The 230,686-nt window shown below is 35.3% G+C and carries 206 protein-coding genes, 2 tRNA genes, 1 rRNA gene, 1 pseudogene and 4 riboswitches (1 of these 214 cut by a window edge); of the genes and pseudogenes, 148 read left to right on the top strand and 62 right to left on the bottom strand.

Annotated elements, in window-relative coordinates; translation table 11 throughout:
* Window positions 1-135 precede the first annotated feature (135 nt).
* From rrf to tsaD, 7 genes are all read left to right on the top strand, one after another.
* A 5S ribosomal RNA gene (gene rrf, locus BN1242_RS05595) occupies window positions 136-251 on the top strand.
* 174 nt (window positions 252-425) lie between these two features.
* A tRNA-Met gene (locus BN1242_RS05600) sits at window positions 426-499 on the top strand.
* A gap of 5 nt (window positions 500-504) precedes the next feature.
* Window positions 505-581: transfer RNA gene (locus BN1242_RS05605), tRNA-Asp, on the top strand.
* Between the two features lie 169 nt (window positions 582-750).
* Window positions 751-1,221, top strand: a complete 471-nt coding sequence (tsaE, locus tag BN1242_RS05610) for a tRNA (adenosine(37)-N6)-threonylcarbamoyltransferase complex ATPase subunit type 1 TsaE (protein ID WP_062352584.1) — start codon at window positions 751-753, stop codon at window positions 1,219-1,221.
* The gene (gene tsaB / locus BN1242_RS05615; protein ID WP_062352587.1) at window positions 1,202-1,894 is read left to right on the top strand and encodes a tRNA (adenosine(37)-N6)-threonylcarbamoyltransferase complex dimerization subunit type 1 TsaB; all 693 of its coding nucleotides are present in this window, start codon (window positions 1,202-1,204) and stop codon (window positions 1,892-1,894) included. Before tsaE ends, tsaB begins: the two co-directional genes overlap by 20 nt.
* Window positions 1,895-1,946: 52 nt before the next feature.
* Window positions 1,947-2,396 carry a ribosomal protein S18-alanine N-acetyltransferase gene (gene rimI, locus BN1242_RS05620; RefSeq protein WP_062352589.1) on the top strand — a complete coding sequence of 150 codons (450 nt, stop codon included), beginning with the start codon at window positions 1,947-1,949 and terminating at the stop codon, window positions 2,394-2,396.
* On the top strand, window positions 2,393-3,430 hold the full coding sequence (tsaD, locus tag BN1242_RS05625; RefSeq protein ID WP_062352591.1) for a tRNA (adenosine(37)-N6)-threonylcarbamoyltransferase complex transferase subunit TsaD: 1,038 nt from the start codon (window positions 2,393-2,395) through the stop codon (window positions 3,428-3,430). Before rimI ends, tsaD begins: the two co-directional genes overlap by 4 nt.
* Window positions 3,431-4,137: 707 nt before the next feature.
* Here tsaD and BN1242_RS05630 read toward each other — a convergent pair.
* Window positions 4,138-6,087 (bottom strand): ABC-F family ATP-binding cassette domain-containing protein, encoded by a 1,950-nt coding sequence (locus tag BN1242_RS05630; protein WP_062352593.1) that lies wholly within the window; start codon window positions 6,085-6,087, stop codon window positions 4,138-4,140.
* A 523-nt stretch (window positions 6,088-6,610) separates the two neighbouring features.
* Here BN1242_RS05630 and BN1242_RS05635 point away from each other — a divergent pair.
* The 3 genes from BN1242_RS05635 to tatC all read left to right on the top strand — a co-directional run bounded on the left by BN1242_RS05635 (window position 6,611) and on the right by tatC (window position 8,409).
* Window positions 6,611-7,276, top strand: a complete 666-nt coding sequence (locus tag BN1242_RS05635; RefSeq protein WP_062352595.1) for a redox-sensing transcriptional repressor Rex — start codon at window positions 6,611-6,613, stop codon at window positions 7,274-7,276.
* 143 nt (window positions 7,277-7,419) lie between these two features.
* Window positions 7,420-7,641: a twin-arginine translocase TatA/TatE family subunit gene (locus BN1242_RS05640; RefSeq protein WP_062352596.1), complete on the top strand. Its 222-nt coding sequence runs from the start codon at window positions 7,420-7,422 to the stop codon at window positions 7,639-7,641.
* Window positions 7,642-7,656: 15 nt separating this feature from the next.
* Window positions 7,657-8,409, top strand: coding sequence for a twin-arginine translocase subunit TatC (gene tatC / locus BN1242_RS05645; RefSeq protein WP_062352598.1), 753 nt, complete (start codon window positions 7,657-7,659; stop codon window positions 8,407-8,409).
* A gap of 63 nt (window positions 8,410-8,472) precedes the next feature.
* Here tatC and BN1242_RS05650 read toward each other — a convergent pair whose 3' ends face one another.
* Together BN1242_RS05650 and BN1242_RS05655 are read right to left on the bottom strand one after the other, a co-directional pair.
* A complete protein-coding gene (locus BN1242_RS05650) occupies window positions 8,473-8,670 on the bottom strand; it encodes a DUF4305 domain-containing protein (RefSeq protein WP_062352601.1) in 198 nt (65 codons plus the stop codon).
* Between the two features lie 26 nt (window positions 8,671-8,696).
* Window positions 8,697-9,404: a CPBP family intramembrane glutamic endopeptidase gene (locus BN1242_RS05655; RefSeq protein ID WP_062352603.1), complete on the bottom strand. Its 708-nt coding sequence runs from the start codon at window positions 9,402-9,404 to the stop codon at window positions 8,697-8,699.
* 295 nt (window positions 9,405-9,699) lie between these two features.
* On the opposite strand from BN1242_RS05655, the gene groES reads away from it, so the two are divergent.
* Complete coding sequence (gene groES / locus BN1242_RS05660; protein ID WP_062352606.1) at window positions 9,700-9,984, top strand: co-chaperone GroES; 285 nt, start codon at window positions 9,700-9,702, stop codon at window positions 9,982-9,984.
* Between the two features lie 73 nt (window positions 9,985-10,057).
* Window positions 10,058-11,680, top strand: a complete 1,623-nt coding sequence (gene groL / locus BN1242_RS05665) for a chaperonin GroEL (protein ID WP_062352609.1) — start codon at window positions 10,058-10,060, stop codon at window positions 11,678-11,680.
* Window positions 11,681-11,782: 102 nt separating this feature from the next.
* Here groL and BN1242_RS13350 read toward each other — a convergent pair whose 3' ends face one another.
* Both BN1242_RS13350 and BN1242_RS05670 read right to left on the bottom strand, forming a co-directional pair.
* Window positions 11,783-12,043 carry a tyrosine-type recombinase/integrase gene (locus tag BN1242_RS13350; protein WP_077216124.1) on the bottom strand — a complete coding sequence of 87 codons (261 nt, stop codon included), beginning with the start codon at window positions 12,041-12,043 and terminating at the stop codon, window positions 11,783-11,785.
* 776 nt (window positions 12,044-12,819) lie between these two features.
* Complete coding sequence (locus BN1242_RS05670) at window positions 12,820-13,032, bottom strand: hypothetical protein (protein ID WP_062352613.1); 213 nt, start codon at window positions 13,030-13,032, stop codon at window positions 12,820-12,822.
* A 129-nt stretch (window positions 13,033-13,161) separates the two neighbouring features.
* Between BN1242_RS05670 and BN1242_RS13765 the strand changes: the two genes are divergently transcribed.
* The 5 genes from BN1242_RS13765 to BN1242_RS05690 all read left to right on the top strand — a co-directional run bounded on the left by BN1242_RS13765 (window position 13,162) and on the right by BN1242_RS05690 (window position 17,788).
* Complete coding sequence (locus BN1242_RS13765) at window positions 13,162-13,374, top strand: glycoside hydrolase family 32 C-terminal domain-containing protein (RefSeq protein WP_238985097.1); 213 nt, start codon at window positions 13,162-13,164, stop codon at window positions 13,372-13,374.
* Window positions 13,375-13,390: 16 nt separating this feature from the next.
* Window positions 13,391-13,819 (top strand): PfkB family carbohydrate kinase, encoded by a 429-nt coding sequence (locus tag BN1242_RS05675; RefSeq protein ID WP_062352616.1) that lies wholly within the window; start codon window positions 13,391-13,393, stop codon window positions 13,817-13,819.
* A 415-nt stretch (window positions 13,820-14,234) separates the two neighbouring features.
* The gene (locus BN1242_RS05680; protein WP_062352618.1) at window positions 14,235-14,582 is read left to right on the top strand and encodes a hypothetical protein; all 348 of its coding nucleotides are present in this window, start codon (window positions 14,235-14,237) and stop codon (window positions 14,580-14,582) included.
* A 93-nt stretch (window positions 14,583-14,675) separates the two neighbouring features.
* Window positions 14,676-15,353 carry an ABC transporter ATP-binding protein gene (locus BN1242_RS05685; RefSeq protein WP_062352620.1) on the top strand — a complete coding sequence of 226 codons (678 nt, stop codon included), beginning with the start codon at window positions 14,676-14,678 and terminating at the stop codon, window positions 15,351-15,353.
* Entirely contained in the window at window positions 15,350-17,788 is a 2,439-nt protein-coding gene (locus tag BN1242_RS05690; RefSeq protein ID WP_158661049.1) for an ABC transporter permease, read from the top strand. Before BN1242_RS05685 ends, BN1242_RS05690 begins: the two co-directional genes overlap by 4 nt.
* Window positions 17,789-17,933: 145 nt before the next feature.
* Here the strand turns inward: BN1242_RS05690 and BN1242_RS05695 are convergent, their stop codons facing one another.
* Window positions 17,934-18,146, bottom strand: a complete 213-nt coding sequence (locus tag BN1242_RS05695; RefSeq protein WP_062352624.1) for a hypothetical protein — start codon at window positions 18,144-18,146, stop codon at window positions 17,934-17,936.
* 544 nt (window positions 18,147-18,690) lie between these two features.
* Between BN1242_RS05695 and BN1242_RS05700 the strand changes: the two genes are divergently transcribed.
* The 19 genes from BN1242_RS05700 (at window position 18,691) to ucpA (ending at window position 39,715) form a co-directional block, all read left to right on the top strand.
* Window positions 18,691-19,167, top strand: coding sequence for a DUF1097 domain-containing protein (locus BN1242_RS05700; protein WP_062352626.1), 477 nt, complete (start codon window positions 18,691-18,693; stop codon window positions 19,165-19,167).
* A 92-nt stretch (window positions 19,168-19,259) separates the two neighbouring features.
* Window positions 19,260-20,471, top strand: coding sequence for an FAD-dependent oxidoreductase (locus BN1242_RS05705; protein ID WP_062352629.1), 1,212 nt, complete (start codon window positions 19,260-19,262; stop codon window positions 20,469-20,471).
* An 8-nt stretch (window positions 20,472-20,479) separates the two neighbouring features.
* Window positions 20,480-21,748, top strand: a complete 1,269-nt coding sequence (gene preA / locus BN1242_RS05710) for an NAD-dependent dihydropyrimidine dehydrogenase subunit PreA (protein WP_062352632.1) — start codon at window positions 20,480-20,482, stop codon at window positions 21,746-21,748.
* 460 nt (window positions 21,749-22,208) lie between these two features.
* Window positions 22,209-22,889: an ABC transporter ATP-binding protein gene (locus tag BN1242_RS05715; RefSeq protein ID WP_238985098.1), complete on the top strand. Its 681-nt coding sequence runs from the start codon at window positions 22,209-22,211 to the stop codon at window positions 22,887-22,889.
* Between the two features lie 15 nt (window positions 22,890-22,904).
* Window positions 22,905-23,648 (top strand): ABC transporter permease, encoded by a 744-nt coding sequence (locus tag BN1242_RS05720; protein ID WP_062352638.1) that lies wholly within the window; start codon window positions 22,905-22,907, stop codon window positions 23,646-23,648.
* Between the two features lie 56 nt (window positions 23,649-23,704).
* Window positions 23,705-26,344 (top strand): lantibiotic dehydratase, encoded by a 2,640-nt coding sequence (locus BN1242_RS05725; protein WP_062352641.1) that lies wholly within the window; start codon window positions 23,705-23,707, stop codon window positions 26,342-26,344.
* Window positions 26,344-27,522 carry a hypothetical protein gene (locus tag BN1242_RS05730; RefSeq protein ID WP_062352644.1) on the top strand — a complete coding sequence of 393 codons (1,179 nt, stop codon included), beginning with the start codon at window positions 26,344-26,346 and terminating at the stop codon, window positions 27,520-27,522. The genes BN1242_RS05725 and BN1242_RS05730 overlap by 1 nt, the downstream gene beginning before the upstream one ends.
* Before the next feature lie 16 nt (window positions 27,523-27,538).
* On the top strand, window positions 27,539-29,008 hold the full coding sequence (locus BN1242_RS05735; RefSeq protein ID WP_062352647.1) for a hypothetical protein: 1,470 nt from the start codon (window positions 27,539-27,541) through the stop codon (window positions 29,006-29,008).
* Window positions 29,009-29,024: 16 nt separating this feature from the next.
* Window positions 29,025-30,986, top strand: a complete 1,962-nt coding sequence (locus tag BN1242_RS05740) for a TOMM precursor leader peptide-binding protein (RefSeq protein WP_062352649.1) — start codon at window positions 29,025-29,027, stop codon at window positions 30,984-30,986.
* Window positions 30,987-30,996: 10 nt separating this feature from the next.
* Window positions 30,997-31,923, top strand: coding sequence for a thiopeptide-type bacteriocin biosynthesis protein (locus BN1242_RS05745; protein WP_062352652.1), 927 nt, complete (start codon window positions 30,997-30,999; stop codon window positions 31,921-31,923).
* Window positions 31,901-32,737, top strand: coding sequence for a SagB/ThcOx family dehydrogenase (locus BN1242_RS05750; protein ID WP_062352655.1), 837 nt, complete (start codon window positions 31,901-31,903; stop codon window positions 32,735-32,737). Before BN1242_RS05745 ends, BN1242_RS05750 begins: the two co-directional genes overlap by 23 nt.
* Before the next feature lie 23 nt (window positions 32,738-32,760).
* Window positions 32,761-33,711, top strand: a complete 951-nt coding sequence (locus tag BN1242_RS05755) for a hypothetical protein (protein ID WP_062352658.1) — start codon at window positions 32,761-32,763, stop codon at window positions 33,709-33,711.
* A 21-nt stretch (window positions 33,712-33,732) separates the two neighbouring features.
* Entirely contained in the window at window positions 33,733-33,888 is a 156-nt protein-coding gene (locus BN1242_RS13160; protein WP_072136172.1) for a thiazolylpeptide-type bacteriocin, read from the top strand.
* 54 nt (window positions 33,889-33,942) lie between these two features.
* Window positions 33,943-34,098 (top strand): thiazolylpeptide-type bacteriocin, encoded by a 156-nt coding sequence (locus BN1242_RS13165; protein WP_072136173.1) that lies wholly within the window; start codon window positions 33,943-33,945, stop codon window positions 34,096-34,098.
* A 314-nt stretch (window positions 34,099-34,412) separates the two neighbouring features.
* Complete coding sequence (locus BN1242_RS05760; RefSeq protein ID WP_062352661.1) at window positions 34,413-35,870, top strand: hypothetical protein; 1,458 nt, start codon at window positions 34,413-34,415, stop codon at window positions 35,868-35,870.
* A complete protein-coding gene (locus BN1242_RS05765; protein WP_062352664.1) occupies window positions 35,870-37,147 on the top strand; it encodes an aminotransferase family protein in 1,278 nt (425 codons plus the stop codon). Before BN1242_RS05760 ends, BN1242_RS05765 begins: the two co-directional genes overlap by 1 nt.
* A gap of 10 nt (window positions 37,148-37,157) precedes the next feature.
* Window positions 37,158-37,907, top strand: coding sequence for an SDR family NAD(P)-dependent oxidoreductase (locus BN1242_RS05770; RefSeq protein WP_062352667.1), 750 nt, complete (start codon window positions 37,158-37,160; stop codon window positions 37,905-37,907).
* 63 nt (window positions 37,908-37,970) lie between these two features.
* Window positions 37,971-38,795, top strand: a complete 825-nt coding sequence (locus BN1242_RS05775) for a DUF4097 family beta strand repeat-containing protein (RefSeq protein ID WP_062352669.1) — start codon at window positions 37,971-37,973, stop codon at window positions 38,793-38,795.
* Window positions 38,796-38,923: 128 nt separating this feature from the next.
* Window positions 38,924-39,715, top strand: a complete 792-nt coding sequence (gene ucpA / locus BN1242_RS05780) for an SDR family oxidoreductase UcpA (RefSeq protein WP_062352672.1) — start codon at window positions 38,924-38,926, stop codon at window positions 39,713-39,715.
* Between the two features lie 218 nt (window positions 39,716-39,933).
* Here the strand turns inward: ucpA and BN1242_RS05785 are convergent, their stop codons facing one another.
* Window positions 39,934-41,244 (bottom strand): MFS transporter, encoded by a 1,311-nt coding sequence (locus tag BN1242_RS05785; RefSeq protein ID WP_062352675.1) that lies wholly within the window; start codon window positions 41,242-41,244, stop codon window positions 39,934-39,936.
* 420 nt (window positions 41,245-41,664) lie between these two features.
* Window positions 41,665-43,755, bottom strand: coding sequence for a DNA topoisomerase III (locus tag BN1242_RS05790; RefSeq protein WP_062352678.1), 2,091 nt, complete (start codon window positions 43,753-43,755; stop codon window positions 41,665-41,667).
* Between the two features lie 373 nt (window positions 43,756-44,128).
* Between BN1242_RS05790 and fumC the strand changes: the two genes are divergently transcribed.
* Window positions 44,129-45,514, top strand: coding sequence for a class II fumarate hydratase (fumC, locus tag BN1242_RS05795; RefSeq protein ID WP_062352681.1), 1,386 nt, complete (start codon window positions 44,129-44,131; stop codon window positions 45,512-45,514).
* A 421-nt stretch (window positions 45,515-45,935) separates the two neighbouring features.
* Here fumC and BN1242_RS05800 read toward each other — a convergent pair whose 3' ends face one another.
* The gene (locus BN1242_RS05800) at window positions 45,936-46,985 is read right to left on the bottom strand and encodes a hypothetical protein (RefSeq protein ID WP_062352684.1); all 1,050 of its coding nucleotides are present in this window, start codon (window positions 46,983-46,985) and stop codon (window positions 45,936-45,938) included.
* A gap of 300 nt (window positions 46,986-47,285) precedes the next feature.
* Between BN1242_RS05800 and BN1242_RS05805 the strand changes: the two genes are divergently transcribed.
* From BN1242_RS05805 to BN1242_RS05830, 6 genes are all read left to right on the top strand, one after another.
* A complete protein-coding gene (locus BN1242_RS05805) occupies window positions 47,286-48,014 on the top strand; it encodes a PspA/IM30 family protein (protein WP_062352687.1) in 729 nt (242 codons plus the stop codon).
* Between the two features lie 287 nt (window positions 48,015-48,301).
* Entirely contained in the window at window positions 48,302-49,330 is a 1,029-nt protein-coding gene (locus tag BN1242_RS05810) for a TFIIB-type zinc ribbon-containing protein (protein WP_062352690.1), read from the top strand.
* On the top strand, window positions 49,327-50,130 hold the full coding sequence (locus tag BN1242_RS05815; protein ID WP_238985099.1) for a TPM domain-containing protein: 804 nt from the start codon (window positions 49,327-49,329) through the stop codon (window positions 50,128-50,130). The genes BN1242_RS05810 and BN1242_RS05815 overlap by 4 nt, the downstream gene beginning before the upstream one ends.
* Window positions 50,131-50,215: 85 nt before the next feature.
* Window positions 50,216-51,250, top strand: coding sequence for an SPFH domain-containing protein (locus BN1242_RS05820; RefSeq protein ID WP_062352695.1), 1,035 nt, complete (start codon window positions 50,216-50,218; stop codon window positions 51,248-51,250).
* Between the two features lie 158 nt (window positions 51,251-51,408).
* The gene (locus BN1242_RS13635) at window positions 51,409-51,795 is read left to right on the top strand and encodes a DUF5412 family protein (RefSeq protein ID WP_238985100.1); all 387 of its coding nucleotides are present in this window, start codon (window positions 51,409-51,411) and stop codon (window positions 51,793-51,795) included.
* Window positions 51,796-52,256: 461 nt separating this feature from the next.
* Entirely contained in the window at window positions 52,257-53,777 is a 1,521-nt protein-coding gene (locus tag BN1242_RS05830) for a PGAP1-like alpha/beta domain-containing protein (protein WP_062352701.1), read from the top strand.
* 302 nt (window positions 53,778-54,079) lie between these two features.
* Here the strand turns inward: BN1242_RS05830 and BN1242_RS05835 are convergent, their stop codons facing one another.
* Entirely contained in the window at window positions 54,080-54,997 is a 918-nt protein-coding gene (locus tag BN1242_RS05835) for a DUF7916 family protein (RefSeq protein WP_062352704.1), read from the bottom strand.
* Window positions 54,998-55,288: 291 nt separating this feature from the next.
* Here BN1242_RS05835 and BN1242_RS05840 point away from each other — a divergent pair, with 291 nt between their 5' ends.
* From BN1242_RS05840 to ptsG, 7 genes are all read left to right on the top strand, one after another.
* Window positions 55,289-56,248 (top strand): AAA family ATPase, encoded by a 960-nt coding sequence (locus tag BN1242_RS05840; protein WP_062352707.1) that lies wholly within the window; start codon window positions 55,289-55,291, stop codon window positions 56,246-56,248.
* Window positions 56,245-57,459, top strand: a complete 1,215-nt coding sequence (locus tag BN1242_RS05845) for a DUF58 domain-containing protein (protein WP_062352710.1) — start codon at window positions 56,245-56,247, stop codon at window positions 57,457-57,459. Before BN1242_RS05840 ends, BN1242_RS05845 begins: the two co-directional genes overlap by 4 nt.
* A complete protein-coding gene (locus BN1242_RS05850) occupies window positions 57,456-59,657 on the top strand; it encodes a DUF4129 domain-containing transglutaminase family protein (RefSeq protein WP_062352713.1) in 2,202 nt (733 codons plus the stop codon). Before BN1242_RS05845 ends, BN1242_RS05850 begins: the two co-directional genes overlap by 4 nt.
* 206 nt (window positions 59,658-59,863) lie before the next feature.
* A riboswitch (purine riboswitch) is annotated at window positions 59,864-59,965 on the top strand.
* Window positions 59,966-60,083: 118 nt separating this feature from the next.
* Complete coding sequence (guaA, locus tag BN1242_RS05855) at window positions 60,084-61,631, top strand: glutamine-hydrolyzing GMP synthase (protein WP_062353238.1); 1,548 nt, start codon at window positions 60,084-60,086, stop codon at window positions 61,629-61,631.
* A gap of 124 nt (window positions 61,632-61,755) precedes the next feature.
* Window positions 61,756-61,857, top strand: a riboswitch (purine riboswitch).
* A 182-nt stretch (window positions 61,858-62,039) separates the two neighbouring features.
* On the top strand, window positions 62,040-63,377 hold the full coding sequence (locus BN1242_RS05860) for an NCS2 family permease (protein WP_062352716.1): 1,338 nt from the start codon (window positions 62,040-62,042) through the stop codon (window positions 63,375-63,377).
* Between the two features lie 386 nt (window positions 63,378-63,763).
* Window positions 63,764-64,609: a glucose PTS transporter transcription antiterminator GlcT gene (glcT, locus tag BN1242_RS05865; RefSeq protein WP_062352719.1), complete on the top strand. Its 846-nt coding sequence runs from the start codon at window positions 63,764-63,766 to the stop codon at window positions 64,607-64,609.
* Between the two features lie 330 nt (window positions 64,610-64,939).
* A complete protein-coding gene (gene ptsG / locus BN1242_RS05870; RefSeq protein WP_062352722.1) occupies window positions 64,940-67,003 on the top strand; it encodes a glucose-specific PTS transporter subunit IIBC in 2,064 nt (687 codons plus the stop codon).
* Window positions 67,004-67,096: 93 nt separating this feature from the next.
* Here ptsG and BN1242_RS12990 read toward each other — a convergent pair whose 3' ends face one another.
* Window positions 67,097-67,516, bottom strand: coding sequence for a YgaP family membrane protein (locus tag BN1242_RS12990; RefSeq protein ID WP_071435467.1), 420 nt, complete (start codon window positions 67,514-67,516; stop codon window positions 67,097-67,099).
* A 163-nt stretch (window positions 67,517-67,679) separates the two neighbouring features.
* On the opposite strand from BN1242_RS12990, the gene BN1242_RS05880 reads away from it, so the two are divergent.
* From BN1242_RS05880 to BN1242_RS05955, 16 genes are all read left to right on the top strand, one after another.
* Complete coding sequence (locus BN1242_RS05880; RefSeq protein ID WP_062352725.1) at window positions 67,680-69,419, top strand: adenine deaminase C-terminal domain-containing protein; 1,740 nt, start codon at window positions 67,680-67,682, stop codon at window positions 69,417-69,419.
* A gap of 43 nt (window positions 69,420-69,462) precedes the next feature.
* Window positions 69,463-70,494, top strand: coding sequence for a DUF3048 domain-containing protein (locus tag BN1242_RS05885; protein ID WP_087941728.1), 1,032 nt, complete (start codon window positions 69,463-69,465; stop codon window positions 70,492-70,494).
* Between the two features lie 60 nt (window positions 70,495-70,554).
* Complete coding sequence (locus tag BN1242_RS05890) at window positions 70,555-70,887, top strand: YerC/YecD family TrpR-related protein (RefSeq protein ID WP_062352728.1); 333 nt, start codon at window positions 70,555-70,557, stop codon at window positions 70,885-70,887.
* Between the two features lie 148 nt (window positions 70,888-71,035).
* Window positions 71,036-71,740, top strand: coding sequence for a heptaprenylglyceryl phosphate synthase (gene pcrB, locus BN1242_RS05895; RefSeq protein WP_062352732.1), 705 nt, complete (start codon window positions 71,036-71,038; stop codon window positions 71,738-71,740).
* Between the two features lie 57 nt (window positions 71,741-71,797).
* Entirely contained in the window at window positions 71,798-74,017 is a 2,220-nt protein-coding gene (pcrA, locus tag BN1242_RS05900; RefSeq protein WP_062352735.1) for a DNA helicase PcrA, read from the top strand.
* A gap of 229 nt (window positions 74,018-74,246) precedes the next feature.
* Complete coding sequence (ligA, locus tag BN1242_RS05905; RefSeq protein WP_062352738.1) at window positions 74,247-76,253, top strand: NAD-dependent DNA ligase LigA; 2,007 nt, start codon at window positions 74,247-74,249, stop codon at window positions 76,251-76,253.
* 213 nt (window positions 76,254-76,466) lie between these two features.
* Window positions 76,467-77,618, top strand: a complete 1,152-nt coding sequence (locus BN1242_RS05910) for a CamS family sex pheromone protein (protein WP_338022882.1) — start codon at window positions 76,467-76,469, stop codon at window positions 77,616-77,618.
* Between the two features lie 162 nt (window positions 77,619-77,780).
* Window positions 77,781-79,328 (top strand): L-glutamate gamma-semialdehyde dehydrogenase, encoded by a 1,548-nt coding sequence (gene pruA / locus BN1242_RS05915; RefSeq protein ID WP_062352742.1) that lies wholly within the window; start codon window positions 77,781-77,783, stop codon window positions 79,326-79,328.
* Between the two features lie 345 nt (window positions 79,329-79,673).
* Window positions 79,674-80,129: a YueI family protein gene (locus tag BN1242_RS05920; RefSeq protein WP_062352745.1), complete on the top strand. Its 456-nt coding sequence runs from the start codon at window positions 79,674-79,676 to the stop codon at window positions 80,127-80,129.
* A gap of 464 nt (window positions 80,130-80,593) precedes the next feature.
* Window positions 80,594-80,884 (top strand): Asp-tRNA(Asn)/Glu-tRNA(Gln) amidotransferase subunit GatC, encoded by a 291-nt coding sequence (gene gatC / locus BN1242_RS05925; RefSeq protein WP_062352747.1) that lies wholly within the window; start codon window positions 80,594-80,596, stop codon window positions 80,882-80,884.
* A gap of 13 nt (window positions 80,885-80,897) precedes the next feature.
* Window positions 80,898-82,358 carry an Asp-tRNA(Asn)/Glu-tRNA(Gln) amidotransferase subunit GatA gene (gene gatA, locus BN1242_RS05930; RefSeq protein WP_062352749.1) on the top strand — a complete coding sequence of 487 codons (1,461 nt, stop codon included), beginning with the start codon at window positions 80,898-80,900 and terminating at the stop codon, window positions 82,356-82,358.
* A gap of 12 nt (window positions 82,359-82,370) precedes the next feature.
* Entirely contained in the window at window positions 82,371-83,801 is a 1,431-nt protein-coding gene (gene gatB / locus BN1242_RS05935) for an Asp-tRNA(Asn)/Glu-tRNA(Gln) amidotransferase subunit GatB (RefSeq protein ID WP_062352752.1), read from the top strand.
* Window positions 83,802-84,461: 660 nt separating this feature from the next.
* Window positions 84,462-85,214 carry a Bax inhibitor-1/YccA family protein gene (locus tag BN1242_RS05940; protein WP_062353244.1) on the top strand — a complete coding sequence of 251 codons (753 nt, stop codon included), beginning with the start codon at window positions 84,462-84,464 and terminating at the stop codon, window positions 85,212-85,214.
* A gap of 96 nt (window positions 85,215-85,310) precedes the next feature.
* Window positions 85,311-85,865 (top strand): thioredoxin family protein, encoded by a 555-nt coding sequence (locus BN1242_RS05945; RefSeq protein WP_062352756.1) that lies wholly within the window; start codon window positions 85,311-85,313, stop codon window positions 85,863-85,865.
* Window positions 85,866-86,106: 241 nt separating this feature from the next.
* Entirely contained in the window at window positions 86,107-87,090 is a 984-nt protein-coding gene (locus BN1242_RS05950; RefSeq protein ID WP_062352758.1) for a DUF2268 domain-containing putative Zn-dependent protease, read from the top strand.
* Between the two features lie 32 nt (window positions 87,091-87,122).
* A complete protein-coding gene (locus tag BN1242_RS05955; protein ID WP_062352761.1) occupies window positions 87,123-89,051 on the top strand; it encodes a DUF2207 domain-containing protein in 1,929 nt (642 codons plus the stop codon).
* A gap of 121 nt (window positions 89,052-89,172) precedes the next feature.
* On the opposite strand, the gene BN1242_RS05960 is transcribed toward BN1242_RS05955, so the two are convergent.
* Window positions 89,173-90,621, bottom strand: a complete 1,449-nt coding sequence (locus BN1242_RS05960) for an NAD-dependent succinate-semialdehyde dehydrogenase (RefSeq protein ID WP_077216126.1) — start codon at window positions 90,619-90,621, stop codon at window positions 89,173-89,175.
* A 579-nt stretch (window positions 90,622-91,200) separates the two neighbouring features.
* Here BN1242_RS05960 and BN1242_RS05965 point away from each other — a divergent pair.
* The 10 genes from BN1242_RS05965 (at window position 91,201) to BN1242_RS13905 (ending at window position 99,779) form a co-directional block, all read left to right on the top strand.
* On the top strand, window positions 91,201-91,671 hold the full coding sequence (locus BN1242_RS05965) for a sigma-70 family RNA polymerase sigma factor (RefSeq protein WP_238985093.1): 471 nt from the start codon (window positions 91,201-91,203) through the stop codon (window positions 91,669-91,671).
* Window positions 91,668-92,147, top strand: a complete 480-nt coding sequence (locus BN1242_RS05970; RefSeq protein WP_062352767.1) for a hypothetical protein — start codon at window positions 91,668-91,670, stop codon at window positions 92,145-92,147. Before BN1242_RS05965 ends, BN1242_RS05970 begins: the two co-directional genes overlap by 4 nt.
* A gap of 3 nt (window positions 92,148-92,150) precedes the next feature.
* Window positions 92,151-93,224, top strand: coding sequence for a hypothetical protein (locus BN1242_RS05975; RefSeq protein WP_062352770.1), 1,074 nt, complete (start codon window positions 92,151-92,153; stop codon window positions 93,222-93,224).
* A 56-nt stretch (window positions 93,225-93,280) separates the two neighbouring features.
* Window positions 93,281-94,246, top strand: a complete 966-nt coding sequence (locus BN1242_RS05980) for a LiaI-LiaF-like domain-containing protein (protein WP_062352773.1) — start codon at window positions 93,281-93,283, stop codon at window positions 94,244-94,246.
* Between the two features lie 153 nt (window positions 94,247-94,399).
* On the top strand, window positions 94,400-95,326 hold the full coding sequence (locus BN1242_RS05985; RefSeq protein ID WP_062352775.1) for a diacylglycerol kinase: 927 nt from the start codon (window positions 94,400-94,402) through the stop codon (window positions 95,324-95,326).
* A gap of 269 nt (window positions 95,327-95,595) precedes the next feature.
* Window positions 95,596-96,975 (top strand): 23S rRNA (uracil(1939)-C(5))-methyltransferase RlmD, encoded by a 1,380-nt coding sequence (gene rlmD, locus BN1242_RS05990; protein ID WP_062352778.1) that lies wholly within the window; start codon window positions 95,596-95,598, stop codon window positions 96,973-96,975.
* A gap of 607 nt (window positions 96,976-97,582) precedes the next feature.
* Window positions 97,583-97,960 (top strand): GntR family transcriptional regulator, encoded by a 378-nt coding sequence (locus BN1242_RS05995; RefSeq protein ID WP_062352781.1) that lies wholly within the window; start codon window positions 97,583-97,585, stop codon window positions 97,958-97,960.
* Entirely contained in the window at window positions 97,960-98,841 is an 882-nt protein-coding gene (locus BN1242_RS06000; protein WP_062352784.1) for an ABC transporter ATP-binding protein, read from the top strand. Before BN1242_RS05995 ends, BN1242_RS06000 begins: the two co-directional genes overlap by 1 nt.
* Window positions 98,822-99,430 carry an ABC-2 transporter permease gene (locus BN1242_RS06005; protein WP_062352787.1) on the top strand — a complete coding sequence of 203 codons (609 nt, stop codon included), beginning with the start codon at window positions 98,822-98,824 and terminating at the stop codon, window positions 99,428-99,430. Before BN1242_RS06000 ends, BN1242_RS06005 begins: the two co-directional genes overlap by 20 nt.
* An 85-nt stretch (window positions 99,431-99,515) precedes the next feature.
* Window positions 99,516-99,779 (top strand): YfzA family protein, encoded by a 264-nt coding sequence (locus BN1242_RS13905; RefSeq protein ID WP_062352790.1) that lies wholly within the window; start codon window positions 99,516-99,518, stop codon window positions 99,777-99,779.
* A 244-nt stretch (window positions 99,780-100,023) separates the two neighbouring features.
* Here BN1242_RS13905 and ahpF read toward each other — a convergent pair whose 3' ends face one another.
* Together ahpF and ahpC are read right to left on the bottom strand one after the other, a co-directional pair.
* Window positions 100,024-101,556, bottom strand: coding sequence for an alkyl hydroperoxide reductase subunit F (gene ahpF, locus BN1242_RS06015; protein ID WP_062352793.1), 1,533 nt, complete (start codon window positions 101,554-101,556; stop codon window positions 100,024-100,026).
* Between the two features lie 27 nt (window positions 101,557-101,583).
* Window positions 101,584-102,147: an alkyl hydroperoxide reductase subunit C gene (gene ahpC / locus BN1242_RS06020; RefSeq protein ID WP_062352796.1), complete on the bottom strand. Its 564-nt coding sequence runs from the start codon at window positions 102,145-102,147 to the stop codon at window positions 101,584-101,586.
* Window positions 102,148-102,559: 412 nt separating this feature from the next.
* Here ahpC and BN1242_RS06025 point away from each other — a divergent pair, with 412 nt between their 5' ends.
* Both BN1242_RS06025 and BN1242_RS06030 read left to right on the top strand, forming a co-directional pair.
* On the top strand, window positions 102,560-103,375 hold the full coding sequence (locus BN1242_RS06025; protein WP_062352798.1) for an EcsC family protein: 816 nt from the start codon (window positions 102,560-102,562) through the stop codon (window positions 103,373-103,375).
* Window positions 103,376-103,500: 125 nt separating this feature from the next.
* On the top strand, window positions 103,501-104,049 hold the full coding sequence (locus tag BN1242_RS06030; RefSeq protein ID WP_062352801.1) for a DUF3231 family protein: 549 nt from the start codon (window positions 103,501-103,503) through the stop codon (window positions 104,047-104,049).
* Between the two features lie 276 nt (window positions 104,050-104,325).
* Here BN1242_RS06030 and BN1242_RS06035 read toward each other — a convergent pair whose 3' ends face one another.
* The gene (locus BN1242_RS06035) at window positions 104,326-104,715 is read right to left on the bottom strand and encodes a thiol-disulfide oxidoreductase DCC family protein (RefSeq protein ID WP_062352806.1); all 390 of its coding nucleotides are present in this window, start codon (window positions 104,713-104,715) and stop codon (window positions 104,326-104,328) included.
* Window positions 104,716-105,071: 356 nt separating this feature from the next.
* On the opposite strand from BN1242_RS06035, the gene BN1242_RS06040 reads away from it, so the two are divergent.
* The gene (locus tag BN1242_RS06040) at window positions 105,072-105,806 is read left to right on the top strand and encodes a glucose 1-dehydrogenase (protein WP_062352809.1); all 735 of its coding nucleotides are present in this window, start codon (window positions 105,072-105,074) and stop codon (window positions 105,804-105,806) included.
* A gap of 194 nt (window positions 105,807-106,000) precedes the next feature.
* On the opposite strand, the gene BN1242_RS06045 is transcribed toward BN1242_RS06040, so the two are convergent.
* Entirely contained in the window at window positions 106,001-106,906 is a 906-nt protein-coding gene (locus tag BN1242_RS06045; RefSeq protein WP_062352812.1) for an EamA family transporter, read from the bottom strand.
* A gap of 440 nt (window positions 106,907-107,346) precedes the next feature.
* Between BN1242_RS06045 and BN1242_RS06050 the strand changes: the two genes are divergently transcribed.
* The 5 genes from BN1242_RS06050 to nagE all read left to right on the top strand — a co-directional run bounded on the left by BN1242_RS06050 (window position 107,347) and on the right by nagE (window position 112,360).
* Window positions 107,347-107,553 carry a hypothetical protein gene (locus tag BN1242_RS06050; RefSeq protein ID WP_062352815.1) on the top strand — a complete coding sequence of 69 codons (207 nt, stop codon included), beginning with the start codon at window positions 107,347-107,349 and terminating at the stop codon, window positions 107,551-107,553.
* A 122-nt stretch (window positions 107,554-107,675) separates the two neighbouring features.
* The gene (locus BN1242_RS06055) at window positions 107,676-109,043 is read left to right on the top strand and encodes a TrkH family potassium uptake protein (protein WP_071435469.1); all 1,368 of its coding nucleotides are present in this window, start codon (window positions 107,676-107,678) and stop codon (window positions 109,041-109,043) included.
* A gap of 198 nt (window positions 109,044-109,241) precedes the next feature.
* The gene (locus BN1242_RS06060; RefSeq protein ID WP_062352818.1) at window positions 109,242-109,562 is read left to right on the top strand and encodes a nitrous oxide-stimulated promoter family protein; all 321 of its coding nucleotides are present in this window, start codon (window positions 109,242-109,244) and stop codon (window positions 109,560-109,562) included.
* Between the two features lie 289 nt (window positions 109,563-109,851).
* Window positions 109,852-110,676 (top strand): PRD domain-containing protein, encoded by an 825-nt coding sequence (locus BN1242_RS06065; RefSeq protein ID WP_062352821.1) that lies wholly within the window; start codon window positions 109,852-109,854, stop codon window positions 110,674-110,676.
* A 238-nt stretch (window positions 110,677-110,914) separates the two neighbouring features.
* Window positions 110,915-112,360: an N-acetylglucosamine-specific PTS transporter subunit IIBC gene (gene nagE / locus BN1242_RS06070; protein WP_062352824.1), complete on the top strand. Its 1,446-nt coding sequence runs from the start codon at window positions 110,915-110,917 to the stop codon at window positions 112,358-112,360.
* 45 nt (window positions 112,361-112,405) lie between these two features.
* Here nagE and BN1242_RS06075 read toward each other — a convergent pair whose 3' ends face one another.
* Together BN1242_RS06075 and trhA are read right to left on the bottom strand one after the other, a co-directional pair.
* Window positions 112,406-112,855, bottom strand: coding sequence for an OsmC family protein (locus BN1242_RS06075; RefSeq protein WP_062352827.1), 450 nt, complete (start codon window positions 112,853-112,855; stop codon window positions 112,406-112,408).
* 265 nt (window positions 112,856-113,120) lie between these two features.
* Entirely contained in the window at window positions 113,121-113,765 is a 645-nt protein-coding gene (gene trhA, locus BN1242_RS06080) for a PAQR family membrane homeostasis protein TrhA (protein WP_062352830.1), read from the bottom strand.
* A gap of 143 nt (window positions 113,766-113,908) precedes the next feature.
* Here trhA and BN1242_RS06085 point away from each other — a divergent pair, with 143 nt between their 5' ends.
* Window positions 113,909-114,508 (top strand): DUF1836 domain-containing protein, encoded by a 600-nt coding sequence (locus BN1242_RS06085; RefSeq protein ID WP_062352833.1) that lies wholly within the window; start codon window positions 113,909-113,911, stop codon window positions 114,506-114,508.
* Between the two features lie 245 nt (window positions 114,509-114,753).
* Here BN1242_RS06085 and BN1242_RS06090 read toward each other — a convergent pair whose 3' ends face one another.
* The 3 genes from BN1242_RS06090 to BN1242_RS06100 form a co-directional block, all read right to left on the bottom strand.
* On the bottom strand, window positions 114,754-115,773 hold the full coding sequence (locus BN1242_RS06090; protein ID WP_062352836.1) for a PTS sugar transporter subunit IIC: 1,020 nt from the start codon (window positions 115,771-115,773) through the stop codon (window positions 114,754-114,756).
* Between the two features lie 208 nt (window positions 115,774-115,981).
* Window positions 115,982-116,467, bottom strand: coding sequence for a QueT transporter family protein (locus BN1242_RS06095; RefSeq protein WP_062352839.1), 486 nt, complete (start codon window positions 116,465-116,467; stop codon window positions 115,982-115,984).
* A 5-nt stretch (window positions 116,468-116,472) separates the two neighbouring features.
* Window positions 116,473-116,517, bottom strand: a riboswitch (PreQ1 riboswitch).
* A gap of 237 nt (window positions 116,518-116,754) precedes the next feature.
* Window positions 116,755-117,129 (bottom strand): hypothetical protein, encoded by a 375-nt coding sequence (locus tag BN1242_RS06100; protein WP_071435471.1) that lies wholly within the window; start codon window positions 117,127-117,129, stop codon window positions 116,755-116,757.
* Between the two features lie 226 nt (window positions 117,130-117,355).
* On the opposite strand from BN1242_RS06100, the gene BN1242_RS06105 reads away from it, so the two are divergent.
* The 6 genes from BN1242_RS06105 to BN1242_RS06130 all read left to right on the top strand — a co-directional run bounded on the left by BN1242_RS06105 (window position 117,356) and on the right by BN1242_RS06130 (window position 124,237).
* A complete protein-coding gene (locus tag BN1242_RS06105) occupies window positions 117,356-118,120 on the top strand; it encodes a threonine/serine exporter family protein (RefSeq protein ID WP_062352842.1) in 765 nt (254 codons plus the stop codon).
* Between the two features lie 34 nt (window positions 118,121-118,154).
* On the top strand, window positions 118,155-118,610 hold the full coding sequence (locus BN1242_RS06110; RefSeq protein WP_062352846.1) for a threonine/serine exporter family protein: 456 nt from the start codon (window positions 118,155-118,157) through the stop codon (window positions 118,608-118,610).
* A 95-nt stretch (window positions 118,611-118,705) separates the two neighbouring features.
* Window positions 118,706-119,167, top strand: a complete 462-nt coding sequence (locus BN1242_RS06115) for a divergent PAP2 family protein (protein ID WP_062352849.1) — start codon at window positions 118,706-118,708, stop codon at window positions 119,165-119,167.
* A gap of 409 nt (window positions 119,168-119,576) precedes the next feature.
* Window positions 119,577-122,318 (top strand): hypothetical protein, encoded by a 2,742-nt coding sequence (locus BN1242_RS06120; RefSeq protein WP_062352852.1) that lies wholly within the window; start codon window positions 119,577-119,579, stop codon window positions 122,316-122,318.
* 149 nt (window positions 122,319-122,467) lie between these two features.
* Window positions 122,468-122,866 carry a hypothetical protein gene (locus tag BN1242_RS06125; RefSeq protein WP_062352855.1) on the top strand — a complete coding sequence of 133 codons (399 nt, stop codon included), beginning with the start codon at window positions 122,468-122,470 and terminating at the stop codon, window positions 122,864-122,866.
* Between the two features lie 414 nt (window positions 122,867-123,280).
* A complete protein-coding gene (locus BN1242_RS06130) occupies window positions 123,281-124,237 on the top strand; it encodes a DHH family phosphoesterase (RefSeq protein WP_062352858.1) in 957 nt (318 codons plus the stop codon).
* 133 nt (window positions 124,238-124,370) lie between these two features.
* On the opposite strand, the gene BN1242_RS06135 is transcribed toward BN1242_RS06130, so the two are convergent.
* The gene (locus BN1242_RS06135) at window positions 124,371-125,927 is read right to left on the bottom strand and encodes a GGDEF domain-containing protein (protein WP_062352860.1); all 1,557 of its coding nucleotides are present in this window, start codon (window positions 125,925-125,927) and stop codon (window positions 124,371-124,373) included.
* 290 nt (window positions 125,928-126,217) lie between these two features.
* Between BN1242_RS06135 and hutU the strand changes: the two genes are divergently transcribed.
* The 5 genes from hutU (at window position 126,218) to BN1242_RS06160 (ending at window position 133,153) form a co-directional block, all read left to right on the top strand.
* Window positions 126,218-127,876 (top strand): urocanate hydratase, encoded by a 1,659-nt coding sequence (gene hutU / locus BN1242_RS06140; protein WP_062352862.1) that lies wholly within the window; start codon window positions 126,218-126,220, stop codon window positions 127,874-127,876.
* Window positions 127,877-127,945: 69 nt separating this feature from the next.
* Window positions 127,946-129,235 (top strand): imidazolonepropionase, encoded by a 1,290-nt coding sequence (gene hutI / locus BN1242_RS06145; RefSeq protein WP_062352865.1) that lies wholly within the window; start codon window positions 127,946-127,948, stop codon window positions 129,233-129,235.
* Window positions 129,226-130,224, top strand: a complete 999-nt coding sequence (locus tag BN1242_RS06150; RefSeq protein WP_062352868.1) for an agmatinase family protein — start codon at window positions 129,226-129,228, stop codon at window positions 130,222-130,224. The genes hutI and BN1242_RS06150 overlap by 10 nt, the downstream gene beginning before the upstream one ends.
* A gap of 414 nt (window positions 130,225-130,638) precedes the next feature.
* Window positions 130,639-130,944, top strand: coding sequence for an ArsR/SmtB family transcription factor (locus BN1242_RS06155; RefSeq protein ID WP_062352871.1), 306 nt, complete (start codon window positions 130,639-130,641; stop codon window positions 130,942-130,944).
* Window positions 130,945-131,011: 67 nt separating this feature from the next.
* Window positions 131,012-133,153: a heavy metal translocating P-type ATPase gene (locus tag BN1242_RS06160; RefSeq protein WP_062352874.1), complete on the top strand. Its 2,142-nt coding sequence runs from the start codon at window positions 131,012-131,014 to the stop codon at window positions 133,151-133,153.
* A 68-nt stretch (window positions 133,154-133,221) separates the two neighbouring features.
* Here the strand turns inward: BN1242_RS06160 and proC are convergent, their stop codons facing one another.
* A complete protein-coding gene (gene proC / locus BN1242_RS06165; RefSeq protein WP_062352877.1) occupies window positions 133,222-134,028 on the bottom strand; it encodes a pyrroline-5-carboxylate reductase in 807 nt (268 codons plus the stop codon).
* Window positions 134,029-134,210: 182 nt separating this feature from the next.
* Window positions 134,211-135,593 carry an MATE family efflux transporter gene (locus tag BN1242_RS06170; RefSeq protein ID WP_238985094.1) on the bottom strand — a complete coding sequence of 461 codons (1,383 nt, stop codon included), beginning with the start codon at window positions 135,591-135,593 and terminating at the stop codon, window positions 134,211-134,213.
* Between the two features lie 454 nt (window positions 135,594-136,047).
* Between BN1242_RS06170 and BN1242_RS06175 the strand changes: the two genes are divergently transcribed.
* From BN1242_RS06175 to BN1242_RS06195, 5 genes are all read left to right on the top strand, one after another.
* Complete coding sequence (locus BN1242_RS06175) at window positions 136,048-137,766, top strand: IS1634 family transposase (protein WP_062352880.1); 1,719 nt, start codon at window positions 136,048-136,050, stop codon at window positions 137,764-137,766.
* Between the two features lie 398 nt (window positions 137,767-138,164).
* A complete protein-coding gene (locus tag BN1242_RS06180) occupies window positions 138,165-138,395 on the top strand; it encodes a hypothetical protein (RefSeq protein WP_158661050.1) in 231 nt (76 codons plus the stop codon).
* A gap of 228 nt (window positions 138,396-138,623) precedes the next feature.
* Complete coding sequence (locus BN1242_RS06185) at window positions 138,624-139,277, top strand: stage II sporulation protein M (RefSeq protein ID WP_062352887.1); 654 nt, start codon at window positions 138,624-138,626, stop codon at window positions 139,275-139,277.
* 189 nt (window positions 139,278-139,466) lie between these two features.
* Window positions 139,467-140,006, top strand: coding sequence for an NfeD family membrane protein (locus BN1242_RS06190; RefSeq protein WP_087941730.1), 540 nt, complete (start codon window positions 139,467-139,469; stop codon window positions 140,004-140,006).
* Window positions 140,007-140,124: 118 nt separating this feature from the next.
* Window positions 140,125-141,618 (top strand): SPFH domain-containing protein, encoded by a 1,494-nt coding sequence (locus tag BN1242_RS06195; RefSeq protein ID WP_420806011.1) that lies wholly within the window; start codon window positions 140,125-140,127, stop codon window positions 141,616-141,618.
* A gap of 159 nt (window positions 141,619-141,777) precedes the next feature.
* On the opposite strand, the gene BN1242_RS06200 is transcribed toward BN1242_RS06195, so the two are convergent.
* Together BN1242_RS06200 and BN1242_RS06205 are read right to left on the bottom strand one after the other, a co-directional pair.
* The gene (locus BN1242_RS06200) at window positions 141,778-142,980 is read right to left on the bottom strand and encodes a serpin family protein (protein ID WP_062352896.1); all 1,203 of its coding nucleotides are present in this window, start codon (window positions 142,978-142,980) and stop codon (window positions 141,778-141,780) included.
* A gap of 355 nt (window positions 142,981-143,335) precedes the next feature.
* Window positions 143,336-146,005 carry a calcium-translocating P-type ATPase, PMCA-type gene (locus BN1242_RS06205; RefSeq protein ID WP_062352899.1) on the bottom strand — a complete coding sequence of 890 codons (2,670 nt, stop codon included), beginning with the start codon at window positions 146,003-146,005 and terminating at the stop codon, window positions 143,336-143,338.
* Window positions 146,006-146,355: 350 nt separating this feature from the next.
* Between BN1242_RS06205 and BN1242_RS06210 the strand changes: the two genes are divergently transcribed.
* The 3 genes from BN1242_RS06210 to BN1242_RS13975 all read left to right on the top strand — a co-directional run bounded on the left by BN1242_RS06210 (window position 146,356) and on the right by BN1242_RS13975 (window position 148,941).
* Entirely contained in the window at window positions 146,356-146,583 is a 228-nt protein-coding gene (locus tag BN1242_RS06210; protein ID WP_062352902.1) for a FeoA family protein, read from the top strand.
* Window positions 146,580-148,592, top strand: coding sequence for a ferrous iron transport protein B (feoB, locus tag BN1242_RS06215; RefSeq protein ID WP_062353264.1), 2,013 nt, complete (start codon window positions 146,580-146,582; stop codon window positions 148,590-148,592). Before BN1242_RS06210 ends, feoB begins: the two co-directional genes overlap by 4 nt.
* A 211-nt stretch (window positions 148,593-148,803) precedes the next feature.
* A complete protein-coding gene (locus BN1242_RS13975) occupies window positions 148,804-148,941 on the top strand; it encodes a FeoB-associated Cys-rich membrane protein (RefSeq protein WP_062352905.1) in 138 nt (45 codons plus the stop codon).
* A gap of 184 nt (window positions 148,942-149,125) precedes the next feature.
* Here BN1242_RS13975 and BN1242_RS06225 read toward each other — a convergent pair whose 3' ends face one another.
* Both BN1242_RS06225 and BN1242_RS06230 read right to left on the bottom strand, forming a co-directional pair.
* On the bottom strand, window positions 149,126-149,635 hold the full coding sequence (locus BN1242_RS06225) for a hypothetical protein (protein ID WP_062352908.1): 510 nt from the start codon (window positions 149,633-149,635) through the stop codon (window positions 149,126-149,128).
* Window positions 149,632-151,059 (bottom strand): sensor domain-containing diguanylate cyclase, encoded by a 1,428-nt coding sequence (locus tag BN1242_RS06230; RefSeq protein WP_158661051.1) that lies wholly within the window; start codon window positions 151,057-151,059, stop codon window positions 149,632-149,634. Before BN1242_RS06230 ends, BN1242_RS06225 begins: the two co-directional genes overlap by 4 nt.
* Before the next feature lie 435 nt (window positions 151,060-151,494).
* Here BN1242_RS06230 and BN1242_RS06235 point away from each other — a divergent pair, with 435 nt between their 5' ends.
* The gene (locus tag BN1242_RS06235) at window positions 151,495-152,037 is read left to right on the top strand and encodes an RDD family protein (RefSeq protein WP_062352914.1); all 543 of its coding nucleotides are present in this window, start codon (window positions 151,495-151,497) and stop codon (window positions 152,035-152,037) included.
* Between the two features lie 113 nt (window positions 152,038-152,150).
* Here the strand turns inward: BN1242_RS06235 and BN1242_RS06240 are convergent, their stop codons facing one another.
* From BN1242_RS06240 to BN1242_RS06275, 8 genes are all read right to left on the bottom strand, one after another.
* A complete protein-coding gene (locus tag BN1242_RS06240) occupies window positions 152,151-152,396 on the bottom strand; it encodes a hypothetical protein (protein WP_062352918.1) in 246 nt (81 codons plus the stop codon).
* A 112-nt stretch (window positions 152,397-152,508) separates the two neighbouring features.
* A complete protein-coding gene (locus tag BN1242_RS06245; RefSeq protein WP_238985095.1) occupies window positions 152,509-153,951 on the bottom strand; it encodes an amidase in 1,443 nt (480 codons plus the stop codon).
* A 143-nt stretch (window positions 153,952-154,094) separates the two neighbouring features.
* Window positions 154,095-155,384 (bottom strand): NCS2 family permease, encoded by a 1,290-nt coding sequence (locus BN1242_RS06250; RefSeq protein WP_062352921.1) that lies wholly within the window; start codon window positions 155,382-155,384, stop codon window positions 154,095-154,097.
* Between the two features lie 116 nt (window positions 155,385-155,500).
* Window positions 155,501-155,602: riboswitch (purine riboswitch) on the bottom strand.
* Between the two features lie 138 nt (window positions 155,603-155,740).
* Window positions 155,741-157,297, bottom strand: coding sequence for an ABC-F family ATP-binding cassette domain-containing protein (locus BN1242_RS06255; protein ID WP_062352924.1), 1,557 nt, complete (start codon window positions 157,295-157,297; stop codon window positions 155,741-155,743).
* 256 nt (window positions 157,298-157,553) lie between these two features.
* Window positions 157,554-158,192: an ATP-binding cassette domain-containing protein gene (locus BN1242_RS06260; RefSeq protein ID WP_062352925.1), complete on the bottom strand. Its 639-nt coding sequence runs from the start codon at window positions 158,190-158,192 to the stop codon at window positions 157,554-157,556.
* Window positions 158,193-158,212: 20 nt separating this feature from the next.
* Window positions 158,213-159,004 carry a hypothetical protein gene (locus tag BN1242_RS06265; protein ID WP_062352928.1) on the bottom strand — a complete coding sequence of 264 codons (792 nt, stop codon included), beginning with the start codon at window positions 159,002-159,004 and terminating at the stop codon, window positions 158,213-158,215.
* Window positions 159,005-159,006: 2 nt separating this feature from the next.
* Window positions 159,007-159,810: a hypothetical protein gene (locus tag BN1242_RS06270; RefSeq protein ID WP_062352931.1), complete on the bottom strand. Its 804-nt coding sequence runs from the start codon at window positions 159,808-159,810 to the stop codon at window positions 159,007-159,009.
* Window positions 159,791-160,570, bottom strand: a complete 780-nt coding sequence (locus BN1242_RS06275) for a hypothetical protein (RefSeq protein WP_062352934.1) — start codon at window positions 160,568-160,570, stop codon at window positions 159,791-159,793. Before BN1242_RS06275 ends, BN1242_RS06270 begins: the two co-directional genes overlap by 20 nt.
* Before the next feature lie 244 nt (window positions 160,571-160,814).
* On the opposite strand from BN1242_RS06275, the gene BN1242_RS06280 reads away from it, so the two are divergent.
* From BN1242_RS06280 to BN1242_RS06305, 6 genes are all read left to right on the top strand, one after another.
* Window positions 160,815-161,483: an SIMPL domain-containing protein gene (locus BN1242_RS06280; RefSeq protein ID WP_062352937.1), complete on the top strand. Its 669-nt coding sequence runs from the start codon at window positions 160,815-160,817 to the stop codon at window positions 161,481-161,483.
* 271 nt (window positions 161,484-161,754) lie between these two features.
* Complete coding sequence (locus tag BN1242_RS06285; RefSeq protein ID WP_062352941.1) at window positions 161,755-162,972, top strand: DUF819 family protein; 1,218 nt, start codon at window positions 161,755-161,757, stop codon at window positions 162,970-162,972.
* A gap of 107 nt (window positions 162,973-163,079) precedes the next feature.
* Entirely contained in the window at window positions 163,080-163,274 is a 195-nt protein-coding gene (locus BN1242_RS06290) for a hypothetical protein (protein WP_062351737.1), read from the top strand.
* Complete coding sequence (tnpB, locus tag BN1242_RS06295) at window positions 163,271-163,624, top strand: IS66 family insertion sequence element accessory protein TnpB (RefSeq protein WP_062351739.1); 354 nt, start codon at window positions 163,271-163,273, stop codon at window positions 163,622-163,624. The genes BN1242_RS06290 and tnpB overlap by 4 nt, the downstream gene beginning before the upstream one ends.
* Window positions 163,625-163,715: 91 nt before the next feature.
* Window positions 163,716-165,287, top strand: coding sequence for an IS66 family transposase (gene tnpC / locus BN1242_RS06300; RefSeq protein ID WP_062352944.1), 1,572 nt, complete (start codon window positions 163,716-163,718; stop codon window positions 165,285-165,287).
* Between the two features lie 415 nt (window positions 165,288-165,702).
* Entirely contained in the window at window positions 165,703-166,572 is an 870-nt protein-coding gene (locus BN1242_RS06305) for an SDR family oxidoreductase (protein WP_062352947.1), read from the top strand.
* Between the two features lie 166 nt (window positions 166,573-166,738).
* Here BN1242_RS06305 and pflA read toward each other — a convergent pair whose 3' ends face one another.
* Together pflA and pflB are read right to left on the bottom strand one after the other, a co-directional pair.
* On the bottom strand, window positions 166,739-167,479 hold the full coding sequence (gene pflA, locus BN1242_RS06310) for a pyruvate formate-lyase-activating protein (protein WP_062352950.1): 741 nt from the start codon (window positions 167,477-167,479) through the stop codon (window positions 166,739-166,741).
* Window positions 167,480-167,545: 66 nt separating this feature from the next.
* Complete coding sequence (gene pflB / locus BN1242_RS06315) at window positions 167,546-169,774, bottom strand: formate C-acetyltransferase (RefSeq protein ID WP_062352953.1); 2,229 nt, start codon at window positions 169,772-169,774, stop codon at window positions 167,546-167,548.
* Between the two features lie 492 nt (window positions 169,775-170,266).
* On the opposite strand from pflB, the gene BN1242_RS06320 reads away from it, so the two are divergent.
* The 4 genes from BN1242_RS06320 (at window position 170,267) to BN1242_RS06335 (ending at window position 173,400) form a co-directional block, all read left to right on the top strand.
* Window positions 170,267-171,598 (top strand): oligosaccharide flippase family protein, encoded by a 1,332-nt coding sequence (locus BN1242_RS06320; protein WP_062352956.1) that lies wholly within the window; start codon window positions 170,267-170,269, stop codon window positions 171,596-171,598.
* 116 nt (window positions 171,599-171,714) lie between these two features.
* A complete protein-coding gene (locus BN1242_RS06325; RefSeq protein ID WP_062353269.1) occupies window positions 171,715-172,404 on the top strand; it encodes a TerC family protein in 690 nt (229 codons plus the stop codon).
* A gap of 84 nt (window positions 172,405-172,488) precedes the next feature.
* A complete protein-coding gene (locus tag BN1242_RS06330) occupies window positions 172,489-172,803 on the top strand; it encodes a YbjQ family protein (RefSeq protein ID WP_062352959.1) in 315 nt (104 codons plus the stop codon).
* 33 nt (window positions 172,804-172,836) lie between these two features.
* Window positions 172,837-173,400, top strand: a complete 564-nt coding sequence (locus tag BN1242_RS06335) for a beta-class carbonic anhydrase (RefSeq protein WP_062352962.1) — start codon at window positions 172,837-172,839, stop codon at window positions 173,398-173,400.
* Between the two features lie 146 nt (window positions 173,401-173,546).
* On the opposite strand, the gene BN1242_RS06340 is transcribed toward BN1242_RS06335, so the two are convergent.
* Window positions 173,547-173,888, bottom strand: coding sequence for a helix-turn-helix domain-containing protein (locus BN1242_RS06340; protein ID WP_062352965.1), 342 nt, complete (start codon window positions 173,886-173,888; stop codon window positions 173,547-173,549).
* Window positions 173,889-174,324: 436 nt separating this feature from the next.
* Here BN1242_RS06340 and BN1242_RS13170 point away from each other — a divergent pair, with 436 nt between their 5' ends.
* Window positions 174,325-174,453 (top strand): anti-repressor SinI family protein, encoded by a 129-nt coding sequence (locus tag BN1242_RS13170; protein WP_077216127.1) that lies wholly within the window; start codon window positions 174,325-174,327, stop codon window positions 174,451-174,453.
* 67 nt (window positions 174,454-174,520) lie between these two features.
* Here the strand turns inward: BN1242_RS13170 and BN1242_RS06345 are convergent, their stop codons facing one another.
* On the bottom strand, window positions 174,521-174,844 hold the full coding sequence (locus tag BN1242_RS06345; RefSeq protein WP_062352968.1) for a helix-turn-helix domain-containing protein: 324 nt from the start codon (window positions 174,842-174,844) through the stop codon (window positions 174,521-174,523).
* Window positions 174,845-175,049: 205 nt separating this feature from the next.
* Between BN1242_RS06345 and map the strand changes: the two genes are divergently transcribed.
* Window positions 175,050-175,805: a type I methionyl aminopeptidase gene (gene map, locus BN1242_RS06350; protein ID WP_062352972.1), complete on the top strand. Its 756-nt coding sequence runs from the start codon at window positions 175,050-175,052 to the stop codon at window positions 175,803-175,805.
* A 216-nt stretch (window positions 175,806-176,021) separates the two neighbouring features.
* On the opposite strand, the gene BN1242_RS06355 is transcribed toward map, so the two are convergent.
* Complete coding sequence (locus BN1242_RS06355; RefSeq protein ID WP_062352976.1) at window positions 176,022-176,249, bottom strand: DUF1128 domain-containing protein; 228 nt, start codon at window positions 176,247-176,249, stop codon at window positions 176,022-176,024.
* Window positions 176,250-176,539: 290 nt separating this feature from the next.
* On the opposite strand from BN1242_RS06355, the gene BN1242_RS06360 reads away from it, so the two are divergent.
* From BN1242_RS06360 to BN1242_RS06370, 3 genes are all read left to right on the top strand, one after another.
* Window positions 176,540-177,007, top strand: a complete 468-nt coding sequence (locus BN1242_RS06360; RefSeq protein ID WP_062352979.1) for a low molecular weight protein-tyrosine-phosphatase — start codon at window positions 176,540-176,542, stop codon at window positions 177,005-177,007.
* A 49-nt stretch (window positions 177,008-177,056) separates the two neighbouring features.
* On the top strand, window positions 177,057-177,371 hold the full coding sequence (locus tag BN1242_RS06365) for a YtxH domain-containing protein (protein WP_062352981.1): 315 nt from the start codon (window positions 177,057-177,059) through the stop codon (window positions 177,369-177,371).
* A 223-nt stretch (window positions 177,372-177,594) separates the two neighbouring features.
* Window positions 177,595-178,431, top strand: coding sequence for a YihY/virulence factor BrkB family protein (locus BN1242_RS06370; RefSeq protein WP_062352983.1), 837 nt, complete (start codon window positions 177,595-177,597; stop codon window positions 178,429-178,431).
* A 160-nt stretch (window positions 178,432-178,591) separates the two neighbouring features.
* Here the strand turns inward: BN1242_RS06370 and BN1242_RS06375 are convergent, their stop codons facing one another.
* Window positions 178,592-180,520 carry a heavy metal translocating P-type ATPase gene (locus BN1242_RS06375; RefSeq protein ID WP_077216128.1) on the bottom strand — a complete coding sequence of 643 codons (1,929 nt, stop codon included), beginning with the start codon at window positions 180,518-180,520 and terminating at the stop codon, window positions 178,592-178,594.
* Between the two features lie 309 nt (window positions 180,521-180,829).
* Window positions 180,830-182,014 (bottom strand): MFS transporter, encoded by a 1,185-nt coding sequence (locus BN1242_RS06380; protein WP_062352985.1) that lies wholly within the window; start codon window positions 182,012-182,014, stop codon window positions 180,830-180,832.
* A gap of 160 nt (window positions 182,015-182,174) precedes the next feature.
* On the opposite strand from BN1242_RS06380, the gene BN1242_RS06385 reads away from it, so the two are divergent.
* The 4 genes from BN1242_RS06385 (at window position 182,175) to pdaA (ending at window position 185,283) form a co-directional block, all read left to right on the top strand.
* Window positions 182,175-182,555: an OsmC family protein gene (locus tag BN1242_RS06385; protein WP_062352987.1), complete on the top strand. Its 381-nt coding sequence runs from the start codon at window positions 182,175-182,177 to the stop codon at window positions 182,553-182,555.
* A 521-nt stretch (window positions 182,556-183,076) separates the two neighbouring features.
* Complete coding sequence (locus BN1242_RS06390) at window positions 183,077-183,838, top strand: YfkD famly protein (RefSeq protein ID WP_062353275.1); 762 nt, start codon at window positions 183,077-183,079, stop codon at window positions 183,836-183,838.
* 217 nt (window positions 183,839-184,055) lie between these two features.
* Complete coding sequence (locus BN1242_RS13640) at window positions 184,056-184,229, top strand: SE1561 family protein (RefSeq protein ID WP_087941731.1); 174 nt, start codon at window positions 184,056-184,058, stop codon at window positions 184,227-184,229.
* Between the two features lie 250 nt (window positions 184,230-184,479).
* A complete protein-coding gene (gene pdaA / locus BN1242_RS06395; RefSeq protein ID WP_087941732.1) occupies window positions 184,480-185,283 on the top strand; it encodes a delta-lactam-biosynthetic de-N-acetylase in 804 nt (267 codons plus the stop codon).
* Window positions 185,284-185,655: 372 nt separating this feature from the next.
* Here the strand turns inward: pdaA and BN1242_RS06400 are convergent, their stop codons facing one another.
* The gene (locus tag BN1242_RS06400) at window positions 185,656-185,934 is read right to left on the bottom strand and encodes a hypothetical protein (protein ID WP_158661052.1); all 279 of its coding nucleotides are present in this window, start codon (window positions 185,932-185,934) and stop codon (window positions 185,656-185,658) included.
* Window positions 185,935-186,207: 273 nt separating this feature from the next.
* Between BN1242_RS06400 and rlmD (BN1242_RS06405) the strand changes: the two genes are divergently transcribed.
* The 9 genes from rlmD (BN1242_RS06405) to BN1242_RS06445 all read left to right on the top strand — a co-directional run bounded on the left by rlmD (BN1242_RS06405) (window position 186,208) and on the right by BN1242_RS06445 (window position 193,792).
* Window positions 186,208-187,593 (top strand): 23S rRNA (uracil(1939)-C(5))-methyltransferase RlmD, encoded by a 1,386-nt coding sequence (rlmD, locus tag BN1242_RS06405; RefSeq protein ID WP_062352994.1) that lies wholly within the window; start codon window positions 186,208-186,210, stop codon window positions 187,591-187,593.
* A 363-nt stretch (window positions 187,594-187,956) separates the two neighbouring features.
* The gene (locus BN1242_RS06410) at window positions 187,957-188,721 is read left to right on the top strand and encodes an HNH endonuclease (protein ID WP_062352997.1); all 765 of its coding nucleotides are present in this window, start codon (window positions 187,957-187,959) and stop codon (window positions 188,719-188,721) included.
* Between the two features lie 578 nt (window positions 188,722-189,299).
* Window positions 189,300-189,701, top strand: a complete 402-nt coding sequence (locus BN1242_RS06415) for a nucleotidyltransferase substrate binding protein (protein WP_062353000.1) — start codon at window positions 189,300-189,302, stop codon at window positions 189,699-189,701.
* 1 nt (window position 189,702) lies between these two features.
* Window positions 189,703-190,044, top strand: a complete 342-nt coding sequence (locus BN1242_RS06420) for a nucleotidyltransferase domain-containing protein (protein ID WP_062353004.1) — start codon at window positions 189,703-189,705, stop codon at window positions 190,042-190,044.
* Window positions 190,045-190,308: 264 nt separating this feature from the next.
* The gene (locus BN1242_RS06425; RefSeq protein WP_062353007.1) at window positions 190,309-190,719 is read left to right on the top strand and encodes a DUF6508 domain-containing protein; all 411 of its coding nucleotides are present in this window, start codon (window positions 190,309-190,311) and stop codon (window positions 190,717-190,719) included.
* Window positions 190,720-190,810: 91 nt separating this feature from the next.
* Window positions 190,811-191,230 (top strand): VOC family protein, encoded by a 420-nt coding sequence (locus BN1242_RS06430; RefSeq protein ID WP_062353009.1) that lies wholly within the window; start codon window positions 190,811-190,813, stop codon window positions 191,228-191,230.
* A 233-nt stretch (window positions 191,231-191,463) separates the two neighbouring features.
* On the top strand, window positions 191,464-192,027 hold the full coding sequence (locus BN1242_RS06435) for a class I SAM-dependent methyltransferase (protein WP_062353011.1): 564 nt from the start codon (window positions 191,464-191,466) through the stop codon (window positions 192,025-192,027).
* The gene (locus BN1242_RS06440; RefSeq protein WP_071435478.1) at window positions 192,024-192,707 is read left to right on the top strand and encodes a response regulator transcription factor; all 684 of its coding nucleotides are present in this window, start codon (window positions 192,024-192,026) and stop codon (window positions 192,705-192,707) included. Before BN1242_RS06435 ends, BN1242_RS06440 begins: the two co-directional genes overlap by 4 nt.
* On the top strand, window positions 192,704-193,792 hold the full coding sequence (locus BN1242_RS06445; protein ID WP_062353016.1) for a sensor histidine kinase: 1,089 nt from the start codon (window positions 192,704-192,706) through the stop codon (window positions 193,790-193,792). The genes BN1242_RS06440 and BN1242_RS06445 overlap by 4 nt, the downstream gene beginning before the upstream one ends.
* A 267-nt stretch (window positions 193,793-194,059) precedes the next feature.
* Here BN1242_RS06445 and BN1242_RS06450 read toward each other — a convergent pair whose 3' ends face one another.
* Genes BN1242_RS06450 through BN1242_RS06460 form a run of 3 tightly spaced genes read right to left on the bottom strand, consistent with a single transcriptional unit; the run spans window position 194,060 to window position 195,752 of the window.
* Complete coding sequence (locus tag BN1242_RS06450) at window positions 194,060-194,809, bottom strand: ABC transporter permease (RefSeq protein WP_062353019.1); 750 nt, start codon at window positions 194,807-194,809, stop codon at window positions 194,060-194,062.
* On the bottom strand, window positions 194,806-195,531 hold the full coding sequence (locus tag BN1242_RS06455; protein WP_062353022.1) for an ABC transporter ATP-binding protein: 726 nt from the start codon (window positions 195,529-195,531) through the stop codon (window positions 194,806-194,808). Before BN1242_RS06455 ends, BN1242_RS06450 begins: the two co-directional genes overlap by 4 nt.
* On the bottom strand, window positions 195,528-195,752 hold the full coding sequence (locus BN1242_RS06460; RefSeq protein WP_062353024.1) for an AbrB/MazE/SpoVT family DNA-binding domain-containing protein: 225 nt from the start codon (window positions 195,750-195,752) through the stop codon (window positions 195,528-195,530). The genes BN1242_RS06455 and BN1242_RS06460 overlap by 4 nt, the downstream gene beginning before the upstream one ends.
* Window positions 195,753-196,305: 553 nt before the next feature.
* Between BN1242_RS06460 and BN1242_RS06465 the strand changes: the two genes are divergently transcribed.
* A complete protein-coding gene (locus tag BN1242_RS06465; RefSeq protein WP_062353027.1) occupies window positions 196,306-196,746 on the top strand; it encodes a hypothetical protein in 441 nt (146 codons plus the stop codon).
* Window positions 196,747-196,835: 89 nt separating this feature from the next.
* Window positions 196,836-196,958 carry a hypothetical protein gene (locus BN1242_RS13820; protein ID WP_275259444.1) on the top strand — a complete coding sequence of 41 codons (123 nt, stop codon included), beginning with the start codon at window positions 196,836-196,838 and terminating at the stop codon, window positions 196,956-196,958.
* A 153-nt stretch (window positions 196,959-197,111) separates the two neighbouring features.
* On the opposite strand, the gene BN1242_RS06470 is transcribed toward BN1242_RS13820, so the two are convergent.
* Together BN1242_RS06470 and BN1242_RS06475 are read right to left on the bottom strand one after the other, a co-directional pair.
* Entirely contained in the window at window positions 197,112-197,555 is a 444-nt protein-coding gene (locus tag BN1242_RS06470; protein ID WP_062353029.1) for a hypothetical protein, read from the bottom strand.
* A 2-nt stretch (window positions 197,556-197,557) separates the two neighbouring features.
* Complete coding sequence (locus BN1242_RS06475; RefSeq protein WP_158661053.1) at window positions 197,558-197,917, bottom strand: hypothetical protein; 360 nt, start codon at window positions 197,915-197,917, stop codon at window positions 197,558-197,560.
* Window positions 197,918-198,318: 401 nt separating this feature from the next.
* Between BN1242_RS06475 and BN1242_RS06480 the strand changes: the two genes are divergently transcribed.
* Complete coding sequence (locus BN1242_RS06480) at window positions 198,319-198,513, top strand: hypothetical protein (protein WP_062353034.1); 195 nt, start codon at window positions 198,319-198,321, stop codon at window positions 198,511-198,513.
* 264 nt (window positions 198,514-198,777) lie between these two features.
* On the opposite strand, the gene BN1242_RS06485 is transcribed toward BN1242_RS06480, so the two are convergent.
* A complete protein-coding gene (locus BN1242_RS06485; protein ID WP_062353037.1) occupies window positions 198,778-199,083 on the bottom strand; it encodes a hypothetical protein in 306 nt (101 codons plus the stop codon).
* Between the two features lie 229 nt (window positions 199,084-199,312).
* Here BN1242_RS06485 and BN1242_RS06490 point away from each other — a divergent pair, with 229 nt between their 5' ends.
* The 5 genes from BN1242_RS06490 to BN1242_RS06510 all read left to right on the top strand — a co-directional run bounded on the left by BN1242_RS06490 (window position 199,313) and on the right by BN1242_RS06510 (window position 207,319).
* Entirely contained in the window at window positions 199,313-200,281 is a 969-nt protein-coding gene (locus BN1242_RS06490) for a tRNA dihydrouridine synthase (protein ID WP_062353040.1), read from the top strand.
* Window positions 200,282-200,479: 198 nt separating this feature from the next.
* Window positions 200,480-201,262, top strand: a complete 783-nt coding sequence (gene nadX, locus BN1242_RS06495) for an aspartate dehydrogenase (RefSeq protein WP_062353042.1) — start codon at window positions 200,480-200,482, stop codon at window positions 201,260-201,262.
* A gap of 226 nt (window positions 201,263-201,488) precedes the next feature.
* Entirely contained in the window at window positions 201,489-203,765 is a 2,277-nt protein-coding gene (locus BN1242_RS06500; protein ID WP_062353281.1) for an ATP-binding cassette domain-containing protein, read from the top strand.
* Between the two features lie 273 nt (window positions 203,766-204,038).
* Window positions 204,039-205,337 (top strand): amidohydrolase family protein, encoded by a 1,299-nt coding sequence (locus BN1242_RS06505; RefSeq protein WP_062353045.1) that lies wholly within the window; start codon window positions 204,039-204,041, stop codon window positions 205,335-205,337.
* A 326-nt stretch (window positions 205,338-205,663) separates the two neighbouring features.
* Window positions 205,664-207,319, top strand: coding sequence for an FMN-binding glutamate synthase family protein (locus tag BN1242_RS06510; protein WP_062353048.1), 1,656 nt, complete (start codon window positions 205,664-205,666; stop codon window positions 207,317-207,319).
* A gap of 224 nt (window positions 207,320-207,543) precedes the next feature.
* On the opposite strand, the gene BN1242_RS06515 is transcribed toward BN1242_RS06510, so the two are convergent.
* Window positions 207,544-208,074, bottom strand: a complete 531-nt coding sequence (locus BN1242_RS06515; protein WP_062353051.1) for a hypothetical protein — start codon at window positions 208,072-208,074, stop codon at window positions 207,544-207,546.
* A 280-nt stretch (window positions 208,075-208,354) separates the two neighbouring features.
* Window positions 208,355-208,675 carry a winged helix-turn-helix transcriptional regulator gene (locus tag BN1242_RS06520; RefSeq protein WP_062353054.1) on the bottom strand — a complete coding sequence of 107 codons (321 nt, stop codon included), beginning with the start codon at window positions 208,673-208,675 and terminating at the stop codon, window positions 208,355-208,357.
* A 148-nt stretch (window positions 208,676-208,823) separates the two neighbouring features.
* On the opposite strand from BN1242_RS06520, the gene BN1242_RS06525 reads away from it, so the two are divergent.
* A complete protein-coding gene (locus BN1242_RS06525) occupies window positions 208,824-209,675 on the top strand; it encodes a VOC family protein (RefSeq protein WP_062353057.1) in 852 nt (283 codons plus the stop codon).
* 181 nt (window positions 209,676-209,856) lie between these two features.
* On the opposite strand, the gene thiD is transcribed toward BN1242_RS06525, so the two are convergent.
* A complete protein-coding gene (gene thiD / locus BN1242_RS06530; RefSeq protein ID WP_062353060.1) occupies window positions 209,857-210,687 on the bottom strand; it encodes a bifunctional hydroxymethylpyrimidine kinase/phosphomethylpyrimidine kinase in 831 nt (276 codons plus the stop codon).
* Window positions 210,688-210,921: 234 nt separating this feature from the next.
* Here thiD and BN1242_RS13000 point away from each other — a divergent pair, with 234 nt between their 5' ends.
* On the top strand, window positions 210,922-212,538 hold the full coding sequence (locus BN1242_RS13000) for an ADP-ribosylglycohydrolase family protein (protein WP_071435473.1): 1,617 nt from the start codon (window positions 210,922-210,924) through the stop codon (window positions 212,536-212,538).
* Window positions 212,539-213,126: 588 nt separating this feature from the next.
* Here BN1242_RS13000 and yfcE read toward each other — a convergent pair.
* The 3 genes from yfcE to BN1242_RS06550 form a co-directional block, all read right to left on the bottom strand.
* Window positions 213,127-213,669: a phosphodiesterase gene (yfcE, locus tag BN1242_RS06540; protein WP_062353062.1), complete on the bottom strand. Its 543-nt coding sequence runs from the start codon at window positions 213,667-213,669 to the stop codon at window positions 213,127-213,129.
* 350 nt (window positions 213,670-214,019) lie between these two features.
* On the bottom strand, window positions 214,020-215,264 hold the full coding sequence (locus tag BN1242_RS06545) for an aminopeptidase (RefSeq protein WP_062353064.1): 1,245 nt from the start codon (window positions 215,262-215,264) through the stop codon (window positions 214,020-214,022).
* A gap of 583 nt (window positions 215,265-215,847) precedes the next feature.
* Window positions 215,848-216,777 (bottom strand): S66 peptidase family protein, encoded by a 930-nt coding sequence (locus BN1242_RS06550; protein ID WP_062353284.1) that lies wholly within the window; start codon window positions 216,775-216,777, stop codon window positions 215,848-215,850.
* 280 nt (window positions 216,778-217,057) lie between these two features.
* Here BN1242_RS06550 and BN1242_RS06555 point away from each other — a divergent pair, with 280 nt between their 5' ends.
* On the top strand, window positions 217,058-217,510 hold the full coding sequence (locus tag BN1242_RS06555; protein ID WP_062353066.1) for a nucleoside deaminase: 453 nt from the start codon (window positions 217,058-217,060) through the stop codon (window positions 217,508-217,510).
* A 29-nt stretch (window positions 217,511-217,539) separates the two neighbouring features.
* Here the strand turns inward: BN1242_RS06555 and BN1242_RS06560 are convergent, their stop codons facing one another.
* The 5 genes and pseudogenes from BN1242_RS06560 to BN1242_RS06575 form a co-directional block, all read right to left on the bottom strand.
* Window positions 217,540-218,457: a pseudouridine-5'-phosphate glycosidase gene (locus BN1242_RS06560; protein ID WP_062353068.1), complete on the bottom strand. Its 918-nt coding sequence runs from the start codon at window positions 218,455-218,457 to the stop codon at window positions 217,540-217,542.
* The gene (locus tag BN1242_RS06565; protein ID WP_062353070.1) at window positions 218,451-219,545 is read right to left on the bottom strand and encodes a PfkB family carbohydrate kinase; all 1,095 of its coding nucleotides are present in this window, start codon (window positions 219,543-219,545) and stop codon (window positions 218,451-218,453) included. Before BN1242_RS06565 ends, BN1242_RS06560 begins: the two co-directional genes overlap by 7 nt.
* A gap of 253 nt (window positions 219,546-219,798) precedes the next feature.
* A complete protein-coding gene (locus BN1242_RS13910) occupies window positions 219,799-220,755 on the bottom strand; it encodes a methyl-accepting chemotaxis protein (protein ID WP_420806012.1) in 957 nt (318 codons plus the stop codon).
* A pseudogene (locus BN1242_RS13915) lies at window positions 220,741-221,583 on the bottom strand (HAMP domain-containing protein); the annotation flags it as partial. The gene BN1242_RS13910 and the pseudogene BN1242_RS13915, both read right to left, overlap by 15 nt.
* Window positions 221,584-221,733: 150 nt before the next feature.
* A complete protein-coding gene (locus BN1242_RS06575) occupies window positions 221,734-222,726 on the bottom strand; it encodes a PocR ligand-binding domain-containing protein (RefSeq protein ID WP_062353074.1) in 993 nt (330 codons plus the stop codon).
* A gap of 314 nt (window positions 222,727-223,040) precedes the next feature.
* Here BN1242_RS06575 and BN1242_RS06580 point away from each other — a divergent pair, with 314 nt between their 5' ends.
* The 4 genes from BN1242_RS06580 (at window position 223,041) to BN1242_RS06595 (ending at window position 230,414) form a co-directional block, all read left to right on the top strand.
* Window positions 223,041-224,195 (top strand): iron-containing alcohol dehydrogenase, encoded by a 1,155-nt coding sequence (locus BN1242_RS06580; protein ID WP_062353076.1) that lies wholly within the window; start codon window positions 223,041-223,043, stop codon window positions 224,193-224,195.
* Window positions 224,196-224,568: 373 nt separating this feature from the next.
* A complete protein-coding gene (locus BN1242_RS06585; RefSeq protein WP_238985103.1) occupies window positions 224,569-225,882 on the top strand; it encodes a GDSL-type esterase/lipase family protein in 1,314 nt (437 codons plus the stop codon).
* Between the two features lie 521 nt (window positions 225,883-226,403).
* Window positions 226,404-228,590 (top strand): alpha-galactosidase, encoded by a 2,187-nt coding sequence (locus BN1242_RS06590; protein WP_062353082.1) that lies wholly within the window; start codon window positions 226,404-226,406, stop codon window positions 228,588-228,590.
* Between the two features lie 375 nt (window positions 228,591-228,965).
* Window positions 228,966-230,414, top strand: a complete 1,449-nt coding sequence (locus BN1242_RS06595) for a protein adenylyltransferase SelO (RefSeq protein ID WP_062353085.1) — start codon at window positions 228,966-228,968, stop codon at window positions 230,412-230,414.
* A gap of 201 nt (window positions 230,415-230,615) precedes the next feature.
* Here the strand turns inward: BN1242_RS06595 and BN1242_RS06600 are convergent, their stop codons facing one another.
* On the bottom strand, window positions 230,616-230,686 hold the 3' end of the coding sequence (locus BN1242_RS06600) for a LacI family DNA-binding transcriptional regulator (RefSeq protein WP_062353090.1). It continues 940 nt past the right edge of the window; the window shows 71 of its 1,011 coding nt (coding positions 941-1,011); its start codon lies beyond the right edge, outside the window — the gene reads right to left on this strand; it ends in the stop codon at window positions 230,616-230,618.

Raw genomic sequence — 230,686 nt, forward strand, 5'->3', positions numbered from 1 at the left:
GGTGGACGCACGGTGACGTGTGGAGCTGACGGATACTAATCGTTCGAGGACTTAATCATATATTTACTCGAGTTTTCCTTACATGATCTAGTTTTGAGAGAATGATTTCCTTAATTCATTCTCGACTGAATATTGTTTGGCAGTAATGGCGAGAAGGTCACACCCGTACCCATCCCGAACACGGAAGTTAAGCTTCTCAGCGCCGATGGTAGTGAAGGCTTTGCCTTTGTGAGAGTAGGACGCTGCCAAGCAAAATCAATATTTATATTATCGTCGCGGGGTGGAGCACGAACGAATACGCTTCGTAGCAACACATCAGCGTACCGATTTCGCAAGCTTCTGGAATTAACTTTCCGAAATCGGGACGGTCCATATAGCACTACACTTATCTCGTCAAAAAATATTGGTTTTACTATTATTATCGTCGCGGGGTGGAGCAGTCTGGTAGCTCGTCGGGCTCATAACCCGAAGGTCGCAGGTTCAAATCCTGCCCCCGCAATCATAGGTCCGGTAGTTCAGTTGGTTAGAATGCCTGCCTGTCACGCAGGAGGTCGCGGGTTCGAGTCCCGTCCGGACCGCCATTATTATTAAATGACTACATACTAATGACTATATACCTTAGGATAATTCCTAAGGTTTTTTCTTTATATTTCACTATCATTGATTTTATTCAGATTGACATGACACTACCTTTCCTCTAAGTAAAAAGTTGGATATACTAAAAAATAAAGAAATAAAAAAGGTGAAGAAATGACAAAGATAGAATGGATAGTTAAAAGTGAAGATGAAACTAAAAAGGTCGCAAATAAGTTGGGTGCGTTATTGGAAGCTGGAGATGTAATTGCTTTGGAAGGAGATTTAGGAGCAGGAAAGACAACTTTTACGAAAGGAATTGCCTCTTCATTAGGTATTAGGAAGACCGTTAATAGCCCTACCTTTACGATTATAAAAGAGTATCATGGTGAACTTCCCTTATATCATTTGGATGTATATAGGTTAGAGGACTCTATGGAAGATTTAGGTTTTGATGATTATTTTCATGGAGATGGCGTAACTGTAATTGAATGGGCACATCTCATTAAAGATCAACTTCCTGCACAAATATTAACCATCTATATTTATCATATTAGTGAATCATCGAGAAAATTGGTTTTTATGCCTGTTGGAGAAAGGTATAATCAATTATGTAAGGAGCTATTAGATGAAAATATTAGCAATTGATACGACAACCGATGTCCTTGGAATAGGTATTGCAACGGAAGATAGTATTATTGGTGAATATGTAACAAACGTGAAAAAAAACCATGCAGTTCGTGTTTTGCCGGCGATGGAGAGGTTAGTAGCAGATTGTAATTTACTAATAAATGATATGGATAAAATTGTTGTTTCTCATGGTCCTGGTTCATATACAGGTGTTCGAATTGGTGTCACAGTTGCTAAAACTTTAGCATGGTCACTCAACATTCCAATTGTAGGTGTTTCAAGTCTAAAATTAATGGCAGCAACTGCTCGACATTTTCAAGGGTTCATTTCACCGCTGATCGATGCTAGGCGTGGGAATATATACACTGGCCTTTATCAATGGAAAAACAACAAAATAGTGGAAGTAGTAGAAGACCGACACATTTCCTCCGAGGATTGGGTTAAGCAATTAAAAGACTATAAACAGCCAGTATTGTTCATAGGAACAGATGGGCAATTGCACAAAGAACTAATCAACAGTCATTTGGCGCAGTTAGCAAGTTTCTCGGAGATAACAGAAAATATACCAAGACCTGGGGAACTTGCTTTATTAGGCAAAGACATGAAGGGTGAGAATGTGCATACATTTGTACCAAATTATTTACGGTTAGCAGAAGCAGAAGCGAAGTGGAGAGAAAAAACAGGTATTTGACATGCTATTAAAAACATGGGAAAGTTTGATGCCGTATTAGCGAGGGTTGGCGATGGAAACTAAACTGGTATTCCGTAGAATTACGATTAATGATATAGATGCATTGATGAATATTGAACATGCATCATTTACTTTGCCATGGAGTAAAGATGCGTTTGTACGGGAATTAACGATGAATCCGTATGCTTACTATATTGGTATAGAAATGGAAAATAAACTTATTGCTTATGCAGGTGTTTGGTTAATAGTGGATGAAGCACATATAACTAACATTGCTGTTTTACCGGAATACCGCGGTAAAAAGCTAGGTGAACAGTTACTAAGTTATTTATTAAATTTAATTAAAGCAAAAGGTGCAAAATCAGCTACTTTAGAAGTACGGGTATCCAATGTTGTGGCACAAAATTTATATCGTAAATATGGTTTTTTAAATGGTGGTATTCGAAAGGGTTACTATACTGATAATTATGAAGATGCTTTAGTAATGTGGGTGAAATTATGAAAGAACAGTATGTTTTAGGAATAGAAACAAGTTGTGATGAGACAGCAGTCGCAATAGTTAAAAATGGGAAAGAAATTATATCGAATGTTGTAGCATCACAAATTGAAAGTCATAAACGTTTTGGTGGAGTTGTACCTGAGATTGCTTCTCGTCATCATGTTGAGCAAATAACGATTGTGTTGGAAGAGGCACTAGAACAAGCGAGGTTAAGTTTCCAAGATATAAGTGGAATTGCAGTTACGGCTGGTCCTGGACTAGTAGGAGCCCTATTAGTAGGAGTAGAGACAGCGAAGACATTAGCATATGTTCACCAGTTGCCACTTATCCCAGTCCATCATATAGCAGGGCATATTTATGCAAATCGGCTAGTTACCGAAATGAAGTTTCCGCTATTAGCATTGGTTGTGTCTGGGGGACATACGGAATTAGTATTGATGAAGGAGCATGGCGATTTTCAAGTGATTGGTGAAACGAGGGATGATGCAGCAGGCGAAGCTTATGATAAAGTGGCTCGAACGTTAAATTTGCCATACCCTGGTGGTCCGCATATTGACCGGTTAGCTAGTGAAGGTGAGGTTACTATTGAACTTCCAAGGGCTTGGTTAGAAGAAGGTTCTTATGATTTTAGTTTCAGTGGTTTGAAATCAGCTGTAATTAATACTGTGCATAATGCAAATCAAAAGGGTGAAGTAATTGAACCAGCTAATTTAGCAGCAAGTTTTCAGGCAAGTGTTGTGGATGTATTAGTAACGAAAACAATGAAAGCTGCCCAAGAATATAACGTAAAGCAAGTAATAGTCGCGGGTGGTGTGGCTGCTAATAAAGGTTTAAGAGCAAGGTTGGATCATGTAATTCGGCAGTTGGATCATGTTGAGTTAGTTGTTCCGCCAATCCATCTTTGTACTGATAATGCGGCTATGATTGCTGCGGCAGGAAGTGTCTTTTTGGAAAAAGGAATCCATTCTAACTTAACATTGAATGCTTATCCTGGATTAGATTTAATGAAATTCAACGAACAGTCATTAATTATATAAGAAGCAAATGGAAGGATTACCGCAAGAGTCAGGTAATCCTTTTTATATTCTAAATTAATCAGCCGTTTTTCGCATCACTTCTTTACAATTTTTGTGTTGAGAAAAAATAACCATATAGTAATAAAAATTTACTTCATGGTATGTTAATCACATTCTTTTCAATGCTAAAGCGATAGTCCTATATATAAGCTAGCGGTATATGTAAAAAGTACTATAATTTAAAAAATTCAATCAGTAAAATAAAAGACGGTTTTAACAAAAACAACAAACAATCTGTGGATAACTGCATAACTTAATGTGAATTATGTGGATATATTATGAAAAAGCAACTGAACTAACTGTTTATAATGTGGATATGACTGTGGATAATTAGCTCCTGTCTACATAGCAACAGGGCTTTTGGACTATATGGAGTGGATATTTATATATAATCGAATAAATTAGAAAAAACTTAGGTGACCAAAGCTGTCATATCACAAAATGTGATCACTTATCTTTCGCTCATATGTGGCGAATGAGAATTTGTTTTCCAAAAACTGATTACTTATCCACATTTCCAGGTACATAACTACCTCGATCCTTCCAATGTTGAAGTCGTTAGTGGATAAGTTTTGAAAAAAAGAGGTACCACCTTGTTGAATACTGTCTCAAAAAAAACTCCACATCCACCACTAATTAAAAAACAAGAGATGCAAATAAGCTGCATCTCAAGGTAAAACTCCATCTTCATTTTGTTCCTCTAGCATTGTCCACTCTTCTAATAACTTATCAATTTCAGCTTTCGCATGAATTACTTCTTCTGATAAGAAGGCTAGTTGTTCATGATCACTGGAAATAGAAGGATCAAACATTTGCTTTTCTTTTATACCTACTTCCTCTTCCAACAGTTCAATCTGCTGTTCAATTTCCTCCATCCGACGCCTGCGCTGTCGCTCTAGTCGTCTTGTTTCTTTCTCCACCTCATATGAATTTTTTGTTTGCATGGAGGCATTATTCTGTTTCTTATTTAATTCCATTTGTTTTAGCTCTTCTAATTCTATCATTTCTTGTTTTTTCTCTACAAAATAATCGTAGTCACCGAGATATTCTAGAACACCTTCATTAGTCATCTCTATTACCTTAGTAGCAATTCGATTAATAAAATAGCGATCATGGGAGACAAATAAAATGGTTCCAGGATAATCAATTAATGCATTTTCTAAGATTTCTTTACTATCTAAGTCTAAATGGTTTGTCGGTTCGTCTAAAATGAGAAAATTAGCCTTTTGCATCATTAATTTAGCTAATGCTAACCGTGCCTTTTCACCACCACTTAATGTCGATACCGTTTTTAATACATCTTCACCGGAAAAAAGAAAATTACCTAAAGTGTTTCTAATTTCTTTTTCAGGTATTGTTGGGTATTCGTCCCATAATTCATTTAATACGCGCTTATTGGAAGTTAGATTTGCTTGCTCTTGATCGTAATAAGCTACAGAGACATTAGTACCAAGTTGGATTGAACCACGTAGCAGTTGCAGTTTTTTTACAATCGTTTTAAGCAAAGTTGATTTACCGATTCCATTTGGACCGAGGAGCGCCACGCTTTCCCCACGGGTAATTCGCAGTTGAATAGATTTGGAAATTACGTTGTCATTGTAACCAATTGCTAAATCTTTAATGTTCAGTACTTCATTCCCACTTTGCCGCTCAATATCAAAGGAAAAAGAAGCTGATTTTTCATCTCCTTGAGGACGGTCAAGAATGTTCATTTTCTCTAATGTTCTACGTCTGCTTTGTGCTCTTTTCGTCGTTGAAGCTCGGGCTAGATTTTTTTGAATAAAATCTTTCATTTTAGCAATTTCTTCTTGTTGCTTTTCAAACAACTTCATTTCACGCTCGTAGTTCTCAGCTTTTTGAACTAAATATTTACTATAATTACCAGGATATTTTGTTAACGTCATTTGGGCTAATTCATATACTTGATTGACTACTTTATCTAAAAAATAGCGGTCATGGGATACGATTAATATTGCCCCTTCATAAGCTTGTAAATATTGCTCCAACCATGACAAAGTTTCAATATCTAAGTGGTTTGTCGGCTCATCCAAAATTAAAATATCTGGTTTTGAAAGTAAAAGTTTGGCTAATGCTAATCTTGTTTTTTGCCCGCCGCTTAGCGAAGAGATTTTCGTACTATAGTCAAATCCTTGGAAATTTAGACCATGTAAGACCGAACGAATATCTGCCTCATACTGATAGCCACCTAAGTCCTTGTAACTATTTAACAACTGATCATATTCAGACATTATTTTTTCATATTGATTTTCATCGGAAAGAATGGCTCTATCAGCCATTTTTTGTTCTAAGTGGCGCAATTTTGTTTCCATTTCCTGTAAGTGACGGAATACAGTCAACATTTCATCCCAAATGGACATGGTGGATTGAAGTCCTGTATGCTGGTCTAAATAGCCTATGGTCACTTCTTTCGGTTTAATCATTTCGCCAGATTCATATGCTTCTTTATCAGCGATTATTTTTAATAAGGTTGACTTTCCAGCACCATTTCTTCCGACTAACGCAATCCGATCTCTGGTTTGAATTTCAAGCTTTATATTCGATAAAATTAATTCTGCTCCAAAATATTTATTTAATTGATTTATTTGTAATAAAATCATCATGTTCACCTCAAAAATAATAGCAACAAACAGTGAAAAAACATCACTTATTAAAATAGTACATGATTTTCAATAAAAATAGCAACTGTTCACAAAGTAATCTCTTTCACAAGACATTTCTGAAAAAATACTGTATTATAATAGATAGTAGTAGTAAATGTCAGAATTAACACTTAACGGAATTAGCGATTTAAGACGGGTTATTTATGGTAAAAAGAATAATTTTACGAGAAGGTGAGGGATGTAATGAAAGCGTTAACATTAACACTATTAATCTATAATCTGCAATTATTAGATAAGGGTGGTTAATTTCATTTAAATAATTACACAAAGTTATGAATAAAAGTTATAAAATGGTAAAATATACAAGGTCTATTTCCTTTGGTCCGTAACATCACTCCAATTTAATGGTTGGTAAAATACAAAAATAGGAATCAAATTAATCGCAATTTTAGCTAAATAAAAGTTATACTATTGTCAATGAGATACTGAAAATAAAAACTTACAGCGTGGAGGGACAATCATGTCATCAGAACAATTAAAAATTCCGAAAGCAACTGCAAAAAGACTGCCGCTATATTATCGTTTTATTCAAAATTTGTACCAGTCCGGAAAACAGCGGGTTTCATCTGCTGAACTGAGTGAAGCGGTAAAAGTAGATTCTGCAACAATTCGAAGAGATTTTTCGTATTTTGGTGCTTTAGGGAAAAAGGGTTATGGGTATAATGTCCAATATTTATTGTCTTTTTTCCGTAAAACGTTGAACCAGGATGAAATGACGAAAGTTGCATTAGTAGGGGTAGGTAATTTAGGTACAGCATTACTACATTACAACTTTACAAAAAATAATAATACGAAAATTGTAACGGCTTTTGATGTTAGTGAGGATAAAATTGGAAAAAACTATGGGGATGTAGAAGTATTACCGATGGACCAACTAGAACAAGTGCTGCGGGAGGAAGAAATTCAAGTCGTCATTTTAACTGTTCCTGCCCAAGTTGCTCAAGTTATCACAGACAGAATTTTAAAAACGAACATTAAAGGTATTCTTAATTTTACTCCTGCAAGATTAACGGTTCCTTCCACTGTCCGGGTGCACCATATTGACTTAGCGGTTGAACTGCAATCATTCGTCTATTTTTTAAACCACTATTCCAATGATGAGGAAGATATGGAAGAGGAAGAGTAAATAGTATCAATTAGTTTACAAGGAGCTAAGTTCCACTTAAAATAGTATAAAGACATTGTAAATTTGTATAATTTCTATGTCCTGTACTTGAGCATAATAGGGGTTGTTATATTGTATTACATACGAGGGGGTGCATTTGGGGGATGTTTGGAAATATAGGTTCCGATAGCTTAGTTGTTTTGTTTAGCCAAGTTGGTCCAGGAAGTTTAATCATTATTTTGCTTGTCGCGATATTGATTTTTGGTCCGAAAAAATTGCCACAGTTAGGGAGAGCTGCTGGTAATACGTTACGAGAATTTAAAAATGCAACAAAAGGTTTAGCTGATGATGAGGAACAAACGAATAAAAGCAAGGATGCCAACTAAGTTAGGATGAACAGCATGAAACAAAGGGATATGACGATATATGAGCATATATCAGAACTGCGAAAACGGCTGATGTTTATAGTCGTTTTTTTCTTCATCGCTTTTGTTGGATCATTTTTTATTACAGAACCGATTATTTTATTTTTACAACAAACAGATGAAGCGGCCAAATTACAATTAAATGCATTTAAAATTACGGATCCATTAAAAATTTATATGCAAATGGCGTTTGTGATTGCATGTTTAATAACATCACCAATCATTTTACTTAATATATGGCTATTTGTTTCCCCGGGTTTATATGAAAAGGAGCGGAAAGTAACATTAAGCTATATTCCTATATCTGTTTGTTTATTTTTGCTGGGAATTGCTTTTTCTTACTTCATATTATTTCCTTTTTTTATTAACTTTATGATTCGTTTAGGAGATAAGCTAGCAATTAATCAAGTGATTGGTATTAATGAGTATTTCCAATTTCTTTTTCAAATAACGATTCCATTTGGCTTTTTATTTCAACTTCCAGTTATTATCTTATTTTTAACAAGATTAGGAATGATAACTCCTATGATTTTAACACAAATTCGTAAGTACGCTTATTTTATTTTGCTAGTCATTGCAGCATTTATTACACCACCAGATATTATTTCCCATTTAATGGTAACCTTACCGTTACTATTACTATATGAATTTAGTATAATAGTTTCAAAATTCGCCTACAGAAAAGTATTGCAAGCTGAACAAGAAATGATTAAGGAAGAGCTAGCTTAAAAAAGCAAGGCTGTATCAAGAGGAGTATCCGTATGTTGCACTCCTTCTATGATACAGCCTTTTTTATTTTTTCTCTCGATTTTTCATTTTATAATGCCAAAATAATATGCGTATTCCTGATCCTAAATCAATGGTAGCAAGGAGAATTAATAAATAAGCAAAAATTCCCCACCCGCTATTCGTTACTTGATGAATGGCAAAGGATACAAATATTATCCCAAATACAATGTAAATGATTGCTGTAGACAAAGGTGATTTCATCATTAACCTCCATTTCCGAAAACCATTTAAAATGGCAAACAAGAAAAAATAGTACTAGCTTGCTCAGGCAACTTATCACTCAAAAATAATTGTACTACAATGACAAGTGTATTCATCGTTACGTGTGCAAAAATTGGCACGATAATTCGACTCGTTTTTACATATAAAAATGCAAAAGTAAAGCCCATGAAGCTGTATAAAATAATATGTTCAAATTCCATATGAGCTATGGCAAAAATTAAGGAACTTACAAGTCCTGCCATAAGAAAGTTCATCCGTTGATACAATGTGCCAAAAATAATTTTACGAAAAACTATTTCTTCCAAGATGGGACCAAATATAGAAACAACGACGATAAAAATAGGCATGGACTCAATAACTGCTAATATATTTTGGGTGTTTTCTGAACCTTGCTCTATTCCAAGTAATGTTTCGGTTAATATCCCTGCAGATTGAGCTATGAAAGCTAAAAATATGCCTGTAATCGCCCAAATAATGGAAGTTGAAATCGGTAATGCATTATGAGCTGTTCTTTCTTTTCTTAATAAATAGACGGAAATTAACAAAGTGAAGAAAAAGCTAAACACCGTCCAAGATACACGTGTGGTTTGGAAAAATTGGTCCCCACTGGGATTGAGATTATTATAGACTAAAGCTAGCAACGAAATAATGATTGGAGAACTTAATTGCATGGCGATATATATAAGTAAAATTAGTTTATATTCTCGTTTCATCGTACCCCTCATTTCAAAAATATAGAACTTACCTTTTGTATTCTCAATAAGAATAACCTACCGCTATTTCCACTAATAATCAATAGTTTAACATATATGCTGAATAATTTTGTGAAACTGGTATGAAATGTTAAATTTAACATAGGATAATGGAGGTTGAGTAAAAAAATAAAAAATTTTATACTTTCCACTTGCAAAAAAGAGAAGGATTCATTAATATATTAATTGGAATTAGCACTCATTGATGTTGAGTGCTAACAAATAAAAACAAAAAATCTTGAGGAGGTTATTTATTGTGTTAAAACCACTAGGAGATCGCGTTGTTATTGAACTTGTTGAATCAGAAGAAAAAACTGCAAGCGGTATCGTATTGCCAGATACAGCTAAAGAAAAGCCGCAAGAAGGAAAAGTTGTTGCTGTTGGAACAGGACGTGTTCTAGATAGCGGCGAAAAAGTAGCTGTAGAAGTTAGTGTTGGCGATCGAATTATCTTCTCAAAATATGCTGGTACTGAAGTGAAGTTCGAAGGAAAAGAATACTTAATTTTACGTGAAAGTGATATTTTAGCTGTTATTGCTTAATTGTCACGATATATCATAACTAGAACTTAACATGGATGATCGATACAAGAATCTTTGAGGAGGTACTGAAAAAATGGCAAAACAAATTAAATTTAGTGAAGATGCACGTCGTTTAATGTTACGTGGTGTGGATCAATTAGCAGATGCTGTAAAAGTAACACTAGGACCAAAAGGACGCAATGTCGTTCTTGAGAAAAAGTTTGGTTCTCCACTAATTACAAATGATGGTGTGACAATCGCAAAAGAAATCGAATTAGAAGATCCATTTGAAAACATGGGTGCGAAACTTGTAGCAGAAGTTGCTAGCAAAACAAATGATGTTGCTGGGGACGGTACAACTACTGCAACTGTTCTTGCTCAAGCAATGATTCGCGAAGGCTTGAAAAACGTGACAGCTGGAGCTAACCCAATGGGTATCCGCAAAGGTATTGAAAAAGCAGTTCAAACAGCTGTTGAAGAATTACATGCCATCTCTAAACAAATCGAAGGTAAAGAATCTATCGCTCAAGTTGCTGCAATTTCTTCAGGTGATGAAGAAGTAGGTCAATTAATTGCAGAAGCAATGGAACGCGTTGGTAAAGACGGTGTTATTACTATTGAGGAATCAAAAGGTTTCGCTACCGAATTAGATGTTGTAGAAGGTATGCAGTTTGATCGTGGCTATGCTTCCCCTTACATGGTAACAGATTCTGATAAAATGGAAGCAGTACTAGATAATCCATATATTTTAATTACAGACAAGAAAATTTCTAGCATTCAAGAAATTCTTCCATTATTAGAACAAGTAGTACAACAATCCAAACCATTATTGCTTATCGCTGAAGATGTTGAAGGTGAAGCACTTGCTACATTAGTAGTGAACAAACTTCGTGGAACTTTCAATGCAGTTGCAGTAAAAGCACCTGGCTTCGGTGACCGTCGAAAAGCAATGTTAGAAGATATTGCAATTTTAACTGGCGGTGAAGTGATTACAGAAGATTTAGGTCTTGATTTAAAATCTGCTAACATCACTCAATTAGGTCGCGCTTCTAAAGTTGTAGTTACAAAAGAAACAACTACAATCGTAGAAGGTGCTGGCGAATCTAGCAAAATTGCTGCTCGTGTAAATCAAATTAAAGCACAATTAGAAGAAACAACTTCGGAATTCGATAAAGAAAAATTACAAGAACGCTTAGCAAAACTTGCTGGCGGAGTAGCAGTAGTTAAAGTTGGTGCAGCTACTGAAACAGAGTTAAAAGAACGCAAACTTCGCATTGAGGACGCATTAAATGCAACTCGTGCAGCTGTTGAAGAAGGCATCGTATCCGGTGGTGGAACAGCTTTAGTTAACGTCTATCGTAAAGTTTCTGAAATCGCTGCAGAAGGTGACACATTAACAGGTGTGAAAATCGTTCTTCGCGCATTAGAAGAACCAGTCCGCCAAATTGCTGAAAACGCAGGATTAGAAGGTTCTGTTGTAGTAGAACACTTGAAAAACGAAAAAGTTGGTGTTGGTTTCAACGCAGCAACTGGCGAATGGGTGAACATGATTGAAGCTGGTATCGTAGACCCAACGAAAGTAACTCGTTCCGCACTTCAAAATGCAGCAAGTGTTGCAGCAATGTTCTTAACAACGGAAGCAGTAGTTGCAGACATTCCAGAAGAAAACGCTGGTCCAGCAATGCCTGACATGGGTGGCATGGGCGGAATGATGTAATAAGTTCATGAAAACCTTGATATATAAGGGTTTTTAAGTGGATAAAAGCTAAATGCTCATAATTTTGCTCATAGGAAGCAAAAGTTGCTCATATTATAATGATTAAAGAAGGTCTTTCATCGGTTTACTAAACTGTTGAGAGACCTTTTCTTCCTTATTGGAGATTATATGAGCATAGATATTCATTGTCGTATTAATATTTGTATGTCCAAGCCTCTGTTGTATTTCTTTAATGCTAACTTCAGTTTCAATGAATAGTGAAGTGTGGGTATGTCTAAATGAGTGTGGAGGAATGTTCTTTCCTATCTCTGCTTTTTTCAGAAGTCTTTTAAGCTGGGTCTCAACAACTTTACTTAATTGTATTGTGGTGCTCCGTTATCACCCGTTGTAACGGACACTTTTTCGAGGAAATGGTGTAGAACGGTCCGTTATCGCCGTTGGAAGGCGTTTTGGGCACAGTCTCCCATCTTTAGTCCCTCATCTTAGTATCGATAAGTGCAAATTAGTTCAGAACTTTAAGAAAAGCAATTTCCTAATAAAATTCATCCAATGAGTCACAGCGATAGTGGTTTGCCATCGACTGTAGTGTTCGATTCTTAGCAGGCGTTGGAAGCGAGCCCGACAGCTCATGCTTTTTTCTCCCCCGAATCATAAATTTCTCGATATACTCAATGATGAGGGATATAGTGTTAAGAGTGGTCAAGTTTTATTTTAATGTAAAATTTTTGTGCAATAAAGTAAATTAAACCACCGCATTTGAACCAACTATGCGGTGGGGGATAGGATAGTAAAATAATTATTAGCTTTTATTTATCAAATCTTTGCTTACAGGAAATGAAAGTAATTAATATGAGTCTATTAAAAGCAAAAATGCAATTCAGTTAGATGTATATGCTATTCAATTTCTACCAGCCACTTGACCAAACAACTGAATGATTATTTTTTGAAGCATGATCTACAAAATCAAAAGGAGTAATAATTAATGGTAGAGAGTGTTTTAAATCTTTATTAGCACCATTTTTGTATGCTTGCCAAATTAATTTTGAGCAATATGTTTTCTATAATTTGACAATTAAGCACAGTCTTTTCATTATAAGATAAATAGCATCAACGCTAGTTCGAAATTTCTTTATTAGAATTTATTTTCTTGCCTTCATAACTAAAAAAATTCCTATCAAAATAACAATTAATCCAACTTGCCAATACCATCTCCCAGGATCTTTTAAAAGAATATAAGACCAATAGCTGGATGCCTCCCAGTCCTTAAAAGGATATATGAATAACACTGGGAATAATCCCCAAATAGATGATACTAGACCTATCGCTATTAATATTATTGCTACCAAACTCATCTCATCACTCCTTCTAATTACTTTTATTTACTTCCTATTCCTAGCTACTTCTTTGACAATACATTTCCTATCCATAGATTTAAATATTCGCCATTTTTCTACCAAAAGCCTTTATTTTTTTTTCTACAAATTTCGACATTTGCCACAAAAGTATCACTAGAACAAGGGCAATTAGATTTAAGGCTATTTTTAGACAGTGCAAGTGTTGAACTTTTTATAAATGGAGGTATAAAAACAATGACTACTACTATATATCCTTCATTAAATAGCAATGGGATTGAGTTATTCTCCGATGGAGAGGTGGAATTTACAATTACAAAATGGGATATTTGTGTGAAATAGAAATGAGGTAAATACTATGTATAATGTTACAGCTATTGGAGTACTACTAATTGATTTTACACAATCCGGTAAATCCGCCAATGGAGTACCTTTATTTGAACAAAACCCGGGTGGTGCACCTGCAAATGTATTAGCAGCTGTGGCAAGGCTAGGTAAAAGAACATCTATTATTGGCAAAGTAGGAAATAACCAATTTGGATGTTTTTTAAAGAGCATATTAAATGAAGCTAATATAAACACTAGTGGTTTAGTATTTTCAAAGGATACGAATACAACTTTAGCATTTGTTCATTTGGATGAAAATGGAGAACGTTCATTTAGTTTTTATCGAAATCCTGGTGCAGATATGATGTTAACTAAAGAAGAAATAAAATTCGAACTAATTGATCAAACAAAAATATTACATTTTGGTTCCATTTCATTAACTCATGAAATACTAGTATAGCTTCATTAGCAGGATTATATTTACCAATTTAAAAATGTATTGATGGAAAAAACTAGTTAAGAAAAAATTGTTTGTTAAGAGGGATAGAATTTTAACCCAATGATGAATACTCATAAACTAAAAAATATATCGTACAAATATAATAGTTTAAATATATAGATGTAAGTGAATATAGTAAAATTATTGACAATTTTACACTTTTTGCTATAATTGTAACTAAGGGCCCTTGTTATTGGATGTAAAAGATTTAAACCTAGAGCATAGTGTTAACCAAATTGCTCAAATATAAAACTTACAAAATTGTTAACTGTATTTTACTTAAACTTCAATGAATGTATCTCTATTTTAAATAATTAAGGAGGAATATGTTTTGAATTTTAAGAAGTAAAAAGTACCGTTTACCGCAAGTTTAATATTGGGTTTATTCTTTATTTTTGGAGCTTTTAGTGCATCCGCAGCATGGATACCGTTAGAAATTGGCATGGGGAATCAGCATCCAGTATATTACACATCCAAACTATCGAATTTTACAAGAACATTAAGTTGGTATGATTCAGATACAACATACTACAAAGTTACTTATATAGATGGACATGGTAAGTATCACTATAGAGGAACTTCTTTTACAAGTTTCTCAACTAAGACGGAGCCAACAACATATGAGCGTTTAAACAGCACAGAAAGAAAGTTTTATGATTCGTTTTCAGTTTCTGGTGTTCATGAATCTAGATCAATGTCGGGAAGTATTACATTAAGACGATAATAAAAATAAACACAAAAGAATACCCTGTCTATTTGGTAGGGTATTTTTTCCATAAATGAAGAGTTAGTAACAAGATTATAAGGAGAAAGAACAATGCTTAATACATATAATTTGAAAAAAACCTTTAAAAATAGAAATGAATCTAAAATTATATTAAATAATATAAATATGAGTATTGAAAAAGGAAAATGGTATAGCATTGTCGGACCATCAGGTACAGGTAAGACTACCTTGTTAAATTGTCTGTCAGGTTTGCTAAAGCCAGATGAAGGAAAGGTCTGTTTTGAAGGGGTTAATCTCTATGAATTAAATCAAAGAGAACTAAGTAACTTCAGACGGAAAAATATTGGATTTATTTTTCAAGATTTTAAACTTCTTCCCCATTACACAGTTTTAGATAATGTTATGTTGCCTATTATTCATGACATGGATGTAAAATCATTGGAAGAAAGAGCAAAAAAATTATTAAACGAAGTTGGTATTGTTGAGAGTTTGTATGGTAGACTCCCAGATTATTTATCGGGCGGAGAAAGACAACGTGTTGCCATCGCGCGCTCCTTAATCGCTGAACCAAAGCTTCTATTTTGCGATGAGCCAACAGGGAATTTGGACTTAGAAACACGTAATCAAATCACGAATTTATTGAATCAAATAAAAATGAGCGGACAAACCATTATTATTGTTACCCATGATATAGAAGTGGCCAACCTTGGAGACATGTGTTTTTATCTAAAAAATGGGGAATTGCAAACGATGGAGCTGATGAAATGATCCGAGTGAGACTAGCATTAAAAAGGATAAAGCATCGTAAATTATATACTATTACCACAATTTTGGCGATGGTTTGTATTTTTGTAATTGTCCCTCTAGGTATTCACTTTTCCCAGGAGTCCAAACTATCAGTCGAAATGACAATTGAAGAATATGGGCGAGGCTCCTACGACATACTAGTTCGTCCATCCGAATCACGAACAAATATTGAAAAGGAACTGGGAGTAGTGGAGGAAAATTATATTGGTGATAGCTTTGGAGGCATTTCTCTTGCCGAATGGAGTGAGATTAAAGCAAACCCCGATATTGAAATAGCTGCTCCAGTTGCTTCCTTAGGATACTTTGCTGGAAATGGGACTTCAGTTGGGCTACCTCACTTAGATTATCCTGCTAGATTTACTTGGCAATTTCTTACATCAGATGGGATTCATTATTATCCACTAGGGGAAGAAAATACAGCAACATATTTTGAATATTATAAAGGAGAGCACGGGGAATGGGTTGAGTATTTTACCGATAACTGGGATGCGGTCGTTAGAATGAGTCCATGGATGCCTGAAAATTATTATTTGTTAGTTGCTGTCGATGTGGAAAGTGAAAATAAATTGACTGGTATTGATTTTAGTGATTTAAATAAACCAATTGATGAGGCTCCTGATGCTGACGCTTTAAAACATTGGTTAATTGATAGAGGGAATCCGCCAATGATCCCAGTTTTACAGAGAAGTGACCTAAGTATTCCTCTTTATCTATCTTTGAATGTTGATAAACTTGAGGTATCTTTATCAGAGTATAAAACGAAATACGGTGTTCGTCCTGAAGACCCAATTTATTTTGTTGAGGAAAACGATTTTGAAACTCTAGAAAATGAACTTAATTCTGAACCAGCAGCATCAACAAACAAATACTTTATTGATTTAAGTACATCTCAACAGCCATTCAACGGAAACTATGTAACAATTACCAATAATTTTCAGGTTGAAGCAGGTCAGGGAGGTTCGTTACAAAATGACACGGGAATTTATTATACGGCATCAAAAATCGATTATAAATTATCAAATGATACTATTAGAGTAAAAAAAGTAGAAGATGGTGAACCGCCTTTATATAAAAAAGTGACTGAGCATGGGTTTAGTTATTTAGATACACATGACTATTCTGCACCTTTTATTATTTGGCAAATGGGTACCTTTTCAGTTCCTTTAGAGGAAAAACTATTAACATCAAGTCCATTAGGTATATATGCACCGGAGGAAGTAATCACTTCTGATGGGACGCCATTAACGACAACCACGAATCCTGGAAGCTTTATTTCAGCTCCTGCAGCAGGTGTGACTACCATTGAGGCAGCAGAAATTATTAAAGGGGATAAACCGATAGATGCTATTAGAATAAGGGTTGCAGGTATCGAATCCTATAATGCAGAAGGTCAAAAAAAGATTGAACGTGTAGCGAAGGATTTATTAAGTAAAGGCTATGAAGTCGATATAGTAGCAGGATCTTCATTTAAAAAACTGGAAATGGATGTGGAAGGGATTGGCCTTGTAACGTCTTCTTGGACGACTTTAGGAATTGCCCAATCACTAACCACTAGCTGGAATAGTACTGCCCTTATCAATACAGTTTTATTTGCATTTTTTGGTGTCGCATGGTTCGCATCACGCATTCTATATGAAAGGAATGCTCTAACAGAAGAGAACCAATTACTTCATATGATTGGATGGCATCAAAAGCATATAAGGCTGAAGAACAGTTTTGAACAAATGATGCTGTTAACAACGGCAATCATAGTTAGTGTTCTGTTCCTATCATTTTTGAACCTGCAAGTTCACCAATATATTTACATTTTTCCTATAATATTATGGGTTTTTACCATCATATTTGTTCAAATTATATTTGCAAATAAAAAGACTTCAGCTAAAAGAGTCATCGGATATAAAAAATGGGCAAGCATTTTCCATTATCGTCATTTAATAATTCCTGTAATGATTGTATTAATTACATCCGTAGTGCTAGTTGGTATTCAAGTTACTACAATTATACAGTCTATTTTCGAAGCAAGGGAAACAACGTTAGGTGAATTTGCAATCAATCAATCACTTTATTTAAATATTTTAGTGTTAGGTGCAACCCTTTTCCTAACATTTATCAGTGTAAGCGAGGCAATGAATGCCATCTTCCATACTCGAAAAAGGGAATTTCAAATGTATCATACCATTGGCTGGACAAAGAAAATGATCCGCACACATTTGGTAAAAGAAGTATTAGTTTGGGCTGGAATTGCTTGTGTAAGTGGGACCATTTTAAGTTTGCTGTTTTTATTCATGATGGATTTTTCATTAAAATGGATGTTATTGATTTGTGTAAGTTCTATAGTATTATTGCTTTTCCCGTTAGCTCAAACATTAAACGTTAAAAAGTATATGAAGGTTTAATTTTATAAAATAGGGCAATTGGCAGTAGAAACTGTCATAGGTAGAACTATTTCTTAATCAAACGACTACTTCCGAGAAAAAGGAGGTAGTCCATTGTGATTATAAAATTATCAAACTGATTTTTATTGAGGAAAGGATTTAGAATTTATTTTCTTGCCTTCATAACTAAAAAAATTCCTATCAAAATAACAATTAATCCAATTTGCCAATACCATCTCCCAGGATCTTTTGTAAGAATATAAGACCAATAGCTGGATGCCTCCCAGTCCTTAAAAGGATATATGAATAACACTGGGAATAATCCCCAAATAGATGATGCTAGACCTATTGCTATTAATATTATTGCTACCAAACTCATCCCTTCACTCCTTCTAATTACTTTTATTTACTTCCTATTCCTAGCTACTTCTTTGACAATACATTTCCTATCCATAGATTTAAATATTCGCCATTTTTCTACCAAAAGCCTTTATTTTTTTTCTACAAATTTCGACATTCGATACTATTAAGTTTCCGAAAATATATTTCAACCAATTATTCACATTCAATCAATCAATCAATCTTACTTCCCCAATACTTCCATCCCCAATACTTCCATCCTAATTAAGAAAGGTTTTCAATTGCAAAAAAGTTTCACAATTAATTTGTGAAGGTTGTCACAAACTTTATTTTGTTATGTTACAATAAGAATTGTAGTTCAGAAAAAGGAGGTATCTTAGTAAAATTTTCTTTCACTTACGGAAACTCGCAATAAGTATCATCTATTAACAAGATATTAAGATTTGAATTGTTTGTAAACGTTTACATTATTGTGTATGTGAAATCTATGGTACTTCTAAGAACTGCATCATAAGACAACCATATTTTTGAAATTATTATTTGTTTGGAGAGGAGATAACATCATGTCTTCTGTACTTGCAAGTGGTCTCTTATGTGGCTTATGGGCATTTATCGCACCAACAGTCGGTTTAATGACTTGGGCTGGTTTTGCAGGATGCACGACATTTTTCGCAATCGGAACAGGCGGTAAAAATGGTCTCGTTAAAGCGGCTCTATGTAATATTACTGGAGTTGGTTGCGGTTTATTAATACTTTGGTTGTCAAGTGTCATTGCTATACCGCAAAGTGCAGCTATTTTCAGTGGGATAGTAACTTCGCTCATGTGCCTGCTTGGAAAAATGAAGCTAATTAATTATGTTCCCGGAATTTTTGTTGGTTGCTTTTCAACGTTTGCTGCAGGAGGTCAATGGATTATTTTATTAATATCCTTACTTTGTGGTGCTCTATTAGGATTTCTTTGTTCCCAATTGGCAAAACAATTTTCCACATGGTATGAGAAGTCGATAACAAAGCGGGAAAGTAGTTTAACACATTTGTAAGTCAAGTAACTTATAAAAGGAAATAAATGGTTATAGTATATAAGCAAATTTTGCTTAATTTATAAATTGAAAGATAATAGGAGGATCTCATAATGGCGCAAAAAGAGAGTTTGGTTTATGAACCAGAACAGTTAGAAGCTTATGATTTTCGGAGAGCGATGGAAGAAGCTTCTCGTTGTTTATTATGTGAAGATGCACCTTGTAGCCAAGGCTGCCCTGCTGGAACAGATCCAGGCAGTTTCATTCGTAGTATTCGTTTTAAAAATGTTACTGGAGCTGCGGAAACGATTAGGGAAAACAATATTCTTGGAGCAAGTTGTGCTTTAATTTGCCCACAAGAAAGACTTTGTCAAGCAGCATGTAGTCGCTGTGGCATTGACAAACCGATCGAAATTGGCAAATTGCAACAATATGCTATGGAACATGAACGATTAACAAATAAAACATTCCTTACAAAAGGTGATACTTTTACAGATAAGCGGGTTGCATGTATTGGAGCAGGTCCAGCAAGTCTCGCCTGTGCCGCAGAACTTGCCAAAGCTGGGGTAGAAGTAACAATCTATGATGAACATAGTGAAGCTGGAGGGATGCTCCGTTATTTAATTCCGCCTTATCGTTTGCCTGATCAAGTAGTGAATCAAGACATTGCACAATTAGAAAAATTAGGTGTGAAATTCGAATTAAATCATAAAGTATCAAAAGAAGAACTAGCTAAACTAAGAACCGAATATGATACTGTTTTTGTCGGTGCAGGGATGTGGGGTGCGAAAACATTACCAATACCTGGTGCAGACTTGGAAGGTGTCGTAACTGCAATAGACTTTTTAAGTGAAGCAAGAACTAATCGAGGCGAAGTAAAGGAACTTGGAAACGTAGTAATCATTGGTGGTGGCGACGTTGCGATGGACTGTGCAGCAACTAGTAAACTATTAGGTGCTACACATATTTACGACGTATTCGTAGAAACGTTGGAAGCTGCACCAGCTGTTCAACAAGAAAAGGAATTTGTCTTCCAATTAGGTGTACCAATGATTTCTGAATTCAAACCAGTAGAATTTAACGGTAATGGAAAAGTACAACGAGTGAAATTTGAACATATGACAAATGGATCCACAATGGAAATTGCAGCCGACACAGTGATTTTAGCTGTTGGCCAAAAACTTCGAGAAGATGCTTCGACTTTCAAAGAAGAAGAAGGACTGTACATCGGCGGAGACTTGTTAAATGGTGGCGACACAGTCGTACGAGCAGTGAACGAAGGAAAAGAAGCTGCTGCAAAAATTATGGAATCATTCAGGGGGTAAGAAAGACTATGGCGACAAAAAAAGACTTATCAATTGATTTTTTAGGTGTCCGTTGTGAAAATCCGTTCTTTTTATCATCCTCTCCAGTATGTAATAATGCGGAGCAAATTTCAAAAGCGTTAGACGCTGGTTGGGCAGGTATTTTTTATAAAACTGTCGGTATAAATGGAATGGATGAATGTTCTCCGAGATTTGATATTTTAACGAAAGAAACAACACCTTGGGTTGGCTTTAAAAATATGGAACAAATTTCTGAGCTTTCTTTAGCAGAAAACGTGGAGGAAATTAAACAATTAAAAGCGAAATACCCAACAAAAGTAATTGGTGTTAGTATTATGGGTTCTAATGAGGAAGAATGGGCTACTTTAGCAAGAGAAGTTACCGCTGCTGGAGCTGATATGCTAGAACTGAACTTTTCGTGTCCACAAATGACAAGTCATGCAATGGGTTCTGACGTTGGCCAAAATCCAGACTTAGTTTATAAATATACGAAAGTAGTAGTAGACAACACTCATTTGCCAGTAGTTGCAAAAATGACTCCGAATATTGGCAAAATGGAAGAACCTGCATTAGCTGCGGCTCGTGCTGGTGCAAAAGGAATATCAGCAATCAATACAATTAAAAGTATTACGAACATTGACTTAGATAATTTAACAGGAAAACCAGTTGTAAATGGTAAATCTTCTATTTCTGGCTACTCTGGTAACGCAGTAAAACCTGTTGCTCTTCGCTTTATTACACAACTTGCCCAATGTGAAGAACTAGAAGGAGAACAATTAAGCGGTATTGGTGGGATCGAAACATGGCAAGATGCAGTTGAATTTATCCTCCTTGGTTGCAGAAATGTTCAAGTTACCACATCTGTTATGCAGTACGGATACCGGATTGTAGAAGATATGATTAACGGTTTAAGTCATTTTATGGAAGAACGTGGAGTAGACAGTTTAGACGAACTTGTTGGAATTGCAACGAAAAATGTTATTCCAGCAGAAGAATTAGACCGTTCTTTCCAACTTATCCCGAAAATAGATTATGATAAATGTATCGGTTGTGGAAGATGTTTCATTTCTTGCTTTGACGGTTCTCATCAAGCAATTGCTTGGGACAGTGATACGAGAAAACCAACTATTTTAGAAGATAAATGTGTGGGCTGTCACCTATGTATTAATGTTTGCCCAGTAACGGATTGCATCACATCAGATAAGGTTGTGTTTAAAGAAGGCAGACAAAACAATCGCACAGCAGAAGACATTGCGCAACAATTAGTTTATCAATAAAAATAGCATCTCTTTCTAATAGGGTTGTCTATGAGTGAGTACTTAGTAGAAGAAATTCTCTGCTTAGTAAATCCCACTTAATAGATAACCTTATTTTTAAATCTATCATCTTTTTGTAAATAACAAGAAATAAGATAGGACTAAGGAATGAAAAATAATGGACCCTATTTTTAAAATTAATGAATAATACCTATTTTTGCTTGTGAAACTTTGTGATATACTAAATTCGAAAAATAATAATTATATTCGCAACTTTTAGGAGATGATAGGGAAATAAAAAATTTTAAATATTAAGTAGTTTAATCATAGTGATTATAGGATATATAAAACTAGTGTTACAAAAAAGTTTGTTAATCCATTTTTCATAGAATGATAATGTATGACAAGAGTGTTCAACTTTAGCAACAACAAATAGTGTGCAGCATTTATCAAAAAGTCGAAAGAGGTGTCATCCATATTGATGCTACAGGTAAAAAACATTACGAAAAAATATGGTAAAAAAGAGGTGTTAAGAGGGGTTACTTTTACCGTAGAAAAAGGGGATTTTCTGGCTATTATCGGAAAAAACGGGGTTGGAAAAACAACATTAGTCAATATCATTTGTAAACTACTAAAGCAAGATGGCGGTACTATTTCCTATGGATTTGATGAAAAAAAGATTTATAACAAAATCGGTGTGCAAACACAATCAGGAGATTTTGACGATCGCCTAAAGGTGCAAGACATGTGTAAGTTGTGGAAAAAAATATATAAAGTTGAACAGAAAAAAGTAGATGAATTACTCGAACGATTTGAATTAACCGATGTAAAAAAACAATATATAAAAACCCTCTCAGGCGGTCAAAAGCAGAAACTCAATATACTCCTCAGTTTAATAAATGACCCAGATCTTCTAATTTTGGACGAGTTAACTACATCATTAGATGCAATCAGCAGACATGAAATGAGAAAATATTTAAAAATGCTCAACAATCAAGGGAAGACAATAATTATGATCAGCCATTATATGGACGAAGTTGAAGAATTATGTAATAAGGTTGTCGTTCTAAAGGATGGAAAAGTAGAGCAGACGACTACACCTCAAGAACTATTAGGTTCCCGTTACGGAAGTTTACAAGAATATTTTGTAGAAAGCGTATAAACATAGGGGGTAAGTATGAATATAGTAAATGCGTTATTTGAATTAGAGTTAAAGAAATTATCGAGAACTTGGATTATTTTAGGATTTGGTATCATTGCTCCGATTTTTTTCTTAATAATGCAAACAGAGATTAGTAACAATACATTGGAATTGTATGGGATGGAAATTTCTCCAATTGATTACTCATTTCCGATGTTTGCATTTTTAAGTGTGGTCGTATTAGCAATAGGTAATGTCGGTATTGGCTTTGCATACATGAGAAGTATTTACTTTTTTAGAAGATTACGACTTGCCTCTGTAAAAAGTGGTCAGTTTATTACGGCGAACTTTTTAGTTCAGCTACTTTGTGCTATTTTCACATTAATTTTATTAGTAATTGTAGCAACAACTCGTTATTCACTAGGATTAGAAGGCCGTAGTCTTTTGCTGTTTAGTATGATTTTATTTTTATCCTTTATTATGTGTTATTTTATAGGGGTATTTATTGGAAATTTAACAACCGATCCAAAAACATCTCAAACCCTTTCAATGGCTGTATATTTCATCATCATCTTCTTAGGTGGTGTTACGTTTCCAATTGAATTAATGCCAGACTTCATGCAAAAAATAGCCAATATTTTACCGACAACCCATGCTGTTAAAGTATTGCAAATTTCTTGGGTTGGTGGAGATATTTGGCAAAGTTACCATCTTATTTATTTAATGGCAACGACAGTTATCTTTGCATTTTTGTCGGTCCGATTCTTTAAATATGATTGATAAAATCCGAATAGAGGTTATGGATTGATGAACTTTTCTATCTAGGAGTTGTTAAAATGAATTACGATAAATTACCAATCTTTCTATTCCGGGTGAATAATATACCAGCACAGCATGCGTATATGTTTGGATCTAATATGCTTGCGGATAAAGTTTCGGAATATTTCAACTCCTCTATTGAACTAGGAGACAGTGTAGAACAATTTATAGAGAAAGCCGAATGGAAAATAAAATTAGTCAATGATGATCGCGAGCGGAAACAGTTAATCAATTTCAAACGAGATGTATTCAACTTAAGACCGCGCATGATGAATCAACTGGAAAAATTGGAACAAATGTTAAAGCAATACGATCTATATATATTAGCTGTTCAAGTACGAAACCAATTAGAACGAAATCATCATTTACGAAGGGAAATAGAAAGTGTACTAGAGGATCAAAGGTTTGCTGAACGTACGTATTTATATGACGCATTCATTAAGGAAACGTCGCTAATGAATTCTTTGAAATTTATACAGGCGACAATTATGGAGAAAGCACGTAGTTATTTCGCTATTCCAGTTGAGAAACATGGCGTAAAACAAAGAAAGTTAGACTCGACGCTATTAAAGGTATTAACTAGAGGTGCGCTAAAAACAAGTCCTTTCAGCACATTAACAAAGGTAGGTGTTGGTGCATTTACTACTGACGCACTGCGAAACGAAAGCAAGAACGGGCATGATTATACGGTTACGAATATAAATATTGCCTATATCCTTCGTGTTTTTGAAAAATTATTACTCAGACCGGCAATAATGAAAAAATTGACCTTTCGCTTTAATGAAACATTAACTATGATGGATAATATCTTCTATTGGACTACGTTGGCTGACCAGCCGTTAAAAAGAAAAAAAATATTTCGGACTGCCGATACGCTAATGAAAATAAAGGTAAATCCAGTAATGGGGCATATATATGAACATTTTAAAGGAAAGCAGAAGTTTAGCTATCAAGAATTAGAGTCGAGTCTAAGTATCATTGGTATAAACAGCTCCCAAGCCTTACAATATTTAACAAAATTAATAGTTAATGACTTTATCCAACCAACTATTGCCCTTGAGGAGCAAAATAACGATATACTAGTAAATTTTATTCATCTAATAGAAAAATTAAATGTACTAGCAGAAGATAATGTTATTAAAGAAGTTCACGGGAACTTAGTTGCAATAAATGAAGAATTAGAACGGTTTGATGAGTTAGATGTGAGAGAAAGTTATCGTAGCTTTGAAGTGATAACGGATTTATTTAAACAGATTGCTCAAGCTGTCCATTTGCCACCTCTAGATGAGAAACTATTACTCTACCAAGATTACTTGACAAAACAAAAAAAATATATAGATCAGACAGAGTGGAATGCTAGAGATAACACACTTGTTACCTTTCAACGTTTGTCGGTTTTATTTGATGCTGTCTTAAGGTTGCAGTATATACTAGGGAGATTTGTGCTTGAGAAATACGGAGAAAAGCGGGTAGCTTTTCATGACAACGAGCATGAAGATGTGATGGAAGTATTGCTAAATGCCATTTTAGAACATGCGGGGCAAATATGGGGAAATCAATTTAATGAGACAGAAATAACATCAAATATTGAAGAAATCAATCAGTTAGACCGAGCGAAGAATAGATTTATTCAACAATTGAAGACTTTAGCAGAGAGCAATTCGGATGTTGTCCATATTAGTAAAGCATACGTAGAAGAATTAATTTCTAGTATGAATTTGGACTTAAGTCATTATGTTCAATCCAATAGTTTTTTTATTCAAAAAGATGAAAGAGATGGTTTTCTAGTTTTAAATAATATGTACGGTGGTTATTTATCCTACTACTTACGATTTCTAAAAAATATGGAAGGTGTATTGGATAATAAAGAGGTTTCACAGTATATAGAAAAAAATATTCGTTCAAGAAATGTGATGGATATATATAAGTCATATGGATTTAATGCAAATGTTCGTCCAAGAATTACGGAATATTCGATTAATGTTCCTAACAGTAGGATCAATGATGAGAGTGGATTTGAGGCAATATATAGTTGGGAGGACCTGGAAATCCAATATAACCCTAATACGAAGAAAATTGACGTATTCGCCAAAGGGAAAAAGGTAAATATTTTGTTTTTAGGTTCGCTAATGACTAGATTAATTCCGTCTATAAGCGCGATGTTACATGCATTATCAGCAAATGGTGTTCTATTCAGAGACATTGGAACTATTTTGTTAGATGATTTTTTACAAAAGAATGTGCAAGACTTTTCTATAAAAACATTTCCAAGAATTATTTTAGATAATCAATTAGTTTTAAGTAGAAAGACTTGGCTAGTGAACTCATCCCAGTTAAATATGATTGGCGAGGATGATGTGGAAGATCAAATAAACCTCTTGAAACTATTAAAAGATAACAACATTCCTCATCGGGTATTTTTACGAAAGATGGGTGGTCAAGCGGAGGACGCGGAAGGTGAAGATACACTGCCAGGTGTATTTGATAAACCACAGTATATCGATTTTACAAGTCCGCTATTATGGAACTTATTTAAAAAAGAGATTGATACATCTCCATACTTTTTATTGACCGAAGTGCTACCTAAACATGAAGATACAAGTGAAAAGTATGTTGAGGAATTATTAGTAGAGTACACAACAAAAGGGGTTAAATGATGAGTAATCAGCAGTTCCAATATATAAAAATGTATCTTTATGAATCAACAAACTTAAAAACATTCTTTTATCAAGTATTAGAGCTTTTGCATCATGAGTTTTCTTTCCTAGAAGATAAAATAATTAAGAAAGGCTGGGTTAATGGTCCTCATTTACATGTTTCCTATAAATGTCCAGAAACGGAATCGAGTGAAGAAGTGAACGAGCAACTATTTAAAGTTATCAAGCATAAATTAGCAAGTTTTGAAGACAGCTGCACAAATGCCGACTATAGGAAGTATGAAATGATTTCAGAAAGATTGGCTCAGGCGGAACGATTTGAAGGTAAATATTTGCCATTAAAACTAAATCATACGATTGAATCAGGAACTTATGATATCTCCCAAATAAAAACGGTGTATGATTGGGAGTTATATAGTCAAATTGAAATTGCTAAAACCGATTTTTTTATTAAAAATTATCAATACTTATCTAGATTAGATGAGAAACAGCGGGAATTATTAAGTGCAAAATTGATGCTTATTACTGCAAGCCATTTTGAAATAGTGTATGGGAAGGAAATTTTAAAAGGGATCAAATTTGGTAACCTCTCATTTAAGTCACACTATGAAGGATTTCTCGCTCAACTTGATTTGATGAATGAGCAAAAGCGTAACCAAATTCTTGCGAAAATGAACGCACAGACAGACATAATGAGTACATTTATTAATGAAGAATTTTCTTATTTTATTGAGGCAGTAGACTTTCAATTTGTTCATTACTATCAAGATGATCGGAAAACACTATTAGATTGGGATCATTTAACAAACGATATTAAAAATTTAATTAAAAATGGTTTAGACGATAATCAAATTCACTTTGATAATTCGCATGACATCACCGCATTTCTTAATCATTCACAAAGATTAAGCAATTTTCATTCTGAATTTGTCACAGAAGATGCTTTTATTCAATTTTCTAAATCGAAAGGATTTCTCACATACCGGCTACTAGTTAATTTTCTGTATCAAGTGTTTCCGTTACTTAACATTTCACCTTTACAAAAAAACAAACTATGTAAGGTGATTAGCACAGAGGCAGAGAAATTTTATCAATTTTCATGGTTAGATTTAAAGCAATTAAGAGGCACAACATATGAAAGTGATGATATTTACCAAAAGATAGGAACAAAAGAATGATAGGAGAAGAATTGATATGAATCAAACGATTAAGGGGGATATTTGGCTAACATACAACGATGAAAAGATTTTAGTAAAGACGAAAAATAAACGTTATCAAATAAAGGATGAAAATACGATTAGGGCATTAACGAATATACTCCCAGAAATAAAACAGAAAACAATATCCACAAGACACATAGTCACCAAAGAACATCCTCAATTATATGGTTTCATTAACAAATTTATTAGCCCTATTCAACCAACACAGCAACTAGAAAACCCAACCTATGAATTTATAAATTTTTTAGAAACACACGAGATTAATAATAGCCGCTTACTATCGATATTAAGCAAGCTTAATCAACATAAAAGGTTAGTAGCGGTAATTCCGGTAAAGACTGTTCCATATATTTTTATCGGTACTGTCGCAGAAATTTTAGGATTTATTATGGAAAATCGGCTCATCGTAAGTAGAGGGAATACGACCATCCATGAACCGATGAATTTGCAAAAATCTATTCAATATTGTTTCAGAGAGGAATTAAATGCTGATAAATTAAGCGTTTATTATATGAATGACCATGAACCGGAACGTTTTACTAAAGTACATATATTCTATGATAAAAGAGGTACCGTTGGAGAATGCAAGGAAAAGGAAGCTTTTGATTTTGAACCTATTGAATTTTACCATGAACCAATCAATGCAATGAAAAAAATAATAAAACAAACACCTTATATATTCCTAGAATACGGTTACTCCCATTTAAAGCAAATACCATTTAAGGTAGCGATGTTAACGTATGTGAATGATGAAAAAGAGCGAACTGCCATCACTAGTGCTGATCATCCATTAAAAGCGCTCTTTGATGTTTTTAAATATGGAATGGGGGATTTTCTGAATTTAGACAATAATGGAGATTCGAGAAACTTCACCAGGTGGGTATGTGTTTCCAATGAGGAAGATGTTTATAAGAATGGTATTCTCCCTCTAGTATTTCAATACTATAAAAAGTGCTTGCCAGATCAATTAGAACAGTCATGCCAGATATTAACCGATTTTGATATAAACTCAAAAATGATTAACACTTTATTAAGTATTCATGAAACAGATTTACTTACTAAAAATATAGAAGTTGCCGTTCTAAAAATGAAAGATTTTCGGTTGTTCCAAGTTCAAGTGATCGTTGATGGATATATTCAAACGACTCAATTCGGTACAAATATAAAACTATTATTAGAAGACACCATTCAACAGTTTTACGCAAAAATTATACAAAATAGCTTTCCGTATGAACAAACAAATAAAAAAGTGGATGAACATAAAGAAAAAAAATGGATCGATCTGTTCAGTGAGGAAGTAACTAGTAGTATTGAGGAAATGAAAAGTGTATTGGAGAAAAACAGGCTAACAGTCACTTATTCACCTTGGAAATATAACTATATTTTGACAGAAACAAAAACAAAATGTTTTAAAATCGCTTTAAGTAGAAAAGAGCATAAATAACGGGAGGTGAAAACAAATGTTATCGAATGTATATTTGTTTAATCGTAATTCGATATTACAACAAACCTTTCAAACTATTGCATCTTCGGAAGGTATTCATGTAACTTTAGCAGACAATTTAGAACAAGTTCCTACTGGGAGTCTATTGCTTTGTTTATTTGATTATTTCGAACTAGACTTTGAAAAGCAAATAGTAACTCATTGTCGTGACCAGCAAATTTCCTATTTTCGGGCTAATTTGCTATTTGAAACAGCAACAATCGGACCGTTTTATTATAAAAACAGTAGCTGTATTCACTGTCTATATGAACGTTTAGCTGCTAATAAACGGGATGATTTAATGTTCGTATATGCAAATTATAACTATTTATTAGACTTAGTCGATACAAAACAACTGATTTGGCGGCAAGAGTTTCTTGAAATCGTTTGTTATGAAGTTATTTCTTGGCTACAGGCAGCTTTCTTTGACCCGGAAAGGGTAGTAAATAATATTGTAGAAATAAATGATGGGATTACAAGTATTCGCAATCATTACCTTTATAAAAATGAATACTGCTCTGCCTGTTTCCAGTTGCCAAATGATGTTAAGGAGTTAGCACAAATTACCTTTGAAAGTCGCATCAAACCATCTTTAACGACATATCGGCTTCGAGAGGATTTAGACCCAAAACAGTTTAAAAGGCGAATGGTAGATTTGAAAACTGGAAAGACAATGCACAGTTATTATGAAGTGGAATCGAAATATGTCCCGATGGTTGGAACAGAAAATTACATTGAACATGAGAAAAATGAAGGCGCCTTTGGTCGTACATTTGACTTCCATAGCTCTGAACTATCTGCCTATTTAGAAGCACTTGAACGATACTCGAACGTTGTAAATCGTAAATCATTTAGTCAAATCTATGCTTCTTACAATGAAGTAAAGGATTTCGCTATTAATCCACAAGAACTAACTTTGCATGACGAAAAATATATGAATGAGCATTTCCGGTTACACAAGTACACAGAGGATACAAAGTTCCATTGGGTATGGGGTTATTCGTTAAAGAAGGAACAACCACTACTTATACCTGAGCAAATGGTATTTTACAAGGATGAATTGGCAAGAGATAATGCAAAACGTTTCGTATATGAGACATCTAACGGTTGTGCTTTAGGTTCTTCATTAGAAGAAGCAATTCTATATGGATTGTTTGAAGTAATTGAACGGGATAATTTTTTAGTCGCATGGTATAACAGGCTACAACTTACAGAGATTGATATAAGCGAGTTAGGCGAGGATTTTCGAATTCTTAATGAAATCATTAAACAAGACGGTTACGAAGTAAGATTTTTTGATACGACAATGGAATTAGGAATTCCTTCGGTGTGGGCGTTAATGATTAATGAAAGGGAAGATGCGGTAGTAAAAACATATTCTGCTGCTGGTTGCCACTTTAATCCAGAAAAGGCCTTAATGAGCGCATTCATTGAAGTTGTTTCCTCCGTCCCAGTTTATAATAAAGTATTTGGTGAAGATCACTTAGTCAAACGGAAAAACTTAATGTTTGAAGATGGAGATCTTGCAACAGAATTTCAAGACCATGTATTACTCTATGCCCATCCAAATGCGGTGGACAGGTTAAGCTTCTTAACGAATACGAATGACAAAAAAACATTGAAAGAATTATATCCATCCTGGTATGAGACTAATCAGTTCAAAAATAAGGACTTAACGAAAGATTTACAGGAACTGCTTAATCGAATTTATCAATATTATGAAGATGTGTATGTTGTTGATATATCTGGAGATTTTATTCAATCATTTGATCTTCGCTGTGTAAAAGTATTTGTGCCTGGAATGTTAACTATGACGTTTGGACATCAATATCGCCGAATGAATTTAGAACGAATATTAAATGGTCCAGTTTTAGCGAGTCGATTAGAAAAACCAATTCAAGAAAGCCAAATAAATCCATATCCACATCCATTTCCTTAAGGTGATACGTATGAAAGAACAATGGAATGCTTTACACATTTTTTATCATGATATGACGAAATATGATTCGCTCATTTTAACAGTTAATGATGAAATGAATCGATATGTTGATTTACAGCTTATTGAAAAATGGTTTTTCATCCGCTACTGGGAAGGTGGACCACATATTCGGCTGAGGTACTTTCCAAAAGATAAGGATGAAGAGATTCGTCAGAAAATAGAAGAAAAGGTCCGATTATTTTGGAAGACACTCCCAATAGAACAAGTGTTAACAAAGGAAGATTATTATGCCAATCATCCGTTTGATGGTGAAAAAAAATCTATGGAGGAACTTCCATGGTTCGATAATCGCTCCATTAAAAGTATCCCATACGTACCGGAAATAGAAAGGTATGGAGGAGCGGAGTCCATAAAATACTCTGAGTCTATATTTATGTATTCTAGTCAGTTAGTTTGTTATTTACTAAAAGCAACAAAACCCGATTCTGCAAAAAAGTTTATTCTAGCTTTAACTTTAACTAAATTGCTAATAGAAGAGCTACTGTGTTTTGATGAGCAAGAAGACTTAATACAATACGCGACTTTTTATAAGCAATATTGGGAACCTTTTGTAGAGGGAAATAGGACAAATGATTTGCTCCATTTGTTTTCGGCTAATAAAAATAGTATCGGAAAATTTTATGAAGCATTAAAGACAAATCAAGTTGTCCAAAGCTACTTTGCGAAAATGGTTTTCGAATTAAATAATGTACGGACGATTATCAATGATGAATTGTATATTCATAGAATTGTTGCTTCACATATACATATGACGAATAATCGTCTCGGTATCTCACCATTTGTTGAATATTATATTAGTGAATATATAAGTAAAAACTATCCTAATCAGGCAGTGAAAAACGAGGTCGATAAGCTTGAAAAAATTGCGCGAATATAAAACGCAAATAAAATTTCCTTTTTTTAACCCGCATTTTCTTTATCGATTTGTTGATGAGATGAAATTAACGAAAGACTTATGGGAAGAAAAGCGACCAAATCATCAATATGAATTTCCAACACTGCCTCAGTTGGCTGAGGGGAATCGACCAATACCGATACCAAGCATTCAGGACTTAACGAAATCATTGGACGTTCGATCCCAATGTTTTTTAAACAGACGTTCATATGAATTGTCTGAATTTGATAGTACATGGACAAAAGAAGAACTTTTCTTGTGGATTAATTTAGCTTTTGGTGTTTCTGCCGAAAAAGTGCTTGAATACACAAATAAAAACGGGGACGTCCAACGGATTACGAAAAAGTTAAGAACGTATCCTTCTGGCGGGGCAATGCTGCCAATAGAAATTCACCTATATATTAAGGACATACTTGGTATCCAAGAGGGCTTATACCGATACGTTGGGGACCAGCAAAACCTAGAATTATATCAAGAGAAATGTTCACTTGAAGATTTAGATAATCTTTCTCCATTAACTTGCCTAAATTTAGAAGGGACATTTTCCTTTAAAAATACAAAAATCTTAACCTTTTTAGTAGGTAACTATCAATGGAGTTTTGCTAAATATGGTTTACTCAGTTATCGCTTAGCCATGATTGAAGCAGGTCATATCGGACAAAATATTCAGCTCGTGGCAACACTTTTAAAGAAAAAGTCCTTGCCAATGTGTGCCTTTTATGATGATAAAGTAGAAGATTTTTTAAATATTACGGAAAATAATCGCAACTGTATATACATGATTGCATTAGGGTGAAGTGAAAGTAGGTGGCCTACTAAATGACTGCCGTTGAATTTATGGATCAAAAGATAAATACGTATGTAAAAATCGATCCATTTTATTATTTTGAAATAAAGGACGGTTATTTGCAAATTACAAATCAAAAATCACATCAACCTAAATATAAAATTAGCATGTCAATATTTAGTGATGTTGAAAAAGATATCATTCATAAGTGGGAGTTAGGAAAAGAAATTGGTGATTATTTACTAATGTTACAAAAGCAACAGGAAAAAGCACCATTACTACAACTAGTCAATAAGTTGAAGGGGAACATTTTTATTAGTGAGGAGTTATTTATAAACCGGGAATGGATATTGGAAAGGCTTCGTTCATTTCATCCAATTATTAGTCCTAGAGATCAGTTTGAGCTATACAAATCGTTGTCTATGCAGCTAGAAACAACTCATTTTCATTTTATCGTCTCATCGAATTATTTGGATCATCCTTTATTGAAAAAATTTCCTAACCGGACGATCTCATATTTACAGGACCAACAAAAATATCTAGACAATCGCACTAATCAAATTCGCTGGATTATTATTTTAGCAGATCATCAATTAACTTTGGAAGAACAACAGATGATACATGAGATAATTGACGATAAAGATTACCTTTTACTATTTATATTGGACGAATGGGACAAGTCAATATTCATTGGACCAAGATTGAAACCAACTATTCACGGATGTCTCGGTTGTCTTTCCCAAACTAAGGAAAGCGTTATTGAACATCATCCAGTAATATTTACTATGCAAAGTCTTAAAAACTACTTTCATCATGTTGTAGAGGAGGAGATATTGTATTTGTTAATGGATGAGTATTTCCGATATACTAGCGATTTCTCAAGTATTATAGGTAAGCAATTTATCTTCAAAATCGAATCAAACAGCATTTCCTATAAGTTACTTAGACGAAATTATCAATGTCCAATCTGTGGACAGACGTAAACTTGAAAGGAGGTGAAACAAATGGAAAATGCACTTAACTTAGACCTAGACTTCGAAGTAATTGAGCTTGATGATGTAACTGCCCTTCCAGAAACAGCAGCATCAAGTGGAAGCTCTGGCGACAAAGTATATTCCACATGTGGATCTAGCTCATGCTGTTCCTCGTGCTGTACGTAATGAATGTAATTTGGAGTATCGGTTTATCGGAATATTTAAGGAGGTGAAAGGGAAATGGAGAACACATTAAATTTAGATTTAGATTTTGAAGTAATTGAGCTTGATGATGTAACTGCCCTTCCAGAAACAGCGGCATCAAGTGGAAGCTCTGGTGATAAAGTATATTCCACATGTGGGTCAAGCTCGTGCTGTTCCTCATGTTGTACGTAATGACAAAGACTGATTAAAGAACACAGTCATGTTCAATAATCAGTCTCCCGGGGAGATATTTAACTACCACCCTAGTAGCATTGATGTAACTGCCCTTCCAAAAACAGTTGTATCAATATTAAATCACTTGTTAGTAGTATATGCGGATTTGCATATAAAAATACATTTCAACAAGAAATAAGTGATTACTAGTGTAGTTAATGTAATATCTCTTACTAGCTATTTTAGCATATGAACGATGAAAATGTAACTGAGGGTGTCTGTAAAGAGAAATACTTTCAGTCACCCTCATCCTTATTAAAGGGGGGGAAGTGATGGAAAAGTTACAATTTGTGATAACGATAACTCAAGACGCAAATGGTTTATTTGAAATGAGGGTAGCAGAAAAATCACCTAATTCTAAACTACGAGAAATGGTATTTCAATCATATTCTCAATGGTTTTCTTTTATGAAACGTAATAGTCTCCATCAATTTTTACTAACAAAAACCGATAAAAATGCAAAAATAATTGATCACATCCTCCGTTTAGCAAAGGAACATCAAATGGAAGATCAAATATTCTTGATTGAGAACAATAACCATCCGTATCCACTTTTGGAGGTGCCCCCATTTGACACATTTATCAATGGTTTTCGAACGTTTCTAACAGGATTGTATCCACACACATATCATTACACAAAAGTGAAACATCTTTTTGTACATAAATCTAACCTTTCCCCCGAATTAAAAATGAGCTTATTAAATAATAGTAATATCAATTCTTCCTATATTTCGCAAGAGGAAGAAGAAGACGATAACTGGTTTGGCATCGCGCAAATCCGCATAGAGAATCAACAACAAATGGAGTACTTTTCGGCGAAACTTCAATTGAATCAACATATTCACAATCAACCATTTGTGTTTATGAAATTGCATCGGTATGTTACTGCTGGGAAAGAAGATTTATTATTAGATAAGCCAATATTTTTAACAATTGATGATCAAGCGGATTTAGATGTATTTTCCCAGCTGGTGATGGATACTTTTTCGAAAGGGCAGATGAAAATAAAAAACATTATACCTAGTTTCAAAGATGAATGTATGTGGGCGGATAAATCAATGTGTTCACTTAGAACAGGTACAAGATTAGCAATAAGTGAGCAAAAAAGGATCTTAGATTCCCCAATTTGTTATTCCTTTAACCATACGGAATTACATCACCAATCATTAAGTCGGTTAATAGAAAGTGAATTCACAAAGTCTTTTATTCAATCTGGATGTAAAAATTGCCCAGCCCTCCTGAACTGTCCAACTTGTATAAGATTACAGCCAGAATCCCTTGAAAAGGAACAATACTGTAACATTCGCAGAGAACAATCATTTGTCACTGATTATGTAAAAATAAGAAACATTTTAAAGACTTTTGTTCATAACAAAGAAAATAAAAATGATGTCGAAGCCTCACTATATTTTTCTACAACGAAAGTAAAAAAATTTTATCAGAGAGAGCGCGTTTTGACAAAAGAAATCAACTATAATGACTGTTTAATATTTTCCTTTCATGATGAGGATTATATTTATATTAATAAAGAATTAAAGTTTTATAAAATTAATCGACCTTTAGCAATAGTCATTGAAGGTATCTTGCTAAATGATAGTGTTGAAAATATTTATCACTTTATGCTGGAAAAGTACCATTGGAAAAGAGAAATGTTCGATAAATTACTGGTAATAGGTGACCAGCTTTTCAAAAAAATTGGCATTGCTAACCGAATGGAGGTATATGATTAGTGAAATATGATAGCTTAATCCACCCCATTTTACCAAGGAAGGATTATGGGAAAATTGTCCAAATTACAGGTGCAAAAAATGCGACTGTTTATAGTGGCGATAAGGAAATAATTGATGGTATTGCAGGATTATGGAATGTTATTTTAGGACATGGCAACCAAGAAATTAATGGAGCAATAGTAGATCAATTAAATAAAGTTGGTTTTATTAATCCATGGACATGCAGCACAGAAGTTGTCTATCAGTTGGCAGAAAAATTAATCCATTTTACAGAAGCGGATTACCATAAAGTGATGTTCACTTGCACAGGTTCAGAAGCTGTAGAATTAGCTATTAAACTAGCTAGAAGGCATCAATCAGCACTAGGAAAACAAAAGAAGAAGTATATAGCAGTTTTTGATTCTTCCTATCATGGTACATATTACGGTTCGATGACGGCCACTGGGGTAGACAGGGAATATTACGAACCGTATGGACCGATGCTTCAAGGATTTGCTTATTTGCCAATTCCGTTTGCAGAAAAAGGGATGACTAATGCCGCACTACAATCGTTGGAAAAATTCTTTGTTACATATGGGGAACAATTAAGTGCCTTTTTAATGGAACCAATATTAGGAGTTGCCGGTGTTGTGAAAATACCTGATGTTTATTTCAAACGTTTGAAGGAATTGTGTGAACAGTATGGTGTTCTAATAATATTTGATGAAATTAGTACGGGCTTTTATCGTACTGGTCCGAAGTTTGCCTTTCACGATATGGAAATAACTCCGGATCTATTATGTTTATCTAAAGGCATAAATAATGGGGTATTGCCGCTAGGAACAGTTCTTATGAATAAAAAAATTGCAGATAAGATTCGTGAGGAGGATTTTATTAACCATTTATCAACTCAAAATGCAAATCCCGTCTGTTGTGCAACCGCAGTCAAAACGATGGAAATTCTAGAAAGGGACCAATACGGAGAAATTGTGAAGGAAAAAAGCGCCTATTTTTATGAAAAATTAATACAATTACAAACGGAAAGCTCCTTTGTACACGATATAAGATGTGTTGGGTTAATGATTGGAATCGAGTTAAAAATGGAAAATGATTTTTCATACATATTAGATTTTACAACGAAATTAGCAGAGGAAGGTGTTTTAGTTTATCCATACTTTAATCAATACTCAACGGGGATTATGTTAATGCCGCCATATATTATTACTTACCACGAAATCGATAAAATTATCACCATTTTAAAGACAACTTTCGCTAAACAGTTAGTGAATGTAAAGTAGGGAGGAAACAATGGAACCGACCGTTTTAATTACAGGTGCAGCAAGTGAGATTGGACAGGCAATAATTAAAAAGTTTTTAGGCAATGGATATAGAATAATTGCAACGGAGATAGAAGAGCAAGTAGGACTGTTGATGACCAATTTAGAAGAAGTACCGCCAACAGCAAATAAAATGGTGGATGTTTATCCTTTAAATTTAGAAAAAGAGGAAGAAATTCACGATTTTACAAATAAGATATTGCTTCGTTCTCCTATTCATATACTAGTAAATGTTGCAGGGATAAATATATTAAAAAAGTTTTTTGAATGGGAAGCAGCAGATTTACGAAAGGTAATGAATATTAATTGGGTAGGTACGTTTTTGCTAACTCAAGCAGTTGCGGAAAGAATGGTATTAAATTCGATTGAAGGTTCCATTACGACAATCGCATCCCAACATGGAATGGTAGCTAACTATGAAAGATTTCCGTATTGTGTTAGTAAAGCTGGCTTAATTGAACTAACGAAGGTATTAGCATTAGAATTAGCCCCGTTTCGAATCAGAGTGAACTGTATTTCGCCAACATATGTTTTGACAAATAAAAATAAACATATACTGCAAAGTAATCAATATGTTAACGAGGAATTAGCAAAAATACCATTAGGTACTTATGCTACACCAGACGATATTGCCGCCGCAGTAGAGTATTTAAATTCTTCAGCTTCAAGAATGGTTACAGGACATAATCTTGTAATTGACGGTGGATGGACCATTCAATAATTTTACTTGATTGTTATGTTCATAGGGAATTCAGTGAGAGAATTTTTTTAAGGAGTAGAGCGAATGAAGAAATCTTTTTATGTTCTCATTTTAACTGGATTGATCATGATAATTTCGGGCTGTATGCCTCAAAAGGGGGAAGAAATAAATATTACTTATGAATTTACAGAAAAGGATTTGAAAGGGCTACAATCTATCAATATATCTGCCCCAAGTACTAATTTAATTGTTAATACAGTAGAAGACGAGATTATTACCGTGCAATTGCATGGGGAATTTGGCGGAAATGAAGGAGAAAAGGAAAAATTAATTAAAACTTGGATGGAAGAATCTACATTCCATACGATTATTAATCCACCAATTAGTAAAAAATGGATGACAGGGGAGTTAGATCTGATAATCAATATTCCAAAGAGGAATTATGACGAAGTAGCTATTGAAGTAACTAGTAAACAATTAAAAATGTCTCCGTTTGAAGCGAAAACATTTCAATTAATTACTACTTCAGGAACTAGTACTATTGAAGGCTTTTCTGGAGAAAAATTTTCTATTACTGGAACATCGGGAGATATAAAACTGGAAAATTTTTCAGGAGAAGGAAAAATAGAAATGACATCGGGTAATCTTAGTGTGAGAATGACTGAAATAACAAGTCCCGTATCCATAAAGAATACGTCAGGGAAAATCTCCTTTTTTACTCCATTAGATATGAAATTTCAGCTCGATGCCAATATAAGACCAAATCGTGTCAAGATGGATCCGCGTTTGAAAGTGAATTTAACTAGTAAGGAAAATAAAATTATCGGAAAAATAAACCAACCAGTGGCGAATGACCCAACCATTTTTATTCGGACAAATTCAGGCAGATTGGAGATAAAGTCCTATTAATTTCTTCAATAAGTAGTAACTAGAGTAATTATGATATTTGACAATTTGTCTAATCTTGAACATTCGCTATTTTATGCAATACATTTTATCGTATAATAATATTGAATATAAATGAAAAGAGTGATTTCATGAAAAAGATGGACGGAAAAGTAGCTATTATTACTGGAGCGGCAATGGGGAATGGAAAAGGAATTGCCGAGGTGTTAGCAAAACATGGTGCAGCTGTCATTTTAGCGGATATTTCTGACAAAGTGTTTGTAGTGGAAAAGGAATTACAAGAAAAAGGTTATGACGCGATGGCTGTCAAAATGGATGTAAGCGACAAAGAAAATGTTACCGCTGGAGTAAGAAAGGTAATTGATAAGTACGGAAAAATTGACGCATTAGTAAATAATGCAGGTGTAGCACGACTGGCCAACTTTTTAGATATGGATGAGGAACTACGAGATTTCCATTTTAATATTAATATTAACGGGGTTTGGAATGTTACAAAAGCGGTATTACCTTATATGAAAGAAAGACAATATGGAAGAATTGTTAATCTCTCTTCCGTAACAGGAACAATGGTTGCGGATGAGGGAGAAACAGCATATGCAACGACAAAGGCAGCTGTCATGGGCTTCACGAAAGCGCTAGCTAGAGAAACTGCAAGTTACAATGTAACCGTAAATGCAATCTTGCCAGGATATATTTTAACACCAATGGCGGAATCAATCGCAAAAGAATCAAACCCAGAAAATCCGCAAGAAGTCATCGATGGGATTGCCAGTGGAGTGCCCCTCGGTCGTTTAGGTAAAATTGAGGAAGTAGGAGAGCTCGCCGCATTCCTTGCATCCGATGAATCTAGCTACATAACAGGAACTGGTATTGTTATTGATGGTGGTAGTACCTTGCCTGAAACTGTTTCAGTTGGAGTATAAAGTTTATATATAAAATTAAGATAAACGCTCGTCAATTAGACTTTCAGTAATGGAATTTTTTCTTAAAATAATTGGGTTGTCTATAAGGGATTATTTAAAGTAGAAGAATTTTCTGCTTAGTAAATTTTACTTTTTAGACAACCCTATTTTTATATCTAAAGTCTTTTTGTAAAAATACAGAACTAAGGAATAAAAATACCAAGAAACAATAAAACCAACTATAACGGCATTTCTACTTCAGTAGGTTTCCCGTGCTTTTTCTCTAATTCTGGATGTGCCCGCCTTACAACGGACGGCCTTGCAAGAATAAGTACGATTGTAATGAGTAAAGTAGCTGAAGAAATTAATATCCATTGGGCGGGTAAGACGTCATATAGCAAACCGAATAAAACCATTCCTAAAGGCATTAATGCCATTGCCATTGTTTCGATAATGGAAAAAACCCTTCCTTTATATTCGTCATCAATCTTCTTTTGCAACATTACTTGAATAGGTGTATTAACAATAATAACTAACGATCCGAATGTAAACATTAAAATAATATAATAAAGAAAATTACCAATATAGGAAAAGGTTATTAGTAAAGGGATGCTAACTGCGCCCATAACGGCACCCATAAAAAGAATGCCCCATTTTGAGACAAGCATTGGATAGCGCACTTCTTTTCTAGCAGAAAAGTAAATGGATAGTAATAGCATACCTACTGCAAACGCTCCTTGGGTAAAACCAAAATGCTCGGAATTGATTTTCAATTTTTCTATTAATATAAATGAATAGCCAACTTCAAAAGCCCCAAACAGAAAGTTAATAATTAATGATATCCAAACTAAAAGCATAATAATCGGCTGTAGTTTTAAATAGCTAATTCCTGCTTTCATATTTTGCCAAACAGATTCCTTTTGATTATCCATTCTATCACTTATTTGTTCTTTATGTTTTGAGAATAAATTAAAATCCATCGTCGCCTCAAGACAAACAGCGACAATCGATGCAATAATATAAATAACTAAAAACACGGGCATAGAAACATTACCATATAAAATACCTCCGACAGCAGGACTGCCAATCGCAGCAAAGGATATGGACATTTGATTTAATGACATTGCTTTTTGAATGCGCTGTTCATCAATAAGTCTGCTAATAGATGAAGTAAAGGTTACTCCAGAAAAGGTAGCGGTTACCGATAAAATACAAGTTGTTGTATAGATAGCAATCAATGACAAACCAATAGTCAAACTGACGATCAGCAGCCCAATTATCGCCAAGGTAGTAATAATTTGTGAAATAATGACAATGGCTTTTCGTGAATAATTGTCTGCTAAATATCCCGCAAATGGAGCCATCAATGTCCTTGGTAAAATAGCACAAATTAAGTTCGTGGCAAAATTAGTGGCAGATCCCGTCAACTGTAAAATATAAAAACTAATCGCAAAGGAATACACTTGCGCCCCAAAGGTGGAAATTAATTTGCTCGTCACAAATGTCCAAAGATGGTACGTTGCCCTTTTTATTTTTACGGATTCATTCATAAATATCCCCCAGTCCCCAAATTGCAAAAGTTTCATAATTATAAAAATCATAACACAAGAAATTTGAATCGTGTTAAATATAAGTGAAATAAAGTTTTGAGCGCATATTTACTTGCTAAATATGATAGAAAGGTCGAATCAGCGGTGACTGAAAAACTGTGCCATTTTTTGAAGTAAATTATGAAATAGGAGCAAAGAACTCGTTTATTTTAGTGCCCCCAACCAATCACGATTCATCCCCGAAGTTCGCTTTTCAAAACAGTGTGATTTTCTGTCTCCATATATGTAATGATAAAAAAATATAGATAAAGGCTCGTATTTCCACTATTCTTTACTAAGACATTCAATCAAAAAAACCCGCCTCATTTTGAGACGGGCATTGCTTGCACCATTTCTATTTTAATATCAAAAAGATAAAGATTAATCGCCTTTTTCTTCCAACGCCTGTTTTAATAAATCACCGAGCGCCGTACCAAACGTTTCTTTTTTCGTGTATTTTTGCACTAATTTTCTTTCTTCTCGTTTATTTACAGATTTTTTCCTTTCCTCTGCCTGCTCTACAATATTGCATTTGCGGCATTGGAAGTATAGCCCAGCCTTCCCGTTATGCATCTCCATTTTTGAATGACATTGTGGGCATCGCCGATTGGATTTTTTCGGTTCCTTATGTTTACGGAAGGAACAAGACAAGTTTGAACAAACAAGAATTTTCCCTTCCTTCGTATTTCGTTCTTTTAAAAATGACCCACATTCTGGGCATTTAGAACCTGTTAAATTGTGAGCGCGGTATTTTATGTCACTCTTTTTTATATCAGACACTAATTTCTCCGTTTGTTTTCGAATATTGGCCAAAAATTTCTTCGGACTCGCGTTTCCTTTTGCAATCAACTCTAATTCCTTTTCCCATTTTGCGGTTAACTCCGGTGATTTTAACTCATCATGAACTAATTCGATTAACTGTTTTCCTTTTGGAGTAGGAAAAAGGCGTCCATTATTTCGTTCAATTACTTCCGTTTCCAAAAGTCTTTCGATAATTTCCGCTCGGGTTGCTGGTGTACCAAGCCCATATTTTTCCATCTGTCCGAGTAAATCGGCTTCCGAAAATCGCAGTGGTGGCTCGGTTAATTTTTCTTCCAGGTCAACTGACCGAACAGATAGTTTGTTCCCAACACGAAGTTCACCTAGTTTTGTACTAGTAGCATCGATTTCCGTATTCTGAAGTTGTTTAAATCCTAGTTGTTTAACTATCGTTTCTTTTGCCGTAAATTTTTCTCCACTAACAAGGAAATTTACATGTACAGTTTCGTATTTATATGGCGGATAAAATAAACCTAAAAACTTCCGAACGATTAAATCATAAATTTTCCGTTCATCATTGTCTAAATCACTCAGATGCACGCGTTGTTCTGTTGGAATAATCGCATGATGATCTGATACGTAGTTATTATTAAATACCCGTTTTGCTAATACTTTCCCTTTATTTTGAATGAGCGGGCGAACTTCGTCGTAAGCGCCAGATAACGCTTGAAGTCGTTCCAACATTGTATTTTCCATATCTGTCGTTAAATATCGGGAATCTGTCCGTGGATAAGTAACTAGTTTATGTTGTTCATATAATTTTTGTAAAACCGATAATGTTTTCTTGGCGGAAAAACCGTACCGTTTATTCGCATCACGTTGTAGCTCATTTAAATCATAAGGAAGTGGTTGCTGTTCAGATTTTTCCTTCCGTGTAACTGACATTACCTCAGCACTTCCGTGTTCCACCTTCTCCACTATTTCTGCTGCTTTTTCTTTAGAAAAAATTCGCTGTTCTAAAGAGTCATTAGTCCAAACGGCAAGCAATGAACCTAATTTGGCACTAATTGTCCAATAGGGAATAGGAACAAATTTTTGAATTTGTTTTTCCCGATTTATTATAAGTGCTAATGACGGTGTTTGTACACGACCGGCAGAAAGTGGATCTTCGTATTTAGTCGTTAACGCGCGGGTGACATTTAACCCGATTAACCAATCTGCCTCTGCCCGACATACAGCAGAATCGTATAAGTTATTAAATTGTTCACCTGGTCGTAAATTTTTGAATCCATCGCGAATTGCTTTATCTGTTACGGAAGAAATCCATAGTCTTTTAATTGACTTTTTCCAACGAATTTTTTCCAAAATCCATCGGGCAACTAATTCCCCTTCCCGTCCAGCATCAGTAGCAATGATTATTTCTTTAATATCTTTTCGCTTTGCAAGATTATCGATAGCACGAAATTGATGGCTCGTTTGTTTAATGACTTTGAGCCCCATTTTCTCGGGAACAATTGGCAAATCCTCTAATTTCCAAGTTTTGTATTTACTATCATAATGCTCTGGCATTTTCAGTTCTATCAAGTGCCCGAGTGCCCAAGTGACGATGTACTGATTTCCTTCGATGTAGCTTTTGTTTATATTTTTAAGACCGAGCACCCTGGCGATTTCTCTTGCTACACTCGGTTTTTCTGCAAGTATAAGTGATTTCATAATTACTCCTTTCCGTGAGCTAAAATTATTATTTCATAAAATGGACGTTAAATTAATCATGACTTTTTGATAAAGGTTGATTATTCGCTTCGGGTGGACGCTTTCCCTTCCAGTCAACCTAGATTTATCTCTTAATCCTAAGAACAAAGATGTTTTAGAAAAGTAATCTAAACACACACCACCTATCCAGTATAACGAAAAAAAATAAAAAGCGAAATGTAGTACAGGCTGAGTGAATATTACAGACGTATTAGCAGGTTGGTAATGTGACATGGATAATCTTAAAATCTAGCAAATTATTCGATTACTTTGCAGAGATTGACTATAATAGAAGTGGAGTTATTTTTTTGGAAAAATATTAGGAGGGGTAATTATGGATTATCGCATTGAACGAGATACGATGGGAGAAGTGAAAGTGCCTGCAGATAGATACTGGGGTGCACAAACGCAAAGGAGTTTAATGAACTTCGCCATTGGGATTGAGAAAATGCCGATCGAAGTAATTAAAGCGTTTGCAGTTTTAAAAAGAAGCTGTGCGGTTGCTAATAAAAAATTAGAAAAATTGCCGGAAGAAAAGGCAGATACAATTGTTACAGTAGCCGATGAAATTATTGCAGGAAAGTATGATGATCATTTTCCGCTAAAAGTATGGCAAACTGGAAGCGGTACGCAGTCGAATATGAACTTAAATGAAGTAATTGCTAACAGAGGCAATGAGATTTTACGTGAAAAAGGATCTGAACATAAACTTCATCCAAATGATGATGTGAATATGGGTCAAAGTTCAAATGACACATACCCAACAGCCATGCATATCGCAACGGTAGAATTCGTTACGAAAAACTTAGTTCCAGAAATTAAAAACTTTAAAGCTACATTAGAAGAAAAATCAAAAGCGTTTCAAGATATCGTCAAAATTGGTCGCACTCACTTACAGGATGCAACACCATTAACGTTAGGCCAAGAAATTAGCGGCTGGGTACATATGTTGGATAGATCATTACTAATGGTCGAGGAAAGTACGGATAAAATGAAGGCACTTGCTATCGGTGGTACCGCTGTAGGAACTGGGATTAATACACATCCAAAATTCGGCGCAATGGTAGCAGAGGAGATTACTAACTATACAGGTATAGAATTTTATTCATCGGATAATAAATTCCATGCGTTAACAAGTCATGATGAAATTACTTATGCTCACGGTGCATTGAAAGCGCTAGCGGCAGATTTAATGAAAATTGCCAATGATGTGCGCTGGTTAGCATCTGGTCCAAGATGTGGAATTGGTGAAATTACGATTCCTGAAAATGAACCAGGTTCCTCCATTATGCCTGGAAAAGTGAACCCAACCCAGAGTGAAGCGTTAACGATGGTTGCAGTACAAGTAATGGGCAATGACGCAACGATTGGTTTTGCAGCAAGCCAAGGTAATTTCGAATTAAACGTATTTAAACCGGTTATTCTCTATAACTTCATTCAAAGTGCACGACTATTAGCAGATGGAATTCGTTCCTTCAATGAACATTGTGCGGTAGGAATTGAACCAAATCGTGAAGTTATTGACAAATACTTGAAAGAATCGTTAATGCTAGTAACTGCTTTAAATCCACATATCGGTTACGAAAAAGCAGCACAAATTGCTAAGCTTGCACATAATGAAGGTACTACTTTAAAAGAAGCGGCATTAAAACTCGGCTATTTGACTAGTGAAGAGTTTGACGAATTCGTTAATCCAGCGGAAATGGTCATGCCTAAATAAAAATTGAATGAAAATGAAAGCGCCCGTGAAAAGGAAATTCCTACTTCACGGGCTTTTTTTGAAGTTAAGCTATAAGAGAGGTTTAAATGTTACTATGCGTCAGGAACAGTATGCGATTAAAATATAAAAATACGTTGATAGTAAAGTAGAGTTATTTAAACTAACGGGTCTATAAACCAAAGTTGGAACGATTAATCCGTAAATAAATGATAAAAGTCAAAGAGGCTGGGACATAACAGTTGAGAGATCCTGACCCTTTTGTTGATAAATTTAGGTTATTGTTGGAGAGAAATTGAAAAGGGCTCGGGTAAAGGAAGCTTCCTACTTCACGAGCCTCTTCTGAGGGTAAGTTAAACGCAAGGTTTATAGGATTTAGATGTTTTATCCTCATTTGGTTAAACTAATATTAATCCCGAAGTAATCAAAAAATTAATGTTGCAACAGTCTTGTTTGTAATGTCAAAGTTATCCGATTTTGCAAGAGAAAAGTTAAATCCTACAGCAGGACTAGTAGTGACACCAAATCCAAATGATGGTTTTATTTTTGTTGTAGCATGAGCATACCGCCCATAAGCATCAATTCGTGCAGGGCTTGTTATTGTTTTTCCAACTGAATAGTACATATATAAGTCTAAAGATGATACTTTATAGCCTATATATCCTAATCCAGCTACGATAGCATAATCATCGTTTTTTAAATTCATTTTAACTGAAAAACCCTCCATACCGAGGTTCCAGTACGACGCATCCTTTGAAGTGCTATAAACTGCAGAACCAGTGGAAAATGTATTATCATATAAATCATGTAATTTCCATGTTTGCTTTCCGTATTCTGAACCTTTATTACCTGCCCAATTATGATTTAAAGCTACACCTATCACATCATAACTGCGATTTTTGGGCATTATAGACCAATTGCAATTATTTTTTACCCTAAAAGTGGAATTAGACAATTTATTTACACTAGTTGTTACTGTCTTATACGAAGTTGTATAAGAGTCTGTGGCAAAAGGGGAAATAATATTCGTTTCAGCTAGTTTTTCCTTCGCCAAACGCACCTCTTTTTCAAAATCCTCTTTCGTCATTTCTATTGAACCAATAACCTCTGTATTTTGTTCCATTATATCCTTAGCAGATTTTCTATCGTTGTTTGCAAGAAAAGAATCAGGAAGCAGACTCGAATCTTTTTCAATTGTTTTAATATACACTGTATCTGTGACGAGGAGTTCACCAGTTAGATTTTCATTTAACTCGTACTCTTCCAAATCCATGTTCATTATTTCGTTATCTAGAAAGCCTAATCCTAACAATCTCTCATAGTCTTCTGCTGAGATAGAAATATGATGATTATTTACTATAGCTTGATGTTCGATTTCACTAGCAAATGCCTTAGACTGATCAAAAAATGCAACGGATAAAATGATACCGCCAATTAATAGAAGCGCTTTCAGGGGATTTATTTTGGAAATCATGTAAATTTTCCTCCCTTAATCATATTTTTCCCCTATAAAATCGCAAAACTTACTCTCATCCTAATCATAGAACTATTGGTTATTTTAGGCAATAGTTTAGTGTAATTTTTTTACATTTTTTTGAAGTATTCGACTGAATTTACTTTGGATAATTAAAAAATACGAAGGATAAAAGTTTTTTAACCGATTGCTGTTCTTGACTATATCTAAACTGACTAACCGCTAATTTTTTTTTGAAACCTTTTATAGTCGAGATTAGTATATAATAATGTCAATTATAATTTGAAAGGGGATAGGAAAATGGGAATTTTAGCAAGGTTTAAGGATATTATGGCAAGCAATATACATGCACTACTTGATAAAGCGGAAGATCCAGAAAAAATGGTTGACCAATATTTACGGAACTTGAATAGTGATTTAGGAAAAGTAAAAGCAGAAACTGCATCGATTATGGCGGAAGAACAGCGTGCAAAAAGGGCTTTAGAAGAGTGTCAAAGTGAAGTGGAAAAAATGGAAGGTTATGCAATAAAGGCACTAACTGCGGGAAATGAAGCAGATGCAAGGAAGTTTTTGGAAAGAAAGGCTGTATATGCACAAAAAGAAGCTGACTTACAAACTGCTTACGAACTAGCGGCCAATAATGCGAAACAAATGCGCCAAATGCATGATAAATTAGTTGCTGATATAAATGAATTGGAATCACGTCGGGCAATGATAAAAGGGAAGGCTGCTATTGCAAAAACCCAGCAAAGAATGAATAAAATTGGTTCTTCCATTTCTGGTGCGAATCAATCGATTTCTGCCTTTAGTCGAATGGAAGAAAAAGTGAATAGACAATTAGATGAAGCGAAGGCCATGGCGGAATTGAATAGCAGTCCGGTTGATGAAATGAAAGATCTAACAGCAAAATATGAAAGTCATATTAATGTCGATAATGAATTGGAACAGCTAAAAGCAAAAATAAATGGTGATTCAAAAATAGATGATGAACTGGCGGCATTAAAAGAAAAAATGAAGAATAACGAATAATGCACTCGTTGTCAATTTGCATAAGAGTTAAAAATTCCACATATTGCTGTAGCTATTGCTACGGCTTTTTTGCAGAAAAATTCGGAAGCGGGTTATCGGTGGTATATTATTAAGTAAGTCCTTTAAACGAATATGAAAATCCCTAGGTCGCCGTTGTGTGAAAGGATGAAGCTGAAATAAACTTCAACGATAATTATCTTTTATTCTACGAAAGGAATGAAAGAGGCAACACTGAAAAAAAGAAAATTAGTTGATGGAATAATAGAATTTAACTGGGGGTGATTACATTGGTTATTCATTACAAATGCCCGGATTGTGGTGCGGATATGGCTTTTGATAGTGAGTCAGGCACTTTGTTATGTTCCAGTTGTGGCAGACAGGATAAGATAGAAGATTTTTCCGAGGATCATATAAGTGCACAATTTTCTGAGGATGAAGCGAAGGAATATCATTGTAATAACTGTGGTGCTACATTAATTACTGATGCGGATACAACCGCGACTACGTGCAGCTTTTGTGGGGCGGGTGTAGTACTTTCTGACCGATTATCAGGAGTACTCGCGCCAACGAAGGTTATCCCATTTACTGTAAGTCGTGAAGAAGCGGTGCAAGCTTTTAAAAAATGGTGCAAAAATGGGCGGCTCACTCCGAAAGATTTCATGACTGCAGACCGGATAAAAAGTATTACAGGTATGTATGTGCCATTTTGGTTTTACGATTTAAATAGTAAAGTTGAAATATCGGGAATTGGAACGAAGGTAAGAAAATATACCCGTGGTGATTATATTTATACAGAAACAAAATACTATGACGTGTATCGGAATATTAATTTAGATTATGTAAAAGTTCCGGTAGACGCTTCGGAAAAAATGAATGATGAATTAATGGACAAAATTGAACCATACAATTATGATCAGCTGAATAATTTTAAAACGGCTTATTTAGCCGGATATATTGCAGAAAAATATAATTATGATTCTAATCAGCTTTTGCCAAGAGCAAAGGCAAAGATTGATAGATATATTGAGTCATTCATTAAAGGAACTGTTTCTGAATATGTGACGGTAAATTATAAACAAAAAGATATTCGTACGAATCAACGGCGAAGTTATTATGTACTACTCCCAGTTTGGATGGTCAGTTATGACTTTAAACGGTCGGAATATATTTTTGCGATGAATGGCCAGACGGGTAAAGTCGTGGGGAAAGTACCGATTAGTTATGGAAAAGTGGCAGCATGGTTTGGTGGAATTGCTGGTACTACTTTCCTTACACTGAAAATAGTCTCCCTATTATTAGGGGGTGGTTTTTGGTGAGATGGAGAAGTATATTGTATATGTGTTTCATCGCTATTATCGCCATTTCTTTTCTTTTGCCATTCTCTAGTATTGCCAGTGCCGAAACACCGTCAAAACAGCGAGTGTATGATTTTGCAGAAATTTTAACTTCAGCAGAGAAACAACAGTTGGAGGAATTAGCAGAACAACGTAGTGTGGAGCGGGAAACAGACTTTATTATTTTAACAACGAAAGAAAAAGGACCAGGCCGTGATGTTAAAAAGTTTATGCAAGATTTTTATGATGAAAAAGGTCTCGGTTTTGATAAAAGACACGGTAATGCAGCCATTATCACGATTGATATAGAAGATCCATTAAATAGAGAGGTATATTTAGCTGGATTTTATAAAGGAGAAAAATATTTAAACGATAAACGACTTGATTTAATTAATGATCAAATTGTTCCATATTTAAGCGCAGGTCAATATTATGAAGCGTTCGAAACATTTATTGAGACTGCTAACGAATATATGGGTATTGCCTATTGGATAAGTCCAAATAGTGTTCTTTTTGAATGGTGGTTCCAGTTGGCTGTCTCTGTAGGGTTAGCAGCGATCATAGTCGGAATTATGCTATCAAATTCAGGTGGAAAAGTGACTGTGAACGAAAGGACGTACCGTGATACGAATACTTCAAAGGTATTGAGCAGACGAGATCAATATATCCGAACGACTGTAACGAAAGTGAGAAAGCCAACGAATAATAACCGCAGTGGTGGCGGCGGTGGTGGGTTTACATCTGGCGGTCACTCCCATAGCGGGAGCAAGCGAAGTTTTTAAGTTTTATGGTATATAAGAAAAACTGAAATAATACAACAAAAGCTAGTTTTTCGTGATTAACAGATTTATTAAGGAGTGATAATAGATGGCATTTTTTCGCAATCAATTTGCCAATGTGGTTGAGTGGGAAGAATTTCGCACCGATATGATTTTTTGGAAATGGAGTAATAAAGAAATAAAGAAGGGCAGTAAATTAATTATTCGCCCAGGTCAAGATGCGATATTTTTATATAACGGGAAAATTGAGGGGATATTTACGGACGAAGGAGAGTACAATATCGAATCGGAAATTATCCCGTTTTTATCGACATTAAAAGGGTTTAAATTTGGGTTTAATAGCGGCATGCGCGTGGAAGTGTTATTCGTTAATACGAAGGAATTTACAGTGAAATGGGGCACGAAAAATGCGATTAACATACCTACCCCAGGGTTGCCTGGTGGAATACCTATTCGGGCAAACGGAACTTTTCAATTTAAAGTGAATGACTACATTGCTTTAATTGACCAAATTGCCGGGGTGAAAAGTTCCTATTTAGTTGATGATGTGAAATTGCGGATTACTTCCATCTTGGATCAGCTATTAATGAAGTGGATTACCCGTGAAGGGAGAGATATGTTCAATCTTCAAGCAAATGCTTATGAAATTGCAAAAGGGATTAGAGAGGATTTGGATATGGAAATCATTCATAGTGGGATGACAATTACCGGTTTCCAAGTCATGAGCTTTAATTATCCAGAAGAAATTCAAAAGATGATCACTAAAACTGCCTCCCATGGAATGATTGGTGATATGGCTCGATACCAACAAGTCTCGATGACCGATGGGATTGCATCGGGTAATGTAAAAGGTGGCGGGCTTGCTTCTGACATGGCCGGTATGATGGTCGGGATGAATATGGTCGGTGAGATGATGAAAAATATGAACCAACAAGGTGGCGGAACTCAAGCTGGATCAAAGGGTACTGCACAAAGTCACCAAACAGTTCCTGCTGACAAAAATAGTGAAAACGCCCAGCAGACAAATGATGGTGTAAAGAAAAAACCGAATTTCTGTCCGAATTGTGGAGAAAAGACTACAGGGGCCAACTTCTGTCCGAACTGTGGACAAAAACTAATTTAAAATTTACTGTTAATACGTTAGGGACACGTTAAAATTATCACTGGAAGGAAAATAAAATTGGTCAACTAAAAAATATGAAAAAGGGGTAATTATGGGGGGGAAATCATATATTTTAAAAATTTTATTAATCGCTTTATTAGTGGTACCCCCTTATTTTTATTGGATTAGTTGTATATAAAAATTACTTTTTTACATTTAATAATCTTAAAGGTGGATTCTACAAAGGACCTCTTATTTCTCCGACAAAGGAGTATACTGCCAATGCGTACTACAAGGTCTATGGTGGTGCAGCTGGAGGGGTAATTATATGGGAAAATGTAACTTACAATAACGATGAAAATAATGTGCAAACTATCTATTATAGTGAAGCAAAAAGTAACTTTTCTATGGAATGGATAGATAAAAATACCTTGTTCATCCAAAACGAAGAGCCACGATACCTAAATTCAAATAGAAGCGTAAGATTGGAAATTGGAAAAGAAATTTATCATGAAACGGGATTGGCTTGTAAAAGTTGGCTAGTGAAAAAAATTGAAAATTCTTAAGTGTAATCAAGCAATAAAACGACCTCATTTTGAGGTTTTTTTATTTTTCCCTTAAATTGCTTGGATTATAAGAGATATATTTTGCTTTTGATTGAAAGTATCTATTTTTAGCATTATTAACTAACATCTGTATTTCTCTATTGGATACCGTGTCTACATGGCTTTTTTATTTTTTTCAATGAACCCAGTGAATTTAGAGGTGCAACTGAATCGGTTCGAGGCGTGCTTCCCTCAAGTAGACACATTATTCATACTAAATAAACGCAAAACCGAATGCTTCAAAAACGAAACACAGTTAACTAAAATAGCCCCTATGAAACTTCAAAAAATTAGTCCTATCTTCCCAGCAAGTATTCATTAACTTCACATATAGTTTAATAAGGTATGTCGCGACTGATAATGAATAGCACAATCAATGATTGTTAGCACTTTCCATTTTTCATGCAGAGAGGAGAAATTAAATGGTAAAACGTATTAGTCTTATGTTGTTCGCATTTTTATTAGTTTTGCCGTTACAGACGTTTGCAGGGTCTTTAGGAAAGGGGGAGCCTTCGACCAATCCAGGAGAATGGTTTGTTGGACCAACCCCGTCCTACATTGACCCAAATAAAGCGCCAATTGTTTTTGTTCACGGGTTGAATAGTTCTTCTTCGACATGGCGGGATAATAATGATATGGATGAAGTCGCCTATCAAAATGGCTACGAAACAGCATTCATTAACTTGTACCCAACGAAAAACATGTGGGATAACGGACAACTACTAGCGACTAAGTTGCGGGAAATTTACAACCATTTCGGCGGGAAAAAACTAGTCGTTGTTGCTCATAGTAAAGGGGGACTAGATACTCAGTCTGCCCTCGTTCATTACAATGCCCACACATATGTCAAACGGGTAATTACACTCGGTTCGCCTCATCACGGCTCACAAGTGGCAAATTTAGCTTATTCCTCATGGGCTGGTTGGATGGCATCACTACTTGGCAGTAAAAATGATGCAACCTTTTCCTTACAGACGAGTTACATGACAAATTTCCGAAACGAAACAGATAGCCATGCAAATGCGAGAAAGGTGCCATTTTACACACTAGCTGGTACTAAATGGGGTTCATTTGGAAGTGCGTTATATTGGGGTGGCTTATATTTAAGTCAATATGGGCAAAATGACGGTCTTGTCACAGTGGCTAGTTCAAGATTACCTTATGGGACAGAATTAAGAGTGGGCAGTTGGAACCATACAACGATCAAAGAAGGTAGTTCGACTTTTTCCATTTTCGCTCCATATTTGCGGTTAAACTCAACCGATGCAGTATCAAAAATTGAAAGGAAACAGGAGGAAAAAATGATTTCAGCATACTATCGTGGCGGAAATTATCAACAGTCGGTAAAAGAGACATTTTTTGTAGAAGATGGTGTAAATGAAATGACGGTTGATTGGATGAGTGAACGAGAAAAATCGAATCTTACATTAGTTGATCCGAATGGGAAAGAGTATTCCACTTTTACAACAGCCGAAGATGCTACTGATGTGTTTCAAGGAAGCTATCATCATATGATAAATATTCAAAATCCGGCAGCGGGTCCATGGACGATTGTAGCTAATAATGAAAAAGAACATTATTTTTTAAGCGTTATTTTTGATAGTGCCACTAACCATTCTTTAGACGTTGAAGTGAAAACAGATAAAGACATTCAAGTTATTTTTAATGAAAAAAATCAATTGTTAAATAAGGCAGGATTATCTGCAACCGTGCAAGTAGAGTTTATGGATATGAAAGCAAATCAAGTAAAACGGTTAAAAGCAGCGGCGAATGATTTATCTAATGCTTTAACTATTAATAGTTTAGGAGAAGGAATTTATAATATAACGATTGATATTCAAGGAAAAACGATTTCCGGGAAAGAGTTCAACCGTACTATTATTCAATCAGTCTATGTTCCAGCAACGAATACCACTCGTACGGGAATGGGTTTATTCAATTAGCAGCTAATCCAGTCTTTGATTCAAGTAAATTGGAGGGACTTATCTAAATCATCTCGTTCTTGTTCGCAAAAAAGTGCTTAAAAAAACGATTGCTTCAAAAATTAATATCAGTGGGGTACGATCACATACAGCTCAACTAGATTGACTGGAACGTCCCCACTGATGGGTGTTTTTTGTGAGAGAAATTCGGAATTAGGATGACCGAATTAGTCGTTGAATACTTTACAAGTTTCTAAAAAACGATTTGTAGCTTAAGACGAGCTTGTTTGAGCGATGACATAAGTAAATTTTCAGTGTAAGTTTTAACGTAAAATGGATGCAGCCATTCTTCTATATGTATGCCGTCTGCCACGAATTGCTATAGAATAGGTCATAATATTTTCTGGGACAGCAATACCAGTAAAACCAGCATCCCCAATATGATGTAGATCTGCTCCTGCCATTTTATTGTATAAAGCAATTTGTTGAATCGTTTCTCTTTCTGCCCCCTCTTGGCTAGTTCCGATAGTTGTTAGTGTAAGTGCTCCAAGATTTTGCGCCGTTTCAATTAATTCGGTTGTTTTTTCTAAAGTAGCTCCTGGCACTGTACCGACCCCTGGAACTAAAATAATATCAGCCCCTGCTTGAACGAAGCTTGCGACGATTTCCTTAGATACGATTTTTCCGCTCGCTTCTCCTTTCACTCCTGCTCCGTGCATTTTCCCTGCAATAATCAAGCCATCGTCATGAAATACATCGCGCGCATTTTTTATCGCGGTGACAATTTCGTCGTTCGTTACGCCAGTTTTAGGATTTCCCGTTAGGCAAACAAAGTCAACTCCTAATTCTTTCGCCTTTGCCAATGATTCCTTCGTCGCTAATCTTCCAACCGGCAAAGACTCCAAAGTTTCTGCGGCACGTGCATGAATATCCACTGGTTCTAAGTTAATCCCTACTGGACGACCAAGAAGTTCTTTTAGTCGTTTTATTAAATTTTCCCCAGCAACATTTACTAAACCTTCTACTTTTGGGTTATTGACATCAAAGAAGTTTAATAAAATCATATCGGCACCAAATGCAGCAGCATATTCCGCATTTGTTAAACCAGGGTAAAGTGGTGTTGCAGTAACAACCACTTCAGCGATAATGGTTCTCCCTTCCGCCGCTTCAATCGATTGTTTTAAATCTGTTCCTGACATTGCCCGAAAATCCGTAGCGGTACAGTCTAATATTCTTTTCATTAAAAATACTCCTTTCGTGTAATATTCATATCATTTACATGTTAAAGTTAAACAAAGCAGGTAAATTGTTGTAATTGAATATATGCACATAGTCCGTGATGAATTCTTGTTATAAACTTCACTTATATTTTACCATTGTCTATCAAAAAAATAGTTTAGATTTTTTCAACATCGTTACAAAATCATGTATAATTTAAATAATCTAGTAATTCTTGATATAAAAGATAGTGGCAGGTATTTAAGTATTTTTCTCGAATAAATAAGTATAGTTAGTCCAACTGGAGGGGTTTGATGATAACAGAAACTTTACAGCCAAAAGTAGCAAAGGTAATGGAAAATATTGAAAAAGTAATGATCGGAAAAAGAAGGGAAGCAGTGCTTAGTTTGACAGCTCTCCTCGCTGGTGGTCATGTTCTCCTAGAAGATGTTCCAGGTGTCGGAAAAACAATGTTAGTAAAGACAATTGCCAAGTCAGTCAGTTCGAGCTTTAAGCGAATTCAATTTACACCAGATTTATTACCTTCCGATGTATTAGGAGTATCTATATATAACCCAAAGGCAATGGAATTTGAATTTCGCCCTGGACCAATAATGGGAAATATTATTTTGGCGGATGAGATTAATCGTACGTCACCTAAAACACAATCTGCTTTACTAGAAGGAATGGAAGAAGGAAGTGTTACAATCGATGGCTATACGTACAAACTGCCACAACCTTTTTTCGTTATGGCTACGCAAAACCCTATCGAATATGAAGGAACCTATCCTCTCCCAGAAGCACAATTAGATAGATTTTTATTAAAGATGAAGATGGGTTATCCAACTGCTGAAGAAGAAATGGAAGTATTAACGAGACAAGAAAAGGTAGCGCCTATTGAAAGCTTGGATTCGGTTATTACAACGGAGGAATTAATAGAGATACAAAATCAAGTGAAAAATGTGTTTGTCGATGCTTCCATTAAAGAATATATTATTGCAATAGTTCGAGAAACTCGTAACCATCCGCAAGTATATTTAGGGGTTAGTCCTCGTGGTTCCATTGCATTAATGAAAGCGGCACAAAGTTATGCCTTCTTACACAATCGGGACTTCGTTATTCCTGATGATATCCAATTTTTAGCACCGTATATTTTTGCCCATCGGGTTATTTTAAGATCCGAAGCAAAATATGAAGGTATATCAGCAGAAGAATTGATTTATTCCATATTAACACAAGTTCAAGTTCCAATTAAGAGGTATGTAAAAGGATGAAAAGAGTAAAACGGGAAGCCACAAAAGTTTTCAAATACATTTTGCTGATTATCCTTATTACTGCTAGTTTTGCTTATGCAATGTTTCAAGGAGGCTTTGTTAGTTGGTTTTTGTTTGCGAGTTTTATTCCTTTTTCCTGTTATGCACTCTGCCTTAGTTTTTATCCTCTGAAAAAATTAAAAGTGGAGAGAATGTTAAAACAGACAGAATATAATGCTGGAGAGAAAATTTCTGTTCAGTTGAAAATTTCACGAAATAACAGCTTTCCAATTCTGTTTCTTATTTTAGAAGATAAAGTTTCCGATAAACTGTTGAGGCGAACGAGTCGGAAATATAAGTTTTTGTTATTTCTTAATTTTAAGCGGGAAATCATTCATGAATACACGATTGAAAAAATACCCCGTGGAGAATATGTGTTTTATGGATGTTCGATTAAGACAGGTGACTTATTTAGCTTAGTTGAAAAGTCGGCCTTTTTTGAATGTAAGCAACGGATTTTAGTGTATCCAGCGGCGGAGGATTTACATTACCAACCGTTTGAGGCACAATTTGATCACGGAATGACAGCTACAAAAGATAAAGTTCAACGTGATTCAACGATGGCGATAAGTTTAAGAGAATATGAACCAGGGGATCGGTTTTCTTGGATTAACTGGAAAGCAAGTGCTAGGAAAAATGAGCTGATGACTAAGGAGTTTGAACAAAGGCAATCACATGATATTATCTTAGCTTTGGACCGGACACCAAATGGCTCTTTTGATGTGGCAGTCAATTTTTCAGCGTCCGTTATTCAAGCAGTATTGAAAAAAGGAGCACAAATCGGTTTATACTCTTCAGGCGCTTCAGAAGATTATTTTCCAATAAAACGGGGGGCATTTCAACAACGCACATTACAATATTTTTTAGCAAAAGTTGAGGATGATGCGGAAATACCTTTTGCAAAAATATTGCAATCAGAAAGACGGCTTTTTCATAAAAATTTATCTACTTTTATTATATTAACCGAAATTTCCAATGAAGTAGTGGAGACGTTAAGTAAGGTAGTATTGAATAAAAATAGTACAGCAATTTTTTTAATAAAACGAAAGAATGTTCGAGTGACTGAAAAAGAATATGCAATATTACAATTAGCTCGGCAAAGGGGTTTTATCGCGAAAATAATTTTTGAAGGTGAATTCCAGCAAGCCTTTGTAAGGGGTGAGCAAAGGTGACAACGATTAAAACTAGAAGTGTCGAATCTTTTATATTACATTTCATCGGGTTTATGCTCCTATGGGAATGGCTACGGCCAATAACTCATTTTGGAGATGTATCAAGGGTAGGGGTTTTTCTTTTTTTTCTTGCCCTTTCCTTTCTATTAAATTATTTAAATGTGAAATGGTATATTAGTTTCACTATTAAGACCTTTTATATTGTCGTAGTATTGAATATTTTCTATTTGCAAATCTCCTTTTTCAAACTCAATTTTCTTTTGGAATTATGGAAAGACTTTATTTTTAATATAAGAGCGATGATACAGGCCGATTGGATGAGCATGACAGATTTATTTCGGACGAGTATATTTTTTGTGCTAATTTGGTCGCTCGTTTATTTATTTTGCTACTGGCTCATTGTTCGAAAAAATATTCTTTTTTTCTTTACTATGACGATAATCTATATTACTTTAGTTGACACATTTACTGCATATGATGGAAAGTTTGCTATTGTAAGAACACTGATATTCGGTTTTGCAACAATTGGAATGCTCGGGTTATACCAGATTTCAGACAAAGAAGATATTCAAATGACGAATTATTTCAAAAGGAAATGGCTTATTCCTGTAGCATCTTTTTTAGCTATCAGTATGTTTTTTGGTGCAGTTGTACCAAAAGCTAGTCCAAAGTGGCCGGATCCTTTTCCATTTTTGGAAGGTTATGTCCAAGGAGAAGGTAGCGGTGGTGGTGGCATCGGTTTAGGTGGAATTAGTAAAATTGGGTATGATGAAGATGATTCACAACTAGGTGGTCCATTTATTCATGATGAATCGCTTGTGTTTATAGGGAAATCCGAAAGTGAACATTATTGGCGCGTAGAAACGAAGGACACGTATACGGGTAAAGGCTGGGAGCTATCCCAAGCAGATAATATGGTTTTGCATGATGGAAGTTCAGGAAGTTTCCTGTATGCAGCTGAACAAGAATTTTTAAATGAGAATTTATCGCATGCAGAGGTGTCGTTTCTAGGAAATCAACCACATATTATTTACGCACAAGGGTTGGACAAAATATTTTTTGAAGAAGAAAGTACCGAATTTATGGTAAATACAGTTAATGAAAAGATTTACCAATCATTTTTTGATTCAGCCAGTACGTATTTTCTAACGTATTATGAACCGAATTTTGAAATTAATGCGTTAAAAAAAGTGACGAATAGTAGTGGAGTTGGCGGGGATTTTCTAAACCGTTATACTCAATTGCCGGAAAGTTTACCAGAACGTGTGCATAGTCTAGCAGTTGAATTGACAGATGGATTAACGAACTGGTATGAAAAGGCGCGGGCGATTGAAGATTATTTAAAAGGGCCTAATTTTACGTATGATACGAAAGAAGTAGCTGTTCCAGGTAGAACGGACGATTATGTTGACCAATTTTTGTTTGAAACAATGATTGGTTATTGTGATAATTTTTCCACGTCGATGGTAGTGTTACTTCGCTCGATTAATATTCCGGCGAGATGGGTGAAAGGTTATAATGGCGGTAATCACAAGCTGGATGGCTATTTCGAGATTACGAATAATGATGCCCATTCGTGGGTGGAAGTATTTTTTCCTAGTGTAGGCTGGGTTCCATTTGAGCCAACGAAGGGATTTACCAATTTAACTAATTTCTATCTTGATATTGAAAATGATACTTCAGAAGAAAAACCGATTAATCAAGAGGAAAGTCCGGAACAATCGCCACAACCTACAAAGCCTGAAATGCCAGAAATTGAGGAAGAACCTGTAAATAGTTCAACTGCTAAAGTTAATCATTCTGTTTTTGTAAACTTCATTAATGAGCAGTTAACATGGATTGTTAGCTCTGTGTTTTTAATAATACTCATCGGCTATTTATTATTCTTTTTTAGAAGGCGCTGGATACCATATTACTTAATATTAAGATACAAGATTACTAACGACTCTAAATCTTTCGGGAAAGCTTATTTAGCACTTGTTAAGCAGCTAAATAGGTATGGCTTTGATATAGAAGCGGGAGAGACGTTACGACATTTTGCTAATAGAGTGGACATGTTTTTTGATTCCTCTGATATGGGAGCATTAACGGCACAATATGAAAGATATTTATACCGAGATGATGTGGTTGTTGCAGAGGGTAATGCGTGGAAGGCGAATTGGGAGCGACTATTGAAAAGAACAGTAGCGAAGCAGTAATAATAATGGGACAACGTCATGTTTGGGGAGTAACGGACGTGCCGGTTGTCCTTAGCTGTGCTCACGTTATTCGTTCTGCAGTTTTAAAATGGAAAATAATTAAAAAGCTGCCTTATAGATAAAAAGTTTGTCGAAAAATTATCTGAACTACTTGACCAACAAAAAAATTCCAGGCAAAATAGGATAATAAGTAATTTCGTATGACGATAAAATACGTATATGTCCTTCGTATATCCTCGATAATATGGATCGAGAGTCTCTACCAAATCACCGTAAATGATTTGACTATGAAGGCAGACTCTTATTTGCCGTATTTGCAAACTAGAATTCTGCCTTTGTAGGGTGGGATTCTAGTTTTTTATTATTACATATTGTGGAAAGGCTAAGGAAGGAAGTTAACATAGTAATGAGGTGATCTTATTGACAATTAGCAATAGTAATAAGCAACAGGAGCAAATAGTCGTCCTAGATTTTGGTAGTCAATATAACCAGCTAATCACGAGAAGAATCCGTGAGCTTGGGGTATATAGTGAGTTACATCCACATACGATTACCGCTTCTGAATTAAAAGAAATTAACGTTAAAGGTATCATTTTTTCTGGTGGTCCGAATAGTGTTTATGATGAGGGAGCATTTTCTTGTGATCCTGCCATTTTTGAATTGCAAGTTCCGATTTTAGGAATTTGTTACGGGATGCAGTTAATGGCGAAACAGTTTGGTGGAAAAGTAGAGAAGGCTGAACAAAGAGAATATGGGAAAACGAATATAGCAATTACTCAAACTAATGCATTATTTACAGGTCTTCCGAAAGATCAAGTAGTTTGGATGAGTCACGGGGATCTTGTAACTGAAGTACCAGCAAATTTTGCTGTGAATGCAACGAGTTCAACGTGCCCTATCTCTGCCATGAGCAATGAGAATGCACAAATGTATGGGGTACAGTTCCACCCTGAAGTATTGCATTCGGAGTTCGGAAATGATTTATTGAAAAACTTTGTCTATCACGTTTGCGGTTGCGGAAAAACGTGGAATATGGAAAACTTTATTGAAATGGAAATAGAACAGATACGATATACAGTAGGCGATAAACAAGTTCTTTGTGCACTAAGTGGCGGTGTAGACTCTTCTGTTGTTGCAACGTTGATCCATAAAGCAATTGGCGACCAATTAACTTGTATGTTTGTCGATCATGGGTTGCTTAGAAAAGGTGAAGCAGAAAGTGTAATGGAAGTTTTCGCGGAAAAATTCCATATGAACGTTATCAAAATAGATGCGCGGGAAAGATTTTTATCTAAGCTAAAAGGTGTTACTGATCCAGAACAGAAACGGAAAATTATCGGCAATGAATTTATTTATGTTTTTGATGATGAAGCTAGCAAATTAAGTGGAATGGAATTTTTAGCACAAGGAACTCTTTATACCGATATTATAGAAAGTGGTACTACGACAGCGCAAACGATTAAATCTCACCATAATGTAGGCGGACTTCCTGAAAATATGAGTTTTAAACTAATCGAACCTTTAAAGACATTGTTTAAAGATGAAGTTCGGGCACTCGGTACTGCACTCGGGATACCTGATGAAATTGTGTGGCGTCAACCGTTTCCTGGACCAGGCCTTGCAATTCGGGTGCTTGGTGAAGTAACAGAGGAAAAATTAGCGATAGTTCGTGAATCTGACTGGATTTTACGGGAAGAAGTAGCTTTGGCAGGGTTGGAGCGAGATATTTGGCAATACTTCACAGTCCTTCCAGGAATTCGAAGTGTGGGAGTAATGGGGGATGCTAGGACATATGATTACACGATTGGGATTCGTGCCGTTACTTCTGTCGATGGAATGACGTCAGACTGGGCAAGAATACCGTGGAACGTCCTAGAAAAAATATCAACAAGAATTGTCAATGAAGTTGCTCATGTCAACCGAGTCGTGTATGACATCACAAGCAAACCACCTGCAACCATTGAGTGGGAATAAAGGGCTACCTTTAATGGTTAAAAATATTATGAATTATCGAGGAGAGTCCCCGAACATTATACTTTTAATATAAAATAATATTCGTGTTTTTCTTGACGCTTCGTGTTTTTCTTGGTATGATAATGAAGAAATTAAATATTGCTCTCGTATAATCTTGGGAATATGGCCCAAAAGTTTCTACCAAGCTACCGTAAATAGCTTGACTACGAGGTTATGATTTTATGGTGGATATTGTTGTTAGAGTTTTGAACGCTATTTGACGTTCTTTCGCCTAATATATCCCTATAAATTCCATATACCTTTCGTCAAGCTCCGGTTAGCCGGAGCTTTTTGTGTTTCTGTTGATCGACAGATGAGAGCTATAACAAACTACTTACATTAAAATGAAAGGTAAGGGGAAATGGAACGATGAAAAAGTATTTTCAATTTGAAGAATTAGGCACAAACTATCGTCGTGAATTTATTGGGGGCTTAACTACATTTTTATCTATGGCTTACATTTTAGTTGTTAATCCACTTATGCTTTCACTTTCCGGTGTGGAAGGTGGAGAAAGTTTAGGTATGGATTACGGGGCAGTATTTGTTGCCACTGCAATAGCGGCTGCCATTGGTTCACTATTAATGGGAGTGTTCGCTAAACTTCCAGTTGCCCTCGCTCCAGGAATGGGTTTAAATGCATTTTTTGCCTTTGGTGTCGTTATTGGGATGGGGATTCCTTGGCAACATGCATTAACAGGAGTGTTATTCTCTGGTCTTATTTTTGTAATTTTATCAATTTCTGGTTTAAGAGAAAAAATTATTAACTCCATTCCTGCCGAATTAAAGTATGCCGTTGGTGCTGGTATCGGTTTATTTATTACATTTGTTGGATTTCAAAACGCAGGCATTATCGTTAATAGTGATTCAACATTAGTCACAATTGGGGATTTAACCCATGGCAATACGCTACTAGCAATCTTTGGTATTTTCGTTACTGTGATTTTAATGACTCGAAAAGTAAAAGGTGCTATTTTTATCGGAATGGTTATTACATCAGTTGTCGGAATGTTTGCTAACTTAATAGAATTACCAAAAAAAGTCATTGATATAGCGAACATGCCAAGCATTGCTCCGACATTCGGAGCGGCATTGGAGCCGATTTTCCAAACACCTGGGGAGATTTTCACTTTAAATATGCTCGTCGTTGTTCTTACTTTTCTATTTGTTGACTTTTTTGATACAGCTGGAACTTTAGTTGCTGTCACAAGCCAAGCTGGTCTATTAAAAAATAACAAGATCCCTAGAGTAGGGAAGGCTTTATTAGCAGATTCGTTAGCAACGGTTAGTGGTGCCATTCTCGGTACGTCAACAACAACTTCTTACGTGGAATCGACAGCAGGGGTAGCTGCCGGAGCACGTTCTGGTTTTGCATCGGTTGTAACGGCTGGACTATTTCTATTATCGATTATTTTCTTCCCAGTTCTTTCGGTAATTACCGCACCTGTTACCGCACCAGCACTAATTATTGTCGGTGTATTAATGGTATCATCGCTAGGGAAAATCGAATGGGATCGTTTTGAAATTGCTTTACCAGCGTTTTTAACTATTATCGCTATGCCACTAGCTTATAGTATTGCAACAGGGATTGCGATTGGTTTTATCTTTTATCCATTAACAATGGTTTTAACAGGGAAAGCGAAACAAGTGCATCCAGTAATGTATGGACTATTCGTCGTATTTATTTTCTACTTTATATTCTTAGCATAATAAAATTTCATTTATAGAAGGGCATCCAACTAGTCTTGTAACAGACAGATGGATGTCCTTTTTTTATTGTCAATAAAAATGTCTATTGCAATTGCTGGAAGAGTATCTTATAAGGCGATAAAGCAACTCACAAACTAGAAAATTCCTATGTTTTGTTCTCTAGTAAAGGCTAAATATGGGAGAAAATTAATTTCTTACCACAATTATTGACCAATTCCATCCTAGAAAAATGAATATATATGAAATGAAACTAGAAATGTTTAACATTGATTTTTTACTTATAAACTTATAATATATCATTATTGTCTTCAAACATGAGGTTTAGTTGAAAACGTTCCAAAAACGATGGGATTTAGAAAATTGTACTAGAAAAGGTGCACTATAGTATGGAAAATTATGTTGTCAAAAAGGTTTTGAATAATAACGTACTGTTGGCAGAACATGAAAGTGACGGGGAAGTAGTTTTAATTGGGAAAGGTATCGGATTTACTGCGAAAAATGGACAAAAATTACCGTCTCATATTGCAGAGAAAATCTTTGTCTTAAAGGATAAAGAGGAACAAGAACAATATAGAAAATTACTTTCACGAAAAAATGACGTACTATTTGATGCAATCATAGATGCGATGGAATATATACGAACAAAAACCAATTCCTTTTTAGATGGACATTTTCACGTTGCACTAACCGATCATATTATTTTTTCTGTTCACCGCTTTACACACGGGATGGAAATTAAAAATCCATTTTTACTGGAAACTAAAATACTGTATCCTTTTGAATATGAATTGGCAAAAGAAGTATTGCAAATCGTTAACAAAGCCATCAAATTGGAGCTCCCAGAAGATGAAATTGGGTTTGTAGCTTTACACATCCATAGTGCAATGAACAATAAAAAACTAACAGATGTGAACATGCATTCGACATTGATTAGTGAACTTATTTTTATAATTGAAAATGAATTTAATATAGAAATTGATAAATCGGACATTGATTATATGAGACTTGTTCGTCATCTAAGATTTACGATTGAACGTGTGTTAAAGAATGAACAAGTAGCTGAACAAAAAAATCTCGCCAGCTTATTGCAAAAAGAATATCCTATCTGTTACAATCTTTCTTGGAAGCTAATTAAAATTATGCAAAATACGCTTAAAAAACCCGTCTACAATGCGGAAGCCATTTATTTAACGATGCACTTGCAACGACTCCGAAATAGGGGTAACAAATAAATAGTCGTGTAACTGATTCGATCAGGCATGAGGAAGAAGATAAATAAAAACTAACTAGGTGGAAAAACTACCATTGATATAGTTTTTATTTTCTTTTCCCATGCCTTTTTATATTTTATGCAATGTAATAGTGCATTTTTGAGCTTATTGTAGTGCGTACCCGTTACGCGAGCCCGATAGTCGCCAGCATTCCATTTTACGAGAGAGCTAACATTAAAAACCCCTTTCACTACTGGAAAGGAATGGTAAGTGTTACTTGTTTTAAGTAGTTTTAATTAAATTTAGTAACTTCCGAGTTACAAACGATAGAGAGAATTAGGAGGAAACGAAATGTTTAAAAATGCTTTTGGAGTTTTACAAAAAGTTGGTAAAGCGTTAATGTTACCAGTTGCGATTTTGCCAGCTGCAGGTATTCTTCTTGCCATTGGTTCTGCTTTGCAAAACCCAACTTTAACAGATATAGCTCCTTTTTTAACAGCCGATTGGGTCGTGCGTGTTGCAGGTGTTATTGAAGAAGCTGGAGGAATTGTTTTTGATAATTTACCTTTACTATTTGCAGTAGGTTCTGCCATTGGACTAGCTGGTGGAGAAGGGGTCGCTGGTCTTGCGGCAATTGTCGGTTATTTAATAATGAACGTAACGATGGGTGCAGCACTTGGTCTAACCCCGGAATCATTAGAAGGAAGTATGGCTTATGCAAGTGTTCTAGGAATACCGACATTACAAACTGGTGTATTCGGCGGTATTATTGTCGGTTTATTAGCAGCGTATATGTATAATCGTTTTTTTAATATTGAGTTAAAACCATATTTAGGATTTTTTGCTGGGAAGCGGTTCGTTCCAATTGTGACAGCAGCATCATCCGTTGTTCTTGGATTATTGATGATTCTTATTTGGCCTCCAATTCAAAACGGGTTAAATAGCTTTTCTAATTTAATGTTGCATGGAAACTTAACTTTTTCCGCTTTTATCTTTGGACTAATTGAAAGAAGTTTAATTCCATTTGGCTTACATCACATTTTTTATGCACCTTTTTGGTTTGAGTTTGGTTCTTATACAACACTTGCTGGCGACATCGTTCGTGGAGATCAAGCGATATTTATGAAACAAATTCAAGATGGTATAGAAAACTTAACAGCAGGAACATTCATGGTTGGGAAATATCCATTTATGATGTTCGGTCTTCCTGCAGCTGCATTAGCAATTTATCAAGAGGCTAGACCAGAAAAGAAAAAAGTAGTTGGTGGCTTAATGGCATCCGCTGCTTTAACATCATTTTTAACAGGTATTACGGAACCACTTGAATTCTCCTTTTTATTTGTTGCACCGGTATTATTTGGGATTCATGCTATATTTGCTGGTTTATCTTTTATGACAATGCATCTTTTAAATGTAAAAATTGGGATGACATTCTCTGGTGGCTTAATTGATTTTATTTTATTCGGAGTATTGAATCCACAAACTAATTGGTGGTGGGTCATTCCTGTCGGTTTAGTATTTTCTGTCATTTATTACTTCGGTTTCCGCTTTGCGATTCGAAAATTCAACTTAAAAACACCAGGGCGGGAAGTGGAAGAGGAAGGTAAATCTAACGTTGCGGAACAACAAGGTGGAGATCTTGCTACTAACGTTTTAGCCGCAATGGGTGGTAAAGAAAATATTGCCCATTTAGACGCTTGTATTACCCGTCTCCGTGTATCGGTAAATGATGTGAAAAAAGTGGATAAACCGCGTCTTCAGCAATTAGGTGCTGCTGGTGTGTTAGAAGTAGGTAATAATATTCAAGCTATTTTTGGACCGAGGTCGGATGCGATTAAGTCACAAATGAAAGATATTATGGAAGGAAGAGCGCCACAAACTGCTAAAGTCGATGAAGAAGCAGAAGTACAACAACAAATAGAAGAAGTTCAGCCAGAAGTTTTGCAAAATGAAATGAGTCAAAATGAAATAATTGTTGCTCCGCTAAAAGGTACGTTAAAGCCTATTACAGAAGTTCCTGATCAAGTCTTTTCCGGAAAAATGATGGGAGACGGATTTGCTATTGAACCAGAAGAAGGAACGGTTGTTTCACCGGTCAATGGTAAAGTTATTAACGTTTTCCCAACGAAACATGCTATCGGTATTCAATCTGAAGGTGGTAAAGAAATTCTTATTCATTTTGGTATTGATACGGTTAATTTAAAAGGTGAAGGGTTTGAAACATTAATCAAGGAAGGCGAACACGTAAAAGCTGGTCAACCATTATTTCAAGCGGACTTAGATTTTATCAAGAGTAATGTACCATCTACTATTACACCAATCGTCTTCACAAACTTACAAGCTGGAGAGCAAGTAATTATTAAAAAGAACGGAAAAGTAGAGTTAAAAGAAGAAAATATTATCGAAATAAAGTAGTATAGTTAAACGTATTTAAAAAGGCATTGGTTTCACTAAAAAACCAATGCCTCTTTTGCTGACAAACATTGCTGCTGCAAAAATTGCCCTTTATTATCCTTTATTCGTAAAAGTATCAATTAGTTGTTTAATTTGTGGTTCACTTTCATTATTCGTATTGGATTGATTAGCACTCTTATTTCCTTGGTTGCCTCCATTATTTGTTTCTTTATTATTTTTAGCGTCACCTTGATTGTTATCGTGTTTCTTTTGTTCGTTTGAGTTTCCATTGCTACGAATGTTAAGTCCGAATAAGCTATTGCCATTTTCCATTTGCTTTTTCATTACATCCGTTACTGGGCAATATTTGACAATCCCTTCTGCCACTTTCATAGCTCCCATCATTGCCCAAAATAAATAAGAAATTTTTCTCGGTTTTTTTGCTAATTTAGCAGTACTCCAAGACAACATCGTTAATCCTAATGTAATTCGAATTAATGCATTGATGGTTCCGACGTTCTTTTGAATATTCATGAATAAAACCTCCATCGTTAACAGAAATGTCACAAATATTTTATAACTTTAGTGCGCTAAACTGTTATTTGTGGTAATATAATATAAATTGTAAGCGCTTTTACATTATATCCACTATTTTTAAGTGGTTAAATAGAAAGCAATGAATAAAGGGCTGATGAAAATGTTAACTGCAAAGTATAAATGGAGAACGAAACAACTACGGGAACATGTAGAAGTATTAAATGGAAAAAAGTCTCCAACTATTCTGCTTTACAATGCAACCTATTTAAATGGGATATTAAAACGATGGATGAAGGCAAATATTTGGATTTATGAAGACCGGATCATTTATGTTGGTGATAAACTACCAGAACTAGTTGATCCTTCATGCGAAAAAATTGATTGTAGTAATCAATATTTAGTTCCAGGTTATATTGAACCTCATGCCCATCCATTTCAATTATATAATCCCCAAACCTTTGCACAGTATGCATCCTTAACCGGAACAACTACATTAATAAATGATAACTTAACATTAGCATTACTGTTAAAAAATGAAAATGCCTTATCTTTTATTGAAAAAATAAATGATTTACCGGTGACGATGTATTGGTGGTGTCGGTATGATGGGCAAACAGAAATTATCAATGAGGATGCAGTTTTTTCCCATAGTAATGTTAAGTCATGGCTCAGCAATAGTCATGTATTACAAGGTGGAGAATTAACTGGTTGGCCGAAATTATTAGCTGGGGATGATTTGATTCTGCATTGGATTCAAGAAACGAAACGACTTAGGAAGCGGGTGGAGGGTCATTTTCCTGGGGCATCGGAAAAAACACTTGCTAAACTAATGTTACTCGGGGCTGATTCCGACCACGAAGCAATGACAGGCGAAGAAGTAATGAGAAGAATGATGCATGGATATATGGTTTCTTTACGCTACTCATCGATTCGGCCAGATTTGCCGACGATACTAGATGATTTAGCTGAATACCAGTTACCAAATTATGATCAATTCATGTTAACGACAGATGGTTCCCCACCATCCTTTTATGAAAATGGTGTAATGGATCGATTAATTAACCTTGCTATTTCAAAGGGCGTGCCCGCAATCGAAGCGTATCAAATGGCAACAGCTAATCCAGCAAAATATTATCAAATAGATCATTATCATGGCTTCATCACAACAGGTCGAGTAGCAAACATTAACTTTTTAACAGAAAAAGAAAATCCAACGCCAATTTCTGTGTTGGCAAAAGGAAAATGGATAAAACGGGAACATTTCGAACAAGATGAGCAATTAGATTGGCAATCCTTTGGTTTTTCCCCGTTGCAAATAGACTGGGAATTAACGATGAATGATTTGCAGTTTTCTATGCCATTAGGAATAAGGATGGAAAATTCTGTAATTACCAAGCCGTATTCGGTGACGATTGATGCATCTAGAACGGAACTTGACCCGGATATCGATGAAAGTTTCTTTTTATTAATTGATAAACATGGAAAATGGCGGGTAAGTACCATTTTAAAAGGATTTGCTAAAAATGTAAGCGGGTTTGCTTCCTCGTTTTCCAATACGGGTGATATAATTGTCATTGGTAAAAATAAGCAGGCAATGATGGAGGCCTTCAATAAAATGAAGGAACTAGGCGGCGGCATAGTAATGGTAGAGAAGGGGCAATCCATTTTCGAACTACCTCTCCCACTTGGAGGCGTAATTAGTGATTTACCATTTCAGACCTTAATAGAAAAGGAAAAGAAATTAAAACAATTATTAATGGAACGAGGATATTCATTTGCAGATCCAATATATACACTACTATTCTTTTCGTCAACTCATTTACCGTATATTCGAATTACCCAACAAGGTTTATTTGATGTAATGAAAAAAACAGTGTTGATTCCTGCGATAATGCGGTAAAATAAGAAAAGATAGATTTTTGCAACTAGATTGAGGTGTTTTTGTGACGAATAAGTACAAGTTTCTTCTATCCGCTATAGTATTTTTTGTTTTTCTTATTGCTGGTTGTAGTAAAAAGGAAGAAACGGAAAACAAATCTGCAAGTAACGATGACTTGCAACTACAAAGTGAAAAGCAACAAGACATAGAACCAGTAATGTTTCAGTTCCCACTAACAGGGATGGAAACGACAGAACAGTCCGACAATCGGGCAATTAGTGTAATGATCAATAACCATCCTTCGGCACGCCCGCAATCTGGTTTACAAAAAGCGGATATTGTGTATGAAGTGTTAGCAGAGGGCGGCATAACTAGATTGTTAGCAGTATTCCAAAGCGAAATGCCTGAGAAAGTTGGACCAATTCGTAGTGCGAGAGATTATTACATTCAACTTGCCAAAGGATTTAATAGCTTTTATATTTTTCACGGGTGGAGTCCTAGTGCGAAAAAACTAATTGAACAAGGGATTGTCGATTCATTGAATGGATTAACATACGATGGAACATTATTTAAGCGGGCATCGTTCCGGGTCGCTCCGCACAACTCGTATATTACGTATAAAAATATCGTCAAAGGCGCCGGTGAAAAGCAAGTTTCTTTAACAGGAGCACCGAAAGCAAATATTTTCTTAAAGGATAAGGAAGATATTATTGGCGAGGATTTAAATAAAATGACGATATCCTATTCTGACAAAAATTTTGAAGTACAATATGAATATGATCAAACGATAGGAAAATACATCCGGTTTTCTGGAGGAGTACAAACACTCGATTTAGAATCAAAAGACCCGATTGTGTTGGATAACATTTTTATTGTAGAAATGAAACACGGCTTTTTAAAAGACGGTTACCGAAGATGGGTGGACCTTCAATCCGGCGGGAGCGGCTATGCTTTACAAAAAGGAAAATTACTAACAATTGAATGGAAAAATGTAGATGGAAGAATAGTCCCGTATAAAGATGGGAAGCCCCTTCCATATGTTCCTGGAAAAACGTGGGTTAATATTGTACCAAATTTAAATTTGCTAAGCTACTAATATTAACTCATTCATAGTGAACATACATTTGATGAGAAGTTTTGTGAGGAGGATTCTCTAGTGCAAATAGACAAGTTACGTGGAAGAGAGTTGGACCAATTATTTGAAGCAATTTTATCATTAAAAGATGTAGAGGAATGTTATCGTTTTTTTGATGATTTATGCACGATAAACGAAATACAATCATTATCTCAGCGTTTGGAAGTAGCTAGGTTGTTGCAAACAGGAATCACATACCAAAATATTGAAAAACAAACCGGTGCAAGTACAGCAACTATTTCTCGGGTGAGAAGATGTTTAACTTATGGTAATGACGGATATCCAATGGTGTTAAATCGAATTAATAAAGATGAAAAGAAGCCTGAAACCGAAGAAGAAACAGTACATGAATGATAAAATATATTTACTAACGAAAGAGCAAGGGATTCCTCGCTCTTTTTTCTTGAAAAAAATTCCATGTATAAAAAGACAGCGAATGATTTTTTAAAAGAAAAAGGAATGTTATAATGTTTTAATGGACGATATAAATGGAGGAAAAACGATGTACAATGTTCAGGAATGGAAGCATGTATTTAAGTTAGATCCAAATAAAGAGATATCCGATGAGCATTTAGAGAAAATTTGTGAATCTGGAACGGATGCAATTATTATTGGTGGAACAGATGGGGTAACACTAGAAAATGTATTAAATCTAATGGCAAGAGTTAGGCGTTACCCGCTTCCTTGTTCATTAGAAGTTTCTTCCTTTGAGGCAATTACCCCTGGCTTTGATTTATATTTTATCCCAACCGTTTTAAATAGTAAGAATCGTGAGTGGATTGTTGGACAACATCATCAAGTTCTAAAAGAAGTTGGATATTTAATTAATTGGGATGAAGTTGTTGTCGAAGGATATTGTGTGTTAAATCCAAATAGTCATGTTGCGAAACTAACCGAAGCAGATACTAACTTAGATGAAGACGACATTATTAGTTATGCGCAATTATGTGAAAGAATTTTCCAACTACCGATTTTTTACTTGGAATATAGCGGTACATACGGCAATCCGGAAATAGTAAAAGGGGTGAAAGACAAACTCGAAAATGCCCAACTATTTTACGGTGGTGGTATTACCGATGCGACGAAGGCAGAAGAAATGAGTAAGCACGCAGATACAATTGTTGTAGGAAATATTATTTATGAAGACTTAGAGCGTGCGTTAACAACGGTAAAAGCAGTAAAAAAAATGTCAAAAGGCATTGATTGATCAATACAACTAATGTACAATAAAATACAAACATTTGTTCTTATAAGGGTGATATAAATGCAATTTTTAACAGATCGGTTACTGTCGGGATTAAACAAAGAGCAACAAGCGGCAGTAAAGTTAACAGAAGGTCCACTGCTGATTATGGCAGGGGCTGGTAGTGGCAAAACCCGTGTTTTAACCCATCGAATAGCATATTTAATGGTAGAAAAACAAGTGAATCCTTACAATATTTTAGCCATTACTTTTACGAATAAAGCCGCCCGTGAAATGAAAGACCGGATTAGACAATTGCTTGGTGGTGCAGCGGAGGAAATATGGATTTCCACTTTTCACTCGATGTGTGTGCGAATTTTAAGAAGAGACATCGACCGCATCGGGATCAATCGCAACTTTACAATATTAGATTCTGGTGATCAATTATCCGTAGTAAAAGGCATTGTCAAAGAATTAAATATTGATCCGAAAAAATTTGATCCTCGTGCTATTCAAGGTACGATTAGTAGCGCGAAAAATGAACTAGTAGATGCAAAGGGATATGAAAAATCTGCAGGTAATTATTATGAGAAAGTTGTTGCCGATGTTTTTACTGAATATGAGAAAAGGCTTTTAAAAAACCATGCACTCGATTTTGATGATTTAATCATGAAAACAATTTTATTGTTCCAACGAGTGCCAGAAGTATTGGAATACTATCAGCGAAAGTTTCAATATATTCACGTTGATGAGTATCAAGATACGAATAAAGCCCAATATCAATTAGTTCAAATGCTTGCTGCGAAATTTAAAAATATTTGTGTTGTTGGTGACTCGGATCAATCGATTTACCGTTGGCGAGGTGCAGACATTGCCAATATTTTATCGTTTGAAAAAGATTATGAACATGCAGAGGTTATTTTACTCGAACAAAATTATCGATCTACGAAAACGATTCTACAAGCGGCAAATGAAGTGATAGCGAATAATAAAAATCGTAAACCGAAAAATTTATGGACGGAAAATTCGCAAGGCAATTTAATCCACTATTATCATGCGGCAACAGAAAGTGAAGAGGCATTATTTGTCACTAGTAAAATTGATGAACTTGTCAAGACAAAAAAGCGAAAGTATGCTGATTTCGCCATACTATACCGTACAAATGCCCAATCACGGGTAATGGAAGAAATGTTAATTAAAGCGAATATTCCATATAAAATTGTTGGCGGTACGAAATTCTATGATCGGAAAGAAATTAAAGACTTACTTGCATATTTGCGTCTAATTTCTAACCCAGATGATGATATTAGTTTATCCAGAATCATTAACGTCCCAAAACGGGGAGTTGGCGTTAGTTCTCTAGAAAAAATTGCCCAATATGCTGGCCGAAATGATATCTCACTTTTTGCTGCATTAAAAGAAGTGGATTTTATCGGATTAACTCCAAAAATAACGAAGGCTTGTATGGAGTTTTATGAGTTAATCAATGGTTTTCATCAAATGCAAGAATATTTATCTGTTACGGAATTAACGGAAGAAATTATCGAAAAATCAGGATATAAAGAGATGCTTAAGGCGGAAAAATCATTAGAAGCGGAAAGCCGGTTGGAAAACATTGAAGAATTTCTTTCTGTTACGAAAAGTTTTGAAGAAAAAACGGAGGATAAATCGCTTCTCGCCTTCTTAACAGATCTTGCCCTCATTGCCGATATTGATCGAATGGATGAGGAAGAAGTAGTGGATGATTCCGTTGTGTTAATGACTTTGCATTCAGCGAAAGGGTTAGAATTTCCGGTCGTGTATTTAATCGGTTTGGAGGAAGGGATTTTTCCTCATAGTCGTAGCTTAATGGATGAAGCGGAAATGGAAGAAGAACGTCGGTTAATGTATGTGGGAGTTACAAGGGCGGAAGAAGAATTATTTTTAACAAACGCCCAAATGCGCACACTATACGGACGCACGAATATGAATATGCCTTCCCGGTTCATTGATGAAATTCCGGCAGAGCTGTTCCTTGACTTAAATGAAGTAAGGAAACAGAAAAGGTCAGAGAGTACAACAGCTGTGACAAACACCATGAATACAGTACAGAGAAGGCAGAGAGTAATGGCTCCTATTAGTAGCGGTGGTGAAAAACTTGCATGGAAAGCAGGAGACCGCGCTCAACATAAAAAATGGGGCATTGGTACGGTTGTTGCAGTATCAGGAAAAGAAGATGACTTGCAATTAGATATTGCTTTTCCGAGTCCAGTAGGTATAAAACGGCTATTAGCTAAATTTGCCCCTATTGAAAAAGCGTAATTTTAATAAAGATTATGATAAACTACTTTTTCGCCTGTATGAGGGGGAGTATTTCCTCATGTGTTATTTTTTAAAGTGAAAAGATAGCCTAGATAGATAAGTTGGAAGAGTATTCAGTAGCGTCCTACTAGTCAATCTGCTACTGGCGTTGTATGAAGTAGTAACAATGTCAAATCCTCTTTTTAGTGCAGTTTGTAATGATTGAATATTTCCGAATGGAGGGTTCTTTGTGAATCTGAGTGAGGCAAAAATCCGTGCAGAACAATTACGGGAATTACTAATTAAATACGGTCATGAATATTATGTATTAGACAACCCTTCTGTACCTGATGCGGAATATGATCAACTGCTTCAAGAGTTGGTAATGATTGAAGAGCAGTATCCTGAGTTAGTTACACCGAATTCCCCAACCCAACGTGTTGGAGGAGAAGTGTTAGAAGGGTTTTCTAAAGTTGAGCATACGGTCCCGATGCTAAGCTTAGCTAATGGTTTTAATGAGGCGGATTTACGGGATTTCGACCGGAAAGTACGGCAGGCAGTGGGCGATGATTTCTCCTATGTTTGTGAATTGAAAATTGATGGCCTCGCAGTTTCTTTACGATATGAAAATGGGTTGTTCGTTCAAGGATCAACAAGAGGCGATGGGGTCGTCGGCGAAGATATTACTGTGAATCTACGCACAATCCGCTCCATTCCTCTGCAATTAACAGAGCCTATAACAATGGAAATTCGCGGGGAAGTATTTATGCCGAAAAAGTCTTTCGAAAAATTGAATCAAATTCGCGAACAAAAAGGGGAAGAGCTTTTTGCTAACCCACGCAATGCTGCTGCAGGTTCATTGCGGCAACTTGATCCGAAAATTGCTGCAGCACGAAACTTAGACGTCTTTTTATATGCAATAGGTGAAGTAGAAGGAAAAACTTTAACAACTCATAGTGAAAGTTTAGATTTTTTAGATCAGTTAGGTCTGAAAACGAACAAAGAACGTCGTGTTTGTCCTTCTATTGAAGAAGTGTTAACCTATATAGCCGAGTGGAATGAAAAACGACCGACATTATCATATGAGATTGACGGTATCGTCATAAAGGTGAATCAACTGGCTCATCAACAAAAGTTAGGTGCTACTGTAAAAAGTCCACGCTGGGCGATTGCCTACAAGTTTCCTGCTGAAGAAGTTGTAACAAAGTTGCTTCATATTGAACTGAGTGTTGGCAGGACTGGTGTTGTAACACCTACAGCCATTTTGGAACCTGTCCGGGTTGCTGGTACAACGGTGCAACGAGCCTCCCTTCACAACGAAGATTTAATTAAGGAAAAAGATATTCGTATCGGTGATTACGTAGTCATTCGAAAAGCTGGGGATATTATTCCAGAAGTAGTTGGTTCTCTAGCTGATAGGAGAACGGGAGTAGAAGAACCATTTCGGATGCCAGAGCATTGTCCCGAATGTGCCAGTGAACTTGTTCGTCTAGATGAAGAGGTAGCCCTTCGTTGCATTAATCCAAAATGTCCTGCTCAAATTCGCGAAGGACTGATTCATTTCGTATCAAGGAATGCGATGAATATTGAAGGTCTAGGTGAAAGAGTCATTACACAACTATTTGAAGCGGATTTAATTAAAGATGTGGCAGATATTTTCCAGTTGAATCGGGAACAGTTAATTAAACTTGAAAGAATGGGTGAAAAATCTGTTGCGAACTTATTAAATGCAATCGAAGCTTCCAAACAAAATTCTTTAGAACGCCTTCTTTTTGGCTTAGGGATTCGTAATGTTGGTTCAAAAGCTGCTAAAATATTGGCACAGCACTTTGAAACAATAGATAACTTACAAATGGCCAGTGAGGAAGAGTTACAAAACATTCATGAAATTGGTGAAAAAATGGCCAAGTCTGTTGTTACATACTTTGAGCAACCAGAAGTGCATGAATTAATCCTTGAGTTGAAAGAGTATGGTGTGAACTTAACATATAAAGGTCCGAAAGTGCAGGATTCCGCGTCCATCGACTCAATTTTTTCTGGAAAGACGGTTGTTTTGACTGGAAAATTAGAAACGTTAACCCGAAATGAAGCGAAAGAAAAAATTGAAAATCACGGTGGCAAAGTAACAGGAAGTGTTAGTAAGAGCACGGATTTTGTAATTGCAGGAACTGATGCGGGGTCCAAACTGAAAAAAGCGGAACAATTGGGAATACCGGTGATGTCAGAAACGGAACTTATTGCAGAATTAAATAAATAGCTCTGTTATTTGAAGCGAAGTATCGGTTTTTTTGCCTTTATATAAAAAGCGGAAAGGAGGAAACAAGGTAGAGGTATCGGATGTATCAGATAGTATGGTTGATGATTTGAACGTTCCATGCTGTATCTGGCGGGATTTCCTCCCCCACTTATCGTTGAATTATGTTTCTCATACGATTAGTTAGGGGTTCCTTGTCTATTTGAGATGAAAAAAATGATGATTTCAGCCTTTCTCCTCATCTTTGTTTTATCAGGATGTGTGCCTAACTTTGGAGAACAGGAAGAAGTAATACCTGAAGATAAAGATACAGAAGAGAAAGCAATTGTTCCTAACTATCAAATTTCTGATTCGTATTATCGGACAATTTCTCCATTTAAGCCTTCCGACTCAAGAGGAACCGTCTTAGAGAGATTGAACTCTCGTTATGATAGTGATGAATTTGAAGAAGGGTTGCTTCGGATTGCACAAAAAACTTTTTCAACGGAAGATTATATTTTCCAAGATGGTCAATATTTAGATAAGGATACGATTGTTAAATGGCTTAGTAGGAAATATACAGCGAGCCAACTAAAAGAGCGCAATTTGAGCGAAACAGATAATGTCGGACTAAATCCTACGTTAAATGTTGGTAAAGACGAAGTAGCAGCCCATGAAAAAAGCCCTTTGTATTTATCACATATTCTGGAACATAATTATTTAGTTAAAACGGACGGAAAAAAAGTAAAACTAGCAGGTATTTCTATTGGTCTTGCCTTAAACTCCGTGTATTACTACAATACTAAAGATGGTAGATCAAACAGTGTCGAGATTTCTGATACAGAATTGGATAAGCAAGGGAAAAAAATAGCGGAGGAAATCGTTCAACGTTTGCGAAAAATTGAAGGCTTAGGAAGTGTTCCAATTGTCGTTAGTTTATATAAGCAACAAGAACGGAATTCGGTAATTCCAGGTAATTTCTTTTCCTATGGTGTTGTAAAGAAGGGTACATCAGTTGATTGGTCGGAAGTGAATGAACAGTATGTACTTTTCCCTTCGTCCATAGCTTCATCAAAACAATACCGGGCAGACTTCGAGAAATTTGAACAGTTTCAAAACAATGTCGATAAATATTTTCCAAACTATAATGGGGTCGTCGGTCGTGCGTTTTATGCGGAAAATGAAATACGAAAATTGGAGATTGATGTGACAATCCAATTTTTTGGCAAAGCAGAAACAATAGGCTTCGCCCAATATGTCGCCGGTCTACTTGTTAAATCATTTCCAGAGAATTTGCATGTCGAAATCAATATAAAATCAACAAAAGGCCAAGAAGCATTAATTCTAAAAGAAGCAAACAAAGACGAACCTTTCGTATATGTTTACTAGGTATAGCCAATGTATTCGGCTATACCTCTTTTTTTGGTTGGGGACAGTCCCCCACTGCTTTAAAGCGCTAAAGTATGTTCGCATATTCATTGAAGGGGAAAAGTAAAACGTGCTAGAATAGAGGGGAAATGGAAACGCTTTTATACATAGGAGGGGAAATGGATGGTATTACCTTACAAACATGAACCATTTACGGATTTTTCGAATGAGGATAATCGGAAGAAGTTTTTAGCTGGTCTAGACCTTGTAAATAGTTATTTAGGGAAGGACTATGATTTAGTAATTGGCGGTCAACGAGTGACAACAGAAGAAAAGATTATTTCTATAAATCCAGCAAATAAAGAAGAGGTTATTGGCCGTGTAGCAAAGGCAAGTCGTGACTTAGCAGAACAAGCGATGCAAGAGGCACTAAAAGCATTTGAAACATGGAGAAAGTCTAAGCCGGAAATGCGCGCAGATATTTTATTTAAAGCGGCGAATATCGTTCGGATGAGAAAGACGGAGTTTAGTGCGCTATTAGTAAAAGAGGCTGGGAAATCTTGGAGAGAAGCGGATGCGGATGTGGCAGAGGGCATTGACTTTATGGAATATTACGCAAGGCAAATGCTGGAGTTAAAAGAGGGAGTTCCCGTTGAATCGAGACCGGGTGAGTTAAACAAATTTTTCTACATCCCACTAGGAGTCGGCGTCGTGATTTCCCCGTGGAATTTTGCCTTTGCAATAATGGCAGGAACAACAGTTGCTGCTTTAGTTACTGGAAATACCGTTTTACTAAAACCTGCTTCAGCTACTCCAGTCGTTGCAGCTAAGTTTGTGGAAGTTTTGGAAGAAGCAGGCTTACCTGCAGGAGTTCTGAACTATATACCTGGAAGTGGATCGGAAATTGGGGACTATTTAGTCGATCATCCGAAGACACGTTTTATTAGTTTCACTGGTTCACGTGAAGTTGGTGTAAGAATATATGAGCGCGCTGCGATAGTTCAACCTGGACAAATTTGGCTTAAGCGGGTTATCGCTGAAATGGGCGGTAAGGATACGATTGTTGTCGATAAAGAGGCAGATTTGGAATTGGCGGCTCAATCCATCGTAGCGTCAGCTTTCGGATTTTCTGGACAAAAATGTTCAGCCTGTTCACGTGTTGTTGTTGTTGAAGATGTTTATGAACAAGTGATAAATAGAGTGACCGAATTAACAAATCAATTACAAGTTGGTGATCCTGCATTATTTGAAAATTATACAGGGCCTGTTGTAGATCAAGCAGCATTCGATAAAATTATGAAGTATATTGAAATTGGTAAACAAGAAGGAACCCTCGTAGCGGGTGGTGAAGGCGATAATAGTAAAGGATACTTTATTAAGCCAACTGTATTTAAAGATGTTGCTCCGGATGCGGTCGTTATGCAAGAAGAAATTTTTGGCCCAGTCGTTGCTTTTACGAAAGCGAAGGATTTTGATCAAGCAATCGAAATTGCCAACAACACAGAATATGGTCTAACTGGTGCAGTAATTTCAAATAACCGTGATCATATTGAGAAAGCTCGGGAAGACTTCCATGTCGGCAACCTCTACTTTAACCGTGGGTGTACGGGGGCAATTGTTGGCTATCAACCTTTTGGTGGTTTCAATATGTCAGGAACTGATTCGAAAGCTGGTGGTCCGGATTACCTCCTTCTTCACATGCAAGCAAAAACAACGTCAGAAATGTTTTAATGGAGAACGAATGAATGTACATTAACTTCACTTATATTATAAGCTAGTAATTAATTTTCAATACGAAGAAAAAAGCCGTTAAAACCCCTAGCTAAGGGAGGGTTTTAACGGCTTTAAATTTCGCCCACGCCCACGCTTGGGGGACTGTCCCCAACAATTCTAAAAGTATTGAATTTTTATTTGAAAACAGGTAAGCTATTATATGAATGTTCGGTTTTTCACAATTTATTAATCGGCAATAATAACCATCAAATAGGAAGTCACAATCCAGACTGGGTGAATAGACTGTAAGGAAGAAAACGCATATTAAAATAGATTAATACGCAAATTTAGGAGTGTATTTCGATGGGCGGACCAAACTTAGATGATTATTTAACAAAAGGAATGTATGGCGAGAAACAAATTAAAGCTGATGAGCGGCGAAAGTTTCTTGGAACTATAAGAGAACGGGTTGTCGTTGTACTTACGAACGAACAAATATATGAAGATAAATTATCGAAGCAAATAGGGGATTATATGAAATCCAATCCAAAAGCGAAACTTTTACTGAATGGTGCAATTAATTACGATTTCCTGCGCAAATATATTCAATTGGCGGATAAACATCACATCCCATTTACTATCGTTAATAAAGATACAGAAACAAACATTGGCCTTGTTTTGACATATGACTATGCGATTGATAAAGAAAATATCTATTTAAAAGATGAAGATGATCTGTTAGAAACGGAGCAAACGCCAAAAAGTACAAACGAAGAAACAGGTGGCCTAAAATCCTTTCTTAAAAAATTATTAAGGTAAATAGTTTCTATCAGCTTTTAACAGGTTGGCGCGACAATGTTTAAACTGTAACCTTATCATACGAAGCTCAAAAAGTGTTCATATAACAATCAGACAGCCCTTTCCAGAACGTACCTTCGTTCTGCAAATAAAGGTGTCTGATTATTTTTTTAGAAGAAAGTGCCCAAACACGTCTGACCAGACTGCTTTGTTTTTTACTTCCAAAAACGCGGCGTTGGCCAAAACTCTAACTCTTTCTATCAATACTTTACCTACTTAAGCTAGCGTATGAGTAAAATTATAGTAGGCAGAAAGATATGTTCTTCCCCGTTCATTTCGTGATTGTCCAATAGAGCGCTTACTAAATAACCCACAAGCACTATTTTCAAAAACATGATAAAATATCCATGGATAACATTGCCTTACTAATTTCCGTTTTGCTATGATAAAGAATAGTGTTTGGTAAATTTTTTGGAGGTGAGATTATGTCAAGAATTTCTAAAGAACAAGTACAACACGTAGCCCATTTGGCACGGTTGGAAATAACAGAAGAAGAAACAGAATTATTCACATCTCAATTAGATGCAATTATTTCTTTTGCAGAAGAATTAAATGAATTAGATACATCCAATGTAACACCTACATCCCATGTATTAGAAATGAAAAATGTGATGCGCGAAGATGCTTCTGGAAAAGGATTGCCTCGCGAGGAAGTTTTAAAAAATGCACCAGATCATCAAAATGGACTCATTCGCGTGCCGCAAATATTAGAATAAGGAGGGAAAAAACATGGCTTTGTTTGACCATAAATTAAAGGACCTTCATGAATTGCTAGATAAGAAAGAGATTTCCGTTTCCGACCTAGTTGCTGAAGCTTTTAACAGAATACATGAAGTAGACGGGAAAGTAAAAGCATTTTTAACATTAGATGAAGAACGGGCGAAAGAGCGGGCAAAATCCCTCGACACTGTATTACAAAATGAAGGAAAAAAAGGTTTGCTCTTCGGGATACCGATTGGGATTAAAGATAATATTGTCACGAAAAACCTTCGAACAACTTGTGCGAGTAAAATGTTAGAAAACTTTGACCCCATTTACGATGCAACAGTTATGGAAAAATTAGCTGATGCAGGTACGATAACAATAGGTAAATTAAATATGGACGAGTTTGCAATGGGATCGTCCACCGAAAACTCCTACTTCCAAAATACATATAATCCGTGGAATTTAGACTATGTTCCCGGTGGTTCATCTGGTGGCTCTGCAGCAGCTGTTGCGGCTGGGGAAGTACCATTTACTCTCGGTTCCGATACTGGTGGATCCATTCGACAACCAGCAGCATATTGTGGCGTTGTTGGGTTGAAACCGACATACGGCCGTGTTTCACGCTATGGTCTTGTCGCTTTTGCTTCATCTTTTGACCAAATTGGGCCAATTACGAAAACGGTAGAAGACAATGCCTATCTTTTCCAAGCAATTGCAGGAGTTGATCCGAAAGATTCTACTTCCGCTAATATCACTGTTTCTGACGTTACTGCTAGTTTAACTGGTGATATTAAAGGCTTACGAATTGCTGTACCAAAGGAATACCTTAGTGAAGGTGTAAGTGAAGAAGCCCGTCAAGCAGTGATGGCTGCCTTAAAAACATTAGAAAATTTAGGAGCTACTTGGGAAGAAGTTTCTTTACCACACTCTAAATACGCATTAGCTACGTATTATATTTTAGCTTCATCAGAGGCGTCTTCTAACTTAGCAAGATTTGATGGGGTTCGTTACGGTTACCGTACACCAAATGCGAAAAATCTAGAGGAACTGTTCAAGAAGACACGTCGAGAAGGATTTGGTGACGAAGTAAAACGTCGGATTATGCTCGGAACATTCGCATTAAGTTCTGGATATTACGATGCTTATTATAAAAAAGCCCAACAAGTTCGCACATTAATTAAAAATGACTTTGAAAAGGTTTTTGAAAAATATGATGTAATTGTTGGTCCAACAACTCCAACAGCTGCATTTAAAATTGGTGAAAACATTAATGATCCATTAACAATGTATGCTAATGATATTTTGACAATCCCTGTCAACTTAGCTGGAGTTCCTGGCTTGTCTATTCCATGCGGTTTTTCAAGTAATGGTCTTCCTTTAGGTTTACAAATTATTGGAAAACACTTTGATGAAGCGACCGTATATCGTGTTGCCCATGCATTTGAACAAGCAACTGACTATCATAAACAAAAACCACAATTGTAAGGGGTGAAACTAATGAATTTTGAAGCAGTAATAGGTTTAGAAGTTCACGTGGAACTAAAGACCGAGTCGAAAATCTTTTCACCGGCACCAGCTCATTTTGGGGCGGAACCGAACACAAATACGAATGTTATTGACTTAGGTTATCCAGGTGTGCTACCTGTATTAAATAAACGTGCGGTTGAGTTTGCGATGAAAGCAGCAATGGCGTTGAACTGTGAAATTGCTACCGATACAAAATTTGATCGGAAAAACTACTTTTATCCTGACAACCCGAAGGCTTACCAAATTTCCCAATATGACAAACCAATTGGTCAAAATGGTTGGATTGAAATTGAAGTCGGCGGTAAGATAAAACGCATCGGAATTACCAGACTTCATTTGGAAGAAGATGCAGGAAAACTATTCCATGGACAAGACGGGCACTCCCTCGTTGACTTTAACCGTCAAGGAACGCCATTAATTGAAATTGTATCTGAACCAGATATGCGCACGCCGGAGGAAGCTTACCTTTACTTGGAAAAATTAAAATCCATTATTCAATATACAGGAGTTTCTGATGTACGGATGGAGGAAGGTTCGTTGCGCTGTGATGCGAATATTTCTTTGCGTCCGATCGGTCAAGAGCAGTTTGGGACAAAAACGGAATTGAAGAACTTGAACTCCTTTAATTTTGTTCGAAAGGGTCTAGAGTTTGAAGCTGACCGTCAAGAAAAGGTGTTATTGTCTGGTGGCGTAATTCAACAAGAGACCCGACGCTTTGATGAAGCGACAGGACAAACAATTTTAATGCGGGTGAAAGAAGGATCCGAAGACTATCGCTATTTCCCTGAACCTGATTTAGTCGATCTCTACATAGATGAAGAGTGGAAAGCCCGTGTTCGTGAGACGATTCCAGAATTACCAGATGCGCGTAAAAAACGCTATGTTGAACAACTTGGCCTGCCAGCTTATGACGCAATGGTATTGACTTTAACGAAAGAAATGTCCGATTTCTTTGAAGCTACGATTGCAGCAGGAGCGGATGTGAAACTGGCATCGAACTGGTTAATGGGTGAGGTGTCTGCTTACTTAAACGCTGAACAAAAAGAATTGCATGATACCCCACTCACACCTGAAAGTTTAGCGAAAATGATTAAACTTATTAGTGATGGCACTTTATCATCCAAACTAGCGAAAAAAGTGTTTAAAGAACTAGTGGAAAAAGGCGGCGATCCGGAAAAAATCGTCAAGGAAAAAGGGTTAGTACAAATTTCTGATGAAGGCGAATTATTAAAAATTGTCACTGAAATTTTAGACGCTAATGAACAATCAGTGATTGATTTTAAAAATGGAAAAGACCGTGCGCTAGGATTTTTAGTAGGGCAAATTATGAAAGCGACAAAAGGACAAGCGAACCCACCACTTGTGAATAAATTGTTACTACAAGAGATGGATAAACGGTAAATTGTTGACATTCACTACGAATAAAAATAGATGTAACTTCCCGTTGGGGGCTGTCCGAAAAGTAAAAACCCTCAAAAAAGCGGTAAACAACAGTTGATATATCAAGGGTTTGAAACATAAAGAGGGGCTATCCAGAAGTTGAAAATACGACTTTCTGGATAGCCCCTTATTTATTTTTGCTTCGGTGTGATGGATGGATGTGCCAGAGATATCGTAACAATCATTGTAGTAATTCCCCATCTTTCGCCCCTATCAACAGGCTTTCCACGATAAATTCTTTCCTTGATATAATCTAGAAAATATAGAAACCTTTCAACAGTGTTAACGTATTTATATACATACTAAACTATGCATGCCGCATCCCTTATGGTGAACTCTAAATGTAATCTTGTTGTAAAACGCTATTTGCCCATTGTGCTCTAGCTAATTATTCGCTAAAAAAACTTGACCAATTAGGAAGGAAAATAATAATTAGGTGTAATTAATACCCCATATTTGCCTGACCAATTAGGAAGAAAATTAATTATGAGATGAACCGTTAAACATCTGTTAATTTTGTGAGTTCTAAGAAAATTTATCACTTAGAAAAAAAGGTAACAAAATAATAAGCCTGTCCGTGAAAGAACAGAGACGATCACGAATACAATAATCATGGATGCAATGAATGGAGGGAAAATAGTGAGAAGTGGAAATCCGAGCTTAAGAGAAAACACGTTTAATGATTATCAAGGATTAGGTTATCAAAATGAAATGACGATTTCTGGTACCGTAAATAAGACATTTATTTTATTAGTCTTAGTAACGGCTAGTGCAGCATTTACATGGTACTTATATTTTACCGGACAAAATGTGATGCCATATTTGATTACGGGAGCGATTGGCAGCTTTATTTTTGCTTTAATAACTATTTTTGCGAAGAAGGCTGCTCCAGTAACTGCCCCAATTTATGCTATTTTAGAGGGACTATTTATTGGTGGTATATCGGCATTTTATGAAGAACAAGTAGAAGGTATAACGTTTATGGCTGTATCGTTAACTTTTGCAGTGTTATTCGGATTATTGCTCGTCTATAAATCTGGTTTAATTAAAGTTACTCAAAATTTTCGTCTCGGTATATTTGCTGCAACACTCGGGATATTTCTAGCCTATTTTTTACATTTTATTTTGAGTTTTTTCGGGATGTCGATTCCTTTTATTCATGATTCTGGCCCAATTGGCATCGGTGTGAGTGTATTTATTGTAATTATTGCAGCCTTAAACTTAGTGCTTGATTTTGATTTTATTGAAAAAGGGGCGGAAATGCGTTGTCCGAAATATTTGGAATGGTATGCTGCATTCGGTTTAATGGTGACACTTGTATGGCTTTATTTAGAAATATTACGGCTTCTGTCTAAAATTTTCTCCAGGGATTAACGTAGATCGACAATGAAAAAGCGATAAAATTGCTAGTGAGGGGAATGGAAGTTAAAATAGTTACTAGTAATAATAAAGGGATTAAGGGGGATATTTATGCAATTAAATGATTGGTTTCAAAAGGGGATTTCCTTTGAACAGTACATTGAGCAGATGGAGCGAAATAAAGAGAAGATGCTTTCCATCTATAGTCAATTTGAATTAACCGACAATCAAGTGGAAAAGTTAACAAGTTTAGCAACAGAAGAAATACGTGTCATTGCCATTACGGAAGATTGGTGTGGGGATGCGATGTTAAATAATCCAATCTTAATGAGGATTGCTGAAAGAGCTAAAATGAATGTCCACTTTTTACTGCGTGATCAAAATTTAGAATTAATGGATCAGTATTTAACGAACGGTACATCCCGTGCAATCCCGATATACATATTTCTGAATGGGGCAGGAGAGGAAATTGCTGTTTGGGGTCCAAGATCAAAGGAAATGCAACAATTTGTATTAGAAGAAAGAGAAAAATTACCACCACAAGAGGCAGAAGATTTTTCCGATAAACAACAAGAAATGTACCGAAATATTACGAAGCGTTTTTTAACTGATAAGACTGTATGGGATAATGTTGCCGACAGTATTATTGCGACATTAGTTAGATAAATATTTTTATCAAAAATGTCTTCAAGCGATAGACTTGTGAATTACTACATTAAAAAATTCGTACGATAATTTGCAGTTATTTTTCGGATTAGGGGAGTATAAAACCTTTTATAATGTTTATTTAGGGTAAGTAAAATGTAATCATGCTTGGGAAGACCACTATCCCAAGCATTTTTCATAAATTTAGTAATGTTGCCCTATCGTCAAAGGTAGGAATAATACGTTCATAAGGGGCGAGCAAATGAAGAAATGGATTTTACCGTTGGTTGCATTGCTAATATTAAGTGGCTGTAATAATTTTCCTGTATATAAACAAAACGGACTTGAACAGCTAATTGTTCAAAGGGAAACAATCCAAGAGCAATTTGTTGATCTAGAAGTGATTCAACTAGACGATGATTATGAGATAACGGTTGTGTTTCCGTTCAAAGCTTATGAAGAATATATTCGAATTGTAAACAAGCAAGGAAGTCAAGATGAGTCTAGTCAATTAAAAGATATTTTTCAAGAAACAGTGATAGATAATATTGCCACTTACTGCTTTCTCACAAAACCTAATTCCATCCATTATGATCATTATATTAATAACCCACCACCGTTAAAAGGTGATTTATTAAAAACATATTTAAAAGAACTTGATAAAGAAGCGATATTAATGATGATAGCAAAAGGGCTTACGGAATCAAGAGATCTATTAAAGGGACCAAAAAAGGGAAATGTTTGTGTTTTACCAGCACCAACATTTTCATATTCAAGTGGAATCGCTAAAGGAGAACGAAATATGATTTTATTTTATCGTAATATTAATGATTTAGATTCTCTTTTTGATGTGATAACGCATGAGTATCATCATAATGCACTCGCAAATTTAGCTCCAACCCATAATTATATTACTCTCCTAGAACAGCTTATTATTGAGGGGAAAGCAACTTACTTTGAAAGTTTATTAAACCAAGAATCAGTTCTGAATGGTGGGGAAGAATATGAAAATCATGAGCTTGTGAAAGTAGTATTAGAAAACTTAGATTCATATAGTAGTGAGTTCAATGAAAAGGTTTTATTCGGTGATGACGAGAGGTTTCCACCAAATTATGGATATTATTTAGGATATACGATAGTGAAAGAGTATGTTGAGAAGCACCCGCAACTTTCAATTGAAGAATGGACGAAGGCAGATCCAGAAGAAATTCTAGAAAATACCGAGGATTGGAAGCACAGCTATTAAACATGGAATGGAATGAAAGGGGGCAACCTTCTTTGAAGTATTATAAAAAAGCAATCTTCACTTTATTACTCGTTTGTTTCATTGTAATGAGTTATCCAATGATCTACGCCAACGCAGCTATAAAAGAGATTGATAAGTTGGAGATTTTTGCTTACGTATTACCGGACGGTGATTTATATGTGGAAGAGTTATATAGTTATAACTTTATCGGGAAACATGATAGTATTTCGCGGATTATTGAGTTAGATAAATCGACTAGAGTGGAATTTTTTGAAGGATATAAAGTTCCAAATGATGTTGCCACTTGGTATGAATTGCCTGAGGAGCTAGAATCATTAACGGTTACTAGAGATGAAAGTACATATAACGTTCTGGATAGTTACCAAAATGAGCGGAGGAAAGTATTTTATCGATATCGCCTTGATAGTGTGGTGAGAAAATATAAAGATGTCGGTGACTTAACTTGGAATTTTTTTAGCCCACTTCAAATGGATGACATAAAGGAATTGACTATAACCATTTTTTTATCGGAACAAGAATATTTCCCACCGTATACATATGGATTTATTCACGATTTAACAAATGGAAAAATGGAGGTTACTTCTCATTCATTATATTACTATAACAAAAACATTAGAGGAGGTTCACCGATTGAGTTTCGCCTCGTTTTTCCAGCTGATTTTTTATATGATCAGAAGATAGACGAAAATGAAGCGATGCTCGAGACGATTTTGGCTGAGGAAAAAATATATAAACAGCGCTTATCTCGGCATAATGCGTGGCTGCCGATTATGGATGACTTTTATATGTACTTCACCGTTATTGTACTGCTGTTAACGGTATTCTCCATTTTTTATCCGCCACGATTGATTCGATTGTTTTCTAGTGCAGAACGGTTGAACTCGGTAGAACAACTAGATTCCTTAACATTGTTAGCCTTTAGAAGAAAGCTGAAATTTCATTACCAAGATATTATTGCGGGGTTATATAGTCTTGTGCAAAAACAATATGTTCGCGTGGAATGGATAGCTGCAAAGGAAGCCTATCAGCAAGATGAACGGGCTCCAAAGATGGTACCGAAATTGATTTTAGTAACACCGTTAGAAACATTAAAAAAACACGAGCAATATTTAGTGGAATGGCTTTTTACAACTGAGAATAATGAAAAAGTTTTCGTATTGGATTATTTACCAGTACTGACTAATTATGAGAAGACAAATGATTGGCGAAACTATGATGAGCATGTAAGGAACCGAAAGTTGTTTCGCAAAAAAATCAAGGAATGGGCAAAATTAGTGCGAACAGATGAAGAATTGAATAAATGGATTCGGCAAACTAAATTTCGCCAACTTTTGTTTTATATCGTCACTCCTTTCTGGTTATTAACGACGGTAGTGACTGCTGGAGTGATAGGAATGGCAGATAGCTTTGATTTATTCACTTTACTTTTTTTTCTTGTTGGAACGTATTTAACTTTATATTTTACTAAAAAGAACGGTCCAATGATGTTAGCCTTATATTTTTTATTTTTTGGCTTTTCCATCGGTTACATTTGGAATTTAAATATTTTAATGTATGAATTATTAGCCCTTTTACTAGCAATTATTTCGCTATTCGTTCCAAAAGTGTATTCAACAAAATTAGGTGCACCAATGCAGAAAACAATTAATAAATGGTGGAAGGAAGTTCGCAGCGGAAAAATGCAGTTTCATAACTTTAGTGGTATGGAAAGGTCATTCCAGCATGCAATTGTTTTAGATTTCGGTCCTCATTTTTATTCTGTGTATTTAAAAAACTTAGAAGAGATAAGCGAAGAGTGCTTGTTTTTACAGCACGGTGAAGAGATAATGGGACTTTTTCGCTATCAAGCGTCAAAAATTAATTTAACGTATGCCACTAGACCTTGGCGAAGTAGTCGGGCGTATCAGTCGTCTCGTGATCGGGTGGTTGAGCATTTTTAAAGGCGGCAATAATTAGCCGCCTTTTCTCATGGGAAGAGAGGTTACGCCAACAAATATGACTACTAATAAAATAGGCATCTCGTTACAGCGAATGTTCATCACAAGATCTATCTATTTTCTCCTATATTTTAATAGAAACATATTTCAATTCGAGAAATTCGTCGATACCAAAATGTCCTCCTTCTCTTCCTAAACCACTTTCCTTCATACCGCCAAATGGTGCTTGAGCAATGGATGGCAAACTATCATTTAAACCGACAATCCCGTATTCTAGCTTTTCGTAAACATAGATGGCAGTCTTTAAGTTTTCCGTAAAAGCATAGGCGGCTAAGCCAAATGGAGAATGATTAGCCCGTTCAATTACTTCTTCTTTTGTTTTAAAAGTAGTGACAGGAGCAACGGGACCAAATGTTTCTTCATTCATAATTTTCATCTCATCGGTCACATCGTTAATAATCGTAGGCTGGACAAAATAACCGCCTTCCAAATCAGTAACCCGCTTTCCGCCACAAGCAATGGAAGCTCCGTTAGCAACGGCATCATCAATATGACTTTTTACCTTTAAGTAAGCATTTTCATCGATGAGTGGACCGATATGCGTATTTGCTTCGAGACCATAACCTACTTTTAATTTTTTCGTTTCTTCTGCTAGTTTTTCGACAACTTCTGCTGCAATCGATTCATGGACGTAAATTCGATTTGTACAAATACATGTTTGGCCACTATTGCGGAATTTTGACTGGATAACTCCTTGAACAGCTAAATCAATATTTGCATCATCAAAAATAATGAATGGCGCGTGTCCGCCAAGTTCTAAAGATACTTTTTTTACTGTATCCGCCGCACCTTTCATCAAATATTTCCCGACAGCCGTGGAGCCAGTGAAAGTTAATTTTCGCACCCGTGAGTCTTCTAACCAAGCTGCACCGATTGCTTTCGGGTCTCCAGTGACGACGTTAATTACACCAGGAGGAATACCGGCTATTTCTGCTGCTTCTGCAAGCTTTAGTGCAGTTAATGGTGTTTGTTCGGCTGGTTTAATCACTGTCGTACAACCAGCAGCAAGGGCAGGGGCCACTTTTCTCGTAATCATTGCCGCCGGGAAATTCCACGGTGTTATGACGGCAGTCACTCCAACAGGTTGTTTTAAAACGAGAATTCTTTTATCAGGTGCAGATGCAGGTATCGTTTCTCCGTAAATCCGTTTTGCTTCTTCTGCATACCAAGAAATAAAACTAGCTGCATATGTAATTTCTCCAAGTGCCTCTTTCATTGGCTTTCCATTCTCTAATACTAACGTTTCAGCAATTTCATGCTTATGGTCGAGAATGCAATCGTACCATCTTTTTAATAAGTGGCTCCGTTCCTCAGCTGTTTTTTCTGACCACTTTTGAAAAGCTTCATGACTAGCGGTAACCGCAAGTTTTGCATCTTCGTAACTACCTTTTGGAACCGAGGCAATTTTTTGTCCATTCGCAGGATTATATACGTTAAATGAATCATTACTAATTGCTTTTACCCATTCTCCATTAATAAACATTCGATTAAGTAGTACCGTCCGTAGCGACATTACAACACCTCCAGAATAATTGCTACTACAATTATACTAAATTTTTAAAAAATTAAAAGACCCCTTTTGTAAAAAATGCTGTGTAAAATATAGTTCGTCATAGTAGCTAAAATACTAGCAAAATAATATCCTTGCGACTTTAATATACTTTATCCCATATTAACGGGTAGTATGACTGACGACACAAATTTTAAATAAAACGATAAGGTAAGGCGGGAGTCAAACTGCCCGCATACATACGGTTAGTTAGACAAGCAATGGTCGCTACATAAGTATTGTCACAAAGGTTGGCATGTGTAGCCTCTTGTTTTTTACATAGGGGGATGAAACAGGCGGAAACTACGATCATCTTTGTCGATCTGCACGTCGGACTTCTTTCTCGTGGTAGAATTACTTTTTCCACAAATGAAAATATCATGTTACAGTAAAAACAGTAGAAAAAAGTGTAGGGTTTTTCGTCGAACTTATCGTCTATTAGGATGAAACTTATTTTTAAAGGAGGGGAGAGAGATTCAACTTGATACATTAATAAAAAAGGCTCAGTCAGGAAATCAACAAGCATTTCGCCTGCTAGTGGAAATGTTCAAAAACGATGTATTTCGCCTAGTGTATGGTGTTTTGCGAAATCAAAAAGATGCAGAAGACGCAGCACAAGAAGTGTTTTTGAAAATTTTCACATCTCTCCCTAAATATGAAAATCAAGGTTTTAAAACATGGATATCAAGAATTGCCATCAATCATGCCATTGATATAAAACGAAAACAAGCACGGATGCGTGAAGAAGTATCCGATACATATTTAGAGACAGCAAGTGAGGAACGATCAGTAGAAGAAACCATTATTCAGGAGGAAAAGCGTAGAAAAATTCAGGAGAGGATACGGGACTTGCCGGAAAATTATCGAGATGTCATTTACGGGTATTACATCCTTGAAAAATCATACGAACAATTAGCTAATGAACAACAAGTCCAAGTAAAAACGATTGAAACAAAACTGTATCGGGCTCGAGTTTGGATAAAAAAACATTGGAAGGAGGAAGAGTTTTTATGAAATCTCAATCTAGGCATTTTCTTATTGATGAATGGCGGCAATATCGAAATGGTGAAGTGGAAGAGAAAAAGGCAGAAAAGATGGAAGAGCATCTTTATAACTGTGACCAATGTTTAAATCTATATATCGAGGCAACGGATACAATTTTGGATATAGCTATCCAAGATGAAATGGCTTTTACTAATGGGGTTATGGAGCAAATAAATTCACTCGTTTCAATAGAGCAAGACCGTGAGAAAACAAGGAAATCAAGGAAGAAAAACTATTATAGACAAAAATGGCTACATTATTGTGTAGCTGCTAGTGCGACGTTATTTTTGATGTCATCTGGTATTTTTGATAAAGTCGCTAGCGAAATGATATCGGTACAAGAGGAAAGTTTTCAAGAAAGCAAATCATTTACGGTAGAGATTATGAATAAAACAACAGGTTTTATTGACTTCATTATGAGTGATGAAAGAGAAGGAGGAAAATAACTAGTGAAAAACCCAATTTTAGCATTTTTACTTGCCTTTTTCCCAGGTGCTGGACTTTTATATTTAGGGAAAATTCGGGGGCTATTTTATACGTTTGCAGTAATAGCTTCTCCCTTCCTATTTTACTTCTTATATGGTATGAGCGGCTGGTGGGATATTTTTATCTTTTTAGGATTTGGCTTTACCATTTTATTTTACTTAATCAATTTTATCGATACGGCTGTGACAGCATCCAAGCTGTATGGGAAATCCGTTTCGCAAAATAATCCAGAACAAAGAACGAAATCAAATGAACAAGAAAGGTTTTTTACTATTATTTTGTCCTTTGTACCAGGGCTCGGACATTTGCAACTTAACTTAATGAACCGTGGACTTACATTGTTAATTGCTTTTATTGGGCTTGCTGGCATGATTATCTTCGTTACTTTGTTGACAGGACGTGGCGAGTTTTTAATCTTTAGTATCTTTTTACTTGTTATTTGGATCTTTGGCTTTTTTGATGCAATGAAGCAGTTGGAGAAAAAACAGCGAGGAGAATTGCTTGAGGATAGAAGTATTCTTGAAGAATTGGAAATGCGACGGGAAGATGGAAAGAAAAGTAAATCGGTCGCAACCATTTTGTCGTTATTCCCTGGAGCAGGTCATCTTTATTTAGGTTATCAAAAGCGGGGAATTCAACTAATGGCGCTGTTTTTGTTTTCTATTTATGTGCTAGATTTTCTAAGATTAGGTCTTTTCCTATTTCTTATTCCAATTATTTGGTTTTATAGCTTTTTTGACGGGATGCAAAAAGCGAGTAATTATGAACAAGGAGAGGTAAATGATGTTCCTATCATCTCTTATTTAATAAATCATCAACGTTGGGTTGGAGTTGGCTTAATATTAATTGGGGCCTACTACTTAGCAAATAATATCATTATTCCATCGTTAGCCCCAAAACTGGAAGCTATGTGGGAAATAGACATTTATTACTTGTTTGACCGCTATTTCCAAACAGCAATTGTGTCTGCCTTATTTATTTTTGGCGGGATCAAGCTGTTGTTTAGTAGTAGAAAGGTAGAAGAGCATGGAAAATAATAGCGGTATTTCTGCTGGTTTTTTCCTAAACTATAAATTAAACAGGAGGAGAGAAGATGCGGAGTTGGCGTGTTGGTACGTACTCAATGGGAGCTGCATTAATTAGTCTAGGTCTTTTCCTTTTTGCTGCTCAATTTTTAAAAATAAATTTGTCTGCAGTAATGAAAGCATGGTGGCCTGTTATTTTGATTATTTTGGGCATCGAGCTGTTAGTGTTTTTACAAATGAATAAAAAAGAAAATCCGCCAGTAAAATATGACTTTTTAAGTATTATTTTTGTCATTGTAATTGGATCTCTAGGGGTGGCATTTGCGTTAGCGAATACAACTGGAATCATTGATAAAATCGATTATGCGGTAAATTCAGAGCAGAAAACATTAGATTTGCCGATTTTCGATGAAGAAGTTCCAAGTGTTATAAAGCGAATAGTAGTAGACACTGCTTATCCTTTAACAATCGAATCGACGAATGAGCTAAAAGTTTCTGTGTTTGGTACATATCAATCAACAGTACGAAAGTTAGAGAAATTAGTGGACAAACCAGAAGAGTTTATTCAGAAACATATAAATGGCGATACTATTTTTATTCGAATAAAAGAGCTCCCGGTTAAGGAGCAATTTTTCCAAACGATAGGTGAAGTGACACCGACTATTTTAGTACCTGGAAATATAAATTTAGAAGTGAACGGGCATCAACACGAGATTAAATTAAAAAGCAGGACATTGTTAAGTAATTGGGAAGTAACTAATGCTGGGAATGTTACCGTTAAAATAAAAAAAGACGAAAATGTATCAGTAGTTGCACGGGATAGTAGGATCGTTAATAGCGAGCTTGGTTGGGATCAAATCAAAAGGTTGGAGGATTTTGAATCTAGTGACAGAACAAGTGAAGAGAATGAAAAAGTTTTAAGAGAATATAATGAACAAGAGTGGGTAGTTGAAGCAGTAAAAAAGATAGGAAAAGGCGAATATACAATTTTAGTTTTAGATTCAGAAAGTGTTCAGATTGAGTTTGGTTTATAATAGTAAGGTGGAACGCTGTGAAAAAAGCGCTATTTATTGTATGGGTAGATTACTAATATAAGGTAAAAAATTGGATTTAAAATTTGCTCCGAGACTATTCTTACGTTATTATTTTCAGTGGGATGACAAATAAAAAGAAAATGGATGATGCTTATGAAAAGTGCACGTATCATTTATAATCCGACATCAGGAAGAGAAATATTTCGCAAACATTTACCCGATGTTTTAGAAAAATTGGAAAGAGCTGGATATGAAACATCATGTCATGCGACAACTGGTGCTGGCGATGCAACAAAGGCGGCAAAAATTGCAGTAGAAAGACGTTACGATATAGTTGTTGCAGCAGGTGGAGATGGTACGTTAAATGAAGTGGTCAATGGCCTTGCCGAGCAAGAATATCGACCGAAACTTGGAATTATACCGACAGGAACAACGAATGATTTTGCGCGGGCGTTGCATATTCCCCGCGATATACTAACAGCGACAGATATTATTGTAAATAACGAAACAGTTCCTATTGACTTAGGCAGAATGAATGATAAATATTTTATTAATATTGCTGGTGGCGGCAGAATTACCGAGTTAACGTATGAAGTTCCAAGTAAATTAAAGACAATGCTCGGACAATTAGCTTATTATTTAAAAGGAATTGAAATGTTACCTTCGATTAAATCGTCCAATCTTCGCATTGAATATGATGGTAAGTTTTTTGAGGGTGATGCGATGATGTTTCTCATTGGCTTGACGAACTCCGTCGGCGGTTTTGAAAAATTAGCACCAGATGCCTCCATTAACGACGGATATTTTTCTTTGCTAATTTTAAAAAAGGTTAATTTAGCTGACTTTATCCGGATTGCAACGTTAGCTATCCGCGGTGAACATATTAATGATCCACTTGTTATTTATACGAAAGCAAGTTATGTAAAAGTTACATCACCTGAAGAAGTGTTAATTAATTTAGATGGTGAGTTAGGCGGCGTTGCACCAGTAGAATTTAAAAATTTGTATCGCCATTTAGAAGTTTTTGCACCAGTAGGCAAATTAGCTCCGGAAAACCAAGTGAGAGAACCGAATGAATAAGGGCCACTTCCTTTAATGGTCCTTTTTTCGTTTGTTGGAGCGATTTAAGTGTCTCAAATTGTGAAAGACTATGAATACACCTACTGAATGTTCAGGCGTTTTAAAATCGTATTAGTGAACAAATCGAGAAACTGAAAAAACATTATAGTGGAAAATCCACTTTTTGATCGGACTTTTTACGGTAGTGTTTAAGGTAATTCACGAGAATCGACCATAGTGTATTGTCTTTTTTCGTACCGTTTATAAATTTTTATAAAAGGATGAAGTAAATGAAACAACAACCTCCAGTAAAGAAAAATGAATACATAGATGTTGCTTTTGATGATTTAACACATGAAGGTTTCGGGGTTGGAAAGGTAGAAGGTTATCCAATCTTCGTACAAGGAGCACTTCCTGAAGAACAGGCACTTATTAAAGTTATTAAAGTGAATAAATCGTTTGGATACGGGAAATTAGTGGAATTGAAAAGTGAAAGTCGATATCGAGTGAATATTCCTGAATCAGAATTGGTTAAATACGGTGGTTGCCAATTGCAACATATGAGTTATGAAGGACAACTTAATTTCAAACAAAACTATGTGGAACAGGTGCTGAAGCGGGTTGGAAAATTAAGCGAGGTAGAAGTGTTGCCAATTATCGGAATGGAACATCCTACCGAGTACCGAAATAAGGCTCAAGTTCCCGTTGGTGAAAAAGATGGTAAGTTAGTAGCAGGGTTTTTCAAGCCAAGAACCCATGAAATTATTGATACCGATTATAGTATTATCCAGCTGCAGGAAGTTAATGAAGCGGTAAAAGTGGTGAAAGAAGTTTGTCGCGAGTTAAACATCCCTCCTTATAATGAAGAGAGCCATACAGGGGTGTTGCGCCATATAATGGTTCGTTACGGGATACAAACAGGAGAGCTAATGGTTGTGTTCATTACAAGAACTAATGACATCCCTCATAAAAAGACTTTAATCCACTTACTTACGAAACGTTTACCAAAATTAACATCACTCATACAAAATGTTAATACGAATAAGACGAATGTTATTTTAGGGGAGAAAGTTATCGCATTATGGGGTAATGAAGTAATTTATGATTATATTGGTGAGGTAAAATTTGCCATCTCTGCTAAATCATTTTATCAAGTAAATCCAGTTCAGACGAAAATTTTATATGACAAGGCTTTACAGTTTGCAGAGTTAACAGGGGAAGAAACGGTTATCGATGCATACTGTGGAATAGGGACAATTTCTTTGTTTTTAGCAAAAAGGGCGAAAAAAGTATATGGAGTGGAAATTGTTGCGGATGCCATTAATGATGCTAGGCGGAACGCTAAATTAAATGGTATTAGTAATGTACAATTTGCAGTTGGTGAGGCGGAAAAAGTTATTCCTATGTGGGCAGAAAAAGGAATTCAAGCGGATGTCCTTGTCGTTGATCCGCCACGAAAAGGCTGTGACGAGAAATTACTAGAAACAATTACTACTATGGAACCGAAACGAATTGTCTATGTATCGTGCAACCCAGCTACATTAGCTCGAGACTTACAAACATTAGTAGGTGCAGGGTATAAAGCAACAAAAGTACAACCAGTCGACATGTTCCCGTTTACCAATCATGTGGAGTGTGTCTCGCAACTCATTTTAAAAGAAGGCAACTAACGCATTGCTTTGTTGCCTTTTATGCTATTTTTCCTTGTAAAGGATTGACGAACTTGTACTGAATAATGATGGGACCATCAAGGTAACATGTGATCTTTTCGACGAGTGAGTGAAAAATTTTGGTGTTAAGCCTTTTAACTTCAAGACATTCTTCAGCTTTTCTTGGATGTTCACGATGTATTGCTCATCATCACATTCCTGCATTTTTTGGTTACAAATCGCTCTGGTCTTGCAGTTTCGTTATTTTTTGATTTTGTCTAGTTTAATGTTAACATACCAACATTTTTCCTTTTTGATATAGAATACACCAAAAACTCGGGTCATCCTCAACAGGAGCCCGAGTTTTTTCATACCTTTTTCAATAAAAAATTCAATTTTTGACGGAGATATATTTTCTTTTTTCTTCCTCTGTTATTTTCGAATTCTTCCCTCTGCATTGCAAAGCTTTACTCTACTCCAGAAAAACAGTGAAAAAGTAGCCGGAAAGGTGAAAAAAACTTTTCCGTAATTTTATGGATGTCATTTTTGAAAAAAAGTGTTGAAAAATAATCATTAGTTGTATATTATGTATATAAAGTATATATACAATATAAAAAGAGGTATTTGCATGCAAATTATAATAACCAATAATTCAAAGGAACCTATTTATAAGCAAATTTATGATCAGATTAAGAAACATATTTTGACCAATGAATTGAAAGCGGGACAGTCTTTACCATCTATGCGAGGGTTAGCGAAGGATTTGGATATAAGTGTCATTACAACAAAGCGAGCATATGAAGAACTTGAAAAAAGGGGCTTTATCTACTCGATAGTTGGAAAAGGCTCGTTTGTGTCTGAACAAAATAATCAAATGATTGTGGAGCGAAAAAGGAAAGTAATTGAAGAACAACTAATGGCAGCGATTCAAAATAGTAAGGAAATAGGAATAGATTTGGCAGAATTAAGCGAACTTCTTGCTATTCTGTATGGGGAGGAAGAATGATGGAAAATGTCATTGAATTACAACATGTGAATAAGGCTTTTAAAGGATTTGAACTAAAAGATTTATCCATTTCAGTTAAGAAAGGATTTGTTACAGGTTTTATTGGTGCAAATGGGGCAGGAAAGTCTACCACGATTAAGTTAATTATGAACTTATTACAGCCGGATAGAGGAAAACTTTCCATTTTTGGCCTCGATTATAAAAAACATGAGAAGGAAATAAAGCAACGAATTGGTTTTGTATATGACAGTAACGTTTTCTATGAAAATATTACATTAAATGAAATGAAGAACATCATTCATCCGTCTTATAAAAACTGGGATGATTCTGTTTTTCACTATTATGTCGACACTTTTGAATTACCATTAAAGAAAAAGCTAAAAACATTTTCAAAAGGAATGATGATGAAGGTCTCTTTAACCTTTGCATTATCACACCATGCAGAGTTAATTATTATGGATGAACCAACTTCGGGCTTGGACCCAATATTTCGCAGAGAGTTATTAGATATTCTGCATGACCTGATGCAAGACAGTGAAAAAACCATTTTTTTCTCTACGCATATTACAACAGACTTAGACCGGATTGCTGATTATATTACCTTCATCCATCATGGTCAGCATGTTTTCTCCAAGGAGTTTTATAAAATTGAAGAAGAATATGTCATTGTAAAAGGAGATAAGAATTTACTGGATCAGGATACAGAGCAAGAATTTATTGGAATACGGAAATCAAATCATGGATTTGAAGCGTTATCTGCGAATAAAAAGCGTGCTGAAAAAATATTTGGTGATTTGGCTATTTTAGAAAAGCCAACGTTAGAAGATATTATGCTTTATACAAAGAAAGGGAAGAGTTCAAATGTTGAATCTTATACGTAAAGATTTTTTATTACAAAAAAATATATTGTTAATTATGCTGACATTGTTGTTTGTATCTATTAATTTTGCTACTTCCGCAATTTGGGTAGGAATATTGTTTAGTATTGCAATTGTTATGCAATGTTTTTCAGCAGACGAAAAATCACCAATCCATCTTTTATTAAATTCATTACCTTACAGTCGAAAAGAAATTGTTAGTTCTAAATATATAGGTGCATGTGTTTTTGTCATTCTCGTCTTAGTGACTATTTTTATAGGGCATTTAATTATTCACAAAGAAATTTTTCCGTGGAGAAACATGTTATTTATTACGAATATCGTACTTATATTTATCTCCTTTGCTTTTCCTTTTTCGTACATGTTTAATAGTCATTATTTATTGATTGCTTCTGGTGTTCTATTCGTTTTGTATTTAATGTTGATTAATTTATTTTTACCTAATTTGAATGACATGATAAGGGAGATTAGTGGGCTAGTATTGGCATTAGATAACGATCAATCCTATTTAATCGTGAGTCTAGGGGTTTTGATTATATATTTTTTTTCGTGGGTACTTTCCATACGTATTTATAGTAAAAAGATATTTTAGTTAAATCTCGGAACTGAATCATATGTGCAATAAAAAACGTTCTTTCCCTAGTTCTTGAAAGAATGATATTTTATAAAAGAATAGGATGATACGTAATGAGGAATTGGTTAATGAATATTGGTTTTTTTTATTTCTTCATTTCATATTGATAATGGTTGATAATACTCCATTTGTTAATGAATTTGAATTTGGTAATTTTGGGAATGAAATGTTACAAACAAAAATTTTTACTGAATGGTTTAATTTCTATGATACCCCATTCTTTAATGTTGTTTTATTTTTCTCTTTAATCCATTTAATCACGTTTCCTTTTTATTGGATTATATTTAAAAAGAGAACTGTTAAATAAAATTACTCAAGCTCTGTAAATGTTAGTAGTTATTGATGCTTGATAAAATCTTATTACATTTTTTATATAAGCTACCCTGAAAATATAGCTATTTTCATTCACCATGGTGAAAAATCGGTTTCATGGGTGTCGCAAATGACATTTCAAGCCTTTTCTATTCTCATGAATTGTGGGAAATTGAACCTAGAAAAAAACAACCACTATAGACTTATTGTTTTTTAGTGGTTGTTTTTGTTGAGTATTTTTAGTTACGGATAAGATAATCAAAGGCGCTTAGGGCTGCGGTTGCACCAGAACCCATAGAAATGATAATTTGTTTATATGCGCTATCTGTACAATCTCCAGCAGCAAAAACTCCTGGAATATTAGTCGCCCCTCGCTTATCAACGATAATTTCTCCAAAACGATTCCGTTCAATAGCCGAGTTACTTAACCAATCGGTGTTTGGAACTAAACCGATTTGAACAAATACACCTTCTAATTCAATATGATGTTCTTCGCCACTATCGCGGTCGATGTATGTTAACCCATTTACTTTATCTGTTCCAGTAATTTCTTTCGTTTGAGCGTTTTTAATTACAGTAACGTTTGATAGACTATATAGTCGTTCTTGTAATACTTTGTCCGCTTTTAATTCTGGTAAGAACTCTATAACAGTGACATGTTTTACAACTCCAGCTAAGTCAATTGCAGCTTCGATTCCAGAGTTGCCACCGCCAATTACTGCTACATGTTTTCCTTCAAAGATAGGACCATCGCAATGTGGACAATAGGCTACGCCTTTATTTTTAAATTCCAATTCACCTGGAACACCAACATTACGCCAACGAGCACCAGTTGCTAAGATAATTGTTTTACTTTTCACAACTGCGCCGTTTTCAAGTTGAACTTCTATTAGATCTTTTTTCTCAATACCTTCCACACGCACAGATTTCATTACATCAATATTGTATTCGTTTATATGTTCCTCCAAACTAGCAGCAAGTTTTGGACCTTCCGTATATTTCACGCTAATAAAGTTTTCAATGCCTAACGTGTCCATTATTTGGCCACCAAACCGTTCCGCTACGATGCCAGTGCGAATGCCTTTTCTAGCAGCATAAATGGCTGAACTAGCTCCAGCTGGTCCCCCACCAACAACAAGTACATCAAAAGGTTCTTTATCAGCGAATTCAGAAGCATCTGGCTTACTTCCTAATTTAGCAAGAATATCTTCTACTGACATACGGCCACTTTCAAAAAATTCCCCATTAAGAAATACAGTTGGTACAGCCATTATGCCTTTACTTTCCACTTCATCTTTAAAAGCAGCCCCATCAATCATCGTATGGGTTACCCCAGGGTTTAACAGACTCATAACATTTAAAGCTTGTACAACGTCAGGGCAATTGTGACAAGTTAAGCTAATGTAGGATTCGAAATGATACTCGCCTTTCAAATTTTTAATTTGATCCATTAGTTTTTGGTCAATTTTTGGAGCTCGACCACTTACTTGTAACAGTGCAAGTACTAAAGAAGTAAATTCATGCCCAAGTGGAACGCCAGCAAAAGTAATCCCCGTGTCCTCCCCGATACGATTGACACTGAAACTTGGGATTCTGTCTAAGTTTGTCCGTTCTACTTTTATGTTTGGTGACATTTTTGCAAGTTCGCCTACTAGCTCTAACATATCATTTGAAACCTTGTCATTGCCAGCACTAACTTTTAGCAGCACATCGCCCTCCATCATTTGGAGATATTGGGCGAGTTGTGCTTTTATATCTGCATCTAAAATCATTGTTTTATCCTGCTCCCTTTAGATGAATTAAATTTTACCTACTAAATCAAGACTTGGTTTTAATGTTTCTCCACTTTCTTTCCATTTTGCAGGGCAAACTTCACCTGGATGATTACGTACATATTGTGCCGCTTTGATTTTATCAACTAATGCACTTGCATCACGACCAATTCCATCTGCATTAATTTCCACCATTTGAATTACTCCATCTGGATCAATGATGAAGGTACCGCGATCTGCAAGACCTTCTTCTTCTCTCAACACATCAAACATGTTGATCAGTTTGTGAGATGGGTCACCAATCATAATATATTCGATTTTACTAATAGCTTCTGAATGGTCATGCCATGCTTTATGAGTGAAATGAGTGTCTGCGGAGCAAGCATAAACTTCAACATCTAAATCTTTTAATGTTGCATATTGTTCTTGAAGATCCTCTAATTCCGTAGGGCAAACAAATGTAAAGTCTGCTGGATAAAAACATAGGACGCTCCATTTCCCTTTGAAGTTTTCTTCTGTTACATCAAGAAATTCTCCGTTTTGATAAGCCTTTAATGAAAATGGTTCAACTTGTTTTCCAATAAGTGACATAATATCTTCCTCCTGAATATTTTAATATGTAGTCTTTTAAAAGAAAAATTATCTTAGAATAATTATTATTATAAAGGAATTTTTATTTATTTCAAGGAGATAACTGAAATAACTTTGAACATTTTGTGAAAAAAGCCCCAATATGATATTAAAGTATAATAATTCATGACGAGTCAACAATGATTTAACAGCACTATACATTATTATGTCTAATTTCTTGGAAACCTAAACTAAAAAAAATAAAACTATCACATAATGTAGGAAAAGCTATAAAAAGCATAATATTTTCAATTACCGCCCCGCCAATGAGAACGAATAATTTATAGGGGGACAGTCCCCCACTACTTTAAAAACAGTTTTGTGAAACGGAATGATTTCTGATGCGTATGTTGTACATGAGGAGTGATGTAGAATGGGAAGAGAGACGATAGAATGGCTTCAAGAAGAATTACATAAAGTGAAAAAATGGGAGCAAGACCAAAGCGACTTATGGTTTTGGGAAAAGCTAGGGAGAATACCTTTTAAAATTTTGGATAAATGGACACCAAAGTTTATTCATGAGAAAGTAGGGGTTTTGCTTGACGAAATGGGCAATTATATTCAAACTGGCGGTTCGTATTTAAGTTCCATTGAAAAACTAAATGACTATTATCCTGGGAAACAATTTAGTGGACTAGAAGATGTCTTCGATTTATATATAGTAGAAATGGATAAGGCGGCAGAAAATATAGCAAAGGGAAGGAAAAAATTAGCAACATTTCAAGGAGCCAGTACTGGTTTTGGAGGTATCTTTACGTTAACAATTGATATACCACTTTTACTCGGTTTGCAACTGAAAACGTTGCAAGATATCGCCATTTGTTATGGGTATAATCCTAATGAAAAAAGTGAACGAATATTTATTGTGAAAGTTTTACAATTTGTTTCATCCGATTATGTAGGAAAACAGACAATTTTATCCCAGCTTACTCATTACAATATGCCTGTTGGTGAAGAAAAAAGAGAAGTAGTTTCAGAAATTCAAGGGTGGCGTGAAGTATTTTTTACGTACCGTGACCAGTTCGGTTGGAAAAAATTATTTCAAATGATCCCAGTTGCAGGTTTAATCTTTGGTGCCTTCACCAACCGATCCGCCATTAACGACATTGCGGAAGCAGGACAAATGCTGTATCGCAAACGTCGAATCATCGAGCGACTGACTGCTGGGGACAGTCCCCCACCGCTTTAAAGCGCTAAAGTGATTCCCATCACGTTGCGGGAGGCGGGGTTGCGTTTAATTTTTTGCGAAAGAAAAGAAAAATGGATAAAAAATGGATATTGGAGGACAATAGTTTCGTAAGGAGGTGCTTCTTTATGACAAATATAATCGAAGTGATAAAGGAATATTTTCAGACGAAACTAGATGATGAACCAAAAAGTCCATTACATGTAGGAGAAGTAATGAATTGTTGGATGTATTTAACTATTATGGATGAGTCCTCGGTATATTTGGAAATTGGGATTAATACAACAACAGATGATGAAGTAAAACATATATTAATGGAAAGTTTGGAACAATGTCAAACACAAGCAAACCGGGTTCGTGATTTTTTAATTAATGAAGGAATTCCTCTACCGCCAACAAGTGAGCAACGACCAAAATCCAACCCAAATGAAATTCCGCTTGGAGCAAAACTAACGGATGAAGAAATAATAAATGGCCTGAGTATAAAAACAGTTACTGCCATTATGCAATGTGCAACAACAATTTCACAAGCGGTACGTAATGATGTTGCAGGACTTTTTACCCATGCATTATTAGAAAAAATGAAATTTGGCATGAATTTAAAGGAAGCGATGAAAAAAAGAGGTTGGATAAAAGTACCGCCTTACTATTATCCACCTGGAAAAACAAATAACTAACAATCGTTCAAAATGTCAAATCATATTAGCCACACAACTATGGGGTGGCTTTTTTACTTTTTAAAATGGTCTTTGACGAAAAAATATTCATGGATACATGAGCAAAAACTCGCAAATACTTAAAAGAGTAATTCGCGGATGAAGAGGAGAAACAAATAATCGGTAGGCAATAACCTCATTTTCTATTCTTACTTATATAAAGATTCTGCAAACTAAAAGATAATAATGGAAAAATAAAAGATTAGTAGTCAATAACCCTTCGTAACCAGATCCCAACTACAAAAACCTTTTCCTAACTTCCGGTGTTGGTAATAAACAATGCGAACTGCGGCCAAAAAACCGATAACGATTTTTTGCAATCATATCATAGACCATATTTCTCCAACGTTCAGGTAGGAATAAAAAATACTTCCCCGCCTGCCAAAACCCAGATAAGTTTTTGCATATTTTTAGAGCTGCCGTTGATTTAACGTAATACGTTTTCCCTTCTAATAAAACCAAACTGTCCACATCTTCTCGAACGCCATATTCAATAAGCAATTTTTGACCGATATCACTTTGCAAAGAAGCAAATTTAAAGTATGCATGTGGATCCCGTTTTATTATAAACTGAACACTTTTATTGCAAAAATTACATTCGCCATCGAATAAGATAATTCCACTCAACTTAATCCCTCCTTCTTAAAAATAGTTTGTTACACCCACATGCTGTTTTCCCTTACTAGTAAGCAAGTTTCACTCACTACGAATTACACTAGGAATGGATAGACATTATAGAATGTCCAACGAGCTCATAAAAATAGATTAACGAAGCATTGTTTTAGTTTTTACTTTATTCCTATTATAATCGAAACAAGTGATATTAAATGTTAAAAAGTAACTTCCTTAATGATGTATTTACTATTTTTAACTAATGAATACCAATTTATTACATTAATTGTAAAATTGCAGATTGTTTGATTTTTAACAAACTACTAATATATAATGAAAGTGGATACAAATAATGGTACGGAGGGATATTTATGGGAAGGTTAGATGGCAAAGTAGCAGTTATTACTGGTGGTGCGCGCGGTATGGGTGCAACCCACGTGAAAACATTTGTAGCTGAAGGGGCAAAAGTAGTTTTTACAGACATCCTGGAAAATGAAGGCAAGGCTCTAGCATCAGAACTTGGAGAAAATGTAAAATTTATTAAACAGGACGTAACGAAAGCTGTTGATTGGGAAACTGTCGTAACAGAAGCAGAAGAAACGTTTGGACCGATTAATATTTTGGTTAATAATGCTGGTATAACAATGGCAAAAAGTATTACAGATTTAACAGAACAAGAGTATCGTAGAATCGTAGACATCAATCAAGTTTCTGTATTTTTAGGAATGAAGGCAGTTGTTCCATCAATGCAAAAGGCAGGTGGCGGTTCTATCATTAATATTTCATCCATAAACGGGTTAGTGGGTGGAGCAGTAGGTTATACAGATACGAAATTTGCTGTTCGAGGAATGACAAAAGCAGCCGCATTGGAACTGTCCCATTATGGCATTAGAGTAAACTCGGTCCATCCTGGTGTCATTGAAACGCCAATGGTTGTACAAGAGGATACAAAGGCTGCCGTGGAGGAATTCTCTAAATTTATCCCAGTGAAAAGAATTGCAAAACCAGTAGAAGTCTCGAATCTCGTATTGTATCTTGCTTCTGATGAATCAAGCTATTCCACTGGCTCAGAGTTTGTTGTGGATGGCGGTATTACAGCCCAATAAATAGGAAATTTCTAGACTAATAGAAAGAACGGAAATTTTCATAACAAGACTAGGACAATTGGGAAAGCAATGGTTTAACCTATTATATTAAAAACCCAAGGATGCAGTTCATTACATCCGCATTCTTGGGTTTTAATTTACTTTTTTTCAGTAAATGGAATTTATCCACACTCACTTATACCTATTCTCTAACATTACAATTCGTCTGCGACCCCGAGCAGTGCAATACCAAGCATTACTATGGCAATAACAAGATAATGTTTCCGAGTTAATTTCTCTTTTATAAAAATTCGTGACAAAATAACGGAAAATATACTGTAAGAAGCAATAATTGGTGCAACAATAAGAGCGTTTTTCGCCATAGCAAATACATAGAAAAATTGTCCAGTCGTTTCTAATACAGCCGCAATCCCTTTATCCCGTTCTTTAAAGATATGAAAGGGAACTTTTTTTATCGATAAATAAATAAAGCTAATGACCGCGCAAATGAGAAAAGTATATTCATAAGCGAGAAGTGCAGCATCTTCACTAATTAAACTAAGTTCATCTAAATAAATCCCATCTGCAAATGTCCCAAGTCCATCGATAAGCGCATATAAAATTGGAAACGTAATTGCTAAAATGCCAATTTGATATTTTTTATCAATTTTTTCCCTTTCCAACGATAATGCTCGCATCTGTGCTTGTCTTTCTAATACTGCTAAAGCAATTACCCCAAAAGTTACCGCAGTAATACCAATAATATGGTAGACACTTAATTCTCTAGGGAAAAAGATAAATAATAAAATGGCTGTAACAGCCCCAGAGGAATTTTGTACAGGTGATGCAATGGATAGTTCGATATATCTTAACCCAATATAACCAATGGTCATAGATAATATGTAAAGTGCCGAAACAGGTAAGTACTTAATCATATCAAATGGATCAAAAGAAATGCCTTTAATCATCATATAACCAGTAGCATGAATCCCCATTACAAGACCGACCATAATGACAATTTTCAGATGACTATATTTATCATTGCTGTCTGATCCCTTTTTATAGAATAGATCTGCGCCACCCCAACTTAAGGCTGTTAATATGGAAAAAATAAACCACATAATGAACTCTCCTCTATTTATTTTTCTTTCTATAAAACTTTGTTAAACGGTGATTTGCCAGCTTCTTGATTGACAAAAAAGTCGAAGCATACACTAGTGAAAACATCTAACCTTTGAATAAATCAACGATAAAGTTTAACAAAGTCTTTCATAAAAATAAGTCTCAAAACGTTTCAATTATACATGATTAACACCGTTACCGCTACTATTAATTTCCAAATAAGACATGAATGGTTTCATTTTTTATGAACTAAAAAGATGGATAAAAAATGATATGGAATAATTTCATTATATCCCAGCAAGTAATTTTATTTTTGTTTCGGAATATGTATATTTTCCATTGGTAAAAATAGAATGAATTAACTTAAAAAAACGGTTGAATTTTTGGTTAACCTTGTTATAATTCATATTGTATAATTAACTTCCTAAAGGTGGGCAGCATGGGTAAAACATGTAGATATGTAGTAAATGCAATCGGTAAAGGCGGCGAAACGTATCATACGTATTGTAAAGATAAACAAGAATTAAAAAAATGGATAGCCGATAATCAAGAAAGAATTACAATGGACGAATTGAAAATTGTTGATCGAAGTAAAAACCCGATAATGAAATGTATTAATTTTATCAACCGAGGTATGTTATCATAATCATAAATAAACCGAAATATGTTACTTTATATTCTATTGGTTAGAGAAGCTCAGATTTTTTGGCGTCATTCGATATTAGGATGGCGTCATGTTTTATTCTAGAGAAATTAGTGGTGAAAAAGATGATAGGTAAAACTCAAAAAAAACGAAAGAAAAATTATGTTAAGTGGTCACATCTCAACCCTCCCCAAATGTTCGCTCTCAGCTTTATTGCTTTAATCATCATTGGTACGCTATTACTCAAACTACCGTTTGCAACAGTTAATGGGACTTCCCTTTCTTTTATTGATGCATTATTCGAAGCCACATCAGCAGTATGTGTAACAGGCCTAGTCGTAGTTGATACGGGTACTACTTTTACCGTCTTTGGGCAAATAGTTATTATGCTATTAATTCAAATGGGTGGATTAGGATTTATGACGTTTGGTGTTTTAATCGCACTATTATTTGGAAAAAATATAGGCCTGCAAAGTCGTCTCATGATTCAAGAGTCTTTTAATCAAAATCGCCTAGAGGGAATGGTTCGCCTAGTAAAATTCATCTTTATATTCACCATTATTATGGAAACAATCGGTGCTTTTATTTTAACGTTGAGTTGGCTGAACGAGTTCGGCTTTTGGAAAGCAAGTTTTTATGGACTATTTCATTCCATTTCTGCTTTTAACAATGCTGGCTTTGATTTAATAGGAAATTATCAAAGTTTAACAGCATATAATGGGAACTTCCCAATTATTATGACAATCAGTGGACTAATCATTATTGGTGGTCTTGGTTTTACTGTTGTTCTTGATATTTGGAAAAGACGTTTGTGGAAAAAGTACTCCCTTCAAACAAAATTAGTTATTCTTTTAACTATCTTTTTTATTGTTCTTGGGACTATGGCAATATATTTCATGGAATTCGACAATGAAAAGACACTTGGAAATTTATCTCCTGGCGAAAAATGGTTAGCTGCATTTTTTCACAGTGTTGTTCCTAGAACTGCAGGATTTAATTCTTTATCCACTAGTGATTTAACATTAAGCTCTCAACTTTTAACGGTTATATTTATGTTTATCGGCGGGGGATCTGGTGGTACTGCGGGTGGCATTAAACTTACGACGTTTGCGATTATCCTGTTTTCTTTAATAACAATTATTCGAGGGAATAATAACGTTCATGTCATGAAAAGGATGATTCAAAGAGATCTTATTTACCGTGCATATGCCATCACAGTATTTTCATTTTTTGTCGTGTCCACCGTTTTATTTGTATTAACTATTACAGAAAAGGCACCTTTGAACGTTCTATTATTTGAAGTTGTTTCAGCTTTTGGTACGGTTGGGATGAGTTTAGGATATACTTCGGAGCTTACAGCAGTTGGAAAGATACTAATTGCTTTATTAATGTTTGCTGGCCGAGTAGGTCCTTTAACACTTGCTTTTGCACTAACGAAGAAAAAGGAAAAAGAAACATTTCATTATTCTGAAGAAACGATCATGATAGGGTAGCGATTATTTCTGTCGTGTTTTTTAGCAGGATAAATGTAATAAAACTGTAAAAGTTATAATATTCACAAACAGAAAAAACATGGTACGGTTAAATTATGATATTACAGATGAACTCAAGTTTGTAACGCATTTTTAGCTAACTATTGTACAAGCATTGCGCTTAAAAACAATACACCAAAAATTGGGGGCGAATAACAATTGGCTAAAAGAGTGTTAAATAATGGACCTAAAGTTCAAAAAGAAAAGACCATTGTGGCAGAAATGATACATATATACTGCCGAAAAAAACACCACCAAGAAGAGTTATGTGCAGACTGTTTAGATTTAAAAAATTACGCCCATAAAAGATTATCTTCATGTCGTTTTGGTGAAGAAAAGTCCGCATGCTCCAATTGCAGAATTCACTGCTATAAACCAGAATACCGTGAAAAGATTAAGTCAATTATGCGTTTTAGTGGGCCGAGAATGCTCTTCCATCATCCCTTCTATTCTATTAAGCATTTATTGAATAAAGGTTAGTTAGTGATTTTCCTGAAATTTTTGTTATGAAAACGCTAACAAATAGTATTGTATTTTTATAAATATAGTGTTAATATAAAAATAACTTAGTAAGAATACGGAATCACATGTGACTGATTCGATCAGGCATGGTGGTAATATTAGGGGAAATCCCTTTTAGTACCCCATGCCTTTTTTGTTGATTTTTTTCTGTTAAATTGAATAAAATTGCACATACTAAAAATGCAAAGTATCTCAACTTTTTCTGGAACTACTATTAGTTGGGATTTGTTGAAGGTGTGAAGGACTTGTGAAAATCACGAAAATTTTAAATAATAACGCGGTTGTTGTTAAAGATGGCAATGTCGAGAAGGTAGCCATTGGACCAGGAGTTGCTTTTCAAAAAAGAAAGAATGATATTGTTAATGTGCATAAAATCGAAAAACTCTTTGTTATGGAAGAAAACGACAAGTTACAACAATTATTAAACCGGATTCCAGAAGAATATTTTATCATCTCTGAGGAAATTATTTCTTATGCAGAACAGCATATTGGCACAAAATTAAATGAACATATACACATTGTGCTAACTGATCATATATCTTTTGCCATTGAAAGGGAAAGAGAAGGAATTCATCTTCGCAACAAATTATTAAATGAAATTAAAATACTGTATAAAAGAGAATTTGAAGTTGGTCAATGGGCGATAAAACATATTAAAGAACAGCTAGGAATCGAGATGCAAGAAGATGAAGCAGCTTACATAGCACTTCATATTCATACGATGAAACCAACAGGAGGCGATTTACAAGAAACCATTCGTCAAACAAAAATTATTAAAGATATGGTACAAACAATTAAAAAACATGTGAACATTGTAGTTGAGGAAGATGATTTAGCTTATCACCGTCTAATTACCCATCTACGATTTACGTTAACGAGAGTAGATGAATACGACATTCGAACACTTGATGAAGAAATGATTGAAATGATTAAGAAGAAATTTCCATTTTCGTTTCAGTGTGCTTCATCTGTAGCTAGAGAAGTGTTATTAGTTCATGGTATTAGCTTGCCACAGCAAGAGCTAGGATATATCACGCTTCATATTGAAAGGTTAAGAAAGCAATTGGATTGATTTAAGGTTAGGGGCTGTTTTTCTATTTTATTGCATTTTACAATGATTAATTCCGTTTCAATCATGTAGCCTCAACGAATCACAACAACATTGCTTTAGAAAAGAGCCTTGTAAAAAGGTAGTTTCTTTAAGGAGGTGATGGAAAAATAAAGTACAGGGTCATTCGTTTACTGTTTTTGGGACTTATTTCCTATTATTTGTTTTTAAAATTTCCAAATGATGATTGGAGGAATTATTTATGGTAATGAAATATTTACAAAGACTTGGTCGCTCCCTTATGTTGCCTGTCGCAGTATTACCAGCCGCCGCAATTTTAATGGGTATTGGTTACTGGATTGACCCTTCAGGTTGGGGTGAAGGTAGTCCTATCGCTGCATTTTTAATTAAAGCTGGTAGCTCCATCATCGACAACATTCCAATTCTTTTTGCTGTCGGTGTAGCCCTCGGGATGGCAAAGGAACGAGACGGTTCTGCAGCATTAAGTGGTCTCGTTGCTTACTTAGTAACAACAACTTTATTGTCTACTGGTACAGTTGCAATGCTTCAAGGAATTGACGCTGCGAATGTTGACCCAGCATTTGGCAAAATTGGAAACGCGTTTGTTGGTATTTTATCTGGTATTATTGCATCTATGTGTTATAATCGTTTCCATTCAGTCAAATTACCTGATGCGCTGGCATTCTTTAGTGGTAAGCGTCTCGTTCCGATAATGACTTCTGCTTCGATGATTTTAGTATCTGTTGTTTTATTCTTCGTATGGCCACCAGTATATGGTGCATTAGTAGCCTTTGGTGAAGGAATTGCGAAACTGGATGCTGTCGGTGCAGGTTTATATGGTTTCTTCAACCGTTTGTTAATTCCAACAGGATTACACCACGCATTGAACTCGGTATTCTGGTTTGACGTTGCTGGAATTAATGATATCGGTAACTTCTGGGCTGGTACAGGTGAAAAAGGTGTTACTGGTATGTACCAAGCAGGTTTCTTCCCAATTATGATGTTTGGTCTTCCAGGAGCAGCGCTAGCTATGTATCATACAGCGAAAACTGCTAAGAAAAAACAAGCTGCATCTCTATTGTTAGCGGCTGGTTTTGCAGCATTCTTTACAGGTGTAACTGAACCACTTGAGTTCTCATTTATGTTCTTAGCACCAGCACTTTACTTTGTCCATGCGTTATTAACAGGTATTTCATTAACTATCGCTGCAATATTCAACTGGACAGCAGGATTTGGATTTAGTGCCGGATTCGTTGACTTCTTTTTAAGTTCAAGATTACCTTTAGCAAATCAACCGTATATGTTAATTGTTCAAGGGCTTGTGTTCTTTGCTATTTACTATTTCTTATTCCGTTTCTTAATCGTGAAATTCAACTTAAAAACACCTGGACGTGAAGATGACGAAGCTGGTAGTGAAACTATTACTGCAGCACCAGGAAAAGAGAAATTCGCGGTTATGGCAGCAAAAATTTATGAAGGTTTAGGCGGAGACGCTAACGTTACTTCTGTTGATAACTGTGTAACTCGTTTAAGAGTAGAAGTGAAAGACATGAAAAAAGTAGATAAACAAAAAATTAAAGCTACAGGCGTACCAGGAATTAAAGAAGTTGGACCACACAGCATTCAAGTCGTAGTTGGAACAAATGTCCAATTTGTTGCTGATGAAATCCACAAAATCCGCAAATAACAGAAAAACTAAGGTCCCCAAAGTTGGGGACCTTTTCACATGGGGTCAGACTCCTAATTTTATTGTAACCTGTAATTCAAGTTCAACGTTTCCCTCTATGGCTCGGCTAATCATGCATGATTTTTCAGCTTTTTTTGCGAGGTTTTCAGCTAATTTTACATCATCGTCGCTTGCGTCTGCTTTTAAGATGATAATCGGCCGATGAATGATTTTCCTATAAGTAAATACCCCGTTCGTTACATTCACGATACCTTCTGACTCCATTGTTAAACTTTCTTTCGCGAGGTGTGATCTTTCCATCATTGCCGCAAGTGTAATAATATAACATGTTGCTGCGGCCCCAAGCAGCATTTCATCGGGATTTGTTCCTATTCCTGGTCCGTCCATTTCAGGAGGAATAGAAATCTTAGTTTTTAAATTTCCTGCATCAATTTCGCCAACATCGTTTCGCAAACCAGGCCAATTTGCTTTTAAGTAAAAATGATGGTCTGCCATCTATTTCACTCCTTTCAACAATACTTATAGTGTAATCCAGTTTTAGAAAAATTGCTAATATAGAAAGGAAGAGATTATTTATAGCTTAGTCATATTCGCCTCAACTTTTGGAAATCTTCCTTTAGCGCTTCACTCAAACAATTCCATTGCTTATCATCGCGTTGCTTCCACAAAAAAAGCCTGCTCTTAAATAAGAAACAGACCATTAATTATTAGATCAGTTGTGCGATTTGAACAATTTCTTTTTGCATGGAATCAAATACCCCTACAACACGTAAAAAAATACGGATAAGAAATGCGCAGTGCTACCGAGCATGATGAAAATATGGAATATTTCGTGGAAACCCCAACGTTTAAATTGAATGAATTTAGGTTTTGCTCCATAAATCACAGCGCCTACAGTATATAATATACCACCTAACACTAATAAGAACACACCTGTGCCATCAAGTACTTTAGATAAAGGGGCAAAAAAGAAAACTACTAACCAGCCCATTGCTATATAGAGAACCGTTGATATCCAACGTGGGCAGTGAAACCAAACCATTTTAAAAACAACACCAGCTAATGCGATTGTGTTAATTAAGATAAATAAAATCCAGCCGACCGTTCCTTTCATTGCAATTAAACAAAAAGGAGCATAAGTTCCGGCAATTAAAATAAAAATCATGGAATGATCTAACTTACGTAAAAAAGCAATAATGCTATCTCTTGCCGTTACCATATGATAAGTTGCGGAAGCGGAATAAAGTAAAATCATACTAATTCCAAAAATGATTACTGCTGTAATTGCTAAAGTGGAGCCACTAGCAGATGCTTTAATGACCATCGCAAGCAAACCGACAAAGGAAAGAATGGCTCCGATTAAGTGTGTCAGTCCGTTGATTGGTTCACGAATATAAGTTTCCATAAGTAAAATCCCCCTCACTACGAAATGTAGTTTTAATAACTACTTATAATAATATAACCATTCCACCATGTAGTCAACATTTACATTTAAAAAATTTTCCTTTAAAATATACGTAACAATAAATAAAAAATGAGGTTTTTGTGATGGAAAATATTATGCAAATATTGAAGCGACTAGACTTAGAAAAAAATATTACCTTAGATGATATTCCGAACATTGATTTATATATGGATCAAGTAATTCAATTATTTGAAAGTGTTTTTAACAGTACACGAAGAGATGAAAATGAAAAAGTATTAACAAAAACGATGATTAATAATTATGCAAAAGGAGGACTTTTCTTCCCGATTAAAAATAAAAAATACTCGAAGGAACACCTTCTATTAATCAGTCTAATTTACCAATTAAAAGGAACATTATCAATTCAAGATATTAAGGCGGTATTAGCTGGAATAAATAAAAAAATTTCAGAAGAAGAATTCACATTAGATGCTTTCTATAATAGCTATATAGAACTAACAAAGAAAAATGTGTCTTCTTTTTATGATGAAATTCCTAAAACGGCAGAATCGGTGAAAAAAGAATTAGAACATTTTACTAGTGACAAAGATGCTAATTACTTAGAAAAAGCGCTGTTAATTACTTCACTTGTCCATATGAGTAGTTTGTACAGAAGAGTAGTGGAGAAATTAGTGGATTCCATCATTGAAGAACAAAGTGAGGAAAAGCCAAAAAATAAATAGGTGTGATAAATGAAAGTAATGGTGGAATAAGAAAGTTTGCTTTAGCTAAGGTGAGTTCGTAAATATGTGGAAGTGGCTTATATATAAATCGGATACTTAAACAACATGAAAAAAAGCCATTTCCGAATAATTACCACTGTACAAGGTAATTTCCGACTTGAAATGGCTTATCGATATTTGTAATTATTCGTTTTACCACATGTAATTATTAAAAACTATCGGTTTATGCAAACTGACCAAGTCTATTATTTCTTTTCCATCGTATGTAATTGCATGTCTCCGTACTTAATCCAGCCCTTTTTACGCATTAGTTCCGAAATTAATAAACTAATGATAGCTGGTCCAACAATATGTAAAATAATGATTTGTACTAACACATCTGTACTAAGACCCATCGTTTTAATCGTCATAATTTGGCCGACTAACCCACTAGTTCCCATGCCAGCACCAGCGGCATTATTTTCCATAACCCAGATAGTTGTACCTATTGGGGCGAGGAGTGCGCCTGCGATTGTTGGTGGAATGAGTATTCTTGGGTTTCTAATAATATTTGCGACTTGCAACATAGAAGTTCCTAGACCTTGGGCAATCAACCCACCAAACTTGTTTTCCCGAAAACTGCTAATAGCAAAACCAATCATTTGCGCTGAACACCCAATAGTTGCTGCTCCTGCTGCAACACCATTTAAATCGAGCATGAAGGCAATGGCGGCACTAGAAATAGGTGCAGTTAACGCCAGTCCCATTAGAACAGCTACAACGATTCCCATTAAGATCGGTTTTTGTTCTGTCCCCCACATAATTAAGTCGCCAAGTCCTCTCATTAAATAATCAATTCCAGGACCAATCAATTTTGCAGCACTATAACCAGTGAATATGGTAACGAATGGTGTTACAATAATGTCAACCTTTGTTTCTTTACTTACTAATTTACCAATTTCTGTTGAGATTAGAGCAGCGATAAAGCTTCCGGCAGGTCCTCCAAGTGTTGCTCCAGCTGCTCCGGTAACAATTGCAGAAAAGATGACGAGTGGTGGAGCATTTAATCCGTAGGCAACAGCTACACCGATTGCTGGGCCCGAAAAACCCATTGCAAGTGATCCCATGTCTACCAAATATGGTAACTTAGCCTGTTCGCCAACCGTTTGGATAATTAACCCGATAATTAGTGAGGCGAATAATCCTAAAGCCATACTACTTAAGGCGTCAATCACATACACTTTTGCAGATAGACTAACTCCTTTTCTTTGTAAAAATGCCTTCATTCGTTTTTCCTCTCCTTAGTGAATATTTTAACATAAGAAAAATTTTAAAAATTTCATATCTATTTTAATCGGAACTTAGAAAAAAGAAAACTATTTTTTCGTCAAAATTAGCAATTTCCGGGGAAATAATACAAAATTCGCCGTTAAGTTTGTCGATTTTTTTATAAAAAAACAGACTCTTTTTTTACGGAGTCTGCATTTTTCTTTACTATATTTTCTCATCAAGTTTAACTTGTTTGTTAATAGAATAAATAATGGGCATTCCAACAGCCATGACAACAAATTCACCGATTGCTGCTAACATCCAAGTTTCCCAAAATGGAAATCCCATTGCAAGGTTTAATTCATAGGCGATGATAAACATCGTGAAAGTAAAGAATAACGTATTCACCGCCATTTTAACCCATACGTTTTTAATAAATCGAACTACAAAAATCGTTAATCCTAATGTGATGATAGAGTGTCCAACACCGAAGAAAAGATCATAAGGTAATAAATTTGAAAAGAACAAATTACCAAAAAACACTCCGATAACGACACCGAAAAAGTACTTCTTATTAAAGACTACTAAATGGTTAAAAATTTCTGGGATGCGAAACTGGACGTTTGAAAAAGCAATCGGTTGAATAATACCTGTTATTGCAATATAAAGTGCAGCAATGATCCCATTGACAACAATAGTTTTTGTTTTCATCTAATCACTCCTTAGTTTTTTTACGTGGGATGGTTTCGAACCACGACTTGAATCAGACTAGTAAGATCCAAGATTATTATTATAACAGTTTAAAGTCATAGTTTCAAAGTGAAGTTTTGGCAACAATTTGCAAAAAAAAAACGCCACCACTATGGTTATCGCTAAACGTTATTATTTCCTCCCTTTTCTGTAATTCGATTATTAATCAAAATGAATAAGCTAAGCAAATCCACGATTAGTGCGTAAAAATGAATGGTTTATATACATATTAATAAAGAATTTTTTATTTAAAAGCCGTCTTCAATTGCTGAAAATGGTATTTGTAGTCGATTTTCTACAATACGCAATCTTTGATTAAGGCGTTGCAACTTTCTAGTTTGACGTTCATTTTCACGGCTTAATCGAGTGATTTCCTGGCTCATACGTCTCATTTCTCCATTGATTCTGGTTATTTCTTGATTCAAACGACGAATTTCATCGTTTTGTCTCGTCAGTTCTTCTGTCTGTCTTTCGTTTTGTCTTTCTAACTGACTTACTCTTCTTTCCAAGTTTGGTTGACGGATATCATAACTAGAGTAGTCATACGTATTTGAAAAGGACGAATAACTAGGTGAGTAAGAATATGTTAGCATTTGATAAGGGGAATACTCGTTAGCATACATTGGGCATCTCTCCTTTTTTTAGTAGGTAAATCCACTATACGATATGATAATTTTCAAAAACTGACAGGGCAAATTCATCAAGTGTAATGGATTTTATCCATTATCATTAATAAATACTTACTCCGTGAAAATCATTTTTGTTAAGCATATTGAAAATACAGTAGGAAATAGATTACACTGTCTTCAGTATGATTGTTCTTTATAAGAATGGAGAGGGGAGATAGAAATGGAAACAAAAGAAGTGAAAGAAAATAATGAAATAAGTGAGCTTTGTCTCCTCGCAGGGAAAATTATGTTAGAAAGTGGCGCAGAAACATATCGTGTAGAAGATACAATGATTCGAATAGCTAATGCATACGGTGTTCATAGTGCCGAAAGCTATGTCACGCCAACAGGAATTGTTTTTTCACTCGAAGGGGAATATCCAACAAAAACGAAAGTAATTCGAATATTAAAAAGAGGAACGGATTTAAATAAAATTGCTATTGTAAATAGTACTTCTAGAGATATTAGTACTGGAAAATATTCGGTAAGAGAGGCATATAACAAGCTGAAGGCAATCGAAAAAGCAAACTTAATGTATTCCGTCTGGTTGCAAGTGTTAGCTGCAGCGCTTGCCAGTGCCTGTTTTGTTATTATGTTCCGGGGAAGTTGGGATGATTTTGTTCCTGCAATATTCGCAGGTGGGTTTGGCTTTTTTATGTTTCTTTATATTGATCGCATCGTGCAAGTCAAATTTTTCTCTGAGTTTTCAGCCTCACTAATAATAGGGTTGTTGGCAAGTATTTTCGTTCATTATGGTTTTGGTAAAGAAGTAGACAAAATTATTATTGGGTCTGTCATGCCACTTGTTCCTGGACTGCTCATTACAAATGCCATCCGAGATCTAATGGCAGGACATTTAGTTTCCGGCCTCGCAAAAGGAGCAGAAGCTGTGTTAACAGCTTTTGCCATCGGTTCCGGAATAGCTGTAATTTTAGCTATGTTTTAAAAATGGCAATGTTAAAGAAGGAGTTGATCGGTTAATGTTGGCACAGCTATTCACTAGTTTTGTTGCAACATCTGGATTTGGTGTCATTTTTAATGTACCAAAAAAAGCATTAATCCAATGCGGTTTTGTTGGGATGGTTGGCTGGGCGATTTACTTTTATATGGTGGAACAGCAAATAGACTCTGTTCCAGCTAGTTTCGTTGCGGCATTTTTTATTTCCATTATTAGTCATATTTTTGCCAAAAGATATAAAACACCAGTTATTATTTTCACGGTTGCTGGAATTATTCCATTAGTTCCTGGCGGTTTAGCATATGAAACGATGAGAAATTTTGTCGTGAATGATTATAATATGGGAATCCAATTAGCTACTAAAGTTTTACTAATAGCCGGTGCAATTGCTATGGGGATTGTTTTCTCAGAAGTCTTTAATCAAATATTCCGGAGGTCATTGAATAAAATAGCAAAAATCAAACGTCCAAAGTCATAATAAAATTATCCTGATGAATATGTTAAGAAGTTCCAAATTAGATGCAATGAATAATCATTGATTTACTCAAGCAAACTATGTTTGAGGTGGTCGTTTTGAATAAACCGATGAAAACAGCACTGCTTACCATTGGATTAGCACAATTTATTAAAATACCATTAAGGATGCGTTCAACCGGAAAATGGGATTGGAATGTCTTCTTTGAGACAGGAGGGATGCCAAGCTCACACTCGGCAGGTGTTTCAGCATTGGCAACATATATCGCTTTAAGTCGCGGAATAAAAACAGTTGATTTCGCGTTATCAACCGTTTTTGGTCTTATCGTTATGTATGATGCACAAGGTGTCCGACGTCAAGCTGGGGAGCTAGGTCTGAAATTGAATGAGTTAGAAGAAGAAGTAGAAAGGTTAGCAGGTCAGAAAGATCGACATTATCATGACAGGAAGTCTGCTCGCATCCGTGAAAGATTGGGACATCAACCAATTGAAGTGGTCGGTGGATCGCTTTTAGGGATGATAACAGGTGCACTCAGCTATCTTTTGTTTGAGAAAAAATGATGTACATAGAAATAATAACAAGGCTGTCCGAGAGTTGCTTGATTCCGTATTCCATGTCACTAATTACGTCATGGACTTGGAGCAGGAGTTTTGGACAGTCTTTTTAATGTGGTTTTCTCATTCTCAAATTGCGGATATTCAGTTGCTGCTTTTTTAGAATAGAGCATTATATTGTCTTGAAACTGAAAGGATATTGTAATTAATCCGTGAATATTATTTGATAGAATGAAATAGGTATAAAAGGAAAAGTAAGTTAAATCAATAATTGCATATATTTAAAAATTTCATTCCCTTATCCTATAAGCACATTTTCATAAATAATAAGCAATTCCACAAAATCCGACAAACTTTGTAAAATATTTCATATACAATAGCGGTAATGAAAAATAAATTTTAATAGGTGATGCAGGTGAACTTAGAGAATAAGTTAATTTCTAAACAATATTATCAATCATTGGTCCGTGATTTTAAAGAAAACCATCCGATTCAATCGTTAGGGGAACTTTTTTTACTAGAACAAAAAAAAGAAATGCCAGATGCTTCATATATTCGTTTTTCGCAAGGTGAGGTCTATTATCAAAACAAAGACTACGAAGCAGCCATTTACAAATGGGAAAATGTGCACAATGAGTTAAAACCTTGGGCACAAAAAAACATTGGCGATGCATACTTTGAACTAGAACTCTATCCTACCGCTGAAAAAATATATACAGAAATTAATACAGAATCCATACCATTACAAATGGAAATCCAATTACAATTGTTCGCACTGTATATCGAACAACACAATAGTGATGCGGCAAAACAAGCGATAAAAAAAGCTGTTTCAATAAATCCTGATTATCCCAATGTAACAAAAATCGCCAAAAAACATTTTGAAAAAACACTAGATTGGGAAAGTGCTATGAACTTAGCTATATCAGAGGGGATACGTACCCAATCGTTATATTGGTTTGAACTCATTAAATCATACGTAAAGCAGAAAAAGGTTTATGAAATGCAGCCAGACTATTTTCATGAAGTATTAACAGTTCTTTTTAAGTTAGATAAATCGTTGTTTGAACAATTAGTTATTGCTTTATGGAATTATTTCAAAAATGAAGCAGCTTATTTTCCATGGTTAGTTGGGTTTAACCGTTTATTTATAAGCCTAGAAGTAGATAGTTCCACAAAATGGAATTATTTGCCCGACCAATATGCACAATCTTATAAAGAATTAATGTCAGGGAATCATTTATTAAATGAAATGAAAGTTGTGATTCCTGGATTTTTAAACACTTGGTTACTTTTGTCCAATAAAGAAACAGCTATTTTACCATGTGCTAACATCTTTGCTTGGAATGAAGTTATCCCACAATTTATTGCTCCAGAAATGTTGCAGGAAGCAGAAAAGTTAATTTTTCAATCAAATAACTATATCGATATTAATACAGAAACAGAGAAACTATATGTACAAATAATTAGCTGGAAACAACAGCAAAGATTAGAAGTGAACGGGCAACTTAATAGATTAAGCAACCATATATTAAATGAGAACAAGAATTATATTACACTTATTTCCATGATTGGAAGTGAAAAATCAGTTTTTGTTAATTCCCTGTTTAATAGGAATATATTACCAGAAGTACCGACATCTGCTGTTACAATGTTCCAATATGGAGAAAAAAATTCTATTACCGAATATAAAGATAATCAATTCTTAGAAATATCAGATGTAGCAGATTATCATAGTTTTGTTGCAGCAAGACGAAGATCAACTGCAGCAAGTTATGATGTGAAATTGAATCATCCACACTTAAAAGAGTTTGAATTAGTTTTAATCGACACACCTGATTTATATGGCAATATAGAATTAATGAATGATTTTGCTGATTTTCTCCATATTTCAGACGGTATCGCGATATTATTATATAAAGAACACCCAATAAGTAACGAGGAATGGCAGTTATTAGAAAAACTAAAGTCTGAATATGGACATATTCCGTTATATTTTATTTTAGTAAATATGGATGATTTATATGAACAGCAAAGAGAAAGGGAAATGGTGGAAATTGGAAAGAAAAATATCGAAGTAAACTATTCAGATGCAACTATTTTTGCTTATTTTGATACAGAAAGTCACCGCAAATCCTTATTGAAACTACTACAAGAAAGCAAGAAGAAAGATGTATATAATAAAGCCGAAAAATACGTATTTTTTATAAAAAGAATTATTGCAGATTTATTAGTGCAACGAAAACAAGCCGAAAATCAACTGTTGGAATTGATTAATCAGAAGGAAGATTTATTACATCGAGTCATTGGTGCGAAAAATCAACTAACCGATCTACAAAAGGATAAAATCGCAATGATAAAAAAATCATATCATTTAGTTGCTGAGGAAATGCAAAATGAAATCATACAGAGATTACCGAAAGTGTTGCAAACGATGGCTGAAACCATTGACGAAGAACGTGATTTTTTTAAAATTAATCAAGAATTAAATGATGAAATGAATGAAAAAATTACTCAGTTTATTGAAAATATCATTTTACCAGAATTTGAGAGCAGAATGAATGATTGGTTGAAGTTATCTGAACAAGAGTTAGAAGAAAGCAGAAAGTTTTTTGAGGAAATGGCTTATAGCCTCCATTCGTTAATTGGAGAAAACCAACTAGAAGCAGAGTTTGATTTTAACATACTAAACGACTGGCAACGGGATATTAATAGGTTAACGAGAAAAGTGGAGATAGCAAAAGCAAATATTTTACTGCGATATACACCGTCTCAAATATTTTTAAAAAGCACTGGTCGAGTCCTTTCCGTATTCTCTCAAAATAAAGCAACTTTAGTAAAAAAATATCAGTCATTTATAGAAAATGAAAATTATGAAGAAGTTGTAAAATCTATTGCTCACCAATTTGTGCAACCATTTACCTTAATTGAACAAGGGATTGAACGGGATGTTGATATCTTTTTTGAAGATGCCTATGAAAAATTAATTCAATTAAGTAATGATACGGAAAAAGAAATTAGTGAGACGAAAGCCACTTTAATGAAATTAAAGGAAAATCCAGAAAGCTTTGAGGATCCGCTATCTATTTTTGAAATTTTACGTACGCAATTTGAAATCATTTTAAAAGTGATAAAGCCTGATCCGATAACAATATAATCCAGTTTTCAAAGAGCTGCCTGCCTGAGAAATGAACATTTTCCGATTTAGGTAGCTCTTTTTTTGCGTGAAAATACAGTGCTTCTTTTGTTCTATATACTACAAACTATCATATGTATGTAATAGGACAAGGATAGAGGGGGAGCGTAATGGGTGCGAAACATGAAAAAATAGAAGTAACGGAAGAATTGGTTGAGCAATTCTTCTATTTGAGTAAACAAGCGAAGGAAATTGACCGTCAGTTGTCCATGTTGAAAAAAATTTTTAATGATTATTTAGATGAGTATTATGGGAGAAATGAGAGGGTGGACTTACAATTTGATCGTTTCCAACTGCAACGACAAGTCCGCGTAACGGAAAAATATGATGAGCCAAAAGTTGTGGAAAAACTGGAAAAGTTAAATTTAACGGACTGTATTAAAGTAGAAAAACGTCCAGACGGTGAAAAGATCCAAGCAGCAATTACGTTAGGACTATTAAAAGAAGAAGATTTACAGCAAATGAAGATTAAAAAAACTGCTACAGCGATTTCTGTGAAAGAAAAGTAATGAAGAAGTCAGGAATGTTCTATGAAATGATTAGACATTCCTGATTTTTTGTCTTCACCCTGTAAAAATTGCCAAAAATGAGGTTCACACCCATTCCAATAGCAAGTTTATATAATCAGCTACTATAATAGCCTCTGAAAAAAGTTCATACTTAACGAATAAAGCGAACTTATTTTCCCTTTTAAAGCAAAAATTGTATAATAGCAAATAGCGACAAACGCAACAAACAGCCTATCCGAAAAGGAAAATTTGCAAAAGCGAAAGCTAAGTTTATATCTTCTGCCCTTTTATGAAGGAATATTTGCCATAGAAAATGGTCATCTTACAATTAAAATTTGTGTTACAGCATTTTATAAATAAATTCTTGTCATCTTCTTAGTAAGTTAAAATGCGTGAATAACTGGAGGTCTATCATTGAAAGTAAAACTTTTTACCGATACTGATTTAGATGGTTTAGGGTGTGGTATTATCGCAAGGATCGCATTCGGTGTGAATGTAGAAATTGCATACTGTTCTTATCGTAATCTGAATGAACGTGTTACAGAGTTTATTCAAGAGGAAGAAAAACAATCTTACTACTTATTTATTACCGACTTAGCTGTGAATAAAGAAGTAGAAGGAAAATTGGCGGAACGATTTAACCGTGGCCACCATGTACAAGTAATTGATCATCACGTTACTGCTTTGTATTTTAATGAGTATGATTGGGGAAAAGTAGTACCTATTGATGTTCATGGGAAACAAACATCTGCTACTTCGTTATTTTACGACTTTGTTATAGAACAAGGATGGTTACAGCCGACAAAAGCATTAGCCGAATTTGTTGATTTAGTTCGCCAATATGATACTTGGGAATGGGAAGCAAATAATAATCTTCTTGCTAAACAGCTTAATGATTTATTTTTTATTTTCGGTAGAGAAGATTTTGAGACCGATTTATTAAAAAGGTTACAAGCAAATAAAAGTACGTTTCAATTAACAGAAGTGGAACAAAAGCTGTTAGCGATTGAGTCAGAGAAAATTGAACGATATATTAAGAAAAAAAATAACCAATTAATAAAAGCTCCGATACAAAATTATTCCATCGGGATAGTTCATGCAGAGCAATATTTATCTGAATTAGGGAATGCATTAAATAAATTAAACGACCAATTAGATATGATTGCTTTAGTTAATGTAGGAAGTAAGAAAATTGGCTTTCGTACCATTCATGACAAAGTGAATGTTGCAGAATTTGCTAGGCAATTTGGCGGAGGCGGTCATCCGAAAGCTTCTGGATGTGACTTAAATGAGGATACGTTCCGGCTTTTTGTTACGGATGTCTTTCATTTGTTACCTCTGAAAGAAGAACAACGTGATAAAGATATGTAAGATAAATTGCCATGAGGGTTTCACACGAAAGATAACATACGAATTTCCCTTATACATATTTGCTTTTACGCCGTAAATAGAAGTGGAGCGAACGTTAATGGACCTCCACCTCTATTTTATCTTTTTCCTCTAATTAGCGAACGATAATCGTGTCCCGATTTCGCTTTGCTTCATACAGGGCACCATCTACTCGCTTATACAGTTCGTTAAATGTATCATTCTTACACCAAGTAGTACAGCCGATACTTACGGTTAGTGGAATATGATAGCCAGCACATTCTATTTTGTTTTGCGCAATCGTATGCCGAATTCTTTCTGCCAATATCTTTCCGTCTTCTAAATCGCTATCAGGGAGGACTATAACAAATTCCTCACCACCAAATCTACCGACAATATCGGAAGACCGTATCGATTTTTTGAAAATTTTTGCCAACTTCATTAAAACCTCATCACCAACATCATGACCATATCGGTCATTCACCGATTTAAACAAATCCACATCAATAATCAGTAAGGAAAATGGTGACCTTTCTGTTTCTGCTTTAAGAATTAATTGTACAATTAATTCGTCTATGTATCTACGATTATATAACCCTGTCAAAAAATCTGTCTTAGCCTCATGCTCTCGGATTTTATTTAGTTCTTCTAATTGAAAAACAGTCTCCTTTAATTGCTTGTTTTTTTGTTCTAAACTATCCAATGCGATAGATAAAAGTTGGTTAAGCTGTTTGTTTTCCTTTAAAGTCAGTAATTGTCTAGTAAATAGCAGGATAAAACAGATAAATGCACCAATCATCAAAATATTAAAATCCTTGATACTATAAACTAGGACAGTTATTAAAACACCAATACTAGATAATGGCAAAAAGTTGCCACGCATTAACTTTTGTAACCGTGTTTCATTTTCTTTAATTTTGGTGGAATGATTAGTGTATAAACTAGAAAATCCAATGGTGAACATAAATAATGTCCATAGAGGCTCGGTTATTTTCTGAGTCAAAGGAAAACCTATAGCGGTATAATAAAGAAAGATTACTTCCACAAAAAAATAGATGCCAAAGCTATATAGCAACAGTTTTAATGTTGTTTTAGATAAAAAGTGTTCGTTCAATAAGAAAGTTATATGTATTAATCCGAAAAAAATTAATAACTCTGTTAACGGGTAGGAAATCATCATAAATATTTCAGGGAAGGATGAATGACTACTTAAATAAAACGGCTTATAAATAAGCTCCCAACATATCGTTAAGACTACGGTAATAATAATGAATATATCTAATATAGTTATGAGCGTACGTGTTTTTCTATTGTAAAACGAAACAGTAAAAACTAGTGCCCATAAAATTATGTTATAATTCAACAAATAGAAAACATCAGAAATACTCGGAAAAGGGGGCTCTTTAAGTAGAGTGATATTATTGTAGTACCAAAAGAATTCACCAACAATACTGAATAAAATTCCAATAAAAAGAAACTTCCAAAACACTTTTTCTTTACTGGAAGTTCTCTGAATAGCAAAAAATAGTAAAAAGGCACTAGTTACAGGACCGATAAACGAGAGAATATTCGTTATGATCGTTTTTCCTAAACTATCAGAAACACCGAAAAGAATGATGTAATACAGCATCATATGCAACGGGATATAAAAATATAAGAAGCGCCGAATTGGATGTAAATTTATTTTTTGCATGTCATCCTCTCCTATTTGGACTGCCTGTAAATAATAGGACTTTATACCTATAATTTTACCATATTGCTTATTAATGTACAGTATTTGAGAATGATTATTTTATAATTATAGTGAATTTCGTGAAAGTTACAACCTTTTTTATTATAATAAAGATAATTTAAACATTTTGTTAATGTTAATTTTACTGCCAATTTTTTCACAAGAAATGGCACTATTATTTTAGAAAGTTTTTGAATCGTAATGACGTTGGTATAGTGCTAAACAAATACATTTATTTTTAGGAGGAAAAAATGAAAACGGATACAAAGGGAGAACAATATGTTGGCACACAGCTTTCTGCAAAAGGCTGGATACAGGAAGCAGCAATTCGAATGTTAAAAAATAACTTACATGAAGATGTCGCAGAGAAACCAGCCGAATTAGTTGTTTATGGTGGTATTGGCAAAGCAGCAAGAAATTGGGAAAGTTATGAAGCAATTATAAAAACACTAAAAGAGTTGGACAATGACGAGACTTTGTTAATTCAGTCGGGTAAGCCTGTCGCTGTTTTTAAAAGCCATGTCGATGCACCAAGAGTTTTAATAGCTAATTCCAATTTAGTCCCGAAATGGGCAACATGGGAACATTTTCATGAACTTGATAAAAAAGGTTTGATAATGTATGGACAAATGACAGCAGGCAGCTGGATTTATATTGGTAGTCAAGGAATTGTCCAAGGAACGTATGAAACGTTTGCCGAACTTGCTCGAAAGCATTATGGTGGTACGTTAAAACATACGATAACGGTAACGGCTGGGCTAGGAGGTATGGGTGGGGCTCAACCACTTGCAGTTACGATGAATGATGGTGTTTGTATTGCAATCGAAGTGGACAAATCAAGAATTGATAGACGAATAGAAACGAAGTATTTGGACGTTTACACTGAATCTTTGGAAGAAGCGATCCAATGGGCGAACGAAGCAAAGAAAAGTGGAGAAGCAAAATCTATTGGACTATTAGGCAATGTTGCAGAAATGTTACCGAAAATGCTTGAAATGAATTTCATCCCAGATGTGTTAACAGATCAAACATCAGCCCATGACCCGTTAAATGGATATATTCCGGCTCGTTTTACATTACGAGAAGCGGCAGAACTGCGCAGTCGTGATCCAGAAAGTTATGTGAAAAAGGCAAAGGAAAGCATGGCTGTTCATGTGCAAGCTATGTTAGATATGCAAAGTAAGGGGGCAGTTACTTTTGATTATGGAAACAATATTCGTCAAGTAGCGAAGGACGAAGGAGTAGAGCATGCATTTGATTTTCCAGGATTTGTACCTGCTTACATAAGGCCACAATTTTGTGAAGGAAAGGGACCTTTTCGCTGGGTTGCACTGTCAGGTGATCCAGAAGATATTTATAAAACGGATGAAGTAATTTTACGGGAGTTCAGTGATAATGAACATTTATGTAAATGGATTAAAATGGCTCAAGAAAAAATCCAATTTCAAGGGTTGCCAGCCCGAATTTGTTGGTTAGGTTATGGTGAAAGAGCAAAATTTGGAAAAATTATAAATGATATGGTGAGAACAGGTGAATTGAAAGCGCCAATTGTTATTGGTCGAGATCATTTAGATTCAGGTTCAGTGGCCTCTCCTAATCGGGAAACAGAAGCAATGAAGGATGGAAGTGATGCAATTGCGGACTGGCCAATTTTAAATGCCCTAATCAATGCGGTAGGCGGAGCAAGTTGGGTTTCTGTTCATCACGGTGGTGGAGTGGGGATGGGTTACTCCATTCATGCTGGGATGGTTATTGTTGCGGATGGCACGAAAGAAGCAGAACTTCGCCTCGAACGAGTTTTAACGACCGATCCAGGAATGGGCATTGTCCGTCATGCGGATGCTGGTTATGAAAAAGCAATGGCAGCAGTAAAAACACATAGCATTCATATGCCTATGTTAAAAAAATAATGAAGTTTTTCTCCCATGCTAACGGTTAATACCTTTTTCGTAAAAATAGTTTTATCTTGAGGTGAAAAAATGCAAAAAAAACAAACAAAACCTTTATATATAAGAAATGCCAATGAAGTAATTACATTAAAAGATAGCTCATCCACCCCGTTAAAAAAAGAAAAAATGAATGATTTAAAAGTTATTCATAATGGTAGTGTTTGGATAGAAAATGGTATTATTCAGGCGGTTAGCTCCGACCATGAACTTACTCAAAAATATGAAGATCGCATTCAAGAGGCAGAAGTAATAGATGCAACAGGAAAAGTAGTAATGCCAGGTTTGGTCGATCCTCATACTCACCTCGTCTATGCAGGAAGTCGAGAAGCTGAATTTCATATGCGATTAAATGGGGCGACGTATATGGAAATAATGAATAGTGGTGGAGGAATTCATGCAACCACATCTAAAACCCGTGCTGCTACGGAAGAACAATTGTATGAAGAAAGTAAAAATCGGCTAAACAAATTTTTATTGCATGGTGTAACGACTGTTGAGGCGAAAAGTGGATACGGCTTAGACTGGGAAACTGAAAGAAAACAATTAACGGTTGCAAAAAAGTTGCACGAAGATCATCCGATGGATATTGTAAGCACATTTATGGGTGCCCATGCAATTCCGCAAGCATATAAAAACAATCCAGATATATTCGTATCAAAAATCATAAATGAAATGTTGCCGAAAGTGGCTGCTGATCATTTAGCGGAATTTAATGACGTATTTTGTGAAGAAGGTGTTTTTACCCCAGAACAATCAAAACGAGTTTTATTAGCAGGAAAGGAATTCGGTTTAATTCCGAAAATACACGCAGATGAAATTGTTTCCTATGGTGGTGCAGAATTAGCAGCAGAGGTAGGGGCAATTTCTGCGGATCATCTTTTAAAAGCATCAGATCAGGGGATCCAAATGATGGCGGAAAAAGGTGTAATTGCTGTCTTACTGCCTGGAACAGCTTTCTTTTTAATGACAGAAGCGGCAAATGGCAGAAAAATGATTGATGCTGGTGTGCCTGTAGCTTTATCGACGGATTGTAATCCCGGATCATCTCCTACTTGTTCGCTGCCATTTATTATGAATTTAGCATCTATGCATATGGGTTTAACTGTAGAAGAAGCTATTACAGCAGCAACCATTAATGCAGCCCATGCAATTAATCGTGGGAAAGAGATTGGTAGTTTAGAAGTAGGGAAAAAAGGGGATATAGTGATATTAGATATACCAAATTATAAGCAGCTCAATTATCATTACGGAATGAACCATACGGATACGGTAATTAAAAATGGGATTATTGTTGTAAAGGCGGGGAGTTTATGTCAATAAAGTTTAGTGATTTGCCGATTACCCAACCGGCATTTCACTGGCAAGTTTCAAATAATCCGTCCATGGATGAGATGAAAGTTCACGAATGGATTCAACCATACCGTGAAGAAGTTCGTGGACTTTGGGATGCAGTTATTCTCGGTGTCCCACTTTCCCGATCATCTATTAGTGCAAGCGGGGCATCAGAGTTCCCAAATGCATTCCGAAAAACTTGGCCGAAATTTACTACATACAACTTAGATTTACGACTGGACTTAGGAAAGCTGAATGTTTGTGACTTAGGCGATGTGAAAATGCATGTCACTGATATTGCCCGATGCCATAATAATATTTCAAGTGCTATGGCCGGTATTCAGCAACTTTATCCAAATTCGCTTACCATTTCAATCGGTGGTGACCATTCCATTACCGCCATGTTAGTAAAAGGAATTCACCAAGTTTATCGGGACAAAAAAATCGGCATCCTACAATTAGATACACATCTTGATCTCCGTGACTTAACAGATAACGGTCCATCAAACGGTACGCCAATTCGTAATCTAATTGAACAAAGGATAATTGAAGGAAAGCATGTATATAACATTGGCCCACACGGTTTCTTTAACACAAAGGCGCTAGTCAAATTTGCCGATGAACACGAAGTAAATATTATTACTTTAAAAGAAGTGCGCAAAAAAGGCATCGAAACTGTCATAGCTGAAGCGTTAAGAAAGTTAACAGAAGAAGTCGACGTCATTTATGTAACTTGTGATATGGATGTACTAGATATTGCCGTTGCACCAGGTGTTCCTGTTTCTACTCCAGGAGGATTGACAACTTTTGAATTATTTGAAGCATTAACGATTGCGGGAATGAATGAAAAGGTAAAAGCAATGGATATCGTTTGCCTAGACCCACTCCGAGATTATCGGCAACAACCAACAGTAAAGGCAGGAACTCATGCCTTTCTTTCTTTCTTGTCAGGATATGCATTGAAAAAGCGAAGATAATTTGGCTGTGGTGTGAAAGACAAAAAACATTTTTAAAAAAGATGCTTACAATTAGCCACTAAATATATGTTCGCTTCAGTTGGAAAAAGAAACGGTGAAAACTAGTGCAAATGACTCTTTAGAGATTCACTCGTTTATCACTGAAGCGAAGTATATTTTAGGGTGATATATTCCTAAGATCGTCGTTCAGTTGGTCATTCATTCCATCCAATACAATAGAAAACTAGTCAGGACAGCTTAAAAAGCTGTCTTTTTTATGCAAAAAATACATCGATAAAGCCATTTCTAACTAATGAAAACGATTTTTCATTTGTTTGACACTTTTATAAATTAGGCTTATTATAGGTTTATAATATGAACATATATTCATGTATTGACATACAATAAAGTACCATTCGTGAAAGGATGTAGGAAATGAGTAAGGGAAATGACTTTTTAGATGAAGAAACGTTATTTATTGTCTCGCAAACTTTTAAAGCACTTTCCGAACCAACTCGGATAAAAATACTTCATCTTTTGTCTGAACGGGAACATTCCGTAAACGAAATTGCAGAAAGATTAGGTATGTTGCAAACGACGGTCTCACATCAACTGCGATTTTTAAAAAATTTACGTTTAGTTAAATATCGACGGGAAGGAACAACGATCTTTTATTCCCATGATGATGAACATGTGATGACTATTTTAGAACAGACGATTGATCATGCAAGACATCATTAAGTATATGAGAATTTAGTCATGGCTAATAATAAGGTACGTGTAAAAACGCTAACACGAGGTGATAGTTTTGGCAGAGTATAAGTTAAAAGGGTTGTCTTGTGCAAACTGTGCGAGAGAATTACAAGAAGCCATTCAAAAATTAGAAAATGGGCAAAATGCGAAAGTTCTTTATAATAGTGGGAAATTAATTGTCGACGAACAGGTCAATATGAAAAAAGTAGAAAAAATTTTAGCTTCAGACGGTGCTTTTATTGTAAATAAGACAGATAACGGGGATCCAAATAGGCTAACTAGGACGGAAAGTCATAATCATAGTCATGGGCATGACCATGTACATGAACATACCAATCAAAAGTTAAAAGTGCTATTATCCTTAGCAACAACGGTATTTATACTAACGATAATCTTTGAAAACAATCTCCCACCGAGTATAGCGATTGGTAGCTTTTTGTTTGCTACAGCAATAAGTGGTTATACGACTTTCTTGAAGGGTTTGAAAAATTTAACGCAATTCAAATTTAATATTGATACGTTAATGACGATTGCCTTAATTGGTGCTTTTAGTATCGGTGAATGGAAAGAAGGAACTTTAGTAGCGATTTTATTCGGGTTAAATGAGTATTTAGAAGGACTCGGAATGGAAAAGGCACGTAAGTCAATGGAAGAGCTGTTAAAGGTAGCGCCAAAAGAAGCAACCATACTGGATAATGGCTTAGAAAAAATCGTTCCAGTTGGCTCTTTGCAAAAGGGACAAATTGTTTTAGTGCGATCAGGTGAAAAAATTCCTTCCGACGGTGTTATCCTGGACGGAAGGAGTTCGGTCAATGAAGCGGCAATCACTGGCGAGTCTTTACCTGTTGAAAAAAAGGTCAATGATACAGTTCTTGGAGGCAGTATTAATAATGAAGGCTTGCTAAAAGTAGAAATTACGAAAGCATACGAAGACTCTTCTTTAGCAAAAATATTACATTTAGTGGAAGACGCTCAAGAGACAAAGACGCCAAAAGAGCTATTTATTGATCGCTTTGCCAAATACTATACTCCGTTAATTATCGTTATCGCAATTTTAGTGATGACAGTGCCACCGTTATTGTTTAACAGTGAATGGGGAGTTTGGTTTTATCAAGGGTTAGCTGTTTTAATTGTTGGCTGTCCGTGTGCACTTATTTTATCCTCACCAATCGCCTTAGTTTCCGGAATTACGCGGAATGCGAGAAATGGAATTTTAGTAAAAGGCGGAGTGTTCTTAGAACAGTTAGGTAAAATTGAAACAATTGCTTTTGATAAAACTGGGACATTAACAAAAGGAGAACCACATGTGTTAGAAGTAAAACAATATGATGAACTGTTTTTGTCGATAGCCGGCTCATTGGAAAAATCGTCCTCCCATCCCATTGCTAAGGCTATTATGAAAAAAATTATGGCTGAATCAGTACCAATAACCGATCCAGAACAATTACAAACGAACAGTGGACAAGGAATTGTTGGTGTGATAAACGGGCAAAAGTATTGGGCAGGGAATGAAAGTAACATTGGTCATATTAACTTTACGGACAAAATTCAAAACGATATTCACCTTTTAAAAGAAAAGGGTTATACCATTGTTATCGTTGCAGATAAAGAAAAAGTACTCGGTATATTCGGTATAGCAGATGAAATTCGCGAAGAAAGTCAACAAGTAATAAAAAACCTTTATGATGTTGGGATAAAGCAAACAGTGATGTTAACTGGTGATCATCAAAAAACGGCAGAAAAAGTGGCAGCAGAAGTCGGCGTAACGACCTACTACAGTAATTTATTACCTGAAGAGAAGGTAACAAAAATTAAAGAATTAACAAAAACTAAGCATGTAGCAATGGTTGGGGACGGAATTAATGACGCACCTGCACTAGCAACAGCGGATTTAGGAATTGCAATGGGAAAAGGGACAGATAGTGCTATTGAAACAGCCGATATCGTTCTCATGCAAGATCACTTAGGTAAATTACCCGAAGCAATCCGATTATCAAAAAGAGTGAACAAAATTATCGCCTTTAATATTAGCTTAGCTTTAGGGTTAAAAATTATCGCATTACTGTTGGCAATACCAGGATGGCTTACATTATGGATTGCTATATTATCGGACATGGGAGCGACTATTTTAGTTACGTTAATCAGTCTAACAATTTTAATCGGTCAAGGTCAGGAAAAACGGAACGTTACAACTTGAGTAAATGTAATTAACACCCGCTGCCCGCGTGACAGTGGGTGTTTTAAATAAAAAAAGATCTCCATCAATTATCCGTGAATCTGCTTTGCTTTTTCTAAATTCACCTTTACTGCTTCAATGACCGCTGAGCGAAGTCCCCTTTCTTCTAAACGTGCGACAGATTCAATAGTAGTACCCCCTGGCGAACAGACACTATCTTTCAATGCAGCAGGATGTAAATTCGTCTCCAACATCATTTTGGCAGCACCGAGAACAGCTTGAGCGGCAAAAACATATGCTTGACTGCGAGGCATTCCAAACATGACTGCACCATCTGCTAGCGCCTCGATAAACATATAAGTAAATGCAGGGGAAGAACCACCAACAGCTGTGACAACATCCATTAACCCTTCGTCGACAAACTCAACACGGCCAAAACAGGCAAATAAGCTTCGAATAATTTCTTTATCATCATCAGTTAAGTTATTATTAGCAGCAATACCAGTAATTCCTTCATTTACAAGTGATGGGGTATTTGGCATGGCTTTTACTATTTTAACGGGACGGTTAAATCGTCTTTCACATTTTTGGATGGACTCACCCGCAGCAACAATGATTAATATTGTTTCAGCAGGGATAATTTCTTTAATTTCCCGGATGACTGTTTCATACATATCCGATGTTACTGTAAGAAAAACGATATGAGCTTTTTCGGCTACTTCTGCGTTAGACTGGGCAATTGTCACTCCATATTTATTTTGAACTTCAATTAGACTAGGTGTAGATCGGTTCGATACGATTACTTGATTTTTCTCCACTAATCCAGATTTAATAATTCCTCCTAACATTGACTTGGCGATATTTCCGCATCCGATAAAACCAATTGTTTGTTTCATATACGGCCCTCTTTCTTAAAGAATCTATTTATCATACTTTCGGGAATTATAACAAATATATATTCATTTTAGTAGTTACATACATCTAATCAATAAGGTTTATAGTAGTCGCCGCCTTACACTAGAATCAACAGATCTCTAAAAGTCAACAATAAACCTTAACATAGCCTAATAATTAGAAATTAAATATTTGCTTTTTCCTCGTGCAGTAATACTTTTCTTTCCCAAGGTTTTGAATACCAGCGTTTCATTGCGAAGAAACCTCGAACCCATTCATCCATCCCTTGGGCAATCCACACACCTAACAATCCTAAGCCCCACATAATCCCGAACAAGTAGCTGAATAATACTGCAATACCCCACATACAAATAATTCCAATGACTACTGGGAAACGGACATCACCAGCTGATTTTAAAGAACCCATTAACACAATATTCATTGCACGTCCAGGTTCAATAAACGCTACTGCCCAAAGTACGGGAACTCCGACAGCAATAATTTCTGGATTATCGGTAAACACTCTTAGAAGCGGTTCTCCAATTAAAGCTATTAATAATGAAGTAGCGAAAGAGGCAAGCATCGCAATCTTCAATGTAGTTATCCCACGTTTCAGTGCACGATCATATTGTCTGCCTCCGATATATCTGGCAACGAGAAGCTGTGTTCCTTGTGCAATTGCCAAAGTAAATAGGTAGCAAAGCATGGAAATATTTAAAATATATACACGGGCTGCCAGGGATGCTGCGCCTAATGAGGCTACAAAACCAGTCATAACAATTTGAGAAAATTGATAGGACATATTTTCTCCTGCTGATGGAATCCCAATTTCTAGCAAATCTTTAATATCTTTCTTATGAAGATGGAAGATATCTTTTAGATTTAAAATAATCGATAGTTTTTTAATAAGTAAAAAGTATAAAGCAATAACAACAAAAACCCTTGCAATTACTATAGCCCACGATACGCCAACAACACCAGTTATTGGAAATCCGAACAGGCCTTTAATTGCAATAATGTTTCCGCCGACACTAATTAAATTCATGAAAACTGTTACAATCATCGTTTCTTTCGTGTGACCATGACTTCTTAAAACAGCGCTGAAAACTAAGGCAACGGACTCTAAAAATAACGAGATACCAGTAATTTTTAAAAATGTTAGAGCATAATGATGGACGTTCTCATCAAGTCCATAAAAAGCTAACAATTGTTCGCCAAATAAGAAGGCGACGGTAGCCATTATAATACCTATCCAAAAGTTGAAGCCAAATGCCGATCTCGCTAACCTTCTAGCTTGTTTAAACCGATTGGCACCAAGATTTTGTCCAATCAATATCGTTGCACCGACACTTGTAATATTAAAGACTAAAATAAAGATACTTAACAATTGATTTGCTACCCCTACGCCAGCTGCGGCATTGTCAGAATAGTGGCTGAGCATGAAAGTGGCAATAATTCCAAGTGCCATATGTAAAGATAATTCGATAAACAATGGCCATGTGATCGAAAACAAAGTTTGTTCTTGATATTTATTTATTGGATTTGTTTGTTTTGTCTGCGCTGTCAATTTGGCTTCCCTCTTTACTAAAAGTTTTCATATAAACTATATTGTACTCTGTTTCACAAAAAAGTGAAAGGAGTAATTTTTTACATCACGTTACATATTTTTTCTCTTTATATGAAAAATTGCTCTTTTTCCTTTGCATAGTTTGCTTTGATTTGCGTACCTTATGGAGTAGTAAAAGTATTTCCTTATTTTATTCCCGCAAGATAGATGGTTAATCATACAAAATATCATTTGGAGCATCTGAATTTTTGTAAGAAGGGATGAAGTGCTGGCAATCATAACTATTGTGGCATTTCGTGGATTGCTATCGGGAGTTTGACAGTTGATAATTTTAAAAAGTGTGCTTAAGCCCTGACATGGCTTATTTTTTTTGTCAATTTTCTTGTTTAATTATTGAGTACTATTTAGTACTATGATAAAATATAGTTAACTACAATGAATCGGGGAATCAACTATGCGTATTAAAAAGAGTGTCTCAAAAAATTCAGTTTCTTATTCAGTAATTGAAAATGTTCGTGACATAAATGGAAAATCAACCACCAAAGTGGTCGAAGCTTTAGGTAATGAAGATGAGATTCGTGCAAAGCACCCCGGTGTAGATCCAGAGGAATGGGCACGTGCTTATGCAAAAAAGCTAACTGAGGAAAAGAAAAAGGAACAGGCCCCAATTATAGCAAAGTATCATCCTCGGAAATTGATTAATAAGAATCAACGTCGATCCTATAATGTTGGTTATTTGTTTTTACAATCAATTTATTATCAGCTAGGTTTATCACAGGCAATAAAAGGGATTCAAGAAAAATACAAATTCCAATTTGATTTAAATGAGATATTATCCAAATTAATTTATATGCGAGTTCTCCACCCTACTTCTAAAAAGAACTCATTTGAGCAAGCAAAATCTTTATTAGAAGGGATTCATTGTGAGCCACATCAAATGTATCGTGCACTAGATATACTACATAAAGAAACAGATTTCATTCAGCAAGTCGCATATAAAAACAGCTTAAAGTTAGTAGATCGTCATTCGAAGATTTTGTATTATGACTGTACTAATTATTATTTTGAAATCGAAGAAGAGGAAGGATATAAACGAAATGGCATCTCAAAAGAAAACCGCCCGAATCCAATTGTTCAAATGGGACTATTCATGGATGCCTCTGGCCTCCCCCTCGCCTTTTCTATCTTTCCAGGTAATGAAAATGAACAGGGTTCTCTGAAACCGCTGGAAAAGAGAATTCTAAAGGATTTTGAATTATCGGAAATAATTGTTTGTACAGATGCCGGTTTATCGTCTGAAAAAAACCGTATATATAATACGCTAGGAAATCGAGGATTTATAACGACTCAATCCATAAAAAAGCTTAAAAAACATTTAAAAGAGTGGGTACTAGATCCAGAAGGATGGCACATCACCGCAGGTGATAAAGGGATTAACCTTTCAGATATTGATGATAGCCCAAACAACAAAAATACCTATTTTAAAGAACGCTGGATTAAAGAAGGTGAAATAGAGCAACGATTACTTGTCACTTTTTCACCCAAGTATAAACATTATCAACAAACCATTCGTGAACGGCAGATTAATCGAGCGTTAAAAAAGATTGACAAGCCATCGACTTTAAAAAAGAAAAGAGCAAACGATCCAGCACGTTTTATAACAGCAATTCATGCGACAAAAGATGGTGAAATTGCTGAAAAAACACATTTTTCAATAGATGAAGCAGCAATCCAAAAGGAAGCACAATACGATGGTTTTTATGGGATTTGTACAAATCTTGAATCTGATCCAAAAGAGTTAATACGCATAAATCATAAACGTTGGGAAATCGAAGAAACATTTCGTGTCATGAAAAGCGAATTAAAATCTAGACCGGTTTATGTGAAAAAAGACTGCAGGATAGAGGCACATTTTCTCACCTGTTTTCTAGCTTTATTGATTTATCGGTTATTAGAAAAAAGAGTAGATGAACAATTCACTTGCCATGAAATTATACAAACTTTACGAGAGATGAAAATGATGGAGTTATCAGGGGAAGGCTATATTCCAGATTACGAACGAACGGATATAACAGATAGGTTGCATGAAGTATTTTCTTTTCGAACAGATTATGAAATTGTCCTAACGAAAGATATAAAAAAAATTTTAAAGCAAACGAAAAAAGGAAAATAGTACTCATTTTTTAACCAAATTAAAAACCTTCCAAAACCCTATGTATCAAGGGTTCGGAAGGTTTTTAGCTAAATTAACTGTCAAACTTGAGATATTGTACTCTGTTTCACAAAAAAGTGAAAGGAGTAATTTTTTACATCACGTTACATATTTTTTCTCTTTATATGAAAAATTGCTCTTTTTCCTTTGCATAGTTTGCTTTGATTTGCGTACCTTATGGAGTAGTAAAAGTATTTCCTTATTTTATTCCCGCAAGATAGATGGTTAATCATACAAAATATCATTTGGAGCATCTGAATTTTTGTAAGAAGGGATGAAGTGCTGGCAATCATAACTATTGTGGCATTTCGTGGATTGCTATCTGCCAATATATAAACAATTATTTTAAGAAAGCATAAATGAAAGGATGGTATTATAATTATATGAAGGAAAATAAGAAGACAAGCCACTTAATAACAAATGCATCAGAGCAGGAGGAAATTTCCGTAAACACAGAAATGAACTCCAAATTTCCATTTCAATCGGAACGCTATCAACATGGCGATTCGGTTGCTGAACATAAAAATTTAGAGGAGGCAAATCTTTTTCTTAATAAGGGAGAAATTGGGCAGCAGAGAGAAAATAATTGAATGTCAGTAAGACCCCCACCTCCAATTTTGCTTAAAACGGGTAAAATTAGGTGGGAGGTGCAAGTTCCAAAATGCGCCTGATTAATTGGTTAGTTCAACACGATAATATTCTATTAATTTGAAACGAATCTAATACAATATCGTATATATTATTATCGTTAAAAAATCATCTTTTACAGGACAGCCCATGTATAATAGTTTGCTAAATGATAATGTGAGGTGTAAAACATGAAAGTTGCTAATTTCAAAGAACACGTAAAAGGTATTTATAAGGAACAATGGATTTCTTTTAAAAACTATTATTGGAAGTATTTTGTAATTATGTTGCTATTATTTATTTTTAGTAGTCTCGGAGTATATTACTTAGTTAAAAATAATGAAGAACTCGTATTATCTGTGATGAAGGAAATTTTAACACTTTTTGAAGAAAAGAATCTTTTATCACCAGATCAAACGAGTTTGCAATTGGCATATGGTTTATTTTTAAATAATAGTCTTGCCAGCTTGCTTATTTTTTTGACTGGAATTATTCCTATTTTTCTACCTTCCATCGGAATTATTGTCCTTAATGGTGGTATAATTGGAATAGTACTAGCCTTCATTAATATGACGGGACAATCTGTTGCATCCACGCTGTTTGCTAGTGTGGTCCCACATGGAATATTTGAAATTCCTGCTATCGTATTATCAGGAGCATTAGCTTTTTACGTTACAATCGGTATTTATCGAAAGATTAATGATGCAAACTTTTCTTTTAAACAAGTATTATGGAATGCTTGTAAAACATTTATTTTCGTTTGTATCCCTTTATTAATTCTCGCCGCTAGTATCGAAGCATTCATTACCCCATGGATAATGGACCAATTTTTATCACAGCCATAACAAAAAACAATCTTTTCCAAAGTGATAAAAGGAACAATTTCGTAGATAGTCGCTTCCTTTTGTTATGTTTTATAAAATTATGATTAGAAAAAATAGTTTTTAATTTAGTAAATCATGAAACCTTCAAACGAAAACATTCGTATGAACAAGTAACAGTTACCTTTGAAAAAGATGAAATGGGTGATGTGTATGGAGTTGTTTGGAGTGCCAATTCAAACAGTGTATTTATGGGTTTTAATTATAGCTGGTGCATTTACATTACTGTATATTTTGTTTGGGGATTTATTGGATGGAGTTTTTGAAGCTCTGCCATTCTTTAATCCAGCACTTATTTTTGTATTTCTTGTTTTTTTATCCGCCACTGGCTACATTTTAGAATTAGCTACCTCACTAAGCAGTATATTAATTTTGATTATCGCGACAGTAGGGGCGTTAATCTTAACGATATTACTAAATATATTTGTCTTTGTCCCACTTAAATCGGCTGAAGAATCATTAGTATATCGGGAAGATTCTTTAAAAGGTAGGGTTGGAAAAGTTATTATACCGATACCGAAAGATGGTTTCGGTGAAGTAATAATTGACAGTAATAGCGGGAGAATTGCAAAGTCTGCGACCGGTTTTGATAATGAAGAAATAAAGGAAGGAATAGACGTCCTCATTATCGATGTGAAAAATGGCGTTTTGTATGTTCGACCTTACGATGAAAAAAGTATCTTTAGTTATTAAATCGTTGCGTTAGAAAAAAATTAGATAATTCTAGGGAAAAGACACTTCCTATCATTAATGGAAGGTTTTTATAAAAAATGATCAATTAGGGGGAATGTATATGCCACTTGGCAGCGGTATGCTCATATTAATTGTAGTAGTCGTATTTTTGCTTTTAGCACTTATTGGAGTATTTGTTACAAAATACCGTACAGCAGGACCAGACGAAGCGTTAATCGTAACTGGTAGTTATTTAGGTAATAAAAATGTCCACATTGACGAATCTGGCAATAAAATTAAAATTATTCGTGGTGGCGGAACATTTGTGTTACCTGTATTTCAAAAGGCCGAGCCATTAAGCTTGTTATCTAGTAAACTCGATGTCTCTACTCCTGAAGTTTATACAGAGCAAGGTGTTCCTGTAATGGCAGATGGTACAGCCATTATTAAAGTTGGTAGTTCTATCGGTGAAATTGCAACTGCAGCTGAACAGTTTTTAGGTAAAACAAAGCAAGACCTTGAAAATGAAGCTCGTGAAGTATTGGAAGGTCACCTCCGATCCATTTTAGGCTCTATGACTGTAGAAGAGATTTACAAAAATCGTGATAAGTTCTCTCAAGAAGTACAACGAGTAGCAACACAAGACTTAGCTAAAATGGGTTTGACAATCGTATCTTTTACAATAAAAGATGTTCGTGATAAAAATGGATATCTCGATTCACTAGGTAAACCAAGAATTGCACAAGTAAAACGCGATGCTGAAATAGCAGAAGCAGAAGCGGATAAAGAAACGAGAATAAGTAAAGCAGAAGCGGATAAAGAAGCGAAAAGATCGGAACTGGAAAGAGCGACAGAAATCGCTGAGGCAGAAAAAGAAAACCAATTAAAAATTGCCGAGTATCGTCGCGAGCAAGATATTGCAAAAGCACGTGCTGACCAAGCGTACGACTTAGAAACAGCTCGCGCAAAACAAGAAGTAACAGAACAAGAGATGCAAGTTAAAATTATTGAGAGACAAAAGCAAATTGAGTTAGAAGAAAAGGAAATTTTGCGTCGTGAGAAACAGTACGACTCAGAAGTAAAGAAAAAAGCAGATGCGGACCGTTATTCGGTAGAACAATCGGCAGCTGCAGAAAAAGCAAAACAAATGGCAGAAGCGGATGCCCATAAGTACCGAATCGAGGCAATGGCAAAAGCAGAAGCAGAACGGATTCGTATGGATGGGTTAGCAAAAGCAGAAGCTCAAAAAGCACAAGGGGAAGCAGAAGCAGAAATTATCCGTCTAAAAGGTTTGGCAGAAGCAGAAGCAAAACAGAAAGTGGCAGAAGCTTTCGAACGTTTCGGTCAAGCGGCTGTATTAGACATGATCTTAAAAATGCTTCCTGAATATGCAAAGCAAGTTGCTGCACCGCTTGCAAATATTGACAAAATTACTGTCGTTGATACTGGTGCTAGCGGTCCAAATGGTGGTGCCAATAAAATTACTGGATATGCAACAAACTTAATGGCATCATTACAAGAAACATTAAAAGAATCGTCTGGGATTGATGTAAAAGAATTGTTGGAAAATATATCTGGGAAAAATATAGAGCAAAAAACATCTACATTATCAACAACTGGAAAAGAAGATTAATTTAGTATTAAGGATCATTTGGAATGAGAAATAAAGGGATGTCCGAAAATTGATTAGCCGAATACGAAAATGCAAGATAGAAGATCAATGTGGAGAAACTGCTTTGCTTTTATCTTGAACATCGGATTCTAGTTATCCAATTTCAGACGTCCCTGCTTTTTATTTTGCGGCTGGATTATTCACTTCACCCATAAATAAAATTAAGCCAGAATCGTTATCTTGAATAGCAAAAAAGAATGGCCGATTTACAATCATTTGAAAGCTATCCATCGCTGCAGTCTCTTTCACTGCTACAGAAGTAACTGCTGCTGCTTCCGTTCCTTTTTCATTAACATCAATAAAACTTTTATGTTTCACTTCATCAATGAAAACCCCACCATTTTCCACCATTTTGCTAAAGTCTGCACCCCCGCTAAAGGCAATTTCCATCCCTAAGTTCATTAAAGGCTCATTTAATTGAACATCATATTCCATTTTAAATTTCGGGAGTTTAATCGTTCCTTCCATTTCGTGCAATTGGGTCTTCCAGTTATTCCAGTTTTCAAAAGACATGTTTTCATATAGGTCAGTGAGATGTTGCCCCTCTTTTGGCAGAAGAATAATCATACTCATTTCGTTTCCGCTATATGGTAAATCAATCGCTTGAAATAAATCTGATTCAAAGTATCGATAGGATCCTTCTTGAAACATAAAAGGATGACGCACATTTTCTGTTCCATTTATGAAAAATTCATCTTCATAAGTCCTTTTTTTATCGAAAGGTTTTTGCCAATGGCCGTTAAAGTATATGGCGTTAATTAAATAGGCGACAGTATTAGGGTCAATTGAGTCGTCAATGATCTTATCGATTTTTTTCTTCGTGCTTTCTCTCACCCATTTATTTATTTCATCGGCCGTTTTTGGATTTTGCATGTCTACTTCGCGCACGGTCGCATCATAATAATTCTTTGTATCATTTATAAAGTCATCTACAAAAGGATACCCTTCTTTTAGCCAGATCGAATTACCAATGGATAATTTTACTTTTGCTTTTTTATTTGACACTTTATTTAAGAATGATGCATAGGCACGATTCACTTCCTCTAGTTGTAATTGGTCGATATGAAGAACGGATGCCATTTGTTCTTTCGTTTCTGTTGCTGCTCCGTTATAAGTCATCGCAAGAGCTAAATGAACGCTAATGGGGGAAAAAAGGGTGTTTTCCTCTTTTAATAAACGTAATTCGTCCAATAAATCAAAGGCAAATTGATTGCTTGCATCGGTCACCATCTTATAATCATCCTTGGAAAAATTTGCCTTCCCACTCGTACTGCATGCTGCCAATATTAGGATTAGGGCAATACTTGCAATTTTCTTCCACACTCGTCACTACCTCCTTTAAAATAATCATTTTTTGGCTCTTTTTACTTCAACAGACAAAGATAACTAAAAAATAATAAAACCTATTTGAAAAGAACTTTTTAATTAGACGATATTTTATGGAAAAAGTTCCACTTTACTTTGATGAAAAGAGAATCTCAATGTAAGGTAGGCAGGTGTAATAACTCGTGTTTTCATGACTATATCAAGTAGAACATATCTGTTTCAAATATTTACACTACAATTAAATATAAGTTTATTCTATTCATTTACTCCTTCACGTTCGTTAGAATTAGAAAAAATGGACTGACAATCTCACCATTTCGGTAAGCTAGCCAGTCCAAAACGTATCCTTTATTTATTGATGATCAAAAATTCTTCGTCCTGCTTTAAATAATTCATTTGCGATAATAGGTATTAGGGAAACACCAATTACGAATAACCAGTCATTTCCAGATAACAAATGAATTCCAAAGACGTCATGCAAGAAAGGAATATATACTAATGCTAATTGGATTAAAATCCCGACTATAATAGCACCAATTAAATATTTATTAGTAAATAAACCAATTTGGAAAATTGATTTTTTTCTACTACGTAAGTTTAGTGAATGGAATAACTGCGATACACTTAACGTAATAAAGGCCATCGTTTGGGCATGGGTTAGTGCATCGTTAGATATATTTCCGTAATCAATGGAGAATATGGAACTAGCACCAGTGTAAAAGCGCAATCCTTCAATGAAAGCGAAAAGTGTAATAAACCCGATTAATATTCCATTTAATAAAGAGAAGGTACCACCACCATGGGCAAATATACTTTCTTTCGGATTACGTGGTTTATCTTTCATTACTTCAGGGTCATCTGGATCCATACCTAGTGCAATTGCAGGTAAAGTGTCGGTAATTAAGTTAACCCACAAAATTTGTACAGCTGTTAATGGGGCAGGCCAACCTAACAAAATTCCGATAAACAGTGCAGTAATCTCTCCTAAATTACAGGAAAGTAGGAAGAGGATTGACTTTTTAATATTTTGGAAAATATTTCGCCCTTCTTCCACTGCTGCAACGATCGTTTTAAAATTATCATCCGTTAAGACAATATCAGCAGCTCCTTTTGCCACATCCGTTCCAGTAATCCCCATGGCTACACCGACATCTGCTTGCTTTAATGAAGGCGCATCATTAACCCCATCACCAGTCATAGAAGCAATATGTCCATTTTCTTTTAATGCCTTGACTATCCTAACTTTATGCTCAGGAGAAACACGGGCAAAGACCCGTAGCTTATCTACTTTATCTTTTAACTCTGTATCACTAAGCTCATTTAATTGTTGTCCAGTCATTGTTTCTACTTCATCTTCAGCAATACCTAATTCCTTTGCGATTGCAAAAGCCGTTTTTTGATGATCACCAGTAATCATAACGGTTCGAATACCAGCATCTTTACATTCTTTAATGGAAGCCTTCACTTCTTCTCTTGGTGGGTCAATCATACCAACAAGACCGAGGAAAGTTAAATTATCTTCCAACGTTTCATTAAATTGAGACTCAGAACTAATCTCTCTTTTTGCCACTGCTAATACACGAAGAGCAGCTTCTGACATTTGGTTTGATATTGCGGTAATATCTTCCTTGTCTCGATCTGTAAAAGGTACTGCTTGTCCATTTTTCATAATGGAAGTAATTCTTGGCATCAAACTTTCTAATGCACCTTTTGTAAAGGAAGTATAATGATTATTCACTTTATGAACCGTTGTCATCATTTTTCGGTCTGAATCAAACGGGATTTCAAAAGTTCTTGGAAATTGTGATTCTAATTGTTGTTTTGAAAAACCGACATCAATTCCAGCTTGGATTAGAGCAATCTCTGTAGGGTCACCAGCTGTTTTGTCATTTTGAATAACTGCATCATTACATAACATCATCCCAACTATAAAGTCTTCTGTCGTTTTTTCATTTACTTGCAATTTGTTAATGGTTGTATATTCTCCGTTAACATAGGCTTTTGTAACAGTCATTTTGTTTTGTGTTAACGTTCCAGTTTTATCAGAACAGATTACGCTCACTGCACCTAATGTTTCTACAGCTGGTAATTTCCGAACGATTGCATTTTGTTTAATCATCCGTTGGACACCAATTGCTAAAACGATGGTGACAATAGCTAGCAAACCTTCTGGAATAGCCGCAACAGCTAAACTAACAGCAATTAAAAACATGTCAAGAACATCACGACCTTGGAAATAGCCGACGAAGAACATGATAATACAGACAAGGATTGCCCCAATTCCTAATATTTTTCCTAGTTCATCAAGTTTTTTCTGTAAAGGAGTAACCTCCTTATTTTGGCCACCTAGCATACTGGCAATTTTTCCAATCTCGGTTTTCATGCCTGTACCAACAACTACCCCAATACCACGACCGTATGTGGATAAAGTGGACATGAAGCCCATGTTCACTTGGTCGCCTAGAGGAACTTCATCTGAAGAATGCCAATTAGCTTCTTTATTAACAGGAACAGATTCCCCGGTTAATGCAGATTCTTCTATTTGTAAGTTCGCAGTTTCAACAAACCGCAAATCGGCAGGTATAAACCGCCCAGCATCAATAATCACAACATCTCCAGGTACTACTTGTTCGGAAGGTATTTCTTTCACTTCGCCATCTCTTCTTACGACAGCTTTCGGGGTGGACATTTTTTTCAATTCTTCTAACGCCTTTTCAGCTTTTGATTCTTGTACAATACCGATAACGGCGTTCAATACAATGACAATTAAAATAATAATGGCATCGCTAATTTCTCCTACGATGGCAGAAACAACAGCAGCACCAATCAATATGTAGATTAGCATTGAATTGATTTGTTCCCAAAGCATTTTCCAAATGGACGTCTTTTGTTGTTCCTCAAATTGATTAGGCCCATACTCTTTCAAACGTTTTTCGGCTTCTTGGCTGCTAAGACCTGATTCTACATTTGTGTTTAACTCTTTTACAGTGTCTTCTGTTGATTTCGAATACCACAGTGACAACAACTATCACTTCTTTCTTCTTTATTTTTGTTAGATATAAAAAAATGTTTCTAATTAATATTGTAAAGTTAATTTTATAATTAATTCAAGCGGTTTTTGAATAATAGTTCACATTTTTATTATCTCAAGAACAATTCATTCTAAACGGGAAAAATGAAGTTTTCATTTTTAGCTATTTCAAAAAACTGTTAAAGAAAATTTCGATTTACTCTATATGCAAATTGTGAAAATAGTATTATAATCAATATATATAAATGAGAATCATTTTCACTTTGATTGACAAGGTGAGACCGTTTTTCATTACCATTGAGAATGGTTCTCAATTGTTGGTAAAATAGGAGGGTTTTCCTATGGTGTTATCAGATTTACTACAAGGTCAAAAAGCAAAAATACAAGATTTATCTTCATTAAACTCCATTGTAAAGAAGCGATTAACTGATTTAGGATTCCGTGAAGGACAAGAAATTAATGTAAAAACAATCATGCCTTTTGGCGGTCCTTGCATGATTGAGTCATTTGGTCAATGCATTGGAATTCGTAAAAAAGAGGCAAAATGTATCAAGGTCACAGTTCAATGACGGAAGTGGCGTTATTCGGTAATCCAAATACAGGTAAAACTTCTTTATTTAATCAATTAACTGGTTCCTATGAATATGTTGGGAATTGGAGTGGGGTAACGGTAGAGAAGAAGGTAGGTCTCTTAAAAGATAAACAAGTAACGTTAATTGATTTGCCAGGAGTTTATTCTTTAAATCCGCTATCTGAAGATGAAAAGGTAGTATCTAATTTTTTATTATATGAAAAATTTACTTCGATACTCAATATCGTAGATGCATCTCAACTAGAAAGAAATTTAAAACTCACTTTACAATTATTGGAATATGAAAAACCAGTTACGATTGGTCTTAATATGATAGACGTTGCAAAAAGTCGAGGATTACACATCGATATTAATAAATTAATGGAGAAGTTAGGTACGAAGGTCTATCCGATTATCGCAAGGACTGGTAAAAATTGTCATATATTAGTAGATGAATTATCGAAACAACAAGACAATAAAAAAAGTAGTTTTCAACTGAATTATGGTGATGTCATTGAAGAGGGAATTGCTAAATTCTCTCGTGCTTTAACTAATAGAAAAGTAAATGCACCTATACGTTGGTTAGCCATTCAAGCATTTGACGGTAATCAAGTTGTTGTACAGTATCTCGGAACAATACTAACGAATGAATTAGTTAATGATATTATCCGTGAGACTGAGGAAAAATTAATGAAAAGTGGAATTGCAACAAACCTAATAGAGAGAATTGAAATTGTTAGGTTACATTATATTCGCCATATTTTATCCTCAAGCACAACACATATGTTAACTAATGAGCAAACCTTTTCTGATCGTTTAGATAAAATATTTACACATCGATTTATCGGTATTCCATTGTTTTTTGCAATAATGTTTTTAATGTTTATGGTGACTTTTAATTGGATCGGATTTCCTTTGTCCGATGTATTGGAAGGGTTCATTACAGGACCTTTAACGACTATGATTGCTCAAGGTTTAACAAGTTTAGGTGTATCGAGTTTTATTCAATCGTTATTGTTAGATGGAATTATACCTGGTGTCGGTGGAGTGTTAGTATTCGTACCGCAAATTTTTCTATTGTTTTTCTTTATTTCCTTATTAGAAGACTCTGGTTATATGACAAGGGTTGCGTTATTAATGGATCGAACGATGGAAGGAATTGGTTTAAATGGTAAAGCATTTATTCCGATGATTATTGGCTTTGGCTGTAATGTACCCGGTATTATGGCAGCAAGAACAATTGAACAACCGAAAGAAAGACTAATTACAATCTTAATTACTCCGTTAATGTCTTGTTCTGCAAGATTGCCGATATATGCCTTGTTTGTAAGTACTTTTTTTGTAAAAAATCAAGCAATAGTCGTTTTCTCTTTATATATACTCGGAATTGTATTGGCACTTAGTTTGGCTAAACTATTTTCCAAAACAATACTAAAAAATGAGCAATCCATTTTTGTCATTGATTTACCTCCATATCGATTGCCACATATGCAAACATTAATGCGCAGTACGTGGGATAAAGGAAAGGGATTTGTAAAAAAAGCAGGTACTGTAATTTTTGGTGGAGCCGTTGTGATTTGGTTTTTATCGATTTCAGGAACAGCCGGTTTGAATGTGTCGATAGATAAAAGCTTTCTAGCAGCTATTGGCGGGATGATTGCTCCTATTCTATCTCCTCTAGGATTTGGAACTTGGCAAGCAGGTGCTTCATTAATAACCGGATTCTTTGCGAAAGAATCGATAGTGTCTACGATGAATATTATTTATCATACTGCAGATATGGATCAATTGCATAGTGTGATAGCTAGTGCGTTTACACCACTTACAGCTTACGCATTTTTAGCTTTTGTTTTATTGTATATCCCATGTTTGCCAACAGTTGCGACGATTAAGAAGGAAACTGGATCGTATAGATGGATGATTTTTACTATTATTTACACGTTTTTACTTGCGTATTTAGTTGGTTTTATCATTTATCAAGTTGGGAAATTTGTTGGGATAAGTTAATCGGCTATTGTGACGGCTAAAAAACAAGTTTGATTGCTAGGCCAATTACTAATTTAGAAGCATCCTTAAGATAAACTAAGGGGAACGGCTAAATAATAATAGTTTACCTTTTCCTACTTCGATCACGGGAGTTTTCCCTTATATGATGATGCGAAGTAAGCTCGAGGTGTCTGATAAGTGAAGGACAAACATTTTGGAAAGTAGGGATTAAATGGTTTTTGATATTTTATTAGGTGGAGGGATTTTTGGCTATGCTATTTGGCAATTATCCAAATATATAAAGAAAAGCCGCAAAGGAAAATGTGCGGCTTGTGAGTTGAACAAAAATTGTCAAACGAAATGTCATTAGTATATATTTGTAAGGGCAGTTCTAGATAAGCGAAACACAAAGGTGTTTTCTTCTGGAACTGCCCTTTTCTCTCATTGCTTGATTATGTAGTATTAAAGTCAACTCCCTACCTTAACTTGGTAAGTCTCTCACGTAACACGAGTGATTAGAGTGAAGTTGGCATAAATTACCTCTTTTCGTATAGTTAAAAATGAATAAAATTAGGGTTTTTTGTCTCTAAAACTATGTTCATCCATATTTCCTCAGTTAACCTTTTTTTGAAAGATTTTTTATAAAGCATATATTTATTAATGGATATATATAATGCTTGATTAATTTTCTTTTCTCTTAATAGCCGATCTAAAAAAGGAGAGGCAAGCTTATGAAATGGATAATACGCGATTAGATGTTGCTCCTTTTTTTCTCCATAGTAAAATTTTATTCCTACGATCGTTGCAAATAACCTGGAATCATAATCAATTTCCATAAGGATGTTTTGAACCTTTTGATTATCACTTATTTCTATGTGGCGAAAATTGTTCGGAAAGTAAGTGATTGGGTCAAAGGAATAATGAATGTCCTTCATCGTAAATGAATATTTTCGCTGTAATCTTTTTACTACGATTGCATTACGGGTAGCATCAAATATCGTACTTGTAAAATAAATGAAGAAAAGAAATATCATTAAGACGAGTAATTCAATTCCGAAATTCAATCTGACACAACCTCCTTATAAATTTGCACTTTGTTTTTTCCAGCTGCTTTTGCTGCATATAAGGCGCGATCAGCACATTCCAATAAGTCATCCTTTGTCTTAATAGATGATCTTTCAGTAGAGGCCACCCCAACGCTTACTGTTAAAGCTTTCGTCGGTTGATAACTTTCTTCTGGGAAGCTAGCAATTTCGATATTTGCCCGGATTGCCTCTGCAATTTTATAAGCAGTACTTAATGACGTTTTTGGTAAAATTATCAAAAATTCCTCGCCACCAAAACGACATGCTTTTAATTTTCCATTCTCAGATTGCTTTAAAATGTTTGCCACCTTAATTAATACTTCATTCCCTAATAAATGCCCATTCCGGTCGTTGTAAAATTTAAAGTTATCTATATCTAAAAGTATTATAGATAGAGGCTGATCGCTAAACGTCTCTTCTAAACAATTTTGCATTGCTCGTTGATTCAACAGTCCTGTTAATCCATCAATGATGGAAAGACGTTCTGTTTCTTCATAGAGCAGTGCATGGTCAATGGCTATTGCAGCTTGCGTGGCAATTGGGATAATTGGTTCGATATCCCGCATATGTATTTTTTTCTTGTTGACAATATTATCGATAACTAAAAGGCCAACTTTCTTCCCTTGATTAACAAGCGGGATGATGGCGAAGTGGGTCATGTCAAAATTACTTTTCAACGTTTTAATTGCTGTATCCAATTCCGTATTTTCATCAATTATGATAGGCGTATTTTTTAAAAATACTTGAGAAATAATCGGGGAAGTGTAAGGCAAACTAACTTTATGTAAAAGAAGATTCAACTCATTATCAAAATCGATATCCACCTCTTTATCAATGACCAATTCATTTAAATTAAAGTTCTCAGAAATTATTCTTTCCCAAACTTTAAATCCTTCATTTATATTCATCGGTCCTATTCCAATCTTCCCTTCAAACTGATCCCCGCTTTCATTAAGGAAAAAGATTAATGCTCGATTATAGCCAAATCCTTTTCCGGCTGTAACTGCAGTTAAAATGATATGTAAAATTTTATTTAATTGTAATGTTTGTTGCATTGCTGTGCTTATCTCTTTATATATAGAAAGTTCTTTACTTTGTTCAACGTAAGAAAAAAAGGCAAATTTAGCTTGTTCCGTTTTTTTCATAAAATAAAGGAAAAATTGATCGCTAACCAATCCAATCAAAATGTAAATGACATATGAATTAATTTGAAGATCGTAATGAAAAAAATATAAAGTAATTATCGCAATAAGCGAGGCGACTAAACCGCCAAAATGGTGAAAATTAAGGGAAGTAATAATAATAAAAGCAATTAACCCAATATCGATAAAGTTGCTGTTGAGTGAAGACTGCAGAAAAAGAAGATAAAAATATGTAACCGATATCAAAAAAAGTCTATTCAATTTCCTTGGCAGAAAAAATCGTATAAAGTTGCAACTACCTGCTATAACAAATGACGTTAATATTAGTTTCAATAGTTCCATGAAAAACACTCTCTTTCAGAAAAAAAACTAGGATATATTACTTATTGTGAAAACTTATAAGCCTTAATACTAGGATAAAGGACCATAAAGTTTCATTTTGGCGATAAAGATAAACAAATCAAATTGATTGGTAAAAATTCGTTACATAGTTCAATAGTACCATGAATTTGAAAAAATATAATATATTTACTATAAAGGATTTAGTTTTTCACACGAAAATTTTTAGGATGATAACCAAAAATAAAGAATATATAGTAATTACTGAAAAAATAGTGCGCATGAATTGACGCAGTCAAAATTTTTTCATACAATAAACGAAAATAAATATGGATCAATGGAAGATGAGGGAGAAAAATGATTTTTAGTACAGTGTTTGTTAAGCGTGAGGACGTCCATTACGCGTCAAGTGTGAATCGGCTAATTGCGTTACTTATTGATTTCATTATTCTAATTTCATCATTTTACACGATGAAAAGCACCATAGGATTTGTTATCCAAAAAATTCCATTCCACTCATTAATTTTGCCACTGTTAAATTTGGAAGAAACGATTATTTCGTTACTAATAATAAGTTTCAGTTTTTACTTTGCTATTTTAGAAAGTTCATCATTAAGAGGAACGATTGGAAAGAAATTATGTAAAATGGAAGTTGTAAATTATGTAGGTCGAAAGCTTCATCTGACTGAGGCATTATATCGTTCCTTTTTTAAATCCATCCCTTTAGTAATGTTAACAATGCAATTAGGAATATTATTTCATCATTCTAGTTTGTCTCCTTATTTTATTAACAGTATTACCTTTCTATTTATTACACTATATATCACTAGTTTCTTAATAAGCAAACAAAATCAAGTGATTTATGACCGGGCAACTGGTGCTTTTGTCATCAAACACTAGCAGGCGAAAGGGGCACCTTTATTAATAAGGGGAGCCCCGTTTGTATGAAAATTTGTTTCGTGTAACCGTTCATTTCGTAACTGTAAGACATTAACCGTAATTACGATTTTTTATTACCACCACCATGAGTATGCTGCAAGGCCTACGATAGCGCCAAGTGCGATGCCAATACCGAATCCCCATCCAAAGCCCCAAAGTCCGTAGCCGTATCCAGTTCTCGCTGGCATTGGCCGTAAAAAAACATGGGTGTTAGTTACTCTAGTAATTGTCCCAGTATAAATTTGCCCATCTCTTGTACGAACTCGGACAGGTCGAGCTAAATAATTAACACAGCGATAATAGTTCGGATGAACTGACAAATGTCTCCCGCCTTTCTTTCCAATGTCTATACCAATGTATGAAAGAAGACTCGTTTCGCTTGGACAATTATCGTAGGGGAAACATACAACTCTAGCCACAGAAAATTCCGTTTTATTGATTTACTGGTGCTCGCCTATATCCACGTATTTGTTCAATCATTTTCCCGACTTGAAAAATTGCATCTTCGTTACCAACCTTACTTATAACTTGAATTCCAATCGGCAGGCTTGAATCATCTTCTTCAACTGGTATCGTTAGAGAAGGCAACCCCCACGTATTCGCAAAAGCTACGAAAGGAATAAATTTTTTAAATGTCTTCCAAATCGAAAACAACTCCCAATAAACTTTTCCGTGTGGTAATGCAGTTGTATGATAGACTGGAAGTATAATAACTTTATTTTGTAAGTAATCAGAAAGGATGGATTCACCTTTCATAATTTCTTCTTCTAATTTAATTCGCTTTTTTTCGCTAGGCCGGAATAAGTTCGCACCAAATGCTGCCCATGAATAGTAATGGTGAACTTTGGATGACTGAAATAGTTGTTCTTGCAAAAATTCTTTTAATGGCGAATGTCGTTCATTGCGATAGGCAATTTTCTTTCCTTCCTTTGCACCATCAATGGACATAATAAGTTGCCATAGAAGGGCACTTTCATGAAAAAACGGTGGAGTTTCGTCAAAAATTGGGAATTGTTTTTGTAAGTGTTTAATCGTTTTTGTCATTGCTTCTTTCGTCGTATTTGATAAAGGATAGTGTATGTCTTTTTGAGGAGCGATAATTTTAAATCGGTTCAATTCCATTTTTTTCGGGACTGAATTGGCAATGATCGTATTAATCATCGCGGTATCTTGAACGGACTTGCCGATTGCTCCTATTCCAAGCATTCGTTCCTGTAATGGATTATGGACGTATGGAAAAGACCCATTTTGTGAGACTTGTTTGTTCCCACTTTTAAATCCGATAACCCCGTTAAAATGACTAGGAAAACGGATCGATCCACCAATATCCGAACCGATTCCGACAGCTGCACCACCCGCGGCAAGTAGAGAACCTTCTCCGCCACTAGAACCACCAGCAGTTCTTGAATAGTCCCATGGATTATTTGTTCTACCGTATAATTTATTATCCGTTTCTTGGCAAAAGCATAAGACAGGTGTGTTCGTTTTACATAAAATAATAGCACCTGCATCTTTAAGTTTTTTTACAATTTCTGCATCATTTTCTGCTACATTGTTTTTTCGATGGATAAGCCCGCCCGTTGTCTTCATCCCTTTAACATCGAAAGACTCTTTAATACTAATTGGAACTCCGAACAATGCACCTGAAACATCCGCTGTTATTAATTTTTCATCTGCTTTCTTTGCTTCTTTTCTAGCCTCATCAAACCGTTCTTCAACGACGCAATTTAATTTAGGCTGTATTTGCTTAATACGTTCGATATAAGTGTTCGTTGCTTCTAAAGAAGTGATGTGTCCTTGACGTATTTGTTCTGCTAAAGTGGTTGCATCCATATCCGAAATTTGATTTGCTTTACTTACAGTCTTTACTCCCATACAAAATACCCCCTTTGCTAATGAATTCTTCATCCAATTGAAATATCCTTTTTAATTATTTTTAAAATGATAAATAATTAGAACTCCTCATTAATAAAAAGAGCAGTCGAAATTCATCAGTGAACTTTTCGACTGCTTTTTCATTAGCTAAATAAATAGAAGACGAAGGCAGCAAACAACACATAAATAATAGGGTGTAGTTCCTTTACCTTTCCAAGTGCAATCATCGTAATTGGATATATGACGAAACCAATGGCTATCCCTGTTGCAACACTATAAGTAAGTGGCATCATGATAATGGTCAAAAATGCAGGAATTACTATTTCAGGACGATCCCAGTTAATTTTTCGCAATTCCATAGCCATTAAAGCTCCGACAATAATTAAAGCAGGAGCAGTAATCTCCCCGGTAATAACAGAAAGGAACGGGGAGAAAAATAAAGAAATGCCGATGAGAAAGGCGATAATAATGGATGTGAATCCAGTTCGACCACCTGCAGCAATACCAGCATTTGATTCCACCATAGTAGCAGTAGTAGATGTACCTAAGATAGCACCAATGACAGAGGCGGTAGAATCTGATAATAACGCACGTCCAACATTTGGAATTTTATTATCTTTCATAAGTCCCGCTTGTGAGGCGACGGCAATTAATGCTCCTGCTGTATCAAAAAAGGCTACAAATAGAAAGGTGAAAATAACAGCTAGTAGCTGTGGTGTCCAAACCTCTCCTAAATTTTGAAAAACAACGCCAAAGGTCGAGTTCATACTAGGGATCGAACCGAAAATAGCGGTCGGTTTTTCAATAACACCGAACAAAATCCCGACAAACGTAGAAATAATCATACCGATAAAAATCCCACCATTAACATTGCGCACAAATAAGATAACCGTGAGTACTAATGAAAAGATGGCAAGTAACACCGTTGGACTCGTTAAATTACCTAAACTAATAAAAGTATCTTTATTGCCAACGACAATACCAGCATTCTTTAGACCAATAAAGGTAATGAAAAATCCAATCCCAGCAGCAATCGCATGTTTTAAATCTTCTGGAATCATATTAATGATTAGTTCGCGTACTTTTAATAAACTTAATAAAACAAAGAGAATTCCAGAAATAAACACACCTGTTAGAGCAATCTGCCACGGAATTCCCATGGAAATACATACTGAAAATGTAAAGAAGGAATTCAATCCCATACTAGGTGCAATAACAATCGGATAGTTCGCAAAAATCCCTATTAATAAAGTACCGATAATCGCAGTCAATGCTGTAGCAGTAAAAACCGCTCCCCGATCCATCCCTGCTTGACTTAAAATAATCGGATTAACGATTAATATATACGCCATGGATAAAAAAGTCGTAAAGCCAGCAATGGTTTCTTGTTTAAAATTCGTTTCCCTTGCTTCAAATTGAAAGTAATGTCTCATGATGTCGTTCCTCCGTCTGTAGTTGTGATATATTGAGCAATTCAAAATCACACCCTTGCTCAAAAAAATAAAAAAGCAGCTTCGAATTCCGAAGCTGCGAAACAATACAAAGGATACTAAAATTCAATATCCCTTGTAGTTAAGCTATTTACGGCAGCTTTGTAGAAACGTTCAGGCCATATTCCCGAACATATACAAGGATTTAATATATGTTTATATGAAGTTACAAAATCTGTAATAATGTTGTATATCTTAACATTAGCAATTGTATTCGTCAATCAGATTTCAATAATTACATAAAATTGACAAACTAATCATAGGAGACGAGATGATATGTTTGAACTTCCTAAGAAGGATTAAAATACTTTCGTCGTCCATGTTTCACAATTCCAAACATCAGTCACAATGTCTCGGTAAAAGTCAGGTTCGTGACTTATTAATAGAATACTGCCTCGATATGCTTTCAGTGCTCGTTTCAACTCTTCCTTAGCATCAACATCTAAATGGTTCGTCGGCTCGTCTAATACGAGGACATTTGTTTCTTTGTTAATTAGTTTACAAAAGCGAACTTTCGCTTTTTCTCCACCGCTCAGTACTTCCACTTTACTTTCAATATGCTTTGTTGTGAGTCCACATTTTGCAAGTGCAGAGCGAACTTCATATTGAGTGAAGGAAGGGAACTCATTCCAAATTTCTTCAATACAAGTATTATAGTTGGCCGTTTTTATTTCTTGTTCAAAATACCCGATAAATAAGTTATCACCTAAGTCTACAGAGCCAGATACTGGAGTAATTTCACCTAAAATACTTCGTAATAGCGTCGTTTTCCCAATTCCATTTGCACCAATTAACGAAATTTTTTGTCCTCGTTCCATAGTTAAATTCAACGGTTTGGAGAGTGGCTCGTTGTAGCCAATCACTAAGTCTTTTGTTTCAAATATAATCCGACCTGCTGTTCTCGCTTCTTTAAAGTGAAATTCTGGTTTTGGTTTTTCTGGGGCTAATTCAATCACATCCATTTTATCTAACTTTTTCTGCCGGGACATTGCCATATTTCGTGTAGCAACCCGTGCCTTATTGCGGGCGACAAAATCTTTTAAGTCAGCAATCTCCTGTTGTTGCTTTTTGTAGGCAGCTTCTAATTGCTGTTTTTTCATTTCATATATACTTAAAAAGTTATCATAATCACCGACATAGCGAGTTAGTTCTTGATTATTCATATGGTAAATTAAATTGATGACACTGTTTAAAAATGGAATATCATGGGAAATTAAAATAAAGGCATTTTCATAGTTTTGTAAGTAACGCTTGAGCCATTCAATATGCTGTTCGTCTAAATAGTTCGTCGGCTCGTCCAATAATAAAATGTCTGGTTTTTCCAAAAGGAGCTTTGCTAGCAATACCTTTGTTCGCTGACCGCCACTTAAATCATGAACATCCCGTTCTAATCCAATTTCATCTAGACCAAGACCACGAGCTACTTCTTCCACTTTCGCGTCAATCATGTAAAAATCGTTATTGTTGAGCAAATCTTGGATGGTTCCCGTTTCCTCCAGTAATACTTCTAATTCTTCAGGAGATACGTCACCCATTTTACCGAATAACGCATTCATTTCCGCTTCTAAATCAAATAAATATTGAAATGCACTCTTTAATACATCCCGAATCGTTAACCCTTTACTTAAAATAGCGTGCTGATCTAAATAACCAACCCGGACATTTTTTGCCCACTCCACTTTCCCTTCATCTGGCTGTAATTTTCCCGTAATAATATTCATAAATGTTGATTTACCTTCTCCATTGGCTCCGATTAAACCAATATGCTCACCCTTAAGCAAGCGGAATGAAACATTATTAAAAATTGCCCGATCACCGAAACCGTGACTTAAATTTTGTACATTTAATATACTCATAAGAAACTCCTTTAAATCGTAATAAAAACTCCGTGAGCTAATTTTTTCCTTTATATTATATCGGGATTGAATGAAAAGTGGTAGAGTGGAATTTTTTCCTATAAAGAAATTTATAAAAAAGGCTATCTGGAAATAGTAGGGAGACCACGCCTTTATGTCAAGATGTAAAAAGTGGAAATTACTTTGATAAAGACGAAGGCCTGACATTTTTCCAGTAGCCTTTCATAAAAAATGTATATCGTTCACGAAGCGAAACTTAAGAAGACATTTTTAATACTCCATTATCCATTTTATATATTTCATCACAAAGTAGTTCGATATCTTCTCGGTTATGACTCGCTAATAAAATCGTTGTTCCTTTGTTCTTTAAATCAAGAAACACTTTACGAAAAAAATCCACTCCAGCCTCATCCAGTCCGTTCAAGGCTTCATCTAAAATTAATAATTTCGGCTTTTCCATAATAGCCTGGGCAATACTTAATCTCTGCTTCATTCCTAACGAATAATTGCGCACCTTTTTATTTCCAGCCGAACGTAATCCGACGAAATCTAATACTTCTCTAATCTCTTTTTCCGTTATTAAATTTTTGATAGAACTTAGTAATTTTAAATTTTGAAAGCCAGAATAATGAGGAAGAAAACCACCAGTATCTAAAACTGCGCCAAAACTTTTCGGGAATGCACCCTTTTCTAAATATTGATCAAACACTTTAATTTTTCCTTCTGTCGGGACGAGTAAACCAGCAATAGTTTTGAACAACAAGCTTTTTCCAGAACCATTTCTTCCAACGATACCGTATATACCTGGTGTGCTAATTTTCATCTCAATATTATTAAGCAGTAATTGTCCGTTAATTTTTTTTGAAAGTCCTTCAATTTGGAGTATCGTATCCATTATTATCTTCCTCCCATGAGTTAAATTTTTATGACTTTTTCATGGTTTTTATAAAAATACTTTGCAGTAAGGAAATAAAGCAAACCGATGCATAAAATTAAAACAGTATATTGTGTAAAGAGACTAATTATATCAAGCTTTTTTTCTAAATAAAGAGCAGAAGCTAGCGGGTTCCATTGAAAGATAAACATATTTATTCCACTAGTGAAAATAGAAAAAAACACGAGAACGATTGTTATTAGAAATCCAATCGTTGCATTATCAAATAACCATCCAACAATAACATTAAGAAGAACGAGAAGAAATATGGTTAACAAATATACGAAGTAAATATGAATTAGCAATAACCAACTGCTATTTATATTTAGAGTTTGCAAAAATAACTCGGAACTCACTTGCGCATCAACAGGCAAGGAAATGAGAAAAATAGCGATAGCAGAGACGAATATTCCGATAAGCAAACTCGCACTTGTGAAAATGAACAGTCCGATAAATAAACTATGGAACCAAAAAAGGAAATTTTCCATCCTGATTAAAAAATATACAGGACTATTCCGAAAAGAATTATTGATCAGTGAGTGACTAATAAGTAGAAATGGTAATAAAAGTAATATCCAACGGTAACTGTCTAGTTGTAAATTAATTGGGAAAATGAATAAAAAATCAATGGCTTTAATATATTCCATCGGGAGTAGGGAAGAATATGCACTAAGAACAATAATCACATTCAGTAAAAAACAGATGGAAATGAACAAAAGATTTTTCGGTGTCAGTAAAACTTTACAATAATAGTTGACGAGATTAGATAACACGATTAATCCTTCCCTTTCTTAGTATCTAAGTCCATTTTATCAACAATATAATACCCAATGGCCGCTATAACAACGATTATGATAAGCCAATAGAAATAAATACCGCCTGGAAATTGTGTCTGTTCCGCATTCACTAAATATATATATTGAAAGACATTCACTCTTTTGAAAAAGAGATAGGAGGAAATTGTTTCCCATCTAGATAATTCAGCAACAATATTCAATCCGTTAACGAGAAAGACTATTGTAAATGCAAATAATGTTTTTCCGGTTAGTAATTTCATTAAATAGTATAAGAGACCATATGAAAATAAAAATAGCCATACTAAGCTAATCGATAAAAAAACAACGGTTACCGGTGTGAAATTTTCTAGAAACTCATGGTGATATGAAAAGAAATTTACTGTGTAAGTGCTCCACTCATTTTCAACATTTAAGACAAAAATTCCTTCGAGAGCCATCACCGCTATTAGTAACAGACAAAAGACGGTAGTATATGCCGCTATTAAAAAAAGATGAAATAAATACCAATTTCGCTTCCCTTTAAATCTAATTAATAAATAACTCTCAATACTTCCGAATGTAAATAAGGAAGTCGAAGAAATGAAAAAGAATGGTGCTAGTATGAATAACAACGTGTTAATATTACTAATTGATAAAAAGTAATCATAAATATTCGTATCTCTTGTCAACATTTCCGTCAGAAGAAAATACGAAAATAATAAGAAAAAAATCATTAGTAATAGGTGAATTCTTGTAAATAAAAATGTGTGCAGGAGTCCGCTTTTAAATACTTTTTTCTTCAAGTTTTTTAGAACCCCCTATAAAAAATAATAGAATACTAATAGTAATTAAAACAGCTCCATATGCAAATCTCTGGAAAATTGACATGGTATAGTCCACATCATATAAATAAATTGCGTTAAGCTTTTCGTTGATTAATCGTAAAAAGGTAGCGGAAATAATGACATACGCAAACGGGATTAGCATGGCAACATATTTATTTTTTATGACTGTAGAAACTCCCAGTCCAAGTGCCGAAAAGATGACTCCGCAAAAGAATAAGGTTACTAATATAATTATGAGCATCATGATTGGAGAATAGATTCCCGCTTGATGAAAAGTATTCACTGTTTCCAACTCTTGATTTACCATAGGAATCCGAAGCAGTGGTTTCAACATCAGTAAAAAGAGCAAGGCAATTAAAGGCCCGATTACAATAACAAAGCCACCTGCAAGACAATTAATGACAAACTTTACAGTCATATACTTCGCTTTTTCCATCCGCGTATAAACATATCTACTAAAGCCTGAATCATAGTCGGTTCTATAAGTGGATGCAAAAGGAATACAGGCAAGAATTGGAAAGGCAATCATCAAAAAATTACTTGTACCGCCGTTGTACCCTTGTAAAAAAATATACAATAGAGATGTTTCTGCTTTAAATGCCCAGAGAACTGCTTCGAACATTCCAACAAACATAAGAATAATCGAGAAGAACATTGCGATTAAAGAGGTTCGCGATAGAAAAGCTCTTTTAATTTCTGACAGTATATAAGTTTGCATATCAACACCTTCTTAATAATTTATATAATTTATTAAACTCCTAACACCCTAATGATAACCTTAAATGGTTAAAATTTTCAATTGTGAATTAAAAAAAAAATCGATATTATTCGACATTGGATAAAAAAATAATCACTTCAAAATGGTGAGCGATTTTTTGATAAAAACATTTTTTTTAATATATATCATGTTCATAGAATATTATTAAGCTTGATAAAGATAATTTAAAAGGAGCGTGATTAATTTGAGTTACTATCCGTATAGTCAAGAGAGTTCAAATTATCTGTCCGCGAGAACTAATGAACTGACGGTCATTGGTGAAGGAACTGTGATGGCGCCACCTGATGAAGCGATTATTAATATCGGTATTTTATCGGAAAGTAAAAACTTACAACAAGCACAACAGGAAAATAGCATGATTTCGCAAAGAGTGATAAATTCGTTACGTCAGCTAGGAATCCATGAAAAAGATTTACAGACGAGTGAGTATCGAATTGAAAATGTATATGATTATGTACAAGGAAAACAAATATTTCGTGGTTATGAGGTGCGACATATATTGGAAGTGAAAGTGGCTGATATCCGCCTTGTCGGGATAGTTGTAGACACAGCAGTAGCGAACGGGGCAAATATGATTTATCATATACGTTTTACTATCTCGACTCGGGAAGAAAAATATAACCAAGCACTATCGATTGCGGTAGTGAATGCAAGACAGAAGGCTTTTGTTATCGGCAAGGCAATTGGTGTGCAAATTCAATCGATTCCGTTTGAAATATCCGAATTAAGAGATGGTAGCCCAATCATCCCCTTTCAAACGTATTCATTAGAAAAAGTAGCAGCAGCAACTACACCGATTCAAACAGGCCAACTGGAAATAAAAGCAACGATATCCGCGAAGTTTACTTATTAATATTAGATTCTATTAATTATCCAAACGAGAAGGTTTTTGAATTAAGATAGAGCACTGGAAAGGTATCGCACGAGTGTAAACAATGTGTTAGGAATCCTATTCAAAAAGAATTAGCTAAAAAAACTGTAAAGTCATCCTAAATAATTTATCTTTTTAAACATGAAATTTTTAATGCTAGACCTCATTTTGTTTTATATAATAAAAAATAAAAGATTGTTATATTGTCGTTAGTTTATAAAAAGTAATAGATCATTTTAAGGAGGGAGAAAAAATGACGTTAATTAAACCAGAAGATACTTGGTTACTATGGGCTTTTCTAGCAGGTTGGGCAGCGATTAGTATTTACTTAGAGCAAAGATTTAAGTGGGCAGCAAAAATTTCTGGTGCAGTCATAGCACTTCTAGGTGCACTAATTTTGGCGAATTTAAATATTATTCCAACAGAAGCACCTGTTTATGATGCGGTATGGGGCTATGTCATCCCGCTTGCGATTCCTTTACTATTATTCCAAGCAAACTTGAGGAAAATTTGGAATGAAAGCGGCAGGTTGCTGCTATTATTCTTAATTAGTTCGGTTGGAACAGTTGTTGGAGTTTATTTAGCTTTTATTTTTTTAAGCGGCTCTATTCCTTTTCTTGATAAGATTGGTGCGATGATGACCGGATCGTACATTGGCGGAGGTGTGAACTTTGCAGCCTTATCTGCAAAATTCGCTACACCTTCTGAGATGGTTTCAGCGACAGTTGTTGCTGATAATTTAATGATGGCATTATATTTCTTCGTATTAATGGCGATTCCTGCGATTCCTTTTTTCAGAAAAAAATTCCATACACCACATATTGATGAAGTAGAGAGTAATACAGGAAAGGGTGGAGAAACCTTAGCAGCATCTTACTGGAAATCAAAGGAAATTTCATTAAAGGATATTGCATTTGCCTTCGGTAGCGCCTTTACGATTGTTGCTGTATCTTTTAAAATTGCTGAAATTTTTCAGGCAAAAATTCCATCTGGTGAAAATGCATCTGAACTAATGAATATACTTAATGCCATTTTCGGTGACAAATATTTAATGCTGACTACAGTTACTATTATTGTAGTTACGCTTTTCGGCAAATTCTTCGAGCGGTTACGAGGAACGCAAGAGTTTGGGACATTTTTAATTTATTTGTTCTTTGTCGTAATTGGGGTGCCAGCCTCGATTCCTCAATTGATTGAAAATGCGCCACTGTTACTATTGTTTGTGTTCATTATTGTGTTCATTAATATGGTAGTAACATTTGGTGTAGGGAAACTATTTAAGTTTAATTTAGAAGAAATGATACTCGCAAGTAATGCGAATATTGGTGGACCAACAACTGCTGCCGCGATGGCAATTGCCAAAGGATGGACGCGGTTAATTGTTCCGATAATGTTAGTAGGAACACTAGGTTATATAATTGGAAATTATTTAGGAACGTTCATGGGCTTTTTGTTAAAAGGGATGTTATAGGGTTCAGTCCAAATGGTTTGAGCGTAAGCCCCCATTCAAACAACGCATATAATTGAGCAGCACCTCTTGATAAAATTTAGATATCGATTAAAGGAGGTGCTTTTCATATGCCTGAACAAAAACTTACTATCATCCCCGTTACATTGCATCCCGAAACCGAAAAAGTTACATCTTCAATACCAACAAAAACTTTTTTCAATTCAACTTGTACGATCAAATCGGGCAACGTTGAAATTTTCCTCTCTAACGGCGTTGATGAGCACATCATCCAAACCGTAATGAGGGAGATGAAAAATCTATGAGGCACGATTATACGAGTGTCAAAAACATCTACATTATCTGTGGTAAAACAGATATGAGAAAAGGAATCGATGGGTTAGCTACTCTCATTCAAGATTCCTTCGAACTTGATCCATACGGAGATTCGATTTTCTTATTTTCCGGATGGAGCAAAGATCGCTATAAGTGTTTATATTTTGACGGAGATGGCTTCGCCATGCTTTATAAGCGTTTAGATAAAGGAAAGCTCCAATGGCCAAAAAACGAAAACGAAGTGCAAAACTTAACGCAGCAAGAGCTTCGCTGGCTTCTTGAAGGGTTATCAATTCAACAGCCAAAAGCTATTCAGCAATCATCAAAAGGAATCTTTTGATTTCTATTAAAATTTAACTTTTACTATTTTCCCACTGATGTTCGAATGATATACTTGAACTATCTTATTTGAACGAAAAGTGGTGAATCTAATGGCTAATGCTTCTACTAATAATCAGAATCAATATAAGAAATTAATTCAGCTTCTCGAAGAACAATTGGCTCATTCTAATCAACAGAATGAAGCATTATCCAAACAGATTGAATCATTAACCGAGCAAGTTCGCTATTTAACGAAACTTTTATATGGATCAAAAACAGAGAAATCTAAATATAATGCGCCCAATGGACAAACATCATTATTTGATAATGATCCGTCTTTTAATGAATCTGAGCACACAGAAGAACAAAGCCAACAGATGGTATCTTATACTGTTGTACGTAAAGCTCAAAATAAAAAACGAAATGATTCATTACATGACAATGTTGAAGTGAAGGCTATTCATCATCATCCAGAGAATACAATTTGTGACTGTTGCCAAGGCCAAATGACAGAAATAGGTAGCAAAGTCATACGTGAGGAAGCTAAATTTATTCCAGCAAGAATGGAGAAAGTTCAGCATATTGAGCATGCCTATGAATGTAAAAAATGCAAAAGTGACTTATATCAAAAATCGCAAATAAAGCGCGGCAAAGCACCACAGCCTCCCATTCAACGGAGCATCGCAGGTCCTAGTGTACTCGCCAAAGTAATTTACGATAAATTTTCACAATACTTACCTCTTTACCGACAGGTAAAGGAATGGGAACGTTTCGGTTTAACTACGAATGATAAAAACCTCTCGAATTGGGTTATTCGAGCATCACATGATTGGCTCTTGCCTATTTATGACCGAATGAAGTGTATATTGTTGGCTAAATCAATATTACACGTTGATGAGACTTATGGGCAAATTATCAATCGGTCAGATGGAAAACCTGGTCAGTCTAATGCTTATAATTGGGTTTACCGAAGTGTGCCTAATCAAGGTCCAACCATCGTACTTTTTCAAAGCTCTTTATCACGAGCTCGATCTGTTCTTGAGGGCTTCATTGGTGATTATTCTGGAACGATTATCTGCGATGGTTATTCCGCTTATGACAATATTAAAGGGGTCAACTTCGCAAATTGTTGGGCTCATGTTCGCCGTTATTGGTTAAAGGCCGAAAGTAAAAATGGACGAATCGGTGTAAAATATTGCGATGATTTATTTCAACTTGAAAGGGAATTTAAACATTTGTCTCCAGGCAAACGTAAAAAGAAACGCAAAAAATATTCGAAACCGATTGTTGATAAGTTCTTTAACTGGGTAGAAAACTCACCATTCTTTGGGAAAAATGCAATCGCTAAAGCAGCTGAGTACACGCTCAAACGAGCGAAGGAACTAAAGGCATTTCTAAATGATGGCAGAATTGAAATGCATAATAATCCCGCTGAAAACGCCATCCGTCCTAATGTTATTGGACGCAAAAATTGGCTGTTTTCTGTTAGCGAAGCTGGAGCAAAAGCAAATGCAATTTGTTTAAGTATCGCAGAGACAGCTAAAGCAAATGGTGTGGATTTTTATCGGTATCTTGTAAAATTACTGAAGGATTTACCAAATTTAGATATTCATAGAAATCCAGATGTTATAAATTTGTACTTGCCTTGGTCGAAGATGATCCGAAAAGAATGTAGCATATAAAATGAAATAACCGTGAATCCGAATTGAAAAATCAGGATTTTACGGTTATTTGGCATGCGTACCCTTGAAGGTGCGCATTTTCTTATTTCGGGCTTACGTTTGAGCCTATGGAAAAGCTTATATAATGAGAAATTGTCATTTGATTACAGTCTGCTTGAGTGCGCTTGGGAAGGGAGATTAGCGAAACTAGTTGCTTATCCCTACTTCAAGTACTCGAAAAAGCCGTATTGATTGATATCTCGTCATTTCCACTCGGTCTTGAAACGATTAGATAGGCGAAAAAAGACTCAAACAGGTAACTCTTTTCACTCCTTTTCTCACATAAAATGACACATATTAAACTTAAAAACACCCATCCTACACATAACGAATAAATTATACAAATCATTTACCATTGTGAGGAGGATGTTTTTTTATGGAACAAGATAGACAGCAAGGATTTCCGCCACAACAACAACCGATGCAACCAGGTATTGAGACATTAATGGTCCCTCGACCAATTGTCGAAGATCCAAATTATCGTGGTAGTAAAAAATTGCAAAATAAAGTCGCAATCATCACTGGGGGAGATAGTGGAATTGGTGCAGCTGCTGCGATAGCATTTGCAAAAGAAGGAGCAGATGTAGTCATTCCCTATTATTCCCATTATGAAGATGTGGATGCATTTCGTACGAAGGCAAGAATTGAAAGTTTTGGTCGAAAATGCTTGTTAATTGTAGGAGATTTGAAAGAGGAAAACCATTGTAAAAATGTCGTTGAACAAACGATACAACATTTTGGAAAGCTGGATATATTAGTTAATAACCATGCGATGCAGTTTTACCAGGAAAATTTGGAAGACATTACAGCTGAGCAATTAGACTTTATATTTCGAAATAATATTTATTCCTTTTTCTTTATGACGAAACATGCATTACCATATTTAAAGCAGGGTAGTGCCATTATTAACACGACATCTGTTACAGCCTATGAGGGGAATGATAAATTGTTAGATTATTCCTCAACGAAGGGGGCGATACTGGCATTTACCCGATCTTTATCGCAAAATCTCGTCAAGAGGGGAATTCGAGTGAATGGAGTGGCTCCGGGTCCGATATGGACACCTTTAATTCCTGCTAGCTTTCCAAGTAGCGAGATGCCAAAATTTGGTGTAAATGTACCGATGAAGCGAGCGGGTCAACCATTCGAATTAGCCCCAGCTTACGTATATTTAGCATCCAATGATTCATCCTATGTAACAGGGCAAATTATTCATATAAACGGGGGTACAATGGTCAGTTCTTAAATTGCACATTAGAAATAACAAGGTTTCTCGACCGATTTCTAAATAATTTACAATCAGCACAAAGAGCAGGTAGGGATAACCTGCTCTTTAAATTTATATAAAAAGGGGGATGGTAAATAAAATATGAAATGGAAAATGATTTAACAGTAAAGGTAAATTTTAAAAATTAGTTCACTAATGCGCTGTTCAAGATGCGCTTCGCATTTTCAACTCGTTCATTTGAAGGTGGCTCGACATCTTTAAGTTTGTATTCAAGACCAAGGTTTTCCCATTTATAAACACCGAGTTTATGATAAGGGAGTACTTCAATTTTTTCGACATTATTTAAAGTTTTAATAAAATCAGCAAGGCGAATCAAGTCACTATCAAAGTCAGAAATAGTTGGTACTAATACGTGACGAATCCAAACTGGAACATTATTTTCAGACAAATAGTGAGCAAAGTCTAGTATATGTTCGTTAGTCATACCGGTTAAATTTTTATGTTTCTCACTGTCGATATGTTTTAAATCAAGTAAAATTAAATCCGTATATTGCAATAGCTCATCAAGTTTTTCTATAAATTGTGGTCGGCGATTAAATGGTCCGCCCGAGCTATCAATTGTTGTATGAATACCATGTTTCTTACATTCTTTGAATAATTCAATCAAAAAGTCGATTTGAAGAAGAGGTTCACCACCACTAACAGTAATTCCACCGCCACTTGCTTCAAAGAACGGAAGATAATCAAGGACATCATTCATTATTTCATGAACAGTCATTTCTTTCCCGTTGCCAATTTTCCAAGTATCGGGATTGTGACAAAATTGGCATCGAAGTAAACAACCTTGTGTAAAAACTATATAGCGTAAGCCTGGTCCGTCAACTGCACCAAATGTTTCAACTGAATGTATTCGACCTGTTACCATTTTGCATCCTCCTTGCTTTTAAAAGAGGAGAAGGGAAATAATCCCCTCCCCGGTTAAATTAAATATTTACATTGATTCGTGGAATGTACGGTTGATTACGTCGATTTGTTGTTCACGAGTTAATTTAATAAAGTTAACGGCATATCCGGATACACGGATTGTTAATTGTGGATATAGTTCCGGATGATCCATAGCGTCTAGTAAAGTATCACGGTTTAATACGTTAACGTTGATGTGGTGTCCACGTTTTGTCATGTAACCATCAAGCATACCAACTAAATTGTTTACTTGAATGTCATCTTCTTTACCAAGTGCTTTTGGCGTTACAGTAAATGTGTTAGAAATACCGTCTAATGCATCTTCATATGGTAATTTAGCAACAGATGTTAAGGATGCAAGAGCACCTTTTTCATCACGACCATGCATTGGGTTAGCACCTGGTGCGAATGGTTTTCCAGCTTCACGACCATCAGGAGTGTTACCAGTCTTCTTACCATATACAACGTTAGATGTAATTGTAAGGACAGATTGTGTTGGAACAGCGTTACGATAAGTTTTATGTTTTCTAATTTTTCTCATAACTTCTTTAACGATCCAAACAGCAATTTCGTCTACACGATTATCGTTATTACCGTATTTAGGGAAGTCGCCTTCAATTTCATAATCTACTGCTAAGCCGTTTTCGTCACGGATTGTTTTAACTTTTGCATATTTAATGGCACTTAAAGAGTCAGCTGCTACAGAAAGACCAGCGATACCACAAGCCATTGTACGTAATACTTCACGGTCATGAAGAGCCATTTCTAATCTTTCGTAGCTATATTTGTCATGCATGTAATGAATAACGTTTAATGTATTTACATATAGTTCACATAACCAGTCAAGCATCGTGTCAAATTTATCCATAACTTCATCATATTCAAGATATTCAGAAGTGATTGGCGCAAATTTTGGTCCAACTTGTTGTTTGTATCTTTCATCGACACCACCGTTAATTGCATAAAGAAGAGCTTTTGCAACGTTCACACGAGCACCGAAGAATTGCATTTGCTTACCAATTCTCATTGCAGATACACAACAAGCGATACCGTAGTCGTCACCGTAAATTTCGCGCATCATATCGTCGTTTTCGTATTGAATAGCGCTAGATTTAATCGACATTTTTGCTGCATATTTTTTGAATGCTTCCGGCAATTTAGTAGACCAAAGAATGGTTAAGTTTGGTTCTGGAGCTGGTCCTAAGTTATCTAACGTGTGAAGATAACGGAAGGATGTTTTTGTTACCATTGGACGACCGTCTAATGCAACCCCACCGATTGATTCAGTTACCCAAGTTGGGTCACCAGAATATAACTCATTGTACTCAGGTGTACGTGCAAATTTCACAAGACGTAATTTCATGATGAAATGGTCAATTATTTCTTGTGCTTCTTGTTCAGTAATGACACCATTTTTAAGGTCTCTTTCAATGTAAATATCAATGAAAGTAGAAGTACGACCAAGACTCATTGCTGCACCGTTTTGTTCTTTAATTGCCGCTAAATAACCGAAATATAACCATTGAATCGCTTCTTTTGCATTTGTAGCAGGTTTACTAATATCGTAACCATAATCAAGAGCCATTTGTTTTAATTGTTTTAATGCACGGTATTGTTCAGAGTATTCTTCACGGTCGCGGATAACATCATCCGTCATTGTCCGGTTACCAATATATTGATATTCTTTCAGCTTTTGTTCCATTAAGAAATCAACACCATATAGTGCAACACGACGATAGTCACCGATAATACGGCCACGGCCATATGCATCTGGAAGACCAGTAATAACACCTGCGTGACGAGCTGCTCTCATTTCTGGAGTATAAGCATCAAATACACCTTGGTTATGCGTTTTTCTCCAATCAGTGAAAATGTGTTCAATTTCTTTATCTAATTCAAAACCATAAGATTCAAGAGCTGTTTTTGCCATACGGATACCACCAAATGGCATTAAGGCACGTTTGAAAGGTTTGTCAGTTTGGAATCCAACGATTGTTTCAAGATCTTTATTTAAATAACCAGGTCCATGAGATGTAATAGTAGATACGATTTTTGTATCAGCATCTAATACACCGCCAGCTTCCCGTTCTTGTTTTGAAAGTTCCATTACTTGTTCCCAAAGTTTTGAAGTTGCTTCTGTTGGGCCAGCTAGGAAACTTTCGTCACCACTATATGGAGTAAAGTTTTTAATAATAAAGTCACGAACATCCACTTCTTCTTGCCAATTGCCAGGTTTAAAACCTTCCCAATGAGTCATTGTAATTCCTCCTTTAAATAAGAGATTGTTCAATAGTGAACAAGTTATTGTAAAAAAAATCCACTTGTACCAGTTTAAAAAATATAGTCACTAATACAGATATTGTTCAACAATGAACAATCATTTCTGTAATTATCATATCATTTTTATCTTTATTTGTGTAGTATTTTTTACGATAATATAAGGTTTTTTACCGAAATAACATGAGATTTCAGTAAATGTTCACAAATAAAAAATAATCAAGAACAGATGTTTGTATTAATAACAACTAACGAAAAATATCCAACTGTACCACAATACAGGATTAGGGGTAAGAAAAAATAATAAAATCAGGACAAGCTACATACGTATTTAATATATGGCTAAAAGAAAATCTTCTTTAAGGATATTACAACTACCGTTAAGAGACAAGGTGGAATTTACTGGAAATAGCTATTATACATATATTAACCTTTGATAGTTTGTAAAAATAAAATGATAAGGGGAACCGATATGGATGCATTCTTAAGAGGAACATTAGTATTAGCACTGACCGCTTTTGTTAGTGAATGTATTGAGTTTTTAATTAATTTAGTCCTTGCAAAAGAGCTAGGTGAACTTGGAATTGGTCAATATATGTCTATTCTTCCAGTTGTCGGTTTATTTATGATTATTGCTAGTTTAGAATTACCGATTTCCATTTCAAAATTTGTTGCAGAAACTGAACGTCGCTTCCATTTATCATTATTAAAAACAGCTTTAAAATTAGTATCGTTGTTTATGATTGTATTATTTTTACTAGCAACTATATTGTTTTCCGTATTTCCGTTATTCCACGATGTTCATCCGTTAGTACGCTGGGTTATATTAATTTTAATCCCATTAGTATCTATCACTTCGATTGGACGTGGGTACTTTATTGGCATTCAGCGTATGGGGACTATTGCTGTTGCGAATTTGTTTCGAAGAATTACCCAATTATTTATTTTAGTTGTTGTTTTTCAGTTTTTTAACTTCGATTTGCAGCTGTCATTGTTAGTTGCCATTTGTGCAGTTATCGGAGGAGAATTGCTGGAATTCACCTATGTTATCTCGGCATTTTTTATTCATTTACGTCATTTAAGAGGTCTTTCTCATTCGGGAAACTTAGATCGTCAAACTGTCCTGAAAAATTTATTAACTGTATCACTCCCGACAACAAGTATGCGTATATTTCATGCAGTCACCCATGCAATTCAACCGTTTTTAATTAAATTTTCATTAGTATTTGCCGGGTTATCGAAAGTAGAAGCTACAGAGCATTTTGGAATGGTGGCCGGTGTGGCGATGGCGATTGGTTTCTTTCCAGCGTTTATTGCTCATTCATTAATGACTGTACTTATCCCTAATGTTTCTAAAGCTTATGCAGTAAAAGACAAAAATAGTTTATTGTTACTTTTAAAACGAGTAATTCTAATTACTGCTAGTTACGGTATTCCAGCCTGTTTTGTGTTTTACTTTTTTGCAGAACCGTTGACGAACTTGTTTGTGCCATCTAAAGCGGCGGCCTACTATTTACAATTATTATGGCCATATTTTTTATTGCATTACTTTACCATTCCCTTTCAAGCTTTTTTAATTGGTATGGGATTAGTGAAAGATGCTTTTTATCATAATATTTGGTCACATCTTATTTCGTTCGTATTAATTTTTGTTTTAGGAGCACAACCTAGTTTGCAAATGGATGGTGTAATAGTAGGCTTAAATGCTGGAGCTGTATTAGTAATGTTGATGCATTATTTAACTATTTGTAAAAAACTTGGTATTTCTTTTACACTAATTACTAGAAAAAACATTCAATATTAATATGGTTCTCAATTTAATAGAAAAAATTGTTTGCTGCTGAAAAAAAGATAGTGGTAATATTAAATGTATGATTTAAATGAAGATTATTTTGGAAAGGGAAGCGAGTTAAAGTGGAAATAGGTCTAGCAGTATCCCTATCAGCAGCAGGGATAATCGCATTATTAAAGATTGTTGCAATTGATATTATATTATCTGGAGATAACGCCGTTGTTATTGCTATGGCAACGAGGAGGCTTCCTGAAAATAGGCGCAATATCGCAATTGTTTGGGGAACAGGAGGCGCAATTGTTTTACGAATTTTCTTTGCAGCGGTTATCGCTCTTCTTTTAGGAATCCCATTTGTACATTTTTTTGGTGGCATGTTGCTCCTCTGGATTGCTTATAAAGTATTAGTAAATAATGAAGGGGAAGCAACTAGTATAAAAGCGAAGGACGGGGTTATGCAAGCGATTAGCACAATCATCGTTGCAGATGCAGTAATGAGTTTAGATAATGTAGTGGCGATTGCGGGTGCTTCGAACGGACATATTTCCTTAATCGCTATAGGGGTTATGATTAGTATTCCCATTATGATTTTCGGATCCAAACTGATTGTTCAAGGATTGCAAAGATTTCCGTGGATTGCTTATATCGGTTCAGGAATTTTAGCATGGACTGCAGGCGGAATGATTATTGGTGATAAAGAAATTTTAGAAATTCTACATATAAAACATGGAGCAATTACGTATATTTTTACAATTATCATCACTGTCCTTGTATTAGTTTTAGGATACGTAAAAAATAGACGAATAACACCGAGTATGTAAGGTTGTAAAATTTGTATGCATTAGGATTGAATCTTTTTGCTCACTTTTACGTATAGGAATTATTAAATTATGGGAGGGATGGAAATGATTATTTCCACAACTAGTACATTGCAAGGAAGAGAAATTGAAAGCTATGTTGGAGTAGTGTCTGGTGAAGCAATTATGGGTGCTAATGTCGTTCGTGACTTTTTAGCGAGTGTAACGGATATTATTGGTGGACGCAGTAGTGCTTATGAAAGTAAATTAGCGGAAGGCAGAGAAATTGCCTTACGTGAAATGTCAGAGAAAGCAAGACAGCTAGGGGCGAATGCAGTAATTGGTGTAGACTTGGATTTTGAAACATTACGAGAAGGTATGATGATGTGTATAGCAACTGGTACGGCGGTTATTGTAAAATAACTTAGAAAGTATTTATGTAATGGGGTGGGTTTGTTGACAATTTTAAATGAGATAATGGATTATAATGAGAAATTTGTTCAAGAACAACATTATTTGGGTTACACAACATCGAAATACCCTAATAAACGAATGGTTATTTTAACCTGTATGGATGCCAGGTTGTTAGATCTATTACCGAAAGCAATGAATTTGAAAAATGGGGATGCAAAAATTTTACGGAATGCAGGTGCGATACTAACGGAACCATTTGGTAGTATGATGCGGAGTATTTTAGTTGCCGTCTATGAGTTAAAGGCAGAAGAAGTGTTAGTAATTGGTCATCATGACTGCGGAATGTCTAAACTAGATAGTGAAGTAATACAAGAGAAAATGTTATCGAGAGGTATAAAAGAAGAGACATTGGCGATTTTAAATACAGCTGGTATATCCATGAAAGAATGGTTAACAGGTTTTGCGAATGTAGAGGTCAGTGTAAAACAAAGTGTAAAGGTAATAAAAAATCACCCACTGCTACCGAAAGATGTTCCAGTTCATGGACTTGTTATCCATCCTGATACAGGGAAATTAGATGTTGTTGTGAATGGGTATGGAGATTAATGTTGAATTATCCATTTACTGCTTCCATTTTAACCTTCTGACAAAGGTTGGGAATAATAAATTTCTACTATACGAAAAGGAATCCGCGCTTGTCTTATACGGCCGATTCCTTTTTTTATTTGTTTGTTCTGTTTTTTTTGGAAGAATTACTTCGACTTGTTAAAAGGTTCTTTCGTTTCTTTTTTATATTTCATATAGTCAATATAAATTTTGAAATCTTGCTTGTTTAATCCATTTTCTACAGCCTCAATAAGCAAGTTCATCCATTCTTGGTCAATTTTTTTATAACCTTTCGTGTCATCCATTAGTTCTTCAACGGAGATATGAAGAATTCTCGCTAACTTAGAAAGGATGTACGGTGAAGGCTTTGTTTGAATTCCTCTCTCAATATAACTAATGTACGACTTGGAGACATCCGCTAAGCTGGCCAATTTAGTAATGGAATAGCCGTGTTTTTTTCTTAAAATTTTCACCTTTTCTCCAACCAATAGTTTCACTCCTTTCCGTTAAAATAGTAAGTCGAAAGTTAAATATGTTATAAAGAACACCTAGACGTCCTGATATGTACATTATAACGAACAATGATATAGATTTAAAGCTAAAAATCAAAGAAACTACATAAAAATCATACTTTCGTCTGTTCTTTATAGTATAAATTACACTTGTAAAAATAATTTTTAGTTCTAAATAGTGAACTATTTAATATGATGTTAAATGGGGTGATTTCATATATGAGGAAAATTAGAATAAAACCGTGAAATTAGTCGATTGCTGTTGTGATATGTCAACTTTTGTGAGTTAATGTAGAAAGAAAATTAATTTATTCAACATTTTTTTACAAAATAACTAGTTCAAAACGTTTATAATGAAGATAGTGCCAAAGTATTAAAGGCCTGTTGAAGTTGGGGAGTAGGGAGGAAAGTCATGCAAGTTTTTGAAGTTGAGGGGAAAATAGATTTAGAATGGGTCATGTTAATTAAAACAGCATTGGATATGGGGATCTCTAAAGATGAAATACTAGCGTTTTTAAAAGAGAAAAAAAGGGGCGATTAAATTAAATTACCCCGAAAGCATAGTAAGCATTAAAAATGCTTATTTTTTTTGTTTCCCCTCAAAAGGGTTATTTATTATTTAGTCTCCATTTATTAAATTCTAGAAACTCTCTAAACTGTTCTTTGGAAACTCCTGAATTCATTGCCTCTTTCACAATCATTAGCCAGTCCGGATCAAGTTCATTCATTGTTTCATCTTCAGGATGTAAAAAATACTCAACTGGAACATTTAAGACGGTAGCTATTTTCTCTAAAAATTGTATAGATGGATTAGATTGTAAATTTCTTTCAATGGAACTTAAATATGATTTGGCAACACCGGCCCTCTCTGCAAGTTCAGAAAGAGACATTTTCCGCTGTTGGCGTAAGTTTTTCACTCTTTCACCGATCAACTATGCTCACACACCTTGTATATTAATAATATATTAATTATAGTATATCATATAAATATTTATATGTTCCATATTAAGAACATGTTATTGAACAAATTTTTATTGTGTGCCATAAATTCAGCCTGACTAGAACAATTTTTTTATTAATAGTACAATGTAAGAATGGAATGATATTTAATAGCTCGACTAGAAGGATGTGTGTTAAATGATTGTGTTAAAATCAGAACGAGAAATTGAACAAATGAAAGAAGCAGGGAAAGTATTGGCTGCGTGTCATAAAGAAATCGCCAAATTAATCAAACCAGGAATAACTACTTGGGAGATAGAGGAATTTGTTGAGGAGTTTTTGAAAAAACATAGTGCAACTCCTGAACAAAAAGGTTATAAAGGGTATAAGTATGCAACATGTGCAAGTATAAATGATGAAATTTGCCACGGATTTCCTCGTAAAGTAGCATTAAAAGAAGGAAGTATTGTGACAATTGATATGGTAGTTAATTTAAATGGAGCATTAGCCGATTCTGCCTGGACTTATGCTGTCGGTGAAGTCAGTGATGAAACTGCTAAATTATTAGACGTAACAAAAACAGCCCTTTATAAAGGAATTGAACAAGCGAAAGTTGGAAATCGGATTGGCGATATCGGGCACGCAATTCAAAAATACGTGGAAGAAACTGGTTTTTCTGTAGTCAGAGACTTCATCGGCCACGGGATAGGAGCATCAATACATGAAAAGCCCGATGTACCTCACTATGGATTGCCTGGAAAAGGACCTCGTATTAAAGAGGGAATGGTCTTCACAATCGAACCAATGGTAAATGTTGGTTCCTATTTATCGAAAATGGATACGAACGGCTGGACAGCTAGGACGATAGATGGGAAATATTCTGCCCAATATGAACATACCATCGCTATTACGAAAGATGGTCCGGTTATATTAACAGATCAAGATGGAGAGTAATAAAAGGATTATTTTCCTAGAAGCTGCCATTCGAATAAGAAGAAAGTAGTAAGAGGAATTGCAAAAAAAGGTAACAGTCCATTAATTTGTAGGAGTGTTACCTTTTTCTTTTTTGCTTCCCTGATAATAGCTGTATTTTCAGGGAAGCCTTTTAATTTAATCTTTGTTTAAAAAGATAATAGCGAGAAAAACCGGATTCAGAATCCTTTCTCAACACTATTTTACTTGTCTTAAGTTGCCCAATTCTTCTGCAAGGGCTTGCATTTCGCTAGGGGAAAAAATGTCTCGTTTCATAACGTGGTAATATATTTCTAACACGTCATCATATTTTTCCTCTGATATTTGAGAAGATTTTACCGCATCTAAATTAATGATCTTCAGCTTTTCTAAAATTTTCTTTACCATATATTCCATATTTTCTTGACTTTTTACAGATAGATCCATTAGTTTCCTCCACTTTCTATATAGGTTTCCGCAGTCGTTCATTTACCTTTTTTTCGTTCTTTACCTATATTAAATTTGTTAACATATTATATCATAAAAAAGCATGGTTGAAGCATGTAACTTCTACATTCGAAAATGAATGTTTGGTTGTAGTGTTTTCGTTGTTTTACTTTTTCCTCGCTTTTTACTAACTCATTATGTACTACTTTCAATATTCATGAAAACATGGTTGAATAATAGTAGGAACGTGATTTGCGTTTAATACAAACTATTTGTCGGGAGGTGTCCATATGATTCGGGTCCTTTTTGTTTGTCTTGGAAATATATGTCGTTCTCCAATGGCTGAGGCTGTGTTTAAAGATTTGCTTAGAAAGGAAAGTTTAGCTGATCAATTTTCGGTTGATTCGGCTGGATTAGGGCGCTGGCATGTAGGAGAAAAACCTCATCGAGGAACATTAGCAATATTGGCTGAGAACAATATATCTTCAGAGGGAATTACCGCGAGACAAATAGATGCGTCTGATTTGGAAAAATTTGATTATATTATTGTAATGGATGATGAAAATAAAAAAGGAATAAACGGATGGAAAAAATCTTCAAATGCACGTATCTATAAATTGCTTGATTTTGTATCGGAATCAAAAGGACAAGATGTGCCAGATCCTTATTATACTGGTAATTTTCAAGAAGTTTATCAATTAATAGAGCAGGGTTGTCACGAATTATTAAAGTACATAAGGGAGAAGGAAAGGATATAATCCTTTTTTGTCAAGAATAGAAAAAGTGATTGAAATAGAGGTGGACAAAATGAGTGAAAATAAGCTTTTAAAAGGAATGGTAATCGGTGCAGTTGTCGGAGGAGCTTTGACTTTATTGGATAAAGATACGAGGGTGGCAGTGAAAAGACAGTCGAAGAAAATATACGATAATGTAGCGGAAAAAGTACGTCATCCGAAGCAAACAATTCAACAATTTCAGGCAAAAATAGATAGTATTCGCCAATCTATAGAGGAAATAAGTGAAGATGTTCGGTTTGTTGCGGAAAAAGCGGAGGAATTAAAGGAGGTTGGGGTTGCGACTAAAACGACAATAGAAGAGACGAAAGAAGTTTTAATGAAATGATCAATGAGGAAATGGCTTTTGTTTCAATTATATAGCCACCATTTGTAATAAAACAGGTAAAGACGACGCACATTAATAAATACATTCATTTTTTAGCTATCAAAAATAGCAACTCCGTTTTTAGTGATAAACTAAGTAATCCATAATTCGGTTGCTTGACGTGAAGGTCGGAAGCTTGGTACAGCAATGAATAGGTCGATTCGTAAAGGGATGGTGAGGAAGAATGACAAAGAAGCAAAACTTGTTTTCTTTTTTAAAAACATTATATTTTCGAGTTATCAACCATGATATTTTTGGATTGGCAGCACAGTTATCTTATTTCTTCCTATTATCACTGTTCCCTTTATTAATTACTTTGTTTTCCATTATCCCATACTTACCAGTAACAGAAGAGGATATCATCTATTTTATACAAGATTTTGCTCCAGGAAATGCTATACAATTCATCCAAACGAATGTAACGGACATTATGTCACGTCAAAATGGGACAATTTTATCGTTAGGGATAATTGGAACATTATGGTCTGCATCTAATGGAATGAATGCCATCGTCCGAGCAATGAATCGTGCGTATAATGTGAAGGAAAACCGACCGTTTTTAATCGTTCGCGGGCTATCCGTTATATTAACGATTGCAATGATTTTCATATTTTTAATTGCACTTTTATTACCTGTTTTTGGAAAACACATTGGAATTTATTTGTTTTCTAAATTTGGGTTCACCGAACAATTTTTACAAATATGGAACACGTTACGGTGGGGAGTCAGTTCGATTATTTTATTTATCGTTTTCAGTTTTTTATATTTATTTACTCCGAACAAAAAAATAAAATGTATTTCCGCTTTTCGAGGTGCCATTTTTTCAACAATAGGTTGGATGGCGGTTTCTATCGGTTTTTCTTTTTACGTAAATCATTTTGCCAATTATACGAGTACGTATGGTGGTCTCGGTGCAATTATCGTTTTAATGATTTGGTTTTACCTGTCTGGAGTTATTTTAATTATGGGTGGCGAAATTAATGCAATATTGGGTGAAGATGATGATAGGAAACACTGTTGAACGTGTAAGTGAATGATATGGATAAGGATGAAAGTGCTCTGGAAGATCCAAATAAATCATGTCTAATTCCATTCATTAGTCAATCTATTTTCAGAAGGTACAAGAAAAAACGTTTGGAAAGAACTTCTCTCCAAACGTTTAAGTGATTTCATTTTGCTAACTAGTTTCCACGTAAAAGTCGTAATCCGTTCAAAATAACTAAAATAGTGCTTCCTTCATGTCCGATAACACCGAATGGTAAATCGATAAATTGGAGAAAATTAGAAACAACTAATAGCATAATGACGGAGATGGAAAATACTATATTTTGTTTAATAATTCGGTTCATTTTTCTGGATAACTTTACTGCACTAGCTATTTTTGTTAAATCATTTTTCATTAATACGACATCGGCTGTCTCTAATGCAACGTCTGTACCTTCTCCCATAGCAATTCCTACATTTGCTGTTGCTAACGCAGGAGCATCGTTTATTCCATCACCAACCATCGCAACAACATCAAAGTTTTCTTTTATTTTTTGAACTTCATGCACTTTTTGTTCCGGAAGACATTCCGCAATATATTCTTTCAGTCCAATTTCGCTCGCAATGGCATTTGCGGTATTTTTGTTATCCCCTGTAAGCATAAACCCAATGATCCCTAATTCATGTAATTGCTGGATCGCTGTTATCGTTTCTTCACGGACGATATCCTTAAGACCAATCAAGGCGATGACTTCATTTTCCTTTTGAACAAAAACGATGGATTTTCCTTCTGTAGTCAACTTCTTTGCATCATCGATTAATTGTGCGGCACTACTAGTATTGACAAAGTCTTGTTTCCCGAGTTTCCATTCTGCTCCGTTCACTACCGCACGAATTCCCCAACCACTAACATCTTCCACTAAATCTGGCTCCATTAATGTTACATGCTGCTTCTGAAGCGCGTACCGGACAATCGCTTGAGCTAGCGGGTGGTTAGAATGATTTTCAATCGAGGCAACGATACGAATAATCTCTTTTCTGTCCACTTTTTCGTTAACGATAAAATCAGTAACTTCCGGTTTTCCTTTCGTTAATGTTCCAGTTTTATCAAAGGCAATTGCTTGTAAGTTTCCTAATGCTTCCAGATGGACACCGCCTTTAAACAAAATACCTTTTCTAGCGCCGTTAGAAATAGCAGATAAAGTTGCTGGCGTAATGGATGCGACTAAGGCACAAGGCGAAGCAACTACTAATAAGATCATTGCTCGATAAAATGAATCTGTCCAGCTCCATCCGAGCGCATAATGGGGTAGGAAAATCATTAATACAACTACTAATAGGACAATTTTTACATACGTTCCTTCAAAACGTTCAATAAATTGTTGCGACGGAGACTTTTCACTTTGCGCGTTTTGTACTAATTCAATAATTTTTTGAAATAGAGTTTCGTTACTTCTTTTTGTAATTTCTACAGTAATAGAACCTGTACCGTTTACTGTTCCTGCAAATATTTCATCTTTTAACGTTTTATTTACCGGTAAAGATTCGCCAGTAATAGCAGATTCATCAATACTCGTACGTCCCTTTATGATGATTCCGTCTGCTGGTATTCTCTCACCTGGTTTTACTAATATTTCATCACCAATCTGTAATTGTTCCACAGGAACTTTTTTTTCTATTCCATTTTTTAAAAGCCATGCTTCTTCTGGTTGCAGCTGCATTAATGAAGAAATCTCTTTACTACTCTTACTCATCGTATATGTTTCCATCGCACCACTTAAGGCAAATATGAATATCAAAATAGCTCCTTCGTTCCAGTAGCCGATAATTGCTGATCCGATGGCGGCAAGAATCATTAACAATTCAACGTTAAGTTGTTTATTTTCAATGGTATCTAATATTCCTTCTCGTGCCTTTGCAAATCCGCCAATGATAAAGGCAAATAGGTAAGTAATGACAGATGCTGTTTGCAGTTCATATTTGGCTAGTACCCAGCCTATAATGATTAATACCCCGCTTAAAATGGCAGCACCGAGTTCCAAATACGGTTCCATTTTTTTCAGATTTTCCGAGAAACTAGAGTTTTTATGAAATGATTTCTCCCCAACCTTCACATTCGTTTCCATATTATTTCCCCCTAATTTTTATCTAATTGAGAATAAAAATCATCCTCAACACTGTTATAAAATGCAAAAGCTGTCAATTGAAATGACAGCAAAGTGTTGATTTATCAATATTTTATTAAGCTATTATCATTGTAACATAACGATAATTAAAAGGGAAGTATAATTTATAATAATTTTAAATAAGTAATTATAATAATTATAAACAGTGTTGCAAAGGTGAAAAATAGGTTTTCCTCTACTCGAAGAAACTTTAAAAGGCAATCCCTTCCATAAAGAGAATTGCCTCCTGTAAAAATACACTGCTATTCGTCAAATATTAAAGCTATGATCCACTGATTTTTGAATCTTAAAGAGCAATAAGCCGATAAAGATGAAAAATAACATAATACTAATGAAGTAAAAGAAACTGATTTGTTGTAAATATTGGATGAAGATACCACCTAAAAATGGGCCAATAATACTGCCAATGCTGAAAAATATACCAATCATTAAATTCCCAGCTGGTAATAACTGTTTCGGCAATAAATCTGTCATATAAGCAATGCTTAATGAGAAAGTCGATCCAAGAAGCATTCCTGCAATGAAAAAAGTTAATGTTAACAAAACAAATGATTGTTCAAAAATTGCTGCACTAATAAAACTTGCGGCACCAAAGAACATAATAAATAATAATATGTTACGTCTCCCATATCGGTCACTTAATAACCCTAATGGCAATTGAAAAATAATGCCACCGACAGAAAAGGCTGGCAAAATAATGGATAATGCATCTACATCCATTCCAATTCTTAATGCATAAACAGGAAAGTTACCATTTAAGGAAGCTTCCAAAATTCCGTAACAAAAGGCTGGAAGAACGGCAGCCCAAGCAAATTTAAAAACTTGTGTAAATCTAGAAAAAGTCGAACGAAGTGAATATGTTTCTACATCCGACGCAGCTGCTTCAGGAATTTCATTTTTTAAAAAAAATACAGTTAACCATGCAAGCAGACTAAATATACTGGAAATGATAAAAGGCAGTTCTGGGTCAATGGCAATAAATCTTGTCATTAAAGGTCCAACAGCAAAGCCGACCCCAAAAAATAGCCCATATAACGATATATTTCGCCCACGTTTATGTATTGGGGAAAATGCAGTTATCCATGTTTGAGTTGAAAAGTGTAATGCATGGTCGCCAATACCTATAAGTAAGCGTAAAAAAAACCAAACTAACAAGGAATCAGTTAAAGTAAAGGAAAATAAGGAAATAATAACGGCGAGTCCGCCAAAAACAATTAACGGTTTGTAACCAAATTTTTTAAGGGGAGCTTCCATTAACGGAGAAGCTAATAAAACCCCTATATATAGCCCTGTCGCATGGAGTCCGTTTATATGGGAAGGAACATTGGCGTTTTCTAATAAAACCGCAATTAGTGGAAGCAACATTCCTTGTGAAAATCCCGAAATACTAACAATTACAACTAAAATCCAGAATCTAAAGTTTAATCCTTTCATCTTCTTCTCCTATGATGTTTGTATTCTATTATTCGTAACATTTTTTACTTGTGGATATTCCAAGTCTTACTCTATAAATAGTAAGCATGAATGCATCTATTTTGCAACAAAAAGAATATACTTGTAATATATCGATAAAGTGAAAGGTTAGGTGGAGAGAATGAAGTATATTATGAAGGAGAACGGTTTCTATACGGAATTACCTTATGGTCCACTACATATTTCTAGTACCGACGAACATGGATTTCGACCATACCAACTACTTGTGTCGTCCATTGCCGTTTGCAGTGGCGGAGTTTTAAGGAAAGTACTAGAAAAAATGCGCTTGCCGTTTGAGGATATTCAAATGGAAACAGAGGTGGAGCGTAATCCCGAACATGCCAATAGGATTGAGGGTATCCAACTTCACTTTATCATTAAAGGAAATGTAGATGAAACAAAAGTACAAAAAGCACTCCATGTAGCACGAAAAAACTGTGCAATGGTTCAATCAGTTGAAGGGAGTATTAACATTGTAGAAACTTTTGAAGTTATAAAGTAAATAGTATTAATACGGAGAAGAAACCATTTTACCATTTTTATTCGTAGTTACTAAATAAACCGAGTGAATCCTTTTTAGGGAACACTCGGTTTTTTATAATACATATTTATTTTTTATAAAGGAAATTAGTCTATCCCCCTCCTTTTAGAATTTTTCGGTTCATGTATTTGATTACTGCATAATGATTATCACTTTTTAAGGAAAAATATTGTATTAAAATAATAAATTACTTCAATCGCATACCCCCTTTTGTAAGATGTAAATAAGTCCTTTTTAAATAGTTGTTCTTACAAAAGTCGTACGATAAGGTTCCTCCTCTCCGACGTGATTAATATATTTTTATTAATGATAATTTGTCAATATTCTAATTTTAAAAAAGTTTTTTCGGAAAAATTTTTTGGATAAGAATTCGGCTGTTTGAAAAAACTATGCAGGAACAATAGAATGGAAGGAGTATCCGTATGTTTAAAAATCGCAAGAAATATGTAGGTGTCGTTCTGTTGATTTTGCTATTTAGTTTAATGACTGGAGTTTCTTTCGCAAAGGGTAGTGACAAAAAAGATGCAGCTACTAAGTATAAAATTCCAAGTTCTGTCATGAATATTGCAAAGGAAAATACATATCCAAATCCTTCCCAAGATTTACCACAATTACAACCTAGTGAATTAACAAAGGAGTTGCTAGAAACTTCTGAAATTAAAATTGAGAATCCTAACTTAATTCTAATGTTGAATGAAACTTCCATTAATAAGCCTTTCTTAGCAATTGGCCATAAAGCCACTATTTACCTTGGCAATTGGCCGTTAAACTATGAATCGAAGGAAACATCACCAAACTGGGAATACCAAAAAATTAATACGAATTTCCATGATAACCGTGGTGGAAATGGCCCTTATAAAATTCATTTTGTTCAAGAAACACAAAAAACCGTTCGTGGTGGTTTAACAGCAAAAATTCCAAATGCGAATGACGTAAAAAAAATGATGCTGTTAAAAGCAACAGAGAAAACAAATTTGCCTTTATCCTTTGAAACAATTATTGGCGCTGGAACGAAGAAAGATCAATATTACAATATCCCAAAAAAGAAACTCGGATATCTTGATGCGTATTCACCTGCGATAAATGAAAAAGGGACCGTTACTTATGGCGAAGTATATATAAAATTAAAAGGTGGAAAAAGAACGATTGAAGTGAAAAATGTGACATCCCAAGGGATTGGTGCTTGGATACCAGTTCAAGACCATGTATCTTTCACTTTTTCAGCCATTGAAGTACCTAGATAAAACAATAATCGCAGAATGACACCAAAGAGTCGATATGTCCCCATTTTGTGGAAAGTTGATATGTCTGTTAGCTTTGTTGTGAAATACATTTTGAAGAAAAATGAGTATCGAGCCTACTAACCGTTATCCCCCCTTCAGTACGCTGTGAAACATCTATTTTATTTTCTACATCAAAGTGTATAATATAAACAGTTATATTTTGAAGGGAGTAATTTTTTTGTCTGACAATCGCGAAACCCAATTACAAACGTTACAAGAACGCTTCGAGCGAATTTTACAAACTTTGGAAATGATGGAACCTGAAAAAGTGGATTTGCAAGATATTGATCGGCTTATTTCGATGCTAGATGAGCTTGATGAAAGATGGCAACAAATGAAAGAAGGTATATAAGGATTTTCCAAATTTAGAAGTGGTACATCTGTCGAGAACTGTGATCTCGACTTTTCTTTTTATAAGAGGCTATTGTGGTGATTGTGAGAGAAACTTTTTCTGTTTTCACTCTTCATAATGCATATGTAACTGCATGCTAAAGCTTGTTTGGAATTTGCGCTAATGAACATATATATATTGTCAATTTTTTTCAAGCATGTTTTTTCCTATTACAGAAAAACTAAGGGAAAACAATGAGAGGATGTAGTTAATGATAAAAAAGCCATTGTTTCTTATTAGCATGTTAGTTAGTTTTGTCTTTCTTTTAAGTCCCCACACTTATGCAGTATCTAATTCTCAAATACATTGGGGATTTAAAAAGGCAAGAAATGAAGTACCACCAGAAGCGGGAGCTAATTACGATGCTTTATTAAAAAAATACGGTGCTTTTTACAAAGCAAACCAAACGGATAAGGTTGTCTATTTAACTTTTGATAATGGATATGAAAATGGTTATACAGGAAAAATTTTAGATGTATTAAAAAAAGAAAAGGTACCAGCGACCTTTTTCGTGACAGGCCATTATTTAGAGTCGGCAACAGATTTAGTAAAGCGGATGGTAAATGAAGGTCATATTGTCGGTAATCATTCGTGGAGTCATCCTGATTTTACCCAAGTAAGTGATGACAAATTAAAGGAAGAATTAAATCGAGTGAAGCGAAAAACAGCAGAAATAACTGGTCAAAAGGAAATGATTTTTTTACGACCACCAAGGGGAATTTTTAGTGAAAGAACATTGAAAGTTGCCAAAGATGCTGGTTATATCCATGTGTTTTGGTCGCTTGCTTTCGTTGATTGGAATGTGAATCAGCAAAAAGGTTGGCAATATGCATATAATGAAATAATGAAACAGATTCATCCTGGGGCAGTTATTTTATTACATACGGTATCAAAGGATAATGCGGACGCGTTAGAAAAAGCGATACAAGACTTGAAAAAACGTGGCTACCGATTTGCAAGCTTAAATGATTATTTACTAGAGCAGCAGTTAGGGAAGGAAAAAATCATTTATTAATCATAGGAAAAGCACTCCAAATGGATACAATAAAAGAACGGGCTGGCGAGAGAGCTAGGTAACCCAAATACGGATGACTAGCGCATTCAATCAACAGCCCTTTTTTCAATGACGTTATTTACTCTTTTTCATTTTTAACAAGACGATAATAAGTAATACAATAGAAACAGCACCTAAAACAATATATAGTGTTCCAAACGTTGTGAACCCAGACCTTTTTTCACCAGCCTTCCACACTTACCAAATGTTTTTTTAAAAGTGCTGGAAGTAGTGCCAATTTCGACATAACTATTCATAATGAACCAAAGTGCACCTATCGTTCCGAATTGTTTTTCCTTATCCATTTGCCAACTAGTTTTATTATTCGTTGTACTACTTGATAAAAGGTGCGCAAACTAACATTAGGACAGCTAATGTGGATAGTATATAAGTAACTTCTTTTGATAAACCGCTAGTCGCTTTTTCGGTTAAAGAAAACTTAAAAATATTTTTATAAATAATAAAGAGTAAAATTAAGATGGAAACCCCTACCATCCAAGCGCCAAAAGTATCATCGATATTAATACCGAATAGTTTGTAAATTAATTTTACAAACCCTCCAAAAACACCTCCTAAAAGAATAGTGACGTTAAAAATACCAAAAAACCGCAAAAAAATTCCCCATGGCACCTACTCCTTTCCCATCCATTTTATTACAAATTTTACCAGAAAAGACAGATTTTAACTTAGTGATTGTATTCAACAAATTCCGATAATATTGTGACATACTATTCAACATACCAATTTATCATACTTTCTCTACCATGGATAATCTGTTTCTGTGAAATCACTATCCCACCAGTCTTTTCTCAAAAATATTTTGTTTTCTGACGTTACTATAGTAAAATTCTTTATAAATATACTCTTTAAGATGGAGAAAAGAACATGGCAAAAACAACAAACATTGCAATTATGAAAGGCCAAGTATTCCCAATTACAATCAAGCGTTTAGGAATCAATGGGGAAGGTGTTGGTTATTTCAAAAGAAGTGTCGTCTTCGTGCCAGGGGCTCTACCTGGGGAGGAAGTGTTAGTCGAGGCGACAAATATTAAACCGAATTTTGCAGAGGCCAAAATCATCCGTATTCGCAAAAGGTCTTCACACAGAATTAATCCTCCTTGTCCGATCTATTATGAATGCGGTGGATGTCAATTACAGCATCTAGATTATAAACAGCAACTTGTGGAAAAGCGGGATATATTAATTCAAGCATTGGAGCGGCATACAAAATTAACTATTGAGAAATTGGATATTCGCCCAACGATTGGAATGGATGATCCGTGGCTGTACCGCAATAAATCACAATTTCAACTCGGGGAAATAAAAGGTAACTATATAGCCGGTCTTTATAGTATGAACTCCCATAAACTTATCGATATCCCAAACTGTATCGTTCAGCACCCAGCAACAAATAAAGCTGTCCGGGTAGTAAAAGATATACTAAGTGACTTACAAATCTCGGTGTATAACGAACGGAAACGAACAGGGCTCGTCCGCACTATTGTAGCCCGTGTAGCCGTTGGAACAGGGGAAGTACAAGTGGTTTTAATTACTACAAAAAAAGAACTTCCGAAAAAGCATTTAATCGTAGAAGAAATTCAAAAACGACTGCCAGAAGTAAAGTCAATCGTCCAAAATATTAACGGGAAAAAAACTTCCTTAATTTTCGGCGATGAGTCATTACAACTAGACGGTGAACAATCCATCCAAGAAGTTCTCGGCGATATTAGTTTCGAACTGTCATCTCGGGCCTTCTTCCAATTAAATCCCATTCAAACCGTCAAACTATACGATGAAGTGAAAAAGACTGCCGCACTTACTGGAAAAGAAAAAGTGGTCGATGCCTATTGTGGGGTTGGAACAATCGGTCTTTGGCTGAACGATAAAGCAGGAGAAATACGCGGAATGGATGTGGTAGAAGAAGGCATTCAAGATGCAAAGAAAAATGCAAAACGTCTCGGTATAAAAAATGCTCGCTACGAAGTCGGTAAAGCAGAAGATATCATGCCAAAATGGGTAAAAGCAGGCTGGAAACCAGATGTTGTCATCGTCGATCCTCCCCGAGCCGGTTGTGACGACGCCCTACTAGACACTATATTAAAAACCGGCGCTAGAAAAGTCGTCTATGTTTCCTGCAACCCATCCACCTTAGCAAAAGACTTAAACAAACTAACGAAAAAATATAAAGTTCAATATATCCAGCCTGTCGATATGTTTCCGCAGACTAGCCACGTTGAGTGTGTTGTCTTGATGTCAAGGGTGGATAAATAGCTCTGCTAAAAATACTGATAAATAAAGGGTTTCCTGACATTGCATTTTTCTTTCGGTAACTTTGCTGAGGTCGCTAATGTCTGGAACTTATCCAATCCATTGCACAATCAGAAAATAAATCTCTAAGTGAAATGATTGTTCTGAAAATAATCATCCAGCAATATTTCAATAGAGCAATTGGAAGCGGTGCAACTTGAAAAAGTGGAATAGGAGTAATGATGTGAAAGATGAGCATGGTACGAAGCGAAAAGGTACAAAGTTTAGTTCGAAAAGACAGGTTGATGAATAAACTAATTGATTTTGTGATTGCTTAATCAATTTTATTGTGCAATATAAATAATTTACGGTAGGTAGGTGATTAATGTGAGAAGGGAGTTAAATTATTATCCCACAAATGCGCAAACTTATACTGTCAACGAGTGGTTAGCAATGTTGCAGGAGGATAATTGCTTTACGCCCATCTTACTTGAAGCGCTTTATGTTTTAGTTTTTGAAATGAATGGTAAGGGATCTGCCAAACAAATATCCGAAATAACTGGACGTCCGTATCAGGCCTATAACAAATCAATGGCACAAACAGTTAAGAAGTTAAGAAACAACGGGTTTACTTTTGTGGAAGATAGAAGGGGGAGAAGTAAGAAGGAACGGTACTGGAGTCATTTTTTTAATGGTTATTATGAAGAGAAATTATTTATTTGGGAAGTAAAGGATACCTTATATACAGCATTTACTAAATATATAAAGAAAACTGAGGAAATGGAAGTAACGAGTTTTAACAGTGAAAAGACAGATGAAAACAAGGCTGTTGAAGGGATGAAACGACAACGGATTCATTATCAAATTGAACGTAATACAGCAATTGTAAATTCCGCAAAGAGGGAATTTATTAAAAATAATGGCAGACTTTTTTGTGAAGCATGCCATTTCTCTTTTAAGCAATCGTATGGAATTGATTTTATTGAAGCACATCATGTTTTGCCATTATATATGGGCGAAAGAGTAACGAAAGAGATAGATTTAATCATGCTATGTGCAAATTGCCATCGTGCGGTACATAGTAAGAAATGGAGTAATAAGTCTATTAATCACTTTTTAGAATATATGAAAAATCAAGCAGCTAACGATTAATTTGTTAGAAAAATATAGAAATAGCCTAATCGCTATGTGGTAGTCGAGTTGAATGAGCCATTTTATAGTTCTGTAAAAGCAAAAAATATACTGTCTTTTAAGCAACGCAAGAATAGGGCAGTCTTTAAAAGACTAAGAGTAAAGTTTGGATATAATGCGAAACAGGCATAAAAGATTGAACCCTGAAACTTTATACGGGGTGGCGGACATGATAGCCTTGGCTGGCGATGCCAATTTTTATGACATCTAGCTTCACGGTAGGAAAGTCATGTCTGAGAGAGGCCCAGTGCGAAGTTTCGGCATATTTTCAATGCTTAATAAAAGGGTATTAATAGGTATAATGAAGATATATGGGTGTAGACATTGCAATGGTTTATTCAGGGACTACTCCAAGTGCCTCAAAGCCTGCGTATTGGACTGGAAAAATGGTAGAACATGTCCGAAAAGTGTATGATTTTTCGCACTCCACCTAGCCAGTTGATGAATGGTGGTGGCATTTGGATAAAGTTGCTTCCAGTGAATTGTCGCTTGATGTCATTTCCTTCAAAGATAAGGTGATTGAAAAGGAGGATTAAAAGTTGGATTCGCAAAAAGAAATTCGTTGGAGACAACGCTTTGATAATTTTAAAAAATCATATCAATTACTGGAAAAATACTCCACAGTTAAACTAACTTCCGAAATTGAAAAAGCAGGTCTTATTCAATTTTTTGAAATTACTTTTGAATTAGCATGGAAAGTGTTGAAAGATTATTTAGAGGCGCAAGGATATATTGTAAAAAGTCCAAGGGAAACGATTAAGCAAGCGTATCAAATGGAAGTTATTGAGAATGGACATGTATGGGTAGATGCATTGTCGAGTCGCAATTTAACGCCTCATCCATATGATGAGCAATTTACGGAAAAGTTCGTTATGGATATTCAACAAGTGTATTTTCCTCTATTTAAATCTCTATACGAAAAGCTCTTAAAGGAGTATTAACATGTACGGATTGTTAGAACGAGACATGGATTATATTTTAAAAGCATTAAATCAATTTGATGAAATTGATCGTGCCATTCTTTATGGTAGCCGGGCAATGGGTAACTATAAAAAAGGCTCCGATGTCGATATTGCGATTCGGGGTGAATTTGTTACCGATAAAACCATTTTCGAACTGGACGACTTGTTAAATGAAGTGTATCCCCTTCCGTATTTTTTTGACATTGTCCATTTTGAAAGGTTAACCAATCAAAATTTAATCGAACATATTGAAAAGAGCGGACAGGTATTATATGTACGAAATGAAGTAAGTAATGATGTAATTGGCCCTGATGAAATTTAAAAAGAATGTCATTTTTTAATAAAAGGGGTGAATTTATTGACGTCAAACCTTCATTTTTTACAAGATAAAATACTAGGCTGGGAAACACTATTTAACAATTGGCATTGATGAAAGAATACTAGATTTACCTAGGGAAGGGCAAAATACTCATTTACATACAATCAATATGATGCGATACAAATAATATCGGATATACTTATTAAATAAGGTTATGATATTTCTCGCTCAAATCTTATTGTTAGATTGATGTTGTGGAGGACGATGATGAGTAAATACGATATTTTGACAAAATATATACCTTTAATTCAGACGGATAGTATTGGTGAATGGATTATTGATAAAAAGAACGAAGGGACACAGGAGCATCCAATACAGATGGCCTTTGTAAATTATTCCGAAGTGGTACATAACTTTATCAGTGATGTTTATGCCTTTGAAGAAAGCAATAAAGATATGGAGCTAACCAGTTATAGAGATATTCTAGAAGATAACGGACTTGAATGGGACTCAATATCTATGAAAAATGCGGACGTTTCAATCTTGAATGCACAGTGTGTTCTTGCGCTAATTATGGGTGCTGTAAGAGCCGAGCGTTTTTGCGATGGTGCACTATTAGATTTCTTTAAGAGTGGCTCTGTATTGAAGTGGCTGGAAAGATTAAAGAGCATTGAATAAAAGGGGTTCAATTTCCGATATAATCGAACAAAGATTACTTTCTATAAAATTGGAAGTATTTAGTTTATCAGAACTTGGGAGGAGACTTTAAATGAAGGAGAAATTATTAAGAGTCGGAACTACATATATTCCAGTAACAAATGTAGAACATTCCACTGAATGGTATGTAAATAAGTTAGGTGCAGATTTAAGCTATAAAGATGAAGATAAAGCGATTATAAATTTGGCAAGCCAAAGCTTTTTTCTTGTTAAATCAAAAGAATATCAAAGTTCCAATTTTATTGATATTTATGGCGAGGAACGTTTTTCTCTAACATTTGAAGTAAACGGATTAGACGCTTTAAAAGGTATACATAACGATTTTATAAGTAAAGGGATTAGAGTTGGCGCTATTGAAAACAGAGGTCATACTGGAAGGAATTTCGTTTTTTATGATTTAGATGGCAATAAATTCGATGTATGGAGTGAGCTTAGCCTGTTTTTCAAAGAAAAATATTTAATCTCAAAATAATGAAATTCGACACTTATTTTATACTTGAACGGTTTAGTTTGTAGAAAAATTATTAGAAAATATTATAGAAATGAAAATGAAGTTTAATAAATGCCAGCTGGTAGCAGTTGGTATTTTTGCTTTTTTTATAATAACACCACCTTAATAATTCTTAATAGTTTTCTGTCCTTTTTCTTAAACAGTGTTACTTAGAATAACTTTTAAGAACTTTTAAGATAAGGTGGTATTTTTATATGTTAAATTTTTTAAAAGAATTTATGAAAAATCCTCAGTTTATTGGGGCGGTAGCTCCTAGTAGTAAGTACCTTGCAGAAAAAATGATAGAAAATATTGATTTTTCAAAGTGTGAATGCATTATCGAATACGGTGCAGGAACTGGGATTTTTACAGAAAAGCTTATTGCAAGAAAGAGAGAAGATACTCTACTCTTAGTTTTTGAAAATAACAAAGGCTTTTATCAACAACTTATGAAGGATTATAGACATAAAAGAAATGTTAAAATAATAAATGATAGTGCCGAAAATACTTTAAAATATTTTAAGAAATATAGTGCAACAAGGGTAGACTATATTGTATCAGGACTTCCGTTTGCTACTCTTCCTCTAGATATATCTGAAAGAATATTGGAAAATACAAAAGAGATACTCACTAGCCAAGGAGAGTTCATTGCATTCCAATACACATTAATAAAAATAAATTTTCTAAAGAGCTATTTTAATGAAATTAAGTGGAAAAAGGTTATGTGGAATATACCACCAGCGTATGTGCTAAATTGCAAAGTACAGGAGGAAATATAATGGATAAAATACTCGTCGTTGATGACGATGCCAGTATAAGAAAACTAATAAAATTATATTTAATAAACGATGGTTATTCAGTAGATATTGCCAGTGATGGGATAGAGGCCTTACAGCTACTGGAAAAAAATGAATATGATTTAATCATATTAGATATTATGATGCCAAGACTAGATGGAGTAGCTACTTGTTTGAAAATTAGAGAAAAGAATACAATGCCGATCATATTTCTATCTGCTAAGGGAGAAGAACTTGATAAAATAGAAGGTTTAACAGTTGGTGCTGATGATTATATTACAAAGCCATTTGGGTCAATGGAGCTATTAGCAAGGGTTAAGGCACAACTGAGAAGATACAAAAAATTGAATGATAGTCCGAAAAATAAGAATATCATTGAGGTTGGAGACTTAGTTATTAATACTGATACCCACGAAGTTATAGTAAGAGGAGAGAAAGTAAGGCTAACACCGAAGGAATTTGATATATTAGCAACTTTGGCCAGAAATAAGGGTATTGTATTCAGTGTAGAAAAACTATATGAATCTGTGTGGAAAGAGGATTTTGCTGTATCTGACACCTCTATAGTGGTTCATATCACTAACCTAAGGCAAAAAATAGAGTTAGACCCAAAGTCTCCTCAGTTCATCAAGACAGTATGGGGTGTGGGCTATAAGATATGATGGAAAAAGTAGTAAATAAAATTGCATTTAAATTAATTATATTAGTTGGAACTGGTTTGTTAGTAAGTGCATTTATATTTCTCCTTCTTGGAAGTATGTTTAACAAATTCGTTGTAGGAAAGATGAATGAACTTCCACCAAACCAAATGGTTAGTGCTTTTAATCTATATTCTTTAATATTAATTATTGTTCCGATTATAATCTTTCTAGTTATTTTTCTTATTGGAATAAATAAAAGACTGAAGTATTTACGGTATATAACTAGCAGTGTAAAAATAGTAAACAACGAAACCCATTTAGCACCTTTATTATTGGAAGGAAATGATGAAATTACAGAATTAGCAAGAGGGATTAACATCATGTCTGATAGGCTAAAGAAAAACTATGAAAGAGAAAAGAAGATAGAACAGGGGAAGAATGATTTAATTGTTGCTATGTCTCATGATTTGAAAACACCACTGACTTCTATAATTGGCTACTTAGAACTGTTAAATAAAAATGCAAAAACATATAATCACGAGGAGATTGAATATTTAAATATAGCATACGAGAAGAGCAAGGGGTTAAAAAATTTAATTGATGAATTATTTGAGTATACAAAGCTTACTAATGATTATATTATTTTAGAAAAAGTACCTTTTAATATGGTGATCTTAGTAAGCCAAATAGTAGGAGCGCATTTACCTTTATTAAAAGAAAGGAATATTTCAGTAGAAATAGACTGCAAATCAAAAGAGCTATGGTGTGAAATAGATGTTCAAAGCATCGTTAGAGTTCTAGAAAACATTATAAAAAATGCTGAAAAATATAGTTTTGAGAATACAAAATTAAAAGTGTTTATGGGAAACATTGGAAATGAATTAATCATTACCTTTCAAAATATTGGAGAACACATAGCGGGTAAAGAACTAGAAAAAATATTTGATAAAATGTATAGACTAGATAAGTCAAGAAATCAAAAAATCGAAGGATCTGGATTAGGTCTAGCAATCTCTAGAAGAATTATTGAACTCCATGGAGGAAAAATATGGGCTGAGTGTGTCGGTAACGTTGTAAAATTTCATATAACTCTTAAAATGGCATAGTTTAAGACTGCCTTGTGATGTGTGTCAATATAGGTTAAATGAGTTGTAACAGAAGGTATCATAGGTAAAGAAAACAAATCTCAATTTGATAAAAAGCAAGGCACTCTACTTTCTTATTTGCGTAGATTGCCTTGTTAGTTTTTTGAGCTTGTTCTATCGTCGGACTTGAAATTGATAGTGAAATGGTCATTGTAGACGTGACTTTAATCAATCATCAGACAAGTTGCTCATCGCATTTTGTGAATGAAATTGACTAATAAAGAGGTTTCATATCTCATTGCCTCTCATTTTGTGTCGAAAAGCAATAACTGCCAATGCGTAGAATACTACCGTGTATCCCAACACAACTGCAAGGTGGGGCATTATTCCAGTGAAGTTACCACTGATAGATTGCTTAGCTGCTTCTACGCTATGATAAAAGGGCAATACTTCCGAAATTTTCTTAAATACCCCACCGATGAGGTCAAGTGGAATCCAGACACCGGAAAACCATCCAGCAACATTTGTAAGAAGTGCTCCACAGATTCCACCCACAGCCTTGTCGTTTAAAAAGCTACCACATAGTAAGCCAAGTCCAACAAATAGAATAGCGATAGGAAGCACGACGAAGACGGCAAGTAGTGTATTGACGGATAGAGGCAAGCCGAGTAGAGCTGCTGCTAAAAAAGTAATACTCCCCTGTACCGTTGCCATCCCAAGAAGCGGCAAAGTGTATCCGAAAATGAAATCCAGTGAAGTCATAGGAGAAGCAAAAAGGCGCATCAAAAACGATGTAGTTCGGTCTTTTGCTAAAAGCATCCCTGAAAACAGTGCAAAGAATACGGTGCCGAAAGCGGCAATGCCTGGCGCAGTATTTTCTATGGAGAACATAGAATTATTTGCCTCGGCGGGAATTGCCTTATTGATAACAGAAAACAAGAACAGTAATACCAGTGGAAACCCAAGTCCAAAGAATAAATTGATTGGATCACGCAGAATTTCTTTCGTATTACGCTCTGCAAATAGGAAAATCTTCATAGTACACCTCCAGAGAGGCTGATAAAGGCGTCTTCAAGGCTAGCGGTTTCTGTTTGCTCGGTTAACTCATCCGAGGTGCCAACCGCTACGAGCCTACCTTTCGTCATCACACCAATACGGTCAGATAGTGCCTCGACTTCTTCTAAATAATGAGTAGTGAGAATTATTGTGACTTTCCTTTTAAGTTGTTTGATGGCTGCCCATAGTTCACGGCGGGCAAGAACATCCAGCCCGAGTGTCGGTTCATCAAGGAACAAAACTTGTGGGTTAGATATCAATGCCATAGCGATAGAAAGTCGTCTCTGCATACCGCCTGAAAGTGTTTTGGCTTTTTTGCTAAGTACATCGTTCAAACCAAAATGTAACGACATCGTTTTTGCACTTTTCTTTGAGTCTTCTGCGTTCTGTCCGTAAATTCCCGCTATAAGCTCCAAATTCTCGAGAACGGTTAAATTAGGTGCAACCGCTGTTTCCTGTGGGGACACGTTTGCCTTTTGCTTAACAGCGTTCGGATTTTGCTTAATGCTATCACCTAGCAACACTGCATCGCCATCGGTCGGTTGGATGAGGCAAGAGAGCATTTTAATGGTGGTGGTTTTTCCTGCGCCGTTCAAACCCAGAAGGGCAAATAACTCACCTTTTTCAATAGTTAGGTTCAAGCTGTCTACAGCAGTGACTGCTCCATATTTTTTTGTTAGATTTTTGATGGTGATAGCACTCATTCGTCATCCGCCTCCGATATAGTATCTCGAAAAATTTTTGTGGCAAATGTAGTGAACATATTCTTGGGAGGGATTGCGATGCCTTGTTTTTCATCTCCCAGCAAAATTAATGTGTCACCAGGGGAGATGCCAAATATCTCACGAGCCTCTTTTGGAATTACAATCTGTCCTTTTTCACCGACTTTAACAGTCCAGGCGTGTTTGCCTTTTGGTTTTGACATGATTCCACCTCCGTTAGATGGGTAAGTATGAAAAGTATGATTTGTATAAATTATATACTGTGCATAATTTATTAGTCAAGAGGATGATTTAAAACAGCGATTCTCTCGACAACCTATAATTATTGGGCCAGAAAAAAGAAAATTGCAATTGGAAAAACAGAGACGGTATTATTTCGGGATGATGATAAGTTATATTTATCGGAGTGGTATGAAGATCCGGATTATCGTGAAAATGTAATAGTTAGAGACATTCGAACAGGAAAAATAATAGAGAAAAGCGAAGGCTATATACGGCGACTACCTAATCATGTGTATTGGCAAACTTAATGCAGGAGCATAGTGAAGAACATTGTGTCCAACAGTAATATACGACTCTACAACCTTTCTGATTTTTATTATGAATTTTTTCTGGTGAAATTTTATATAGTAATTTGTAAATTCACTCCAATAGTTTACAGTAATTTCCTTTCAATCCAGTAAAACAACATTGTGTTTACTCTCTTGTTCATGCTACTTTTATCTTTGTCGACAAAAAGTATCATGGAGGTTCAAAATGGAAAGATTTAAAAAATCAAAAAAACTACTAATTATAACATCCTTTGTTCTAATATTTATGACTACAACTACTGTGCTTGCAGCAACTCCGCTAGCTGATAAGATTGTATCTTTTTTTGATACATATACAGATAAAGCCCGTGTGGATGCAATGCAAGAAACTTATCATGATTTTGACACGCTGAAAAAACAAGCAAATGAAATCGTAAAAAAGGAAACAGAGAAAAATAAAAATGAAGCGAAAGAAGAAATAGAGTCATATGTATTAGCGAAAAGAGAAGAATATATAAAAAATATGGAAAACTTAACTAAAGAATATGAGAAAGAAATCAAAGCTAAGAAAAAAGAATCTGTAGACAAACAGAAAAAGAAAGTCGATGAAGAATTTTCAGAAATGGAACGAGAGCTTACAAAATTATTGGAGGATGCTTTGAAATAAAATGTTCCGATAAAGAGGATACGAAAAACTTTGCCACCCTCCAGTTCTTTAAAGATTACCTCGGTGGGGGGCGGGAACTTTTTCTTAATATGAAAACATATCTTCTGCTATACATTGTCGAGCAGTTTAAAGATAATATTGATGATCTGCGGGAAATTATTAGTGTCATTGATGGGATTAACCGTAATGCGGAAGAAAATACTGGGGCATGATTCAAATAAAACACATCATAATAGAGACACTATGAATGCGCTCTCATAGTGTCTCTATTATGATTGATTGCTTAAGAGTTTATAGCTAGAGATTAGCAAATATTTTTAGTTAAAGGCTATAAGGTGTTCTGTTCACAAATAATTAGTTTTTGTTCAATACTTCACTAACGACTCTTGTAAATTAATTACTTCTAAGAATTCCTTTTTCCTACCGTTAACTTTATAGTTAATTTCTACTAGTATTTCGCTGTCTTTAGTTAAATTAATACCTTCAAACAACAAAAAAAGGTCATTGTCGACTGAATTTATATAGTCTAGTTGAAAAACCCAATTATATAAATATTCATTATCCTTTAGTAAATTTATTTGCACGTCAGTGATTTCGTGATTACTTTTATTTACAAATGAATAAGTACCAGGAATATATAGATTGCCGTCCGCACTTATTAAAATCATATTATTAATTGAAATATCCTCACAATCAGTATCTATACTATACATATTAATTCTATTGTTATTTGCAGTTAATGATAATAAAATAAAAACACCAGCGACTATTAAGAATGCAGCTAATAAGTATATTTTTTTTGTCTTCATAGCTAAAATGGCAACTCACTTGCAATATAGGCTTTTTTATTAATTAATGCTAGATAAAGATTGCAAATGTTTTTGTATGTAACATCTACCTTTTCTCCCCCACCAAGTGAAATTTTAATAAAGGAACCATCTTCAAATCTAAAATATTTTTCAGTATATTCATCAACTTGAAATTCATAAAAAGAAGATGGAATTTGTTTTTGCTTTTCTGGGTCGTTACAATCCCAAATTATGCCATTATTGGATTTATAGATTAATAAATTAATTTTATCTAACGGAACTTGATTAGTATCTAAATATGATATTAATTCTTTTTCTGAACTAAAATCACCAGAATAAAAATTACTTTCTTCAGCATTCACACTATTGAAGTAGATAACATTAAAGCTAAACAAAATAAAAAAACAACTTTTTTCATTTTTATGTCCCCTTCTTAATTTGTTTTCTCAGCTTAAGAATTATTAGTCCTTCTCTCACCGAATTGTTCATTACCTCACAAAGTTGTTCCAATTAAATTATATCACCATTTTTTGTTTATGTATATGAAAAATTCCAATTTATTAAAAAAACCATTAATTTCACAGTATTATAAGTAGAAACACCAATAAAAACTTACCAACCCATAATTATCCTAAACCATTCAATATCCCATTTTCAAATTTGCCCCTCTGTAATATTTTCTTTTATTCCTCCATCGTCTAATGATATAAACATTCTTCTACCAAACAGCGGCTAAACCGTTGATGCATCTACAGGTGATAATATGAAATTTACAAAATCAAAGATAATTATTCGACTAATTGCTTCTGCATTTATTTTTGGTCAAAAATGGGTTGTTTCATCAAATATGTTACATGCAAAAGCAGCACAGTCACTAACAGAAAATTTACCTAAAGAAAAAAAGAGCAAGAAGAAAATATGGAAAGAATTACAAATGTGGCGCGAGAGAAAATTGTAAAAAATGAAGTTGAACTGAAAAGAGCAGAAGAAGAGAAGGTGAAATAGGAAATGAGTTCTGAGATTCCAGATGATAAACCGATAACGGCAGGAATTATTGACTTTGTAGATGATTCATTGAGAAATAAAGTCATTTTTTAAAGGCGGCTAATGCCATCGGTGAATTTTTTCGTTTGAGCGCAAAAACCCCGATTTATATCATAAGAATCGGGGTTTGAAATTTTTTATGGGAAAATAAAATTTGTAGGTATGCCCATGGAGTGTATTACTTATTTTTTAGTTTATAGATTTCCCTCGAATGTTCGGAAATCATTTGATCATAGTATTCGAGATCCTTTTTCGTAGCCATGGAATTTTTGATTTCCTTAACATCAACTGAAAGTTCATCCACTTTGTCTTCGAGTTTGTCTAATCTTGAGTTTGTGTCTGATAATTTCACATTTGTAGCTGCAACTGTATTAATGAGCTGATGTAGCAGGTCGGCTTGTCTTTTCTGTTCTTGTTCAAGACCGCTAACTCTTTGATCCAATGCATCCAGTTTTTCAAGGATCAAATGAAGTATTTTCTCCATCCGTATCACCTCCTTTTTTCTGATTATAACAAAAAAATCTGGACAAGATACAGAAAAAATGTTCTTGGTGGATAAATTTTTTCCACTTTTATTCTTTGGTTATTTTGATTCTCTATTTGAAAAAAACTGTTAAAGCATGGTATAAGTGTAAAAGGAGCAAAATCGTTTTGCTTATTAGTTATTACTTTAAACAATCAAGTTTCCAATTATGAAAGGAATTGTAATTAATATGGAGAAAAATTTCTGGTTGGATTTACCGCGACCATTTTTTATACTGGCACCGATGGAAGATGTGACAGACGTTGTGTTCCGTCATGTTGTGAGTGCTGCAGCAAGACCAGATGTATTTTTTACAGAGTTTACAAATAGTGAGAGTTATTGTCATCCGGAGGGGAAGCAAAGTGTTCGAGGGCGTTTAGCTTTTACAGAAGATGAACAGCCAATTGTCGCCCATATTTGGGGAGATAAACCGGAAAAGTTTCGGAAGATGAGTATCGGTATGGCTGACCTTGGCTTTAGCGGTGTGGATATTAACATGGGTTGCCCTGTTCCTAATGTCACATCAAATGGCATGGGGGCAGGGTTAATCCAGCGCCCTGATGTCGCAGCTGAACTTATCCAAGCGGCAAAGGCTGGTGGAATACCAGTAAGTGTGAAAACTCGTCTTGGTTATACGGACATTGACGAATGGCGTGACTGGCTGACACATATTTTAAAACAGGATATTGCCAACTTATCTATTCATTTAAGGACTAGAAAGGAAATGAGCAAAGTCGCTGCCCATTGGGAGTTGATTCCCGAGATTAAAAGACTTCGTGACGAGGTGGCGCCAGAAACGCTTTTGACAATTAATGGAGATATACCAGATCGCCAAACTGGTTTGCAACTAGCTCAACAATACGAAGTTGATGGGGTGATGATTGGCAGAGGTATTTTTAAAAACCCATTTGCCTTTGAAAAAGCGCCGAAAGAACATAGTAGTAAAGAATTACTGAATCTGTTACGACTGCACTTAGACCTTTTCGACCAATATTCAAAAGAATTAGAGCATCGTCCATTTAAACCTCTGCAACGGTTTTTTAAAATATATGTGAAAGGTTTCCGCGGGGCAAGTGATTTAAGAAATCAATTAATGAGTACAGAATCAACGGAGGAAGTACGAATTATGCTTAATGAATTTGAACTAGAGAATGAGTGATAATGGGCAATTGCTACTACAAATGGTGAAAAATCTGACCTGGATTTCCGTGAATGATACGGTTATCAAGGTCTTTTTTAACTGCCAAAATTGTTTCCCTTTCTTCAATATTTTTTGAAAATAGTATATGATGAGACATATACCGACGACCTTATTGATTTATATAAAAGCATAACTTTGATTTAAAGGAGGACAACTATGAATATCGGGATAATTGGCGCAGGAGCGATTGCCAACTTTTTATTACAAACAATTAATCAGCCTCAACGACAAGAAAACTTACGGATTAAAAGTGTATTCGTACGGAATAAAGAAAAATACCAGTTGCTGGAATCTGCATACGGTGTGAAACTATTTACTAATCTGGATGACTTTCTCCAATCAGAGATCGATATCGTTGTCGAAGCAGCAAATATTGAAGCAGTAAAAACTTTGTTGCCGACTGTAATTAAACAAAAGGATACAGTGTTAATTAGCATTGGTGCCTTTGCAGATAAACTTTTGCTAACAGAAATAAGTAAGCTTTTAAATGAGTTCCAACATACTATTTATTTACCTTCGGGTGCTCTTGGCGGTTTAGATTTGTTGCAAAATGCTAACACACTTGGATCGGTTGCTACTGTTTCACTAACAACCCGGAAGCCCGCAAGTTCACTAATAGAGGAAAGTATGGAGGAAGCGGTGGTGATTTTTGAAGGAAAAGCAGAGGATGCGATTAAGCAATTTCCGAAGAATATGAATGTCGCCATCATTCTAGCGCTTGCTAGTTTGGGGATAGAAAAAACAAAAGTGTGTCTTATAGCGGATCCACATATTGATAAGAATATTCATCATGTGGAAGTAACCGGTGATTTTGGAGAAGCTTCCATTACAATTACAAATAATCCACTTCCAGAAAATCCAAAAACGAGTTATTTGGCAGCTATGAGTATTTTAGGGACACTAGAAAGAATAAATAGAAAGGTTAAAATCGGTGGGTGAATCGAGATGACGCATCCCTTTAGATAATCCACGTTGGATATAGATAGGATAGTAGAAATAGTATAAAAGTTTTTAAAGATGGAGTAAGAGGGTTGGATAGGAAAATTTGTTTGTTTATCCTTATTCTGTTTGTCCAATGACAATTATAGGCTAAAAGAGAGCGGGCATGGCATTATATAATTATGAAAGTTATTTTGACGGAGCTATGGAAGGTAAGGGTGGTATCATGGCACATATAATAGATGAAATCATTCTTAAAGGGCTTAAAGAAAATAATTTAAAAAATATCGATTTGCATTTGCCTAAAGGGAAAATTATCGTCTTTACTGGTGTCTCAGGTTCAGGTAAAAGTTCTGTTGTCTTTGATACGATAGCAACCGAGAGTAGACGACAAATGACATTGAACTATCCGGCCTATGTCAGAAATCAAATGCAAAGGTATGAAAGACCTAATGCTGACTTGATGCAAAACTTGAGCCCGGTCGTAGTAGTGGAACAAAGGTCAGTAGGCGGTAATTCACGCTCAACAGTGGGTACTTATATGGATATTGATCCGTTAATTAGACTATTATTTTCCCGAATAGGTAATCCACCGACTGGATCAGCAACCGATTTTTCCAGTCAAAGTTCTTATGGAAGGTGCCCACAATGTAGTGGATATGGGGAAGTAGTTGCACCTGATGTTAAAAAAATTATTGATTTTAACAAATCACTTCGGGAATATGCCGTCCAATTCAAACCATTATCACCTTCAGGATGGCAAGGGAGATGGATGATGACAGGTGGATTATTTGATCCAGACTTGCCGATTAAAGATTACCCTACCGACAAACTTGAGTTACTATTATATGGTCCGCCAACTGGTGAGAAGGTGTTTGCCCCCTTTCATACAAAGAACGGACCTCAACCTCATGAGTGGGATGGATTATTACCGAGATTTACTCGTCTTTATATTAATCGAGATATCTCAAGACTGAAAGAAGTGACTGAAGAAGATGTCTTTCAAGTATCCACCCGAGTCGAATGTACAACATGCCAAGGTTCAGGTTTGAATCCAGAAGTGTTACAATGTCGAATTAATGGATTGAATATTGCCGATTATCATCAATTAGAGCTTATCGAACTGCTTGAGGAGTTAAGAAACATAAATGACCCGTTAGGTGTGTCTATTGCTAAGCAAGCAATCCCATCTGTCAAACAACTAGTTGACATGGGTTTAGGCTATTTAAGCTTATCCAGAAAAATGAGTACATTATCCGGTGGTGAAGCTCAAAGGGTAAAAATTGCTCGTCATTTAGGGAGCAGCTTAAATAATATTACATATATTTTTGACGAACCGAGTGCAGGTCTTCATCCAAATGAAGTTAACATGTTAATCGCAATGCTAAAAAGTATAAAAGCAAGTCATAATACAGTAATTGTCATCGAACACGATCTTGCAGTAATAAAAGCGGCGGATGAAATAGTTGAAATGGGACCTGGTGCTGGTGTAAATGGCGGGGAGGTAATTTTTCAAGGGAAATTAGCTGAGATGAAAAATACGCCGACTGCTACTGCACTATTCAATCAACTAGAAATAAATAAAAATCCGAGGAACTTTAAAGAATGTTTTACTATAACAAAGGCGAAGGTTAACAATCTAAACGACGTAAGTGTTAATATTCCTCGTAAAGTCTTAGTCACCATATGTGGTGTCTCAGGTTCAGGAAAAAGCTCGTTGATGTTGGAAACATTTATGAAACAGCACCCGGAAACGATTGCGGTTGGTCAAAGTAGTATCGGCATTTCTGACCGTTCGACGATGGCTACTTATATAGGAATCATGGATGATATTCGTTCCCTTTTTTCAAAAGAGACGGGACAACCAGTTGGGTTATTTAGTTTCAACTCCATTGGCGCCTGTCCAGTTTGTAAAGGAAAGGGAGTCATTACACCTGATGTAGCATTTGCCGACCCAGTAACCGTGCAATGTGAAGCATGTGGCGGAACGAGATACTCAGAAAAAGCATTAGCTTATCGATATGATGATAAAAGTATTGTTGATATATTGGAGTTAACAATAGATGAAGCAATTCTCTTTTTTACATTACCGAAGATGTTAAAAAGATTGGCAACGTTACAGGACGTAGGTTTAGGATATTTAACATTAGGCCAAACGACAAGTTCATTAAGTGGTGGGGAAGTTCAACGGTTGAAACTAGCAAGCTACTTACATAAAGAAGGACAAATATACTTGTTGGATGAACCATCTTTAGGTCTCCATAAAGAGGATACCGGTTTACTAATGAGCCTTTTTCAAAAATTTGTCAATCGGGGAAATTCGGTTATCATTATTGAACATAATCTTGATTTTATCGTAGCAAGCGACTGGATTATTGAGTTGGGTCCAGGTGGAGGAAAACAAGGCGGGCAAGTTATTTTTGAAGGCACACCTGAAGCGATGTTAAACGCAAATACTTTAACGGCTGAATGGCTAAAGAACAGTGTTACGAGTAGTTTATAACGATGGGAAAAATAATTCATAAGTAAATGACTGTTCTCTACTAAGTTAAATACTTAATTAGTGGAGGAAAGTCATTTTTTATTATAAAAAATTTAAGAAAAATGGTCTATGTACCAGTGTGTGTTAATTCAGAAATCGGTCACTTAAACCAGTTCTTAACGCCACAATTTACTGCCAAATTGAAACTCACATTAAATGCTTAATGGTTGAACCAATTACCTACAAGTAAAATAAACTATAGGGAGCATTTGCAATAGCTATGGAGATGATCTTATGTCGTTTCATCGAAAAGATACGAAAATTTATCGGGGACAGATAGCATATACACCAGAACTTGGAAAATTGACAACTATCAAAAATGGTTATATCGTGGTGGAGTCCTCGAAAGTTAAAGGGGTTTATCCAACATTACCAAAGGAATATGAATACACACCTGTGGAGGATTATGGAAACAAGTTAATTATTCCTGGATTTGTTGACTTGCATTCCCATGCTTCTCAAGTCGCGAACAGGGGAATTGGCCTCGACCGAGAATTGTTAGACTGGCTGTTGGTCTATACATTTAAAGAAGAGGCGAAGTTTTCAGATTTGTGTTATGCAGAAAAGGCCTATAGCGAGTATATAAAGCTTCTTATCAAAAATGGGACAACGCGTGCAGCTTTGCTTGGTACGATATATCGGGAGTCTACAGAGTTATTAATGGATATTGCAAATGGCTATGGATTGGGAGCAGTTGTTGGCAAGGTCAATATGGATAGAGAAGCACCAGAATACTATATTGAAAATACGGACCAGTCGATAATAGAAACAGAAAGATTTATTCACAATACTATATGGAAATATCCGTTAGTGAAACCAATTATTACACCAAGATTTGTTCCTGCAACTACTCCAAAGTTAATGTGGGCACTTGCACAGCTTGCCGACTATTATCGGCTTCCAGTTCAATCCCATTTATCGGAAGACAAAGAAGAACTTGAGTACGTGAAACGACTTCATCCTGAATTTAAAAATTATGTGAGTATTTACAATTATTTTGGTTTATTCGGGCAACAACCAACCATTATGGCACACTGCGTATATTTGTCGGATGAGGAAATTGCGTTGATGGCTAGAAAAGGTGTATATGTAGCTCATTGTCCCGTTGCTAACTTCAACCTCTCTGGAAGCGTGGCCCCAATACGAAAATTTCTCCTAGCAGGTATAAATGTAGGCCTAGGAACAGATGTCGGAGCAGGCCATGCGGTTTCCATTAAAGATGTCATATGGCAAGCAATCCAAGCATCGAAAGTATATGAGTTACAGACAAATCATCAATACAAAGCTCTTACAACAGCTGAAGCCTTTTATTTAGCAACGAAAGGCGGGGGAAGCTTTTTCGGTAAGGTTGGCAGTTTGGAAGCAGGATATGATTTTGATGCACTGGTGATTGATGATTCAAATATTTTGACTATTCATCCTCGGACTATTTCTGAACGATTAGAGCGGTTTATTTATCTTGGTGATGATCGGAATATTATTCAAAGATTCATTGCTGGAAGAAAGGTGAATCCGCTTACGTTATCCGTGTGAACGGGGATAGAATATCCGTGTCCATCGTCGCAAGGTAAGGAAAAATGAAATAGAAATAGTTACAAATAAACAACGGTAATTCCATCTCATTTTGTACCTGTTTTCTAAAGGTTTGCTTTTTTTATAACATGGAAACTAGCCATTGTGCGAAGAGAAAGTATATGAAAATAGTTATTTATTTTTATGTGAGGTTATGTAGTGGCACTCTGATCAGGGTGTCATTTTTTGTAGTAACTTTTTCTCCATATATTTAATGGAATACTAATAACCGAAACATACACTGAAGTCATTATATGGTAAAATTGAAATGAGAGGGGGCGTTTGAGATGGGATTATTAAATTCAATTATCATCTTCATTCTAGGTATTTTTTTAGTTTTCTTTCTAGCAATAATCATTTATTTTTTTATGTTATACCGTAAATTGTATAAAACAGATATTAAACAAGAACAACATGCGATTAGAAGGAACTACCCTGTCATTAGTCGAGTCCGGTATTTTATGGAACAAATTGCGCCGGAGATAAAGCAATATATCATTGATGATGATCATGGGGGCAAACCTTTTTCTCGGATTGAATTTCAACAAATCGTAAGAATGGCGAAATATGGGAAAAACATCATTTCATTTGGTAGTAAAAGGGATTTTGATACACCTAATCAATTCTATATAAGAAATGCCTTTTTTCCAAAACAGTTAACTGAATTGAAAGCGGATAACACTACTTTGTTACAAACAAAAGTCTATGTCGATGAGCCTTCTAAAGAGGACTTTAGAAAATCTCAGTATCGGGAGTTGTTTTTTCCGAAAAAAGAGCAATTGGTAGACACTGAAGTAAAACCTTGGCTATACAATGAGAAAGATGCCATTGTTATCGGTGACAAAACATGCCGTTATCCCTTTCATTTGAAAAGTCCCATTGGTATGTCTGGGATGTCTTATGGGGCATTAGGAGAACATGCGATTGAAGCTCTAGGAATTGGGTTAAAGGAAGCAAAAGCGTTTATGAATACAGGGGAGGGAGGCGTTTCCCCGTTCCACTTAAATACTGGCGTTGACTTGATAGCGCAAATTGGTCCAGCTAAATTTGGTTTTCGAAATCCAGATGGAACATTTTCTTGGGAGGAACTACGAAGAAAGGCTGAGCTACCTCAATTAAAAGCGTTTGAATTAAAACTAGGTCAAGGGGCGAAAATTCGTGGTGGCCATTTAGAAGGTTCGAAAGTGACTCCGTTAATTGCGGGGATTCGTGGTGTCGAACCGTGGCAAACGATTAATTCTGCGAACCGTTTTGAGGAGTTTCATGACTTTGACACGATGTTTAATTTTATTGAAAAGATTCGGGCGGTCTCAGGCAAGCCAGTTGGGATAAAAATGGTTATCGGCAGTTCAGAAACGTTTGAGGAATTTGTACAGTATATGGCTTTCAACCGGCGATTCCCTGACTACATTGCCATTGATGGAGGAGAAGGTGGAACGGGAGCTACTTACCAAGCGATGGCCGATTCTGTCGGTTTGCCAATTAAACCAGCATTGATGATTGTTCACGATTTACTAGTAAAATATCAAATCCGTCAAAATGTAAAAATTTTCGCCAGTGGGAAACTTAGTTCACCAGATAAAGTCGCAATTGCATTAGCAATGGGTGCTGATGTTGTCGTTATTGCAAGGGGATTCATGATTTCAGCTGGATGTATTAGTGCAGGAGTTTGTGCCTCTGGTAACTGTCCTGTTGGTGTTGCAACGACAAATCCTGAATTACAAAAAGCGCTAGTTGTTGGAGAAAAACGATATCGTGTTGCTAATTATGTAACAACGATGCGGGAAGAATTATTTGCTTTAGCAGCTTCTGCCGGTTTAACATCGCCGAGACAATTTGAAAGAAAGCATGTTGTTTATGTAGACAACAATTTCCAGGCTGTTAATTTAGAAGAATTAACTAAAAAGAACTATGAGAAACAAAATGTTTTTATTTCATCTTAGAATGTAGAATGGAATAAGCGACCGTTCCATCTGTAGGTGATATGGAAGGCATCGCAATGCGTGTTTTGTACTTGTAGGGCAATTGTAAGAAAGCATCTACAATTGCCCCTTACAAGCATGGGAAAAGACTGTTGTTGAACACTATACAGAGAATAACGTTTTAAGCGGATGGAAAATGATAACAACTCGAAGTTACGTAATCCATTTTTTTGCAATCAATGAACTTATGATTGTTTTTTAATTACTTCCCGCTTATTGATTTGGTTGTTGTCTTTTAGTTGGCTTATTGCTTCCTTTACTTCTGCCAAAACGGATGGAGGGAGGTTAAGTTTTTGCAACTGATTGATTGCTTTTTCTTTAGAGATTGTACCAGCAATGACTTGCTGAACCACTTCTCTTATCTTTTCTTTCGCATTATCTTCAATGTTTTTAAATGTGTCTGTTTTTTTCTCCTTTGCAGGCAGCGCAATTCTTTGCTTCCTAAGTTCTAATGATTCTTCCTTTGTAAGCTTTAGTGACTTTGCTTGTGTTGTAATGGAATCTAGTGTTTCTTTTTTTTCTAAGTCTATATTCGAAGTGACATCTGTTTTATCTAACTTATTAACGAATTCTTGCATTGAATAATCATTTTCTAATGACATCTTTGACATACTTTCCTTACTATTCATAGCAATGGCCGTTGCTCCTGTTGCGCTAGCAATTCCGATTGATAAAATGCCTATTAATAATTTTTTCCTTCGTTTAAAGTTTCCCATTGTATCCTCCTCCTAAAGTATTAAAAAAGTTGGTGAAGTTTGCTAAGGATAAAGCAATTTTTATTAGTTAAAAAGAACTAATACTAGAATTTGTTGCTGTATATGTTCTTAATAAAGAACCTATGGATAATTTTAACGGATATAATGATAAAATACAACTCTTCCTTACTATTTTATTTTTTATCATGGCAAAAATGAAAAAGCATGGCTTTTATGTAGATTAAGAATTGTATTTTCGTAGCTCAACATATAGTCCATGCTTTATACAATGGTTAAGCTTTTAGTCAGCTTCTATCGTTATCCATGTTTGTGACCAATTTTCAATCGCTTTTAATACAGGTTCTAACGACTTACCTTTATCTGTTAAAGAGTATTCAATGATGACAGGTGTTTCTGGTATCACTTCTCGTTTAACTAATCCAAATTGTTCCAATTCCTTTAGCCGATCAGATAAAACCTTTCCACTTATGCCGATTGCAGATTGTATTTCACTAAACCTTTGAGGTTCAGATAATAATTGATATATAACTAATGCAGTCCATCTTTGACTTAATAATGATATTGCTTTTTCGAATTTCGGACAAATTGCTGACTGTTTCATTTCCCTACACCTCTCTTGTAGATAATTGTACCAAAAAGTGTATGGAAATTACAAAAGAAAATCAAATTACTTGACGAAAACTTGTTATATTATTAAACTTAGTTACATAAAGTAACTTAAAGTACAGCAAAATTAGGAGTGAAAATAAATGAATTTCCATAAGAAACCAACTACGTTTATTGGACATGTAAAAATTAAAGTTTTCAATCTCAAGCGCGCGGTAGACTTTTACACAGAAGTGCTTGGTTTTCATATTTTAAACGAAAATAATAGGTTAGTGGAGTTAACGGTGGATGGGAAAACGAGTTTTTTAACTTTGGAACAACCAGAAAATGTCATAGGTAAACAAAATAGAACGACAGGTTTGTATCATTTTGCTATTTTATTACCAACACAAACAGACTTAGCCAATATTGTCGTCCATTTAGTTGAAAAAGGAATTCGCTTCGGTTCATCAGACCACCTCGTTAGTGAAGCTTTATATTTATACGATCCAGATGGAAATCAAATTGAAATCTATCGTGATCGAGTGCCAGATCAGTGGAATTGGAACGAAGAGGAAGTAGCAATGACGGTCGATCCTTTACAATTTGAAAATTTATTGAAACAGGCAACACCAAATAATCCTTGGAGGAAAATGCCAGCTGATACAGTGTTAGGACATATTCATTTACACGTTTCGGAATTAAAAAGAACAGAAGAATTTTATGTTAAAGGGCTAGGGATGGATGTTGTCAATCGATTTGGTGACCAGGCATTGTTTTTGTCTTATGGTAAATATCATCACCATCTCGGAGTTAATACGTGGAATGGTGTTGGGGCACCTGCACCAGCAAAAAATAGTGTTGGACTAGAATCTTTTACCATTATCTTTGATAACGAAACTGTTTTGCGACAAGCGGTAAGTAACTTGGAGCAGATTGGAGCGGCGGTGACGGAAAGAAATAATCGCTTTTTCACCTTTGATCCGTCAGGCAATCAGATTGAGTTAGCCATTTAACTAGTCATGATTGAATGTTGATGTCGTTTGATAAAATGTAAGGAAAAAGCTCGATAAGAGTAAGGAAGAATTTTTTTAAAAATTAACAACCCCCACCTCCTAACTTTAGGAAAAGTCGAATAGGGTAGGTGGGGGAATTTTATCCTACTTCTGATTAGGTAGTATTGAAAACCACTTCTTTCTAATCTTTATGCACTTTTATTCGATAGGCTGGCCCATATTTCCGTTCTGCGGCGTGATAAGTCGGTCCAACGGTTTCCGTATAGGAAAAGCCGTATTGAATAGCCGTCGTAATATAATTTTTTGCATGAAAGACCGAATCTTGAACAGATTTTCCCTTTGTTAAATTGGCCACAATTGCAGCAGAATAGGAACAGCCTGCTCCACTCGTATTTACCGTGTTAATTCTTGGTGCTTCGTAGGTGATGAGTTCATTCCCATCGTATAATACATCAATAGCAGGACCTTCAAGCCTGCCTCCTTTCACTAACACGCTTTTTGCCCCGAGTTCGTATAAATCGATGGCTGCTTGCTTTAATGCTTCCTCTGAATTAATTTCCCTATCTCCTAAAAGGACAGAAGCTTCTGGTATATTTGGGGTGATAATGGTTGCTAAAGGAATTAGCTTTGTTTGTAATGCAAGAATAGCATCGTCTTGTAAAAGTTTGGAATTCATTTTGCCTATCATTACTGGGTCGACTACGATGTTTTCTATTTTTGCTTGTTGAAGTAATGAAGCAACAACATCTATTATTTCCTTGGAAAATAGCATCCCAGTCTTTATTCCGTCAATACCCACTTGGTTCATTGCAGTGGCAAATTGTGCTTCTATCGCCTCGATGTTGAGTGCATGCACATTTTTATTTGTTCGCGGATGACGTCCAACAATCGCAGTAATAACGCTCATCCCATATACATCTGATTCCTGAAATGTCTTTAAATCAGCCTGTATTCCCGCACTTCCCCCAGCGGAGGAACCGGCTATCGTCATTACTCGCTTTGGATAATTCATTACGAAAACCTCTTTCTTTTTTTTAGCATATTTTTTACTAGTTTCCATAGTACATTGGTGGAAAAATTCGTCATAATTGAGATTTATTTATTTGATTATGTGGAATTGACAGAAAAAAATTGCGATAATAAAGTTATAGAAAAGTAATAGCGGGTTCATTACTTTTGCCTTTAAAAACTAGTGTTGACTAGTTGCTGTGCTTTCATATTAACATATTTAAGGGAGGAAGTCGGAATGTTAGGGGCGATAATAGGTGATATTGTTGGTTCGCGTTTTGAGTTTAATAATCACCGTTCGAAAGAATTTGAACTTTTTACGAAAGAATGCTTCGTGACAGATGATAGCATCATGACTCTCGCAGTAGCAAAAGCACTAATGGAAACTGAAAAATTAATGAAACTCGACTTAATAAGTAGTAAAAATGCAGACGAATATTATTCAATTTTGGAGAAAATGACTACTACTTATATGCAAAAAATAGGCAGACGTTATCCAAATTGCGGATACGGAGGCATGTTTGGTCATTGGGTTTTTAGTGATCATCCTAAGCCTTATAATAGTTTTGGAAACGGAGCTGCAATGAGAATTAGTTCTGTTGCATTTGTTGCAAAAGATGAAAGTGAAGTTGTCTTGCTATCGGAGACGATTACAGGCGTTACTCACAATCATGAAGAAGGTTATAAAGGGGCAGAGGCAACTGCGATAGCGGTTTGGATGGCTAGAAGAGGTTATACAAAATCTGAAATAAGAAGGCAGATCAATCATAATTATTATCGCTTAAATTATACAATCGACGAAATTAGAGATAATTACCAATTTAATGAAACATGTCAAGAAACTGTTCCACAGGCAATTCAAGCATTTTTAGAATCTAATTCTTTTGAAGATGCGATTCGAATTGCGATATCTGTTGGGGGTGATAGCGACACACTTGCTGCGATAACTGGTGCAATTGCTGAAGCTTATTATGGTGTACCGAAAGAATTAAAGGAACAGGCATTAAAGTACCTCGATCGTGAACTAATGACTATTTTTGAAGAATGGAATGATTTTCTCGGTGAAAAAGAGGAGGAAACATTTAAAGTACTTACAAAATATATTGGGAAGTTTGAAAGACTGGATTCATTTGAAGGTCGAGGCGTGGCTAGTGATGAGTCTGGCAATCGTGAGGCATATTTACAAATACCTACATTTCAGTTCAACTTATTAGTGAACGAATTTGTTAAAGAATTTTACGAGTTTTCCTCGGCAAACGTAGTTTATGAACTTACGAGATATGAACAAATTTTGGAAAAACATGGCTTTACTTCGTCTAATCAGGAAATGGCTCGTGTCCCACTGGATGGACTTAATGAACAGATGATTTTAGCTTTAATAATGGGAGTTATACGGGCAGAACGTTGCCATGAAGGGGAATTAAATGATTTTTTTAAAAATGGTGTAATGATGAAATGGTTAAAAAAACTAAAAGATATTGATAGACAGAAGCAACTATTAGAAATAGAAGAAATATATTTGGAAGTTGGCGGCTTTGGCGGCTATGATTCATCCCATGTAATTTTTAACGACGGAACTGCTGAAATTAATGTGACCCCGTGGCTAAAGCATCCTGTTAAAGTTCAGTTGAATAAAGAAGAAACGAAAAAGTTTATAAGTGATTTTTATAAAATTCACGTGGAATATTGGGATGCGGAGTATATGGATAGAGATATTCTCGACGGAACCCAATGGTCACTTGTAGTGAAAGAAAAGGGTTGCCGTAGTACTTCCTGGAATGGAAGTAACATGTTTCCTCCAAATTGGGATCAGTTGCTTTACTTGTTTCGTATAGGGGCAGATGACGGTAAGTGACCGAGCCGTTTAATTTTTCCTTTTGTCAATGTCATTGTTTTGATCTTGAAAAGTAATTTTCACTTTTGTTTTGCTTAGTAAAATAAAAGTTTTATGATGTTTACAAGTTTTCACTTTTTATTATTTGGCTATATTAAAGATTGTTGTTGATTTCCGTTTCAAATTTATTTGTGACTAAGCGAATCGACAGTGAATGAAAATAGCTGTATTTTCACGGTAGCCTACTACTAAATTTTACTGATTGCTTTTCTAGTAAGATGGCTATTTATATAGGTAAATAGGATGTGAGAGAAAGGTTAATTAAAGTTGTAAGGGACGGACGAACCGCCATGGGATAAGTGGGTTATTCTGTTTCATATAAGCGTGGAAGGGACAGTTTGTTAGCAATGGTACGTTTGAACTGTCCCTTATCAATGTTGTAAACGGACATTTTGCTGCAAACTTTGCGTCAGTAATCATTCTCGTTGAAACGATCAGTTGACTAGTAAAACCGCTTTGATTTTTCAAAGGTCAATATGTTCCAGATGAAAAATCACCAGCGATTATGGTTAAATAAATATCGAATTTTTACTGATTCTGCCATCGTAATTAAATGGATATCGATTTTAATATGGAACCAGATTCTAAGTCACGGAGTTCAATTTTACCGTTATCGTATAAGGCATAGGAGCTACTTCCGTCTTTTGGAATGGTCGTACTTCCTGGATTAAGCAATATAATACCATCCCGTTCCTCCAATACTTTTATATGTGTATGACCTGTAACGATAACTCGGCAACCTAATTCTTTTGCTTGATTAATTCTTTCTTCTTCTGACTCCTCATATCCGTGTACAAGATAGAAGCGAATATGATCAAATTCGAGCACGCGCGTTTTTTGTGAAAGATCTTGCTCGGTAACCATTTCATCGACATCGGCATCACAATTTCCCCGAACATAAACGATATCGTTCCTTTCTTTCAGGAGGTCTGCTAATTTTTGGGGATTATATGTTGCAGGAATATCATTACGTGGTCCGTGATAAAGAACATCACCAATATGACAAATTTTTTCACAACCATTTAATTGATCTAATGCACGAAGCGTATTTTCATAACCTCCATGAGTATCACTAATAAAGCCTAGTTTCATCCTATATTTTCTCCTTTCTATATTTGCATTAACTGTATTATACCGCATTTGACGAATAAAAAATTTGCCAACAAAGGAAAAAGTCTCTTGTTGTTTAAAGAAGATGTTGTAAATATTCGCCCAAAAATACTCCTGGCAATCCAATGCAAAAACTACCATTGTGAATATAGTCATTTTTTTGATATATTCTTCCGAGTTTTCCGTTAGGATGGTAGGATTCGTTTGCAGTTGCTGAAAAGATGAAGGTATCCAATAACCAATGCTAGTTAATGGATACCTTCCTCAGTGAAAAGGTTGTTTTGCTATCATTATGAGCAAAACGTTATAGTAGTTTTTATAAAAAATAAAGATTAAATCGCCCAATCACCGTTGCGGAAGATTGGAACAACTGTACCATCTTTTTTAATACCGTCAATATCCATTTCAGCAGAACCAATCATAAAATCAACATGAACTGGGGATGTGTTAATACCATGTTCCCGTAGTTGGTCCTCGTTCATTTTTGTACCGCCTTGAATATTGGTCGGGTAAGCAGAACCGATTGCTAAGTGATTAGAAGCATTTTCGTCATATAACGTATTTAAGAATGTAACCCCTGATTGGGAGATCGGAGATGGATCTGGTACTAGAGCAACTTCTCCTAATCCGGTTGCACCATCATTTTCAAATACTAATTTTTTGACAACTTCATCACCTTTGTCAGCGGAAATATCGACAATTTTTCCATCTTTAAAGTGAACGACCATTCCTTCAATTAAGGTGCCCGCATAACTTAATGGCTTTGTACTGCGAACGACTCCGTCCATACGCCGAGTATCTGGTGCAGTAAATACTTCCTCTGTCGGCATATTAGCAATAAATATTTCTCCTTTTGGATTGACACTGCCGGCACTTGCCCAAATGTGATTTTCTGGTAAACCGAGGGTGAAGTCGGTGCCTGTTGCTTTAAAATGTAACGCGTGAAATTGAATCTCATTTAGTTTATCTGCTTTTTCCTTTAATGTTTGAACATGTTGATCCCAGGCGGCAATTGGATCGTCTTCATAAACACGACATGATTTAAATATTTGATCCCATAGTGCATCTACCTGTTCTTGTGTTGAAGATAAGTTTGGGAATACTTTTGCCGCCCAGCCAGCACCAGCTGCAGCAGCAACTGTCCATTTTAATTCATCATTTTGTGTAGCTGTTAGTTGAGCTTTAAATGCTTTTGTTGCTACTTTTTGATAAGCAGAAATTTTCCCAGGATCCACACCGTCTAGGAGACCAGGGTCACTAGAGAGAATGGAAAGCCTGCAAACACGGTGATTTAGTACATGGTCTTCCACTTCATCAATTTCATATTTTGGAATATTTGTCAGTACTTCTTCCGGTTGATGTTGATAATGCATTTTACTTATAAAATCATCAGACCATTTAACGATAACTTTTTCAGCACCTAGTGCGTACGCTTCCTCTGTAATTAGGCGGGCAAGTGGTGCTTGTTCAACGGAAATCGTCATTTTTAACCAGTCTCCCGGCTGTATGTTTATCCCTTTTTTTACTAGTAGTTTCGCATATTTCTGTAAGTTTTCCTCAAAGTTTGGCAAAACCATCATTATTCCTCCTATCAAATATGTATATAATATTATCTACATAACTTACCATTTTCTGCAAGGTATGAATGTTCGAAAATAGATTTTTTTATAAAAAAGGACATTAGGATGTATTTTTCCCCTTTAATTTAACTAATTATTCGACTTGAGCAATGGTTATATGTCCAATACATAATCTAGCTGTATAATTTAATAGTATTGGCGCTTCTGGATAAAAATAAGTTGTCCTATTTACCGGTGTTACTTTATCCATCTCCTCCTGGTTGTTCAAACACAATAAACGCTTGTCCAGTGACGCAATATATTATGAAAATGAAGTACCAAAAGAAGAGGAAAATGTAATTAAGAGGCGATAGTTTTTTTATAAGTATATATGGCTTTTTATAGGAAAAATCCAAGGGGCTGTCCAGAAAGTCGTATTTTCAACTTCTGGATGCCCCTCTTTATGTTTCAAACGCTTGATACATCAACATTCTTTTTTTACCGCTTTTTAGGGGTTTTTACTTTTCGGACAGCCCTTTTTTAAGTATTGGTGGAGCGGATATAGGATAATTGAAAATTCATTTTTGTCGCGTTTGTATTTTTATCCAACTGATACAGTTGATTCCATGACGGTTAGCGTTCGATTTGTAGCATTTAAAGTGACGGTTGCCCCTATCGGGATAGTTGCTTTGTAATACCCATGTCCTGTAGCGAGGTTGCTAATCATTGGTTTACCGAGTGGGACTAAGAAAGCTCGGATTAGATCATCAAAGGTTGTTCCATAGGAAGTGAGGCAATTAGTACATTGTCCGATAATGAATCCAACACAGTCATTAAATTTACCTGCTAAAGAAAGTTGAGATAAATATCGATAAATTGTATTGGAAGGTGCACTAACTTCTTCAATAAGGAGAATTTTTCCCCTTGTATCAATTTCATATGGAGTACCAAGTGTATTAACTATTGAAGTTAAATTTCCTCCGACAATAGGTCCAGTCACATTTCCAGCAACTAAGCTTACGAGGGGCATGTTCGGTGGATTTTCGATCACTCTTGGAGCTGCTGTTGTGGAAGTCGCTGCAAAAAATTGGTTGAAGTTATAAGGTGGTGTGTCGCTGCGGAAGTCGGCAATCATTAAACTGTGAAAGGTTATGATATTACTATATTGGTATAGTGCATTTAGTAATGCTGTTATATCACTATAGCCAGAAACAATTTTTGGATTCCTTCTAATAACATCAAAATTCAAATATGGAAAGATAGATTGAACCCCTGTTCCACCACGTGTTGCAAGAATCATTTTGACATTAGCATTTAGAAACATATTCATAAGATCCATCGCGCGCTCTCTCGGTGGTGCAGAAACAATTCCACCAAAGGAAGTAACGTACCTCCCAAAGATAATATTAAAACCTTGATTTCTTAACATCTGTACTCCTGTACTATACGTGTCCATATTCAAAATTGGACTACCGAGTGTAACTAAGCCGATAGAATCTCCCTCACGCAAAATAGTAGGCTTAATAGCTATCCTAAAACCCTCCCTCAAAAAGCATCCTATAATAATAAATATTAAAACATACACAAATATATTCCCTATCAGAATTGTTGGGGACAGTCCCCCACCGCTTTAAAGTGCTAAAGTGTGTAGTAGATAAGGGTGACTACAATGCATGAAGGATGTTGTTTTTTTGTATTATATGATGTTTTTTGAAATAATAAGGGGAGGAGTTTTCAATAAATATATTGATTAATATGGAAATATAAATTGTCATTTGTAAAAAAGTAGAAATTGATAGGAGGGGGCAGTTTTGAACCAATTTATGGAAAGAGCAGTTCAGTTAGCATTGAATAATGTTGAGGAAGGTGGCCAACCATTTGGTGCTGTACTTGTAAAAGATGGTAAGATTGTTGCAGAAGGTGTTAATGAATTGCATAAACAATTTGATGTGAGCGGACATGCAGAACTATTGGCAATTCGACGGGCACAAATGGAATTGCAAACAAATGATTTGTCGGGATACATAATGTATGCAAGTGGTGAGCCATGCCCTATGTGTCTGACAGCAATGTATTTTGCAGGCATCAAAGAGGCTTATTTTTGCCAGTCTGTTGAAGATGCAGTAGCAGTTGGTTTAGGGAAATCTAAATTAATTTACGAAGATTTGAAAAAAGATAAGCAAGATCGTCAACTGCTAATGGTCCAAATGAAATTAACCGGAAATGTACGAAACCCCATGAAAATTTGGGCAGAAAAACAATAATGGGGGACAGTCCCCCGAGTGTTATGTTATTAGTTAAGTTTTGCTAGTTGAACAGCGAGTTGAGCGCCGAGTTTTGCGTTGTTATAGACTAGTTGGATGTTGGACTCTAAACTTTTTCCAGCTGTAATTTCCTTTACTTTACCTAACAGGAATGGCGTGCTTTCTTTCCCTTTAATTCCTTTTTCATCCGCTTCAATTAGTGCATTTTCAATGGCATTCGTAATCGTGTCGTAATCCATTTCATATTGCGCTGGAATTGGATTCGCTACTACAACTCCGCCATTTAAACCTAATTCCCATTTTGCATGGATAGCGGTTGCTAGGTCTTGAGCATCATCGACTCGGTAATCGACAGGGAAACCGCTTTTTCTAGTATAGAAGGCAGGCAGTTCTTCTGTACCAAAGCCAACAACAGGAACTCCTTGTGTTTCCAAATATTCTAGTGTTAAGCCTAAATCTAAAATCGATTTAGCACCAGCACAGACTACAGCTACATTTGTATGGGCAAGTTCTTGTAAGTCAGCAGAAATATCAAATGTTTCCTGTGCACCACGATGGACACCGCCAATACCGCCAGTTGCAAATACTTTGATGCCCGCGAGCGCTGCGATGATCATCGTTGACGCAACAGTAGTAGCTCCGTCTCCTCTTCTAGCAACGATGAACGGAATGTCTCTTCGACTTGTTTTAACGACGTTATTATTTTTCCCAAGTATTTCAATTTCCTCCGTTGTTAATCCAACTTTTAATTTTCCACCTAAAATAGCGATTGTTGCAGGTATTGCCCCGTGATCCCGAATAATTTGTTCAACTTTTAATGCTGTCTCGACATTTTGTGGGTAAGGCATACCATGGGAAATGATAGTAGACTCTAAAGCAACAACTGCTTTTCCTGTTTTTAAAGCATCTGCTACTTCTTGTTTCACTTCTAAATATTTTTCTAACATAATCCTATCTCCTTCATTTTTTCATTTATATTTTCCAACGAAATATTTGGATTTATCGTATTTTCATGGGATAAAGCTAAAATGGATGCGGTCATAGAAAAGCGAGTAGAAAAATCAATATCGAAATTATTTAGGTGACAATAAGCCAGCCCCGCCATAAAGGCATCTCCTGCACCAGTTGCATTAATGACTTCCACTTTAGGTGACTGAATATGGTTCATTTGTTGACCATCGTGGTAAAAAATTCCGTCAGCACCAAGGCTAATGAATACGTTTTTAACGCCCTTTTTTAAAAAATATTCCGCTGCTTTTTGGAGATTAGCTTCAGATTCAATTTTAATCCCAGATAAAATTTCCGCTTCCAATTTATTCGGTTTGATAGTGTGGAAGTAACCGATAATATCAGCAACTTTCATTGCCTTCGCTGTAGAGACGGTATCCAAGAAAAAGTTTGTCCCTCGATGATTGGTTACAATATATTCAATTACATTCTCTGATATATTTGTATCAATAATACAAACTTTAGCATTTTCAATAACGTGCTTTTTTTGCTTAATAAAATCCACGGACATTAGATCAAAAATATCCATTGCAGAAATTGCAACAGCCATATCTCCTGTTTCATCGAGTATGGATAAGTAGGTAGAGGTAGCATGTCCATTGAGAATAAGTGAATCCTGCATATTAAGTCCAATTTGATTCGCATCTTCGAGAATTTTTTTTCCATAAAGATCATCGCCGACTGCAGTGATAAGCCTCGTATCTGTGCCAAGCTTCACTAAGTTTTCCGCAATGTTTCTGCCGACCCCGCCTAATGAAATTTTTAATTCGCCTGGATTGGAATCTTTTAGCATGAGCTTATCTTTTGGAAACCCTTGTATGTCCACATTTGCTCCACCAACCACGCAAGCGTAAGCACCTTCCTGTACGATATAGCCTTTTCCGAGAATATAGCCTTTTTTTATTAAGTTAGAAATATGGACTGCAGTGGATGAACGTGTTATTCCAAGAATTTTTGCAAGTTCCTGCTGTGAGATTAGAGGATTCTTCCTAATCAACTGCAATATTTGCTGCTCTCGGTCAGTCATTATAACACCCCCTTATTAAACAATTGTTTACAACCTAAACATTTATTAACTTTAGAATATCACATACATATACAAAACACAACAAAAAATTACGGGGGACAGTCCCCAACAATTCGAACAATTAGTAAAATTTCCACCTCTCGTTCATACAAAAAGAGCAGTGAAGAAAGTTCCTCACTGCTTGCTTTTTTATATAAGACAAATTACTTTAGTGCTTTACCACTTTAGTGTAGTGGGGGACTGTCCCCTTGCATTAAAGTTTGAATTGGCGGATTAGTTCGTTGAGTTCTCCAGCTAGTTTGGATAGTTGTTCGGTGCTTACGGTGATTTCTTCCATAGAGGCTGATGTTTCTTCGGTTGCTGCAGAGGTTTGTTCAATACCAGCAGCTGATTCTTCAGCAATGGAAGCAATTTCTTGAATGGATTGATTCATCTCATCACTTTCCTTCGCCATTTCGGATAGGGCAGAGGAAATCGTTTGAATATTATTCACCATATCATTTACAGAATCACTTATAGAATGGAATGTATTGTTCGTTGAACTAATTTTTACCAATCCTTGTTCTACTTCTTCATAGCCAATTTGCAATGCATTTGTTACGTTATCGTTTTCTTTTTGAATATTTCCGACGATATTTGTAATATCCTTCACAGACAAAGCTACTTGTTCCGATAATTTTCTAACTTCATCTGCAACTACGGCAAATCCGCGTCCGTGTTCTCCAGCCCGAGCAGCTTCAATGGCCGCATTTAATGCTAGTAAATTTGTTTGGTCGGCGATATCTTTAATCACATGCACTAAATCTGAAATTTGACGGGATTGAACATCCAAATTTTGGACTTTGACAACAACATCTTTTACAATTTGATCAATTTGTTCCATTTGTTTCGTTGACTCTTCCATTAACTGGTTGCCTTCTGCAGTCATACTAATAACGAGATTAGATGATTGTTTCACTGTTTCTCCGTTTTGATTAGCTTCTTGCAACTTGGAAGCAAAGGCCTCAATTATTTTGGCTAACTCACTAGAATTACTAGCTTGTCTTTCAGAACCAGATGCTAATTCTTGCATTGTTGCTACCACTTGTTCCGAACCTAATTTCACATCATTTGCTGATTTTGATAATTCTCCACTATGATTCGTAACAATCTCTGAAACTTTAGCGATTTGTTTGATCATCGTTTGGAAGTTAGTAATCATTTTGTTCATAGAAGTTGCTAATTTGGCAATTTCGTCTTTTCCTTCATAATCTATCGCTGCAATAGTCAAATCACCACTAGCGATTTGATCACAAACATTTACCACTTTATTCAAATTACGAGAAACTATTCGACTAATTAAAAGGACTAAAAGACCTCCGATAACGAGAGCAGTAATCGTTGCCATTACAAGAATACTTAAAGTTTGTTTTTGACTTTCTAACGACTTCGTTACGGCCTCTGAACTGTCTTCTTTCAAATATTCCACTAAATATTCTAGGGATCCGATGGAATGATCGCGGATATTATTTACTCTTACAGCGTGCAGACCATTCATAAAGGCAGTGCTTGATTGTCCTTTCGCTTCCGTATAAACATCAAACAGTACTTTATTATTTTCCACGACTATAGTGAAGAGTTCTTTATAGTTAGATTTCGTCATAGATTCATCTAATTCATCTAACAAGGTATTTATATGAGTTGTCTTTTTCTCAAATTCTTCCATATCGGACTTACTTTGTTTTTCTAAGTAGTTTGACAAACTAATAGTTTGACTATAAATGGATGACTGTATTTCGGATATTTTAAAAGCTGTATCTTGACTCTTTTCTTGTTCCTTCATTTGATTTCCAAGACCGATAACAAAATAAGAAACAATAGTAGTAGAAATAAGGAATAAAATGAAGACACTTATCAAACTAACCCCGTATTTCCCACCAATCGTTAAATTTCTAAAGAAGTTAAGTTTATTAAAAAAGTGAACCTTTTTCTGTTTCGGTTCTTTTTGTTTCTGTTTTTGGTCTTTCTTAGTATTAATTTTCAGCCGTTTTTTCTTCATGGTGCTCCCCTTTCAAAAATTTCAATAAAATGTATGCGCAAACAAACGATATTTTTTATTATACTATGCTTTATGTTAAATTGGACATTGAAATTTAAATTATTTGTGAGAAAATACGCAAAGGTTATTCTCTGTAAAAAAAATCACTAATTACCGTCTCGGGAAAATTTTTCGGTATTCTTTCGGTGTAAGATTTTCGTGCTTTTTAAAGATCTTAGTAAAATAACTTGGTTCATTAAAACCTAACTGTTCACTAATTTCAGCTATCGTTAAATTAGTTTGATTTAGTAAGGATTTTGCCATTTCCAGTTTTTTTAGAGACACAAACGCAGTAAAGTTCATACCAGTTTCTTTTGTAAAAAGCCTACTAAAATAGCTAGTACTTAGATGACATAGTTTAGCCATTTGTTGTTGTGTTACCTTTTCGTTTATATGTTTTTCTAAATAATTAAAAGCCGGTTGCAACACAGAGTCGTTGTTAAAAGGTGGTTTAAATTGCAATACTTGAGCACTTTCCTCCCATTGATTGAAACAACTTTCATTTACTGTATCATAGTTACTAGTACCATTTGTTTCTTCTTTTCCTAGCATCTCGATAAGATAATTTTTTTCCATCGCTTCTTGAACGATATAATTGCAAAGGTTATACAACATTTGCACACTCTCTTTCATTTTTGAGTATGGCATCTTTGGAATTTGATGAAATAACTTCGTTGTATTGTCCTTTATCATAGCAAATTTCCCTTGATTAGTTTGAATCGTTAGCATATGTTCAAGAGCACTATCTTCATCATCTGCCATTTTCACTTCACCTGCCATAATAGCACCGACGTATTTATCCTCGATTGTTATCGGAATAGCTATATCAACAATCCCCCAATGGCATAAATAAATATACGGTGAATTACCTCTAACCGCTTCCAATCCCCCTCTAGCATCACATTTCTCGCAAAGCTTTCGTAACTCCGGGTCACTTCTCATCTTGTGACAAAAAGGTCGGACATTACTATGCTTCGTCACTGGATTTCCTTTATAATCAATAGTTATAATTGCCAAATTAGTTACGGATGATATTGAATCTTGCATTGTTTGCCACTTATTTAAATCAAAAATATTCTTTAATTCCAAGTACTTTGTATTCACTATAAAGCCTCCTATTATTGGGATAACAATAATAGCAAATTAGATTGTTCATATATTCACAATATAAATAAAGTATAACATATGAATACTAGTGAATGTGAAAAAAACGATAAATATCCTAGAAAAACAACTTTTTCGTAAAATCAATAGCTTTGTAAATAACAAAAAAGTCCTATTTCAAAAAAGAACAACAAAAAAATACAATAAATATGTGTAAATATTAGACAAAAGAGTCTAATGTAAAAGTCTAGCACGAATAGTAGACTAATAAATAGAAAGATATTACTAAAAAAAGATAAAGTGAGGTTCATGCGATGTATGATTTTTTTATGCCTAACGTAAACTTTTTTGGACGTGGGGCGGTTAAAGTAACCGGAGATCGTTGTAAAATTTTAGGAGCAAAGAAGGCCTTAATTGTTACCGATCGTTTTTTAAGTCAATTGGCGGGTGGTCCAGTAGACAAAGTAACCGATTCATTAACAGCATCAGGAATAAGCTATGTTATTTATGATGGGGTAGAACCGAATCCAAAAGATACGAATGTTCTAGCAGGATTAAAAGTATATCAAGAAAATGATTGCGACTTAATTTTAACAATCGGTGGCGGCAGCGCGCATGATTGTGGAAAAGGGATTGGAATTGCAGCAACTCATGAAGGTGACTTATATGAAAACTATGCCGGAATTGAAACATTGACTAACCAGCTACCTCCGATTGTTGCTGTGAATACAACAGCAGGAACAGCCAGTGAAGTAACACGTCATTGTGTCTTAACTAATACGAAGAAAAAAATAAAATTTGTTATTGTAAGTTGGCGGAATACTCCATTAGTATCGATAAATGATCCTGAACTAATGGTAGGTAAACCAGCTGGATTAACAGCTGCAACAGGGATGGATGCATTAACCCATGCGGTAGAAGCATATGTATCTCTCGGTGCTAATCCAGTAACAGATGCACAAGCAATTCAAGCAATTAAATTAATTTCTGAGAATTTACGCCAAGCAGTTGCCTATGGTGGAAATATTGAAGCTAGGGAAAATATGGCAAATGCCTCCCTTCTAGCTGGCATGGCATTTAACAATGCTGGACTAGGCTATGTTCATGCAATGGCTCACCAATTAGGGGGATTATACGACATTGCTCACGGTGTTGCTAATGCCGTACTGCTACCACATGTAGAAAAGTATAATATTATTTCCAACCCACGTAAGTTTGCTCATATCGCAGAATTGATGGGTGAAAATATTGACGGACTATCAATTAGAGCTGCGGCCGATAAAGCTATTGCTGCAATTCAAAAACTATCAGAAGATATTAACATTCCATCAAGTTTAAGGGACTTAGGTGTGAAGGAAGAAGACTTTGAATTAATGGCGAAATTAGCATTAGAAGATGGTAATGCATTTAGCAATCCGATTCAAGGAAAAATGGAGGATATAATAACCATTTTCCAATCAGCATATTAAAAATATGTCTATAATGAAAACCCTGATTACTTTGAAAAATCAGGGTTTTTTTATGTGAAAATCAATAGAAAAAAGAGGGTTTTCCCTATTTGTGTAGAATTATCTAGAATGAGAGAATTGAAAGCGCTTTACTAAAAGGGGGTGTAGTATAAACGTCATAGTAAAATAACTTTTATCTTATAGCAATATATTCGTATTAGCAGTTTATTATTAAAAAAGCATTATAGTGAAGTGTCGCCATTTTATCTTATTTTTTAAAAGGGGCTGTTGAATTTAGTAATAGTTTCCGAAATGTGACTTTAATCGACAAACTAATAAAAGCAATTCTTTCTTAAGCAAAAAAATAAAAGGGTGGGAGATTTTTTTGAGATTAATGAAACGAATCGTTTATTCTATTATTTCACTATTATTCCTTGTTTCTTTCATGCTACCAAATCAGACATCAGCCAATTCTTTACGTGAAGAACAGCCGTTATTAAACTATGTTGCACTTGGTGATTCGCTAGCAGCGGGATATTTAAATGATAAAACTCGCGGGAAAGGGTACCCCGACTTTATCAAGTCTGAAGTGGAAAATAATACTGGTTATGTTGTTCATTTAAATAATTTTGGTGTTGGTGGCTATCGAACTGTGGACGTTATCGAACAATTGAAAGATGTGAAAGTTCAGCAAGCGATTGCTGATGCTGATTTTATTACTTATGATGCTGGTGCAAATGATGTTTTGGCAGTAATTGGCGATGTCACAAAATTTGATCCAACTGATGAACAATTATTAATAAAAATCGAGGAAACTATTAAACAAGTTGCAAAGAATATCGCTTTCACTTTATACCAAATTAAGACAATTAATCCAGATGTAGATATTTATGTAATGGGTTACTACAATGCACTTTACTTCCTGCCAAATATTCAAGAAATGGTAGAAATGTTAATTCATTCATTAAACAATGCGATTCAATCAGCTGTTTCTATGAATAAGGCAAACTATGTTTCCACACTAGAAGCTTTTGAAGGAAAATACGAAGAATATTTACCACTGCCAGATATTCATCCGACCGAAGCTGGCTATGTTGCAATCGCAGAACAATTTTTAGCACAAATTACTCCGAACCTTGATGTATTGCCGGTCCTTTGGCATACAGGAATAGGTGCTCCAAGTGATGAGCTAGGATATAATACGAACAAATATTTAGACATAGAAACACTAGATATTTATGAGAAAAAATCTAATCAATGGGAATTAGTCGACAATCTGAAATTTTATGATGGGGAAGAACTAAGTGGAAGTGGCGAACCAAGGGAAGAGATTGGAAACATTGGTGATTATTATTTGGATGAAGATACTAACCGAATATATATTAAAGTAGATGCGTCAACATGGATTTTCTTTGATGAATTAAACGAAGAAGATGAAGAAGCAGGTAGTGGAAACGACGAAGAAACCGGTAACGAGGAAGACGAAGGATCTGAAAACGTAGAAGAGGATGACAACAAAGATAAGGACACACAGACAGAAACCGGTGAACAGGAAGAAGATCAGACTAAAGATGGTGACAAACAAGGAGAAGGGGCAAAATTGCCTAACACTTCAATTGCAAGCATGAATATTTTCGTCATCGGTTTATTCATGATTAGTGTTGCGTCACTACTGTACTTTGTTTATAGACGCAGGTTAGTAAATTAATAAAAAGATAAGGACGGAGGTATATGCCTTCGTCCTTTTTTATTCTTAATTAAAGTGAAAATATTCAACAATCTAGTAATAATCTTGAACGAATGGTCAACGATAAATAATAGGAAAAAATATTAATAAAAATATTTAGTCCTCCTGAAAATATGGATAGTAGGTTCACCTTGTTATTTACTGACAAAGACAAATTGCAATCGATTTTTCAAAGGGGATTTTTGCTTTTGTTAACAGAAGTGTTTTTAGTAAAAGAAACAACTTACAGGTTGAAAAATTTCCCAATAATAGCAAAGAATAGTGAAAATTTCAACTTAACTAGAAATGATAGGTAATCTTTTTTTGTATTGCTTGAAAGCGAAACCTTTGTTATATTAAGTAGTAAATAATTAGTTAATTTTACTAAAAATCAACTATTTATTCATGAACATAAAAATGAAGTCATCAGGCAATGGGATTTTTCTATTTATCGGTTGGAAAGGTTCAATTACTGTCTCATTGCAATAGATAGGAGTGTTATTATGGGAATTCAGTTTGATGAGAAAAAAAGAATTTTTCATTTGCAAGCAAAAGATACGAGTTATGTAATGGAAGTTGTTCGGGATGGTTTCCTCATTCACTTGTACTGGGGTAAGAAAATTAATTCATATAATCAACCTAATCCAGTCCAATTGTTAGACAGGGGTTTTTCAGGAAATCCATACAAGGAGGATCGCACTTTTTCATTAGATACTTTACCGCAAGAATATCCACAGTTCGGCAATACAGATTACCGAAAACCTGCGTATCAAATTCAATTAGAAAACGGCTCCACGATTTCCGATCTGCGATATACATCCCATGAAGTTTATCGTGGCAAACCGAAACTGGAAGGCATGCCTGCAACATATGCGAATGAAACAGAAGCTGAAACTTTAGCAATTACAATGGAAGATGCGCTGACGGGGTTACATGTTATATTAAACTATACTGTTTTTGACCAATATAATGTCATTACTCGTTCCGTTCGCTTTATCAATAATGGCCAGGAATCTATTAAGTTGTTACGGGCATTAAGTAGTTCTATTGATTTTCATGATGCTGACTTTGACTTTTTGCATTTACACGGAGCCCATAACCGTGAGAGATTTATCGAACGGGCACCACTTCGACCTGGTATTCAATCCATTGAAAGTTCTCGCGGGGCAAGTAGTCATCAACATAATCCGTTCTTTGCTTTACTAAGAAAGGATGCGACAGAATTTGCTGGTGAAGTTTTTGGATTTAATTTTGTCTATAGTGGAAACTTCTTAGGACAAATTGAAGTCGATCAATTTGCCAATAGCCGAGTGATGATGGGAATTAATCCTTTTGATTTTAGTTGGTTATTACAGCCTGGCGATTCTTTCCAAACACCAGAAGTTGTCATGGTATATTCCGACTCAGGACTTGGGGATATGTCCAGAACTTATCATGACCTTTATCGAGAGCATTTGCTCCGTGGTCAACATAAGCAGAAGGAACGTCCGATTTTAGTTAATAACTGGGAAGCTACCTACTTTGATTTTAATGAGGAGAAAATCCTCGACATTGCAAAAACAGGGAAAGAATTAGGAATGGAACTTTTCGTTTTGGATGATGGTTGGTTCGGCAAACGTGATGATGATACAACTTCATTAGGTGATTGGATTGTCGATCAAAGAAAGTTGCCAAATGGATTAAATACTCTTGCCAATCAAATTAATGATATGGGTATGCAATTTGGGCTTTGGTTTGAACCGGAGATGATTTCTGTAGAAAGTGATTTATACCGTGAACATCCCGATTGGTGTCTCCATGTGCCAGGACGTAATCGTTCAGAAAGCCGCAATCAATTAGTTTTAGATTTATCAAGAGATGATGTTTGTGAAGAAATTACTAAACAGATTAGTAATATATTGGCTAGTGCTCCAATAACTTATGTGAAATGGGATATGAATAGACATATGACAGAAGTTGGTTCTGCACTGTTACCAGCGGAAAGACAAAGAGAAACAGCCCATCGTTATATGCTCAATTTGTATAAAATGTTAGAAGAGATTACAACAAACTTCCCTCATATTTTATTTGAAAGTTGCTCAGGTGGCGGTGGCCGCTTTGACCCAGGGATGCTCTATTATATGCCACAAACATGGACAAGTGATAATACGGATGCAGTTTCCCGATTAAAAATCCAATATGGAACTAGTTTAGTTTATCCAATTGTGACAATCGGTGCGCACGTTTCAGCGGTTCCTAATCACCAAGTTCATCGTATCACCTCATTAAAAATGCGCGGTGATGTGGCAATGTCAGGTAACTTTGGCTATGAGTTAGATTTAACGAAAATGACTACTGAAGAAAAAGAAATCGTCAAGGAACAAACAGCCCACTATAAAAAAATTCGTAAGCTAGTTCAGTACGGTGACTTTTACCGCTTATTAAGTCCATTCGAAGGAAATGACACTGCTTGGCTATTTACTAATAAAGAAAAGTCGGAAGCAATCGTTTCTTATTACCGTGTATTAGCTGAACCAGCAGCACCAACGAAAGTGTTAAAACTTGATGGAATCGACGTAACGAAACAATATCAGTTAGTAGGCACTGATAAAATTTTCGGTGGTGATGAGTTAACATATGTAGGAATTAATATCCCTATAGAACTAGAAGGTGATTTCCAAAGTTACGTCTGGCATTTTCAAGCCATTTAAAGAAATTTGCCTATTTTTTATTTAAAAGTTCAACTAAATAAAAAAGTTTGATTTATACAAGTGCCATTCCCCAAATTGTGGAGTAAAGGACATTTTGATGATCATATCTCATTGAAATGTCCTTTGTTTTGCGATAACAGCTCTTATAGTAAAATATCTTGCTAATCTGTCCCTTATAAGTTGATGTAAGGGACAGTTTTTGTATTGAACCTTACGAGTAAATAAATTTATCAACTATCATCAAAATATGGTAATGTGGTGATTGAATAATTAAACCAACCGTTACGATTACATTTTTCCCCAACATAAATAATAAATAATTTCATATAGGAAAGTCGAAACTAATTGCAGTTTAATAAAGGAAAGGGGGATTTGATGATAAATTTCCATTTTGATGCTAGTTATGTAAGTTTGCCAAGTATATTCTATTCATTTGTGAAACCGACACCAGTCCAATCACCTCGATTATTAAAACTCAATAAAACTCTTGCACAGGAGCTCGGTTTGAATGAAAAACTGGTGCAAACCGATGAAAGTGTTGCAATATTTGCAGGCAACTTAATACCACCAAATGCGGATCCGATTGCACAAGCATATGCAGGTCATCAGTTCGGTCATTTTACAATGCTCGGGGATGGCCGGGCGATCTTACTTGGAGAACATATAACACCAGACAAGAAACGAGTTGACATCCAATTAAAAGGAGCTGGTAGAACTCCATACTCGCGAGGTGGTGATGGTCGAGCAGCCCTTGGTCCGATGCTTCGCGAGTATATCATTAGCGAAGCGATGCACGCACTACGTATTCCGACGAGTAGAAGTTTAGCTGTCGTTTCCACAGGTGAACCTGTTTTTCGAGAAACAGAGTTTGCAGGCGCCATTTTAACAAGAATTGCGTCAAGTCATTTGCGTGTCGGTACTTTCCAATATGCAGCAAATTGGGGGGAAATCTCCGAGTTAAAACAGTTAGCAGACTATACAATAAAGAGACATTATCCTATTGAAGATAAAGAAGAAAATCCGTATCTTGCACTATTACGAGCTGTCATCGATCGGCAAGCAGAGTTAATCGCTAAATGGCAATTAGTCGGATTCATTCACGGAGTAATGAATACAGATAATATGACAATAAGTGGTGAAACGATCGATTATGGACCTTGTGCTTTTATGGATGCGTATGATGTGAAGACCGTATTCAGTTCTATCGATTATGAAGGAAGATATGCTTACGGAAATCAACCGTATATTGGTGGGTGGAATTTAACCCGTTTTGCGGAGACTTTGATTCCGTTACTTCATGAAGATGAAAAGCGAGCTATTGAACTAGCGCAAGGAGCCTTATCTGAGTATGCAGTTTTATTTGAAAGGTATTGGCTTCAAGGGTGGAGAGCAAAATTAGGAATCTATAATGAAGAAGCGGATGATAAAAATTTAATTAAAGATTTGCTTGAAATAATGCAAAATATGCGTGCGGATTTTACAAATACTTTATTAAGTTTAACTTTTGGTGAGATGGACGAAGGACTAACTAATAGTAAAGCGTTTGTAAGTTGGCATAAAAGATGGGAACAGCGGATTAGCCGGCAAAATAAATCAAGTGCTGAAATTACTGAATTGATGAAAAATAACAACCCAGCAGTGATTCCTCGCAATCATCGTGTGGAGGAGGCTCTAGAGGCAGCAGTGAATGAGGGGGATTATTGTGTCATGGATAAACTTCTCGCTGTATTAAGGAATCCATTTGCACATTTGGATGATCAAAAGGAATATGCTCAACCAGCAAAACCATCAAAAATTCCTTATCGTACTTTTTGTGGTACATAAGTGAAAAATTTACTAGTAAAAAATTATCATGTTAAATAATACTACAATTAAAATGGAAGGATGGTTTCTCCTACTTTAAGATTAAAGAGAAGTATGTAAACTACGTGGGAGAAACTATCCTCAAGTCGATAGCAAAGATAAATAAATACTTAACTAATCCATGAAGTTTAAGGATTTGATATGCGTTCATCTTATAATTTACTATAGTATTGCGGTTTTTTGCTTTGTAGTCTCTCCTTGAATTAGTTGTACATCAACAATCGTGTTGTTAA

This window comes from Bacillus kwashiorkori, assembly GCF_001375515.1.
GTDB classification, from domain to species: Bacteria; Bacillota; Bacilli; order Bacillales; family Caldibacillaceae; genus Bacillus_BK; species Bacillus_BK kwashiorkori.

Excerpts from the sequence above, each read along its gene's own strand:
- tsaE (WP_062352584.1), top strand. The coding sequence starts at position 751 with ATGACAAAGATAGAATGGATAGTTAAAAGTGAAGATGAAACTAAAAAG.
- tsaB (WP_062352587.1), top strand. The coding sequence starts at position 1,202 with ATGAAAATATTAGCAATTGATACGACAACCGATGTCCTTGGAATAGGT.
- rimI (WP_062352589.1), top strand. The coding sequence starts at position 1,947 with ATGGAAACTAAACTGGTATTCCGTAGAATTACGATTAATGATATAGAT.
- tsaD (WP_062352591.1), top strand. The coding sequence starts at position 2,393 with ATGAAAGAACAGTATGTTTTAGGAATAGAAACAAGTTGTGATGAGACA.
- BN1242_RS05630 (WP_062352593.1), bottom strand. The coding sequence starts at position 6,087 with ATGATTTTATTACAAATAAATCAATTAAATAAATATTTTGGAGCAGAA.
- BN1242_RS05635 (WP_062352595.1), top strand. The coding sequence starts at position 6,611 with ATGTCATCAGAACAATTAAAAATTCCGAAAGCAACTGCAAAAAGACTG.
- BN1242_RS05640 (WP_062352596.1), top strand. The coding sequence starts at position 7,420 with ATGTTTGGAAATATAGGTTCCGATAGCTTAGTTGTTTTGTTTAGCCAA.
- tatC (WP_062352598.1), top strand. The coding sequence starts at position 7,657 with ATGAAACAAAGGGATATGACGATATATGAGCATATATCAGAACTGCGA.
- BN1242_RS05650 (WP_062352601.1), bottom strand. The coding sequence starts at position 8,670 with ATGAAATCACCTTTGTCTACAGCAATCATTTACATTGTATTTGGGATA.
- BN1242_RS05655 (WP_062352603.1), bottom strand. The coding sequence starts at position 9,404 with ATGAAACGAGAATATAAACTAATTTTACTTATATATATCGCCATGCAA.
- groL (WP_062352609.1), top strand. The coding sequence starts at position 10,058 with ATGGCAAAACAAATTAAATTTAGTGAAGATGCACGTCGTTTAATGTTA.
- BN1242_RS05670 (WP_062352613.1), bottom strand. The coding sequence starts at position 13,032 with ATGAGTTTGGTAGCAATAATATTAATAGCGATAGGTCTAGTATCATCT.
- BN1242_RS05675 (WP_062352616.1), top strand. The coding sequence starts at position 13,391 with ATGTATAATGTTACAGCTATTGGAGTACTACTAATTGATTTTACACAA.
- BN1242_RS05685 (WP_062352620.1), top strand. The coding sequence starts at position 14,676 with ATGCTTAATACATATAATTTGAAAAAAACCTTTAAAAATAGAAATGAA.
- BN1242_RS05690 (WP_158661049.1), top strand. The coding sequence starts at position 15,350 with ATGATCCGAGTGAGACTAGCATTAAAAAGGATAAAGCATCGTAAATTA.
- BN1242_RS05695 (WP_062352624.1), bottom strand. The coding sequence starts at position 18,146 with ATGAGTTTGGTAGCAATAATATTAATAGCAATAGGTCTAGCATCATCT.
- BN1242_RS05700 (WP_062352626.1), top strand. The coding sequence starts at position 18,691 with ATGTCTTCTGTACTTGCAAGTGGTCTCTTATGTGGCTTATGGGCATTT.
- BN1242_RS05705 (WP_062352629.1), top strand. The coding sequence starts at position 19,260 with ATGGCGCAAAAAGAGAGTTTGGTTTATGAACCAGAACAGTTAGAAGCT.
- preA (WP_062352632.1), top strand. The coding sequence starts at position 20,480 with ATGGCGACAAAAAAAGACTTATCAATTGATTTTTTAGGTGTCCGTTGT.
- BN1242_RS05715 (WP_238985098.1), top strand. The coding sequence starts at position 22,209 with ATGCTACAGGTAAAAAACATTACGAAAAAATATGGTAAAAAAGAGGTG.
- BN1242_RS05720 (WP_062352638.1), top strand. The coding sequence starts at position 22,905 with ATGAATATAGTAAATGCGTTATTTGAATTAGAGTTAAAGAAATTATCG.
- BN1242_RS05725 (WP_062352641.1), top strand. The coding sequence starts at position 23,705 with ATGAATTACGATAAATTACCAATCTTTCTATTCCGGGTGAATAATATA.
- BN1242_RS05730 (WP_062352644.1), top strand. The coding sequence starts at position 26,344 with ATGAGTAATCAGCAGTTCCAATATATAAAAATGTATCTTTATGAATCA.
- BN1242_RS05735 (WP_062352647.1), top strand. The coding sequence starts at position 27,539 with ATGAATCAAACGATTAAGGGGGATATTTGGCTAACATACAACGATGAA.
- BN1242_RS05740 (WP_062352649.1), top strand. The coding sequence starts at position 29,025 with ATGTTATCGAATGTATATTTGTTTAATCGTAATTCGATATTACAACAA.
- BN1242_RS05745 (WP_062352652.1), top strand. The coding sequence starts at position 30,997 with ATGAAAGAACAATGGAATGCTTTACACATTTTTTATCATGATATGACG.
- BN1242_RS05755 (WP_062352658.1), top strand. The coding sequence starts at position 32,761 with ATGACTGCCGTTGAATTTATGGATCAAAAGATAAATACGTATGTAAAA.
- BN1242_RS13160 (WP_072136172.1), top strand. The coding sequence starts at position 33,733 with ATGGAAAATGCACTTAACTTAGACCTAGACTTCGAAGTAATTGAGCTT.
- BN1242_RS13165 (WP_072136173.1), top strand. The coding sequence starts at position 33,943 with ATGGAGAACACATTAAATTTAGATTTAGATTTTGAAGTAATTGAGCTT.
- BN1242_RS05760 (WP_062352661.1), top strand. The coding sequence starts at position 34,413 with ATGGAAAAGTTACAATTTGTGATAACGATAACTCAAGACGCAAATGGT.
- BN1242_RS05770 (WP_062352667.1), top strand. The coding sequence starts at position 37,158 with ATGGAACCGACCGTTTTAATTACAGGTGCAGCAAGTGAGATTGGACAG.
- BN1242_RS05775 (WP_062352669.1), top strand. The coding sequence starts at position 37,971 with ATGAAGAAATCTTTTTATGTTCTCATTTTAACTGGATTGATCATGATA.
- ucpA (WP_062352672.1), top strand. The coding sequence starts at position 38,924 with ATGAAAAAGATGGACGGAAAAGTAGCTATTATTACTGGAGCGGCAATG.
- BN1242_RS05785 (WP_062352675.1), bottom strand. The coding sequence starts at position 41,244 with ATGAATGAATCCGTAAAAATAAAAAGGGCAACGTACCATCTTTGGACA.
- BN1242_RS05790 (WP_062352678.1), bottom strand. The coding sequence starts at position 43,755 with ATGAAATCACTTATACTTGCAGAAAAACCGAGTGTAGCAAGAGAAATC.
- fumC (WP_062352681.1), top strand. The coding sequence starts at position 44,129 with ATGGATTATCGCATTGAACGAGATACGATGGGAGAAGTGAAAGTGCCT.
- BN1242_RS05800 (WP_062352684.1), bottom strand. The coding sequence starts at position 46,985 with ATGATTTCCAAAATAAATCCCCTGAAAGCGCTTCTATTAATTGGCGGT.
- BN1242_RS05805 (WP_062352687.1), top strand. The coding sequence starts at position 47,286 with ATGGGAATTTTAGCAAGGTTTAAGGATATTATGGCAAGCAATATACAT.
- BN1242_RS05820 (WP_062352695.1), top strand. The coding sequence starts at position 50,216 with ATGGCATTTTTTCGCAATCAATTTGCCAATGTGGTTGAGTGGGAAGAA.
- BN1242_RS05830 (WP_062352701.1), top strand. The coding sequence starts at position 52,257 with ATGGTAAAACGTATTAGTCTTATGTTGTTCGCATTTTTATTAGTTTTG.
- BN1242_RS05835 (WP_062352704.1), bottom strand. The coding sequence starts at position 54,997 with ATGAAAAGAATATTAGACTGTACCGCTACGGATTTTCGGGCAATGTCA.
- BN1242_RS05840 (WP_062352707.1), top strand. The coding sequence starts at position 55,289 with ATGATAACAGAAACTTTACAGCCAAAAGTAGCAAAGGTAATGGAAAAT.
- BN1242_RS05845 (WP_062352710.1), top strand. The coding sequence starts at position 56,245 with ATGAAAAGAGTAAAACGGGAAGCCACAAAAGTTTTCAAATACATTTTG.
- BN1242_RS05860 (WP_062352716.1), top strand. The coding sequence starts at position 62,040 with ATGAAAAAGTATTTTCAATTTGAAGAATTAGGCACAAACTATCGTCGT.
- glcT (WP_062352719.1), top strand. The coding sequence starts at position 63,764 with ATGGAAAATTATGTTGTCAAAAAGGTTTTGAATAATAACGTACTGTTG.
- ptsG (WP_062352722.1), top strand. The coding sequence starts at position 64,940 with ATGTTTAAAAATGCTTTTGGAGTTTTACAAAAAGTTGGTAAAGCGTTA.
- BN1242_RS12990 (WP_071435467.1), bottom strand. The coding sequence starts at position 67,516 with ATGAATATTCAAAAGAACGTCGGAACCATCAATGCATTAATTCGAATT.
- BN1242_RS05880 (WP_062352725.1), top strand. The coding sequence starts at position 67,680 with ATGTTAACTGCAAAGTATAAATGGAGAACGAAACAACTACGGGAACAT.
- pcrB (WP_062352732.1), top strand. The coding sequence starts at position 71,036 with ATGTACAATGTTCAGGAATGGAAGCATGTATTTAAGTTAGATCCAAAT.
- pcrA (WP_062352735.1), top strand. The coding sequence starts at position 71,798 with ATGCAATTTTTAACAGATCGGTTACTGTCGGGATTAAACAAAGAGCAA.
- BN1242_RS05910 (WP_338022882.1), top strand. The coding sequence starts at position 76,467 with ATGATGATTTCAGCCTTTCTCCTCATCTTTGTTTTATCAGGATGTGTG.
- pruA (WP_062352742.1), top strand. The coding sequence starts at position 77,781 with ATGGTATTACCTTACAAACATGAACCATTTACGGATTTTTCGAATGAG.
- BN1242_RS05920 (WP_062352745.1), top strand. The coding sequence starts at position 79,674 with ATGGGCGGACCAAACTTAGATGATTATTTAACAAAAGGAATGTATGGC.
- gatC (WP_062352747.1), top strand. The coding sequence starts at position 80,594 with ATGTCAAGAATTTCTAAAGAACAAGTACAACACGTAGCCCATTTGGCA.
- gatA (WP_062352749.1), top strand. The coding sequence starts at position 80,898 with ATGGCTTTGTTTGACCATAAATTAAAGGACCTTCATGAATTGCTAGAT.
- gatB (WP_062352752.1), top strand. The coding sequence starts at position 82,371 with ATGAATTTTGAAGCAGTAATAGGTTTAGAAGTTCACGTGGAACTAAAG.
- BN1242_RS05940 (WP_062353244.1), top strand. The coding sequence starts at position 84,462 with ATGAATGGAGGGAAAATAGTGAGAAGTGGAAATCCGAGCTTAAGAGAA.
- BN1242_RS05945 (WP_062352756.1), top strand. The coding sequence starts at position 85,311 with ATGCAATTAAATGATTGGTTTCAAAAGGGGATTTCCTTTGAACAGTAC.
- BN1242_RS05950 (WP_062352758.1), top strand. The coding sequence starts at position 86,107 with ATGAAGAAATGGATTTTACCGTTGGTTGCATTGCTAATATTAAGTGGC.
- BN1242_RS05960 (WP_077216126.1), bottom strand. The coding sequence starts at position 90,621 with ATGTCGCTACGGACGGTACTACTTAATCGAATGTTTATTAATGGAGAA.
- BN1242_RS05965 (WP_238985093.1), top strand. The coding sequence starts at position 91,201 with ATGTTCAAAAACGATGTATTTCGCCTAGTGTATGGTGTTTTGCGAAAT.
- BN1242_RS05970 (WP_062352767.1), top strand. The coding sequence starts at position 91,668 with ATGAAATCTCAATCTAGGCATTTTCTTATTGATGAATGGCGGCAATAT.
- BN1242_RS05980 (WP_062352773.1), top strand. The coding sequence starts at position 93,281 with ATGCGGAGTTGGCGTGTTGGTACGTACTCAATGGGAGCTGCATTAATT.
- BN1242_RS05985 (WP_062352775.1), top strand. The coding sequence starts at position 94,400 with ATGAAAAGTGCACGTATCATTTATAATCCGACATCAGGAAGAGAAATA.
- rlmD (WP_062352778.1), top strand. The coding sequence starts at position 95,596 with ATGAAACAACAACCTCCAGTAAAGAAAAATGAATACATAGATGTTGCT.
- BN1242_RS05995 (WP_062352781.1), top strand. The coding sequence starts at position 97,583 with ATGCAAATTATAATAACCAATAATTCAAAGGAACCTATTTATAAGCAA.
- BN1242_RS06000 (WP_062352784.1), top strand. The coding sequence starts at position 97,960 with ATGGAAAATGTCATTGAATTACAACATGTGAATAAGGCTTTTAAAGGA.
- BN1242_RS06005 (WP_062352787.1), top strand. The coding sequence starts at position 98,822 with ATGTTGAATCTTATACGTAAAGATTTTTTATTACAAAAAAATATATTG.
- BN1242_RS13905 (WP_062352790.1), top strand. The coding sequence starts at position 99,516 with ATGATACGTAATGAGGAATTGGTTAATGAATATTGGTTTTTTTTATTT.
- ahpF (WP_062352793.1), bottom strand. The coding sequence starts at position 101,556 with ATGATTTTAGATGCAGATATAAAAGCACAACTCGCCCAATATCTCCAA.
- ahpC (WP_062352796.1), bottom strand. The coding sequence starts at position 102,147 with ATGTCACTTATTGGAAAACAAGTTGAACCATTTTCATTAAAGGCTTAT.
- BN1242_RS06025 (WP_062352798.1), top strand. The coding sequence starts at position 102,560 with ATGGGAAGAGAGACGATAGAATGGCTTCAAGAAGAATTACATAAAGTG.
- BN1242_RS06030 (WP_062352801.1), top strand. The coding sequence starts at position 103,501 with ATGACAAATATAATCGAAGTGATAAAGGAATATTTTCAGACGAAACTA.
- BN1242_RS06040 (WP_062352809.1), top strand. The coding sequence starts at position 105,072 with ATGGGAAGGTTAGATGGCAAAGTAGCAGTTATTACTGGTGGTGCGCGC.
- BN1242_RS06045 (WP_062352812.1), bottom strand. The coding sequence starts at position 106,906 with ATGTGGTTTATTTTTTCCATATTAACAGCCTTAAGTTGGGGTGGCGCA.
- BN1242_RS06050 (WP_062352815.1), top strand. The coding sequence starts at position 107,347 with ATGGGTAAAACATGTAGATATGTAGTAAATGCAATCGGTAAAGGCGGC.
- BN1242_RS06055 (WP_071435469.1), top strand. The coding sequence starts at position 107,676 with ATGATAGGTAAAACTCAAAAAAAACGAAAGAAAAATTATGTTAAGTGG.
- nagE (WP_062352824.1), top strand. The coding sequence starts at position 110,915 with ATGGTAATGAAATATTTACAAAGACTTGGTCGCTCCCTTATGTTGCCT.
- BN1242_RS06075 (WP_062352827.1), bottom strand. The coding sequence starts at position 112,855 with ATGGCAGACCATCATTTTTACTTAAAAGCAAATTGGCCTGGTTTGCGA.
- trhA (WP_062352830.1), bottom strand. The coding sequence starts at position 113,765 with ATGGAAACTTATATTCGTGAACCAATCAACGGACTGACACACTTAATC.
- BN1242_RS06085 (WP_062352833.1), top strand. The coding sequence starts at position 113,909 with ATGGAAAATATTATGCAAATATTGAAGCGACTAGACTTAGAAAAAAAT.
- BN1242_RS06090 (WP_062352836.1), bottom strand. The coding sequence starts at position 115,773 with ATGAAGGCATTTTTACAAAGAAAAGGAGTTAGTCTATCTGCAAAAGTG.
- BN1242_RS06095 (WP_062352839.1), bottom strand. The coding sequence starts at position 116,467 with ATGAAAACAAAAACTATTGTTGTCAATGGGATCATTGCTGCACTTTAT.
- BN1242_RS06100 (WP_071435471.1), bottom strand. The coding sequence starts at position 117,129 with ATGTATGCTAACGAGTATTCCCCTTATCAAATGCTAACATATTCTTAC.
- BN1242_RS06105 (WP_062352842.1), top strand. The coding sequence starts at position 117,356 with ATGGAAACAAAAGAAGTGAAAGAAAATAATGAAATAAGTGAGCTTTGT.
- BN1242_RS06110 (WP_062352846.1), top strand. The coding sequence starts at position 118,155 with ATGTTGGCACAGCTATTCACTAGTTTTGTTGCAACATCTGGATTTGGT.
- BN1242_RS06125 (WP_062352855.1), top strand. The coding sequence starts at position 122,468 with ATGGGTGCGAAACATGAAAAAATAGAAGTAACGGAAGAATTGGTTGAG.
- BN1242_RS06135 (WP_062352860.1), bottom strand. The coding sequence starts at position 125,927 with ATGCAAAAAATAAATTTACATCCAATTCGGCGCTTCTTATATTTTTAT.
- hutU (WP_062352862.1), top strand. The coding sequence starts at position 126,218 with ATGAAAACGGATACAAAGGGAGAACAATATGTTGGCACACAGCTTTCT.
- hutI (WP_062352865.1), top strand. The coding sequence starts at position 127,946 with ATGCAAAAAAAACAAACAAAACCTTTATATATAAGAAATGCCAATGAA.
- BN1242_RS06150 (WP_062352868.1), top strand. The coding sequence starts at position 129,226 with ATGTCAATAAAGTTTAGTGATTTGCCGATTACCCAACCGGCATTTCAC.
- BN1242_RS06155 (WP_062352871.1), top strand. The coding sequence starts at position 130,639 with ATGAGTAAGGGAAATGACTTTTTAGATGAAGAAACGTTATTTATTGTC.
- proC (WP_062352877.1), bottom strand. The coding sequence starts at position 134,028 with ATGAAACAAACAATTGGTTTTATCGGATGCGGAAATATCGCCAAGTCA.
- BN1242_RS06175 (WP_062352880.1), top strand. The coding sequence starts at position 136,048 with ATGCGTATTAAAAAGAGTGTCTCAAAAAATTCAGTTTCTTATTCAGTA.
- BN1242_RS06180 (WP_158661050.1), top strand. The coding sequence starts at position 138,165 with ATGAAAGGATGGTATTATAATTATATGAAGGAAAATAAGAAGACAAGC.
- BN1242_RS06185 (WP_062352887.1), top strand. The coding sequence starts at position 138,624 with ATGAAAGTTGCTAATTTCAAAGAACACGTAAAAGGTATTTATAAGGAA.
- BN1242_RS06190 (WP_087941730.1), top strand. The coding sequence starts at position 139,467 with ATGGAGTTGTTTGGAGTGCCAATTCAAACAGTGTATTTATGGGTTTTA.
- BN1242_RS06195 (WP_420806011.1), top strand. The coding sequence starts at position 140,125 with ATGCTCATATTAATTGTAGTAGTCGTATTTTTGCTTTTAGCACTTATT.
- BN1242_RS06210 (WP_062352902.1), top strand. The coding sequence starts at position 146,356 with ATGGTGTTATCAGATTTACTACAAGGTCAAAAAGCAAAAATACAAGAT.
- feoB (WP_062353264.1), top strand. The coding sequence starts at position 146,580 with ATGACGGAAGTGGCGTTATTCGGTAATCCAAATACAGGTAAAACTTCT.
- BN1242_RS13975 (WP_062352905.1), top strand. The coding sequence starts at position 148,804 with ATGGTTTTTGATATTTTATTAGGTGGAGGGATTTTTGGCTATGCTATT.
- BN1242_RS06235 (WP_062352914.1), top strand. The coding sequence starts at position 151,495 with ATGATTTTTAGTACAGTGTTTGTTAAGCGTGAGGACGTCCATTACGCG.
- BN1242_RS06245 (WP_238985095.1), bottom strand. The coding sequence starts at position 153,951 with ATGGGAGTAAAGACTGTAAGTAAAGCAAATCAAATTTCGGATATGGAT.
- BN1242_RS06250 (WP_062352921.1), bottom strand. The coding sequence starts at position 155,384 with ATGAGACATTACTTTCAATTTGAAGCAAGGGAAACGAATTTTAAACAA.
- BN1242_RS06255 (WP_062352924.1), bottom strand. The coding sequence starts at position 157,297 with ATGAGTATATTAAATGTACAAAATTTAAGTCACGGTTTCGGTGATCGG.
- BN1242_RS06260 (WP_062352925.1), bottom strand. The coding sequence starts at position 158,192 with ATGGATACGATACTCCAAATTGAAGGACTTTCAAAAAAAATTAACGGA.
- BN1242_RS06275 (WP_062352934.1), bottom strand. The coding sequence starts at position 160,570 with ATGCAAACTTATATACTGTCAGAAATTAAAAGAGCTTTTCTATCGCGA.
- BN1242_RS06285 (WP_062352941.1), top strand. The coding sequence starts at position 161,755 with ATGACGTTAATTAAACCAGAAGATACTTGGTTACTATGGGCTTTTCTA.
- BN1242_RS06290 (WP_062351737.1), top strand. The coding sequence starts at position 163,080 with ATGCCTGAACAAAAACTTACTATCATCCCCGTTACATTGCATCCCGAA.
- tnpB (WP_062351739.1), top strand. The coding sequence starts at position 163,271 with ATGAGGCACGATTATACGAGTGTCAAAAACATCTACATTATCTGTGGT.
- tnpC (WP_062352944.1), top strand. The coding sequence starts at position 163,716 with ATGGCTAATGCTTCTACTAATAATCAGAATCAATATAAGAAATTAATT.
- BN1242_RS06305 (WP_062352947.1), top strand. The coding sequence starts at position 165,703 with ATGGAACAAGATAGACAGCAAGGATTTCCGCCACAACAACAACCGATG.
- pflA (WP_062352950.1), bottom strand. The coding sequence starts at position 167,479 with ATGGTAACAGGTCGAATACATTCAGTTGAAACATTTGGTGCAGTTGAC.
- pflB (WP_062352953.1), bottom strand. The coding sequence starts at position 169,774 with ATGACTCATTGGGAAGGTTTTAAACCTGGCAATTGGCAAGAAGAAGTG.
- BN1242_RS06320 (WP_062352956.1), top strand. The coding sequence starts at position 170,267 with ATGGATGCATTCTTAAGAGGAACATTAGTATTAGCACTGACCGCTTTT.
- BN1242_RS06330 (WP_062352959.1), top strand. The coding sequence starts at position 172,489 with ATGATTATTTCCACAACTAGTACATTGCAAGGAAGAGAAATTGAAAGC.
- BN1242_RS13170 (WP_077216127.1), top strand. The coding sequence starts at position 174,325 with ATGCAAGTTTTTGAAGTTGAGGGGAAAATAGATTTAGAATGGGTCATG.
- map (WP_062352972.1), top strand. The coding sequence starts at position 175,050 with ATGATTGTGTTAAAATCAGAACGAGAAATTGAACAAATGAAAGAAGCA.
- BN1242_RS06355 (WP_062352976.1), bottom strand. The coding sequence starts at position 176,249 with ATGGATCTATCTGTAAAAAGTCAAGAAAATATGGAATATATGGTAAAG.
- BN1242_RS06360 (WP_062352979.1), top strand. The coding sequence starts at position 176,540 with ATGATTCGGGTCCTTTTTGTTTGTCTTGGAAATATATGTCGTTCTCCA.
- BN1242_RS06365 (WP_062352981.1), top strand. The coding sequence starts at position 177,057 with ATGAGTGAAAATAAGCTTTTAAAAGGAATGGTAATCGGTGCAGTTGTC.
- BN1242_RS06370 (WP_062352983.1), top strand. The coding sequence starts at position 177,595 with ATGACAAAGAAGCAAAACTTGTTTTCTTTTTTAAAAACATTATATTTT.
- BN1242_RS06375 (WP_077216128.1), bottom strand. The coding sequence starts at position 180,520 with ATGGAAACGAATGTGAAGGTTGGGGAGAAATCATTTCATAAAAACTCT.
- BN1242_RS06380 (WP_062352985.1), bottom strand. The coding sequence starts at position 182,014 with ATGAAAGGATTAAACTTTAGATTCTGGATTTTAGTTGTAATTGTTAGT.
- BN1242_RS06385 (WP_062352987.1), top strand. The coding sequence starts at position 182,175 with ATGAAGTATATTATGAAGGAGAACGGTTTCTATACGGAATTACCTTAT.
- BN1242_RS06390 (WP_062353275.1), top strand. The coding sequence starts at position 183,077 with ATGACTGGAGTTTCTTTCGCAAAGGGTAGTGACAAAAAAGATGCAGCT.
- pdaA (WP_087941732.1), top strand. The coding sequence starts at position 184,480 with ATGATAAAAAAGCCATTGTTTCTTATTAGCATGTTAGTTAGTTTTGTC.
- rlmD (WP_062352994.1), top strand. The coding sequence starts at position 186,208 with ATGGCAAAAACAACAAACATTGCAATTATGAAAGGCCAAGTATTCCCA.
- BN1242_RS06420 (WP_062353004.1), top strand. The coding sequence starts at position 189,703 with ATGTACGGATTGTTAGAACGAGACATGGATTATATTTTAAAAGCATTA.
- BN1242_RS06425 (WP_062353007.1), top strand. The coding sequence starts at position 190,309 with ATGAGTAAATACGATATTTTGACAAAATATATACCTTTAATTCAGACG.
- BN1242_RS06430 (WP_062353009.1), top strand. The coding sequence starts at position 190,811 with ATGAAGGAGAAATTATTAAGAGTCGGAACTACATATATTCCAGTAACA.
- BN1242_RS06435 (WP_062353011.1), top strand. The coding sequence starts at position 191,464 with ATGTTAAATTTTTTAAAAGAATTTATGAAAAATCCTCAGTTTATTGGG.
- BN1242_RS06445 (WP_062353016.1), top strand. The coding sequence starts at position 192,704 with ATGATGGAAAAAGTAGTAAATAAAATTGCATTTAAATTAATTATATTA.
- BN1242_RS06450 (WP_062353019.1), bottom strand. The coding sequence starts at position 194,809 with ATGAAGATTTTCCTATTTGCAGAGCGTAATACGAAAGAAATTCTGCGT.
- BN1242_RS06455 (WP_062353022.1), bottom strand. The coding sequence starts at position 195,531 with ATGAGTGCTATCACCATCAAAAATCTAACAAAAAAATATGGAGCAGTC.
- BN1242_RS06460 (WP_062353024.1), bottom strand. The coding sequence starts at position 195,752 with ATGTCAAAACCAAAAGGCAAACACGCCTGGACTGTTAAAGTCGGTGAA.
- BN1242_RS06465 (WP_062353027.1), top strand. The coding sequence starts at position 196,306 with ATGGAAAGATTTAAAAAATCAAAAAAACTACTAATTATAACATCCTTT.
- BN1242_RS13820 (WP_275259444.1), top strand. The coding sequence starts at position 196,836 with ATGAAAACATATCTTCTGCTATACATTGTCGAGCAGTTTAAAGATAAT.
- BN1242_RS06470 (WP_062353029.1), bottom strand. The coding sequence starts at position 197,555 with ATGAAGACAAAAAAAATATACTTATTAGCTGCATTCTTAATAGTCGCT.
- BN1242_RS06480 (WP_062353034.1), top strand. The coding sequence starts at position 198,319 with ATGAAATTTACAAAATCAAAGATAATTATTCGACTAATTGCTTCTGCA.
- BN1242_RS06485 (WP_062353037.1), bottom strand. The coding sequence starts at position 199,083 with ATGGAGAAAATACTTCATTTGATCCTTGAAAAACTGGATGCATTGGAT.
- BN1242_RS06490 (WP_062353040.1), top strand. The coding sequence starts at position 199,313 with ATGGAGAAAAATTTCTGGTTGGATTTACCGCGACCATTTTTTATACTG.
- nadX (WP_062353042.1), top strand. The coding sequence starts at position 200,480 with ATGAATATCGGGATAATTGGCGCAGGAGCGATTGCCAACTTTTTATTA.
- BN1242_RS06500 (WP_062353281.1), top strand. The coding sequence starts at position 201,489 with ATGGCACATATAATAGATGAAATCATTCTTAAAGGGCTTAAAGAAAAT.
- BN1242_RS06505 (WP_062353045.1), top strand. The coding sequence starts at position 204,039 with ATGTCGTTTCATCGAAAAGATACGAAAATTTATCGGGGACAGATAGCA.
- BN1242_RS06510 (WP_062353048.1), top strand. The coding sequence starts at position 205,664 with ATGGGATTATTAAATTCAATTATCATCTTCATTCTAGGTATTTTTTTA.
- BN1242_RS06515 (WP_062353051.1), bottom strand. The coding sequence starts at position 208,074 with ATGGGAAACTTTAAACGAAGGAAAAAATTATTAATAGGCATTTTATCA.
- BN1242_RS06520 (WP_062353054.1), bottom strand. The coding sequence starts at position 208,675 with ATGAAACAGTCAGCAATTTGTCCGAAATTCGAAAAAGCAATATCATTA.
- BN1242_RS06525 (WP_062353057.1), top strand. The coding sequence starts at position 208,824 with ATGAATTTCCATAAGAAACCAACTACGTTTATTGGACATGTAAAAATT.
- thiD (WP_062353060.1), bottom strand. The coding sequence starts at position 210,687 with ATGAATTATCCAAAGCGAGTAATGACGATAGCCGGTTCCTCCGCTGGG.
- BN1242_RS13000 (WP_071435473.1), top strand. The coding sequence starts at position 210,922 with ATGTTAGGGGCGATAATAGGTGATATTGTTGGTTCGCGTTTTGAGTTT.
- yfcE (WP_062353062.1), bottom strand. The coding sequence starts at position 213,669 with ATGAAACTAGGCTTTATTAGTGATACTCATGGAGGTTATGAAAATACG.
- BN1242_RS06545 (WP_062353064.1), bottom strand. The coding sequence starts at position 215,264 with ATGGTTTTGCCAAACTTTGAGGAAAACTTACAGAAATATGCGAAACTA.
- BN1242_RS06560 (WP_062353068.1), bottom strand. The coding sequence starts at position 218,457 with ATGTTAGAAAAATATTTAGAAGTGAAACAAGAAGTAGCAGATGCTTTA.
- BN1242_RS06565 (WP_062353070.1), bottom strand. The coding sequence starts at position 219,545 with ATGACTGACCGAGAGCAGCAAATATTGCAGTTGATTAGGAAGAATCCT.
- BN1242_RS13910 (WP_420806012.1), bottom strand. The coding sequence starts at position 220,755 with ATGAACAAAATGATTACTAACTTCCAAACGATGATCAAACAAATCGCT.
- BN1242_RS06580 (WP_062353076.1), top strand. The coding sequence starts at position 223,041 with ATGTATGATTTTTTTATGCCTAACGTAAACTTTTTTGGACGTGGGGCG.
- BN1242_RS06585 (WP_238985103.1), top strand. The coding sequence starts at position 224,569 with ATGAAACGAATCGTTTATTCTATTATTTCACTATTATTCCTTGTTTCT.
- BN1242_RS06590 (WP_062353082.1), top strand. The coding sequence starts at position 226,404 with ATGGGAATTCAGTTTGATGAGAAAAAAAGAATTTTTCATTTGCAAGCA.
- BN1242_RS06595 (WP_062353085.1), top strand. The coding sequence starts at position 228,966 with ATGATAAATTTCCATTTTGATGCTAGTTATGTAAGTTTGCCAAGTATA.